Here is a 230686-nt window from a genome sequence, read left to right as displayed (position 1 = left end):
GTTACAATCGATTTTTCCCTATCGATTCAGGATTAATAGTGATTTAGGCGTTTTGCTGCGTTTGGGTGTTGAGTTGTTCGAGTGCGGTGGCATCCTCAATTTTTGTTACCCTAGTTTGGTGTTCAGTTGTTTTAGCTGAGCTATCGTTTTCGAACTCGCTGGTTTCATCAATATCACTGTCGTCTAAGGCTTCATTGAGCGCCTTCTCAAGTAACATCTTATCGAGTTGTTTGCTGGTATCAACACCCAGTTGCTGCATTAAATGCGCTTGACGCACCAAATTGCCTTTGCCAGAGGATAATTTATTCATAGCACTGTGATAGGTTTTCTCGGCGTTATCTAAAGCGCGGCCAAGTTTTTCCATATCGTCGAGGTAGCCGCAGAGTTTGTCGTAGATCCGGCCTGCTTGTTTGGCAATGGTTTGGGCGTGTTGGTTTTGATACTCGTAACGCCAGATATTATTGATGGTACGCAGGGCAACCAAGAGGTTGGTTGGGCTGACCAGCATAATATTTTGCTCAAGGGCAAAGTTAACAAGGCTTGGGTCATGCTCTAAAGCCAGCAAAAATGCGGGCTCGATGGGGATAAACATCAGCACATAATCTAAGCTTTTAAGCCCGTGTAAACGCTGATAATCTTTTTGGCTCAAGCCTTTAATGTGGTTGCGTATGGATAGCACATGCTCATTGATGGCCTGTTCGCGCACCAGCGGATCTTCACTGTTAAAATAGCGCTCGTAGCTGACAAGCGACATTTTAGCATCGATCACCACGTCTTTATTTTCAGGCAAATGCACGATGACATCGGGCTTAAAGCGTTTGCCGCTGTCATCTTTGAGATCCTGCTGGGTGTGGTACTCGTGGCCTTCGCGCAGGCCACTTTCTTGCAGCACGCGGTCTAAAATCACTTCGCCCCAGTTGCCTTGCTGCTTATTATCGCCTTTTAGGGCTTTTGTCAGGTTAATGGCATCTTGGCTCATTTTTAAGTTGAGCTCACGCAAGTGCTCTAATTGATGTTTGAGTGCACTACGCTCGGATTGCTCATGGTTATAGGATTCGCGGATTTGCTGCCTAAAACCTTCTAACTGTTGCTTTAACGGCCCAAGTACGCCTTCTAATTGATTGGCGTTTTGGTGTTTAAAGTTTTCGCTGCGCTCTTCGAAAATACGGTTGGCAAGATTTTCAAATTGGGTTTGCAGACGTACTTCGGCACTTTCTAGGGTGGCGATCTTTTCCCGCAGTGATTCTTGCTGGGCATCCGCTTTGGCCTGAATAGTTTGTTGTAGGGCATTGGATTTAGACAACGCCAGTTGTAATTCGAGTTGACGGCGATGACTATCGTTTAATTGTTGCTCTAAACTCGGCACGCGCTCGGCTAAGGCCTCGGCTTTGCCCAGATGTTCGATTTTTTGCTCTAGGCGCAGCTGGCATTGACGGAGTTGGCTATCTTTATCGTCCACTAAGATTTGCTGCTGCGCGAGGGAAAGCTCTGCATCTTCGTTTACTTGGCGCATTTCTTGTTCTAACTCATCCTTAAACTGTTGCCAGCGAGAACGGGTGAGACGTTGATTGAGTAGGGCACCGATTAACAGTCCTAAAAAGGCCACGGCGATTAGGCCGATGATCTGGGCGAGGGAAAAAGATTGAGAAAATGGCATCTTACTAGCACTCCTTTTGCGATGGCGCCTAGGGTCGCATGCCCCTAGAAAGGCTTCAAGTGCTTTAATAAACAATCTGTTTAGCTGATGACTCAAATGAGCAAGACTTAGTCGCTTAGGTTGATATAGTGTGAGGGATGAAATTTTTTTGCGGTTTTCTGTGTCTATATCCCTACAGCTTATCAACACAGGTTAATTTACCTGAGCTTTATGGGTGAGCGCTTAGCGTTAGCAAAAGCCGGTACATAACATTTTATTTCTGCAGAGGTGTCAATTGGCTAATCAATCACGTTTTACACCGGGTATTTTGAAAAAAGCACGCTGGCATATACAAGACAATCAAGTTACTCCTGAGTCGGTCTTTAAGGCACGCCGCCACATAGTGAAAGCCATGGGGTTAGGTGCGATTGGTGCCAGTATCCCAGGTTATGTGCAGGCTGGATTATTCGATCTGTTTGGTGATCAGCCCAAAACCAGCTTTATCACCACGCCACTGACTTTTGAGGCCAATGCGCGCTTTGGTCAGGGTGAGGTGCTTACACCATTTGATAAGGTCACAACCCATAATAACTTTTATGAGTTTGGTACCAGCAAACAAGACCCGTCTGATAATGCGCAGCAGTATAAAGTCGACCCTTGGCAATTGCGTATTGAAGGCGAAGTTGAGCGCCCCATGACGCTTGATTATCAGGATCTGACTAAGCTGTTTCCGCTTGAAGAGCGTACTTATCGACTGCGCTGTGTTGAAGCTTGGTCGATGGTGATCCCTTGGGTTGGGTTTCCTCTTGCGGCGTTATTGAAAAAAGTGGGCGTAACCAGCAAGGGAAAATATGTCGCTTTTGAGACCGCCTTCGATCCCGAGCAAATGCCAGGACAAAAAAGCCGTTTAATGGGCGGTGGTATTCATTATCCTTATGTGGAAGGCTTAACCATTGCCGAGGCGATGAATGAACTGACGCTGATGTCCGTCGGACTGTATGGTAAAACCCTGCCGCCGCAAAATGGCGCGCCAATTCGGTTAGTGGTGCCGTGGAAATATGGTTTTAAGAGCATTAAATCCATTGTGCGTATTCGGGTGATGGACAAGCAGCCACCCACCAGCTGGAATCAACTCGCACCCCATGAGTACGGGTTTTATGCCAATGTGAACCCAGCTGTCGATCATCCCCGCTGGTCACAGGCGAGTGAGCGGCGCATCGGTGAAGGTGGGTTATTCTCGGCGCAGCGCATTGATACATTGCCTTTTAATGGCTATGGCGAGTTTGTCGCCTCTTTATATGACGGCATGGATTTGAGGCAGTTTTATTAACCCATTCGGCGACTGTATTCTAGGCGCAATCGATTGCGCCTAGCGAACAAGTTGCAATATCTGTCTAGCGAGATAGTGGTTAGCGCCATTAAAGGGGAAAAGAGTAGGAGTCTTATGTTCAACATCACGGCGTTAAGAGTCACGCCAAAACAGCTGCTCTGGGTAAAGTTAGTTTTTCATTTGATTGGGCTTATCCCGATTACTTGGTTGGTTTTTACTGTGTTGTCTGGTCGTGCGGGCGGCGACCCTGTGCAGCATATTATCCACTTTACTGGAATTGGCGCACTCAATGCGCTACTGGCAACACTACTGATTTCACCTATTGCCAAGAGATTTAAGTTAGGTTGGTTAATGCAGACTCGCAGGCTTGTCGGCCTGTATGTGTTTGCCTATGCCACACTGCATATTGTAGCGTTTTTCAGTTTAGATCTGCTGTTTGCCTGGGAGTTATTCTTCAGCGAGGTGGCGAAACGGCCTTATATTTTAGTTGGTGCTGTGGCTTATGTGATTGTGAGCGCCTTAGCGATTACCTCATTTAAGGTCTTAATGCGAAAAATGGGCCGACGTTGGCAAACGCTGCACAATGGAGTGTATGTCGTGGCGATACTAGCACCGATCCATTTTTATTGGTCGGTCAAATCTGAAATCATCGAACCGAGTCTGTATATTCTCGGTTTTGGTTTGTTGCTCGCATGGCGTTTACCCGTTTGGCAGAAGAAGCGCAGCAGCCGTATCGCGATGGCCGCCGAGGGCAAGCGATAATCTGTAGTGTTGGCATTTATCAACGAGCAAAGAAAACGGCGTTTGCATACACTGCAAGCGCCGTTTTTATATCAGACGTTGGAAGAGAATAGGTTTAACCTAAACCCTGTGTCGCTGACTTCATTTGAATAAATTCAATCTTATAGCCGTCAGGATCTTCAACAAAGGCGATTTCTGTGGTGCCACCCGCGACAGGGCCAGGCGCGCGTGTCACTTTACCGCCTGCGGCGGCAATGGCTTCACAACGAGCATAAATGTCTTCATCACCAATTGCGATATGGCCAAAGCCTGTACCGAGATCGTATTTTTCAGTGCCCCAGTTATAGGTCAATTCAATCACCGCTTGGCCTGTTGACTCTTCACCGTAGCCAACGAAGGCTAAAGAATATTTGTATTCTGGGTTTTCTGAGGTGCGTAGCAGCTTCATACCAAGTATTTGAGTGTAAAAATTAATACTGCGCTCTAAGTTACCAACGCGGATCATTGTGTGTAACAATTGTGACATAGGATTATCTCGGTCAATGAATTATGCCGGCATTATAACAAAAATCATTGTTAATCGAGTCTTAATGTTAATCGAATAAGCGAATTGCCATGCCTTGATTTTTGAGTTGATGTGCGCTAGGCGAGGTTGCGTGGTGTGAGCTGTATCACGTCACCATTAAAGGCGATGTGAAAAGTACAGGATAATTTAGGTCTTGCTCACAAAATAACTATCTCAATATAGGCATTTATCTCAGGCTTGATAATAATGGGTTCATACCCACTAGGAGAGTGAATATGAACACCGAACTTAAAATGGCGCTAGGTACTACAGTTGTAATTGCTTTATTTTTCAGTGCATTCTTCGTATCTATGTTCTGATACCGCATTCTAATCAAATCCTGTGTTAAGGCGCTTAAATCGGTTGATTTAAGCGCCTTTGTGTTTCTAGACTCCGCCATTTTTCGTATCTGTCCGTTTTAACATATCGTGATTGTCGGCAATATTTCTGCAAATAGTTTGAAAAATGATTATTTTGATATTTATATATTTTGATTTTCAAACTAAAATGTTGGCAGACATCATCAAACACCACAGGTACTTTTGTCCAAATCGGTCAGATAAGGGCAGGGAACGTAGGAAAGAATAATGAAAATAACCCCTTCAACAACAATGTCGCAGCCAAGTCATGGCGTTGGACACTCCATCGCCCAATGGCAACATCCCCATGGATTCTCTACACAAAATACTGATGGCGAAAAAAATACCCGTTATGTGCTGTATTTAACGGTTATCACTATGGTGGCCGAGATTGTGGCGGGCACGATATACGGCTCTATGGCATTGCTGGCCGATGGTTGGCATATGGGCACCCATGCCGCCGCCTTTATGATCACGCTGTTTGCCTATTCCTATGCCCGTAAGCATGCCAATGATCCAACCTTTGCCTTTGGTACCGGTAAAGTGAGTGTCCTTGGCGGTTATACCAGCGCCATCGCCTTAGGACTGGTTGCACTTATCATGCTTATCGAATCAGGGATGCGTTTGATAAACCCTGAGAATATTCACTTTAATGAGGCTATTTTCGTGGCCTTGATTGGATTAAGTGTGAACGTATTAAGCGTGTTCCTGTTGAAAGACCATCATTCCCACGACCATGGACATTCACATGGGCATTCACACGGTCACTCTCATGGTCACACTCACGCACATGATCATGATGATGAGAACGATGACCATAAGGCTCATCAAGATAATCATTGCTGCCATGGGCACGATCATCATGCTGCTGACCATGACCATGACCATGACCATGACCATGACCATGATAACCATTCACACAACCACGCACATGGACATTCCCATGGGCATTCGGGGCATGATCACAACCTGAGAGCGGCTTATTTTCACGTATTAGCTGATGCATTAACCTCAGTGCTGGCGATTGCCGCACTCTTATTCGGTAAATATATGGGCTTAACCTGGCTCGACCCGATTATGGGGATTGTAGGGGCAATTATTATCAGTCGCTGGTCATGGGGATTGATTCAGCAAACGAGTCCAATTTTGCTCGACGGCGGGGTAAATGCAGCGTTACAGCGTAAAGTGCGCGAAACCATTGAAGCGGTGCCTGATCACCAAGTCGCCGATTTACATATTTGGCGCGTGAGTGCCGATCACCATGCTATTATGTTATCCATAGTGTCCCACTCACCGAAAGAAGCCAGTTATTTTAATCAGTTACTGACTAAGTTCCCTGAGTTATCCCATATTACTATTGAGCTGCATACTTGTCGTCAACGTGAGTGTGTCGCTAAGGAAGCCTAATGACAGTTGCACCGCAGCATGATGCTCTATCAGCCTCGGCCGTCCATTCCACGGATCAGGCGTTAAACCATGTGATTATTGAGTTTTATGAAAAATTATCATCTTGGGAGCATGCTATCGTGCGTGATAAGGGTTTTAGCCTATCACAGGTTCACACCATTGAATTATTGGGAGTGCACGGCGCGATGCGGATGAAGGAACTTGCTGATAAAATTGGGGTAACGACTGGCACGCTTACGGTGCAAATCGATAAGATGGTCGAATCCCAATGGGTTGTGCGCCGCCCGCACGAAACCGATAGGCGCTCGATTCTGGTCGAGTTAACCGAAAAGGGCCAAGCACTATTTCTTGAGCATGATGCGCTGCATTTGCAATTAACGACCGATCTCACTGCTAAAATGAGCGCGGAGGAGCGCAGCGTGCTGCTGAACCTGCTGACGCGGATGAACCAAGAGTTTTAATTGCACATTTATGTAGCTCATTAAGTCACGATTAAAGCGCCCCGATGGGCGCTTTTTTTATGACACAACATCTTGAATATTTTCGATTCATTCTCGATTAATCATCCGTGATTACAATATCTTATCTTTTGTTATATTCTTGTTGGATTAAAAGTTGAACTGAAAATCAATTAAGGTAATGTAGAGCAGAAATTAAGATGGAATCAATTTAAGGGCTCTGTTTAAGGACTATGTTTAAGGGCTCTGTTTAAGGACTATGTTTAAGGGCTCTGTTTAAAAAGGAATAACATGAATCGTAAATTACTGCCTTGGTGCATCGCAGGTGTGCTCACTATGACTGCTCAAGTTCACGCGCAAGAAGACAAGTATATTTGGCTTGAAGAGGTTGAAGGTGCAAAGCCTATGGAATGGGTTAAAGCCCAAAATGCCGCCTCAGCCGCCGAAATTAAAGCCTTCAAAGGGTTTGATACCTTAGTCGCAAATAGCCTCGCTATCCTCAATGACAAAGAGCGTATTCCTTACGCCACCCACATCGGCGACAAGCTGTATAACTTTTGGAAGGACGATACCCATGTCCGGGGGATTTATCGCCGCACGACCATGGAAGAATACACAAAGGCGCAACCCAAGTGGGAAACCGTGCTTGATGTCGATGCTTTAGGTAAGTTGGAATCGGTTAACTGGGTATTTAAGAGCATTGATTGCCAATATCCCGATAATCAACGTTGTTTTGTGTCTTTATCCCGTGGCGGCGCCGATGCGGTCGAAGTGCGTGAATTTGATTTAACCACCAAAGATTTTGTGCCAGCAAAAGATAAGCCATTCTTTTTAAAAGAAGCGAAATCTAGCCTAAGTTGGATAGATAAAAACCAAGCATTTGTCGGCACCGACTTTGGTGATGGCCAAAGCATGACGGACTCAGGTTACCCCCGTGTCGTTAAGTTATGGCAACGTGGTATGCCACTTGAGCAAGCGAAAACGATTTTTAGTGGTGATAAAACCTCGGTGGCAGTATCGGGTTGGGTGATGTTCGACGATAAAACCCCGCTGAGCCTAGTCACAGAAGCACATACCTTTTACACCGCCACCCAATATGTTTATCAAGACGGAAAACTGACTAAGCTGCCAATCCCACAAGATGCCGAGATTAAAGGCTATTTCCAAGGCAAATTGTTTATTGAGCTCAAGAGTGACTTAGCAACGCCTGCGGCGACATTCAGCCAAGGCGCTGTGGTGTACGCCAATGTGGCGGATTTAATTGCCCAAAAAGCGGCGTTTACTGAATTTGTGAGCCCTACACCGACAGCATCGATTGCGCAGCTGAGTTTCAGTAAGAGTGCGATTTTTGTTAATTGGCTCGATAACGTGAAGAGCAAGCTGGTTCGATACGAGCAAGATGAAAAAGGCGCATGGCAAAGCACGCCAGTGCCCTTTGAGGCCAACGGCGCGCTAACTGTGATGGATATGGAGCGCGACAGTGACGATTTCTTTGTTAACTACACTAGCTTCCTTGAGCCATCGAGCCTGTATACCGTCAATGCTAAGGCGCTTAAACCTCAAAAAATCAAAGGTATGCCTCAGCAGTTTGCGGCGGATAAATTTAAAACTGAGCAATATTTTGCCACCTCAAAGGATGGTACCAAAGTGCCTTATTTTGTGGTGATGGCAAAAAATCTTAAGCTCGATGGCAGCAATCCAACACTGCTTTATGGTTATGGCGGATTTGAAGTGTCTCTTCGCCCAGCGTATTCAGCCACTATTGGTAAAAACTGGTTAGAACAGGGCGGAGTCTATGTGCTGGCCAATATCCGTGGCGGTGGAGAATATGGCCCAGCATGGCATCAAGCGGCGCTTAAGCAGAATCGTCATAAGGCCTACGAGGACTTTGAGGCCATCGCTGAGGATTTGATCGCCCGTAAGATCACCTCGAGCAAGCATCTAGGCATTCAAGGCGGCAGTAACGGTGGTTTGCTTATGGGTGCCGCCTTTACCCGTCGTCCCGATCTCTATAATGCCGTGGTATGCCAAGTGCCTTTACTCGATATGTACCGTTTCAATAAGTTACTCGCTGGCGCAAGTTGGATGGGGGAGTACGGTAATCCCGATGTGCCAGAGGAATGGGCCTACATAAAAACTTACTCGCCATACCATAACCTGCATAAAGACGTGCATTATCCTAAGGTGTTTTTTACCACCTCAACCCGTGACGACAGGGTACATCCAGGGCACGCCCGCAAGATGGTGGCTAAGATGAAGGATATGGGTATTGATGTGCTTTACTATGAAAATATCGAAGGTGGGCATGCTGGGGCTGCAGATAATAATCAAGCTGCGGAACTAAATTCAATGGCGTTTGCCTACTTATTACAGCAGTTAAAATAATCGCACTTGTTACCGCAGTAAATTAACAAGCTGGGGTTAGTTCCGAGCAAGTCCCTATAGGTTGGGGAGTCAAAAACGGTCGAATGCCTTCAGATTCGGCCGTTTTTTTAATCCGCATTATAACTTGTTAATTATAAAGATTATTTAATTGAGGAGAATCTGACGACTTGCTAAGATGGCGCAAATTGTAGGGCATAAGATTGCCTTAAGAAAACTAAGTTAGCTTCGGCCCACTATTGATTTGAGAGACCATAACCAGTGCTGACGAGATTTAAAACCCTAACCGTGAATCGTTTCACTTTTATCACCGCAGTATTTTACGTTTGCGTTTTTAATATCCCACTGTTTGAAATCATCAAAAAAGGCATTGAAAAACAACCTGATGTCGATCCGGTTTTTATCGCCAGTATGCCGTTATTTTTGATCTTTGCGCTGAGTTTTGTGTTTTCGCTGTTTACAGTGAAGTATCTGCTAAAGCCCTTTTTTATCATCCTCACTTTATTATCATCTAGCGTGTTTTTTGCGGCCTTAAAATACAATATCGTGTTTGATTACGGCATGATTGAAAACACCTTTCAAACCAACAGCGCTGAAGCGCTGATGTATGTCAATTTTGCTTCCATACTCAATATGCTGCTTACGGGGATTTTGCCAGCCTATTTGATTTACAAAGCTGATATCCAATACAAGCCATTTTTCAAAGAGTTGCTACATAAAGTTTTGTTTATGCTGGCGATGTTAGCAGGGCTTGGGATTATCGCCTTCTTCTATTTCCAAGACTACGCTTCCTTTGGCCGCAATAATGATGAGATTAAGCGTTATATCGTGCCGACCTATTTTATTGGTGCGGCGGCTAAGTACATCAATGTGCATTACCTACAAACACCAATCAAATATGAACAGCTTGGCTTGGATGCAAAAAATGTCAGTCCCAATACCAACGGTAAGCCCAATTTATTAGTGCTGGTGGTTGGGGAAACGGCTCGTTCGATGAACTATCAATACTATGGTTATGAAAAACCGACCAACGCCCATACTCAGGGGCAAGGATTACTGGTCTTTAAGGATAGCCATTCTTGTGGTACGGCAACCGCAGTATCGCTGCCTTGCATGTTCTCCCGCATGGGACGCGATGACTATGATTCCCGCCGTGCCTATGCCCAAGACACGGCCGTTGATGTACTGAATCATGGCGGGATTAAGGTGCAATGGTTTGATAATGACTCGGGTTGTAAAGGCGTGTGCGATCAGGTTGAGAACATCACTATCGATTTAAAGAGCGATCCTGAGTTGTGCTCCGGTCAATATTGCTTTGATCAAGTTTTGTTGAACAAACTTGATGAAGCATTAGCTAACGCCGAGCAAAAAGATACCGTGATTGCGTTACATATTATTGGCAGTCACGGGCCGACCTATTATCTACGTTATCCGCCAGAGCACCGTAAATTTACGCCAGATTGCCCACGTAGTGATATTCAAAATTGCAGTGCTGAAGCGTTAATGAATACCTACGACAACACTATCTTATATACCGATTACATTCTTAGTCAGGTGGTCAATAAGCTTAAACAACACCAAGAAAAATTTGATACCGCCATGTTTTATCTCTCCGATCATGGCGAGTCTTTGGGTGAGAAAGGCATGTACTTGCATGGCGCCCCTTACAGCATCGCGCCTATTGAGCAAACGAGTATTCCTATGCTGGCTTGGTTTTCTGAGGACTTTAGTCAAGATAATCACTTGAATATGGCTTGTCTTGCTAAAGAAGCTGAAAAGGGGGGATTTTCCCATGACAATTTGTTCGATAGCCTATTGGGATTAATGAATGTTCAAACTCAGGTTTATCAGCCTGAATTGGATATTTTTGCCCGCTGCCGAGGTTGAGCCGCTTTTGGCATAACATAAAAAATTAAAGGAGGATGGCAACATCCTCTTTTTGTTTTTGCGCGCCATCATAATAATCATTTTACCCAGTATCCAAAACGAAGCAGTTGAGTTAACTTAAGTTATACAAAATTATAACAACTCATGGATACATGATTCATGTCTTTTCCTGCAGCAAATAAAGAGCTCGATTCAGCGGCTCAAATTTTACGTTTAGCTGTACCGCAAATGTCTGCGCTTGATATACCGGTTACGCCAGAAAACTACACCGTTTGGTATGAGTATTTTGCTCAATCAAACTTAGATCTAAATCGTGCTATTGATGGTTTTCTTGCTAACAATGTCGTATTCACCAAAGAAGTGAATACCAGTCTGTACAAGAATTTTATTCAAGAGAAGTCCCCTGAAGTCATTGAGAATGTCCAGATAGAAACTCAGATACTGATTAACTCTCTCATCAGTAAAATTACTCAGTTAACCCAAGGGACGGAAGCATTTACAAGCACCTTGGCGGATTTTGGATTGCAACTACAATCAACGCCCGATGTGAATACGTTAAATCAATTAGTCGATGGGGTGCTTGATGAAATGCAGAGCCTATTGGTTAATAACCAAGCCATGGAGCAGAGCCTCAATGCCATGGGACAAGAAGTACAAAACTTAAAAGCTGAAATGGAAAATTTAAGTCTGGCAGCAATGACAGATCAATTGACTTCGTTACATAACCGCCGAGCTTACGAAATTGCTATTCAAGACCATATCCATCGTGCGGAGGAACAACAAACCCGTTGTAGTTTATTACTTGTGGATATTGACAGATTTAAGATATTTAACGACACCTATGGGCATCAAATTGGCGACAAAGTCTTGGCTTATGTTGCGCTGGCTTTAAAACAATGTGTGCGTGGTGATGACTTTGTCGCCCGTTACGGCGGTGAGGAATTTGTGGTGTTACTGCCTAATACCCATTTTCATGATGCGCTGCAAGTGGCCGAGACTTTGAGGGAGCGGATCTCCGAGCGGCGCCTAGCCATAGGCAAAGATAAAAAACTCTCATTGGGCGCCATTACGGTGTCGATTGGCTTAGCCTCTTTGCAAAAGGGCGATGATGCAGAAACCTTGTTTAGCAGAGCGGATAAAGCCCTGTATGAAGCTAAATCCGATGGCCGTAATTGCGTGCGTGGCTGAGTTGTTGCTTATTATCAGTATAGTTTGAGGGCGTATGTATAATGGTTTAAGTGTAAGTAGTCACAGCATCCTTATGCTTCACTGATGCGAATCTTGGGTTCAGGATTGAGCGCCTTACGCCAATAAATGCTTAAAATGCAGTAAGCGATTGTTGGCGGGCATGGCGATATCTTCAACTAAGGTTAAGTTTTGGGCTTGGGCAAGGGTGACAATCCATTCAACATCTCGAATGCCGCTTTCACTATCTCTTTGTTTTAATAAGTCATCAAATCGCCGATTGCTGTCGCTGGTATAGTGACCTTGATAGTTAAAAGGCCCGTACAGGCATAGGGTGTTGAGCCGCGGTAAATACTCACCTAAGCCATTAAAAAATGCTTCCACCTTGGGTTTACTCATAATATGTAAGGTATTGGCGCTGAATACTGCATCGATATGGGGGCTGTTGATAGGCCAAGGTAGTGACACATCAAGTGTAATAGGTAAGCCAAGATTATGAACGCCAAGTTGATGACCTTGTTGTAAACATCTTGCACTAATGCCCTCAAGATATTGCGCTTGATCGCTCGTTTGCCAAAAAAGTTGAGGGAGATTCGCCGCAAAATAAACGGCGTGTTGTCCCGTGCCGCTGCCGATTTCAAGTACTTGTTTGGTATTGGCAAAAGCGGTTTTTAATACCGCAAGAATAGGCGCTTTATTATTTTCACAGGCTTGAGAAAAGGGCAGAACATCAGTTGTTTGAGGTTGTATATCCTGCGGCATAGTTTCTCCTGATAGGTCATTGTTAAACAAGTTATTGTTAAATAAATCTTTGTGAAATGCGTCTTTCTGATGGCGATTACCCTTGAGACAATAACGCAGGGTCAATTCTATTACCATCCTAGCGGGTGGTGCCTAGCTTAAGTCACTAACCTCGTTAATCCAATGGCTTAAGTTGTTTTGCCAAACTCGCTTATTTCCCTGTCAGGGGGCATTCTTCTGTTGACCATGATAATAGCTTCGTTATACTCAAAAATTCTGAACGTTTGTAAAAAATATTAAACGAAAAATCATAATAACATCGTGTAAGGAAACCCTATGTCAGCCAAACGCTGCGCCTCTTATTACAATGCCACTATTAAGCAAGAGTCTGATTATCCAGAACTTGAAGGTGATCTTCGTGTAGATGTTGCCATTATCGGCGGCGGGTTTACTGGGGTTGCAACAGCGGTTGAGTTGTCTGAAAAAGGCTACAAGGTCGCATTATTAGAGGCAAATAAAATTGCTTGGGGCGCGACTGGCCGTAATGGTGGTCAAGTGACCGGAAGCCTATCTGGCGATGCAGCGATGACCAAGCAATTACGGCGTCATCTTGGTCAGGATGCCGAGGATTATGTGTGGGATCTTCGCTGGCGTGGGCACGATATCATCAAAAGTAGAGTGGCGAAGTACAACATTGATTGTGATTTAAAATTTGGTCATATCCAGACGGCCTATCGCCCCGCACATATGGCAGAGTTACAGCAAATGTTCGACGAGGCTAATCGCCGTGGCATGGGGGAGTTTATGACCTTAGTGCCTGAGCAGGAGATGCCCACCTATTTAGCCTCGCCCTTGTACCACGGCGGTTTAGTCAATCGGCGCAATATGCATCTGCATTCGGTAAATCTATGCCTTGGTGAGGCTCGAGCCGCGGCTTCATTGGGCGCTAAGATTTTTGAACATTCACAGGTGCTGGATATTCAGCAAGGAGAGCTTGCAACCGTGCTCACGCCAAAGGGAAGGGTAAAGGCAAACAGCGTGCTCATCGCGGGCAATGCCTACCACAAATTGGGCCGTCCCAAGCTACGGGGCATGTTATTTCCTGCCTCCCTTGGCAATTGTGCGACAGCCCAATTGCCGGCTGAGTTAGCTAAGCAACTTAATCCGCAGGATTTGGCCGTGTATGATTGCCGCTTCGTGCTGGATTATTACCGCTTAACCGCCGACAACCGTTTGATGTTTGGCGGTGGCACCAATTACAGCGGCCGCGATCCTAAAAACGTTGCCGCCGAGCTGCGCCCGGCGATTGAACGTACTTTCCCCCAGTTAAAGGGCGTCGACATTGAATTTGCTTGGGCTGGTATGGCGGGGATAGTGATTAACCGTATTCCCCAGTTGGGCAAAATTACTCCAAATATCTTCTATTGTCAGGGATATTCGGGCCATGGCGTGGCAACTTCCCATATCATGGCCGAGATCATGGGGCTGGCGATCGATGGTCAAATGCGAGAGTTCAATCTCTTCGCCGCGATGCGTCATATCCGGATCCCGCTGAATGAATGGTTTGGTAATCAGGCACTGGCCCTAGGGATGTTGTATTACACCCTCAGGGAAAACTGGCGCTAAACAGGTGGGGAGTCTGGCGAAAGCGAGATGATTGTCACTCATATTGGATTAATTGTTGTGAGTTAACTGCTCGCCAGTTTTTCAGCTAAATAATCCACTAAAACCCGCACTTTGGCGCTCAGATGACGATTTTGGGGGTAGAGCGCCCAAATGCCTTCTTTGGTTTCGCGGTGTGCGTCGAGGAAGGAGATAAGTTTGCCTGCATGAATATCTTCTTCAATATAATAATCAGGGAGTTGTACTATCCCTATGCCCTTTAACGCTGCATCCCGCAGGGCATAGCCGCTGTTGCAGATAAGGTTGCCGCGTACCTTAATATTGCGCTCGCGGCCATGTTCAATAAAGCGCCAGTAATTGTGATTCCCGATCAGACAATTATGTTGATTTAACTCCGAAAGCGTATGGGGCTCACCGTATTTTTCAACATAACTGGGCGAGGCGGCCACATAATGGGTGCGGCTACTCAAGGGTTTGGCCATTAGGCTGGAGTCGGCGAGTTTGCCAAGGCGAATAGCCAAATCGTAACCGCCCTCAATCAAATCCAAGGTTCTGTTAGTCAAGTCAACATTACATTCCACGCTCGGGTACTGCACCATAAAGTCATTGAGTAACGGCATGATAAATTTTTCACCGTAGGCTACGGGCGCGGTGAGTTTTATCAGCCCTTGAGGCGAGTCTTTAAGATCGGTAATCGCTCGCTCAGCTTCCTCGAGGCCTGTCTGCAATTGGCGGCAATGGCGATAATAAATCGTGCCTTCTTCGGTGAGCGATACCTTGCGCGTCGTACGGTAAAACAGCTTAGTGCCGAGGCGATTTTCCAGCGCGCCGACTTGCCGACTCACGTGGGCGGTGGACACATTGAGGCGCTGTGCGGCTAAGGTAAAGTTCTCGGCTTCGGCTACTGCTACAAATTCTGATATGCCATCCCAAAGGTACATTATTGCTTCTCAGTAAAAATGAATTGCCAAAATGCTAGATTATCAATCCTCAGGAAATAAATACAATCTAGTGACTGCATTACCGCACACTATTTTTAAGCTTATCCGTCCGCCTCAATCTATGCTTACAAGCGAGTAGGGCATGAGGTAAGCCGTAAATTGATAGGCCCATTGATTAAAAGAAGGAAAGACAAGCATGTCGAACGAAAAACCACAGTTTATCAAGTCAAAGGCCGCCGTGGCCTGGGGGCCGGGACAGCCGCTCAAGATTGAAGAAGTCGATGTGATGTTACCTAAAGCTGGCGAAGTGTTAGTTCGCATCGTGGCGACTGGGGTGTGCCATACCGATGCGTTTACCTTAAGTGGTGACGATCCCGAAGGCGTATTCCCAGCGATCCTCGGCCATGAAGGCGGTGGTATTGTTGAGCAAGTGGGCGAAGGCGTGACCAGCGTGCAGGTTGGCGACCATGTGATCCCTCTTTACACGCCTGAGTGTGGCGAATGTAAATTCTGTTTATCGGGTAAAACAAACCTGTGCCAGAAAATCCGTGCGACCCAAGGCAAAGGTTTGATGCCAGATGGCACCACGCGTTTCTATAAAGATGGCCAGCCCATTTTCCATTACATGGGCTGTTCTACCTTCTCTGAATACACGGTATTACCTGAAATTTCATTGGCTAAGGTTAATAAAACTGCGCCATTAGAAGAGATTTGTCTGCTCGGCTGTGGTGTGACGACAGGTATGGGCGCCGTAATGAACACCGCTAAGGTGGAAGAAGGCGCGACCGTAGCGATTTTCGGCCTAGGTGGTATCGGTCTTTCGGCCATTATTGGGGCGACCATGGCTAAAGCCAGCCGGATTATTGCCATCGATATTAACGAATCTAAATTCGAACTTGCCCGTAAATTAGGGGCAACCGATTGTATTAATCCGAAACATTTCGACAAACCCATTCAAGAGGTGATTGTCGAGATGACCGATGGCGGCGTGGATTACTCCTTCGAATGTATCGGTAATGTCAATGTGATGCGCAGCGCGCTTGAGTGTTGCCACAAGGGCTGGGGCGAATCAGTGATCATTGGTGTTGCGGGTGCAGGGCAGGAGATCTCCACCCGTCCGTTCCAACTAGTGACAGGTCGCGTATGGCGAGGTTCTGCCTTCGGTGGCGTGAAAGGACGTTCGCAATTACCTAAAATCGTTGAACAATACCTTGCAGGTGAGTTTAAGCTCGATGACTTTATCACCCACACTATGGGACTTGAACAAGTCAACGAAGCCTTCGACTTGATGCATGAAGGCAAGAGCATTCGCAGCGTGATCCATTTCGATAAATAATTGCGCTCTTTGTCATCACAGCAGCAGATAACCGCTAACGGCTTATCTGCTGCTTATGTGTTTTAAGCTTGTGATAGGGTCTTGAACGGCAAGCTAACCGCTGAAAGTGAACAGGAAAGGGATTGAAATGACCATAGAAAATATCAGCTGTAACAAGAGCTTTGGTGGTTGGCACAAACAGTATCGCCATCAATCTCAGGCGCTGAACTGCGAGATGCGCTTTGCGATTTACCTGCCACCCGAGGCGGCCAACAAACCTGTGCCTGTGTTGTATTGGCTATCGGGACTCACCTGTACCGACGAAAACTTTATGCAGAAGGCTGGCGCGCAGCGTATTGCGGCGCAGTTGGGAATGGCTATCGTCGCTCCCGATACCAGTCCTCGTGGTGATGATGTTGCCGATGCACCGGATAAAGCCTATGACTTGGGCCTCGGCGCAGGGTTTTATGTGAATGCGACCAGAGCACCTTGGAATCGCCACTATAAAATGTACGACTATATCGTGCATGAGCTGCCAGCGCTGATTGAAGCGAATTTCCCCGTAACCGGACAGCGCGCCATCTCTGGCCACTCCATGGGCGGGCATGGCGCGTTAGTCATTGGATTAACCCATCCCCACAGATATAGCTCCATTTCGGCCTTTAGTCCTATCAGCAATCCAAGCAATGCGCCTTGGGGGATTAAAGCCTTTACCGAGTATTTAGGGGAAAATCGTGAGCACTGGCGCCAATATGATGCCTGTGAGTTACTCAAATTGGCGATCAGCGAAGTGCCTATTTTAGTCGACCAAGGCGATGCCGACAGCTTTTTAGAAACACAATTAATGCCACACACGCTCAGTGATATCGCCAAAACGAAAGGCTATCCCTTAGATTTGCGTATGCAGGCGGGCTACGACCATAGCTATTACTTTATTGCGAGCTTTATTGAAGAACACCTTAAATTCCATAGCTTGTATTTTAAATAAGGTTGCCAATCGTTAACCCCTTTCAGGATTAAACCTCAGAGTTAAAGCCTAGGGTTAAATATTAAAAAGCGCGGTGAACATCAAGTTCGCTGCGCTTTTGTTTTCTACGGATAAATCGTGATGTCATTCAGCATGTCATGTTGACCCATTGCGCCTGAATGATTTGAATGCAGCGGCTATATCTCAAATGAGAAAAAGCTGTTAAGTTCTAGAAATTAAAGATGATTCATTCTCTATATTCTCAATACAACATTGACGAATAAATATACATAAGGATAGGAGTTCAATATGAAATGGATGTTCGTGCTGTTACTGGCGATTGCGAGTCCCGCCAATGCCATGATTATTAGGCATGATGTGGAAGACGCGAAATATCAAGCGGCGGCGCAAAGCGATAATTCAACAGTCACCTTTTTAGGACTTTATAAAGGTGATGAAATCGTGCTTGGCACTGGCAGCCTTATCGATAAGCAATGGATTGTGACGGCCGCGCACGTGGCCAATGAGCTAACGGTCGGTAATAAAGTGCAATTTAAAACGGATTTTTACTCGATTAAAGACGTGATAAAACATCCACTTTGGAAAGAAAGGCACTTTCTCAATGACATTGCATTGGTTCAATTGGCTTCACCAATTGAAGACGCCACAGTCGCTAAATTGAATCATGCCTCAACCGAAACGGGTAAAATCGCTACCTTCGTCGGACGAGGCGATTTTGGTAATGGGCTAGTGGGCGTTGCGGGGGCCGATAAACAATTGCGTGCGGCACACAATGCCGTGGTCGGAGTGCAGGAGCAATGGCTGCAATTTATCTTTGACCGCGACGCGAATGCCTTACCATTGGAGGGGATCAGTGGCCCTGGAGATTCGGGTGGCCCAGCATATCTCGTCTCAACCGATTCAGCCTGCCTTATCGGTGTCAGCTCATGGCAAAATGCCGAGTCAACCAATTGGGAAGAAGGTAAGTATGGCGTGATTGAGCATTACTCACGCATTTCCTATTTCAGAGATTGGATCGAGAAAACACTTTGGCAGATATCAGGTATATCGCCAGAAATCTGTCCTGCTAGTTAAGGCATTAGATTGCACTTTTTCGATAAATTGCCGCTATTTCACTATTCTCTATTGTTTGCTCTCATAAAAACGGATGTGTACATCGGTGAGTTTGGCCTAATTTAACCTGAGCTCGAGATCCGCTGAATAGACATCTTTTCGGGCCTCTCTGCGTTGCTCTGTCTCACCATAGCTCGCTATGGCATACGACAGAGCGCCTTGATATGCGCAAAAATCTGCGCATTCAGTCAGAAAAAAGATTTTTCTTTCCAAAAGAATCATTTATGGCATTGATTTAGTTAGGGCGTGTTGACGTTTCGAGATTAGATTTTGTTCGTTCTGGCAAGCACGTGCTCGCGAAACGAGGAATGATGTGTAGTTTACTCAAATGACGAGCGGCTCTTATGACTGAAAGTAAGAGCAAGGGCTTGCCAGACGAACCCTTCGGGCAGCATTTGGTTGGCTTTTCTGCCGCGTTATCGTCCGTTTATGTAGAATAACTACACAGCACGGACTTTGCCTTGCATAAAAGCCAGCCACATTGCTGAAAAAATAACCCTGAAACGTCAACACGCCCTAGTTAAATTTAGATTTTTTCGACACTCGTTACCCCGAGTTCAGGTTAATTTACTTTTTGAAGAGCATCATATTTCGTTTATTTAATTGTTTGGATAGGTAAGCCTGTCGTGTTTTGAGGAATAATTTGAAACAATGTATTTTAGTGATTAGATAGAAAAAATTTATTTTAAACAGTAAGTTACTTTTCTATTCATGGAAATGAAGTGTGTTTAATGGAGGGATAATGAAAAAGATAAAGCTTGTGGCGTTTTTGAGTTTAATGTTGTTGGGCGGTTGTGCTTCTTACACTACGCCTGGTGGCAGTGTGGCTATCGGCAGCTTAGCAGATTCGGATATTAATGCGCTGATGTCGGTGCAAGCGGCTGCAACATTCCCTGCACATTTTGCCGTGGCACGTATTCAGGCGCCGGGTTATGCATCCTACCGTTTAAGCAGTTTTGGCACAGGCCGTTACAGTGTGGTCACTACCCGTGAAGTCGAAACCGAAGCCGATTTTGCTCAATTAGGTAAAATGTCGCAGGTTGCAGGGATTGCACCGTTAAATCGTATTTTGTTGCCGGAGCAGTTAGATTCCATCAAATCATTGCGGGAAGCTGCGGCAAGACTCAAAGCGGATATCTTACTGATTTATACCTTTGATACCTCTTTCCATGTGGGGGAGCAGCAATTTGCGCCACTGAATGTCATTTCCCTTGGGTTGTTAAAAAATAAAGAAGTGAGCGTGACGACAACCGTCTCGGCGGCTCTGTTTGATGTGCGCACTGAATACTTGTTCGGCTTAGCGGAGTCGACGGCAAAGGAAAGTCGAAACGCATCGGTATGGAGCACCTCTGATGCAGTCGATGATTTGCGCCGAGAGACTGAAAAACAAGCGTTTTCGCAGCTGATTCCTGAAATTGAAAAAACATGGTCGGGAGTGATTTCCCAATATGTGAATTCATCAATGAAGGCGACGAACTAAACGTTGTACTCGTTTTAAGATAAACAAATGCCGCGCTTAACCGTTTAGGTTTGAACGGTTAAGCGCGGCATGACAGTGTTAAAGTCTTAATTAACAGTTTGAGTGGATTAACACTCAACAATGTTCACTGCGAGGCCGCCTTTGGCGGTTTCTTTGTATTTACTGCGCATATCTTTACCTGTATCCATCATGGTTTTAATCACTTTATCGAGTGATACCTTGTGGTTACCGTCGCCGCGTAGCGCCATACGTGAGGCGTTAATGGCCTTGATTGCGCCCATTGCATTACGTTCAATACAAGGGACTTGTACTAGGCCGCCAACGGGATCGCAGGTCAAACCTAGGTTGTGTTCCATACCGATTTCGGCCGCGTTTTCAACATGTTCGACTGTGCCGCCCATAATCTCGGTTAAGGCGCCTGCCGCCATTGAGCAGGCTACGCCGACTTCACCTTGACAGCCAACTTCTGCGCCCGAAATCGAGGCATTTTTCTTGTACAGAATACCAATCGCAGCAGCGGTTAACAGGTAACGGGCACAAACGTCGATATCGACTTCTTGCACGAAGGTATCGTAGTAACAAAGCACAGCAGGAATGATGCCTGCGGCGCCGTTTGTTGGTGCAGTCACAACGCGATCGCCTGCTGCGTTTTGCTCGTTTACCGAGAGGGCGAATAAATCGACCCAATCCATTGCGGTTAATGGATCGACGTTGTTACGGCCTTCGGCTTTGAGGCGACGATAGAGTGCTGGCGCGCGGCGACGCAGCTTTAAGCCGCCTGGCAAAATGCCTTCTTTTTGGTAACCACGTTCAATACAGGTTTTCATGGTTTGCCAGATATTCCACAGCTTGGCTTTGACTTCTTCTTCACTGGCAAGGCTAAGCTCGTTGGCCATCATTAAGGATGAAATGCTTAAGCCATGTTCAGTACAAAGTTCGAGTAATTGGGCGCTGCTGTTAAAATCATAAGGTGCTGATTCAATTTGCGATGCTGGTGAGGCATTACGTTGGTTGATTTCATCTTCATCTAAGATAAATCCGCCACCGACAGAGTAGTAAGTGCGCTCAAAAATACATTCGCCTTTGCTGTAGGCATACAGTGTCATGGCGTTCGCATGGGCGGGAAGGGTTTTTCGTCTGTGGTAGGTAATGCCGTCTTCACGGGTAAACTTGACTACTTTGCCGCAGCTGAGGGTAAGGGTCTCATTTTTAGACACTTGCTCAAGAATGCCATCGATGCTGTCGGTATCGACGGTTTCAGGATCTTCACCCATCAAGCCTAAGATGACCGCCTTACCTGTGCCGTGGCCCTTGCCTGTTTGGCCGAGGGAACCAAAGAGTTCGGCTCTTAATTCATCCACTTGGGCAATCTGGCCCGAATCAGCAAGGTGCTGCATAAAAATTTTGCCCGCTTTCATGGGGCCAACAGTGTGTGAACTCGAAGGGCCAATGCCGATCTTGAACATATCGAATACGCTAATCATGATTGAAGTCCTGTTGTGTCTCGATTTTTATTTTAGTGTGTGCGGATGAACTTTGCAGTTATCGTGTTAATACGCTGGTTTTTAGGGCATCAACTCTGGCAAACTGCAGGCATTATCCACGTAAAAATAGGCTTGTGTGATACGCTTATGTTCAGTATCCCATAAATCAGTATCAAGATTCACATTAGTTTTTTTTATTAGAAAGTCTTCGGATAAGCTGAGCTTAATTAGCGGATCATTAATGTCGATTTAATGGTCTACATTATCGGTTTTGGGCAAAATTTGACGGTAAATGGCTCGCTTTTTGGGGATTTTTGTGAACCCCGTAGCCAGTATCGCTATGGTTATTTTTTGAGTATGAATAAGAAATTTTAGGGAGAATTATGAGTTATCTAATGCTGGATCTGCTGTCTTTAGAGGTCAGTGAGGCTGAAGCTGAGATGCTGCGCCATCCGCAAGTGGGCGGTTTGATCCTGTTTTCCCGCAACTTTACTAGCCGTGAGCAATTAATTGCCTTGGTGCAGCAGATCCGCCAAATTCGTCCCGAGATTTTGATTGCCGTCGACCATGAGGGCGGACGAGTACAACGTTTTCGCGAAGGTTTTACGCTTATTCCGGCCATGGGGGATATTTTGCCAGCGGCTAAGGGCGAGATGGCATTGGCGAAACGTTGGGCCTGTGAGCTGGGTTTTTTAATGGCCATCGAGTTACTCGCCTGTGACATCGACTTAAGCTTTGCGCCTGTGCTCGATCTTAACGGCATTAGCCAAGTCATTGGCAAACGTAGTTTTAGTGCAAAGCCCGATGAAGTGATTGCGTTAGCGCAGAGTTTTATTGAGGGTATGGCCGAGGCGGGCATGGGCGCCGTGGGTAAACATTTCCCCGGTCATGGCAGCGTGGCGGCAGATTCCCATATCGCGCAACCTATCGATGAACGTGAAGCTGAGGCGATTTTTAATCAAGATATTCTGCCGTTTAAGGAGTTGATCGCTCAAGGTAAATTATCAGGCATTATGCCTGCCCATGTGATCTACCCTAAAGTTGATCCCAATCCTGCGGGCTTTTCAACCTATTGGTTAAAGCAGATCCTTCGCCAAGATCTGGGTTTTAACGGGGTGATTTTCTCCGACGATCTGGGGATGAAGGGCGCATCTTTTGCGGGAGATTATATAGGCCGCGCTCAAGCTGCGTTGGATGCGGGTTGCGATATGATTTTGGTTTGTAATGATAATCCAGGTGTTATGTCACTCTTAAACGGTTTTGTATGGCCTTCTGCTGCACCGAAACATCCGGCGAGTTTACTTAAACCTAATGCGGCGCAGACTGCTATCGCATTAGAAAATAGCGCTCGTTGGGAAAATGCTAAGCAGCTGGCCGAGCAAATACAGCTCGCACAACAGGCAAAAGTTTGATGTAGCGCAAGGTTCTGCAATGAATATTTGCTAGGGTTAGTGGCATACGCCTTGTTTGGCAGATTGTTAAAAGGTCTCAATATGATTTTTTATCTTCATGGATTCGATGCGACTAGCCCTGGTAATCACGAAAAAATGCGTCAGTTGCAGTTTATTGACCCAGATGTAAGGCTTATCAGCTATAGCACTTTGCATCCCAAGCATGATATGCAGCATTTATTGAAAGAGGTCGCCAAGCAAATGCAGTATAGCGACGATCCCACGCCGTTAATGGTGGGCGTCGGTTTGGGGGCGTATTGGGCTGAGCGAATTGGCTTTTTAAATGGGTTAAAGTCGGTGTTGATCAATCCCAATCTTCATCCAGAAGAGACAATGCAAGGGAAAATTGATCGCCCAGAAGAGTATGCCGACATCGCCAATAAGTGTGTTTCAGAGTTTAGGTTGAAGAATACCCACAAAGCGATGTGCATTCTGTCTCGTCTTGATGAAGTGCTCGACAGTCAAGCAACGTCCAGTGAACTCAGTTGTTTTTACCCTATCGAATGGGATGAAACTCAACCCCATAAATTCCCCCAATTAGCGGCCCATTTGCCTAAAATCAAAGCTTTTAAGCTAAGTTAACGGTTAATACTCGTTTGCAGACTCATCATTAGACCGCGCATCGCGACTCATTTGTAGGGGAATAGGTTTGGTTTTCGTGTGATTGCCAGCCTTAGCCTTCGCTCATTTCCATATTTCAGTTCGTTATATGTACGGGGTTGCTGCTTATACTACCGAGCGTCATGTATTGGTATATCGATATATTTCATATTTGGAATGGTTGACGGTATATATTATTGGTTTGGTCGGCTATTTCAGTAAAAAGCATTAAATAAGTACTGTAAGAGTGGATTTATCTATCATTTTGTTGAAATTTGTAATTAATTGTGTAAAGTAGCGCGTCTTAATAGTTTGTTACAAAATGCTACAAACTTTTATGCCATTAGTCCATTTATGGACAACCTTTTGCGTATGTCGCCCGACACAGCTAACAGCGGTCTTGTTAGCTGTTTTTTTATGCTTTTCATTTCATTTGTTTCACTCCGTAAATCCATCACTTAACACATTTATAACGTAACTAAGCTCAAATCTCGGCTATGCTTAAACTCGCATGAAAATAACAAGCTAACCTTGTTCAGGAGTCTTAAATGAAACGGGTGCTAATCAAATTAACGGGAACCGTACAGGGTGTGGGCTGTCGGCATGCGACACTGACAAAGGCTCGAGCCTTGGGCGTGACAGGTTATGTGACTAATTGCGTCGATGGAAGTGTCGAAGTGCTCGCACAGGGCTGTAATCCTGCTGTAGATAATCTTATTGCCTGGTGTGAGTTAGGCGTACCTTGCACCGATGGATTAATGGTGCAGGTGGAAGAAGACCAAGGCGATGATATTTATCTGGATTTTTCAATAGTGCGCTGATTTGCTGCTAAATTCAGTCTCGATGAGTCTTGAATGGTCATGGGGCTATTGATGATAAAAAAAGCGGTAATTACACTCGTATTACCGCTTTTTATTTAGCATTGATCGGCTGGCGTTTTATGCGCTAGGTTGCGCCATCTTACGGATCTGGATCACCATGCCCATTTCGGGATGATCGAGATAATGAATTTCATCACTTTTCACCCGGCGATTCTGTTCCAGCGGAATAGACATCAGGTAAGGCGTCATCACTTTAACAGGCGTCGCATTAGTATTTGTGCTGGTTTCATCGGTCGGCACAGGCATTAACTTACGTCCTTCTTTGCGAAGATTTAAGGCCGTTTCGATATAGAGGTAGTGGCTGAGGTAAATATTCAGCGTGCCATCAAGTTGCCAAACAGGAGAGGGCAGTAATGGTGCCGCACTTTCTAAAGCCATTCCTTGGGAGCCTTGAGTATTTTGCATCGAACTGTTTAACGCTTGTTGCACAATTTGGCGGCCATCGAAGTGGTAGTTGGCGGAGAAATCCTTACCAGCAAATAGGCGAACAGGCACTGAGCCGCTTTTGCCCGTCATAGGTTGCTGCCATGTCATATGCAGTAGACTGCGATTACCACGTTCTCTGGATAAGCTATTAACGATACTTGCAAACTGACCTTGGTTGCTTGCGAGTAATACCGGGCCACTGCCAAGTTTGGCGTAGGTTTGGCTGCTACTGCCGATTTCCGATGGGATCATGCTTGGGTAACGGTACTGGGTGGTCGTTGTGCTTGGGCCTGTGATCCTTAAGCCGCTTGTAGTGCTATTATCGGTGTTACTAGTGGCATTTGTATTTGTGTTTTCTGCGCAATGGCTATTGGCATCGGCATCATAAACAAGTGTGCAAGGCGCAGACTCATTACTCATGGAGACCACAGCCTGACCGACAACTGGTGAGATCAGGTCGATTGCACTATTGGTTTTCGTCTCAATTGGGGCCATAGGCCATTGTTCAGTTGACTGGCTTTGGCGTTCGAAAATATAGACTTCAACCTCGAACCACGCCTCAGCACGGGCAAGTGAACTGTGTGAAAGTGCAATAAGTGTAGCGATAGAGACCGCGAGTTGACGTAACACTATTTATCTCCAAGACGATGTTGCGATTGATGTTGAGATAGTTGTTCGAGCAAGAGCTTGACTAACGCGAGCCTCTCTTTTGCCGTTTCGGCGCTGAGCATGAACTTTAACTTATTCGGCCCGTCCATTCGATAGATTTGTGGCTGACTTTGCAGTAATCCAATGATAAAGCCTGGGTCGATATTATGATCTTGGCTAAATTCGATACTGCCACCCTTGGCGTGTACCTCAATTTTAGTCGCCCCTAGCCGAGTTGCCTGATGTTTATACAGAGTCATTTCCATCAAGTTTTTAGTGGCCTCGGGCAGCAAACCAAAGCGGTCGATAAGCTCAACTTTAAGTTCGTCTAAGGCTTCTTCGCTGTCACAACTGGCGATACGCTTGTAGAGCGACAGACGAATATTCACATCACCGACATAGTCTTCAGGTAATAGGGCCGGAATTCTGAGCTCCATTTCACATTGCTGAGTGAGCATTTGCGCCAGCGATGGCTCTTTACCCTGTTTGAGCGCCTTGACCGCCGATTCAAGCATTTCCATATAGAGGCTAAAGCCAATTTTTGAGATATGGCCGCTTTGCTCATCACCTAAGAGTTCGCCTGCGCCGCGGATCTCTAAATCTTGGGTGGCGAGCATAAAACCGGCGCCTAAATCCTCAAGGGCATCGATGGCTTCGAGACGTTTGCGAGCATCGCTAGTCATACGTTTAGGATGTGGCGTCATCAAGTACGCATAGGCTTGATGGTGAGAGCGACCCACGCGGCCACGTAGCTGATGCAACTGGGCTAAACCAAAGGTGTCGGCGCGTTCGATAATAATGGTGTTTGCACTAGGGACGTCGATACCGGTTTCGATAATAGTGGTACAGACTAACACGTTGAATCTTTGGTGATAAAAGTCCGACATCACCCGCTCAAGATCCCGCTCACGCATTTGGCCATGGGCGACCACAACCCGCGCTTCGGGTAACAAGGTACTAATGTCTTGGGCACATTTTTCAATGGTTTCGACATTATTGTGCAGGTAATAGACTTGGCCACCACGGAGGATTTCACGCAATATAGCCTCGCGCACCGTCGCGGGATCGGATTCGCGTACAAAGGTTTTCACCGCCAAACGCTTAGCGGGAGGTGTGGCAATAATCGATAAGTCGCGCATTCCCGACATCGCCATATTTAAGGTGCGGGGGATCGGTGTGGCGGTGAGGGTCAAAATATCCACATTGGCCCGCAGTGCTTTAATTTTCTCTTTTTGTCTGACACCGAATCGGTGTTCTTCGTCGATGATAAGTAGGCCTAAATTCTCAAATTTAGCCTCGGATTGCAGCAGCTTATGGGTGCCAATCACGATATCGACTTTGCCTTCTTCGAGCTGTTTTAGCACTTGGGTCTGCTCTTTGGCGGTTCTAAAGCGTGACATCACTTCAATCACCACCGGCCAGTCGGCAAATCTGTCCTTAAAGTTTTCGTAGTGCTGCTGGGCGAGTAACGTGGTGGGTACCAGCACAACCACTTGTTTACCCGCATTCACCGCCACAAAGGCGGCGCGCATCGCGACTTCGGTTTTCCCAAAGCCCACATCACCACAAACTAATCTGTCCATTGCGGTTGGCGATTGCATATCGGCGAGCACGGCATGTATTGCACTTTCTTGATCGACGGTTTCTTCAAAGGGGAAACCTTGAGCGAATTGGGCGTATTCTTCGTCATTGATTTCGCAGCTCTCACCCGGACGAGCTTGGCGACGTGCATAGACATCGAGAAGTTCTGCGGCCACATCGCGGATTTTTTCAATGGCTTTATTTTTTGCCTTAGCCCAAGTGTCGTTACCGAGTTTATTAAGATGCGTTTCCCCATCGGCGCCAACACTATAACGGCTAATTAAATGTAAATTGGAAACGGGGACATAGAGCTTATCGCCACCTGAGTACTCAAGTTGCAAATATTCAGCAACAATGCCGCCAGTATCGAGGGTGACTAAACCTTGGTAAAGGGCAACACCGTGCTCTAAGTGTACGATCGGCTGGCCAACTTTCAGCTCGGCTAAGTTTTTGATTAGGGTATCGTTACTGATCTGACGCTGTTTTTCGCGGCGACGCTGCTGTGAAATCCGCTGGCCGAAGAGCTCAGTTTCGCAGATGATGCTGACGGCAGTTTGTGCGCCGAGTCCCAGTACACAACCACGGGATAAGGGCGAAACGATCAAGCCAAGTTTGGTATCAGTTTTAATAAACTCATCAAAATGACTAAATACCGTAGGCTTTAACTGGATTTTACCTAAGAGTTCGAGCAGCGCTTCACGGCGGCCTTCAGATTCTGCGCTAAATAAGATGCGCGGCGCCTGCTCAGCATAATCCTGCAGTGCGATTAACGGCTGCTTTAATTTGTGATTGGCGCTTACCTCAGGCAAGGCTCTGGCATCAATTTGCGCCGCAGCACCATTGGTGTCAGGATTTGGGGCCACAAATTGATAGCGAGGTAGCGGCTTAAAGGCGGCAAATAATTCTTCTATCAGTAAATACAGTTCTTTAGGGGCAAGCAGTGGTCGTAGCGGATCGACCCGTCGGTCTTCATATCGTGTTTCCACTTCATGCAAATGGGCGCGAGCGGATTTTTCGATATCGCCCAAGGTGACTAACTGAGTGTCCTTCGGCAGGTAATCAAATAGCGTCGCGACCTCATCGAAAAACAGTGGCAGATAGTTTTCAATCCCAGCGGGCATCAAATTTCGGCTTACCAATTGATAAACCGACTCTGGCTCTTTAACGATCACCTCAAAACGGCGGCGATAGCGTTGCCTAAAACCTTCGATGGCGCTGCTATCGGTAGGGAATTCCTTAGCAGGTAACAGGCGCACCGCATCCACTGGAGTGGATGAGCGCTGGGTTTCAGGATCGAAATGACGAATGGTCTCGACTTCATCATCGAACAGTTCGATACGCAGCGGCATATTCACGCCAGTGGGGAAGATATCGAGAATTGAGCCCCGAATGGCAAACTCGCCATGTTCGTAAACTTGCTCAACTAAGTGATAACCCGTGTCGGTTAATTGCTGGCGCACATCATGGAGCTGATATTTATCGCCCTTTTTAAGCACAAATACATTGGAGCTTAAATAGGATTTCGGCGGCAAGCGCATCATCAGTGTTGTCACCGGCACGATAACCACGCTGTGCTCGGCATGGCTGATTTGTGACAGGGTTTCTAAACGCTGGGAGATCAAATCCTGATGGGGCGAAAAACTGTCGTAGGGCAGGGTTTCACGGTCAGGAAACAGCCGCACCTTAATGGTGGTGTTCGCTAATAAATAATTAAGCTCTAACTCGAGACTCAATGCCGTTGGTGTGTCACTGGTGACAATGAGCGTGGTGCCTGGGTGTTGGCGTATCAAGCTGGCGAGGGTGACCGCTTGACCCACTCCGGCGATACACGACAGAGTTTGCATTTGAGTGCCATTTTTTACAACGGGCGGTGTTAGGGCTGAAATATATGTCATTGGCGTGGGATAAACGGATTCATTCACAAAAAGTTGCATTTATTGTAGTGACTTGGGCGCGAGGGTGCTAGTGAAAACTCTCGTCTTTATTGGCGTTCGTCCCTAGCTTGTTTACGCAGTTTAAGTTGTTTTTGTTGAACATTGAGGCTCGCTTTGACCAGTTGCTCCACATCCGAATCCAGTATTTGGCTAAATTCGAGGTCGATTAGATAGGGGGACGAGGCGTTGTGCTGTTGTGCTTGCTGCGCAGTTGATTGGGCTTCCTGTGAGAGCATACAAGCGGTGACCTTGGCAAAACATAAAATAGCGACCAGTTCGTCATGGATAAATAAGGTAACTTTAAAATGGCGCCCTAGAGGTAATTCGGTCGTGCTGATTATGCGAATACCGCTACCACCAAACTGACAACCATCATATTTATCACCCTCTTGGACTTCTTTTTCGAGCACGTGTTGCAGGACTAAATCCACCTTGCGTGATTGTAGCTTGAGAAAATCCACCACCACCTTGGCTTCATTATCTAAATGCCGCAATTGTAACAAACAGCTCGCTTCGAGGGCTTTTACTTCACTCAATAGCTGGATCCCTAAGGATTGCATTGATCTTAAAGCCATTTCATTGGGTAGAGGTCGATTTTCGTCCCAGAGGCTTAAGTAAGCGGTAAAGGGATGAGGCACACTAAAATACGGATTGGTGTCAGTGAACAAGGCTTGCCTCTTTATTTATAGAACCTAAACCCCTATTATCGTGCCCATCTTTATGATTTAGCAAGTTCAGCACACAGGACGCAGCCCTCTTTCAATGGATCTTCGATTCCCTCTCTACGTTGGTTACCGTTATTGGCGGGCCAGAAAAGCAAACGCATTTGCTTCTTTTATTACCTTATTTGCCGTTTCGGGCATTTTTTTAGGGGTTGCCGCCTTGATCGTGGTCAGTTCGGTGATGAATGGCCTCGAAGGGCAATTAAAGCAGCGCATCCTCGGCGCTGTACCGCAATTGACTGTTTATACTAAAGCTCCATTAAGCGATTGGACTATTGCGGCAGAAAAGCTAACTAAGTTGCCCGGCGTGCAAGGGGTGACGCCCAGTGTGTCGACGCAAGCCATGGTGCAGTCGGCGGCGAATATCCGCGCCGTGCAAGTGTTTGGGGTGTTTCCAGAGCTTGCCGAAAAACTGTCTATGGTGGCGCAACATACCTATTCAGGCGCGTTTAACGAGTTAACCAGTGGCCAGTATAAGGTCATTTTGGGCAGCGAGCTTGCCCGTCAATTAAAAGTCAGCCCTGGGGATACGGTACGCTTGTTAAGTGGTGATGGCATTGTGTACTCGCCGCTAGGCCCAGTGCCCAGCCAACGTAAGTTTTTAGTGTCTGCGGTGTTCGAAATGGGGTCACAAGTGGATGCGGGCGTTGCATATATCCATTACCAAGATGCAAAGCGGTTAATGCGTCAGCCGAGTGATGAAATCAACCAGCTAAGGCTGTATTTAAACGATCCTTTTAACGCGCCTGCGCTTGCCAAGGATGTGCAGCAAATCTTAACAGAGCAGGGCATCGAGGTGACAACGAGCGATTGGCGTGACACCTATGGGCATCTATTTAGCGCAGTGAAGATGGAAAAAAACATGATGTCGCTGATGCTCAGCCTGATTGTGGCGGTGGCGGCATTCAATATTGTCTCGGCGCTGGTAATGATGGTTGTCGATAAAACCACCGATGTCGCAGTGCTTAAAACCCAAGGTTTAAGAACCTCAGCTGTGATGGGCATTTTTGTGGTGCAAGGTTTATTGAATGCGGTGTTAGGTTTAGCGCTGGGCTTAGTGGTGGGTATTCTAATTACCCTTAATTTGAATGGCATTATGGCAACCCTGGGTATTTCGATTTTAGGGACTGGACAAATGTTGCCGGTAAAACTGGCGCTTGGGCAATTGTCGCTGATTATTGTCGGTACCTTAGTGGTGACCCTAGTGGCAACTCTTTACCCTGCGCTACGGGCTGCAAGGGTGCAACCAGCTACAGCGCTGCGTTATGAATAACGGTGTTTTCAACGACTAAAATAATTGCTCCATCGTAAAAGTGGAGTGTAGACGTGGCACTTTGCCATGTCATATAGAATCAATAGCGAGAATCTCAATGCAAGATGTGTTACTGCAAGTGCAGGCGGTGAGTAAGAGTTATCACGACGGCGATGTAACCACGCAGGTGTTGTCTGATGTGGATTTACAGGTATTTAAGGGTGAACAGCTGGCGATTGTGGGCACTTCAGGCTCGGGCAAGAGTACGTTACTGCATATTATGGGGACGCTTGATAAACCGTCATCGGGAAAAGTATTGTTGGCAGGTGAGGATTTATATCAAGTGAGCAGTGCCCGACAGGCGCAGATCCGTAATCAGGATTTAGGCTTTATTTATCAATTTCATCATTTGTTGCCTGAATTTACCGCCCTTGAAAATGTGGCAATGCCGGCATTTATCCAAGGTCGTGATCGCAGCCAAGCGCAAGCCGATGCCAAGGTTTTGCTCGAGAGAGTGGGTCTTGGGCACAGAATGAGCCATATTCCAGCTGAGCTTTCGGGCGGTGAACGGCAACGGGTGGCAATCGCCCGTGCGCTTATCAACAAACCCAAACTCGTACTGGCCGATGAACCTACGGGAAATCTCGATGCGAAGAGCGGCGAGGCTGTGTATGAACTCATTCGCGAATTGGCCAATCAACTCGGTACCGCGTTTGTGGTGGTCACCCACGATCCTAAATTGGCTGCGCGGATGGACAGACAACTGACCATGAAAAATGGTTATCTGCAAGTACCGGAAAGCACCCAATGAAAGGACCATTAGCCCTCTCAATTGGCTGGCGTTTTTACCGTGCGCGCCAATCCAATAGTTTTATTAGCTTTATTTCCTTTGCATCGACAGCGGGTATCGCCTTAGGCGTCGCCGTATTGATTATCGTGCTCTCGGCGATGAATGGATTTGAGCGCGAGCTGGAGCAACGTTTACTCGGGGTGATCTCCCAAGCCGATGTGGTAGGCGTGAATGAGCCGATTGCTGACTGGCGCGCTGTTGAGCAAACCGCGTTGCAGATTGAAGGCGTTACGGCGGCGGCACCTTTTATCCGTATGCAGGGTTTAGTGCAAAAGCCCGGTGGTTTTCAGGGGCTTGCTGTCGTTGGCATTGATCCTGAACAAGAGGCAAAAGTCTCTACATTGTCGCAATTTATGACTCCCGAGACTTGGCAGAGTTTGAGTGAAGATGATAATCACATCGTCCTTGGTGAAAGTTTGCTGAAAAAATTAGGCCTCGAAGTCGGCGATACCCTCGCTTTGTATGTACAAGATCTTGACCCTGAACATGCGGGAAGTTTACGTGCTGCAAAAAGCCATCGCTTTGTGGTGTCAGGTGTGTATCGCTTAGGTGGAGAGCTTGAATTAACCACCGCGTATATTCCCATGCGTTATGCGGCAAATATCCTGAATTTACATCAAGGCGTGACGGGGGTTCGCATTAGTGTGGCACAGGTATTCGATGCGCCAGCGAAAATTCGCGAGTTAGGTTATGCGTTGAATCAGTCAGTGTATATTAGTGATTGGACTCGAACACAAGGTCATTTATATCAAGATATTCAATTGGTTCGCACCATAATGTACCTCGTATTAGTACTGGTGATTGGTGTGGCCTGTTTCAATATTGTCTCGACCTTGGTGATGGCGGTGCGCGATAAGGCCAGTGAAATTGCGATCCTGATGACCATGGGACTGAGCCGTTTATCGGTAATGGGCATTTTTATGGTGCAGGGGGCATTAAACGGTTTAGTGGGGTGTGCGCTCGGTGGGGTGATTGGTATTGCGACAGCCATTAATCTCAGTGCTATTGCTCGTGGCATTGAGCAATTACTTGGGATCCAATTGTTATCTGCGGATGTGTATTTTGTGGATTTTCTTCCCTCCGAACTGCATATGGCGGATGCCGGTTTAGTGATTGCCACCGCGTTTATAATGAGCCTGATTGCAACCCTGTATCCTGCATGGAAAGCAAGTCAAATTGGCCCTGCGCAGGCATTGGCGGGCAGATAACTGGCGCTACCGTTCTGCACTTAAAAGCTCAAAAACAAAAGGCCAGTGATAATATCACTGGCCTTTTTGGTCTTGTTTTGCGCTAAACGTGATTAACGCTTTAAGCCTTCGTTTAGTAAAGGACGCATGGTTTTTACTAATTCGGTCGTCACTTTCGGAGAACCCGCAACGATATTGCCAGAGATCAGATAGTTATGACCGCCAGTAAAGTCAGTGACTGTGCCACCCGCTTCACGACATAACAGATCGCCAGCAGCGATATCCCATGGCTTTAAGCCAATTTCAAAGAAACCGTCTAAACGGCCTGCGGCCACATAGGCTAAATCTAATGCTGCAGAACCTGTGCGACGTAAGTCTGAACAATGACCAAACACTTCGCCGAAAATGGCCATATAGGTTTCGGTATGTTGACGGGCTTTAAATGGAAAACCTGTACCGATAATGGTTGGTGCTAGTTCGTTAACATTGGTCACGCGAATACGGAAATCGTTTAATTTGGCGCCTTTACCACGGATAGCGGTAAATAATTCTTCACGAACTGGATCATAAACAACGGCAACTTCAGTTTTGCCTTTGTATTGGAGTGCGATAGAAACCGCAAAATGGGGAATGCCTCTAACGAAGTTGTTAGTGCCATCCAGAGGATCGACTATCCAAATATAGTCTTTGTTTTCACCGCGGTTTTCGCCTTTTTCTTCACCCACGATAGTGTGATCTGGGTAAGATTTACGAATTTGATAGGTAATAGCGGCTTCTGCTTCCTTGTCTACACTGGTAACAAAATCGTTGATACCTTTAGCACTGACTTCAACTCGGTCAAGTTCAGTGTAGGCACGCATAATAGTTTGGCCGGCCGCGCGAGCAGCGCGAACAGCAATCGTCAGCATCGGATGCATTGCAATCCCCTGGATGTTAAAGAACGTTAAAAATAGCGGGCGGCATTATACTCGATTTGATTGTTATATCAAATACCGATTTTCATATAAGCATTCGCGCACGCCTGTGATAGTATTCGCTCCCTGTGTTTTGTGAATTAAATTAAGTCGTTTCATGCTAAGTAATATTCGGGTGATTTTAGTGGGGACATCGCACCCCGGCAATATTGGCTCAACCGCCAGAGCGATGAAGACGATGGGGTTATCAACCCTGTATCTTGCCGAACCAAGATGTGAAGTGGACGGTCAATCCATTGCCTTGGCCGCAGGCGCTTCGGACATTTTAAAACATCTGGTTAAAGTGGATTCCTTAGAAGAAGCCATCGCCGATTGCAGTTTGGTGATTGCCACCAGTGCCCGTAGCCGTACCTTAGATTGGCCTATGCTCGATCCGCGAGAAGCGGGACAAAAGCTGGTGACAGAAGGTTTAGCAGGGCCTGTCGCCATCGTCTTTGGTCGTGAAAATCATGGGTTAACTAATGAAGAATTACAGCAATGTACTTACCATGTGGCGATTCCTGCTAACCCTGAATACAGCTCATTGAACCTCGCGCAGGCTGTGCAGATCATTTGTTATGAGACGCGTGTGGCACATTTAGCCCAAACGGCGGTGTCACAAGAAGTTGAAGAATATCCACTCTCTGCCGATCTTGAGCGTTTCTTTGTACATCTTGAAAGTACCTTATCATCGACAGGCTTTATTATTAAAAACCATCCCGGCCAAGTGATGACAAAGTTACGCCGTCTATTCAGCCGTGCACGTATCGAAAGTCAAGAAATGAATATTCTTCGGGGAATTTTGACTTCGATTGATAAAGTGGTGGGTAATAAACAAAAATAGCCAAAGCAAATTTGGTACATAACGGTAATCGCGAAGGATTGAGTAATGGGTGTGATAGCTAGGCTAAAAGAAGACATTGAATCTATATATCACCGTGATCCCGCGGCGCGTAGCGCCTTTGAGATCTTGGTTAATTATCCTGGCATGCACGCCATTTGGCTGCACCGGATAAGCCATAAGTTATGGAAGCGTGATTGGCGCTTAATGGCTCGTTGTTTATCGACTTTTTCGCGCTGGTTGACGGGAGTGGAGATCCATCCTGGTGCTACTATTGGCGATCGTTTCTTTATCGACCATGGTATGGGCGTGGTGATCGGTGAAACCGCTGAAATTGGCGATGATTGCACCTTGTATCACGGCGTGACATTGGGCGGCACCACTTGGCAAGCAGGTAAGCGTCACCCAACACTGGGTAATAACGTCGTTGTCGGTGCTGGCGCCAAAATCTTAGGTCCTATCACTATGCATGATGGGGCGCGTGTCGGCTCAAATTCTGTTGTAGTAAAAGATGTGCCTAAGGATACGACAGTGGTTGGTATTCCTGGGCGTGTGGTAGCAACGCCCTCACCACAATCAAAAGAAAAATCCGAACGCCGTAGTGCTATGGCTAAGAAGTATGGTTTCGATGCTTACGCGGTCTCACCTGATAATCCCGATCCCGTTGCTAACGCGATTGGTCAAATGCTGGACCATATGCATTTAATGGACTCAAAGGTGCAGGAATTGTGTCAAGCTATCCAGCGTTTAGGTGGCGATGTGTGCACCGAAAGATTGCCAGAGCTGAATGTTGGCGATTTTAACGATGTCGAAAAGGCGGCTGCTGATAAGCGCCAAAGTGCGCTTGATGAGTTTGATCCAAGTATATAGTCCTGAAAATAGCAGAGTAGATGCAATTTCTTTTAGAGTGTCACCACTCTGCTAACGCTTTTATTTCGATAGTGCAAATCCCATTGTATAGCTTTTGAACACTTTGGGCATGTGTGCTCTGCTTTCATTTGAAGATAGTGCGTTAGATCCCGATATCAGGCCAATTTGGGTGATTAATTGCCCCTTTGGCATTGAATCTTAGGGCAGAAAAAGGTTAAATACCCCACCAAGATGAAAGGGTATTGGTTAACGGCACGCTTAAATACCTGAGTGTTTTACTCGGTTTTATACTTGACTGATTTACTCGGGTATGTTGAAATAGCTCCATACCTGTTCGGGAGCTATGGTAGTTATGAAACTTACATCTAAAGGTCGTTATGCAGTAACCGCAATGCTTGATGTGGCTATCCACTCAGCTTCAGGACCAGTTCCCTTGGCGGATATCTCTGAAAGACAAGGGATTTCGCTTTCCTATCTGGAACAACTCTTCGCAAAGTTACGCAAACATGGCCTAGTGGCAAGTGTCCGAGGTCCTGGTGGTGGTTACCGTTTAGGCCTAGAGGCAAATGATATTTCTGTTGGCATGGTGGTTCATGCCGTTGACGAGTCTGTCGATGCGACTCGTTGTCAAGGATTGGGCAATTGCCAGAGTGGAACTCGCTGCTTAACGCATTCGCTTTGGGGCGATTTAAGCAAACAAATTTCAGATTTTTTAGATGGTATCAGTCTTGCGGGCTTAATGCAGAAACGAGATGTGCAATTTATTTCGCTTAAGCAAGACACTATGCAAAAGGAGCAAAGAGTCAGCTTATAGGCTTTTTGTTATACGATAAAAATTATTTTTGTACGTTGTATGTAGCCTCGGCAGAGACTGCTAAGTACGGAGTGTGTTATGAAGCTTCCTATCTATTTAGATTATGCCGCCACCACGCCTGTTGATCCGCGAGTTGCGGAAAAAATGTTCCAATACATGACAATGGATGGCATCTTCGGTAACCCAGCATCACGTTCTCACCGTTATGGTTGGCAAGCTGAAGAAGCGGTAGATGTCGCTCGCAACCAAGTGGCTGATCTTATCAATGCAGATCACCGTGAAATCGTGTTTACCTCTGGTGCAACTGAGTCGAATAACCTCGCCATTAAAGGCGTTGCGCATTTCTACAATAAGAAAGGCAAGCACATTATCACCAGTAAGACTGAACACAAAGCTGTGTTAGATACTTGCCGTCAACTTGAACGTGAAGGTTTTGAAGTCACCTATTTAGAACCAGAATCTAACGGCATTATTCCGATGGCGCGCTTAGAAGCTGCTATGCGTGACGATACTATTCTCGTCAGTATTATGCACGTCAACAACGAAATCGGTGTGATCCACGATATCGATGCAATCGGTGAGTTATGCCGTTCAAAAGGCATTATTTTCCATATGGATGCGGCGCAAAGTGCTGGTAAAGTACCGATTGATGTGCAACGCACTAAAGTAGATCTGATCTCCATTTCTGGCCACAAAATGTATGGTCCTAAAGGGATTGGTGCCTTGTATGTTCGTCGTAAACCCCGTATCCGCTTAGAAGCGCAAATGCACGGTGGTGGTCATGAGCGGGGTATGCGTAGTGGTACTCTGCCAACTCACCAAATTGTCGGTTTAGGTGAAGCTGCGGCGATTGCAAAAGCTGAAATGGCAACAGATGACGCGCGTATTGCTAAGCTGCGTGACAAATTATGGAATGGCATCAAACACATTGAAGAAACCTATATCAACGGTGATATGACTCAGCGTGTGAGTGGCAGTCTCAACGTTAGTTTCAACTATGTTGAAGGTGAGTCACTGATGATGGCATTAAAAGATTTAGCGGTTTCATCGGGTTCGGCTTGTACCTCAGCCAGTTTAGAACCGAGCTACGTGTTACGTGCACTGGGCTTAAATGATGAAATGGCGCATAGCTCGATTCGTTTCTCTATCGGCCGTTTTACCACCGAAGAAGAAATCGACCACGCTATTGAAGTTATTACTCAATCTATTGATAAATTAAGAGAAATGTCTCCATTGTGGGAAATGTTTAAAGATGGCATCGACCTGAATCAGGTGCAGTGGGCCCATCATTAATTCGACTAATGACAATAGATAATTTTGGAGCAGTATCATGGCTTACAGTGAAAAAGTGATAGATCATTACGAGAACCCACGTAACGTTGGTTCTTTCGATAAAAACGATCCTTCAGTCGTAACCGGTATGGTGGGTGCACCAGCTTGCGGTGACGTGATGAAGTTACAACTGAAAATCGGTGCTGACGGCATTATCGAAGATGCTAAGTTCAAAACCTATGGTTGTGGTAGTGCGATTGCATCAAGCTCACTGGTCACTGAGTGGGTTAAAGGCAAGACAATTGAGCAAGCTGCGGCGATCAAAAACACTGATATAGCTGAAGAGTTAGCTCTGCCACCCGTAAAAATCCACTGTTCTATTTTGGCTGAAGACGCCATTAAAGCGGCGATTGACGAGTACAAATCTAAACAAGCTAAGTAACATCTGGAGTTAAGATGGCAATTACAATGACCCCAGCGGCAACTGAACGCGTCAGGTCTTTCTTAGCAAATCGAGGCAAGGGCATTGGTCTGCGTCTTGGCTTAAAGACGTCGGGCTGTTCAGGTATGGCTTATGTGCTTGAGTTTGTTGATGCACTGAACGATGACGATGAAGTATATGATATTGATGGTGTAAAAATCATTATTGATGCGAAAAGCTTTATCTATCTTCAGGGCATTGAATTGGATTTTGTTAAAGAAGGACTGAACGAAGGTTTCCAATTTAACAACCCGAACGCAAAAGGTGAGTGCGGTTGCGGTGAGAGTTTCACTGTTTAATTGCCGAATTGACGCATGAATTATTTCGAGCTGTTTAAGTTTTCTCCTACCTTCGATATTGACACCGCATTGCTTGCAGAACGCTACCGCGACCTGCAACGTGCGGTTCATCCCGATAAGTTTGCCAATGATACCGAGCAACAACGGCTGTTGTCGGTGCAACGCACCGCACAAGTAAATGACGGTTATCAAACCCTAAAAGATCCCATCCGCCGTGCTGAGCATATGCTCTCCCTGCGTGGTATTGATTTAAGTCATGAGACCACGACAGTGAAAGATACTGCATTTTTAATGCAGCAGATGGAATGGCGTGAAGCACTTGAAGATATTCGTGATAGCGCCGATCCTCAAGCCAGCATTGATGAACTGTACGATTCTTTTGCGACTTACCGCGCTCAGCTGAATAAAGTATTGGCTTCACAGCTGAGCAGTGGCCGTGACGAAGACGCCTTGCTAGCGGCAGATCAAGTTCGCAAACTTAAATTTATGACAAAATTACACGATGAACTGACGCGTATCGAAGACGCGTTGCTCGATTAATTTTCCTTATTGCAGTTATTTTGCCGATTCCGATTGATTTGAGTCGGCGTTACTAAGTTGGATACATATGGCCCTTTTGCAGATTGCTGAGCCCGGACAAAGTGCCGCGCCGCACCAACATAGACTTGCCGTTGGCATCGATTTAGGTACAACCAATTCACTTGTGGCTGCTGTACGCAGTGGCGTAACGGCAACCTTGCCTGATGAAAACGGACAGCATTCTTTACCTTCGATAGTTCGTTACACTCATGATGGAATTGAAGTGGGTTATGTGGCGGCGTTAAGTTCAGCGCAGGATCCTAAAAACACTATCGTTTCCGTTAAACGTTTCATGGGGCGTAGTCTTGCGGACATCCAAGCAGGTGAGCAATCTTTCCCATATCAATTCGAAGCCAGTGAAAATGGTTTACCGCTGTTTGTGACGCCCCAAGGTCGAGTGAATCCGGTGCAAGTTTCTGCCGAAATTTTACGTCCCCTAATTGAGCGCGCCGAAAAAACCCTTGGCGGTGAGCTGCAAGGCGCAGTGATCACTGTGCCTGCGTATTTCGATGATGCCCAGCGTCAGGGAACTAAGGATGCAGCATCGTTATTGGGTATTACTGTTTTACGCCTATTAAATGAACCCACAGCGGCTGCGATTGCTTATGGCTTAGACTCTAAGCAAGAAGGTGTTATTGCCATTTACGATCTCGGTGGTGGCACCTTTGATATTTCTATTTTGCGTTTAAACCGTGGCGTATTTGAAGTACTGGCTACGGGCGGCGATTCTGCGCTCGGTGGTGATGATTTTGATCATCTTTTACAAGCACATATGCAGCAAGTGTGGCAACTGACTGATATCGACTCTCAGTTAAGTCGACAGCTATTGATTGAAGCGCGCCGGGTGAAAGAAGCCTTAACCGATTCGAGTGATACTGAGGCTAGTCTTACCCTTGCCGATGGTTCGGTGCTCAAACAAGTGGTTACTAAGGCGCAATTTGAGAGCCTCATCGCTGCGCTTGTGAAGAAAACCATCGCAAGTTGTCGCCGCACCCTACGTGATGCGGGCGTAACGGCTGATGAAGTGCTTGAAACCGTCATGGTTGGCGGCTCTACCCGCGTGCCATTAGTACGTGAGCAAGTTGAAGCCTTTTTTGGTAAAGCGCCATTAACCTCAATCGATCCTGATCGTGTTGTCGCCATTGGCGCGGCGATTCAGGCTGATATTTTGGTCGGTAACAAACCCGAATCTGAATTATTACTGCTCGATGTGATCCCCTTGTCGTTAGGGATTGAAACCATGGGCGGTTTAGTGGAGAAAGTGGTGTCTCGTAACACGACTATCCCCGTGGCACGCGCCCAAGAGTTTACCACCTTTAAGGATGGGCAAACGGCGATGGCGTTCCATGTCGTGCAGGGTGAGCGCGAGTTAGTTGACGATTGCCGCTCTCTAGCACGCTTTACCCTAAAAGGTATTCCACCGTTAGCGGCAGGTGCAGCCCATATTCGGGTGACCTTCCAAGTGGATGCCGATGGATTGTTAAGTGTGACGGCCATGGAGAAATCCACTGGCGTGCAATCGAGCATTCAGGTCAAGCCTTCGTTTGGTTTATCGGATACTGAGATCGCGACTATGCTCAAAGACTCGATGAAGCATGCTAAAGAAGATATCAGCCGCCGTATGCTGGCTGAGCAGCAAGTTGAGGCGGCGAGGGTGCTTGAGTCCTTGAATGCGGCGCTCTCTAAAGATGGTGACTTACTCACAAGCGATGAGCGTCAGCAGATTGATACTGTGATGGCAGAGCTGGTTCACGTCGCTGGCGGTGATGATGCTGATGCAATTAAAAATGCGATCGAAACTCTTGATGAACATACTCAAGATTTTGCCGCAAAACGTATGGATAATTCTATTCGAGTGGCCTTTAAAGGCCAGTCAATTGACAAGATATAGGTGATGTGATGCCCCAGTTAGTCTTTCTTCCCCATGCTGAGTTATGTCCCGATGGCGCAGTATTGGAAGCTGAAGTAGGTGAAACGATTCTCGATGTGGCGCTGCGCAATGGCATCAATATCGAACATGCCTGTGAAAAATCCTGTGCTTGCACTACGTGCCATTGCATTGTGCGTGAAGGATTTGATGAGCTAGAGCCAAGTGATGAACTTGAAGACGATATGCTTGATAAAGCTTGGGGACTCGAGCCTGAGAGCCGCTTATCCTGTCAGGCTAAAGTGGTTGATTGCGATCTGGTGATTGAAATGCCTAAATACACTGTCAATATGGTGAGCGAAGGCTAAGTCACTTTTGTGCTGAAATCGCCAAAAACCAGTCCTAGTGACTGGTTTTTGGCTTTTGTAGACTAGCATTTGCGCAAGCAATAATAGCCATGATTGATTTATCCTTAAGCAAGCGTATTATGCGCTCAAAATGAAATGGTTGTCGGAGACCAGAATGAGAATCGCGATCCTATCGCAAGGGCCTGAGCTATATTCCACAAAGCGACTCGTTGAGGCTGCGACATTACGTGGTCACGAAGTCAAAGTGATCAATCCGCTCGAATGCTATATGAACATCAATATGCGCCAATCGAGCATTCATATTGGTGGTGAAGAATTACCGCCCTTTGATGCGGTGATCCCACGTATCGGCGCGTCAATTACCTTTTATGGCTCTGCGGTATTGCGCCAGTTTGAGATGATGGGCGTCTATGCGCTCAATGATTCTGTCGGCATTTCGCGCTCCCGCGATAAGCTGCGTTCAATGCAGTTGATGTCACGTCGTGGTATTGGTTTGCCGATCACCGGCTTTGCCAATAAGCCAAGCGATATTCCTGATTTAATCGATATGGTTGGTGGTGCGCCGCTAGTGATTAAATTGCTTGAGGGCACTCAAGGTATTGGCGTTGTTTTGGCTGAAACCCGTAAAGCGGCCGAAAGCGTGATTGAAGCTTTTATGGGATTAAAGGCTAATATCATGGTACAAGAATATATCAAAGAAGCTAACGGTGCGGATATTCGTTGTTTTGTCCTTGGTGATAAAGTAGTCGCCGCGATGAAGCGCCAAGCCATGCCAGGGGAGTTTCGCTCAAACCTCCACCGTGGCGGTACGGCGAGTTTAGTTAAACTCACGCCAGAAGAACGCTCAGTGGCTATTCGTGCCGCTAAGACCATGGGCCTGAACGTTGCGGGTGTGGATTTATTGCGTTCCAACCATGGCCCATTAGTGATGGAAGTGAATTCTTCACCAGGCCTTGAAGGGATCGAAGGTGCTACAGCTAAGGATGTCGCTGGGGCGATAATCGAGTTTGTTGAGAAAAACGCAATTAAGACAAAAAAAACAACTCAAGCGTAAAGTGAGTGGTGATTAAGCTAAACTCAGGTGAAATGCGTTGAAATGTCCGTTTGCATAGGGGAAAGAGGATGTCATTAAAGTGGATTGATTCATTAGATATCGCCTTGGAATTACTGGAAAAACATTCAGATGTTGATCCCCGCAAACTGCATTTTACCGAGTTGTATGAGTGGGTGTTAGCGCTAGAGGATTTTGATGACGATCCTAAACATTGCAATGAAAAGGTATTAGAAGCTATTCAACAATGCTGGATCGAGGAAAAATAACATCACTTACTCACCTTGTTGTTGCGGCAACTTGTCCACGAAATAATTAATTTGCGTGACATCAATCACGCTTATTTGGCTGTGAAATGGGATTTTAGTCGGAGTTTGATCAGTATCAAATTCCTTTTTATTGAATAACGTACCTTGTTACTTATCGGTTAAGCAGTTAACCGCTTAATATTATTCTCGCAACGCAAGGATGTTCACATGAAACTTTTGTTTGCTATGTTATTCACACTGTTACCCGCGTTGGCATGGGCTCATCCTGGTCATGGCGGTGTCGGTTTATTCCATCATTTGCTCGATTTAGCGCCAGCGGTTATTTTGGTTGCTTTGATTGCTTGGGCAGGAATTTGGGCAAAAAATAGAAAGTAAGCTAATTTGATAATGCTTACTCCTGTATTCATCTCCTTAGAGATATCTCGATAATAAATTGCCAGTTGCCCTTAAATGACAACTGGCGTTTTTTTGTGTGATCAATCTGGTTACAAATCCAGCCAATGTGCGCAATATCTCAGACTTATGTGCTTTAAAGATAGGATTTACTTTTTAAATTTCGTATAATCCGCGCGAATTTTTTCAAACTTGCTGACAAAGGAAGCTTGTTATGGCGATCGAACGCACATTTTCTATCATTAAGCCTGATGCTGTTGCTAAAAACCACATCGGTGCAATCTACAACCGTTTTGAAACTGCTGGTCTGAAGATCGTTGCAGCTAAAATGTTACACCTGACTAAAGAACAAGCTGAAGGTTTCTATGCCGAGCATAGCGAGCGTGGCTTCTTCGGTGCTCTGGTTGCTTTCATGACTTCTGGCCCAATCATGGTTCAAGTATTAGAAGGCGAAAACGCTGTTTTAGCTCACCGCGAAATTTTAGGTGCAACTAACCCAGCTCAAGCAGCTCCTGGTACTATCCGTGCTGATTTCGCTCAAAGCATCGACGAAAACGCAGCTCATGGTTCTGATTCTTTAGCATCTGCAGAACGTGAAATTGCATACTTCTTCAGTGCTGAAGAACTGTGTCCACGTACTCGTTAATCTGAGTGCGAGACCGAAAAAGGGAGCCTTAGGGCTCCTTTTTTATTGGCAGGAATTGGCTAACGGAATCGCGTTAGCGTGTTTGTAATGCACTATTTTTATTTGGTTTTTAAAATTTTTTAAATTTCTTCCTTGAAATATGATTTCCCATCCTTATATCTATTGCAGGATCGCTCGATGAGGATCCCAATCGATTCTGTGCCGTTAGGACAGAAGTTAATTTAGGCGAAACAAATGTGTGTTTTCAACCTGAAAACCGTTCGCCAATTTCCCATATTGCTTAAGATAAGGATATGAATATGCGTACTTATGATTTAACTCCTCTTTACCGTAGTGCTATTGGTTTTGATCGTTTAGCCCAGATGGCAGAACATGCTGCCGCCAATAATGGCAACTCAGGTTATCCTCCATATAACATTGAACTCCTCGGCGAAAATCGTTATCGCATTACGATGGCCGTGGCAGGATTCTCGATGGAAGAGCTTGAGATCAGTAGCGAAGGTGAGAAATTACTGGTTAAAGGCAATAAGGCCGAAAGCCAAACTGAGCGTAAATACCTATACCAAGGTATTGCCGAGCGCGGTTTTGAGCGCACCTTCCAACTGGCTGATTATGTGACCGTATTGGGTGCCAGCTTAGAGAATGGTTTATTGAACATTGATTTAGTGCGTGAAATCCCAGAAGCGTTAAAACCACGCAAGATTGAAATCACCACTTCACGCCTATTAGATGGTCAATCCTAATCCTGAATCGCACGGGTAAAGAAGGGGAGCTAAATGCTCCCCTTCTTGTTATCTCTTGTCTGGCTCGAATTGGAGATGTTTTCTAAGCCTTATCTTTATATAAGCTCTTTAGGCTTTCATCGCTTTTTCGCCGCGAGCTAAGCCGACAACGCCCGAGCGCGATACTTCAACGACTTTGGTCACTTCACCCATGGAATGAATAAAGGCATCGAGTTTTTCGGTCGTGCCCACTAATTGGATGGTGTAAAGATTGGCGGTGACATCGACAATCTGCCCACGGAAGATATCGGCGGTGCGCTTAATTTCTTCCCTAAGCTCCCCTTGGGCACGGACTTTAACCAGTGCCAGTTCCCGCTCGATATAAGCTGACTCGGTGACATTCGACACCTTGAGCACATCGACTAACTTGTGCAGTTGTTTCTCGATTTGCTCAAGCACTTTCTCATCGGCGACAAGTGAGATATTAAGACGTGACAAGGTATTATCATCGGTCGGTGCCACGGTTAAACTTTCAATGTTGTAACCGCGCTGGGAAAATAGGCCGACAACACGGGATAGGGCGCCGGATTGGTTTTCGAGTAATACAGATATAATTCGACGCATTAGCATTTCTCCGTTTTGCTTAACCACATTTCATTCATCGCGCCGCCGCGGATAAGCATCGGATACACGTGCTCAGTCTCATCCACCATAATGTCGATAAATACCAGTCTGTCTTTCATGGCAAGGGCTTCGGCCATCTTAGACTCAAGCTCAGCAGGATCGCTAATCGTCATGCCAACATGGCCATAGGCTTCGGCAATTTTGGCGAAGTTGGGTACCGAATCCATATAGGAATGGGAATGGCGACCCGAGTAGATCATATCCTGCCACTGCTTAACCATGCCGAGGAACCGGTTGTTTAAGTTGATAATTTTAACCGGCGTATCGTATTGCAGAGCGGTTGAAAGCTCTTGAATATTCATCTGAATCGAACCATCGCCCGTTACGCACACGACGGTTTCGTCCGGCATCGCCATTTTGACCCCCATGGCTGCGGGTAAACCAAAGCCCATGGTGCCAAGGCCACCGGAGTTAATCCAATGGCGGGGTTTATCAAAGGGATAATAGAGTGCGGCAAACATTTGATGCTGGCCCACATCCGAGGCGACATAGGCCTCACCATTAGTGAGTTTGTAGAGAGTTTCAATCACTTGCTGTGGTTTGATCCGATGACTTTCCTTATCGTATGCTAAGCAGTTACGCTCGCGCCACACAGTGATTTCTTGCCACCATTGATTGAGCGCCTCGCTATCGTTGCTCTCCTTCGATTCTTCAAGCAGGGCTAACATGCTGTCTAATACAATATCGGCCGAGCCAACGATCGGGATATCCACTCGTACGGTTTTTGAAATCGATGAGGGGTCGATATCAATATGTAAGATGGTGGCGTTAGGGCAGTATTTTTCGATGTTGTTGGTGGTTCTGTCATCGAAACGCACGCCAATCCCGAAGATAAGATCGCAGTTATGCATGGTCATGTTAGCTTCATAGCGACCGTGCATCCCCAACATACCTAAGCTGTTTTTATGGGTGCCAGGGAAGGCGCCAAGGCCCATTAAGGTGCTGACAACGGGGATATTTAACTTTTCTGCTAGGGTTAAGATCTGCTTTTCACTGCTAGAAATAATCGCACCGCCACCTACATAGAGCACGGGTTTTTTCGCTGCTAATAATGCCTGTAATCCTCGACGAATTTGACCTTTATGGCCCGATGTCGTTGGATTATAGGAGCGCATTTTTATGCTCTCGGGGTAAATATAGTCATGCAGTAATGCCGGATTGAGGCAATCCTTGGGCAAGTCTACCACGACGGGGCCAGGACGACCCGTGGAGGCAATATAAAAGGCTTTTTTAATGATCTCAGGAATTTGAGTGGGATCTTGGACTAAAAAGCTGTGTTTGACGACTGGGCGTGAAATCCCAATCATGTCGCATTCTTGGAACGCATCGTTACCGATTAGATTGCTCGGCACTTGGCCAGATAACACCACTAATGGAATCGAATCCATATAGGCGGTGGCGATGCCAGTAATGGCATTGGTGGCGCCTGGGCCTGAGGTCACGAGTACTACGCCTACTTTTCCCGTAGCTCGGGCATAACCATCGGCCATATGCACGGCGGCCTGTTCGTGGCGAACCAGAATGTGTTCAATACCGGGGATAAGGTGCAGGGCGTCGTAGATATCTAACACTGAGCCGCCAGGATAACCAAATATGTGCTTTACCCCTTCATCAATAAGGGAACGCACAATCATGCTGGCGCCGGATAACTTCTCCATGTGAAACTCCTATTGCATAGTACCGTTACGGTAAACAGTATCTTGTTACAGCGACGGTAATCGCTCTAAAAATAAGCCTGAAGGGTAATTCAGACTCCGTTTGCTGAACTTGAAATCATCGATTTCAAGCGCTCATCCCTTTGGATGCAGCAGCTGTTGCAATGAACAGAATTTCATCATATTCAAAAAAGAACACATTTCAAGGGTTTTCTGTAAAAAATAACCAACTTGAGACAATTTCATGTTTAGGCGCGATAAATGCTCATTAAACGGGAGTTTCGTGTGTGAAAATTTTATTTAATCACTTTAATTAGAATGGGTTAGGTAATTTACAATGAAAAACGGCACCAAGGTACTATATAACCTAAGTGCCGTTTGTTTAGGGAACGCTTAATTTGTTACAAATCAACCACAAAAGCGATGAAAACTTTGATTGCTTCGCTTACGCGGCATAAAGGCGCAGATTATTGCTTTGGTTTGGCTTGATGAGTCTGTCGGTTAAATTGACAGAATCCCACCAATAATACCGCCGTCAACATTAATGCCGAGAAGGGCACTGCGGTGCCATTGTAAAACAGCGCGAGTAATGGTCCTGCAAGGGCACCAAAGCCAAATCTTAAGGTGCCAATCACCGCCGTTGCCGTGCCGGTTTCCTGCTTAAATTTCATTAACACAATGGCATCAGCATTAACTGACATAATGCCAAGAGAACCCATCAGTGGAATAAGCATTAATACCGTAAAGTGGTAACTGAGACCCAATAAATTCACTCCCAGTAAACCTGCAGCTGCGAGCGCTCCTAAGAAAGTCGACACGTGCAACATCCTTAACGAGCCATAACGGCCCACAATTCGGGTATTGATGATATTTGCCAGCATCAGAGCGCCCACATTGGTACTAAAGAGTAGGGCAAATAAGGATTTATCTAATGAAAAAACCTCCATATAGACAAAGGGCGATGCCGTTAAATAACAGAAAAAGGCAAAAGAGGTGAGCACACCGCTGGCAATATTCATTTTGACGCCTGGGCGTGAAAACACAGTGGCATAGGCGCCCAAAAAAGATTTTTGGCTGCGGCTACTTTGATCTTTATCGCTGGGCATTCTCAGCAGCGTAATGACCAACATCAGTAATAACAGGGCATAGGCTGATTGGATAAAGAAGATCAAATGCCATTCGCCAAGTTCGAGGATAAGACTACCAATACTGGGGGCTAATAATGGCGCTAACATCATGATTAAACTGACATAAGACATACCCTTAGCCGTGTTTTCACCATAGACTTCTTTGATATAGCCAGGGACAACCACAGTGGCCGCTGCGCCGATAAAAGCTTGTAAAAAGCGCAGGCCCAAAAACACTTCAATCTGCTCGGCTAAGCCTAACAACAGGCTAGCTAACATAAAACCTGATAGCCCCATAATCACCATGGGACGACGGCCAATACGGTCAGCAAGCGGCCCAAAGGACAGCATGCCGAGGGCATAGCCGCCTAAATAAACACTTAAGGATTGTTGCACTAAGGTGATATCGGTATGAAAGCTATGGGCGAGTGTTGCCATAGCGGGCAAATACATGTCAATCGCGAGCGGCGTGATCGCGACAATGGCGGCAAGCATTGGGATAAGCAAGGCCAAATGGGGAATATTACGCTGTGTGGTTGAATTAGTTGACGATTGTAGGTCCACAGTTACCTCGAGTGGCGAAAGAAGGCGATATAAAGTGTTATGTCACTCGAAAATCAAAATTGTAGGGTAACAATTTTGCCTATTGGCGACTCATTTCGCCTCGATTGACATAGCATATCGTGCCATGAGCATTGGAGGAATATAGGGGAGAAATGAGTGACCAGCGTAGACTCAAACAACAGTTGAACTGAGTGATTGGTCTTGTCATCGAGTATAAGGATATTAAGCCATAACATAGTAAAACGCTCAGGCGAATAAGCCAATCTCGATGACGATATCTTTACACTTAAATTGTAACCAAAATCGATTTACTGCCTTTTTATTGCATTGATGCACCAATGTACGCCTGAGCGTCATTCATTCGACTGGGATTGTCACGTCACTGTCATCTATATGTCATCTAACCGTCTTGAATGCGAATTAGTTTATTGGGCTTTAGCTTAACCCTACGACTAATAACAACACATTCAGGAATGAAGCAATGAACACAAAACGACTGCCGCTGGCTGGTGCGATACTGGCAAGTTTACTCCTTAGTGCCTGTAATGGTGATGACGGTACCAATGGTGAGCAGGGGGATAACGGCTTAAATTCATTAGTTAAAGTAACCCCACTCTCTATTGGTGATGCAAACTGTCCCGCCGGTGGTCAACGTATCGATACCGGTCTTGATGCGAATCGTAATGGTAAGTTGGAAGAGACTGAAATCGATGCGGCGCAAACGCAATTTATTTGCCAACCCCAAGCAGTTGGAGTCAAGGCGGAGCTTATTGGTCGTCATCAAACGGGCGTTTATGGCCTGAGCGCTGCTGAGATTGTTGAATATCACAGTGCATCTCAGCGTATTTTTGTGGTCAATGCGAGAAGCGGTAAAGTCGACATTATCGATGCCAACTTACTTGACAATGCTGCTGAGGCAACTGCGCCATTAGCCTTGAATAATCTTGATAAGCTCGGCGAGCTGGATGTCGCTAAAGATGTGGGCTTGAGTTTTATGGGCAGCGTTAACAGTGTCAGTATTTATGGTAACTTGTTAGCGGCGGCCATTGAGCGCGGCGATGCGGCGGGTAATAAGACCCAAGCCAATGGCTATGTGGCTTTCTACCAACTCAATGACAATGAGACACCGCAGTATCTCAGCGCGGTTGAAGTCGGTGCATTACCAGATAACGTAGTCTTTAGTCATGATGGCAAAACGGTACTCGTTGCGAATGAAGGAGAACCAAATCAAGATTATAGTATCGATCCTGAGGGTAGTGTAGCCATTATCGCCATTGCGGATGGTAAACCCGCAGCAACGGCGACGCTAGTGACATTCACCGAGTTTAATCAGGGCAATGCTCGCTATAATGAAATCACCAAGGACATTAAAATCAATGGCCCTATGGCCACTGTCGCGCAAGATTTGGAGCCTGAGTATATCAGTGTCAGCCCCGATAACAGCCGAGCCTTTGTGAGTCTGCAGGAGAACAATGCCATCGCGGTGATTGATATCGCCAATGCCAAAGTAGCGAAGATTTTACCCTTAGGACTGAAGGATTATGGTTTTGATGTGAATAAAATTGATGCTAGCGACAAGGACGATATGGTCAACCTTCAGGCCTATGCGGGCGTGTATGGCATGTATCAACCCGATACCGTTGCGAGTTACCGTTGGAATAATGCTGATTTTATTGTTACCGCAAACGAAGGGGATTCCCGTGATTATGCTGGGTTTTCGGAGGAAGCCCGTGCCGGTGACTTAACCTTAGATCCTAATCATCCACAATTTGCTGCCGCAAAAGATAAGACCCAATTAGCCCGTTTGAAAGTGACTAAGAGTATGGGTAATGACGATAACGACGGCGATTATGACAAAATTGTGAGCTTCGGCGCGCGTTCTTTCTCAATCTGGACCGCCGATGGTCAACAGGTGTTTGACAGTGGCAGCGATTTTGAGCGGATCACCGCAGCCTTGTTAGGCAATAACTTCAACAATAACAATGAAGAAAACAAAGGCGATAGCCGCAGTGATGATAAAGGACCCGAGCCAGAAGCCTTAGTTCTAGGCAAAATTGGCCAAAAACTCTATGCCTTTATCGGGCTTGAACGTACCTCTGGTTTTATGATGTACGACGTGACAAATCCTTTTGATGTGCATTTTGTGGATTATGTAGTAAACCGTGATTTTGACTCGAGTTTCAGCATTAATACAGATACGGGTGAAGTGAAAGGTGATGCCAGTTTAGCGGGAGATTTAGGGCCAGAAGGCATGAAGTTTGTGAGTGCCGAGAAGAGTCCTAATGGTCAGCCTCTGTTGATCATTGGTAATGAAGTCAGTGGCACAACCAGCGTGTACCAAATCAAGGTGCAATAGCCATAGCTTGTGTTTAAGGTGCGATAACTTTAGATCTCAACATCTTAAATGCTTGTAAGTAAGCTTAAAACGCCAGAGCATCACTCTGGCGTTTCTTTTTGCTTCTTTCTCGCGATAAAAATGCAAGGTTAAACGACTGAATAGGCGTTTTGCTTGAGTGCGTTAAAGGTGGATTCGATGCAGTCGAGCGCAAGCTGGAATTGGGTATCGTTTTCGGCGCCACCTAAACTTAATCGGATAAAGTTGTCATGGCAGTTAAAGTCATCCCCATTACGGATCAGCACGCCTTTTGCCGCTAAGGCGGTCACCAGATGATGGGCTTTAATGTCTTCGGGTAACTGGATCCAGCCATTTAAACCCCGCCAGCGTTGGGTTAACCCCAGCTTGTCACCTAACGCTATGCATTGCTGCTGACGCGCGCGAATAATCGCATCGCGATTGGCCGTGATGTGCCCACGCTTGATTAGCTGACAGGCGAGCTCCACATTGAGCGGCGAAACCATCCAACATTGGCTATGAATGGCGAGGCGCAATGGCGCGATGAGCGGCTCGGGCACTAGGATAAAACCTTGCCTTAAGCCCCCTGAAAACAGCTTAGACAGGCTTGAAATGTAAATGACCCTCGGCACATTCAGCGTCTGAGCTAACTGCCAAAGCGGAGGGTGCCACTCTTCAGGGAGACAATAATTCACATCATCTTCAACGATATAAAACTGGTACTGCTTCGCGAGTGCTAGCAGTTTTTCTCTCTGTTGCTCACTGTATTGAATGCAGGTGGGGTTTTGATTGTTGAGGGTTAAGTACACCAATTTAGGTTGATGGATTTGTACTAAAGCCTCGAATCTTGCCAGATCGACCCCGTCAGCGGTTAATGGCACGCCAATGCTATTGATACCCAATTGTTTCGCGCAAATACGCACACCGGGATAGCTGTACTGCTCGTGCAGGAGTACCTCGCCCTTGGTGAGGAAGGCATTAAGGCAGGCAAAAATGGCCTGTTGCCCACCATGGGTAAAGATCAGTTGCTCGGGTTGCTGTTCAATACCGCGTTGTAAAAGCCAGTGGTGAAATATCTGTTGATGTTGATCTAAGGGGCTGGCGCGATAGCCAAGGAGTTGACTCAGTTTCGCTGGATCCTTAGCCAGTTGGCTTAGGCAATCACTCAGCGTACTTATTTGATCCGTCAGCGGTTGCTGACAAGTCGCCATATTGAGCTGCAAATGACTGAGCTCTGGCACGGGAGAGGCGTTGACATAGGTACCATCACCGATACGCGCTTCCACATAACCGCGTTGCTCCGCTAGAGCATAGGCCCGAGTGACAGTGCCTATGGTTACTCCAAGTGCATCGGCTAAACGCCGCTGTGGTGGGAGTTTTGTGCCATGGGGAAGGGCTTTTAGCAAAATGCCTTGCTCAATGGCACTGACGAGACGTTGATATTTAGGACCTGTAAATGCCTCTAGATCTGGCGTCCAAATTGTACCCATAACAATAAATCCATTGATCTCCGCTAATCTCCCTATATTATTTATTGTATCTTTTATTGTCAAGTATTGTATGCATACAATTTAGGTGTTTATGGATATTCAACTTTTAAATGATCCACAAATCTGGACATTAATGGCCTCTGCTGCACTCTTTTGTGCAACCATGACCATGACTCCGGGGCCAAATAATATTCTACTCGCCAGTTCAGGTGCCCATTTTGGGGTGATGCGCACCATTCCACATATTGCAGGGATCCGCTTAGGTTCGACCTCTTTGCATCTGTCGGTGTTACTGGGTCTTGGCGCTTTATTCGAGGTGTTTCCCGTGTTGCATCAAGTGCTAAAGTACGTAGCGTTACTGTATTTGTTGCACCTTGCCTATCGATTAGTCACCTCTCCTGTTAAGGCGGCAGATTTGGATGACGGGCGTCAGCCGATGAGTGTGATGGAGGCGGCGCTGTTTCAGTGGATTAATCCTAAATCTTGGATGTCGACCATTACCCTTTGTAGTGCGTTTACCTTAGGGGGCGATGGTTTTTGGCTCAGTGCATTACTAGGCGTGTTAGTGTTTAATCTGGTGGGATTTCCCGCGTCCTTCACTTGGGTGTTTGTTGGTGCAGCAATCAGTAAAAAGCTGAATACGGATAAACGTCGACGTCATTTTAACTGGTTTATGGGCAGTTTATTGTTAGTTTCATTGCCGATGATCCTACGGTAAGCAGAGCTAATAAGGCTAAAAGCTTAAATATTCTGGGATACTGACTCGCTTAATGATTGGCTTTATGCCATAACCAACATAGTATTGATGACTTTTTTAGATAACGGTTTTATATACCTAAACAAACTGAAGAAGTTGGTTCCATGGGTATTGCACCGATATAAGGTGAGTTATCTAACCATAACAAGTTGCAATTGACTTGGGAGTATATGGAGGTTAGCGCGTGAAGTTTCCCAGTTTAGTATCATTTATGCCTGGTTTGGCGCAGATGCTGCAGTACGAGAAGCAATGGCTCAGGGATGATGTTCGAGCCGGATTATCCGTGGCGGCGGTCGCTTTACCTGTAGCCATTGCCTATGCACAACTTACAGGGGTCAATGCTGCTGTCGGTTTATACTCCTGTGTGCTGCCAATGTTAGTGTATGCATTGTTTGGTACTTCCAGACAATTAATCGTTGGTCCCGATGCCGCGACTTGTGCCGTGATTGCCGCAGTTGTGACGCCACTTGCTGCTGGCGACAGCATGAAGCACTGGCAACTCGTGATGACCATGACGGCCATGACCGGTTTTTGGTGTTTAATCGCCAGCCGTTTTCGCCTTGGCGTCTTGGCGGACTTTCTCTCAAAACCGATTTTAATGGGGTTACTTAATGGTGTGGCGATCACTATTATCGTCGGTCAATTCTCAAAGATTTTTGGTTTCACCTTCGATGAGCGTTATTTGATTGAGCGCTTATCCGGTGCGCCTTCCTATCTCACCAAAACACACTGGCCCACCTTATTGATGGGACTGGTGACCTTAGCCACCTATGCCTTAATAAAACGTTATCGCCCACAATGGCCAGCTTCAATGTGTGCAATGGCAATGGCTGCATTTTTGGTGTGGGCCTTTAACTTAACCAGCTTCGATATCAATGTGGTGGGCGAGGTGAGTGCAGGCTTGCCTTCGTTTCAAGCGCCGGTTTTTAATATTGGTATTGCCCGTGAACTAGTTGTGCCTGCGCTTAACTTAGCCATGGTGAGCTTTGTGAGTATGATGCTTACTGCACGCAGTTTTGCGGCTAAAAATGGTTATGATATCGATGCGGACAAGGAGTTTCGCGCCCTCGGTATTGCCAATATTGCTTCAGCTTTATCACAAGGTTTTGCGGTCAGCGGTGCTGATTCGCGTACAGCTGTCAATGATGCTAACGGCGGTAAAAGTCAGCTTGTTTCAATCATCGCGGCGTTATTGATTGCGATCGTCGCGTTGTTTTTTACTGCACCATTGAAATATATCCCCAGTTCAGCTCTTGGTGTGGTCTTAGTGATTGCCTCAATTTCGTTGATTGATTTAAAGGCGCTATGGAATCTGCGCGTCAGAGACCGCTCAGCCTTCTTGCTTGCTTGTACCACATTGTTTTCAGTACTGTTTATTGGCGTTATCCCTGGGATTACCTTGGCGGTGTTACTCGGTTTATTCCAGTTTTTAGCGACTGTGATGCGGCCAACGGATCAAGTGTTAGGGCTTGATCATAAAGGGGTTATCCGCAGTGTAGATGATTCGGGCAAGGCTAAGTCTGTGCCTGGGGTGTTTATCTACCGCTTTAATTCACCCTTAACCTACTTCAATGCCACTTACTTTAAACGTCGGTTACTGGAGAAGTTTATCCGTGAGCCTGAACCCGTCGATTGCATCATTATTGATGCCGTGCCGTGTTTTACCCACTTGGATTTAAGTGTGATGGCCATGCTTGCAGATCTCCATCAATTATTGAAGAAGCGTGGTATACGTTTAGTCTTGGCGGGGCGTAAAAGGCAGATGCTTGGCTGGTTTGAACAGGCGGGGATCCCGTCAGGCGAAGGCGGCATTTTAATTCGGCCAGATTTATATCTTGCGCTGAAAATGAACCAAAGTTACAAGCAAGCACTAGCTGAAGGCCAAGCACCTGTTATCAAAAAAGCGCCTGAGGATGATGTGCTACTTCATAGTCATTTATAGGATACTATTTTAACGAAAAGCGCGGTAATGTCCGCGCTTTTTGGTTTATTGTTCAAGTGCATAGAGTTATGTACTTTATATTTGATGCCTCAAAAGTATGATGGTTGTGGCGTAAAGAGCCGCTCGTCATTTGAGTATCATAACTACGCGTCATTCCTCGTTTCGCGAGCTTGCGCAACATCTAACGCTTAAACATCAACTCGTTCTAGTCATTTTGCAGTTTATCTAAAGGGATTAAACCATGATAGGCATAGTAGCCTATGGGGCCTAAAAATAAGCTTAGCAGGCACCATAAACATTTTTTGTTAGTGCTGAGGTTAACTTGGCTCTTAAATACTCGAGCTGCGAATAAGCAATGCAGTAGGGCTAAACCGATGAGCATCGCTATGATTATAATATCCGTATTATCCAAGTACTTTATCCCTGTAATTCATCGTGATGATTTAGCATAAAATGTTAAAAAGGATTTACTCACTTTACCTAAGTGAGAGCTACTTTACGTGAACATTTTACCGATTGCTATGGGGTATATAAAAATAAACGTTAATTCTTATTTACTTATAGACGTTCCTAACAAGTAATTTGGGGTATTACCAGTCTGCCAGATCACATATTTAGTCATGGCATGTTGAAATATGTCAGTGCTTGTTAGCTCAGTTAACCATGCCATAAGCCGTGGGAAATCACCGTTCAAATCCCGTTTGGCATCCACCGCAGTAAATTGGCGGATAAAAGGCACAATGGCAAAATCAGCAACGCTTAACGCAGGGCTGATAAGATAAGGATGTTGCTGAAGCTGTGCTTCGAGCCGTACCAGAAAAGTGCTGGCCTTGGCGAAATAATCCGCCTGCGAGTATTCAGGATACCGATCTGCATATTTGTACTTATCCAGCCAAGGTTTAAATTCAACATCATTCTGCACAATAAGCTCATTAATCAGGCTTTGCGCTGAGGTGGTTTGTCCGAGTAACTGCTGTGCGGCTGGCGAGTCAGCCTTATGCAGTCCCCAGAGCATAATATCCAAGCTCTCAGCAATCACTTCTCCAGTAGGGAGCTGCAATACGGGCACTGTGCCCTTGGGGGAGATGGCTAACATCTCTGCGGGTTTCGCTTTAAGGGTGATTTCTCTCACTTCCACTTGGCATTGGCCGAGCAATAGCCCAAGTCTAGCGCGCATAGCATAAGGACAGCGGCGAAAACTGTAGAGTATGGGTAAGGGCATAGTCTTATTCCTTAATGCAATGATAAAAACGATTTAGTCACGACTGTGGGTTAAAAGTTGGCAATAGTAGTGACTTTAAAACAGAAATACTGCGTTTATTACTGATTTTTCCACCGTTTGCCTGTAAATAAGCAATGACCTTGGTTTTTGTCTGTGTTTATCCGACTGTGACTCAGGTAGAATTTCGCCCTATTTTTGCGACCTAGCTTAGGCTTGGTGATTATTGGTTAATGCACTGGAAATTAAGTTCCAGCCAGCAGTTGAGGGTGTTATGTCTAACGTTGTTGTTTGTGCTTTATATAAGTTTGTTTCATTACCGCATTTTGAGTCGCTGCGTGAGCCACTCCTGTCCATGATGGAACAGGCTGAGATTAAAGGCACATTGTTGCTGGCAAGTGAGGGGATTAACGGCACTGTGGCCGGCACTCAAGCGGCTATCGACGCACTGCTGGCTTGGCTGAATAACCAAAATGGCCTTGAAAACATCGTTTACAAGTTATCCTTTGACGACGAAATGCCTTTCTACCGCACTAAGGTGAAGCTCAAAAAAGAAATCGTCACCATGGGCGTCGAGGGTATCGATCCGCTTAAAGTGGTGGGCACTTACGTTAAGCCACAGGACTGGAACGCGCTGATTTCCGATCCTGAAGTCATCCTAGTGGATACCCGCAACGACTATGAAGTGCAAATCGGCACCTTTAAAAATGCCATTAACCCCGTGACCGAAACCTTCAGAGAATTCCCTGAGTATGTTAAGCAGAATCTCGATCCTGCCAAGCATAAAAAAGTAGCGATGTTCTGCACTGGTGGTATTCGCTGTGAAAAATCAACCGCTTATTTAAAAGAGCAAGGCTTTGAAGAAGTGTATCACCTCGAAGGTGGCATCCTTAAATACCTTGAAGAAGTCAAACAGGAAGAAAGCCTGTGGGAAGGCGAATGTTTTGTCTTCGATAATCGTGTGGCGGTCGACCATGATTTAAAGAAAGGGCAATACGATCAATGCAATGCTTGTCGTATGCCAATCACTGAAGCGGAAAAATTATCCCCAGCTTATGTGCAAGGCGTGAGTTGCCCACATTGTATTGATAAGATTTCTGAGGAGCAGCGAAAGCGTTTTGTTGAACGTGAACGCCAAGTGAATTTAGCTAAATCCCGTAACGAGGCTCATATCGGTAGTGATGTGAATTATGTGATTGAAGCCCGTCGACAAAAGAAAGAAGCACAGCGCAAACAAGCTGCAGAGAAAAATAAAACCAAGCAAGCTAACACTTAACGCATGCTCAGCTAAGGTGATGCTGTTCAATTATGGACAGCCTCACTTTTTTTACCGGACGATTATGCAGCAGAAATGGCAAACTAAAGGCTGTCAAAAGGAAGGGCAGGCAAGCTCTGGCCCTTACTTTCTGTCATGATAGCCGCTTGTCAACTGAGTCAAATGGCGACATGTCACTCCTCGTTTCGTAAGCACGAGCTTGCTAGAACGATCAAAATTTAATTCTGAATGTCTTAAAGAATGTCCTATATGGCAAAATCGATTGGTCGCGCTAATGATAAAAATGACCACTGGTTATCTTTAATGAACATCCGCCCCATTAACGGGGCGGTAAAGCATTTACCAATGGACTTTGCCAATATTTAAGAGTGTTCAACGTAATATTAAACGTTATGACGTTTGCCTGAGCGTTTCAGTTTTTCTGCTTCTAGCTTAGCGGCTTTCTCGGCGGCTTTTTCAGCCAGAATGCGTTCCACTTCGGCTTTTTCGATTTCAGCCATCGCAGGCGTTTCAAGGGATAACAGGCCAATTCGACCTGAGCGGTAATCGTGTAATACGACTTCCGAGGCTTTATGCAAATCGATGCGACCACCGGGACGGAGGGCGCCACGTTTACGGCCGATTTCTTCGAGTAACGCCATATCATCCTTAGGTAACTCGCTGATGTTATAACGCTCGCAAATTTCCTTCGGGTAGGCCTTTAAGAAATAACCTGCGGCAAACAGCGCCACATCTTCGTATTCCATGGCGGTATCTTTAATGGCACCCGTGACGGCAAGGCGATAGCTACTAGCTTCGTTATCAACCTTAGGCCATAAAATCCCTGGCGTGTCCGAGAGCACAATACCGTTGCGCAGGTTAATGCGCTGCTGGGTTTTGGTGACGGCGGGTTCGTTACCGGTTTTGGCGATAACGCGACCGGCTAAGGTGTTGATAATGGTGGACTTACCCACGTTTGGGATCCCCATGATCATAGTGCGAATATCTTTTTCAGTTTTATCGCGACTCGGTACTAACTTACGACAAAGATCCGGCAGCATTTTCAACATACCCGGTTGCAATGTGGTAATCGCTGTGGCTTTTACCCCTTGTTCACGCTCAAGATATTCAATCCACTGGGCGGTAATGTCGGGATCGGCTAAGTCGGATTTATTCAGTAGCTTAATACAAGGTTTGTCGCCGCGAAGCTTTGACACCATGGGGTTTTCACTACTGTAGGGAATACGGGCGTCCAGCACCTCAATTACTAGATCGACCTGAGGCATAGCCTCTTCGATCTCTTTGCGTGCCTTGTGCATGTGCCCAGGATACCATTGAATTGCCATGATAGCGCCTTGTTCTAAATGACCTAAAGACGGCTATTCTACCTTGAAGGCGACGAATGTCATAAAAAAAGCGCCCGAAGGCGCTTAATTGCTTAATCTTGATGCGAATTTGGGCATATATTGCTTAAAGTACGCCTAGCTCGCGTAATCTTTCCATTAGGTAGCTGTCGGCGGTATAACGCTCAGACAGCACGACCGAAGGTTTAGGGTGTAAGAATAAGGGCAGTGAAATACGCGACTTAGTCTTATCCGTGCCTTCTGGGTTAATTACGCGGTGTGAGGTTGATGGGAAGTAACCACCCGAGGCTTCCTGCAACATATCACCAATGTTGATGATAATATTGCCAAAATCACTTGGCACATCTAACCAAGAGCCGTCTTTGGCTTTGACTTGCAACCCTGGCTCGTTGGCCGCGGGCAGCACAGTGATAAGGTTAATATCTTCGTGGGCCGCTGCGCGAATAGCGCCCATTTCTTCATCGCCTTTCATCGGTGGGTAATGCAGAATGCGCAGCAGGGTTTTGTGGCTGTCGGCAATCATTTCTGGCAGCGGAATCGAGAACTTAGCTTTAACCTCGTCTGGCGAGTAGGTTTCAATCCACTCTAACAGTTCAGCGGCCAGCGCATTGGCTTTTTCATAGTAAGCTAGAATATTGGCACGCAGTGAATCAGGAATACGACCCCAAGGGTACACGTGGTAATACTCTTTGATGTCTTTAACCGTGTGGCCTTTTGCGGTTTCTGAAATCGACGCGGGGAAGAAGCCATCGTGGGTTTCACGATTGAACATAAACTCGTTCTTAGCGTCAGAATTGAAAAAGGCTTGCCACTCAGTGTAAATGTTTTCGACCAGTTCCTTATCGATAGGGTGGTTAGAGAGTACGCCAAAGCCCGTTTCACGTAGGGATTCCACAAAGTGTTTGGCGCTATCGGCTGCGCGATAATCAATGGTTTCTAATTTCATATGGTTTCTACTTGTTATATATGGTTGTTAACCAAACACTTTCTAAGGATAAAGGTAAGGAGTCGTTGCTACTTATCTCATTATCAGTATGGTGCGCTCAGCCTAGTGCAAAAGCGGTCCAAATAGAAAGGATTTGGGTAGAGAATTGACCCGCAGCAAGTGTAGCTTTGCACTGTGCGCGGTGCAAACACTCAAGACAATGGACTGAGATTACTGCTGAATTTTCCTCCAGTTATTTAAGCATTGACTCAATCAACAGGATTTTATCGACTAAAGCGGCTACTATGCCAAAAAGCCAATTCAGGCCGAGGCGCAATAAACCTGAGGAACAAACGGTCTTATGCAGGCGAATACCTTAAGAGCTAAAGGAGACTTTTATGAACAAACTGACTGATTTTGAACGCTATGTCATAGAAGAAAAGGGCACAGAACGTCCCTTTAGCGGGGAGTATTATCAGCATGACGCTAAAGGCGTGTATTTGTGCAAAAAATGCCATGCGCCTTTGTATCGCTCAGAAGATAAGTTTAATGCCCACTGTGGGTGGCCAGCCTTCGATGATGAAATTCCAGGCGCAGTGAGTCGCCATGTCGACGCCGATGGTCGCCGTACCGAAATTGTCTGTAGTCAGTGTGGCGGTCATTTAGGCCATGTGTTTGAAGGGGAATATTTAACGCCGAAGAATATTCGTCATTGCGTTAATTCTGTCTCCATGGTGTTTCAAGCGGCCGATGAGGTGACAACATCGACTCATAAAACGGCCTTTGCCACCTTTGGTGCGGGCTGTTTTTGGTGTGTTGAAGCGATTTTTAAGAGCCTGAAGGGCGTGCTGAATGTCAGCTCTGGTTACTCAGGTGGGGATGCTAGCGATGCCGATTATAAGTCGGTGTGTTCGGGATTAACTGGGCATGCCGAAGTGGTGCACATCGAGTTTGACCCCGCACAAATCAGCTTTACAACGCTGCTACAGGTGTTATTTGAGAGTCACGATCCTACCACGCTCAACCGCCAAGGTAATGATAAAGGGCCGCAGTATCGCTCCGTCGTCTTTGCCCATGATGCAGCGCAGATTGAAGAGACCAATGCCATGATTGCAAAATTAACCGAGGCAAAGGTATTTGATGCGCCAATCGTCACTCAAGTGGTGGCTTTTGAGTCTTTTTATCCCGCAGAGGATTATCACAATGATTACTTCGCCCTGCATGGCGAGCAGCCCTATTGCCAGATTGTGGTGCGACCAAAGGTTGAAAAGATCAGAGCTCTCTTTGCCGAGCTACAAGCATAGGCTTAATGTGCGAGCAAATTGACGGATAAAAAACGCCACCGATAGGGTGGCGTTTTCGTTGATGGCTTGGCTGATAGACTGAAGACTCAGCGCATTAGCGGGATTGCGCTAACCACTCGGCATATTGTTTCGCGTAATAGCTGACGATTAAATCGGCGCCAGCCCGCTTTAACCCGATAAAGGTTTCGGTGACGACGGCGCGCTCATCGAGGGCGCCCGCCAGTGCAGCAAATTTAATACCGGCATATTCGCCACCAACCTGATAAGCCGCTAAGGAAAGGTGGGTTTGCTGCCTTAGGCGACTTAACACATCCAAATACGGTGTGCCGGGCTTTACCATCAAAATATCCGCGCCTTCCTCTTCATCGAGCAACGCTTCGAGCAAGGCTTGGCGACCATTGGCGTAATCGAGCTGGTAGCCTTTACGGTTTCCGCTAAGTTCACAATCCACCGCGGCCCTAAAAGGCCCATAGAAGGAAGAGGCGAACTTGGCAGCATGGGCCAAAATGGCAATGTGCTCAAAGCCTGCCTCATCTAGTCCTTGGCGGATAGCTTTAATTTGGCCGTCCATCATGGCCGATGGCGCCAGCATATCGGCTCCCGCTTTGGCGGCGGTAATGGATTGTTTGACTAAGTTAGCCACGGTTTGATCGTTACAGACTTCACCATGGTGCAATACGCCGCAGTGTCCATGGTCGGTATATTCACAAAAACAAATATCGGGGATCACCATCATCTCTGGCTTAGCGGTTTTGATGGTGCGGATCATCCGTGCGAGCAAGCCATTGTCATCCCAAGTGTCGCTGCCCTGTGCATCTTTGGTGTGGGAAATACCAAAGGGCATCACATAACGGATCCCTAGGGCGTAAAGCCTTTGAATTTCATCGGCAAGCGCACTCTAGGTCACGCATGGCTTCAGTGCGGCGTAGGCGTCTTAAACGGCGAAGAGGTTTAAGGGGATTTTCTCTGGTACTGCTCATTGAATTTCCTTATTAACAGTGTAAAAGCATCACGCGAAGTTTCGCGTCAAAGGGAGAGGGGTTAAAACGATGCTCAGGACGCGCTTGTTGCTTTGGTGAACTTGATTTAGTGAGACAAAAGCTTCAGCACTGTTTGCTCAGACCTAAAATAGGGCAAAAGTTTCCCTGTATTTGGACCAAGGCCGAAGAGGTTGTTGAGTTAGTGATGGCGATCACAAACCCAGCGCTAAGCCAATCGATCCATTAGCCGCCTTTTTAAAGCCTTTGCTTTCGATTATTTGATGTTATCATTTGCGCCAATTTACACTTGGTATAGTGCAGGGCTTTAATAAGTCGCTATTCTTCTGCCCAACTATACCCACAGCGCGGTTTTTATATGACAACACCCCAAGACTCTGTTTGTATTCTCGCCCTCGACACTTGTACCGAAGCTTGTTCGGCTGCCCTATGTTATCAAGGACAGGTTTTTGCTGAGTTAGCCGATGCGCCTCGGGAGCATAGTCAGCGTTTATTGCCTATGGTGGAAGCAGTATTAAAACAAGCCAATGTCGGCTTAGATAAACTGGATGCGATTGCCTACGGCCGTGGGCCAGGCAGTTTTACGGGGATCCGTATTTGTACCAGCATGACCCAAGGTTTAGCCCTAGGGTTAGACTTACCCGTTATCGGCATTTCCACCTTAGCGGCCATGGCACAAATGGCGATTGCTGAGCACGCTGCCGAGCAAGTGCTCTGTTGTATCGATGCGCGCATGGGAGAAGTGTACTGGGGTCAATTTGTTGCCGTCGATGGCATTGCTACATTAGTCGGTAAAGAGGTGGTGAGCGCGCCTGAACAGGTTGAGCTGGCATTCGATCTTAATAAAGCCATTGTCGGCTGTGGCACTGGATTTGATGCCTATCCCGAGTTATTAGCTCTAGGCAGCGGCATTACCTCCTTAGCGGCGGTGAAGTATCCCGATGCCCGAGCCATGTTAGCGCTGGCTGAAGTGGGTATCAAAGCGGGATTAACCACCAGTGTCGATGAACTCGAACCTGTATATCTTCGTGATACTGTGACATGGAAAAAGTTACCGGGACGTGAATAAACTGTTCATTATTCCCCGTGATACGTTAGAATCTAAAGTGTCTGCATTGGCTAACGATGTAGACATCAAATCTTAGTTAGGCGTTTGTCACAACAGCCTAACAATACTAACTAGGGCAAATAGGATATAAACTGGGCATTTCGATGCAGGTAAATTCGCTTCAAACGAGTTTGACACAAGCGGTTGCGAGTAATCGCCCCGCGATCATACAGGGAATGTCGCCCACGGAAGCGCCGCGCCCTGTGATTGAGCTCGATGCGGTTTCTGCTTTAGCCCTTGATGATACCGATGAAGGATCATCACAAAACCTACAATCCAGACTCGGTGCCCAACTCGAATACGAGCAAAGTACCCGAGGACATCAAGGGGCTATCGCCCAATACCTACAAACGCAACATGCCGCCAAACGTGAAGAGATTCAGCAGATGGTGGGTGTGGATATTTATGCCTGATAGTGCGTCCGTGTCTTCTCAATCTCGTTTTACACCTCGTTTAACTGGCGGCCTTCCGAGCCGTGGTTTGTTTATCATCGAGCTGATGCTGGCCCTCATTTTGACGCGCATTCCTTACCTGAGTGTGCCTTTTAAGTGGTTAGAGAGCTATTTCCACGAGTTGTCCCATGGGATAGCGACAGTGCTCAGTGGCGGCATAGTGAGTCATATTCAACTCTTTCCCAATGGTGCGGGTTTTTGCTTTAGCCAAGGTGGCTCGCCACTGGTGATTGGATTTGCGGGCTACTTTGGCGCAGCCTGTTGGGGATACCTTATTTATCTGTTGGCGACTTGGCCTAAGGGTATTCGCCTAAGCTTTGCGTTTTTAGGCGGTTTAGTGGTGCTAAGTGGCCTGCTGTGGGGGCGAGATTTGCTCACCTTAGCCATTTTAGCGGTACTGACGATAGTGTTGTTACTGCCGTTAAAACTCAGCAAAAATAAAATCCTCACGCAATTTTTACGCATTATTGGTTTGATGATCATGCTCAATGCGCTGGCAAGCCCAACGGTATTGCTCGGACTTGAAGGGCAGGGCGATGCGGTGCTGCTGGCTGATCGTTCATGGATACCAGCGTGGATTTGGGTCGCCATTTGGCTGTTTTGCAGTATCTGCGCCTTGTATATGGCTTGGCGGCGGGTGGATTCCGCCATCTCTCGTTAATACATCGCACATTAACGCTCCTATGGCATCACAAATATTTACAGCCTAAATGGTCAACTTATGCGGCTAATTCTTGGATTTTTTTATATAGACTGCTAGCTTAAGTCTTCGGTATCCAAGGAGAATTATTATGAAAAAAGTCACACTCATCGCCAGTATGCTGATTGCTGGTCTCTGTTCAGGTATGGCCAATGCAGATGAAGCATTAAATAAAGCCATTAAAAGTGATTTTCGCCAAGCCAAAAACGCTAGCCGCGATATTTATCGTCACCCCGCAGAAACCCTTACATTTTTTGGTATAACCCCAACACAAACCGTGATTGAACTTTGGCCAGGTAATGGCTGGTACACTGAAATCCTTGCCCCTTATCTTGCGCCTAAGGGACAATATATTGCCGCCAGTTTCGAAACTACCCCTAGCACGGACACCCCTGGTAATCGCTATCGCGCCAATGCGGGCGTGAAATTCGATACTTGGATGACGGCCAATAAAGCCTTATTTGGTAATGCGAAAATGGTGGTTCTTGACCCTCCAGCCAAAATGAATTTAGGTGCCGATGGCAGTGCTGACTTGGTATTAACTTTCCGTAACTTACATAATTGGGCTTCAAGCGACCAGCTCGAAAACGTGTTTGCCGCTTCTTACAAAGTGCTTAAAGATGGCGGTGTATTTGGCGTCGTCGAACATAGAGCCAATAAAGGCATGAATATGAGCACGGGCTATATGGATCAAGACGAGATGATCGCGCTGGCCAAAAAGGTCGGTTTTACCTTAGCCGAAAGCTCCGAAATCAACGCCAATCCAAAAGACACTAAGGACTATGCCAAGGGAGTATGGACGTTGCCACCTTCGTTTGCATTAGGTGATACAGATAAAGAAAAATACCAAGCAATTGGTGAGAGTGATCGCATGACGCTCAAATTTGTCAAAAAATCCCGCTAATCACCTGACATTAGAGGCAATATGTGGCAATCTTTCGCCCCCAAAAATCAAGTCGAGTTTGTGTTACCCCATATCAAGCTGAGTGGTCGATTATGGGGAGCGAAAGATAAGCCATTATTGCTCGCGTTGCATGGCTGGTTAGACAATGCCAACAGTTTTGAGCCTCTCGCTGAGTATTTGTCAGATTACCAAATTCTTGCCATAGATTGGCCCGGTCATGGTTTTTCGGCGCATCGGCCGGGACATTACCCATTACACTGGATTGACTATTTATACGATCTCGATGCGTTACTGGCGATTTTGCCACAAAAGCCACTGGCTGTTATTGGGCATTCATTAGGGGGGATTATCGCCTCTGCGTATACGGCAGCATTTCCAGAAAAGGTTAATAAGCTGATTTTAATTGAGGCCTTAAGTCCCTTATATGAGTCAGCAACCCAAGCCAAATCGCGGCTGAGGAAAAGCTTTTACCAACATGAGAAATTTTTAGCGCAAAAACATAAAAGGATGAGAGTCTACGATAGTCTGGAAACGGCAGTTAAGGCTAGAGTGCATTTAACCGGATTGGCCGAACCGTGGTGTCGACTATTACTTGACCGCAATATGCAAGCCACTTCTGATGGAGTTGTTTGGCGAAGTGATCCAAGACTAAGGCTCGACTCGCCAATGCGACTGACCTTTGAGCAGGTTGATGCTTTAATGCAAAATATTTCGGTGGTTACCTTACTCATCTGCGGCAAACAAGGTTTTAGCCAATTACATACGGCGCTACCTAAAGCAAGGAAATGGTTCAGCAATTTGTCTGAACATATGCTTGAGGGGGACCATCATGTGCATATGGATAATGCGCAAGCGGTTAGTCAGTTAATCCAACGTTTTGTCGAATAATGGCTTTTACTAACATAAAAAAGACACTAGGTTTTTTGTTTCTTTTATGTGATGATGATCAAAATTAAAACGCCCGTATGATTTATCCGGGTAAATCAATAACAATAAAATGTAAGTCGGTATTTTAACTCGGTATTTTAACTCGGTATTTGTCGAGTATTGGCGGTAGTAAGGGTACCGTATCCGCAGTTGTGGGGATTTAGGAGAAAGTAGTGGATCAGCCTTGGATTAAACATTTACCAAAAGATGTGCCTGCTGAGATTAATGTGGATCAGTATTCATCGCTTATCGATATGTTCGAGACCGCGGTGGCTAAGTATGCGGATCAACCTGCATTTATCAACATGGGGGCCACGCTAACTTACCGTAAACTTGAAGAAAGTAGCCGTGCTTTTGCTGCTTATTTACAAAATGAATTGAAGCTACAAAAGGGCGATCGTGTCGCACTGATGATGCCCAATCTGTTGCAATATCCTATTGCGTTATTTGGGGTATTACGTGCTGGTATGGTGGTGGTTAACGTTAACCCACTTTATACCCCGCGAGAGCTCAAACATCAGTTGATTGACTCGGGCGCCAAAGCCATTGTTGTGGTGTCTAACTTCGCCCGCACCTTAGAAGAAGTGGTCGATCAAACGCCCGTGAAAAGTGTCATTATCACTAGTTTAGGTGATCAACTAAGTGCGCCAAAACGCACCTTAGTTAACTTTGTTGTTAAATATATTAAAAAACTGGTGCCGAAATACGATCTACCCCATGCCCTTTCGATGCGCGAAACCTTGTCAAGAGGTCGTAGAATGCAGTATGTCAAACCCGTAATCACTGGGGGTGACCTTGCCTTTTTGCAATATACTGGTGGTACGACTGGGGTTTCAAAGGGCGCCATGTTAACCCACAGTAATGTGGTGGCAAACGTGTTGCAGGCTAACGGTGCTTATTCTCCGGCACTGCGGGATGGTACTGAATTTGTTGTAACTGCATTACCGCTTTACCATATTTTTGCATTAACAGTGAATTGCTTACTGTTTTTACATAAGGGCAGTCAGAATCTGTTAATCACTAACCCTCGGGATATTCCAGGGTTTGTGGCGGAACTCAAGAAATATCCTTTTACCGCCCTGACAGGTGTTAACACCCTGTTTAATGCCTTAGTGAATAGTAGTGATTTTGCTGAGCTGGATTTTTCTCGCCTCAAATTATCCATTGGTGGCGGTATGGCCGTGCAAAAAGCCGTAGCCGATAAATGGCAGAGCATCACTAAAACCCGTTTACTTGAAGGTTATGGGTTAACTGAAGCCTCGCCCCTGTTAACGTGCTGTCCCTATAACTTAGACGGTTATAACGGTTCTATCGGTTTCCCTGCGCCATCTACACTCATTCAAGTGCGTGATGATGCGGGTAATGTGTTGCCTCAAGGCGAGACAGGTGAGCTATTTGGCAAAGGCCCACAGATCATGAAAGGCTATTGGCAGCGTCCAGAAGAGACGGCCAAAGTGATTGATAAAGACGGCTGGCTCGCCACGGGCGATATCGGTTATATGGATGAACAGGGTTTCTTCTATATTGTTGATCGTAAGAAAGACATGATTTTAGTTTCTGGCTTTAACGTCTTCCCCAATGAAGTGGAAGAGGTTGTTGCTTTACATCCTAAGGTGATAGAAGTCGCGGCAGTAGGGGTTCCTAATGATGCGAGTGGCGAGTTAGTGAAGGTGTTTGTGGTGGCGAAAGATAAATCTTTAACCGCTGAAGACATCATTAAGCATTGCCGAGTGCATTTAACGGGATATAAAGTGCCGAAGCTGGTAGAATTTAGGGACGAGTTACCTAAAACCAATGTGGGTAAGATCTTGCGACGAGAACTGAGAGACGAAGTCAAGCGCGCGTAAGATTGAAGCCGGCAATAAGCCGGCTTTTGTTTTTATGGATGTGATTATCCCACAGGAACTGGAGAAGAATTTGTCAGTGTTTCACTATGTGAGCGACGAAGCGAGCCTCAATGCCCTCGTCGCTCAATATCAACAGAGCGCAGTACTGGTATTAGATACCGAGTTTGTGCGCACACGTACGTATTACGCTAAGCTTGGCCTGATCCAGGCCTATGATGGTAACACCTTAGCTTTGATTGACCCTGTGGCTTTGCCCAATCTCGGTGCATTTTGGGCTTTGTTAGATAATCCAAACATTATCAAGCTAGTACATTCCTGCAGTGAGGATTTAGAAGTCTTCGCCCATTATGGCCAGCGCCAACCTACGCCCTTATTTGATAGCCAAATTGCGGCTTCACTATGCGGTATGGGCCATGGCTTAGGTTATGCCAAGTTAGTCGAAACCTGCTTAGGTGAAGTGATTGATAAGGGCGAGTCACGCACCGACTGGATACGTCGTCCCTTAACCGAGGCGCAACTTAGCTACGCCGCCAATGATGTGTTGTATCTTTATCAACTTTATCCGCAACTCGCCGACAAGCTTAAAGCGCAAGGCCGTTTAGATTGGCTTTATGAAGAAGGTGAGCGGATGACTGAAGGGCGTTTAGCTCCTCCCGATGTCGAGACTGCATACCTTAAAGTAAAAAACGCATTTCAATTAACAGAGCCTCAATTGGCTTACCTTAAAGTGCTGGCTAAATGGCGTTTAGAAAAAGCTTTGGCACGGGATTTAGCCTTAGGCTTTGTGATTAAAGATCATGGCTTGATTGCGCTAGCGAAAAAACAGCCTAAAAGCATAAGTGATTTGTTTAAATTGAACGATTTAACTGAGCAGGAAAAACGCATCCACGGTAAAGATATTTTACGGGTAATGCAGACTGCTGACTTAAACAATCCGCCGGAGCTAGTTGATGTTTTAGCGCTTAAACCGGGTTATAAGTCCGCCTTTAAGACCATTAAAACCTGTTTAACCGAACTCTGTGAACAACATGCCATTCCGGTGGAAATGCTAGGCTCTAAACGTCATATTCATGAGTATTTACAATGGCGTTGGGATAAACAGCAGGGCGAATTGCCGACGGTGTTAAATGGCTGGCGCGCAGACATTGCGGCCGAATCGTTGGCAAAGCTTGAAGTTTAAGTTTTACTGATTAGGCGCCAATATTTTGCTTTTAACATTTCGGTTTTGACCTAAGATTTGATGCCTAAATTCGCATTTAAGGTGTTAGGCCTTGATTTTACCCCAGTTAAAGGATGGGAGTAGGAGAAAGGCGCAGCAGAACGCGTCATCCCCATTTGAGGATGACGCCAACGCTCGACTTATCTGTCTGGCAACGTCACGTTAAGTTCGAGTACCGACAAGTTATCGTCATTCTGATCTAATTGCACTGAAACTTGATCATCCGAAATCTGCACATACTTGCGGATCACGGCGATGATTTCTTGCTTCATCTGCGGGAAATAGTCAGGTGTATCGCGTTGTCCACGCTGATGGGCCACAATAATTTGTAGTCGCTCTTTTGCCATTACCGCGGTGCTAGGCTTTTTCTTGCTTTTGAAATAGTCGAGTAAAGACATAATTAGCTACCAAATATCCGTTGTAAGAAACCTTTTTTCTCTTCCGTAATAAAGCGTACTGGGACATCTTCACCCAATAAACGCGCGACAGTGTCACTATAAGCGGCGCCTGCATCACTTTCTTGATCGATAATCACAGGTACTCCGGAGTTTGATGCCTTGAGTACGGATTGTGATTCAGGGATAACGCCAAGCAAATCAATGGCAAGGATTTCTTTTACATCGTCAACACTTAACATTTCGCCCGATTTTACCCGACTTGGAGAATAACGAGTCAACAGTAAGTACTCTTTTATCGGCTCTAAACTGAGTTCTGCGCGGCGTGACTTGCTTTGCAGCATTCCTAGAATACGGTCAGAGTCGCGAACCGAGCTTACTTCAGGGTTGGTCGTCACAATGGCGATATCGGCAAAATACAATGCCATCATCGCGCCTTGCTCAATACCTGCAGGGGAATCACAGATAATAAATTCAAATTCTTTGGCTAAATCGTCAAGCACACGGCCTACGCCTTCTTTTGTTAGGGCGTCTTTATCACGAGTTTGCGAGGCTGGCAGTACAAACAGTTTTTCACAGCGTTTATCTTTGATAAGTGCCTGATTTAAATTCGCTTCACCGTTGATAACATTGACAAAGTCATAGACGACGCGGCGCTCGCAGCCCATGATTAGATCCAAGTTACGCAAGCCTATATCGAAATCGATAACAACAGTTTTATGCCCTTGTAGTGCAAGTCCAGTTGCAATCGCCGCACTGGATGTGGTTTTACCAACACCACCTTTACCTGAAGTGACAACAATAATTTGTGCCATGTTTCTCTCTATCCTTTTTTGTGCCATTTAGAGGGGCAATGATTCAACGATAAGCGACTCGCCATTTAAGCGAATGCAGCCGCCTTTATCTGAGCTATGTTGTTGTAGATTTTCAGCGAGCCAATATTGCCCTGCTATTGAAACTAATTCTGCCTCGAGGGAATGAGCAATGATTACCGCGCTGCTGTCGCCAGCTGCGCCCGCCATGGCCTTTCCTCGTAACGCACCATAAATATGAATGCTACCATCGGCGATGACTTCAGCGCCATTACCTACCGCACCAAATATGATTAAATCGCCATTTTTTGCATAGACCTGCTGACCTGAGCGGATATTTTGCTTCAAAATCTTAGTTTGACGCGGTGCTGGTGGGGGGGCGACGCTTTGTTTACCCGCTTTGACTATGGCAAGTCCGAGTGTTTTAGCTTGGTTGCTCAGGACGTTAGTTGCACCAGTAATTCCTACAATAACTAACTGGCGGGAAAGTAATAACTCTTTTAAGCCCTGTAAATTAAAATCGTTATCTTGAATGGCGCTGAGATTGACGACTAAAGGGGCACCCAGAAAAAATTGGGGAGCTTGTGCCAATTTGCTATCTAATTCAGCCATGACAGCATTTAAATCGCTGTTATTAATATGAAGCACTGAAAGAGTAAAAGAAGCGCCTTTTAACTCTAAGCTAGGTTTTGACATCCCGGCACTATTCTCCAGAAATCATCAGTCGGTTCGCTGATTTGCAATTAAATTACTAGGCGACCATGTTATAGTGTGCCCCATTGACTGGCAAGTTTGAACTATTGGATATTTATACTCTTATGCTATGTGCGGTTTATAAAAGTAGTCGAAAGGCTGACACTTACTTATTTGTAAACAAAAGGGACTGTTTCGACGACGTCCCTCAGGCGTTGTTAGATATGTTTGGTGTGCCTCAGTTAGTGATGGTATTCCCGATTGCTAAGCGTGAATCACTCGGTATCGCCGATATTCATAAGGTCAGAGCAGCACTCAAGGAAAAGGGGTTTTATTTACAAATTCCGCCACCGCAGGTTAATTTATTAGCCGAGTACAGAGAAAGCCTTGGGATTCAAGACTAGTCTGTAACTGTGCACAGGGTAAATGCCAAAGACAGTCTTTAAATCTGTTGCAGCATATACAAAGCTCTTCTTGCCCTTAATTCGTAAGGGCAAATCTCCTTCTTTAATGCTCGCCTCTTAAATTTAAGCAACCGCAGACATTAGGACGTGTTGACGTTTCGAGATTAGATTTTGTTTGTTCTGGCAAGCTCGTGCTCGCGAAACGAAGAATGATGTGTAGTTATTCTACTCAAATGACGAGCGGCTCTTATGACAGAAAGTAAGAGCAAGGGCTTGCCAGACGAACCCTTCGGGCAGCATTTGGCTGACGTTTCTGCTGCGTTATCGTCCGTTTATGTAGAACAACTACACTGCACGGACGTTGCCTTGCATAAACGCCAGCCAAATTGCTGCAAAAATAACCCTTAAACGTCAACACGCCCTAGTAAGTGGCAACCATTGGGGTAAGGCATCTCGATAATAGTGATTTGCCCAATCACAAAAATATTCATGCCTTCGTCTCACATGCCTTATGGCACTGTGCCATCAAGGTCACTCGTCTATAACAATTACCGTGTCTTAATGCGCTGGCAAGCGGTGAATTATTTAGGTGAGTGCGATTATTTAGGCATCTTTGTGGTGCATGTATCGGAGAGAATTAAGCATCCCCACTAAATTGGTGTAAAATGGCCCGCATTGAGCGGATTTTTTATATGAAGATAAGCGTAAACATGGCATTTTGGCAGAATAAAGCGTTAACCGAGCTGACGTCGCAGGAGTGGGAGTCCCTCTGCGATGGTTGTGGTAAGTGTTGTTTAAACAAATTGATTGATGATGAAACTGAAGAGCTGTATTACACCAATGCGGCTTGTCTATTACTCGATCACCAAAGTGCCAGCTGCAAACATTACAGTGACCGTTTTAGCCATGTTCCCCAATGTACTGTGATTACTGCGCAAAATGTCCATGAACTCACCTGGCTACCCGATAGCTGCGCCTATCGCCGTTTGGCATCTGGCAGAGACTTACCAAGCTGGCATCCATTACTTATTGGGTCGAAGGAAGCCATGCACCTTGCGGGCATGTCGATTCAAGGCAAAGTGGTAGATGAGCGCAGGATTAAGGATATTGAAGATCATATCGTGCTGTGGCCGCTTAAAGATCTGGATTAATACCATTCAAGCAGTTTTTGTCTGTAATGTCAGATAGTAATGAACAAAAAGGAGCAACTAACCATTTCGGTTGATTGCTCCTTTTTTCTATCTCGAGTTTAAAACCAAAGCGTTATTTATCAAGGATATGGTGGCGTTATTGCTGGACCATTGCTCAGTCACGCAAAACAATTTTATCGATCAGATAAAGTCATTCAATAATCGTCACTTTTTCGATAATGATGGGTTCACGGGGCACGTCTTCATGGCCCGCTACTCGTGTGGTTTTAACGCCTTCAATTTGCAGTACAACCTCGAGTCCCGCTGTGACTTTACCAAATACCGCATAACCCCAGCCATTATTGGTGGGTGCCGTATGGTCTAGAAACTCATTATTGGCAGTATTGATAAAAAACTGCGCGGTTGCCGAGTGTGGCGCATCGGTACGGGCCATGGCGATAGTACCAAATACATTCGATAGGCCTTTATTGGCTTCGTTGACAATTGGTTCGTGGGTGGGCTTTTCTTTCATTTTGGCGGTAAAGCCACCGCCTTGGATCATAAAGCCTTTGATCACACGATGGAAAATCGTGTGATCATAAAAACCTTCTTTACAGTAACGAATAAAGTTTTTGGCGGTAACGGGGGCGCGCTCTACATCAAGTTCGAGGGTTATATCGCCAAAATTTGTCGTGAAAATAATCATATGCTGCGCTTCTGTTAGTGAGTTATTTGGTGTGAGATCCACTAAGCCAAGGATTAAATGATGGAGATGTTTCACCTTGTGTTTGTTGTTTCTCGGTGCTTTCGCTCACATCGGGTTGTGTTAACCTTGTCGCTTGCTTAGGTTGCGGCTTGGATTTAGCACTACGGTGCTTTTTCGCCTGAGTCGCCTCAAAGGTGCCGGGTTTTCCACTGGAATAGGGCAAGGCTTGAGCTTTTTTATTGGGTTTATGCGCTGATGTAGAAGCCGATTTAGGCACAAAATCGAGAATTGAAATAGGCACCGCTTTTTTAGGCTCAAACCCCTCGATGTGTTTGCGCTCGATAATATGGCCTAAGCGACGCTCTATAGCGCACAGGTTTCTAAAATCATCCATAGAGACAAAGGAAATCGCTTCACCTTGATTACCCGCGCGGCCGGTGCGGCCAATGCGATGGATATAATCATCGGCTTCATCGGGTAAATCGTAGTTAATCACTCGCTCGAGCGCATCGATATCGATACCGCGTGACGCAACACCGGTCGCGACTAAAAAGGAGACTTTACCCGCTTTAAAATCGATAAGCAGTTGCTCGCGCACCGCTTGGCTGCGACCACTGTGAAAAGCCTCCGCGGTAATGCCACGCTTTTCTAACTGGCTAACCAATTTGGCGGCGCCGTGTTTGGTTTGGATAAAAATTAATGCCTGTGCCCAGTTATTCTCTTTAATTAAATGGCTCAATAGTGCGGATTTTCGATCTTTATCAACGGTCGTTAACCACTGCTCAATTTGCGTTGAAGCGGCATTTTTACGACTGATTTCAATCTCAATGGCATCCGGAATAGCAGTTTTAGCCAGTGCTTTGACCTGTTTTGATAAGGTTGCCGAAAATAGCAGGTTTTGCCGCTGCTCAGGCAGCTTTTCAATAATGCTATTAATATCTTCGATAAAGCCCATATCGAGCATACGATCGGCTTCATCCAGCACTAATACTGAGACTTCATCAAAGCGAATGGCTCTTTGAGTATACATATCCAGCAAACGCCCAGGCGTTGCAACGAGCAGATCAACCCCTTCAATCAGACGTTTTTTTTGCGGCGCAGCATCAACACCGCCGTACATGGCCATGGCCGTTAATGGCAGGTATTTGGCATATTGATTGATGTTTTGTTCAACCTGCAGTGCCAGTTCCCGTGTGGGGGTAAGAATGATGGTACGTACCCGTTTAGGCCGAATTTTGGGAGCGTCAGCAAATCGATGCAGCAACGGTAATACAAAACTAGCCGTTTTACCTGTACCGGTTTGGGCTGCGGCTAGCACATTTTTCCCCGCAAGAATGCTGGGAATGGCCTGAGCTTGTATTGGCGTTGGGCTTTGGTAACCCAGTTCAGTCACGGCTTTGATAAGCGCACTGTGTAATCCAAGTTGGGTGAATGGCATTGAGGATCTCAACTAAATGATTTATTGGCAAACTGTTAGCGTGGCGCAAACAGCGAAGCAGGTCGCTATTATAGCAGTAGCATTATTGAAATAGGGGATTATCTCAACTTTGCGGTTAGTTCGAGGGGTTAATAAATGGGCTTACAAATTTGTAACTGGGCATGTATTAGATATTAACATTGCTGCAATTAGGCGGCTGATATGATTAACTAAAGTAATGTTAAATACGCCTGACGAGCGCGCTTTCAGGCGTTTATCGCCAAATTCAATACGCCTAGCATTCGTTTTACCAGCTTGCTTAGGGTAAGCATTACAACAACGCGTTGGTATAAATATAAAAAGGACAATAAAGAATGAGAAAAACCACCCTATCCCTTGCGATATTGTTATCGTTCACCGGCCTTGTAGGCTGCCAATCCCAATCAGACCAAACCTCGCCAAGTAAAGTGGTTAGTGGTGAAGTTAGCACGGTTTCTTTTGCGCAGTTTAGTAATGCTTTTATCGATGATTTGTGGCAATTATCACCAACATGGGCGCTATATAGCGGCAAGCATGTTAATGATGGCTATTTAGAAATCCCCAATGAAGCTAGCCGTGTTAAGACACTTGCCTTTGTAAAAAACCAGCAGGCAAAGCTGAAACAGTTTGAACTTAAGTCTCTGAGCTCTAACGAAACCATCGATTATCATTTGATTGATAACCTGTTAAATAGCATGGCGTGGGATATCACTGACTTTAAATCTTGGCAATGGGATCCCTCTAGCTATAACGTGGCGGGCGGTTTTGCACAAATCATCAATGAAAACTTTGCGCCGCTGGATGACAGATTACGCTCGGTATTGGCCAGGATGGAAAATATCCCAGCTTATTACGCCGCAGCAAGAAGTAATATATCGAAACCAACCCTAGAGCATACGGAACTTGCTGTAATGCAAAACCAAGGTGCGTTTTCGGTATTCTCCGATGATTTATTAAAACAAGTGGCGGATTCCGGTCTGTCGGATGCGGAAAAATCGCTGTTTAAATCCCGCTTCGATACGGCAACGAAAGCAATTAATGAACATATTCGTTGGTTAAATGCACAGGTTGACCTGCTGAAAAAAGAAGGCGCCCGTAGCTTTAGGATCGGTGAAGAATTATACGAGCAAAAATTTGCCTTTGATATCCAAGCGGGCATGACGGCTAAACAGCTCTATCAAAAAGCCATGGCAGATAAAGATAGGGTCCAAGGTGAAATGGCCAAGATCACCGATAAACTTTGGCCTAAATATTTTACAACGCCAAAACCAAGTGATAATAAAATCGCCATCCGCCAATTAATTGATAAATTGTCGACTGAGCACGTCACACGTGACGACTTTGTTAGCGAAGTCCGTAAACAAATTCCTGAGTTGATTGAGTTTGTAAATCAAAAAAAATTAGTGACTTTAGACCCTAAAAAACCATTAGTGGTTCGTGAAACTCCGGAGTATATGCGTGGTTATGCTGGAGCGTCGATTAGTGCCCCTGGCCCCTATGATAAATTAGGTAATACCTATTATAACGTCACGCCACTCGATGGTATGAATGATGAATCCGCTGAAAGCTATTTACGCGAATATAACCATTGGATATTACAGATTTTAAATATCCATGAGGCGATTCCAGGGCATTACACTCAATTAGTGTATTCCAATGAGTCACCAAGCTTAGTGAAAAGCTTATTTGGTAATGGCGCAATGGTCGAAGGTTGGGCCGTTTATACCGAACGCATGATGCTTGAAGAAGGTTATGGCAATTTCGAGCCTGAAATGTGGTTGATGTATTACAAGTGGAATCTACGTGTTATCTGTAACACTATCTTGGATTACAGCATTCATGTTAAAGGCATGACTGAAGATCAAGCCATCAGCCTGATGATGGATGAAGCCTTCCAGCAGCGAGCTGAGGCGGAAGGCAAGTGGCGTCGTGCCACCCTAAGCCAAGTACAGTTGACCAGTTACTACTCGGGTTACCGTGAAATTTACGATTTCCGCGAAGAATATAAGCAGCTCAAAGGTAAGGATTTTGATCTCAAAGCATTCCATGAGAAGTTTTTAAGCTATGGCAGTGCGCCAGTGAAATATATTCGTCAGTTAATGCTAGAAAAATAAGCCAATAATTGAAAGGGTGCCATCAATGGCGCCTTTTCACTGGCTGTTTTGATATAAATTGCGTGGATGAATACGTCTGAATTGATATAATGATTAATTTAGGCCATACAGCAGATTCTGTATGGCCTTGTTATAATTGTTTCTTTCTGGAAGGCTGTTTTCGGTATTATTTTTTGTTGGGTAACTCAGCCATAATAGCTAATACATCTTCGTATGAAATGTTAAACTCTCGAGAAAGGTTAATAATTTTAGTCTTATAGGTTTGAATATTTTCTTGCTGTGCAAGTTGGTGTTTCTTTTCTTCAACTAGTTCGTTAACAGTTTCTTGCAATATTAATAAGCGACGCAAACTGTAATCAAGGGATTTGATGTATTTCCCCATTTGTTGTTTATTACGGGCTTGCTCAAGATCCGTTGAGACTTTTTTCTCATATCCATATTCATCGAGTGCAGCGATAGCGCTTTGCAAATCTAGATCAGTTGTCATTTGGTGTTCACTTTATTACGAGACGTTGAGAAGCGAAAGAATGAATGCCTTAACCCTAGAGGGTATCACAAGCGTTTTACTATCGCAGATTATAATGTTTATGCCAATGCTGACCAAGTATTAAAGTGCTAAAACCAATAAAAAGCTGGTTTTCTCATACTACTTGTCGGCGTCTACAATAATGAGTAGTCTAAACTTTTCGCCAAGTGGAGATTGAAATGCTTGATCTATTACCCGATTTGTTTGATCACTATCCATCCAAACTCACTTTGTTGCCGCTAGCGTTTCGTGCTTATGGTGGTAAGAAGTTGTTTTGGGGTGAAGTTGTGACGGTCAAATGTTTTGAAGATAACTCCAAAGTGAAAGAAGTTTTAGCACAGCCAGGTCAAGGGAAAGTGCTTGTTGTTGATGGTGGAGGCTCATCCCGTCGTGCACTACTGGGGGATTTAATCGCCCAAAGCGCCATAGATAATGGTTGGCAAGGTGTGATTATCAATGGTTATGTTCGGGATGTTGCTAGACTGAATACTTTTAATTTAGGGGTTTATGCCTTAGGCGCGATGCCCATCAAGACTGATAAGAAAGATCAAGGACAAGTCAATGTGCCTATCGAGTTTGGCAGTGTTACAGTCAAACCCGGTATGATGGTTTATGTTGATGAGAATGGCATTGCCATCAGTGAGGAGTGTTTAAATTTCGCATTTTTAAGTTAAGTTTTTAAATTCAAGATGTTATTGATAAGGATGTTTTCATGAAATTCATTAAGTGGTTTTTAGCACTGCTGCTAACCTTAGTCGTTACTGTCACCTTATATCTCACCGTTTTTTTTGACCCTAATGATTTTAAGCCAGAAGTTGTCAACGCTGTTAAAAAACAAACTGGGCGCGAGTTAGTGATAACCGATGACTTGTCATGGACATTTTTTCCAACCATAGGGATTAATTTAGGCGGTGTTTCCCTATCTAACCCTGAGGGATTTACCCCAAAATCGATGCTTGAAGTTAATAAAGCCGTAGCTGAGGTTGAGCTTATACCGCTGTTTAGCAAGCAAATTGAAATCGCTCAGCTCACTCTTGATGGCGCAAAAATCAATTTGGTCACCCGTAAAAATGGTGGCTCAAGCCTAGATGGCTTAACGGGCAAGAGCACTGAGCTATCTGCTACCCCATCGGAATCAAGTGCTAAAGCACAATTAGCCAGTATCGATGTAGGTGGCATTTCTATTACGAATACGCAAATCAATTTAATTGATGAAGCTAAAGGGCAAACCCAAACTTTAACCTTAAAACAGTTCACTTTGGGGGCATTTTCACTCGATAAATTTGCGCCGATGGCCTACGAGTTTGCCGCGACCTTGCCGGATATGACAGTGAGCAGCAAAGGCGAAGGGCAAATCAAGTTAAGTCATGATTTTAATCAGCTGGTGATTGAGAAGCTGGATATTGAGACTCAAGTTGAAGGCGAGGGGATCCCTAATAAAAAATTGACCGCTGAGGTTAGTCTAAACAGCCAAATTGCATTAGATAAAAAGCAGTTATCGGCGGACATCAGTAAATTAACGGCAATGGATATCAATGCAGTGGGTAAGTTGACCGTCAATTACGGGAGCAAAGTGCCGAAAATTAGTGCGGATTTCCAACTTGGGGATATTGACCTCGATGCTTTACTACCAAAATCTGACACTTCAGAAAAACAAACCGCAGCTGCGTCTTCACAGACTCAGGCCGTTGAACCCGATTTAACGGCGCTTAATGGTTTGGATGCGAAGCTAATATTGGCGGTTAAATCGATCAAAGTCGCGAATTTGTCTACGCAAAATTGGTTAATGGATTTAGGCATTAAAAATGGTGAGGTTGATCTTAAGCAGCTAAGTGCAGATCTCTACCAAGGTAAGTTAATGCTCAATGCCCAGGTTGATGCGCGATCAAAAGTGGCAAGTTACCAATTTGATAAGCAAATCTCGGGTGTACAAATTCAACCATTACTTAAGGATGCGGCCAAGCTTGATATTCTGGCGGGAACGGCAAATTTTAATGTAAAAGGCAAAGGTAAGAGTTTGATTCCTGAACAATTAAAGAAAAACCTCCTCGCGAATGGTCGTTTTGATATCACCGATGGTGCCCTTTACGGTGTCAATATCCCGCAGATGATCCGTAGTGCTCAGGCTAAATTAAAGGGGGATTTGTCTGCGGACACGAAAGAGGAGCGTAAAACCGACTTCTCGAGCCTAACCGGTAACTTCTCCCTTGAACATGGTGTAGCGACAAACCCTGACCTCGCTATGTCTTCACCTTTGCTTAGGCTTGCGGGTAAGGGCAGCGCGGATCTCTTGACGCAAACTCTGGATTATCGGTTAACGACCAGTTTAGTCAATTCCCTTAAAGGTCAAGGTGGCAGTGAGAAAGATGCGCTGGCAGGAATTGATATCCCTCTCGCTATTACCGGTACTTTCCAAAAACCGGAATATGCCTTAGATACTCAAGCGTTATTAAATAATCAGTTGAAGGAAGAGACTGATAAAGCGAAAGAAAAATTAAAGAATTCGCTACTTAAAAAGTTGGGCGGTTTGTAGGTATGCAGGATTTGCGTGCTCTGTCATCTCCTACGTCAACAGTCGATGTGTGAGCGTAACTGGCAACGTTCTGCTCGAAAGATAACGGCGTATTGAGCCAATAAAAAAGCAGTAACCCAGAGGTTACTGCTTTTTTTATGTTGATCTTTATTTTAGATGCAAGACGATTTTATTAACAAATTAAACATAAGGTATTTAGAGTGATTCAGACTTAAATGCTTTATGTATTTAAATTGCTTTCATCTACAACCAGTTTCAATACTTGACCGGGTTGAATATATTGTGAGGCGGTTAAGCCGTTCCATTCACGAAGTTCAGGAACAGTCACTTTAAACTTGTTTGCAATTCGCGCGAGTGAATCACCAGCCTTAACTTTGTAGCTGACGGTTCGGATCTGCTCGTTATCGTGTTTTTCTTGTGGTGCAACAATCGTCAATTGCTGACCACTTTGTAATTTGCTGTCTTTGCTTAAATGGTTCCAAGTCATTAACTGTTTGACGCTAACATTATGTGCTTGGGCAATTTGCCACAAACTATCACCGGATTTTACTTTATAGGTCAACTTGTTACCCGAGGCGGCAACAGCGGCTTTTTTAGGTAATTTCTGACTGGTTGATAGGGCATACAGTTGTTTGTCATCAGCAGAGACAGGGATAATTAGCGGTCTTCCAGCAATGATATTGTTGTTTTTCATACCATTAGCAGCACGGATCGCATTGATGCTTGTATGATGTTTTTCTGCAATAGATCCTAAACTATCTCCAGGCTTAATCGTATATCTAAGCCAACTTACACGGGCCTCACTTTCTGTTTCTGCAAGTGCTTTTTTGAACTCTTCAGATTTATCAATGGGTAATACTAAAGTGTGTGGGCCCATTGGTGAGGTTGCCCAGCGATTGTAACCTGGATTGAGCTTTAACAGCTCATTGGTGGTCATATTGGCGAGACCTGCTGCCATGGCTAAGTCAATTTGACTGTCTATATCAACCACTTCGATTGAGGGGCTGTTATCAATGGGTGCCAGAGTAATGCCATATTCATCGGCATGTTTAATCACTTCGGCGAGCGCCAATAACTGTGGCACATAACGTTTGGTTTCTTTTGGGAGATCGAGCGACCAAAAATCGGTTTTAAGACCTTTATCTTCGTTGCGTTTAATCGCATTGAGTACGCGTGACTCTCCTGAGTTGTAGGCCGCAATTGCATAAAGCCAATTATTATTGGTTTTATCGTACAAATATTCGAGCATATCTAGGGCTGCTGTCGTGGATGCAGGCACATCGCGACGGCCGTCATACCACCAGTTCATCTCTAACCCAAAGTGGCTCGCCATCGGGGTGGTAAATTGCCAAAGCCCTGAGGCAGCACTGGCCGAAGAAGCACTAGGATCGAAAGCGCTTTCAATAATCGGAAGCAGGGCTATCTCGATTGGTAGATGGCGTTTTTCAAGCTCTTCGACGATCAAATACATGTAAGGCGCTGCACGCTCAGAAATCAATTCAAGGTGTTTAGGGTTGTTAATGTACCAATCGCGATAATAGTTAACGAGTTTCTTGTCTGGAATGGGTAACTGCATTCCTTGACGAATTCGTTCCCATACATCAGTAATTTGCGCCGATTCAGGTTCGGTTGCGAGATAATACTGTGGGACGGTATTTTCGGTCGTGACGGTTTCAGCTTCAGGTTTGGGCACCTGAGGGTTGTCTAACGTCTGACAACCTGTGAGTAGGGCAAATCCCCCTACTACAACATAAAGTGATACTCTCATGGAAAACGATAGTCCTCTGTTAGTGCATTGCCACTGCACTCTTCGTACAACGTAAATTATCTAACGAATTGATTATGTGAAAAAAAGTGGCAACACAGAGCGCAAAGTATTCACGCAAAAACGAGCCATTCTATGGGATCTTTTCGAGCTTGTCCCTAAATTATCGTACATCTTGTAGGGTCACTTTTGATTTACGTCATCAAAAGTGGAAAAATCTGTATAAATTTCAGCCATAAATGGATCGTTTTTTACTAAAAAATATCTTTCCACTGCCGAAGTAGGGCAAAACAGCTTAGTTCATCAGCTTTAGTCAGATCTTGGTCACAAAACTTACTTTTTATGCTGTTGACTATGGTAGGCGCTAACGGACGAAGGAAGGGATTGATTGCCCGCTCTAACCCTATGGTGGAGGGGATAGTGGCTTTGTTTTGGGCACGCATTGTGGTGGCTTGCTCTACATACTTGTTGAGTGCAGCGTTATCTGCATCTACCTCTTGGGCGAATTTAAGATTCGCAAGAGTATATTCATGGGCGCAGTACACTCGAGTCTCATCTGGTAACGCCGCGAGCAAACTTAAAGATTGCCACATTTGTGCAGGGGTGCCCTCAAATAAACGACCGCAGCCTGCACTAAAGAGTGTATCACCACAAAATAGTGCACCATCAAGTAGATACGCTATATGACCAGCAGTATGCCCAGGTACAGACAAGATGTGTATGGGCGCATCGATAAAGGGCAAAGTAAGTGTATTGATCTGTGTAGGGTCGATTGGCTGATTGATGCCTTGAATAGCTTCACGTTGCGGACCGTAGACAGCCAGGATCTGGTCTGTTGTCTGCTTAACATGGGCGGCGAGGGCGGTTATTCCACCTGTATGATCATGATGATGATGAGTGATCAAAATACCCGCTAACGTAAGTTGATGTTTACGTAAGTAGTCGAGCACAACATGTGGATCGCCAGGATCAACCACATACACCGTTTGCTGGGAGTCTTGTCGCAACACCCAGATATAATTGTCATTAAAGGAATTAATCGCTGTTATAGTGAGCATAGCACCGCCGATAGCTGTATTTTGATTTCAAGATGAGGTTATTATCCACAGGTGGCTATCAGTTGGCGACTATTGTGATTTTTAAATCACCTAATGATGGATGTTCAATGAAGATTTTAACTCGGTAAAAGTAATAAGATAACGGAAAGGGAGGTGAGTTGTGTCGTATAACAGTTCTGTGCGTAAACCTGAGCAATGGGAAGATTTACCCAATGGCGACGCACTCCAGCAAGCTGTTACCGATAAACTCACTGATTGGTGGCCAAGGGTGTTTGGTTATCATTTGTTGAAGTTGGGCCCCTTAAGTGCACAGCTCTCCAGTATGGCATCCCCTGTTGCTCATCATTTTTCACTATGCTCAGCACCAACAGCCTCGTTAATGGGGGATTTTTGTCATTTACCGATACAAAATGGGGTGATTGATGCTGTGGTGATGAGCCTGCTACTAGAGTTTGAGGCTGATCCTTACCGTATTTTACGGGAAACCGACAGAGTGCTGATCGCCGGTGGTTATTTATTTATTGTGGGCTTTAACCCCTTAAGCTCAGTGTTTCTTGGCAAGCTGTGGCCGAAATATCAAGATGATCTACCTTGGTGCGGACGCTTTTTTATGCCATCTAGGGTGCGAGATTGGTTAGGGCTACTTGGTTATCAAGTGGTGAGTGATGAGCGTTTGGTTTACCATCCCCTGATCGGCGAATTGAATCGTGGCCGTTTTTTACAGCAAACCTTAGCTTCATGGCTTCCCAGTGCGGGGAGTTTGTATTTGATTGTGGCTCGAAAATTAGAATCACCATTAACCCCAATCCGTGACAAACGTAAAGTTCGACAACCCAATTGGGCCACTGCGCCAAGTGCCGGACGCACAGGGCATTTATCCGAACATATAAAATAACATCATCGATTAATGAGTCCGATATGCGAATTACCCTAAGGCAACTTGCAGTTTTTGAAGCCGTCGCACGCAGTGGTCAGGTGGCAAAAGCGGCTGAACAAGTTAATCTATCGCCGCCTGCGACCTCTATGGCCTTAGCCGAATTGGAAAAACAGCTCAATGCCCGGTTATTTGAAAGAATTGGCAATCGTCTGCAACTGAATTCGCAGGGTAACCTCTTGTTGCCGTTGGCCACCGATCTTTTACATCGTGTTGAACAAATTGAGCAGGCATTTACTCGTCAAGATGGTGATTTGGTTGGACACTTAAGTGTGAGTGCAAGCTCAACGATTGGTAATTATTTACTGGCGAAAGCGGCAGTCGCATTTTGCCAGCAACATATCCAAACCCATGTAGACGTGGCGATCACCAATACCCAAGAAGTGATTCAATCCGTTGCACAATTTCGTGCCGAAATGGGGTTTATTGAAGGGCATTGTACTGATAACCGTCTTCATATCGAGCCGTGGCACAAGGATCGATTATTGGTGTTTTGCCATCCCGCTCATCCATTAGCAGGGCAAACGGTTAAGCCTATGGCCGTAAAAGGCCAATCTTGGGTGCTGCGTGAAGAAGGATCGGGAACTCGGGAATATTTTGTTAATGCGGCCAATGAACTGGGTATGCAACCGGAGGCTAAGTTCTGCTTTACCACGCCAGATGCCATCAAGTTGGCGGTAAAACAAGGTGCTGGTTTGGGGGTTTTGTCAGAACTTGCGTTGGATAAAGACATTAGTCGAAAAGAATTGGCTCTAGTCACCATTGAAGGATTAGTGCTAGAGCGGCAGTTTTACCGCATCACTCATAAGAGTCGCCAAGCAACGTCGTTAGGGCTGGCCTTTGTGCAGTTTTGCAGTAATTTTTTCCATTTATCACGAGAATAATGGTGTTCTAGCAGAGATAAGTGTTAGGACTCCGCCTGATAACCTGCATCAATTTGCGTAGGATTTGCCTCTGCGGCGGCGCGAGCAAGTTGATCACAGCGTTCATTTTCCGCGTGTCCGGCATGGCCTTTTACCCAGCGCCAATCAATTTGGTGGAGTTGAGCGGCGTTATCTAAACGTTTCCAAAGATCGACATTTTTCACCGGCGTTCGATTAGATGTCATCCAGCCTTTTTTCTTCCAACCGTGGATCCAAGTGGTGATCCCTTGGCGCATATATTGGCTATCGCTGGTGAGAATGATTTTACAGGGTTCTTTTAGGGCCTCAAGCGCAACGATTGGGGCTAATAATTCCATGCGATTATTGGTTGTCAGGGCAAAACCATCGGATATCTCCTTTGTATGGCCCTTATAATTCATTACAATGCCATAGCCACCGGGGCCCGGATTGCCTAAGCAAGAACCATCGGTGAAGATGTGGATTAGTTTTAGTTCAGTCATCAAGTGGTTACCAGCGGCGTAAATATCGGCCGAGTATAACCAAAAAAAGTCATAAGAAGCGCATAAAAGTATGAATATTATCTCAAACGCAAGCCGTCAGGTTATTTTGGATACTGAAACCACTGGTATGAACCAGGGGAGTGGTGCGGTGTATATAGGTCACCGAATTATTGAGATAGGGTGTGTTGAGGTCATCAACCGCCGTTTAACGGGGCGTTATTACCATCAATATATCAATCCTGGCCAAGCGATTGATCCAGAAGCGATTGCTGTTCACGGGATCACCGATGAGCGTGTTGCAAATGAGCCAAGATTTCATCAAATAGCGCAAGAGTTTATCGATTTTATCAGTGGCGCAGAAATTGTAGCCCATAACGCAAACTTCGACGTGAGCTTTATGGACCATGAGTTTTCCTTACTACAACCGTTAGGACCAAAGACTCGCGACATTTGTGATATTTTAGACTCCCTCGATATCGCTAAGTTTTTGCATCCTGGGCAAAAAAACAACTTAGACGCTCTCTGCAAACGTTATGGCATCGACAATTCCCGCCGCCATTACCATGGCGCATTACTCGACGCCGAAATTCTTGCCGATGTGTATTTGTCGATGACGGGAGGTCAGACTAAGTTTAATCTCTCTAACGAAGAAGTTGGTCAAGAGGCGGGAGGCATTCAACGCTTTGATCCCGCATCACTTAATCTTAAAGTGATCAGCGCATCGGCCGATGAACTCGTTATACATGAACAACGCCTTGATTTAGTCGCAAAATCAGGAAAGTGCCTCTGGAGAGGATAATTTTTAGCCTATGACGATGTCGCTGCGAAAATCTCTAGTCAATACCACGTTAATACTCGGCTACCTTAGCTTGAGCACGTCATTGTTTGCGGCTGATACGGAACCAGTGACCGCTAAGCCGACAAAGCCGACTACCGATATGGCAGCTAAGGTTCAAAATACTGCTGAGCCAAGTGCTGAGGTTAAGGTAAACAGTGCTGAGAGTAAGGTAAACACGTCGTCCAAGCCCTCGAATATGAAAGTCGTGCCCGTAGATACGGCATCTGAACTTAAAAATCGTTTTCGGGTGGATCATATGGTCAGCAGTATGACACTCATGATCCAGCGAGAATATGGTTCGGCCCCCGTGGTGATTGTCTTGCCCGATGGCAGTAAGTGGTACGCCAATCGTCATCCAGAAACCGTTAAATGGGTTGATGGTATGACCGGAGATATTATTTATATTGAATCACCCCAGCCTGGTCCTTGGCAATTAGTGGGTAAGGTGGTGCCGGGCTCGAAAATTAAACGGGTTTCAAAGCTTGAGATTGAAGTTCAACGATTGCCTCAGCCATTATTCCAAGGCGAACAAACCAAAGTGATTGCCCAATTAATGGGAGATGCAGAGCGCGTTCGCATGCCTGGGATGGACTATTTAGTCGAGTGGACCGCGCACTTTGTCAGTAAGCATCGTACGGGCGATGAAAACTTTGCCGCAGGTGACATTATCGTTGGTTCCTACAAAGATAATGGTGAAAAGTTCGATGAAAGACCTGATGACGGCATATTTACAGGCGATATCAATCTTAAGCAGCCATGGGGTGAGTACGACTTTGTCGTTCAAGCGCGTAACAACGTATTTGAAAGGCAAATCTCATTTCCTTTTAGCTTATCTCCACGACCCGTAAATGCAGAGGTGATAACTCCTGAAGATCCTTTAACGGGTCAATGGAAAATCATGCTACATGCCGATAGTAGCGTATTACAGCTAGCTGAGACCCATTTTTCATTTGAGCTTGTTGGACCTGCTGGTTTGCAACTTCCCCTCGTAGTTCATGGGCTTAAGGAGAGCGACACTGAATTGCCGATACCGCCTGTGACCGAGTTTGGCAGTTACCGAATAAAAGGCTCTGCTGCGACAACGACAGTCACTGGCCGTGAAATAGTACTCGATTTACCTGAACTGTTCTTCAACCTAGTGCAACCGCCCGAGCCACCACCTAGCGAAGAAGAGCTCGCAGCTGTGGCCGCGCAAAAGGCTGCAGAGGAAGAGGCTCTCGCTAAGCAGGAAGCGATCTTCTGGATTATCACCGTCAATGTGGTGTTAGTGCTACTGGGTGTGGTTGGGCTGATTATTTGGCGTAAGCGTCAAAGTTTGGCACAAGCATTAGCCGCGGCCGAACAGCGGATTTTAGATGAAGCGGAACAAAATAAAGCTGATGTCCCATCTCTTGATGAAATAGATTTAACTATGCCAGATGAACCTGATAATCGTAGATAAAAGTGAAGGAAAGGGTGAGATTTACATCGGGATTTGCAGATATTTTGTTCACTTATCATGGGGTTTTGTTAAGTTTGGCGAAATTTTAACTAATCGATGCAATTGAGTGAAAAAAACGGTTGACGCTTCGAACGCTCAACCGTATTATTCACCGCAACTTGAGTGGAGCGGTAGTTCAGTTGGTTAGAATACCGGCCTGTCACGCCGGGGGTCGCGGGTTCGAGTCCCGTCCGCTCCGCCAGTCAAGTTATGCAAGTTAAAATTATATTGCTGTTACAGCGGTATAATAAAAAGTTTGGAGCGGTAGTTCAGTTGGTTAGAATACCGGCCTGTCACGCCGGGGGTCGCGGGTTCGAGTCCCGTCCGCTCCGCCAAATATGAAAAAGCCTCATCATTTGATGAGGCTTTTTCATTTGCGATATCAGTAAACCACTAATGCCTACCGTCTAAAGAATGTTGATATTTTAAGATTCAATTTTGTTCGTTTGAGTAAGTGCTGCTCGCGAAGCGAGTAAATATGGGCCGTTATTTTACTCAAATTACCAGCGTCTCTAATCACTGAAAGTAAAGAGAAAAGTCTTGCCAGAATGAACTCTTCTGGCAGTATTTGGCTGATATTTCTGCGGAGTTATCTTAGTTTTATGTAGCTTAACTATGCAGTATGGACTTTGCCTCGCACAACCAGCCAAACTGCTGCAACAAACCACTCTGAAACGTTGCCAACACGCCCTAATATCTCAAATAAACTGGTCATATTGGCTATGTGGTTTTATCCCAATATTGCTACTCGCATTCATTTAAAACCAGCTGTTTATCTATTTCTTTTAGCCTGGCCAAAGCTTCAATTTAGTGTTTAGCTAAATTTTCATCCTGAAAGCAACTGGAATGCAATCAAGACGGTGGAATAGTTTTACTAGTTTGTTGTTTTGGCATGAGTTATTTTTTAAGTTGAACTTTATCGAGAAAATCATTGTGCTGAAGGTTCTACTAAGATTCTTATTATTAGCGCTTAACATTGACGCATAGTGAATAACGACTAATATAAGACAGATGAGACACTCATGAGGTGATGCTATGCCAATACCTGTCACAATTGCTGATGATTCTTTAATGTCCAGAAAAGCGGTAAGACGAGCTTTACCGGAGGACTGGGATGTTGAGATCACTGAAGCGTGCAATGGAAAAGAGGCTCTAGAAGCAGCTAATTCAGGTAAGGCTGAGGTACTTTTTCTTGACCTGACCATGCCTGAACTTGATGGATTTGGAGTACTTAAATGTCTGCATGAACAACAATCAAAGACGGTTGTGATTGTGATAAGTGCAGATATACAGCCAGAAGCTAAATTGTTAGTTGATTCCCTAGGTGCTTTTCGTTTCTTACAAAAACCGTTACAACCCGCACAGTTAAGAGAAGCACTTTTCGATGTGGGGCTAATATGAACATGTTGCTATCTGAAGAACAGCGAGACGCGCTCCAGGAATTGATGAATATTTCTATGGGGCAAGCAGCTAATTCACTTGCTCGTTTAATCGAAGCTAAAATTACACTATCAATTCCTAAAATCAGTGATGTTACTCCTGAACAATTTGTCTCTATGCTATCGGACGAGGCAATGTGGTACACACGCCAATCATTTTTAGGCAGTATTAAAGGTGAAGTTATTTCAACGCTATCTAAGCAAGGCTGCGATGCGATTGGTACATTAATGGAGTATGAACTGCCACTTACTCAAGACCGGTTAAATGAATTGTTGTTAGAACTTGCCAATATTTTAGCTGGTGCATGTTTAACCGGATTTGCTGAGCAACTTTCATTAAACGCAAAGTTAAGTATGCCGACAATGTACAATGCGGCTAGTCAGCATTACCACTATAGATGGGCAAGTACTTTAATGATGGAGGTTGAGTTTAAAGTGGAAGTGAGTCAGTTTGACTCAAAAGTTGTGATCTGTTTGGAAGAGGCATCAGTTCAAACTTTATTAGCGAAACTACAGCAGCTGCTGGAGTAATTATGAGTCAGTCACAGCTATTGCAGAAGCTTACTTCACGCTTACCACTTGGAATTTGTGTGGTTGATGAGTTTTATCAAATTATTTACTGGAATGAATTTTTTACCGATAGATTGTCAACCGATAATAAGTCAGTTACACACGAAAATAACTTACTCGTGTTATTCCCTGATGCCGCAAAATTTCTTCAAAAAAAAATTAATAGCGTTTTTGTGCTTAATAATGCCAGTTTCTCATATTGGGAACATCGTCCACATGTATTTGACTTTAGTAGCAGTCGGCCTATTACAGGTGAAGAGACTGCTATGTACCAAAATATTGAGTTTTTCCCGCTCGATATAGAAAATAATCAAGTGAAAACAGTTTGTTTAATTGTGCAAGATGTAACTGAGCTTGCAAGTTATTACCAAGCACAAAAATGCCTTTCTGAACAATTGGAACAAGAGCATACAGCACTTAGTCTTCTCAATAAAAAACTAGAGGCTGCTCAGAATCAATTATTACAATCTGAAAAAATGGCCGCAATTGGGCAGTTAGCAGCAGGTGTTGCTCATGAAATTAATAATCCAATTGGTTTTGTGAATTCAAACTTACAAAGCTTACAAGATTATAATGATAAGTTATTAAAATTACTTAGCTTTTATCAAAAACTAGTACATAAGATTGGGTCTCCTCCTTATTTTGCACTTGAACAAGATATGTTGAAGCGACATCAGTTTGAATTTATATGCTCAGATTTACCTGATTTAATCAATGAATCGATTGAGGGATTAGATCGCGTTGCCGTAATAGTGAAAAGCCTCAAGTCTTTTTCTCATGTAGATAGTAGTGAATGGCAATATGCTAATGTAATAGAGGGTATTGAAAATACATTAAAAATTGCTGCTAACCAAATTAAATATAAAGCTGTTGTTCTTCGTAATTTCCAGGATAATTTGCCAGAGCTATATTGTCAGCCAATGCAGCTTAATCAAGTATTCCTTAATTTGTTAGTTAATGCTGCGCAAGCTATAGAGGAAAGAGGTGAAATATCTATCGATGTAAGTGCGACAGAATCAGAATTTATGATTGTTATTCGTGATACTGGTTCTGGTATTGCAGCACAAGATATACGTAAAATATTTGAACCTTTTTACACCACCAAACCTGTCGGAACAGGCACAGGGCTTGGTTTATCATTATCCTACAGTATAGTTCAAAAGCATAAAGGTGAGATTAAAGTCACTTCTACTTTAGGTGTGGGCACTTCTTTCACTGTGATATTACCAATCTTAACTCCTGCTGATGTTTTTGAGTGTTAGCTCTGACTCATGTGTTACCATTGATATTATATCCTATTATTTTTCATTTTCAGCTAAAAGTGCATCCGTTATAGCGGTTGACAATTCGTTGATTTCTTCTAGGGTTATCATTCGATTTTTTAGTTGCACATTGAGATGTGCCGCACATGACGATATATTGCTAAGCCCTAAACACGCACTTGTTCCTTTTAGCTTATGTAATTCATGTCCTAACTTTGTTACTTCTCCATCATTGATAAGTTGCTTTAATAAATACAATGCATTAGGTAAGGTTTTTAGATATTCAATTGTTAAATCATTATCTAATATGTCATCTTCTTTTTTTTGCTTATTATATGTTGATTGGTTTTCTCTCATAAAATATTGCAAGATATCAATGATCTGTTGTTTGCTAAAAGGTTTTGTGATTTTTTTGTTGAAAGGGCTATTTTTTTCACTGTCATCATAAAAAATATCAGCACTTAATAATAATAAAGGAATATTTTTATTCATCGCACTTATTGTATTTGCAGCGGTAAGTCCATCGATAACTGGCATTTGTTGGTCTAATATGATCAGATCGTAATGTTTTAGAGATGCTAATTGTATTGCTTCTTCACCATTGACACCAAAATCTATACTTATTCCTGTATCTTTTAGGTAAATAGCTACTAAGTCTCTAATATCCTCTACATCATCAACAAATAAGATGCTTTTATTTTTCCAGTCTATGATTTCATTTTGAATAATATTGATTTCATCATGCGTTATGGCAACATTATTAATTAATTTTTCTGCGGGTAATGTGATAGAGAAACAAGACCCAATCCCAACTGTACTATGCATATTAAGTTGTAAAGACATAGCATCAGCTAATTGTTTGCTGATAAATAATCCTAGACCTGTACCGCCATAATCTCTACTGGTACTGGAGTCTGCTTGAGTAAATGCATGAAATAAACTCGATGCTTGTTCAGATGAAATACCAATGCCGTTGTCGATAATTGCAATATATAACTCATTTTTATTTGTTATGTTCGCAACTAATTTTACAGTACCTTTTTGCGTGAACTTTACTGCGTTACTAATAAAATTTAGTAATATCTGCTTAAGTCTATAAGGGTCTGTTTTTATATATTTAATATTTGATAGATTAATGTCTAACTGAGTGGTTAAATTTTTCGAATGTGCTAAAACAGTTAATGCATCACTTAAGCTGTTTAAAAGCGGTTCAATAGCAACCGATTGCTCAGCTATAGTCATTTTTCCTTCATCAATTTTTGCCGCGTCTAAAATGTCATTAATGATACTTTGAAGGTGAGATGTATTTTGTTCAATTTTGCAAAGAGCAGTATGTACTTCACCATGGGTAATAGGTAAAATTTGTTCAGTGAAACCTTTAATTATCGTTATTGGAGTACGAATTTCATGGCTCATATTAGCAAGGAATCTAGTTTTAATTGCCGCTAGATGATTTGCTTTATCACGCTCTTCTTCTAATTCTCTTGTTCGTTTTTCAACTCTTTCTTCTAACTCTTCATTAAGAAGTCTTACCTCATTCATTGATGATATTGTTGCGTTGTGAGCACCAGTTACTCGTCGTTGCATATTTATAAAGCTATGCGCTAAAGTGTCAATTTCAAGCGCCGATTGAGTAAGATTCAATGCTTTGCTATTTAAGGTTTTGCCATCCCATTGTTGAGTGTAATCTACCAATTGCTCCAATGCCTGTGTGTAGTTTTTTACAAATCTTTTTGATAGTCTAACAGATGTTTCTAATATTATAGTGATTAAGGCTAGAGCAAGAAAAAAATAAATTGAAAGTTTTATGAAGAGATCGTTCGTGTCAATGAAAAAATATAACTCCCAACCAGTTAAACCTATTTTTTCATTGATGATAAAGTGATGCGCATCTTTGCTAAATGTAATAGGATTAAGTGGGTTGAATATACTTTTTCTTAAAAATGTATCTTTCATCGGCTCGCTATCTTTAGGTCGAGTCCAGACACTGCCGATATCACCACTTACATTGTTTCCCCATACTTTTCTTCCTGATTTATCTATGAGTATACGATGTGAAATACTATCATTATGTTTATCAAATAATGTCAGTAATGAATTAAGTTTTATTGCTAATTGTAGTACACCATCAAATTTATTTTCTCTTATTATAGGTGTGCTTACAGCAAATAATTGATCATCTCCGAGTGATCTTCCTTTGAAGGTATCACTTATAAAAGACGTTTTTGTTTGTTTTACCAAATAAAAATAGGGACGGTCTGCAACGCTCAAGTTGCCGATGTTGTTTGTGTTTGCATCAACTTTGTAGAAATCTCTAACAATACCATTATTATCTGTTACAAGTGAAGATATAAATTCTGAAGATTGTTCCACAAGAAGTTTTAAAGTGTTTTTGGTAACTTGTTTTTCTGTTGTATTAACAATAGTTTCAATTTTTACGATGTAATCTTTTAGTTTTAACTCAATATTGTCCTTAAGAGAGTTAACTTCATTTTGATAATGAACCATTTGTTTCACAAGTTCTAAACTCGTTAGTCCATTGAGACCAAGTGTAATCAGTAATGTTGCAGGGATTGCTGTGTATAATCCGACTCTAAAAGATAGTTGATGTTGCAATGACTGTTTTCTTAATTGCTCATTATTAACATATAATGCAAGGAGTAAACGTGCAGCTTTTATACTCCAAATAAATAATGCCGTTGATAAAGAGCAATATATAATCAAGAAGGATAAATTATCCTTTATAGCTTCCAGTGAAAACATTTTTATAACGAGAATAGCTGCTAAAAAATAAATCACAGAAATTTGCGTTGTGTTTGAGCTATTTTTTTTAATATAAATATTAAATAATACCACTTGTATAAGGCTTAGTATTATAGCAATAAAAGAGGGGAGTGGAGATGCAACAAAAACAAAACATACTAACGCCCACAAGGGACCTAAACGTGCTAGAATCAATAATGCTGCAACATTGCCTATATTGAGAGGTACTGCAATTGGAACGGTTACAACTGATAAATTGGCAACCAAACCAATGATAATACAATATAATAAGAATAATATTCGATGTTTCTTAATGGATTTATTATGTCTTCTAATTATTGCTAGCATGGCTAGACTCCGGTAGACCTATAACAAATTTTGTACCCGAAGGCCCTGTGTAGTCAAGAGTAATAAATCCATTGTGTTGCTCTACTATAGCTCTTGATATTGATAGCCCTAACCCAGTACCTTCACCAATTTCTTTTGTTGTAAAAAAAGGTTCAAAGATATGTGGTATATCAGTCTCATGTATACCGTTCCCATTATCCTTTATTTCAATGTTTATCCAATGATTTATCTTCGTGATATCTATTTCAATTAATCCTTTTTGATGTTTTATTGAATAATAGGAGTTGTTTATAATATTTAATATTACTTGACTTAGTTGTGTTGTGTTTCCTTTGACTAATGCACTTTCTAAATGATGAGTTAAATTTATTTTTATGTGTTTTTTTAGATTGACTTTAGCTATCTTTACCGTATCTTCAACAAGCTTTACTATGTTTATTGTTGATATGGTTTGTTCATCTGGATGTGAGAAGTTACGTAGGTTTTTAATAATATCTCTAGCACGTCTAGCACCTTCTTGACTTTCATTAATTAATTCAATGCTGTCTTTTAATATAAAGTCAAGCTTATATTTTTTTACGGACTTATTAATTTCTGGATATGTATTGTTTACTTCGTTTATGAATGAGTTGATATCTTTTAAGTACACGTCAAGCGTGTTCAAGTTACTATAAATAAATCCTAGTGGGTTATTTAATTCGTGGGCAACACCGGCTGCAAGTTGACCAATTGCCGCCAATTTTCCTTCTTTCGCTAAACTGTTTTCAATTCTTTTTTGTTGTGCAAATAAACTGTCGCGTTCAGCTGCAATATGGCGATAGTCTCTCAATGTAAGTGTGTTTGCGATAAAACTACAGTAGTTTGATATGATAGATTGCGCTCCAGAGTTAAAGCTATAGGGCTCTTTTTTTAGTAAGATGTTTGCATAATCACTGTTGTTAAATTTTACAGGCTGAATTAATGCTGATGTCGCTTGGTGCAATAGGCGTTTTAGTGTGCTTGACCAATTAGAGGTAGAGTCTAAATTGATCACTGTTGTTTCTCTAAATTCAAATTTTACAGTTTTAGTATTTTCGAATGTAATGTGTTTTCCAATTGGTTCCTCATGTGTGCATGCTAAAATACTCAGCTCAGTACTTTCTGGGTTGCAAGTTACGATTAATTGAAGATCAGGTTTTAGCTCCTGTTTGACTAGTGAAAATAAGACGCTAAAGGGCATAGCTTGGTCTATGTTTTCCGTCAAAGCTTGCATCGATTTTGAAATTAAATTATTGAGTATTTTAAACTCTAATAATTCCTGATTTTCTGCTCTTAATTGTATCAGCAATTGCTGTTGGTCATTTTTATTCATTCAATAGTCCAAATTGCACAGCTAACTTTATAAGAGTATTAGTCGTTTTGACACAGTTGATATGGAGCACGTATGTCAACGTTACAAATGCTAATGGAAGGGATGAAAGTTAGCTTTGTATCAACACTGAGTATAGCTTCGTTTAGCTTGCCAATAATCACCGCAATGGTCATAGGGATGATAACTGCTGAATATTTGTCGGACTTTTAACATCACAGCGTGGGCATTTTACATGTATTCAGGGAGTCATATATTTAAGTCATCCCATTGATTTATAATGTTTTAAGCTTTAGTTTGTTTCTATTTCAACTAACAATTGCTCCTTATGTTTTAGCTGATACTTTGATAATTTATCAAGTGAAGCAGAGGTTAGTATATGTCCTTCAGGCAACAGCAGTATGTGCTTAAGATTGTATAAGTTTTGCTTTAATTTCATACCGGCTTTGAGTGCACTCACTTGTAGTCCTCTTCTAGCTTTGTTTGCTATGTCTACTTCTTCGGAAGTGACTAAAATTGACAAAGCGTTGACTATCACTGGGTCATAATAACTGCCCTGGCGTAGTTTTATTGCGTCAAAGCCGTCAGCCATGTTTTTTTTATTACCATCGTATCGGCCTTCAACATGCAGCCAAAAATCTCTCGCTACAGCCAATATTCGTGACCCAAGAGGGATGTCTACGCCTGCTTTTTGAGCGGGTTCACCTCCGCCATTAAAGCGCTCTAATTGATTGACGATGATGAGTGACATTTCGCTTAAATGTATCGCGGGCAGTAAGATCTCTTCAGCATGTAATGGATGTTCATTAAATAAACGACGTTCACGATCATAGAGGTCGGTATATGCCGTTTCAGCTATTTTGGTGGGGAGCGCGATTTTACCGATTTCTGAAAATAAGCCCGCTTTTGTTATCGTAACTACCTGTTCTGCGGGCAATTGCAATGCATTTGCAAGATATTCGCAGGTGGCGCTGATTTTACGGGCCAGTTCGCCACTGAGTGGTGGATAACTCACGATGATATTGTAGAGTACCTCTAAGGTAGCAGCTTCATCTTTTTGTCGTTCACTTGCTAAGTTTTTGAATTTTAATAATGTTTGCTTAAGTTGTTCTGTACGTTTTTGAACGGTTTCCTCAAGGGAGTTATTGAGTTCTTTTAACTGTTTGTTTTGTGCGGCTACCTTGGCAGTAAGTTGTTTGTTTTGACGAATTAAGTGGTACATTGCTAATCCTTCGTCAACCACAGTTAATAGTTCTTGATTATCCCAAGGTTTTTGAACATATCTGTGGATTTTTCCAAGATTGATTGCAGAGACCGTCGAGGCAAGATCAGCATAACCGGTCATTAAAATGCGGTAAGCGTCTGGTTGTAATACCGCCGCTTTAGCTAAAAATTCTGCCCCCGTCATATGCGGCATGCGCATATCGGTGATAATGACATTGATTCTATGCTGCTTCATTAACTCTAAAGCTTGGCTCCCGCTATCAGCCAATAAAAGCTGCAGCTCCTTACCGATGAAAAGCCGCTGTAGCGATTTTAGAATACTGGCTTCATCGTCTACACACAAAATCAATGGCAGAGTGCTTTCAGATGGGGTTGGCATTAAGTCACCTATCGCATTTGTCCTATTTGTCTTATAGATTAAAATTATGCTATAAGTGTTAACTAAGCAAGAATAATCATGGGTACGAGAGCATGAAAACGCTCAAGCCAAGCGATATTGCTCAATATTGCGATGTTCATCAACGCACAGTGAGTCGCTGGATCGCTAAAGGTCAATTAAAAGGTCACAAATTACCTGGACGGGGTAATTATCGAGTCTTGGTTGATGACTTCATTAGTTTTCTACATCAACAAAACATGCCAATGCCAGAAGCCTTTTTAGCCTCAAATAATAATGAGTTAATGGCTGATAAAAAGTCTATTCTTATCATTGATGATGAATTATCGATGCGAAATGCACTCAGGCGGGCACTCCATTCAACACCCTTTGCAATTTTATCGGCACAGGATGGTTTTCAGGCTGGGGTGAAAATTATTGCTGAAAAGCCAGATTTAATTCTTCTTGACCTGTCCTTACCTGGGTTGAATGGTTTTGAAGTTATCCAATTTATTCGAGAGCGACCGGAGTTAGCAAATATTAAAATTTTAGTATTATCAGGGCTTTCACCTAAAGAGTTAGCAGAGTCGATTAGATTAGGTGCGGATGATGCGATAGCAAAACCTTTTGATAATCATGATCTATTGGACAGAGTAAATATGCTCTTAAGCTAGAGGCCACAATGGATAACTCTTTACTACTAGTCGATGACGATGTTGGCATTTTAAAGGCCCTAAAACGCTTATTAACTCGTTCTGGCTATTCGGTAAAGACAGCTCAAAGTGGAGAAGAAGCGTTAAACCTATTACTCACTTATGATTGTAAAGTTGTTTTGACCGATTTTAGAATGCCCTATATGGATGGAGGGCTGTTACTTTCTAAAATCAAACGCTTATATCCTGAAGTCGTCGGGCTTGTCATTAGTGGTTATTCAGATTTTGAGTCGGTGAAATCATTACTTAATGCGGGTAGTGCGTATCGTTTTCTGCAAAAACCTTGGGAAGATAACGAGTTACTTGATGAAATAGCGAATGCATTTACGCATCACAACAAACAGATATTTCAACACCAATCCCAAAAAATGTTGTTGGCTAGTTCCGATGCCTTACTCGAGATATCCCCATCTAATCAAATTGTGCATGCTAATATTGCGGCGACAAAGCTCTTGGGTTCAACCTTGGTCGAGGGACGTTTGCTTGATGAGTTTTTGGTTGAAACAGATAGGTTAACCTTGCAGGAACAGGCATTAGCAATCGGTCAGAGTGTATCTATTAGGTTATTGAATCACACTGAATTAGAAGTGAGTTGTCGTTTAGCTGGTCCTTCTGGGGTCGTTTTGTGTTTAAATCCCGTGACTGATGGAGAGTTGCTAAACACGGCATTTGAACTTCCTTCGCTGCTTAATTATCAGCAGCTTATCTCGGTGATAACACAATATCTCAATTCTCGCAGAGCTATGGTTCTCGTTGTTATCAAGATCAAAAGTTTTGAACTCTGGAGCCGCATGATTGGTTATTCAGAAGCGCAGCGGACTATCGAGCATATTGCATTACAGCTACTTAATTCCACTGGTACGGCAGGGGAGCTTGCACTACTAGCGAATGAACAATTTGTGCTTTGTTTACCTGATATTACCTCCGAGATGGACGCTTTACAGAAGGCCGCTTTAATTATTGACCCCGTGACTGGTAAAGCTAATTTGACCTCATCTAAGTTGGATTATGCTGTTAGTTACTGTCTTATACCCGACGATGGTGATGAGCCTCGAGCCGTTCTGAATAATTTATTACTGGGTAATCTGATGATGGCAGAAGACTCCGTCCGGATGTTCATGCGTTATGATCAGCAAGCTATTGAACGAAAAAAACACCAGATCTCATTAAATCAGGCGTTATTTCATGCGGTGCAACAGCGTCAACTTTTTCTGCATTTTCAGCCAAAATTTGATTTTGCCAAATATAATTTGTCCGGCTGTGAAGCCCTAATTCGTTGGCAGCACCCCGAATTTGGGATGGTTTCACCTGCGTTATTTATTCCTTTAGCAGAGCAACATGGCCAAATGGTGGATATTGGCTATTGGGTGCTCAAAACGGCCTTTATTACTGCGGCTAGATGGCAGAGTGAAGGCATTCAATTTGGAAAAATGGCAATTAATATATCTGGTCGACAGTTAACTGAGCCTGATTTTATTCACTGGATAAAGCATCATATTCAGCTGACAGGCGTTTCACCGACAGATTTAGAATTTGAATTAACCGAAACTTTTTTGCTTAATAACCTTGAAGATTGTGCGATCACCCTTAAGGCGATTGCTGAACTCGGTATCAGTATTGCGATAGATGATTTTGGTACCGGTTATTCATCTTTGAGTTACTTGAGTAAACTGCCTATTAATGTACTAAAAATTGACCGTTCACTTGTGCTCGATATTGAAAGTAATTTGAATACTGAAAGTTTAGTGGCTAATGTGGTCAGGTTAGCACATGATCTGAACATGAAAGTGGTTGTCGAGGGTATTGAAACATTGGACCAACTCAATATTGTCAAATCCTTAGGTTGTGATGTAGTGCAAGGATACTGCATTTCTAAACCGCAATCTGAAGAGGAGTATTTAGCGCTATTGGCTTCTTTTGAAAGTCTTTCAGCTACAATGGCTTAGGAGAGAGTTATGTTTAATGTACTCTTTGTTGATGATGACAGTTTTATGCTTAGAGCTCTCTTGCGGCTAGCGAAAAGACTGAGACCTGACTGGCAGTTTTGGACTGAGGAGGATGGCCTAAACTGGGCAAAATCTATAGCTAATGATGTTAATGTCGATCTTATAATCTGCGATTATTTAATGCCTGATGTTAATGGTGATAGGGTACTCGTTGAGGTTTCAAAACATTATCCCCAGGCAATTAGAGCGTTACTTACAGGTGACACGACAGAGGAAGTAGTATGCAAAGCGGGCAAAACGGCTCATTTTGTATTGAGTAAACCCTTCAATGAACAGGATATTGTACAACTTCTGACCTCAGTGGAACGGGTTCATAAATTGCCATTCTCCCAAGACGTTAGAGCAATGTTGGGCGCAAGTGCTTTATTACTACCTCTGCCAGACATAGTGCAACAGGTCCGCAAAGTGCTTCTAAATCAGCAATCCGAAGCCGCCGATATTGTTGATCTTATTGCCCACGAACCAATTATTACCGCCAAATTATTACAACTCGCAAACTCCGCGTTTTTGGGTTTTAGCCGCACAACACTGTCAATTGAAGAGGCTATCAAACGCTTAGGGGTGGATTTAACTAGCGCGATTATTAGTTCTATCGCCATTGAGCAATCGGCGACGTCGATTATTGATAAGTCTGCACAGAGTAGAATTAACGAGCATGCGTATCAGTTAGCGCTTAACGCTCAAAAAATCGCTAAAGCACTTAATTTACAAAAGAGTTTACAAGAAGAGCTATTTATTGCGGCTTTGATGTCGTCAATAGGTGAGTTGATTTTGGCATCTCGTATTTGGCAAGATTCGTTTGCGACTCAGTTTACGGAGTGGCCAGTGAGAAAACTCATCGTCTCTATATCAGCCTATCTTTTAACGCTTTGGGGGTATAGCGAATCCTTATGTGACAACATTTTGTCCAGCGCAGAGCCTGAGGTGAGTAATGTTGAACATAATCTAGCCTTATTATTATGCTTGGCACACTATGCCACTAAATATCACGGCAGAATCCCCGATGAAATATTGAATAAGCTACCCGATGAGCAAATAAAACTAAAATTAGCTAATCTCTAACTCAAGATACATTTGTGGGCATTTAGATCTTACATATTTATTCGATCACTAACTTATCCCAACTTGCTGAATAGACTGCAACTTTATTCTCTGTCGCTTTCATGTTTCCCATATAGCAATGTAACCCTTCGAACTCCCTTGGTATGCGAATAAAGTTGAATATCATCTCACTTATTTGTATCACTAGAGCGTACTTTTTAGTGCTATTGTTATCATTAACCGTTTATTTTCCTGAATGAAAAAGCGTGTTAGGTTAAATCCACAATCGCATGCCTCACCTAACGAAAGGATGTTTTATGGTTGAAAAAATCACTGGGATGCTAGCACTCATCGGCGTGCTTTCCCTTTTTTGTCAATGGCTTGGTTGGAAGTTGAGATTACCAGCAATTTTACCGCTACTACTCTGTGGTTTACTACTAGGTCCAGCATTTGGAGTGTTAAATCCCGATGCAATATTTGGGGATTTACTGTTTCCGATTATTTCCCTAGGCGTTGCCGTTATCCTGTTTGAGGGCGCATTAACCCTCAATTTTAAAGAGATTAAAGATCATGGCCGCATGGTGACTCACTTAGTGAGTATCGGCATGGTGATCACCTGGGGCTGTATCAGTACCGCCACTTTTTATCTGCTGGATTTTAGCTGGGAAGTTGCACTGCTATTTGGTGCGTTGGTGGTGGTCACGGGGCCAACTGTGATAGTACCAATGCTGCGCAGCGTTAGGCCAAAGTCGCAGCTCGCGAGTATTTTACGCTGGGAAGGGATTGTGATTGACCCAATTGGCGCGCTGCTAGCGGTATTAGTGTTTGAATATATTACGGTATCTGGGAATCAAACTAGCCATGTACTCTATGCACTAGGTTCTATGCTCACACTTGGCTTAGGCTTAGGCGCTGCATCGGGTTACTTAATTGGCCAAGTGATCCGCCACAATTTATTGCCACACTATTTACGTAATACCGCAGTATTAACCCTAATGCTGGGGATTTTCGTCGGCTCAAATTTGTTGCAGGAAGAATCGGGATTGCTCACCGTGACTGTGATGGGCATTTGGCTGGCGAATATGCGCGGCGTGGATATTGCTGAAATCCTTGAATTTAAAGAAACACTGACAGTTCTGCTGATCTCCGCATTATTTATTCTGTTAGCCGCCAGACTAGACTCGAATGCCATGATGGATTTAGGCTGGGGCGGCATTGGTGTACTCGCTGTGACCATGCTGATCGCACGGCCAGTTAGTATTTGGGTATCTGGCATAGGCACGTCATTATCAAAGGCCGATAAGTGGTTCTTATGCTGGATTGCTCCGCGGGGGATTGTGGCGGCGGCTGTGTCTTCATTATTCGCCATTAAGTTAGAGGCAAACAATGTGCAGGGCGCCGAAGCCATTGTACCTTTAGTGTTTTTAATCATTATCGGCACAGTGGTGATCCAAAGCCTAACCGCGGGCCGCTGGGCGAAATACCTTGGGGTTACGTCGGGTTCGGCGCAAGGATTATTAATTTTCGGAGCCTCTAAATTTTCTCGCGAACTGGCAAAAATCTTAAAAAGCAAAGATGTCAAAGTGCTGCTGGCCGACAGCAACTGGGATAACATTCGCCTTGCACGGATGGACAATATTCCGGTCTATTTTGGTAACCCTGCCTCGGAACATGCTGAAACCTATATGGATCTAACAGGAATTGGTCGCGTGCTGATCATGTCGCCCTACAAGCAGTTAAACCCGCTAGTGACGTTCTATTTTCAAGATGTATTAGGCGCTAAAAAGGTTTTTGGCCTTAATAATGCCGAGCAGGGCAGCGCGCGCCATCAATTATCTGAGACTTACAAACAGCGGCTATGTTTGTTTGGTGATACGGTTTCCTATGCCAAAATCGCTAGTCAAATGGCGAAAGGGGCGCAACTTAAAGTCACTAACTTAACTGAAAACTTCACCTTCGATCATTTCCGCAAGCGTTATGGCGAAACGGCATTGCCGTTAGTGTATCTGACCAAAGAAGGTAAAGTTGTGATTGTGTCAGGCAATAACAACCAATTCCCCAACGGCATTGAGTTGATTAGTTTATTGCCCGTTGAAGCCCTTGAAGAAGCGAAAATCCAACAGGCGATTGCAGAGCAAGAGGCGATAGCTGCACAGGCCAAAGCGGCGGAAGAAGCTGCCCTTGCGAAAGCCAAGGCCGAGGAGAAAGCAGAAGCTGAACGTCAACGACTTGAGCTGCAAGCGCAAATCAAGGCTGCGGAACAAACGCAACCTGAGGTTGAAGTTCAAGAAAACATTAATACATCTGATGAAACTCTAGCTAAGGGATAAGCCCGTTAAGTGAGACGAAAATAAAAAAGGCACTAGATTGTAGTGCCTTTTGTTTATTTTGATGGGCTTAGCTGGTACCGCTTAGCTACTAAGCGGCGCGTTCCTGTGAAGTGGTAGAAATCACTTCAGGGCGCAGTTCTGCTGGGTCGAAGTCATCCACATTGATAGACTTCATTCGGCCGATTTCGGCACGTTCCAACAGTTGTACTTCGCTGTCGCTTAGTACGCCTAAGGCTTTACCTTCAGCAGCGACTTTATCTAACCACATGAAAGGTAAACGTTTGCCACTGGCCTTACAGACTTTGTCGAATAAAGGTTCGGCGGCCAGAATATCCTTCAGCGTTTGCTCTTGGATACCCACAGCATTGTGCTCAGAGTTAGTCCAGAATTGGCCTTTACCTAAACGATCACGGCTTTCACAAGGGGTTTGCATGATCTTAGCCACTTTATGGTCTAACACATCGCTTGGACGTTTCAGTGGACGACCAAATGGGAACATGATGGCGCGTAATACGCCGCCCAGACCCATAGGGAAGTTATCCAGTAAATCGTCTAATGAAGCCTGTAACTTGTACAGAGCATCTTCAACCGCCCATTGTACCAGTGGTAGATCGTCTGTTTGACGGCCTTCATCTTGGTAACGTTTTAAGGTTGCAGAGGCGAGATATAACTGGCTTAACAGATCGCCTAAGCGGGCAGAAATACGCTCTTTACGTTTTAAGTTACCGCCTAAGGTTGCCATGGCCAAGTCTGATAGCAGGGCAAGGTTAGCACTGAAACGGTTCATATGTTGATAATAACGTTTGGTTTTATCTGAGTATGGCGCGTTAGAGAAACGGCTTGATGTCAGACCTAACCAGAAGCTACGCACAAAGTTACTGGTCGCAAAACCAATGTGACCGAAGATGGCCGCATCGAAGTTGGCTAAGCCTTGGCCAGACTCAGTATCAAACGCTGACTCCATTTCGGCCAATACATAAGGATGACAACGAATAGCGCCTTGACCGTAGATGATCATCGAACGTGTCAGGATGTTTGCGCCTTCAACGGTAATCGCAATCGGAGCCGCTTGATAGCCACGGCCTAAGTAGTTGTTAGGGCCTAAGCACACACCTTTACCACCGTGGATGTCCATGGCGTCGATAACGCATTTCTGCATCCGATCAGTCAGGTGATATTTCACTATAGCCGAGATAACTGAAGGTTTTTCACCTAAGTCGATACCTGTGGTGGTTAATGAGGTCACGGCATCCATCAGGTAGGCGTTACCACCGATGCGTGCCATTGGCTCTTCAATCCCTTCCAACTTACCAATAGGCAGTTTGAATTGACGACGAATACGCGCATAGGCACCTGTGGCTAAAGCCGCGGTTTTCACGCCGCCAGCTGAGTTTGATGGCAGCGTAATACCACGGCCAACAGATAAACACTCAACCAGCATACGCCAGCCTTGGCCAGCCATTTTCGGGCCACCGATGATAAAGCTTAATGGTACGAATACGTCTTTACCGCGAGTAGGACCGTTTTGGAACATACAGTTTAGTGGGAAGTGGCGACGACCCGTTTCAACGCCTTCAACGTCTGTTGGGATCAGCGCGCAGGTAATGCCCAGCTCTTCTTTATCGCCTAACAGGTGATCAGGGTCATGCAGTTTAAAGGCTAAGCCTAATACAGTCGCAACAGGGGCGAGGGTTATATAACGCTTGTTCCAGGTTAAGCGCATACCTAAGACTTCTTCGCCTTCCCATTGGCCTTTACACACGATACCAAAGTCAGGGATAGAGCCTGCATCGCTACCAGCCTCTGGGCTAGTTAATGCGAAACAAGGGACTTCTAAACCTTTGGCCAAACGTGGCAAGTAATAGTTTTGCTGCTCAGGCGTACCATAGTGTTGCAGCAGTTCGCCAGGGCCTAAGGAGTTAGGTACGCCTACAGTGGATGCTAATTCGCTGCTCAAACCTGCCAGCTTTTGTAACACACGGGATTGGGCGTAGGCTGAGTACTCTAAACCGCCGTACTTTTTCTTAATGATCATGGCGAAGAACCCGTGATCTTTCAGGTATTGCCATACTTCAGCAGGCAAATCAGCCAGTTGGTGCGATACTTGGTGTTGATTCACCATGCGGCACACTTCTTCAACTGGGCCGTCTAAGAAGGCTTGCTCATCGGCACTTAAACGAGCGACTGGGTAGTTGTGGAGTTTTTTCCAGTTTGGGTTACCCGCAAACAGATCGGCTTCCCACCAAGTGGTACCAGCTTCAATCGCTTCTTTTTCGGTTGAAGACATTTCGGGCATGATGCCACGGTACATCTTCATCAGTGGGCGACTGATAACATTTTGTCTAAATGCACTGATATTGAGGGGCAGCGCGATCACCAGGAAGATAATCCAAGAGATAGGGCCGACAACATCGAGTGTCCATCCGGCTGTCATCACAACAGCGGCTGCAATAGTGGCAGTGAGCAAAGATACCCGAAGGTAAGCTAGGGCTCCTAGCACTAAGATCATGGCGATGATCCAAAGTAGGGTAGTCACTGTAATTTCTCCTTAAGTATGACCGAGTGCCAATCACAGGTCATAACGAGTTTTGTTGATTGCGATCACAATTATAGTTTGTGGTCTGACCTGTGTCGCATAAAAGTTAAACCTAAGGCTGTTTTAATACAAGTATTTTTCAAACAATTGTTTAAATTTTTTGTCACCTTTGATCATTCCACAAATGTCATCAACTAGTTACAATGCAAAACCGTGGAGATTTGGATTAAGAAAGGCGAGAAATATGTGTGAGTTACTGGCGATGAGCGCCAATGTGCCGACCGATATTGTTTTTAGTTTTACGGGTTTAGCACAGCGTGGTGGCGTCACTGGGCCCCATGTTGACGGTTGGGGGATCACTTTCTATGAGGGCCGTGGCAGCAGAACTTTTAAAGATGCTTGCCCGAGTAGTGAGTCGCACATTGCAAAATTGATCAAATCCTATCCGATTAAAAGCGAGGTGGTGATAAGCCATATTCGTCAGGCCAATCGCGGCTGTGTTTCCCTTGAAAATACTCACCCATTCACCCGTGAGTTGTGGGGCCGTTATTGGACCTATGCTCATAATGGTCAGTTAAGCAATTATCAGGCGAAGTTTCAGGTGTCTCGTTATCAGAGTGTTGGTGATACCGACAGTGAGCTGGCTTTTTGCTGGATATTGGAGCAAATCGCGGCCAAGTTTGGTGATCGTCGGCCTGAAGATATGCAAGCGGTGTTTCGATTTGTGGCAACGCTGGCCGAACAAATCCGTGCGCTTGGGGTGTTTAATATGATCCTCAGCGATGGCGAATACTTGATGAGTTATTGCAGTAATAATCTGTGTTACATCACCCGCCGGGCGCCGTTTGGCAAGGCAAAATTAATTGATACCGATGTAGTGATTGATTTTGATAAAGAAACTACGCCACACGATGTCGTGACTGTAATTGCTACTCGGCCGCTAACCGAAAACGAAGACTGGCAGGTGATGCAACCCGGTAATTGGAAGTTGTTCCGCTTAGGTGAGCTGCTTATCGATTTGTAATTGGGGCGCTGTCACAGTCAGTCATTGCACTTTGACGGAATTAAATAAGACACAAAAGGCCAAACGGAGTCACTCACGTTTGGCCTTTTGTGCTGTTACGGCATCTTAGAAACAGCACTAAATCCATCTTAAATTGCGATAAATGTGTAACTGGCTTAATTCGCGCCTGTGCCGAGGAGTTTAGGTACTTTCTGCTCCGTCGGAACTTCAGTATCAACGGCAGCGGGCGCGGCTTCAACTGGCACATCGTCAAAATGATACTTAAGCAGTTTGATATCTAGCTGTTTGCTGCCTTTTTCAAAGTGCGTCAGACGAACGGGGAGGTAGGCTAAATCCGGTGCCATCCAAAAGAAGGTTTGGCGTTTATGATTGTCACGCACTACCTCAATTTTGACTGTATCATAACTGCCGCTTTCAATTGTCATCCGTTCCTTACCAATCACATGGAACTTATACTCATCGAGCTCGTTAGATTTAATCATTTTATAATCAAGCACTTCTTTGCCAGCGCTGATATCGAGTCGAAACTGCAGCTGCACCATTAACGGATCGAAAATATCGCCTTCGAAGGGGAATTTACCTTTTTCATCCTTATAACGGGTATGGATCATCCCTTGCCCCTTGGCAAAGGCGGTTTGCTCGATAAAATTCGGACCGACACCTTGGCGCTCATGCAAATAGCGCAGGGGTAATAATTGATTGCCCTCTTGGGCAAACTCACTCAGTACATGGCGCACATCGGTCAGTAATAACAGGCTAAGATCGCTGTCGAAGCGATATTTATAGACGCCATCCTCTATGGCTGGCAGTTGATACTTGGCCTTACCCAGTTCAACATCACCATAATTAACTTGATATTCAGCAGTTTGAGGCGTTAAAGGCGTTGGCGCCGCCATCGCAAATACGCTGTGGGTGAGTGCGAGACTCACGAATAACGTTGGAATTGTGCGCAATTAATGCTCCTTTATATCGCAAACAGAAAGCGTCTAGCACTGCTTATCCTATGGCTCAGCTATCAAATTTAAGTGTTTATAACCGAGTTTATATTGGAATAAATAGTTTTTAGATCAATATATTAAATTAGAACGGGATTGACATCACTAAGGTTGCCATATCCGGTTGCCACTCACATTCAGACAAGTTCACTTTGCCACAGTTCACCATTACACCTTCAAGGCGCAATAATTCCATCTGTTCCTGAAAGGAGGCTGAATGTTTTTCGAAGGAAATTTTTCCTTGGCTATTGAGTACTCTATGCCAAGGAAGTGACAAATGTTCGGGGGCCAATTTGAGAGCCCTGGATACATAGCGAGCGCGTCCTGGTAACCCTGCGAAATCGGCGATCTTACCATAACTGCTTACTTTGCTGGGCGGGATCATCGCTACAATCTGCCAAATCTTCGCCATGGGTGATAGGGCATGACTTCGTATCTCTTGTGTATTGTCTAACTCGTCTGGCGTATTAGCCTTATCTTGCTCTAAGTAGCGATAAAGTGGAGATTTATCTTTTGCAAACCGCATGATGATGCCAAATAAAACCATGAAAGAGGTGAGCCAGTGTAGCGTTAAACGAAGGCCAAGTGAAATAGAGGCTAGTTTGAAAAGCCGTAATGTAAATCTAAAAAATCGATTGTAATGATTTTTATTAAACTATTTAGTTTTGAATATTGAGAAAACACAGGAATAGTTCATAATGTCGCCAATTTTTTTGACTCCATAAGAGATGAAACAGGCATGGCTGTACTCGATATTCTGACAATTCCCGATGAACGTCTAAAACGCAAAGCGCAACCCGTAAAAGATATAGAAGCGATTCAGGGATTTATTGATGACTTAATCGAAACCATGTACCACACTGACGATGGTATCGGTCTGGCCTCGACCCAAGTGGGCAGTACAGATGCGGTGGTTGTGATCGATTTATCCGAAACCCGTGACCAACCCTTGGTGCTGATTAATCCAGAGATTGTTGAAAAGTCTGGCGAATATGTGAGTGAAGAAGGCTGTCTTTCTATCCCAGGTTACCGCGCGAAAGTGAGCCGTTTCGAAAAGGTCAAAGTCACCGCCTTAGACAGACAAGGCAAAGCGGTTGAAATCGAAACCGACGACTTTTTAGCCATTGTTTTGCAACACGAAATTGATCATTTACACGGTAAAGTGTTTATTGAGCATTTATCGGCATTGAAGCAACAAATCGCCTTAAAAAAGGTACGTAAATACGCCTAATTTCCCCAATGTCTTGCTCTGCAAAGCCGCACATTAGATTGCGGCTTTGCTGTTTCTAGGCGGCATAACCCGTCGTACTCATGGTGATAAAATTGTTACATTGTTGAATGTTTATCTAGATACACGCAGAACGAGTCTGTTATCAGCATCTATGGGCTAACTACGATGGTAATAACAAAAAATCATCAAATGCATGTTGTGCCAACAGGTTTGGCACGAAATGGGCACAAACTTAGAAAAACGGCGAATTTGGGGGGGGAACAACGGTAAATGTGGATCAAGCAATAGAGGCAAAATCAGGCAGAGCCGAAGGGTGGGGTATGTTTGAATATTTTTGGAAAAACCAAGAACAGACACGAAGATTTTATCTTAGGCACAAGTAAAAATTAAGCATCTTGATGGATGGACAGGTTAAATTGAGATTTTACAGGGAGTTAAAGCAAGAAATGGTACACCCGAGTGGACTCGAACCACCGACCCCTACCATGTCAAGGTAGTGCTCTAACCAACTGAGCTACGGGTGCACTGTTTGAATTTCACTTTTTAGACTCTGTGAAAAGAGTGGTACACCCGAGTGGACTCGAACCACCGACCCCTACCATGTCAAGGTAGTGCTCTAACCAACTGAGCTACGGGTGCATCGTATTAGTTATATCGAAATCGCTACCATCTCGCTTTCGAACGAGCGCTATATTAGGGGGATAGCGAAAGGCTGGCAAGCAAAAAAACGAATTTTATTGTCAAATGGTGAATTGCTGTGCAACTTGCCCAGTGTTTCAGCAAAGTTACTGATAAAACGACAAGTTAGGCTTCAACGATTGCAAAATTAAAAGAAATTAAACAAAACGGCGAGCTAATGCTCGCCGTTGATTCAGTGAATTATGTCCTGTGTCAATGGTGCACGCTGTCGCCTTCAATCAGACTTAAATGTACGCCATGCTTTTGAATATAACGTAGACGGATGAAAAACAGCAGCGCCGCCGAGGTGAGACCTGCAATCAATCCTGCCCAAAAGCCATGGGCGCCCATGGCGGGTACGATAAAGTCGGTATACGCCAAGGTATAACCTAAGGTCATGCCGATTCCCCAATAGGAAAACAGCGTAATATAAAATGCACTGCGGGTATCCTTATATCCACGTAGTGCACCAGCGGCAACCACTTGGACTGAGTCAGATAGTTGATATAGCGCGGCCATCAGCATCAAACTGCCCGCAAGTACCACCACTTCAGGATCGCTGTTATATAACTCGGCGATTTGAAAGCGGAATATCACCGTTAAGATTGCCGTCGATAAGGCCAACGATAGTGCCAACCACAATCCGACTTTAGCCACCACGGCAGAAATATCTGCACGATCGCGGCCAAGGTAGTAGCCAATACGAATCGAGACGGCAATACCAATCGACAGTGGCAACATAAATACAATAGCGGAGAAGTTCAACGCTATCTGATGACTTGCCACCACAGTTGCGCCTAATGGCGCTAGCAGCAGGGCGATAATCGCAAACAGACTTACTTCAAAAAATAACGCCATCGCGATTGGCATGCCGAGCTTGGTCATCTTCTTCATGGTGGTAAAATCGGGGCGATGGAATTGGCTAAAGGGTGCCAATGCGGCAAATTTCTTATGAAACTGCATATAAATCGTCATGGCGATCAACATGGCCCAAAATACCAATGCAGTTGCGACACCGCAGCCAGCGCCGCCCATGGCAGGCACGCCGAAGTGACCATAAATAAAGATATAGTTTGCTGGAATATTCACTGCGAGTCCCACAAAACCGATGATCATAGTAGGTAAGGTATATGAAATCCCCTCACTGCAACCGCGCAATACTTGATAGAGCACAAATGCGGGGGCACCCCATAAAATACCGTCGATATATCCTATGGTTAAGTTGTACAATTGGGGTTCTAAATTCATATGGCTGAGTACGAGTGGCGCGGATGCGAGAAACGCCATTACGCCAAGGCCACCAATTAAGGCTAAGTAGGCGCCTTGAAACGCCAACGGTTGAATGGCTTTCTGATTATTTGCGCCATTATGATGGGCAAATAATGGCGTAAACGCCATCAGTAGCCCCTGTACAAATAGAATTGCGGGCAACCAAAGACTGGTTCCCACGGCAACTGCGGCCATATCGACCGCACTGACGCGACCCGCCATTACAGTGTCGATAAACCCCATCATGGTTTGTGTCACTTGGGCGATCAACACTGGAAGTGCGAGTTGAATTAAGCGTTTGGCCTGAAAGCCTGAATGATTCATAAATACAGCCTTTAACGAATAAGCGAGCAAAAAATGTTTACTGGTATAGTTCAAGCCACCTGTGAGGTGGTTGCAATACATAAGAAAGATGGCCTCAATACCCTTGAGGTAGCGTTTAAACCTGATTTGCATGAGGGACTTGCAATTGGCGCAAGTGTGGCAAATAACGGGGTATGTCTGACGGTGACTCAGGTCGTTGATGATAGGGTATTTTTCGATGTAGTGGAAGAGACCTTAAGATTGACTAACTTGGCAAATTTATCCGTTGGGCAGCGCGTTAATATTGAACGCTCTCTGACTTTTGGTAGCGAAATTGGCGGCCATATCCTATCTGGACACATTCATACAAAGGCAAAAGTCAGTCACATTAGTCACACCGAGCAACATTATGATCTGACCTTAAGCGTCGAGCCTAAATGGATGAATTATATTCTCTATAAAGGCTTTGTTGGGGTCAATGGTTGCAGCCTTACCGTTGGCGAGGTGACCGAGAGTACTTTTATGCTGCACTTGATCCCAGAAACTCTTAAGTTGACTAATTTAGGCCAATGTCAGGTTGGTGATGAGTTAAATATCGAAATTGACAGCCAAACCCAAGCCATCGTCGACACAGTCGAGCGTGTGCTGGCTAAACGTTTTAGCAACCAATCTTAATCAACATGCCTAATAAATTTGCTCGTCGTCCGAGTCAATATATAACTCTATGGTTCGGCGGGCATCATCCACATGTAAACGCAGGTGGATGGGGTTACAACAAATTCGGCAGTCATCGTAATAATCCTGGTCGCCGCTGCTGGCATCAATACTAATATGTTGATGGTGTCCGCAGTGGGGGCAGGCAATGACTTTATTCATGATCCTCATGGCGCAACTCCTCGCTAATGAAGGGATGACACTTGTCGCTAAGCCGTCATACTGGCTTTAGTTGAGTATACAAGAATGTGCCGTGGCAACTTAGATAAAGTCGGTATCAAAATCTCAGCAACTAGATTTTTCCGTTCCGCTCAGCGCTTGGTACGTTTTGCACGGATATTTATCTAGCGTAAGAACTATCAAGCATGCGCACCAGTTAAGTTAACTCAATCCTTTACAGTCATCAGTTCGACAGGCGCCGTCGGTAATATGCCTTCCTCTATATTGTCACTAATGGCCTGCGATAGTCGTTCTATCTGTAGCAAAAGCTCGGCATGGATATCGGCCTGTAAGCCAATGGTGTCGAATTGTACATGTACTACAGTTTGGCTTTGAACCACTATCGGCTCAGATTGTATTTTTGGTATGGGGTTAACAGAGATTGGGTTCTGGGCGACTTGGTTAAGTGCAACCGTTAATAGGATACTCGTGAACATACCAACTCCTTTTGCTTCATTATTTACAGCGATGTGACGGCAACGGCATTTATTATGGCAAATAACAAAGAATCCCGCGGTCATTTAACGCGCATAGCGTAGGGGCGTTAGATGACTGCCACATGAACGATTGACTGCAATATGATGAATTAACGGCAAACTTCGCGGATTGGTTTTAATAAATGCATCGATTTGGGCGCTAAGCCCCGCAATCGGGCCATTTAACTTGCGTGTATTAAAGACTATCCCGTAGAATAACTGCCTGCTACGCAAGGCGGCTAAGACTCCTGTACTGTCTTAACCTCGCGAGCATTACTCTTTTTACTTAATCACCATGTGGCCCTACGTGTGGGTCACCACTGGACAAGGATATTTCATGCCTGTAATTACACTTCCTGATGGTAGCAAACGCGAGTTTGCACATCCCGTATCGACTCTCGATGTTGCCGCTGATATTGGCCCTGGTCTTGCAAAAGCCTGTATCGCTGGTCGCGTGAATGGCGAACTCAAAGACGCTTGCGATCTTATCGAAACCGATGCCGAACTTTCTATTATTACCGCTAAAGACGAAGAAGGTATTGAAATCCTTCGCCATTCTTGCGCGCATTTATTAGGCCATGCAATCAAGCAATTATGGCCACAAACCAAGATGGCGATCGGTCCTGTGATCGATAACGGCTTCTACTACGACATCGATCTTGAGCATAAGCTGACTCAAGAAGATATCGAAGCCCTCGAAAAACGTATGCTTGAACTGGCTAAAACCAACTATGACGTGGTGAAACGCGTTGTAAGCTGGCAAGAAGCCCGTGATACCTTCGCCGCCCGCGGTGAAGAATATAAGATTGCGATTCTGGATGAAAACATCAGCAAAGATGCGACACCTGCTCTGTATCATCACGAAGAATACACCGACATGTGCCGTGGTCCTCACGTGCCAAACATGCGTTTTTGCCAGCATTTTAAATTGATGAGCATTGCCGGCGCCTACTGGCGCGGTAACTCTGAAAACAAGATGCTGCAACGTATTTATGGTACTGCTTGGGCTGACAAAAAAGCCCTGAGCACCTATTTAACTCGCCTCGAAGAAGCGGCTAAGCGTGACCACCGTAAAATTGGTAAGCAGCTCGATCTATACCATATGCAAGAAGAAGCACCCGGCATGGTGTTCTGGCATAACGACGGTTGGAGCATCTTCCTCGAATTAGAAAGATTCATTCGCCGTAAATTAAACCAATACACTTACCAAGAAGTGAAAGGTCCACTCATGATGGACCGCGTGTTGTGGGAGCGTTCTGGTCATTGGGATAAGTACTCAGAAGCCATGTTCACCACCAGCAGTGAAAACCGTGAATATGCGGTTAAGCCAATGAACTGCCCTGGCCACGTACAGATCTTCAACCAAGGTTTGAAATCTTACCGTGACTTGCCATTGCGTATGGCAGAATTTGGTTGCTGTCACCGTAATGAGCCTTCTGGTTCACTGCACGGCCTGATGCGTGTACGTGGTTTTACTCAAGACGATGCCCATATTTTCTGTACTGAAGAGCAAGTTCAAGCGGAAGTCAGCTCTTGTATCCAAATGGTATACGATACTTACTCTACCTTCGGTTTTGAAAACATCGTGGTAAAACTATCAACTCGCCCAGAAAAACGTATCGGTGACGATGCGATGTGGGATAGAGCTGAAGAAGCGTTGAAACAAGCCTTACGTGCTAATAATATTGAATTCACTATTTTACCGGGTGAAGGTGCCTTCTACGGTCCTAAGATTGAGTTTACACTGCACGACTGTTTAGACCGTGCATGGCAGTGCGGAACAGTGCAACTTGACTACGCATTACCAAGCCGTTTAGGTGCAACTTATGTGGCGGAAGATAATAGCCGTCAAACGCCTGTGATGATCCATCGTGCAATTTTAGGTTCGTTGGAGCGTTTCTTAGGTATTCTAATTGAAGAATATGCTGGTCGGTTCCCAACATGGTTAGCGCCAATGCAAGTTGTCGTGATGAATATCACCGACAAACAGGCTGATTATGTTGAAGAAGTGGTCAAATTCTTCAAAGAACAAGGTATTCGTGCCTCATTTGACTTGAGGAATGAGAAAATAGGCTTTAAAATACGCGAACACACCTTAAGGCGTGTCCCTTATTTATTGGTCGTTGGCGATCAAGAGATGGAAAATAAGGAAGTCGCGGTGCGTACTCGTGATGGCGTTGATTTAGGTAAGATGCGAATTGAAGATTTCGCCGCTAAAATCCATCAACAGATTTCGCTCCGTAGTCTCAAATTGTTGGAGGAATAGGTCATAAAGATCAAGAAAACAGCAGGGCGTCAGCTGGCCCCTAATAGAATCAATGAAGAAATCACAGGTGTACCAGAAGTACGCTTAACCGGCATTGATGGTGAAGCTATTGGTGTGGTGAGCATCAGAGATGCTCAGAATTTGGCAGATGAAGCAGGTGTAGACCTAGTTGAAATTAGTCCAAATGCTGAACCTCCAGTATGTCGCATTATGGACTACGGTAAGTTCCTGTTTGATAAGGCTAAGTCAGCCAAGGAACAAAAGAAGAAGCAAAAGCAGGTTCAGGTTAAGGAAATTAAATTCCGTCCTGGAACTGACGAAAACGACTATCAGGTAAAACTACGCAACCTGATACGTTTTCTGGAAGACGGGGACAAAGCGAAAATTACGCTGCGTTTCCGAGGTCGCGAAATGGCCCACCAAAATCTTGGTATGGATCTTTTGAACCGTATTAAGACTGATTTGGATGAGTATGCGGTTGTTGAATCTTTCCCGAAAATGGAAGGCCGACAAGCCATCATGGTGCTAGCGCCTAAAAAGAAATAAGTAGGGCAACCTATAAAAGTAGCGAAGGCTATATGCCTTCGCTCGCCTTGCTTTTTATTTAACATCCCAATGCGGAGTTTTAGTAATGCCTAAAATGAAAACCGACAGAGGTGTAGCGAAGCGTTTTAAGAAAACCGCTAATGGTTTCAAGCGCAAGCAAGCCCATTTACGTCATATTCTGACCAAAAAGAGCACTAAGCGTAAGCGTCACTTACGTAACAAGTGTTTAGTTGCCAAAGTTGACGTTCCAGCAATCGCGCGTCAATTACCATACGCTTAATTTAGGAGATTAGAAAATGCCAAGAGTTAAGCGTGGTGTAACCGCACGTGCTCGTCACAAGAAAGTTTTAAAATTAGCTAAAGGTTATTATGGCGCTCGTAGCCGTACTTACCGCGTTGCTGTTCAAGCAGTAACTAAAGCTGGTCAATATGCTTACCGTGACCGTCGTCAGAAAAAACGTCAATTCCGCCAACTGTGGATTGCACGTATTAATGCTGCAGCTCGTCAAAATGGTCTGTCTTACAGCCGTTTCATCAACGGTCTGAAAAAGGCGTCTATCGAAATCGATCGTAAGATTTTGGCTGACATCGCTGTATTTGACAAAGTTGTATTCGCAACTTTAGTTGAAAAAGCAAAAGAAGCGTTAAACTAAGCAATTAGTTTGTCGCACTTAAGAGGGGACCATTTGGTCCCTTTTTTTGTTGCTGTTTTTTAGCCACAACATGCAGATAAAAAAGCAGGCTAAGGTAGTTAACCTATGCCTGCTATTATTTGAGTCTAGATAAGACTTACAGTAGATTATTTCTTCGCGTCTAAGTAACGCTCTGCATCTAATGCTGCCATACAACCTGTACCCGCAGAGGTAATCGCTTGACGGTAATGTTGGTCCATCACATCACCTGCGGCAAACACGCCTTCTATACTGGTTTGCGTGGCGTTACCTTGGAGACCACTCTGCACCTTCAAATAGCCGTTGTTCATCTCTAATTGGCCTTCAAAAATCCCTGTGTTTGGGCTGTGACCAATGGCCACGAACACACCGGCAACGGCTAGATCAGTGATAGAACCGTCTTTGGTGCTCTTCATTTTTAGACCTGTTACACCCATTGTATCACCAACCACTTCTTCCATGGTTTGGTCGAGATGCAGGATAATGTTGCCGTTGGCGACTTTATCCATTAAACGGTCGATAAGAATTTTTTCAGAGCGGAAGGTGTCGCGACGGTGAATTAAGTGCACTTCGGCGGCGATATTGCTTAGGTATAGTGCTTCTTCAACGGCTGTGTTACCTCCACCGATCACTGCAACTTTTTGATTACGATAGAAGAAACCATCACAGGTTGCACAGGCCGATACGCCGCGTCCTTTGAACGCTTCTTCAGACTCAAGTCCTAGGTAACGGGCAGAGGCGCCAGTGGCGATGATTAGCGCATCACAGGTATATTCGCCGTTATCGCCTTTTAAACGGAAAGGACGCTCAGTTAGCGTCACTTCATTAATATGATCGAACAGAATTTCAGTATCAAATTTTTCCGCATGCTTTTGCATACGTTCCATTAATGCTGGACCCGTTAAGTCTTCTGCATCACCTGGCCAGTTTTCAACTTCAGTCGTGGTCGTTAACTGACCACCTTGCTGCATACCTGTGATCATCACAGGCTTTAAGTTTGCGCGCGCAGCATAAACTGCAGCGGTGTATCCTGCGGGACCTGAACCTAAAATCAATAGGTTACTATGTCTGACTTGGCTCATTTTTCTCTCCGTGCTTTTAGCAAATTGCATGGATTGTAGGGAATTTACCTGTAGGGGTAAAGCGATGTTTGGTGATTCTTTTAGATTATGCTAATCGAATCCTAAGGCAAATTGTCAGCCCGAGTTTACTAAGGCTCTGGCTTAAAACCCGCGTGAGTGAAGATATTTGTGATCTGCATAAAAAATCGGCCTCAACAGAGTGAGGCCGAACAAAGCAGAGTAGGTCCGTGTGAACCTAGGCTCTCATATGATTAGGCTAATAAACTTGCAGGCGCTGTGTACTCAAGATTTAATGCTTGAGCCACTTCTTTACAAACCAGTTTGCCGTGCATTACGTTCAAACCGTTCAGTAAGTGCTTGTCTTGTAACAGTGCGGCTTTATAACCTAAGTTAGCTAACTTAAGGATATAAGGCAGAGTTGCGTTATTGAGAGCGAAGGTTGATGTACGGGCTACAGCGCCTGGCATGTTCGCTACACAGTAGTGCACAACATCATCAACGATATAAGTTGGATCTTGGTGAGTCGTTGCATGGGAGGTTTCCACGCAACCGCCTTGGTCGATAGCAACGTCTACGATAGCACTGCCTGGTTTCATACGAGAAATCATGCTACGTGTCACCAGTTTAGGTGCCGCAGCACCAGGAATTAATACGCCACCAATGACTAAGTCAGCTTCTAATACATGGCGCTCAATCGCATCGGCAGTCGAGTAAACCGCTTTAACAGCAGAACCAAATTGCATGTTTAAGCGACGTAGTGCATCGATGCTACGATCAAGCACAACTACATCAGCGCCCATACCAACAGCCATTTGCGCTGCATTAGTACCGACCATGCCACCGCCAATGATCACAACTTTAGCTGGCTCAACACCGGGTACACCACCTAATAACATACCACGACCACCAGAAGATTTTTCCAGCGCCATCGCACCCGCTTGGATAGACATGCGGCCAGCCACTTCTGACATCGGGGCTAACAGCGGTAAGCCACCACGGTCATCGGTCACAGTTTCGTAAGCGATGCATACGGCACCACTTTTAATTAAATCTTCAGTTTGTGGTAAATCCGGTGCTAAATGCAGATAAGTGAATAAAATCTGGTCATGACGCAGCATGGCGCGTTCAACTGCCTGAGGCTCTTTTACCTTTACAATCATCTCTGCTTTAGCAAAAACTTCAGCAGCAGTTGCTAATATTTTTGCGCCTGCATCAATATAATCCTGATCAGTAAAACCAATTCCCGTGCCGGCATTCGTTTCTACAAACACTTCATGACCTTTGATTGTCAATTCGCGAACGCTTGAAGGAACCATACCGACACGATACTCGTGGTTTTTAATTTCCTTTGGTACACCAATAATCATTTTTGAGCCTCAATTGCCTGAAAAACCCACTTTTAATGGGCATAATTGTTATTTTATCGTGACCTGAACGTGATTAATTCAGGGATATCTAGTATAGTATCGGCGACGCAGTTTATGCTGCTGAACTTTAGACATACGTAGAATAAAATGTTGTTTTAGTGATAAAGCAAGGTTAAATAAATGGCATATAATAAAAAGAGTCCTGTAAAAGACTTGGATCGCATCGATCGCAACATTCTTAATGAATTACAAATTGATGGACGCATTTCAAATGTGGAACTATCTAAAAGAGTGGGCTTAAGTCCTACTCCGTGTTTAGAAAGAGTGAAACGACTCGAAAAGCAAGGATATATCAATGGCTATACCGCTTTGGTGAATCCTCATTTCTTGGGTGCATCCCTACTGGTATTCGTGGAAATCACATTAAGTCGTGATACTCCCGAAGTATTTGATAAGTTTAATCGCGCTGTGCAACTGTTGGATGATATTCAAGAATGTCATCTCGTTTCTGGTGACTTTGACTACTTATTAAAAACACGTGTTTCTGATATGTCGGCTTACCGCCGCCTATTGGGCGAAACTTTACTGAAATTACCTTCTGTTTCTGATACCCGTACCTACGTGGTGATGGAAGAAGTTAAACATACTAGTCGTGTTGCGATAAACCAGCTGCTCTGCGATATTTAATACCCTGAAACGGTTACAATAAGGGGCCTAGGCCCCTTATTTATTCCAGTGTAAGCCTTTTAAAACCACACTTATAATCTTGCTTTTGCCCTTAAGTTAGCCAGCTTAGGGGCATATTTTTATCTGGCATTTATCTTCAACAATGTAGCCTAAATTGATTGCGGAATAATCAGTTAATGGTCAAAGTCCTAGCTTTTATGAGCCAAGAGCGTTTTTTTATCTTATAGCAGTAATTCTTAGGAGAAAAACCGCCTAAGATGCTCCACATTTAATGGGATTCTGGTATCGTTAGCCCACCTGTTTCAATTTTATGGATTAAGTCGTTTGTCTCAAGGAAATAGTGTACGCACGCTCTCAGGCTTGCAGCGTCTGCTCGAAGGCGGACTCATCATTTGCTGTGTTGTAGCCACTTATATTTTGCTCGCTTTAGCCAGTTTCAGTCCCTCAGATCCGGGTTGGAGTCAGTCTCATTTTCAAGGTGATATCAATAACTGGACAGGGGCTGTTGGTGCTTGGATCGCCGATATCCTGCTGTATTTTTTTGGCGTGACTGCCTATATCATGCCAATTATTGTCGCCTCTACTGGTTGGCTGCTTTTTAAGCGCGCCCATGATTTGTTGGAAATCGACTACTTTTCGGTCGCATTGCGGATCATTGGTTTTCTGCTACTTATTCTTGGTTTTTCGGCATTAGCCAGCATGAACGCCAATAATATCTATGAGTTTTCCGCAGGCGGTGTAGCTGGTGATGTCATTGGCCAAGCGATGCTGCCATATTTTAATAAGTTAGGCACAACCTTATTGCTATTGTGCTGTTTAGGCTCGGGTTTTACGCTATTAACAGGGATCAGTTGGCTGACTGTGGTTGAAAAGGTCGGCTTTGTCTCAATCTGGTGCTACAAACAACTCAAACGTTTACCTCAGTCGTTAAAGCGTGAGCGAGAAACGGAAGATACTCGCGGTTTTATGTCTGTTGTGGATAAATTCCGTGAGCGTCGTGATTCGCAACATGTGCTTGATAAAGCAAAAATACGTCAACCAGATATAACACAAAGCCGCGTGATCCATACACGGGCGTTACCAGAAGAGCCCCGTGAAGAATTCATCACTGAAGCCAGCAGTGGTAAAGGTAAGTTATCTTCTTTGGTTAAAATTTTAAGTTTAAACAACAATAAAGCAAAAGCTGAACCTAAAGGCCAGCAACGCGTTGAGCCGCAACTTGATCCTGTCAGCGCGGTCGCTGAATACGGTCATTTTGAAGCACCACCTTGGGTAGCTAAAGCGCAAGATGCTGATTTGGACGAAGATGAAACCGATAACGGTTTCAATGCTCAGGTTTTCGACGACGATGAGGATGAACCAGTATTGCATCGCGAAGCTATCATTGATGAAGATGATGACATCTTAACGTTCAATGATGACGATGTGATCGATTTTGATACCAAAGCATCTACGGGTGCAGTAACTCAAGCGCAGCGTCAAAAGCAGGCTCCTAAGGCTAAGATTGTCGATGGCATTGTCGTTTTACCTGGTCATGAAAATAAACCTGTGCCGACTAAGCCAATGGATCCGCTGCCGAGCATCAGTTTGCTCGATGTGCCTGATCGCAAGAAGAACCCGATTAGTCCCGAAGAGTTAGAACATGTGGCACGTTTGGTTGAAGCTAAGCTTGCCGACTTTAATATTGTTGCCACTGTTGTGGGGGTCTATCCAGGTCCGGTGATCACTCGTTTTGAGCTTGAACTTGCGCCAGGTATTAAAGCCTCTAAGATTTCAAACCTTGCAAATGACTTAGCCCGTTCACTGCTGGCAGAGCGTGTCCGAGTCGTTGAAGTGATCCCAGGGAAATCTTACGTTGGCCTCGAACTGCCAAACAAGTTTCGCGAAACAGTGTATATGCGTGATGTACTCGACTGTGAAGCCTTTACTCAGAGCAAATCGAATTTAACTATGGTGCTTGGCCAAGATATCTCCGGTGAGCCTGTGGTGGTTGACTTAGGTAAAATGCCGCACTTATTGGTTGCTGGTACGACAGGCTCGGGTAAATCAGTCGGGGTGAACGTGATGATCACCAGCTTGCTGTATAAGTCTGGTCCTGAAGATGTTCGCTTTATCATGATTGACCCGAAAATGCTTGAGCTCTCGGTTTATGAGGGGATCCCGCATTTACTCTGTGAAGTCGTTACCGACATGAAAGAAGCGGCCAATGCGCTGCGTTGGTGTGTGGGTGAGATGGAGCGCCGCTACAAGCTAATGTCTATGATGGGCGTTCGTAACATCAAGGGATATAACGCGAAAATCGCTGAAGCTAAAGCCAATGGTGAAGTGATTTATGATCCTATGTGGAAATCGTCTGACAGCATGGAGCCAGAGGCACCAGCCTTAGATAAACTGCCTTCGATTGTGGTGGTTGTCGATGAATTTGCCGACATGATGATGATTGTCGGTAAGAAAGTGGAAGAACTGATCGCCCGTATCGCCCAAAAAGCCCGTGCTGCGGGTATCCATTTAATCCTCGCGACCCAGCGTCCGTCGGTGGATGTGATCACCGGCTTAATCAAGGCTAACATTCCGACGCGGATGGCGTTCCAAGTGTCTTCCCGTATCGACTCCCGTACCATTTTAGATCAGCAAGGTGCCGAAACCTTACTCGGTATGGGTGACATGTTGTACTTACCGCCCGGAACCGCAGTGCCAAATCGTGTCCATGGTGCCTTTATCGATGACCATGAAGTTCACCGTGTGGTAGCCGATTGGTGCGCCCGTGGTAAGCCACAATACATTGATGAGATCCTCAATGGCGTCAGTGAGGGTGAACAAGTGCTATTGCCGGGTGAAACCGCCGAATCCGATGAAGAATACGATCCGCTTTATGATGAAGCCGTTGCCTTCGTGACCGAAACTCGCCGAGGTTCGATTTCGAGCGTGCAGCGTAAATTTAAGATTGGTTATAACCGTGCAGCACGTATTATCGAACAAATGGAAATGCAGGGTGTGGTTTCGGCGCAGGGCCATAACGGTAACCGCGAAGTGTTAGCACCTCCGGCCCCAAAACACTATTAATGTTAAGCTAGATATCAGTTTGAACTTGCCATAATGCGGCGAGTTGAACTTTTAGTCCAAAGGATACCTATGAAAAAACTGTTGTGTGCTGTGTTGTTATCACCATTGTTATACAGCAATGCAGTGTTGGCCGATGATGCTAAGCAATTACGCGAAACCTTAAACGGCACGGAGTCCCTTAAGGCGGATTTTAAGCAAACCGTTACTGATGTGAATAAAAAAGTTATCCAAAGCGGTGCTGGCGTATTTGCACTTGCTCACCCTAATCAGTTTTATTGGCATTTAACGGCGCCCGATGAGTCTAAAATTGTCGCCGACGGTAAAGACTTATGGATCTACAACCCCTTTGCCGAGGAAGTTGTGATTATGGATTTTGCTGAAGCTATTAATGCATCGCCTATCGCTTTATTAGTTCACCGCGATGATGCTACTTGGTCACAGTATGCGGTGACGAAAAAACAAGATTGTTATGAGATCAAACCTAAGTCGATGGACGCTGGTATTTCTGCGGTTAATGTGTGTTTTAACAAAGGCACACTGAATAAATTTAATGTACTCGATGATAAAGGCAATCTGAGCCAGTTTGACTTAAGCAACCAACACACTATTAGTTCTGCTGATAAAGCGCTGTTTAAGTTTGTGTTGCCAGATAACGTTGATGTTGATGACCAACGTGTTAAATCCCAATAGGTTAGCGAGTGAGTAGTTTATCGTTTAATTTTGCGCCCGATTTTCGTCCTTTGGCCGCGCGTATGCGCCCAAGGACGATAGCTGAGTACATAGGTCAAGCCCATCTGTTGGGGGAAGGCCAACCACTACGCCAAGCATTAGAAGCGGGCCGTGCCCATTCGATGATGTTATGGGGACCGCCGGGCACAGGTAAAACGACCCTTGCTGAACTTATCGCCCATTATTCTAATGCCCATGTCGAACGTATTTCGGCGGTCACGTCGGGTGTAAAAGATATTCGCGCCGCCATTGAGCAAGCGCAAGCGATTGCTCAATCCCGTGGCCAACGTACCTTGTTATTTGTTGATGAAGTGCATCGCTTTAATAAGAGTCAACAGGACGCCTTTTTGCCCTTTATTGAAGATGGCACTGTGATTTTTATTGGGGCGACCACGGAAAATCCTTCATTTGAAATCAATAATGCCTTACTGTCGCGGGCACGCGTCTATCTTATCAAGCGCTTAAGCCAAGACGAGTTAGTGCATATCATCACCCAAGCCTTAACGGATGCCGAGCGTGGTTTAGGGCAGCGTCAGTTAATTATGCCAACGGATGTGCTCAATAAGCTGGCACAGTTATGTGATGGCGATGCGCGTAAGGCGCTGAACCTGCTTGAGTTGATGAGCGATATGGTGGCCGATGGTGGCAGTTTTACCACTGAAATGCTGGTTCAAGTCGCAGGCCATCAAGTGGCGGGGTTCGATAAAAATGGCGATCAGTTTTACGATTTGATTTCGGCTGTACACAAATCGATTCGCGGCTCGGCACCGGATGCCGCGCTCTATTGGTTTTGCCGCATTTTAGAAGGCGGCGGCGATCCGCTATATGTCGCCAGACGCTTATTAGCTATAGCCTCAGAAGATGTGGGCAACGCAGATCCTGCTGCCATGACCATTGCGCTCAATGCCTGGGATTGTTTTCACCGCGTAGGTCCTGCCGAAGGTGAGCGGGCGATTGCCCAAGCGATTGTGTATTTAGCCAGTGCGCCTAAAAGTAATGCCGTGTATACAGCCTTTAAAGCGGCGAGGGCGCTGGCGCGCGAAACGGGCCAAGAGGCCGTGCCTTATCATTTACGTAATGCACCCACAAAACTCATGGCGGAAATGGGTTTTGGCGCCGAGTATCGTTATGCCCACGATGAACCCAATGCCTATGCCAGCGGTGAGAATTATTTCCCCGAATCCTTACAAGCATCGCAATTTTATTTCCCGACTGAACGGGGATTTGAGAAGCGGATTAAGGACAAATTGGCGCAATTAGCGCAATTAGATCAAGCCAGTGGGAGAAAAAGGTATGAATAATCTCATACTTGTGGCCTTAGGTGGTTCCATTGGTGCGGTTTTTCGCTATCTTATTTCAATATTCATGATCCAAGTATTTGGCAGCAGTTTTCCTTTTGGTACACTGTTGGTCAATGTCCTTGGTTCATTTTTAATGGGCGTCATTTACGCACTGGGACAATTGAGTCATATCAGCCCAGAACTCAAAGCACTCATTGGTGTTGGCCTGTTAGGTGCTTTGACAACGTTTTCAACCTTCTCAAACGAAACTTTATTGCTGATGCAAGAAGGAGATTGGTTGAAGGCGGCTTTGAATGTGGTGTTGAACCTAAGTCTATGTTTGTTTATGGTTTACTTAGGTCAACAACTGGTTTTTTCTCGCATTTAACTATTAAGAATATATCACATGTTAGATCCTAAATTTTTGCGCAACGAATTAGCTGTGACCGCTGAGCGATTAGCTACCCGTGGTTTTATTTTAGATGTCGCTCATCTCACCCAATTAGAAGAAAAACGTAAGTCACTGCAAGTGGCAACGGAAGAGCTGCAAGCCTCGCGTAATGCTATTTCCAAGTCCATCGGACAAGCTAAATCCCGCGGCGAAGATGTGGATGCCATCATGGCGCAGGTAGGCGATTTAGGTGCGCAATTAGATGCGAAGAAAGTCGAGCTGGCCGCGGTACTTGAAGAAGTGAACGCGATTGCTATGTCGATGCCAAACCTGCCAGATGAGTCTGCGCCTATCGGTGCTGACGAGACTGAAAACGTCGAAATCCGTCGTTGGGGCACGCCACGCAGCTTCGATTTCCCTGTTAAAGATCATATCGATTTAGGTGAAGGCCTAAACGGTTTAGATTTTAAGAGCGCAGTGAAAATCACTGGCTCACGCTTTATCGTGATGAAAGGCCAAATTGCCCGTTTAAATCGTGCATTAGGGCAGTTCATGCTAGATCTACACACCACTGAGCATGGTTATACCGAAGCCTACGTGCCATTACTGGTTAACGAAGCAAGCTTATTGGGTACAGGCCAATTACCTAAGTTTGGTGAGGATTTATTCCACACAAAACCTGCGACCGAAGAAGGCCAAGGCTTAAGCCTTATTCCAACCGCAGAAGTGCCATTAACCAACTTAGTGCGTGATACCATCGTTGATGAAGATGAGTTACCCATTAAATTAACCGCACATACCGCGTGTTTCCGTAGTGAAGCAGGGTCTTACGGTAAAGATACCCGTGGCTTAATTCGTCAACATCAGTTTGATAAAGTGGAATTAGTACAGCTAGTTAAGCCAGAAGATTCAATGGCTGCACTCGAAGTGTTGACTGGCCATGCGGAAACGGTTTTACAACGCTTAGGCTTACCATATCGTACAGTGGTGCTTTGTACCGGTGATATGGGCTTTGGCTCAAGCAAGACCTACGATATTGAAGTGTGGTTACCTGGGCAAAACACTTACCGTGAGATCTCTTCATGCTCAAATATGAAGGATTTCCAAGCGCGCCGTATGCAAGCGCGTTACCGTGTTAAGGCTGATAACAAACCCGCATTATTACATACCTTAAATGGCTCTGGTCTTGCGGTAGGTCGTACCTTAGTTGCGATTTTGGAAAACTATCAAAATGCTGATGGTAGCGTGACAATCCCTGAGGCGCTGCGTCCATACATGGGCGGACTCACACAGATCGGTTAATTGACATAACACAATACCATGAATAAAGGTCAACGCTATCTTCGTTGGCTTTCCTATACTGCGGTCATCGCCATATTTTGCGCTGTGATGCTCGCAACCTTAGGTAAAGCTGTCTGGGTTGTGTTAGAAAACGTCAATTAGCACGACTCAATGTTAAGACTCAAAATGAAAAGGGATATCTGCAATAGATATCCCTTCTTTTTGATTTTATTACATGATTACTTTGAATATTGATACGCTGAATCAGCCTTCCACGTTCTAAAGCGCAGTTCTGCACCCTCGGGTAGATAAAACACCTTTGGTAAACGACTGTCATAACGCAGTGTTAATTCACTTGGGATCCTCAGAAATGCTTCTTTTTTGGCTAATTCAAAACAGGCCATCATAGTGCTTGGGCCTTCTGATATTTCATCGACCTGATAGTAGTTATAACCCCAACCTTCAACGGTGAGCTCTTTAAGCTGACCATTGAGTCCATGTTTATTGCAATCAACAAGTTGAGTTTGGCCTATTTGGATCTCGACCATGTAGTCTGCTTCATTCTCAAGCTTAGGTAATGTCAAAATATGTTGAACCATGCCTTTGTTGGGGGCAGGGAACATTTTAACGGCTTCCCCTGGAGCATAATTATTGGTGTTCATACGAGAAACATTAATCATTGGGGCATTAAGTCCTGTTGGATGAGGCGGACTGACAGCACTGGCATTAAAAGAAAGCAACGTAAAGGCCAGTGGTACTACCGCAAGATAACGCAATTGAGTTAATTTCATACATTTCTCCTTAAGACTTAAAAAGAGGTTGCTAGGATAATGGAACAACCATTCTACGGTACCTATAAACGGCTTACTTGCAAGAAAGGGTTATTTATGCAGGAAAATTTAAGCCCATGACTCATTTTCCTTAAGATCTTTATCTAGCATTCGGCTATAAAATCAATGAATTTTAGAGAGTTGAACTGTGTTTTTGAAAAATGGCGCATTCATAGAAAATTTTATAGTCTCGATGCTGTGGTTTGTTTGAGCTTAAAAACTGTTTAAAAAATAATACAACTTAGCAGACCGATAGCCATCAACTACTTACGATGTTCTTAATCCGAACGTCATTTCATCCCCAATGTTAAATTTATTGAGATAATTAGAGGCTTATTTAATTAAATCAGCCTTTTGTGTGATCTTGTTCAAGAAGTACTCAGAGTTTTGGCGTAATACGAAAAAAGCGACTACGTTTATTTGTAGGGAAAAGTTTCTTCCGTAACAACATAATAGAAATAAAAGAGACAGTAAAAATGACAAGCATGGAGCGCAATCTTTTTTCTACCACCACCTTGACCTTTATTGTTGGATCTATAGTCTTCTGCGGGCTCGTTTGGCTCTCCCATTGGTGGCTTGCAGGCTTATGTTTACTCTCATACTTGGGATTTGCTTGGGTGCTTCGGGCACAAATTCACAAATCGACTCATCTTTATCAATCTCGCCAACTCGCCTATGAAAAAGAGAAACGACATCATGTTGACCAACAAGTCGCCAAACTTGAGGCGATTATTTCCCGCTTAGTACCCGTTTGGCAGGGACATATCGTCTCTGTCGACCAACAAATGAACCAAAGCGTAGCCAATATGACGGAGCGATTTAGTTCAATTATCAGCGAAATCGAAAAAGTCACTAGTAATTCAACTGGGATCGCAGATCAACTCCACTCCCCAGCTATAGAAGACGACAAAGCTCTGCTAAAAGCATTATTTAATGACTTAAACCAGATGAATAGTGCCAAACTGCACCATTTAGAACAGTTAACCGCATTAGTTAACGATACCAAAGCACTTGATGGACTCGCAGCTGAAGTTAGAAAAATTGCCCAACAAACCAATTTATTAGCCTTAAATGCGGCAATTGAAGCCGCTAGAGCCGGAGAATCGGGGCGCGGCTTTGCTGTAGTGGCTGATGAAGTCAGAACCTTGTCAGCTCAATCAGGGCAGACAGGTGAACGGATTACTCAGCAAATAACTGAATTAAATCAACGTATGGCGGAGCTATACCAGCTGACCGATGCAGCTACTTTACAGGAAAGCCAAGCGCTAGAAGGTGGCGAGTCCATTCTCATCCGTGTAATTGACCACCTCGAAAATCGTACTTTGCAAATGAAAGATGAGGGTATTCAAGCATTAGAGCTTGGTCGGCAAGTTAAAAGAGAAATTGAGCAAATATTAGTGGATTTTCAATTTCAAGATCGCTGCGACCAAATGTTAAGACAGCTTGTCGCCAGTATTGATGAACTTACAGAGCTAATTCGTGTTCAACAGCAAGCGAGGGAAGCTGGTTTACCTATTCCTGAAGGTGATGTGGATTCCTTGCTTGCCATGATGAAGCAAAGGTATGTGGCGACCGAACAGCATATTCACCATAGTTCAAGAAAAGATAGCCATTATCAACATGCAGAGAAAAGTTCTATTAACTTCTTTTAGTTCACGTTTATAAAACAAGGATGGCCACTGAGATGAAAAGAATACTCGTAGTTGATGACTCTGCCTCTATCCGACATGTCGTCAGTATTGCGCTTAGGGGCGCAGGTTATGAGGTCATTGATGCCTGTGATGGTAAAGATGCACTGAGTAAACTCAATGGCGATAAAATTAATCTTATTATCAGTGACGTTAATATGCCAAATATGGATGGCATTAGTTTTTTAAAAGAAGTTAAAAAACATCCGCGTTATAAATTCACTCCAGTCATTATGCTCACCACCGAGGCGGGTCGGGATAAAATGGAAGAAGGGCGCATGGCGGGAGCTAAGGCATGGGTAGTCAAGCCTTTTCAACCACCCCAAATGCTTGATGCGGTAGCTAAACTTTGTTTACCGTAAAAGGGTTTGTGTATGCCAATCAATATCGCGCTAAAAGATCAATCTATTAAGGTTAACTTAACCGAAGAGTTAACTATCTATAGTGTTATGGAATTTCGTGATGCACTAGTCGGTCATTTGCAACCGGGTGTAGACATCAGTGTTGATCTTTCTCAAGTGACGGAGATCGATACCGCAGGGCTTCAGTGGCTTCTGGCGCTTAAAGTATTGAATGAGGCACATCGAGTAGAATTTTGTCACCACAGCAAAGCGGTAATAGATGCCCTCGCACTTTCGGGTTTGTCTGGCACATTTGACGATACCATAGTGATATCCTCGGAGACTCGCCTATGACCGCCAATGACGTACAAAAGTTATTTATGACCGAAGCGGAAGAACTACTGACAGAAATGGAAGATGCATTATTGTCATTAGAGGTCGACGCAGAAAGTACAGAATTAATAAATCAACTTTTTAGAGCAATGCACACGATAAAAGGTGCAGCGGGTATTTTTAATTATCGTGCCATCGTTGATTTTACTCATCCCATTGAAACGTCAATTGATAGGCTGCGCAAAAATGAATTGAAAATAGATAGTGCGCTTATAGCACTACTCCTTAAGTGTAAAGATCATACATGGGCGTTGGTCAATGCTGCGGTAGAGGAGGATGAGGCAGAGTTGAATACACTCTGCATTCAAAGTCAGTCAATTTTGGCCGAATTAGCGCAACATGAAAACCTTGAACCTTGTTACCCTCAGACTCTCGCCGCAGAGGCGATTACCCCAGAACGGATAGAAGGACATTATCTTGATACGGGCCATTGGCTTATATCACTGGATTTTAAAGCCGATGCACTACGTAATGGATTAGATCCATTAAGCTTTATTCGTTATTTGCATCAATTAGGTCAAGTGCTTGAAGTTATATGTTTAAGCCACAAGTTGCCGCCATTCGAAGAATGTGACTTCGAAAGTTGCTTTTTACACTATCGTATTATTTTTGCTGGAGATTGTACAAAAGAACAAATTGAGTCGGTATTTGAATTTGCCCAAGATGATTGCGATATACAGATTCTACCTTCACAAAAAATCTCCGAATCATTTCAAGCTCTGATTGAACAGCTGAATCCGTCTGAAAATCAGCGACTAGGTGAAATTCTGCTATCGATAGGCGCCATCACTGAAAGAGAACTCTCTAAATCACTCGATTTACAGTCTGGTAAGAGTGAAGACTGCACGACTAAAAAACTGGGCGAAGTGCTAATTGCAAACTTACTTGTCGATAAACCTGTGGTTGAGCAAGCCCTTAAAAAACAAATTCAAGCTCGAGAGCAGGCGCAAACTATTCGCGTTGATTCTAATCGTCTTGGCCAGTTAATTAATTTGGTTGGTGAGCTGGTGACGGCAAGTGCCGCGATGAAGGTGATGGTCGACCGTTACCAATTTCTCGATGCTAATGACCTAGTAGGATCGGTAGAACATCTGGTCCAAGAAATTAGAGAAAATGCCTTACAACTGCGTATGGTGCAGATAGGCGAAACCTTTTCACGTTTCCGGCGAGTAGTACGCGATGTCAGCAATGAACTAGGTAAACAAATTGAGTTAACCATTCAAGGGGGAGAGTCTGAACTCGATAAAATCGTTGTTGAAAAGATTAATGACCCTTTAACCCACCTCGTTCGCAATGCCCTAGATCACGGTATTGAACTTCCAGAGGCTCGTCTCAAGGCAGGTAAATCCGCTGAGGGACATCTGATGTTAAATGCCTACCATGATTCTGGACATATCGTTATTGAAGTCACTGACGATGGTGCTGGACTTGACCCTGAACGCATTAGAAGAAAGGCTGAAGCATTGGGGTTAATTGATGTAAACCAGATGCTTAGCCATTCTGAAATTTTGAAATTAGCCTTTGAACCAGGCCTCAGTACTAAAGATAAAGCAAGTAATCTGTCAGGAAGAGGTGTTGGTATGGACGTTGTTAAACGCAATATTGAAGCGTTACGCGGCTCAGTTGAACTCGATAGCGAGCTGGATAAAGGTACAAAAGTGACGATCACATTACCATTAACTCTTGCCATTATTGATGGTTTTATGGTTGGTGCTGCCAACGAAAACTATGTGATACCGCTGAATATGGTAGAAGAATGTGTCGAGCTCAATCGGGGCGAATGGCATGAGCAACAGAAGAATTACATCAGTTTGCGTGGGGAACTGATGCCTTTTATACGACTTAAAAGTTTTTTTAATATACCGAATTTAAATCAAAACCATACCCGTGAAAGCCTTGTTGTTGTTCGTTTTGGTCGAACTAAAGCAGGGATAGTTGTCGATAAATTATTTGGTGAACAGCAAACAGTGATTAAGCCCTTAGGGAAAATGTTTCAACATCTCAAGGGATTAAGCGGTGCCACTATTTTAGGAACGGGAGATATTGCCTTGATCCTTGACGTACAGGGTTTAATTACTGAAGCAAGTATTAGCGCCAAAAAATATCATCATGTAGCACTGATTGATGAATAGCCTATGTTGAAAAGGAATATTGACTATGTTTAAAAAACTGACGCTCAGCATGCAGATTTCTGGTGGTTATGCATTGGTGTTATTACTATTGATCGTGATTTCATTAGCCGCCTATTTTGGACTAACGAAAGCCATTAACGGTTTTAATGATTACCGCTCGTTGGCGCGCGACTCTAATATGGCTGGTCGCATCCAAGCTAATATGCTTACAATTCAAATACAGGCCTATGATTATATCTTTCAGAAGAATGAATCGGCTTATAAAGTATTCAATGAACGTAATGTTATTCTTAATGACATCATTCAAAAAGCGATGACGGAGATTAACGAGCCTGAATTGAGTCAACAACTTTCAGATATTCGCAAAGATATTGTTGATTACAATAGTTACTTTGAATCTGTAGTCAAATTGATTAAATCTCGCAATGATGAAGTTACCAACATGTTGGTTCCAAAAGGAACTGAAGTTGTAAAACTGATTTCTGACACTATGCATCAATCCTATAATAAAGGTCAGATTGATGTTGCTTATCGAGCAGGTTCTGTGCTCGAATCGATATTGACTGCTCGTTTAGCAGCATCTAAATTCCTTGAAACAAATTTAGATGCCGATTTACAGCAGGCGCTGATGGCTATTGATTTAGCTAAGGGAGAGCGTCTTTCTGCCTTAAAAACTGTGGCAATAGATCTAGATGCACAATCAAAATTATTACAATTTACCAGCAGCATTGACAATTATGCGTCTTCGTTAAAGTCAGTTTATAGCACTATTAGCGAAAGAAACGATATTGTGCAAAATCAACTCGACCGTATCGGTGCTGATGTTGCGCGCCAAACTGAAGATATCAAATTAACCATCCAAAAAAGGCAAGATGCCCTTGGTCCTATTGTTAAAGCACAGAATGAGCAGACCCTTACCACTGTTATTAGTGTATCTATCGCCGCTATTTTGATCGGCATTTTCTTGGCATGGTTTTTAGTGAAGTTAATTAAAAAACCGTTGGGCGGAGAACCTCGTGATATGGAAACGATTGCGCGCGCAATCGCTAACGGAGACTTAACGGTAGAGCTAAAACAGCGTGAAAATGCGACGGGGGTTTATAAGGCGATGATTGATATGATTGATAGCCTTACTTCTGTGATTGCTCAGGTTCGAAGTGGTGCAGATAATTTGTCTAGTGCTTCTTCACAGGTCAGTAGTACCGCACAAAGTCTAAGCCAAGGAGCAACAGAGCAGGCTGCTAGTGTCGAAGAGACGACCAGTGCCGTTGAAGAGTTAAATGCATCTGTCCAGCAGAACTCCGAAAATGCTAGGGTTACCAATAATATGGCAACGGTAGCCGCTGAAGAAGCACGACAAGGTGGAATAGCGGTAGAACAAACCGTTGCCGCAATGAAACAGATTGCGGCGAAAATTAGCCTAATAGAAGACATTGCATATAAAACTAATCTATTAAGTCTCAATGCGGCCATTGAGGCGGCCCGTGCTGGTGAACATGGTAAAGGCTTTACCGTTGTCGCCTCCGAGGTTAGAAAATTAGCTGAAAACAGCAGCTTAACTGCACAAGAAATTAATAAACTAGCCAGTGAAAGTGTTGGTATTGCTGAAAATGCTGGCCGCTTGATCGCTAATATTGTGCCTAATATTCAAAAAACATCTGATTTGGTTCAGGAAATTAGTTCCTCCTCTGAGGAACAAGCCATTGGGATCAGCCAGATTAATGACTCTATGTTACAGCTTGATAAAGCCACACAGCAGAATGCATCTGCGTCAGAAGAGTTAGCCGCGACATCAGAGGAGTTAAACGGTCAGGCTAATCAACTACTTGACGCAGTAGAGTTTTTTAAACTTGCCATCAGTAGTGAAAGATCTCATCAAGGTAAATCAACAGTAATGGCGGCTTCTGGGCGTAAGACAGCCAAAGCTAAGCAACATGTTGAACGTACCGATTTCGAACGATTCTGATAGGGGCCTATCATGAATCAATTAGTGAATGAGATGAAGGCCAATTCAGTGGGAGATATTACCCAATATCTTACCTTTCAGTCAGGGAATGATACCTTTGCAATTGGTATTTTAGATGTAAAAGAGATCATTGAAATTGAAGGCATTACGCGGGTGCCTATGATGCCAGAATTTTTGTGCGGTATTATTAATTTACGAGGTAAGGTCGTTCCTGTTATTGATTTGTCAAAAAGGCTAGGGCGTCTGACAACGGTCATCTCAAAAAAAAGTTGTATTGTATTGGTAGAAGTCAGTCACGAAGATGAGCAGCAAACCATTGGGATGTTAGTGGATGAAGTGAATGAAATCCTTGAAATTGATGATGAACATACACAGCCGCCACCGGATTTTGGTGCCGATCTCAGAGTTGACTTCATTCGCGCAATGGGGCGAGTTGGCGAACATTTTATGATATTACTTGATATCAATTATGTGCTGTCGGTGGCCGACATTAGTGCAATTAGCCAACTCAATTTTCATGCAGCTGATGCCACTGATGAAGCACTATGAAGTCCTCACCGTTGCCGCTTGAACATACCGCCTTAACGCAAAGGGAATTTGAACATATCCGGCAATTTTTGTATGAGGAGGCCGGTATATTCTTGAGCGACATTAAAAAATCATTGGTGGCTAGTCGATTATGTCGACGCCTAAAAGAAACTGGTTATGAAAACTATGGAGATTACTTTGAGTTCGTCAAAAAACACTCTGAACATATTGAATATCATCATTTTATAGATGCTTTGACGACCAATGAAACATTCTTTTTTCGTGAAATAGAGCATTTTGAATTTGTTAAACACCTAATAAAAACACATCCACAAAAAAAAAGCTGGCAGGTATGGTCAGCAGCGTGTTCATCTGGAGAGGAGGCTTACAGCTTGGCCATGCTGTTGGCGGATCATTTAGGGATTGATGGTCACTGGCAAGTGCAGGGGTCTGATATTAGCCAGCGGGTGCTAGCGAAGGCTGAAATGGCACATTATCCCCTTGAACGTAATGACGCCATCGGCTTTGAGAGATTACAGAAGTATTGCTTAAAGGGGGTGGGTAAGCAAAACGGTACATTTTTAATTGACCAAAGCTTAAAGAGTAAAGTTAGCTTTTTTGCGATGAATCTGACTCAATCCTGTGAAAGTGTCGGAATGTGCGACTTAATCTTTATTCGTAATGTAATGATTTATTTTGATGCTGAGTCTAAGCAAAGGGTCATAAACCATGTAATAAAGCAGTTGAAAGTCGGTGGTTATTTGTTTATTTCACATACCGAATCCTTAATGCACGTAAAACATGGGTTAAAGCAGATTAAACCTTCTATATATCAAAGGATTTGATGTGGAAAAGACAGCCTTAAATCAAAGAACAGTAATCATGATTGGCCCTGGTGAGCATTATGTGACGGCGAAAAACGAAGTCATAAAGACATTATTGGGCTCATGTGTGGCAGTATGTTTATTTGATCCCAAGGCCCAGATCATTGGAATGAATCACTTTTTATTGGCTGCTGATCGGCGCAAGCTTACACATTTTCTTGATTCTCGCGCAGGTTACTATGGTGTTCATGCCATGGAGATCTTAATTAATGCCATGCTAAAGTTAGGAGCACAGCGGCAATATTTGCAGAGCAAAATATTTGGAGGCGCGAATGTTTTATCTTTGTGTGCTGACAATATCCTTAATCACTATGATATTGGCGGGATGAATATTGATTTTGTTAGACAGTTTCTACAACGTGAACGAATCCCTGTTATTAGTGAAGATCTTGGAGGCCATTCTGGTCGAATAATTTATTTCGATCCGTCGGATTATTCGGTCTATCGCAGTTTAATCGAGAATAAATATGAAGAAATTGCGTCACTTCAGGATGAAGAATACCGATATTTTAATCAAGCGAGTGAAGATATGCGTACCTCTAATAACTCGGTGGTGATTTGGTCGGATTAACAAGACTTAAGGGGGCTTTGTGATTAATGTCGCCATAGTCGATGACTCAGCAGTTGTCAGACAAGTGCTCAGCAGCATGTTATCTAACCAGCCTGATATTACCTTATTAGGCTGTGCTCGGGATCCGTTGTTTGCGCTTAAATTATTTGAACAGCAATGGCCCGATGTCATTATTCTTGATATTGAAATGCCAAGAATGGATGGCATTACTTTCTTAAAAAAAGTGATGGCTGAAAGGCCAACCCCTGTTGTGATTTGCTCAACACTCACTGAGCAAGGTGCTTCAGTGACTATTGCTGCACTTGCCGCGGGAGCGGTTGATATCATTACTAAACCTAAATTAGGATTGAAGGGATTTTTGGAGGAATCACAAGCCCGTTTACTCCAGTCCGTGCGTGCTGCAGCTAAAGCCTCAGTATCAAAATTGCGTGTTAATACCCCTACAAAAATGCCTGTCGCCGCGAAACATAACGCCGATGTAGTGTTAACATCAACAAACCATGCGCTACATCAAACGACGGATCGGGTTGTTGCACTCGGAACTTCAACGGGTGGAACCCATGCACTTGAGTGCGTGTTAACGGCATTGCCACGCACAAGTGCCGGTATTGTTGTTGTCCAACATATGCCAGAGCATTTTACGGCGGCCTTTGCTAGTAGGTTAAATAGTTTATGTGAAATGGAAGTAAAAGAAGCCGAAGATAACGATAGAGTGATGCCGGGTCTTGTGCTCATTGCTAACGGCGGCAAGCACATGCTGCTACAACGTAGTGGTGCTCAATATCGTGTTCAGCTTAAGGACGGACCGTTGGTCAGTCGGCATCGCCCCTCGGTTGATGTGTTGTTTCGTTCAGTCGCTAATGCTGCGGGTAAAAATGCCCTAGGCATAATTATGACTGGTATGGGGGACGATGGTGCTCGGGGTTTGCTAGATATGCATCATGCTGGAGCCACAACATTAGCACAGGATGAAGCCAGTTGTGTGGTTTATGGTATGCCAAAAGAGGCTGTTAAGCTCGGCGCAGTCAGTCGGCAGGTTGCTTTAAGCAATATTGCTGAGGAAATTATTGCGTTTACCAAAGAATAAAAAAGCCAGTGCGGACACTGGCTTTCTCTGGCGAAAAAAGGCGGTTATACGCGCTTTTTAAATTCGCCAGTACGGGTATCGATTTCAATCTTGTCGCCAACTTTCACAAAGTCAGCCACGCTGATAGTGCCGCCACCAGTGATAGTGGCTGGCTTCATTACTTTACCTGAAGTATCACCACGAGCTGATGGCTCAGTGTAGATCACTTCACGTACGATAGTGGTTGGCATTTCAACAGAAATTGCTTTGCCTTCGTAGAAAGTCACTTGGCAAGTTTCTTCCATACCGTCAACGATGTAAGCTGCTGCATCACCTAAGTTTTCAGCTTCTACGTCGTATTGGTTGTATTCTGCATCCATGAATACATACATAGGATCAGCAAAGTAAGAATAAGTACAATCCAGACGATCTAGGATAATATCGTCTAACTTATCTTCACCTTTAAAAGTGGTTTCAGTACCAGAGTTAAGCAGTAAGTTTTTCAGCTTTAACTTAACGATGGCAGCGTTACGGCCAGAACGAGTTGTTTCTGTTTTCTGTACAACCCATGGGCTGCCTTCAAACATGATCACGTTACCAGGACGGATTTCATGAGCAGTTTTCATTACACAATTTCCTATATGTCGATTTTCTATATCAGCGCAGCATCTTAGCTTTTTTTCACAAATTGGACTAGCCGAGTTGCAAGATCTGCAGCATTTATTGCGTCAATTGGCCATTCTTTAGCATGTTGTAAGAGTGGCAAACAGACTGGATTTAGGTTTTGCCAGTGAGTTTTCACGGCGGATTGCTCTCCTTGGTTAAATGCAACGTTCAATTTAGACCAAGTGTCAGCAATATCAGGGGGCAGATTATCGCAGTAAAGTCGAATAAAAGCTTCTAATTTTATTAGATGATAATCATCTTCTTGCGGATAAATATGCCAAATAAAAGGTTTTGCCGCCCATTGGGCCCGTAAGAAGCTATCTTCACCGCGGACAATATTAACGTCGCAGCTCCATAGTAGGCGGTCAAATCCCTGTTGATCGGTCATCGGCAAGATATGCAGGGTTAAATCCCCCAGTTTAATTTGCTGCCCAGGTATTAATTCCTCTATAGGGCAGGGCAATATGTGCTGCAAACTGTTTAAGCTGCGGCCTTTGGGGATAAGGGCGTGAATTTTTGCATCGCGTTTGGCCGTGGCTTGCCAGAGTTCACATAAGGCTGGGAGCGACTCGGTTTCATAACTAAAGACGCTATAGACAGTATCTTGCGCTTTAATATCCTTAAGACCAAGACGGTCAAATAATTGCAGCTTATTGGCACTATCCTGTTGCCATGCATCGCGCTCGGCAAATAGCTCTCGCTCACAAATCAGTCCACCCGTCTTAGGTGTAAAGCCCGGGAAAAAGAAATACTTTCTAATGCCGCTTGCCTGCATCGAGGGTAAACCATGGCAGCCATCGACCCAATCTTCTGCGCTTAAATACTCTAAATTAAGCCATAAAGGCACAGATTTTGGTGTTTTAATGTGCAGTTCAGCAAGTTGTTGCTTCACTACATCGGGTAGTTCGCAGGCGAAGGCTTCAATTAACACTTCGCCTGGCTCATATACCAAAGGTAAGGGCGTAGTCCAATGAAGGATAGTCACGCCATGAAAAATCTGGCAAGTGAGGTTAGGGTCAAGGGTCGGTAAAATATGCGAAAAACTGTTTAAGTCATCGACCCAAAGCTTAATTGGGATCTGATATTCATTGACTAACTGTTTGGCTAAACGCCAAGTAACGCCAATATCACCGTAGTTATCGACGACAGTGCAGAAGATATCCCAGTGGGGATGTTGGGGAGCTACCATTGGAAATATCGCTTTCATTTACGTGGATAACAAATGTAAAAAAAGCGGCATTGGGCCACTTTTTTTACAGAGCTCACTCGATGAAACTAGGCTTAGTCTTCGAGTTCTGCTAAACACATTTCTTCGTAGATTTGCTTAACCCAAGCGTCAACACGCTCTTCGGTCAGCTCTGGTTGACGGTCTTCGTCAATCCCTAAACCGATGAAGTGATCGTCATCCACTAAGCCTTTAGAAGCTTCGAAGTTGTAACCTGCAGTAGGCCAATGTCCAATGATAATACCACCACGGGCTTGAACAATATCGCCAATCATGCCCATGGCATCGAGGAAATATTCCGCGTAGTCTTCTTGATCACCACAACCGAAAATAGCAACCAGTTTGTCTGTAAAATCAATCTGTTCTAACTCAGGAAAAAAGTCATCCCAGTCACACTGTGCTTCACCATAATACCAGGTTGGGATACCGAACAGCAGCAGGTCGTATTCTGCGATCTGTTCTTTGGTACTTTTGGCGATATCTTTCACCTCAACCATTTTCTTACCCAATTTCTTCTGGATCATCTTGGCGACAGCTTCGGTGTTGCCTGTGTCGCTACCGAAAAAAAGACCTACAGTTGCCATTGTCTATCCTTTATGTCTAGTTCACTTATACGTTAATCTTGCTGCTATCGATTGCTCAGCATTCTATTTTTTGCTGAAGAATTAATTCGATTAACTGGCTTCGGCTGATGTTACTGGCCAATGCCCGCTCATTCAAGGCGTCATATAAATCTTGTGACACCTTTAACTCTATTCGCTTTAATCCTTTGGCTTTATCCCGCTGGATCTGGTTGCGCTTATTGACCTTAAGTTGCTGGCTACGGGACAAAGGATTGCTACGTGGGCGTCCCCGTCGCTTTTCATTGGCAAAAAGGTCAATGGTCGTTCTATCTGTTGCTTCTTTTGCCATGTTCTTATTGTTTAACCGATGCCTGAACCTTCCCAAGACATCTGGATAATACCTTTTGCAATAAACCCGGCGCAGCCGAGAAATAACACTAACCAAACAATAAATCGACCGAATTTCGGTACGTTACCTTGTTTTAGCACATCGTGGATGGCCATGCCGATAAAGAAAAATATCGCGGCAAAAAACAGGTTCAAGCCGATGGTCTCAATTTGTTCCATGTACTGAGATAACATACTTTCTTAGTCCTCTAGAGTGTTCTAAGGCTAAAAGAGGCGCGAATATATCACATCAACAAGGTGTCGGCTATATGATTTAGGTCGAGAATCGTTGTCATTTACACCGTGTGTTTGTCAATAAATTCAGACACAATCCGGTTAAAAATGGTAGGTTTTTGCGCATGTAACCAATGGCCACACCCTTCAAGGGTTTTTGCTTGTGCCAATGGGAATTGTGTCATGATGGCATTTCTATGTTCACCAGTGACATAGTTTGAGTCTCCTCCGCGGATAAAGAGGCTGGGGCCGTGGTAAGTTTGGCGCTTTTCTTCTACAAGATTATGCCAACCAATAATATTGGGATAACACGCTTTTAAGCCGCTTAAATTCATTTTCCAACGAAAGCCTGTCTCAGTCCGTTGCAAATTTTTGAGAAGAAATTGGGCTGTCGCTTCATCAATGCCGCTATGGGTTAAATGGGCCAAGGCAAAACGGCGATCGGTGTGGCCTTCAAGTGGCAAACTTTCGAGTGCGGCAAATACCACATCATGGCGTGGCTGATAAGCAACTGGTGCAATATCAGCGGCAACCATGCTGATGATGCGTTCTGGATAGGCTAGGGCCGTTGCCATGGCAATTTTCCCACCCATGGAATGCCCCACAATATGCACGCGCTCAAGCTTGAGATCATCGAGTAAATCCACCATCGCTTTCGCTAAGCTTGGGTAATCCATCTGTTGCCAATGTTCACTTAAGCCGTGATTAGGTACATCAACGCGGATGACTTGATGATGGGGTTCGATAACTTGACCTAAGCCTTTAAGATTATCTAAATTGCCAAAGAGACCATGGATAAGGAGGACCGCTTCTCCTTGACCAGAAGATACAAAATTCATGGAATAGCCTGTGCTATGGTACTTAACGTTGCGCGAATTGTGCCTTCAATGCGTTAAGTTTGACAAGTTTTGTGGCGGTTTTGAAATTAAGAACCTTCAACTTGCTGGCTTTTTCAGCGATTAACATCGTTGTGCCAATTTGATGTGCGATTTCACGCATTTTTAGATTAATGATGCTTTATCAGATTGATAGAGATAGATACACTGAGGCAACGATCGCACAGATCCTTTGCTAGGATCGCCTGTGGTGCACTTTTTCGGTAAGCCTATCGAATAACAAAGGATAATAAGGTTATGAAATACATCGAAGTGGATGAAGAGCTCTATCGTCATATTGCCAGCAAAACGGAACGTATTGGTGAGAGTGCCTCTGATATTCTCCGTCGATTACTCGGCCTGTCCGTCGATGCGGTTGAACAGTCACAGCCACAGTCTATCAGCCAACCGAGTTTAGAGGTGGTAACGCCTGAGCCACAGAGCGTTCCGCAAGTAGAAAGCTTCGAGTCTGTCACCGATTTTAATCAATTGGTTGATGAACATAAGTTAGAACAACAAAAAGGCGCGGTGGGCCGCTTCTTATTTTTGCTCGAGAGCTTGTATCAACTTAACAAAGCTCAGTTTTCGCAAATTTTACAGATCCAAGGGCGCGATCGTCTCTACTTTGCGCGCTCTCGTGAGGAGTTACTCAAGGCTAGCGCCACCGCAAATCCGAAGGAAATCGGTAATACCGGATTTTGGGTAACAACCAACAACAATACTGCAAAAAAACGGACAATTTTAGCCGAGGCCTTGGTGCAATTTGGCTGTGATGCCCAAATCGCCAACGGCATTGCCGAACGCGTATAACGACTTATCGACGCCGCAATGATGCGGCGTTTCCATTTAATAACCGATTTTCCAGTAGGAGAGGATCAGGTGGCAATACATCAACGGGCAGGACAAACCGCGAGTCAGACGGATCTGGTGAATATTCCAAAGCTGATGAGCCATTATTACAGCATCAAACCCAATGTGGATGCTGCCGAGCAGCGTGTGACATTCGGGACCTCAGGCCATCGCGGAACAGCATTTCTGGGGAGCTTTAACCAAGACCATATTTGGGCGATTACCCAAGCCGTTGTCGATTATCGCCAATCGGTGAATATCGAAGGCCCGCTGTTTTTAGGTATCGATACCCACGCTTTATCTTATGCGGCTTACGTGTCGGCGATTGAAGTGTTAGCGGCCAATAAGGTGACTGTGCATATCCAGCAACATGATGGTTTTACGCCAACGCCAGTGGTATCGCATGCGATTATTTGTGCAAATCGCGAGGCGGCACTAAGTGGTGCCGCGTTAAGCGATGGTTTGATTATTACGCCATCCCACAATCCACCGCAGGATGGTGGGATTAAATACAATCCACCCCATGGTGGCCCTGCTGAAGGTAATATCACTGCGTGGATTGAGTCCCGCGCTAATGATTACCTGCGCGCAGCGCTCAAGGGCGTTAATAAGCTCGCTTATGCAGATGCATTAGCTTCGGGTTATGTGCATGCCATTGATTTAATCACGCCCTATGTGACGGATTTAGACAATGTCGTCGATATGCATGCTATCGCTAAGGCTAAACTTAAGCTGGGTGTCGATCCATTAGGCGGCTCGGGGATTCATTATTGGGCACCGATTGCCAAGCACTATGGCATTGATATCACTTTAGTTAACGATAAGGTCGATCCAAGCTTCAGCTTTATGTCATTGGATAAGGACGGCAAGATCCGCATGGATTGCTCTTCTCCCTATGCGATGGCAGGTTTACTGGCCCATAAAGAATCCTTCGATTTATGTGTGGGTAACGATCCTGACTACGATAGACACGGCATCGTGTGTCCGGGCACCGGGCTGATGGACCCCAACCACTATTTAGCAGTAGCGATTGATTATCTGCTGACCCACAGACCAGAGTGGAGCGATAGCTTCGCCATTGGTAAGACATTGGTATCGAGCGCGCTTATCGATAAAATCTGTGCCTTCCATGGCAAAAAATTGCTTGAAGTCCCCGTTGGCTTTAAGTGGTTTGTCGATGGATTAGCCGAGGCAACCATTGCGTTTGGCGGTGAGGAGAGTGCGGGCGCCGCGTTCCTGCGCCGTGATGGCACGACTTGGTGTACTGACAAGGACGGTTTTATTTTAGTGCTGCTCGCAGCCGAAATGCTTGCGGTCACAGGTAAAACGCCGGGGCAACGCCATCAAGAATTAGTGGCGCAATTTGGTCAAAGCTTCTACAAGCGTATCGACAGCCCAATTAGCCTTGAGAACAAAGCCAAATTTGCCAAGCTTAATGCCGAGACCTTAAACGCCACTACGCTGGCGGGTGAGAACATTGAGGCTGTATTGACCCATGCACCTGGCAATAATGCTTCAATTGGTGGCATTAAAGTGACCACGGCCAATGGTTGGTTTGCTGCGCGGCCATCGGGCACTGAGGCGTTATTCAAGATTTACGGTGAGAGCTTTATCAGTGAGCAACATCTTGCCGATATTATTAAGGACGCACAAGCCCTGATCGATAAGGCCCTCAGCGCCTGATTTAGCGTTTACGCATTCTTTTTACCGATAAAAAAACGCACTCATCGAAATCCTATGAGTGCGTTTTTATTTGCAGCGATTGTAAGGTCAAATTATTCAGGTTTGAGCTGAATCGCTAAGCTTAGTACTCGATATGGCAACTTGGTAAGTTATTCTTATCGATATAGTTTTGGTGATATTCCTCAGCCACATGGAATTGCTGTAACGGCACAATCTCAGTGACGATATGACGCAATCCCCAACGACCTGAACGGGCAAAGGCCAGTTTTGAGGCTTCTGCCGCCGCTTTTTGCTCACGATCATGGAAGAAAATGGTACTGCGGTATTGAGTACCAATATCGCCGCCCTGCATATTGAGCGTGGTCGGGTTGTGGTTTTTCCAAAACACATCCAGTAGCTCGTCGTAGCTGACAATCGCAGGGTCAAATTCTACTTGCACGACTTCAGCATGGCCTGTCTTACCTTTTTTGACTTCCTCATAGGTGGTCGCTTCGTTATTGCCACCCATATAGCCGCAGGTCGCGTTGGTCACGCCGTTGACTTGTCTAAAGAAATACTCCACGCCCCAAAAACAGCCGGCACCGAAAGTTGCTAACGCCATGATAAATCCTGATAGAAGTCTAGATGGCTAAGGATTGTGATAAAACTCATGCCTAAAAGCAAGTGTGTCGACAAAATTAATCCTATGTCGACCAAATGCGGCTAAGATGCTGTTGTTTTGCCGCGAAATGCGCTTGTTTGACCAGAATGACAGAGTAACGGCCCAAAAACTTGTGTTAGTATGGATGCGCTTTTTAAGGCGGGTAGCGATAAGTGCCATGAAACAGGCAGTTATTGCCATCACTCCCGTCTTTAACACGCTATTATAAGGAGAATTCTGTGTTACAAGCTCTGTTAGATTCGAAGGATTTTCTCGCGCTGACCCTCGCTAATCCTGAAACCCTCGGAGATGAGTTTAGTTTCGCCTTAGGGGAACATACTCGAGTCGAGGTGTGGGACACGGGCGTCATCGTTTTTGAGCCTGCACAAGCCCAAGGTAAGGATGTCATTCTCTCCTGCGGTGTCCACGGCAATGAAACCGCCCCCATCGAACTCTGCAATACCTTAATCAAACAGCTTCTCCAACAAAAAATCATCGCCAAACAACGCACGCTCTTTCTTATTGGTAACCCTTTAGCGATTAATAACGGCACTCGCATTATCGACGAGAACATGAATCGTCTGTTTAGTGGCGAGCATTCAAATCCACCGGGATTAGTGAATCCTGAGCGGGTGCGGGCGAAAAAATTAGAAGCCTATGTTGACCGCTTCTTTAAGGGCGCAGCCTCAGGGCGCCAGCGAATTCACTACGATTTACACACGGCGATGCGGGCGTCAAAACACGAAAAGTTTGCGATTTATCCCTATCGTCCCGGCCGTGCTTACAGCGCCGAGCAAATCATGTTTTTAGCGGCCAGTGGCGTCGATACTGTGTTATTTCACCATGAGCCGACAACCACCTTTAGCTATTTTTCCTCCGAGCAGTATGGCGCCGATGCCTTTACCATTGAATTAGGTAAGGTGTATCCCATGGGCCAAAACGATATGACGCGTTTTATTGCCGCCCAAGAGATGTTTATGCGCCTTATCACAGACAAACCCTTAGCGCTTGAGCCATTCTCAGCAGATAAGGTGAATCTGTATCAAGTGTGTCGGGTGATTAACAAACATTTTGATGATTTTGAATTTACCTTCGCGACCGATGTCGAAAACTTCCGAGCGTTCCCTAAAGGCTTTGTATTGGCCCGAGAGGGTGGGCAGGAAATTAAAGTCGAACAGGAATTTGAAGCGATTGTCTTCCCCAATGCCAAGGTGCCCATCGGCAATCGCACTGTGATTTGCCTGATCCCTTCAGTCGCGCCAGATGTTCGCTAGTTTTGTAAAGCATTATATACATGCCCACAGGGGATTAGTTGTCGTTTGAACTGTGCCAACGGTTGATAGGTAGTTTACGTTAACGTAATGTTCATCCGGCATATTCGTATAAATTAGGCGCAGTGGTTCTTCTGCTGCGTAACGAGATAACAAGAGCACAATATGAGCAAAGCAACACTCAACACTGATACAGTGCACCGTGTCGGCTTCTTGGATAAGGCATCGCTTCACATTCCTATCCTTCGAATTCTACAAGCAGACGGCACTACCTATGAAACCGCGGTTTTGCCTGTAATAGATGAAGCCTTAGCCACCAAAATTTATGATACTTGCGTGTTCACGCGGGTACTCGATGAACGTATGCTTGGCGCACAGCGTCAGGGACGGATCAGCTTCTATATGACCTGCACCGGTGAAGAAGCAGCGATCGTCGGTAGCGTGGCCGCACTTGATCAAGAAGATGTGATCCTCGCGCAATACCGTGAACATGCAGCGCTACGTTATCGCGGCTTTACCACTGAACAGTTTATGAACCAAATGTTCAGCAATGAGAAGGACTTAGGTAAAGGTCGCCAAATGCCAATTCACTATGGCTGCGCGGCGTTAAACTACCAAACCATTTCATCGCCCTTGGCCACTCAAATTCCGCAAGCGACAGGTGTCGGTTATAGCCTGAAAATGCAGGGCAAACGTAATGTTGCTGTCTGTTATTTCGGTGAAGGCGCTGCATCTGAAGGCGATTTCCATGCCGGATTGAATATGGCGGCGGTGTTAAAATGCCCCGTGATTTTTTTCTGCCGTAACAATGGTTATGCGATTTCCACCCCAACTGAAGAGCAGTTTGCCGGTAACGGTATCGCTAGCCGTGGTGTGGGTTACGGTATGCACACCATTCGTGTCGACGGGAACGATATGCTGGCGGTGTTAGCGGCGACACAACAGGCGCGTGCCTATGCGATTGAGCACAATGCCCCCGTGTTGATTGAAGCCATGACTTATCGTCTGGGCGCCCACTCATCTTCTGACGATCCTTCGGGTTATCGCTCAAAAGAAGAAGAGGCGAAATGGCAACAACACGATCCGGTCAAACGCTTTAAGTTGTGGCTGATTAATAAAGGCTGGTTGGCCGAGGCCGATGATGCCCAGCGTTATGAAAAGTACCGTGAAGAAGTGTTAGCCGCCGTTAAAGTCGCGGAAAAATTACCTATCCCTATGCTGGATGAGATTATTGAAGACGTGTACGACAAGCCAACGCCAGCGCTTAAAAAGCAACTGAGCGATCTTAAAGAACACATCAAAAAATATCCGCAATCCTATCCCAAAAGTGCAGGGAGGCTATAAGCCGTGGCAGAAATGAATATGTTACAGGCCGTCAATGAGGCCTTGTCAATCGCCATGCAAGCTGATGAGTGCATGGTGGTATTTGGTGAAGACGTTGGCCACTTTGGCGGCGTGTTTCGCGCAACCTCAGGTTTACAGGAAAAGTTTGGTCGCGGCCGCTGCTTTAACACGCCACTGACTGAGCAAGGTATTGCGGGTTTTGCCAACGGGTTAGCCTCTAATGGTATGACTGCCGTAGCGGAAATCCAGTTTGCTGATTACATCTTTCCGGCGTTTGACCAGATCGTAAACGAGTCGGCTAAATTCCGTTACCGCAGCGGTAATGAATTCAATGTGGGAAGCCTAGTGTTCCGCACACCCTATGGTGGCGGTATTGCGGGCGGCCATTATCATTCACAATCGCCAGAAGCCTATTTTACCCAAACCCCAGGCTTAAAAGTGGTTGTGCCGCGTAATCCTGCGCAGGCCAAAGGGTTATTGCTTGCCTCGATTCGTGATAAAAACCCGGTGATATTCTTCGAGCCCAAACGTTTATACCGTGCTTCTGTGGGAGAAGTCCCTGTGGGCGATTATGAAATTGAGCTCGGTAAAGCCGAAGTGGTGCGTGAAGGGAAAGACATCACGTTAGTGGCCTGGGGCGCACAGATGGAAATCATTGAAAAGGCTGCCGACATGGCTGCCAAAGAAGGGATTTCCTGTGAAATTATTGACCTACGTACACTTGCGCCTTGGGATGTGGATACCGTTGCTGATTCTGTGAAGAAGACTGGCCGCTTACTGATCAACCACGAAGCGCCATTGACGGGTGGTTTTGCCGGTGAAATCGCCGCGACGATTCAACAGGAATGTTTCCTGTATTTAGAATCCCCCATCAGCCGTGTATGTGGTCTAGATACCCCATATCCACTGGTCCACGAAAAAGAATATATGCCCGATGCGCTCAAGACCTTTGAAGCCATTAAGGCATCGGTGAACTTCTAGGAGTCCGGTATGATTAAAGATTTTATTTTGCCGGACATTGGTGAAGGCGTTGTCGAGTGCGAACTCGTCGAGTGGTTGGTGCAAGAGGGCGATACCATTGCTGAAGATCAGCCCATCGCTGATGTGATGACAGACAAAGCTTTAGTGCAAATTCCGGCGCCTTTTGCAGGAGTTGTGACCAAGCTATATTACGCCAAAGGCGATATCGCTAAGGTGCATGCACCGCTTTATGCCGTGCAGATTGAGTCTGACGAAGCCGCGCCTGTTGCTGCGTCTCAACCTGAAGCACACGCAGCGATACAAACACCCGCAAGCCAAGCCAGTGTGGCTGGTACTAGCGTCGAAGAGTTCCTCCTGCCCGATATTGGCGAAGGCATTGTTGAGTGCGAACTGGTCGAATGGTTAGTCCAAGAAGGCGATACTGTGGTTGAAGACCAACCCATCGCCGATGTGATGACAGATAAAGCTCTAGTGCAAATTCCCGCCATCAAAGCGGGTAAGATTGTCAAATTGCACTACCGTAAGGGCCAGTTAGCGAAAGTACATGCGCCACTATTTGCAATTGAGGTCGAAGGTGGCGTTAGTGCACCAGTCAGTCATGCACAAGAGACGACTAGCGCTAATACGAATGTTGCCGCTCCAACAGCTTGTGCGAGCGTAAGTGCGACGCAAGAGCCTGCTCGCCAAGGTAAAGCCTTAGCAAGCCCTGCCGTTCGCCGTATGGCGCGAGCCTTAGATATCGATTTAAGTCGCGTACCTGGGAGTGGCAAACATGGCCGTGTGTATAAGGAAGACATTACTCGCTTCCAAGCGCAAGGCGGCGCAGTGCCTGCCATTGCGCCAGTGGCGGTAGCGCCAACTGTTGCTCAATCAACTGTTTCTACTGCAGTAGCAAGCGCTGCACGGGGTGACATTGTTGAGCCTATCCGTGGCGTGAAAGCCGTGATGGCGAAAATGATGGTGGAATCGGTATCAACCATTCCACACTTCACCTATTGCGAAGAGTTTGATTTGACAGACTTAGTCGCACTGCGTGAAAGCATGAAGGCCAAATATTCTTCCGACGAAGTTAAGCTGACCATGATGCCATTCTTTATGAAAGCCATGTCGTTAGCCTTAACGCAGTTCCCAGTGCTTAACAGCCAAGTGAATGCGGATTGTACGGAAATCACCTACAAGGCGCGTCATAACATAGGTATGGCGGTTGACTCTAAGGTGGGATTACTGGTACCAAACGTCAAGGATGTGCAAGATAAGAGCATCCTTGAGGTCGCTGCCGAGATCACCCGCTTAACCAATGCTGCGCGTAGCGGCCGTGTGGCGCCGGCGGATCTTAAAGAAGGCACAATTTCGATTTCAAATATTGGCGCCTTAGGTGGCACAGTCGCAACGCCGATTATCAATAAACCGGAAGTCGCGATTGTCGCATTAGGTAAGTTACAAACTTTGCCTCGCTTTAATGCGAAAGGTGAAGTGGAAGCGCGTCAGATCATGCAAGTGAGTTGGTCTGGCGATCATCGCGTTATTGATGGTGGCACCATTGCCCGTTTCTGTAACCTGTGGAAACAATACCTTGAGCAGCCGCAGGATATGCTGTTAGCCATGCGCTAATCGGCTGTCAGCCAATACTTACAGCCAATCCAGCAAAAAAGGACGCAATTTAGCGTCCTTTTTTATTCGCAGGCCATAAATGGGTTAATCTTTTGAGCCCAATTACGTATAATTCGCGAACGTTGTTATCCTGATGGATTTGTTATGAGCCCCAGCGCATTTGCCCCAACAATCGAAACTATTGATTATCCGTTTCCGCCTAAGCCAATTCCTCTGTCCGATACCGAAAAGGCGGACTACAAGGCACGTATCAAGCAGCTGCTGATTGAAAAGGATGCGGTATTGGTTGCCCATTATTATACCGACCCTGAAATTCAAGCTCTGGCTGAAGAAACTGGTGGGTGTGTTTCAGACTCACTTGAAATGGCGCGCTTTGGCCGCGATCATCCCGCAAAGACGTTAATCGTCGCTGGGGTGAAGTTTATGGGTGAAACTGCCAAAATCTTAAGCCCAGAAAAAACCATTCTGATGCCGACTATTGAAGCGACCTGTTCATTGGACTTAGGTTGCCCCATCGATAAATTCAGCGCCTTCTGTGATGCGCACCCAGACCATACCGTGGTGGTTTACGCCAACACGTCTGCGGCGGTAAAAGCCCGTGCCGATTGGGTGGTGACCTCGAGTATTGCCCTTGAAATTGTTGAGCATTTAGACAGCGAAGGCAAAAAAATTATTTGGGGCCCAGACCGTCACTTAGGCAGCTATATTGCCAAACAAACGGGCGCCGAGATGCTGATGTGGCAGGGCGACTGTATCGTTCACGATGAGTTTAAAGCGAATGCCCTGCGTGATCTGAAAAGCGTTTATCCCGACGCAGCAATTTTGGTACACCCAGAATCACCCGCGAGTGTGGTGGCGATGGCGGATGCTGTCGGCTCCACCAGTCAGTTGATCAAAGCTGCGCAAACCATGCCTAACGAGCGTTTTATTGTCGCGACCGATCGCGGTATTTTTTACAAAATGCAACAAGCAGCGCCGGGTAAAACCTTAATCGAAGCGCCGACTGGCGGTAATGGTGCGACCTGTAAGAGCTGTGCCCACTGTCCTTGGATGGCAATGAATGGCTTAAAAGCCATTGAAGCGTCATTAAGTGATAGCGACAAAACCACCCATGAGATCTTTGTTGATGAAGACTTGCGAGTGAAAGCGTTAATCCCGCTGACCCGTATGCTCGATTTCGCTAAAACGCTCAATATGAAAGTGAAGGGTAATGCCTAAGCGCTTTTAGTCGCACATCGAGTTTCAACATTAATATCCCCGCATTGTGGGGATATTTTTTTAATTGCAGTTGCCATACGGGAAATAACAAAAAGCCCTGCATTTGCAGGGCTTTAGCTAAATCGCTAATCGAGATTATTTAGCGTTCATTAACGCAACCGCGTTGTCTAACATACGGTTACTGAAGCCCCATTCGTTATCGTACCAAGCCATTACTTTGACTAAACGGCCGTTAACACGGGTTTGCGTCGCATCGAAGTTAGATGAAAACGCATTGTGGTTAAAGTCGATAGATACCAACGGCTCTTTGTTGACGGCCAACACTTCGCTCAGTGGTGCTACGCTTGCTGCACGCTCGATGATGGCGTTAACTTCTTCAACGGTTGTGTCACGTGATGCAATGAAAGATAAATCCACTAAAGACACGTTAACAGTCGGTACACGTACCGCTAAACCATCGAATTTACCTTGTAATTCAGGCACAACTAAACCTACAGCAGCCGCAGCGCCAGTTTTAGTTGGGATCATCGACAGTGCCGCAGCGCGGGCACGGCGTAAATCTGTGTGGTATACGTCAGATAAACGTTGATCGTTGGTATACGCGTGGATGGTAGTCATCAGACCTGATTCGATACCAATTTCGTCATTTAACGGCTTAGCGAAAGGCGCTAAGCAGTTAGTGGTACATGACGCGTTAGAGATAACGGTCATATCCGCGGTCAACACATTGTTGTTTACACCGTAAACGACGGTTGCATCAACGTTTTTGCCTGGTGCAGAGATAATCACTTTCTTTGCGCCAGCGGCTAAATGCGGTTGAACAGAATCTTTAGAAGTGAAGATACCGGTACATTCAAATACCACGTCTACTTGTAGGTCGCCCCAAGGTAATTTGCCTGGATCGCGCTCTTGGAAAGTGAGGATCTTGTCACCGTTAACATAAATTGCTTCAGCATCATGCTCAACTTTGGCATTGAAACGACCATGTACAGAATCGTATTTTGTCAGGTGAGCGTTGATTGAAGCGTCGCCTAAATCGTTGATGGCAACAATTTTGATTGGGTAAGCTTTTTCGCTTTCGTACAGGGCGCGTAATACGTTTCTACCGATACGGCCGTAACCATTTATTGCAACACGGATAGTCATCTCATATCCCTCTGGTGATTATAAAATTCAACTGGTAGTAAAATTACCAAACTGACAGCTATCGTCAAGTTAATTCGGCTATTTTGCCGGGATTCGGTTAACAAATTAGGTGTTTTTTTTACATTGCTCGCGAAAACACCTTTTTTAGCACTGCATTTTGATAAAAAATTACAAGATGGCAAACATTTTGCCGACGTTACTCAAGGCCCAAGCCTTAAGGCGAGTTTGGCTTCTCTGGTTCGACGGGAGTTGCCGCTGGCGGTGTTACCTCTGTCTGAGGTGGAGCAAGCCAGAGCGCAACCGGACTAGTCGAATAGAGGCCATCTTCTAACGCATTGATCAAATTCTGGGCGTATTCATCTAATCTTGTCGCCAGCGTTTTGTTGCCACCGATTAAGGCTAGCATCTTATCTTCAGAATACTTCTGCTGCGTAAGTAGTAAATTGGCTTTTGTCAGCATGTAAGTTTTTTCTAGCGCTTGGGTTTGGCGATAGGCTGCAGCGAGCCCAAGCAACCAATTTGGATCAAAGTCAGCGTATTGGATCTCTGCAAACACAGTAAGGTAGAGTTGTTGCGCTTTGATGGCATTACGGTTGCTGTAGTAGGTGGCTATTTGCGCTAAAAGAAATGGCTCAGTGACTTCGCCAGCATTTTCTTGTGCCAAGAGTCGGTTTAATGCATCCGTGTCACCAAAACGTGTCCATTGATAATAAGACATAAACGGGTCTTGGCGCTCGCGGGTTTCATCCTGCAACCGACTCAAATTTTGTGTACTTAGTCGAAAGGCTCTGGCTCTATCAGCTGTGCGGCTTGTGTGGATAATGTGCTGAACGCCCGAGGCCAATTCAATACATCGACTATAGTCCTCGAGGTAAGTTAACTGTTGATAGAGTTGCTTGCCTGTAGGATTTTTATTGTCCATTAGGTCGTATCGACTTTGGATCAACTTTGTTTTCTCGGCTAAACACCAGCCATCCTTATGCAAATCGGCACAAATTTCAGGATTATTTTTACAAATCGTTTCGATATTTCGGCCATTATCACAACCGAAAAGGCTTATCGCGAGGGTAAATGATGTAATTATTACTAGATTTTGTCTCAAAATACGCTCCAAAATGCAATTTTCTCTAATAAAATTACAGATTTACAGAAAATATCTTACTAGCAAGCTGGGTCAGTTTTCATTACAATGGCGCCGACCAAAACAGAGGGTTTTCCCTAAAACCTACATAAGATTATTGGTCTTTTCGTCATGTTACTCAAACCTTTCAATATATTTTATTGAAAAGTGAGATAAAGGATCTGTAAATGAGCGCTGATAAACACCTACAAAGTTGGCAAGAACGTTTTGAAATGGCAGAGGCAATGCAACCTTTGCTGGGCAAGTTATACCGTAACCAAGGCGTCGAAGTTGTGGTTTATGGTAAGCCATTACTCAATGCTTCTACTATTGAGATTATTAAAGCGCACCGTTTAGTTCGTCGTCATGTCGGCGAGAAATTACGTTTACGCGAGAGTTTCCCGTTTGTTCAAGCCTTAAGCAGACTCGCTGTTAAACAATGTAAAGTGGATATTGGTAAGCTTGCTGTCAAATACTGGGCTGAACATACCGATACCAACGAAATTGAAAGCTATATGGCACGCGAATTAGCGGCTGCGATTGATCATGCTGATGATATCGCTCCGCGTGATGTGGTGTTGTATGGTTTTGGTCGTATTGGTCGCTTATTAGCGCGCTTACTGATCGAACGTACTGGCCGCAGCAACAAGTTAAGACTGCGTGCTATCGTATTACGTGGTGGTAAGAAGGGCGATTTAGAAAAACGCGCAAGCTTACTGCGTCGTGACTCTGTTCATGGTCCATTTAACGGTTCTGTTGAAGTGGATGAAGAGAACAACGCCATCATCGCTAACGGTACTTATATCCAAGTGATTTACGCAAACTCACCAGATGAAGTGGATTACACTAAATACGGTATTACAGATGCCTTAGTGGTAGACAACACGGGTATTTGGAAAGACGAAGCAGGCCTAGGCTTACACTTGAAGAGCCCTGGTGCAAGCAAAGTGTTACTGACAGCGCCTGCTAAAGGCGCCATCAAGAACATCGTTTACGGTGTGAACGAAGGCGATATTACGCCAGAAGACATCATTGTGTCTGCAGCGAGCTGCACCACTAACGCCATTACACCAGTACTGAAAGCGGTAAATGATAAGTACGGTATCGAGAATGGTCACGTTGAGACGATTCACTCATATACAAACGATCAAAACCTGATCGACAACTACCACAGTGCTGACCGTCGCGGTCGCAGTGCACCATTAAACATGGTGATCACTGAAACGGGCGCAGCGAAAGCCGTCGCTAAAGCTCTGCCAGTATTAGCGGGCAAACTGACAGGCAACGCGATTCGCGTGCCAACACCAAACGTATCTATGGCGATCATCAGCATGAACTTAAATGCTGAGACCAACAAAGACGAATTGAACGAATACCTAAAAGACACGGCGCTGCAATCACCCTTGCAGAACCAAATTGACTACACAGACTCAACTGAAATCGTATCAAGCGACTTAGTGGGGTCTCGCTATGCGGGCGTGGTTGATTCTCAAGCGACCATCGCCGAAGGTAAACGCGCCATTCTGTACGTATGGTATGACAACGAATTTGGTTACAGCTGCCAAGTAGTCGGTGTTATGCAAACGATGTTAGGCTTAACAACGCTGTCTCTGCCTGCTTAATTGCGACAGACAGAAGTACAACAGAGAAAGCGCCTGAGAGGGCGCTTTTTTTATACTTCAATTATGTTGAATAACAATTTATCTGAACATTGTTATTGAGCAAATCCGTGAATTGTTGATTCTATCGGCAAGTTTATATCGCTATGGCTGAATATTGGGCAAACAGTGTGGTTAAGCGCAATATTTCAAATTTGTTGATTGACTCTGAAGGTTAAATCGGTAGAATGCCAATCCGCAGTCAGGGGAAAGCGTAGTAACGTTACTCTATGACATCGATGCGACATTAGCTCAGTTGGTAGAGCGATACCTTGCCAAGGTATAGGTCATCGGTTCGAACCCGATATGTCGCTCCAACTCTCTACGAGTTTGGAAATTTGGCGCGATGGCAGAATGGCTATGCTGCGGATTGCAAATCCGTCGATCTCGGTTCGACTCCGGGTCGCGCCTCCATAGATTAAAGTATTAATGATACGATTACTGTCGTTAATATAAAGAGTTTGCCCGAGTGGTGGAATCGGTAGACACAAGGGATTTAAAATCCCTCGCTGGTAACAGCGTGCCAGTTCAAGTCTGGCCTCGGGTACCATAACATAAAAAAGGCCTAACATTTGTTAGGCCTTTTTTATTGGCAATAATTTCAAGTTTATAACTTTAAAGCCACTCTTGAAGCGATAGTGATCTGCCTCTAAAAAATCATATTTTTCAAAAAATTCAGCTTTCACATAAATGATCTCTCATTTAGTTGTTATTTATTTTAATCAATCCATAATAGCCAAACTATTTCCTTAAGAAGCGGTAATAGGCGCTATTCCCTCTCTTAAGACAGTGGTATAAATAAGCCGAATTTTCCCCCTACACGTGAACATTTAGGATAAGTAGTCATGATTTTCTCTCAGGTAGTACTCGCACCCGCCGATCCCATCCTTGGTTTAACCGATACATTTAAGGCCGATCCGCGCCAAGATAAAGTCAACCTTGGTGTTGGCATTTATAAGGATGAAGCAGGGCAGACTCCAGTATTACAATCAGTGAAGAAAGCTGAAGCCCTATTGCTTGAGCAAGAGAAAACTAAAAACTATTTAGGGATAGAAGGGGTTCAAACCTATAATCGCGTAGTACAAGAGCTGCTATTTGGTGAAGGTAGTGATCTCGTGACTTCTGGCCGAGCAGCAACGGCTCAAGCGCCTGGTGGTACAGGTGCACTGCGTATTGCTGCCGAGTTCTTATTGCGTAATACCCCATCGCGCACTGTGTGGGTAAGTAATCCAACTTGGGCAAACCATCAAAATATTTTTGAAACTGCGGGTTTGACGGTTAAAGAATACGGTTACTACAACGCCAGTGCCCAAGATATTGATTTTGATGGCATGATGACAGATCTCGCCAATGCACAGGCGGGCGACATTATTCTACTGCACGGTTGCTGTCATAACCCAACGGGTATCGATTTAACGTTAACCCAATGGGAATTAGTCGCTAATCTTTGTGCGGACAAGCAATTAGTTCCATTATTCGACTTTGCATACCAAGGTTTTGGTGCTGGTATTGAAGAAGATGCTGCTGGTTTACGCTTAGTTGCGTCAAAAGTACCAGAACTATTGGTCGCAAATTCATTCTCTAAAAACTTTGGTTTATACAACGAGCGTATCGGCGCCGTGACTGTGGTTGCACAAAATGCCGATGAAGCGGTGCGTGCATTTAGCCAAGTGAAACGTACTATTCGTGCAAATTACTCAAATCCACCAGCCCATGGCGCGTTAATTGTGAGTACGATTCTGAGTGATGCATCATTGAAAGCCCTTTGGGTACAAGAGCTGACCGAAATGCGTGAACGTATTGCCGAGATGCGTACGCTATTTGTACAAAGCTTAAAAGATGAAGGTGTGACCCAGGACTTTAGCTTTATTTCTCGTCAAAACGGTATGTTTAGCTTCTCCGGCTTAAATAAAGCACAGGTTGCCCGTTTGAAAGACGAGTTCGGCATTTATATCGTCGGCTCGGGTCGCATTAGTGTGGCGGGTATGACCAAAACTAATATGCCTGTGATCTGTAAGGCGATTGCTCAAATCCTCTAACTTAAAAGAGGCTCACGAAAAAGGACAGCTTAGGCTGTCCTTTTACTTTTATGCGGTCGATAAACTTAAGTATTATGGTTTATCAGTATAGAGAACAATTACGAAGCTAATGTTTCTAAAGGTAATTCTGACTTTATCCGCAGTATGGCGTTAAGCGCATCACGCAGACTAGCCTGATCATGCAATTGCGGATTATGACGATTTTTTAAGGGAAAATAATTAACTAAGGTGCCTAAACGCACTTGTTCCGAATGTCGCAGCACTTTAGTGATCACGGGTTTACCAATTACTTGATGGCACCAGGCTATGCGCTGCTCAATACTAAACTGGCCTGCTGGCGAAGTTTCTTCATTCAGATTATCGATAAAGACTACGGGCGCGGTTGTCATTGCTAATGCTTTAGCAAAGCAGGGTAATAAGAGAGGTGGCATCACACTCGTAAGAAAACTGCCAGGTCCCAAGATAATCAGATCCGCGCGGCAAATGGCTTCACAGGCTTCGGCTGTCGCATCAACTTGTGGCTCAAGGCATAGTGCAATGGGAGCTTCATTCATCTTGTCGACATTCACTTCACCAAACACTTTTGAGCCGGACGCTCGTAATGCCACCAAATGGGTTGGTTGCTCCGACATCGGAATGATATTGGTCTCAATTTTAAGCATATGCCGAATAAGATTGACAGCTTCGAGGGGCCTAACGCACAACTTATCTAAGGCGAGCAACATCAAATTACCTAGATTGTGACCACTGAGTTCAGTTTCGCCTTGAAAGCGATACTCAAATAATTGTGAGCCGACAGAAGGACGATGAGCAAGTTGGGACAAACAATTACGCAAATCACCCCAAGCAATGCAGTCCTGCTCGGCTCTTAATCGACCTGTAGAACCACCATTATCCGTCGTAGCAACAATACCTGTGAGACGATTGCCTAGAAAATCGAGTGATGAAAGTACACGTCCAAGACCGTGGCCGCCACCGATTGCCACTACATGATTGAATTGGTTTAAGATTTGCTGCATGAGGCTTCCTTCCTGAATACCCGTAAAATCCTATCCTGTTATCAACTCGGATAAACTCAGTTTGTTACTGCCGAAGCTAACGGAACCTTAGTATAAAAGCTCAGTCAAAAGCATGCACTAAAAATTCTCACGCATTCTAATACTTAAGCGCCGGCTCGCATTTTAAATATGTGTGAATGCAGTATTGGGAAGAATTGTTGTTTTTGCATCCAAATTTCGTGAATTTCAAGATATGACATATAATCTGGCGCTTATTTTGCCACTAGTAACTCAACATCGAAGGTGACTTATTGAAAACTGGTAGAATTGGTTCGTTTACACTCGCGTTAGCCCTAGTGATCTCGGCGATTTTTTCGTTGAGATTGTGGCTCATTCCTACAACGAATGAGCCTGAATCTATTGTTAACCAATTGGAAAACGCCGTTGAGCCTGTTACGCAAGTTCCTGACTTTTCTGCTATCAGTGATGTAGCAGAAAAAAAACGTGCCTTTTTTAACTTTTTGAGGCCGATTGTTCAACAACAAAACGCCATTATTGCCACTGAACGTGAATTTATCATTGATATGTTGGCAGTAATAGATAATGGCAATACGTTGTCCGAATCACAGTTAGCGCAGCTCAATCAATTATTTGATAAATATCAATATGCTGCCCGCAGTGTCGATACTAAATCCCTTAACAGCCTACTCAAACGGGTTGATATTATTCCTGAATCGATGGTGCTGATCCAAGCGGCTAATGAATCTGGGTGGGGCAGTTCTCGTTTTGCTCGTGAAGGTTTTAATTTCTTTGGTGAATGGTGTTTTAGTCATGGCTGCGGCATTGTGCCTTCTTCGCGAGGCTCAGGTAAAATACACGAAGTAGAAATATTTCCATCGGTAGACGCTTCAGTTTCCTCCTATATGCGTAATTTAAACTCGAACACAGCATATGCCTTGTTTCGCTCAATTCGAGCCGATTTACGTGCTCAGGAGGCTGAATTGAGTGCCGACCAACTTATCTATGGATTAGTGAATTATTCTGAAAGGCAAGAAGCTTATATCGATGAATTACTCGATATGTTACGTCATAATGAAAAATATTTGGTGAAGGCGGATGTATAAAAAATGGTTGTTAGTGGGAGTTTGCTTGTGTGCATCAAATGTGCAGGCAGAAACAATTTCCCTTGAATATAAAGGGTTTTATGACAGATTAAAGCAAGTCAATAAGGGTAGTTATCAGTTAGTTGAAGTGGCCTTTAGTGTCCCAATGCTGCCTAACTGCCATATTCAGAGTGGTACCATTTCGAGTGAATTAAATTCAACGCCACTCACTTATACATCTGCGCAACGTTTGTTTATTCCCTTTGATGATGCACTGAAAGACCAGCGGGCATTAGTAAATCTAGAGTTTGAGGGTAAGGCTGAAGGCTGTGGAATTGCGATGCAAGTGCGATCGAAGCAAACACAAGTTCAATATGATCAACAACGCTTACAGCAAATTGCTAATGAAATGGATGACTTACTAGGGGCTATGCAGGGCTTCCCGATGCGTTACTTTAAGGATCCTATTGCAGGATTAAATTTTGAATTTGCTCAAGATCAAACTGTTACTGTGACGCTTGATGGGCGTGAACAACAGGTGAATACCAGCTTTAAGCTGAGCGTTGAGCAGATCAATAGTTTGACAACATTGCAATTTAGCCATGTGCCGACCGTATTAAGTCCTTGGGTTAAGTAACAATAGATTAGCTATAAAAAAGCCCACGTCAGTGGGCTTTTTTATGCTTGTCGCATTTACGCTTCGTACACGTTGACGATATTGATGCGTTTTGCCGCATCTAAATCGATATGGCCGTTGTTAGCAATATCGAGAAAATCAAATGCGGGCAGATCGGCTTCGGCCACATCACCCTTCATTGGTGCATTGGGATCGCGTTTCAACGATACAAAGTCAAATTGGTCACGGTCAACACCCTGTGAAGGAGCTGTATTTTGCATAGCAGTGAAAATGGTTTCAATACGGCCAGGATATAGTCTATCCCACTGATTGAGCATGTCTTTAACCGCTTGACGCTTGAGGTTTTCCTGAGAGCCACAGAGATTACAAGGAATAATGGGGAATTTTTTAAGCTGTGCGTATTCTTCCAAATCCTTTTCACGACAGTACGCAAGTGGGCGAATAACCACGTTTGCGCCATCGTCCGAGAGCAACTTAGGTGGCATGGCTTTCATCTTGCCGCCATAAAACATATTGAGGAATAGCGTTTCAATAATATCGTCTCTGTGATGACCTAGAGCGATCTTGGTTGCGCCAATTCGTTGCGCAAAACCATAGAGAGTGCCACGACGCAGGCGAGAGCACAGTGAGCAAGTGGTTTTGCCTTCAGGAATTTTCTCCTTCACAATCGAGTAAGTGTCTTTTTCAAGAATGTGATAGGGAATATTAAGGCTATCTAGATAGGCAGGCAGTATATCTTCAGGGAAACCTGGCTGCTTTTGATCTAAATTAACGGCAATAATTTCGAACTGTACAGGCGCGCGCTGTTGTAGATTGAGCAGAATATCCAGCATAGCATAGCTGTCTTTACCGCCACTTAGGCAGCACATGACTCGGTCACCATCTTCAATCATGTTGTAGTCGGCGATAGCACTACCCACTTCACGACGCAGACGCTTCTGTAATTTATTCAGACGGGTAATTTGTTTTTTTGATAATTCTTCAGGCATTTGACTCGCCGTAACTTCAGACATAGCTTCCAACATAAAAAAAGCGCCCAGTAACTCAGTTTCAGGGCGCGTATTATTCCAGCTATCGACGGCGGGGTAAAGAGCGGCGTGCGTTACGCCTCTTCAAGCGGTGATTTATAACCATCAGGTTTGATAGCTAATAAATCACAATTGATACTATCGATAACATGTTCAGCTGTGTTGCCAATGAGTGCTGCTGAAAAGCCTGTACGACCGACTGTACCTAAAATAACTAATTCAGCATCGAGCTGCTCAGCAAGCTCAGGGATCACATCCTCTGGCAATCCTTCCCTCACATGGCAATGGAGTGTATCGATACCATAGGCATTAGCCAGGTATTGCACTCTTTGTTCGTGTTGTAGGCGAATGGTGTCGTTGTAGGTTTGTGCATCAAAATCGGGGAGTTCAATGGCAAGATTTACCGGTGTACCAGGATAGCCATTGACTAAGTGAACTTCGGCGGCAAATTTTGCGGCTAAATCCTTCGCATGTTCAATAATTTTGCCATTAAGCATTTGATGATCGGTATCCTCAGTTGCCACATTTACCGCACAGAGAATTTTACCGGTTTCAGGCCAATCATGATCTTTGACCATTAATACAGGAACAGGGGCTTTACGCATTAAATGCCAATCCGTCGGAGTAAAGATCACCGCTTTTAATTTATCATGAGCATGGGTGCCTTTAACAATCAGATCATATTGCCCTGAAATGGCATGGTTAATAATGCTTTCAAAGGGGCGGTTGTGCCAAATAACTTGCGTATCAATATTAAGTTGTAGGTGGTTATAGGCTGACAGCAGATCTTGTATCCAAGCTAAACGTTGATCAATCACGCCTTGGCGCATGGCTTCGCGCTCTTGGCTCGATAGAATCGATGTCATTTCATAGGAGAAGTCAAAAATCGAAAGAAACACAGTCACATGGGCGTTACTTTTACTGGCTAAGGTAACCGCTCGAGCGAGTGCCACTTGATGTTCTGTCGTAGGATCGACAACGACCAGTATTTTTTGATAATCCTTCATAACTTGTTCCTTTAGTCATAGGCTCATATTCATCATGAGCCTTTGGCAATTATCTGTATTGTTCTAGATCAAAACTCTTTTCAAAACCAGTGCCTAGCGCCAAAAACGTATGATTAATGATGAAGCTTATCTGGCAATTCTGGCATTACCCGCTAGAAGATTAAGTTCATTATAATCAACGATAATGATGTACTTACCTTTTACTTCGATTAACCCAGATTTTTGGAAGCGGCCTAACAAACGACTGATGGTTTCAACGGTAAGGCCTAAGTAATTACCAATATCCCCACGTGTCATGGTTAAGCGAAATTCTTTGGCAGAAAAACCTCGATTACCAAAGCGGTTTGCGAGATTACTGACAAATGCAGCGAGGCGTTCTTCAGCATTTTTCTTACTGAGCAGCAAAATCATTTCTTGATCGCTCATGATTTCATTACTCATTAAGCGCATGATTTGTTGGCGTAATTTAGGCATTGTGCCTGAAAGTTCGTCGAGAATGTTGAAGGGTATTTCACACACCATGGAGGTTTCTAAGGCTTGTGCAAAACTTTGATGAGATTGTGCATGAATACCATCAAAACCAATGACATCTCCCGCTAAATGAAAGCCAGTGATCTGTTCATCGCCTTGTTCGGTGATAGTGTAACTTTTTATGGTGCCTGAGCGGATCGCAAAGAGTGATTTTAAAGGATCACCCGATTTAAAAATCTGTTCGCCTTTTTGAATAGGTTTCTTACGCTCAATAATGTCATCGAGTTGATCGAGTTCATTTGCATTGAGGGTGAATGGGATACAAAGGGTTCCCATACTGCAATCGTGACAATGAATTGCGCACCCACTGGCGGCGGGACGACGGTTTTTATTCTGCTCTATTGTCATGTCGGTTCTCAAGTTAATCCACTGCAGCCATGTTAAACCAATTCATTCGCTTGGGCTAGTTTAGCTGCGACAGGGCGATATATAAAGTTTGTGCACCAAAGACAATTAAAAGTAAGCCACTCAATAATCTAACGGTTTTTTGCTGCACCCAATTGGCTAAGCGTTTGGCCGCCAATCCTGCACTGAGTAGTGCAGGGAGTGTACCCAAACCAAATGCCAGCATAATCAAGGCGCCTTGACTGGCAGAACCTGCCGCTACAGACCAAGTTAAGGTGCTATATACCAGTCCGCAGGGCAGCCATCCCCATATCAATCCCGCGGTGATGGCTTGCATTGGCGTAGTGATTGGCACCAGACGTTGTGCTATGGGTTTCAAATAACGCCACAATACCTGACCAAGGCGTTCAATTTGTACTATTCCGATCCAAATTTTTGCAATGTAAAGCCCGGTTGCAATCATCATGACGCCGGCGATGATCCGGAGAATTAATAGGTAGCTATCTAGCTCAAATAAGTGCCCAAGCATGGCAGATGAACCGCCGACTAAAGCGCCCGCGAGGGTATAACTGACAATCCGGCCAAGGTTATAACTTAATAAGTAAGTGAGTTGATGGGCTAAGTGGTTTCCTTGCTTAGAATTAGCAAGCTGAGAGGAAAAGGCGCCAACAAGGCCACCACACATGCCAAAGCAGTGAGCGGCTCCCATTAGACCAACGAGAAACGCACCCATTACATTGTATTCAATCACAGTGCCAGTCACTGAGGCATGCCTTTGTCTTGAGATTCCTGTTGCTTGATGCTCGCAGGATTAGGTTTGTCGGCATCTTCATCGAATAGAATTGAGACACTTTGGCGGTCTAAATCATCGAATTGTTCGGATTTTACCGCCCAAAAGAACACGGCTACAGCGATCAACACAAAGATCATCGCAATAGGGATAAGTACATAAATGATGCTCATTAGCTAAGCCTATTTTATTGTTATATTTTAATTCGTAATAATCTCAAACTGTTACCCACAACAATCAGTGAGCTTGTCGACATGCCGATAGCGGCAATATAAGGTGCAACATGGCCGGTTACCGCTAAAGGTAAAATGAGCGCGTTGTAACCTAATGCCCAAGCGAGATTTTGGCGAATAATGTGTGTGGTCAGTTTAGCAACCCTCACCGCTTGGGTGAAGCGGGAGAGGTGATCGCCAAGCAAAATAAGATCGGCACTGTTTTTGGCAATTGCACTACCGCTGCCCATGGCCACGGATAAATCGGCGCCAGCGAGTACAGGAGCGTCATTTATGCCATCACCGAACATCACCACAGGATTGGATTGCTGTAACTTATTCACTAGCGAGAGTTTATCGGCCGGTGTGAGTCCACTGTGTACATCCGTAATGCCGAGCTCTTTTGCCAATTGATGCACATGCCCAGAACTATCCCCGCTGGCGATACTGACCTTGCAACCTTGTTGTTTCAGTATGTCGACAGTTTCTTTGCTATCGATACGAATATTGTCTTTGATCTCAATAGTGGCGATAACCTTTAGTTGGTTATCACTGGCACGAGCAAGCCAAATCTGTTGATTGATAAACTCAGGATTGACTATTGCGCCAGTAAAGTGAGCATTCCCAATGCGATATTCTATGCCATTTATGAGACCTTTCACCCCAAAGCCCACTTCATGGTGAACTTGCTCGGCAACAACATCGACTTGGGCAAAGCTGGCAAAGGCCGCGGCGATGGGGTGGCGAGAACCTGACTCTAGCGCAGCAGCAATTGCCAACACTTGTTCTTTAGCCACATCACCATGACATTGCACCTTGGCTATCGATAGCGTGCCGCAGGTGAGGGTGCCGGTTTTATCAAATACTACATGCTTGATTTGAGGCAGTTTCTCAAATACACCCGCCTTACGGGTAATGATCCCAAGACGGGTAAAAATCGCGGTCGCGCAGGTCACTGCGGTAGGCGTCGCAAGCGCAAGGGCGCAAGGACAGGTGGCCACTAATACTGACAAGGTCACCCAAAAGGCGTCTTCGGGGGAGATTTGTAGCCACACCAGATAGGTGATTGTAGCAATTGATAAGATAGTGCCTGAGAAATAACGCGACAGTTTATCGGCCAGCATAGCGACGGCAGGTTTAGTGTTTGAGGCTAATTCCTGCAAGCGGATAATTTCAGCAACCAATTGGTCTTGCCCAAGAGCGGTGACTTTTACCTTAATGGGTTGGTCTAGGTTAATGGTGCCTGCAAATACTTGGCTATCGACGGGCTTTTCAATCGGCATTTGCTCGCCGGTGAGCATGGCTTCATTGATGCTAGTGTGGCCGTCAACCACGATTCCATCGGCGGCGACCATTTCACCGGGTTTAATGAGGATAATATCCCCAAGACATAATTTTTTAGCGGGGATTTCTTCTTGCCCCTGCGCCGTGACCAGATGTGCCGTTAACGGCACTAACTTGTGGAGATTACTGGAGCTAACGGAAGCTTTTTGTCTTGCCTTCTGCTCGAAATAACGTCCCAGCAGCAGGAAGAAGGTAAACATGGAAACGGATTCAAAATAGACTTCGCCCGTGCCGTTGACGGTCGCAAAGCAACTGGCGATATAGGCACCGCCAATGGCGATAGAGACCGATACGTCCATATTGAGTTTGCCACTGAGTAGGGTGCGAATCGCGCTAAAATAGAAGGGCTGCGCCGAATAGAGTACCACGGGCGTGGCGAAAATCATGCTCACCCAGCGGAAATAATCCCGATATTGCACATCCAAATCGGTAAAGTAACCGGTATAGAGGGCGAGGGCGAACATCATCACTTGCATGGTGGCAAAGCCCGCCAAACCTAAACGCAGTAAGAATTTACGGCTATTTTGCTTGGCGGTCAGTTCTTGCTCATCCACTTGATAGGGCGCAGCTTGATAACCGATACGGCTAATTTGCCCCAAAATATCACTGAGTTTAACTTGTTGTTTATCCCAGCTGATCAGCGCCCTTTGGGTGGTGGAGTTGACCATCACTTGGCTTACGCCAGGCAGTTGCTTCACTTTATGTTCAATTAACCAAGCGCAGGCCGCGCAGGTAATGCCATCAATGGACAGCGACACTGAGTCGCTATTCTCCACTGAGTGGACAAAGTCCTGCTGTACCTCTGGCAAGTCATAGGCACTAAACTGATTTAATTCATCAGGCACAAGGGCAGTCTGTTTATTACCTGGCTCAGTTCTAAACTTGTAATAGCTTAATAAGCCTGCATCAACAATGGCTTGGGATACCGCTTGGCAGCCTGGGCAACACATGAGTTCATCGCGATCATTAATGCGAGTGACAAACTGCGTGCCGGTGAGTACAGGTTCATTACAGTGAAAACAACTTGGATGTGTCATAGCAATATTCATTCAACCACAATTAGTTCAACCACAATTGGACGTTGTCTTTTAATTCGACACGTTGATGAATACGCCATTTACCGTCAAAACCTTCGAGGCGGACTTCCCAAGCGCCCGTTAATACATCGGGCAGAGTAATGCGATACACATGATTGGCATCGGCGGTGACAGTGGTCTTAATATCTCTTTCGGCAATTGTTGGGTGATAAAATTCGACTTTCAACGCAGCTTGATAGGCTGGGCCGCCGTGCTGAGTGAATAGGAGTTCATGGTTATTCTGTTCAAGTTGCCATTGCATGCCAAGCTGCTTGGCATATTTGACTTTACTCAAGTCCATGTTTATGGCTTTGCCTTCTTTGTAATAATCCTCGGCAACCAGAGAGTCAGAGTTTGAGAGGGCAATTTTTAGCGTGGTAAAACTTGCGACGACGGCACATAAAGGAAGAATAATTAAAAACCAAGGCCAAAACTGCTTATACCAGGGTTGTTGTTCGCTCATGTTAAATACCCATTATAAAAATTTGCGCCATTTTACCGTTAAAAGGTGGCTTTAGCACTTTAAAAAAAAGGCCTCGACGTTATCGAGGCCTTAGTGTTACTCATATCTAATTACTTGTTTGACAAGCTATAAACATAAGCTGCGATCACGTGGACTTTCTCTTCACCGAGAACGTCTTTCCATGCTGGCATCACGCCTGCACGGCCGTGTTTGATCGTTTCTTCGATCACACCACGGCTACCGCCATATAACCAAACATCGTCAGTTAAGTTAGGTGCGCCCATGAGCTTGTTGCCTTTTGCGTCCATACCGTGACACGCAAAACAACCTTTCATGAATGAACCTTGACCAAGAGCTGCGAGTTTCTCGTCGTGTTCACGACCAGATAACTTAACCACATACTCGGCTAGACCTGCAATTTCGCTATCGTCGATTGGCAAACCACCTTTTGGTGGCATCATGCCATGACGACCGCTCATGATGGTGGTTTTAATCGTGGCTAAATCGCCACCGTATAACCAATCACTGTCGGTCAGGTTAGGGAAGCCTTTGCTACCACGTGCGTCAGAGCCGTGGCACTGCGCGCAGTTTTGTAGGAACAAACGGCCGCCCACTTTCAACGCTTCTTGGTTTTTCACTAACTCTTCGAGTGGTGTTGCCAAGTAAGCCGCGAAGATTGGGCCATATTTTTCGTTAGCGTGTTTAACTTCTTGGTCGTACTGAACGTACATGCCTTCTTTTGCCGCCAGCTCAATCGCGGCTACAGAATCGGCTTTAATACCTTTCTCTGTACCAATGCTTTGGTTAGAGCTGGTCCAGTTCAGTAGACCTTTGTAGTTACCTAAACCTGGGAACAGGGCTAAGTACACTAGGCCAAACACGATAGTGATATAGAACATATAACTCCACCATTTTGGCAGTGGGTTATTGAGTTCTTCGATACCATCGAAACTGTGACCCATGGATTCGCCTTCTTTGACATCGGTGGTGTTCTTTGAACACACACGTAGCAACAGAAAACATCCTGCGATCACAATTAACGAGAGTACGCTAATCCAAATACTCCAGAAGCTACTCATCACTTATTCTCTCCTGAGTCCTTCGATTCCTTGCTGATTTCCTCATCGGAAAACACAAGATTCGCTGCTTCATCAAAGGATTTTTGACGACGCGAGCTATATGCCCAAGCAAATATACCGACGAAGGTCAGCATCACAATGATGGTTAAAATACCTTGTAATGTGCCGTAATCCATATACTGCCTCCTTATTTGAGTGCGTGACCCAAAGACTGAAGATATGCAATCAAGGCTTCCAGCTCTGTCTTACCTTCAACAGCTTTCTGCGCGCCTGCGATTTCTTCATCGGTGTAAAGATCCTTACCTTTGTAACCGCCTTTGTGCATGTTACGCAGAATAGTCATCTTGTCGCCGGTTAACTTGCCGTCTAACTTGTTTTCGGCAAGCCATGGAAAGGCTGGCATATTCGATTGAGGGACCACAGCACGAGGATCGATTAAGTGAACTTCATGCCATTTATCGCTGTAGCGACCGCCAACACGGGCCAAGTCTGGACCAGTACGCTTAGAACCCCATTGGAATGGGTGATCCCAAACAGACTCACCGGCAACAGAGTAGTGACCGTAACGTTCAGTCTCTGCACGTAAAGGACGGATCATCTGGCTGTGACAGTTGTAGCAACCTTCACGCACATAAATGTCACGGCCTTCAAGTTGCAGGGCAGTGTAGGGTTTCAAACCTTCAACAGGCTCAGTGGTATCTTTTTGGAAAATCAGCGGCGTGATTTCAACCAAGCTACCGAAGCTGATAGCGATAACAGTGAATATCGCTAACAAACCGATGTTTTTTTCAACTATCTCATGATTAAATTTCATCGAGTTTGCTCCTTAAGCCGCTTTTGCTTCAGCCAGTGCTGGCAATGAATCTTTAGAGGCTTTCACAGTACGGATCACGTTGTATGCCATGATCAGCATACCGGTTAAGAAGAAACAACCGCCGAGGAAACGTACGAAGTAGAAAGGATAAGAAGCTTCCAGACTTTCAACAAAGCTATAAGTCAAAGTACCGTCAGCGTTAACTGCACGCCACATCAGACCCTGCATTACACCTGAAATCCACATAGACACGATGTAAAGAACAGTACCGATTGTCGCTAACCAGAAATGCACGTTAACTAACTTGATGCTGTACATACGGCCATGGCCGAACAGTACTGGGATCAAGTGATACAGAGAACCGATAGATACCATTGCAACCCAGCCTAGCGCGCCGGAGTGAACGTGACCTACTGTCCAATCTGTGTAATGAGATAAAGCGTTAACTGTCTTGATGGCCATCATCGGACCTTCGAAGGTCGACATACCATAGAAAGACAGAGAAACCACTAAGAAACGCAATACTGGGTCAGTACGCAGTTTGTGCCATGCGCCAGATAAGGTCATGATACCGTTGATCATACCGCCCCAAGATGGTGCGAACAGGATCAGAGACATCACCATACCTAAAGACTGAGTCCAGTCAGGCAGGGCAGTATAGTGTAAGTGGTGAGGACCTGCCCAAATGTACAGTGCGATCAGTGCCCAAAAGTGCACAATCGACAGACGATATGAGTAAACAGGACGACCCGCTTGCTTAGGAACGAAGTAGTACATCATACCTAAGAAGCCTGCGGTTAACAGGAAGCCTACCGCGTTGTGACCATACCACCATTGCACCATGGCATCGACCGCGCCACTGTACATAGAGTATGACTTAAACAAGCTAACAGGAACGGCCATTGAGTTCACGATGTGAAGCACGGCAACCGTAATGATAAATGCACCAAAGAACCAGTTCGCTACGTAAATATGCGATGTTGTTCGTTTGATAATAGTGCCGAAGAACACTATTGCATAGGATACCCAAACGATCGTAATAGCGATATCGATTGGCCATTCTAATTCAGCATATTCTTTACCGCTGGTATAACCCATTGGCAGAGTGATGGCTGCTGACAGAATGATGGCTTGCCATCCCCAAAACGTAAATGCAGCTAATTTAGGTGCAAATAGTCGGGTTTGACAGGTGCGTTGTACGACATAATAGGATGTTGCAAAGAGGGCTGATGTTCCGAACGCGAAAATTACCGCATTGGTGTGTAATGGTCGCAAGCGACTATACGTAAACCAAGGCGTATCGAAGTTCAGATGTGGCCAGATTAACTGAGCCGCAATTAAAACACCGACTGACATACCAACAATACCCCACAAAACTGTGGTTAAGGCGAATTGGCGGACAATGGTGTAATTGTAATCAGCGCCTGTTGGCTGGGAATGGTTCATCATAATGCTTCCACTGCTTATTACTTTTACTTTTAGTAAAGACTAGCTTTACCTGTTATATATGACACAAAGCTCATGTCCCTATAAGGGTTATGAAGCCATGTCAATGCGTTACCCTACACATTTGTGCTCAAATATGAGGTTTCGCAATGATACTTGAGCCATGTCAAAAAAGATACCAAAGAAGGGGGACGGAAAGTTGATCTAGATCAACCTACGCCATAGAATGTTAACATCTTGCATCACAAGGTTAATTTTTGTGCTTAATCGCAAACGTCTCCCGCTTTACATCATGTTAATTGCGTTGAATCTTAGCGCTTGTGATAAAAAAGCCGAGCAACAGGTAAAAATACCGCCTACAGATCCCACTCTTTGTGTGTTTACTCAGGGGGATTGCATTAAAAAGGTCGGGGATATAGTGCTGAGCATCAGCCTTTCGCCAGATCGTGCGCCAAGTGAAAAACCATTAACATTGAAGCTATTATCTTCTGATGTACTTGATAATTTACAGGTCCGTTTAGAAGGTAGAGATATGTTTATGGGCATTATCCCTGTCAATATTCGTCAACTCGATAAAACAACCTATGAGGGGCAGTTGATTTACGGTTCCTGTAGCAGTGGGTATATGGTGTGGCGTGGTTTTATCAGTTTTAGTCGAAATGGTATCGAGCAAGCCGTTATTTTTGACTTTCTTGCCGATAATCCATATTAAGTTTATGGCGTTCGCCGGATAAAGAGCTTGGTAACAATATTAACTCCCACTCCTTATTCATAATGACCGATTATCATAGGCGGATGATTGATTATGAATGCTATTTTGGCTATTCATCATGATCCTTCCAGTTTTCTTTAACCTGTACAAAAATATCGATGTTATTGATAAACAGTTCGAGTAAATCAGGATCAAAATGTTTACCTGCACCTTTACGCATTTCATCGATAACCTCTTCGAGTGGCCAAGCTGCTTTATAGCAACGTGCATGGGAAAGAGCATCGAACACATCTGCAATTGCAACAATACGGGCAAAAATGTGAATTTGTTCTTGTCTTAAATTGGCTGGATAGCCTGAACCATCATACTTTTCATGATGTTGCAAGGCTATAATCGCAGCGGCTTTTAGGATAGGCCGCTCGGAATTAGCGAGGATCTGGTAGCCAATAGTAGGGTGCTGACGCATAACCGACCATTCTTTATCGTCTAACTTGCCTGGCTTAAGCAACACCGCATCGGGGATCGCTATCTTACCAATATCATGCATAGGCGATGCTCTGCGTAAAAGTTCAGCTTCGGTCTCAGATAATCCTGCAAGTAGTGCCAGTTTGGCACAATATTCGGCCATACGTTTTACGTGATTAGCAGCCTCTTTTGAGCGGCTTTCAACGACATCTCCTAAACGTAGAATAAGTTCAGACTGGGTATCTTCGACCTCTTGATTTAGAAGTAGGTTCTCAAAGGCGATACCCACATTTATTGCAAAAATATCAATAAGTTTTTTATCTAAATCGTCGATTTTATCAATCCCATCCATATAAAGCAGGTTGATAAGCCCACTCTTTGTTGGGAAATAGCCAACGAAACAGTTATCTTCATATAAACAACGGTTTTGTGCGAGAGCTGTGCGTAATAACTTATCAATATGCATTGGTAACACTTTGTTCGCAGGACTCTCGGCAAATTGTCCCGTCCCCGCCAAAATCTTAATCTCAGCAGATTCCATATGGCCGCTTATCGCATCCATGGCATTACAGGTTAGCAGCAGTGTTTCGGAATCGAGATTCAATAGGGTTGCAACTTGGGTCAGCAAGCCATCAGCGAATCGATAGAGCGTTCTGAGTTCAAATAATCCTGAGGTTGCCTCGAGCACTCGCTCTAATCCTTTTCGATGATTCAGCTGCGCACGCCTTGCTTGTTCGATTTCCATAATGTCGCGGTAAGAACGCAGTGCCGAGTAGACACTTGTCATTAACTTGCGTGAATCGAGTTCAGATTTTGCCTTATAGTCATTGATATCGTAGTTGACGATAACATCTTCTTCAGGAGCTTGGCCTGGTTGTCCTGTGCGCAAAATTAGGCGGATTGTTTTGTTTTTATGTTCCTCACGGATCCACTTTACTAACTCCAAGCCAGCATGATCGGTTTCCATAACAACATCAATAAAGGCAATTGCCAGATCTTGTTCATTTAAAAGAAATTCTTTAGCTTGCTCAGCACTATAAGCGTTAATAAAGGAGAGGGCACGACCATCGAGTTTAAAACGAGAAAGTGCAAGTTTAGTGACCGTGTGTACATCAGGCTCATCATCAACAACAAGAATTTTCCAGGGCGCAGAAAATGCAGAAGTTTCTATGGTTTTTTTCCCTGAAAAGAGCGGCTTTTTCTTTGTAAGATCAATCACCATCCGAGACCTCATCACTTAATTTATGTCGCACAGTTAGAGTGTAGTAGAAGCTTGTCAAATCAGTAAAAATAATTCTGCAGCGGGGAAGGTCGCAAATTTAACAGCTCGTTATTGATAACTATTATCATTTGTGTATTATCAAAATAGATAACTCAGCAGGGAGGCATATATGGCAGAAAGGATCAATTTATCAATATCAGAGGAGAAACTTGCGCAACTCATTCGTGAAGGAAGTCTATGTGCAGCGGATTTTTCATGTCTAGATAATCAATCAAAACGGAAAGTCTGGCAACTTTGCCTTATCTGTTGCCAAAAACGCATAGGCTGCCAGCAATGTTCACAAACAAGTTGTCCGCAAATTGAAAGACTCATTAATGCCGATAAATAACGTTATCGGCATTTGCATTTAAGTATTATCATGCATTAAACACTTAAATTTAAAAGTTATTATGCAACTTCCTCCAGTATTGCCTTTATTTGATTCAATTGAATTCATACAAGATGGGAACTGTGTGGTGAATCAATACATTACCCAAGTCAGTCTAACGGATGTGCCTGATGCAGGTTTAGTAATGGAACATGCAACAGATTGGTTATTTGAACAAAAACACAGTGAAAACAACTATAAAGCCTATCGGAGTGAACTCACTACATTCCTGCATTGGTGCTTTGATGTCGCCAAAATGTCACCCACACAGGTGCTACGTAAGGATATGAGTCGGTATGTGGATTATTGTTTGGCGCCACCCTTAGCGCTGATTGGTTACTTTAACGTGCCACAGTTTAAACTCGATAAACTGCGTGATGAGCGGGTTCCTAATAGTCTTTGGCGGCCATTTGTCGGCAAGAAACTGTTAGGGCAAGTTCAACCTTATGTGCTTAGCGACAATGCATTAAAAACCAAGATTGCTATTTTATCCTCGTTTTATAGCTACTTAATGAGTGAGGAGTTTTGTGAGCGCAACCCCGCGCAAATTTGGTTGAATCACAGCCGCTTTGGCCAAAACAAGCAGTATCAAAGACAAAGCGAGGAAGATGAAAACAACTTGGCTTTCACAGAACTACAGTGGTCCTATGTGATGAGCACAGTTACTCGATTGGCTGAAACGTCCCCCGAATTGCATCAACGTAGTTTATTCTTGATTTCATTGATTTATTCCTGCTATTTACGCATCTCTGATGTATCTGCACGGGTTGGCTATTCACCGGTAATGGGCCAATTTAGACAAAATTCACAGACAGGCATTTGGAGTTTTCATATTCCACTGAGTAAAGGTGGTAAAAAGCGTAGCGTGGCGATGTCAAAGGCGTTACTGGACAGCTTAGTTAAATATCGACAGTTTTTAGGTCTTACTGACTATCCAAATCAAAGTGAACCACATCCGTTATTTGTTCGACATAGAGCAGCTGGTCGCGGCCGAGATGCGGGTTTAGTGAATGCCAATCTTGGGATCCGTCAAATCCGTGAAGAAATTCAGACCATCATCAATCTCGCGGCTGATAATGCGCAAACAGATGGTTTTAATCACGATGCCGAGCAAATGCGAAAACTCACTGCGCATAATATTCGACACACAGGGATCACCCATGATATCAACATCAATCGTCGGCCGTTGTCACATGTCCAAGCCGATGCAGGCCACGAGAGTATCGACACCACATCGAAGTATTTACACACCACACAAATAGAAAGACATGAAAGCGCCTTTAATAAGCCGTTAGACCATTTGCAAGGTATTAACTAGGATGTTATCGGCACCCTAAATCCCTCTCACACAAAACTGCGTACAATGTATATTATGTTAAATTGTGTTTTGGGGAAAGAAACAGTTCTCTATGGATTTACGTTAAAGTACTTTCACTTCTGCTGGTTCTGCTGGTTCTGCTGGTTCTGCTTGATTGAGGATTTATTGGTTTAAGGAAGAAATGCTATTGCTTATATCGCGTTGCTACGTGAATGTTTGCAGAGATTACTCCACATAGTGCTAAAGAATTCACATAGCATCGCGTTTTATATCATGATGTTGGTGTCTATTATTACTTGGATCGACTTTTTATTTTGCCAATCAATCTCTTCATTTGCCTACGGTCAAATCTTAAAGCCCGACCACGGCTGGTTGTGACAGTTGGCTTCCTTGAAGTCGATAGCCATGATTATAAATATTTGCTCGACCATCACGGCAGAAACCGACTAAAGTCACATTGCTTTGCTCCGCAATCTCAGTAGCCAACGCCGTCACGGCTGACATAGCAAACAGAATTTGAATACCGACACTTGCCGCCTTTTGTACCATTTCAAAACTGGCGCGGCTGGTTAACAATACCGCAGCGGGTTTTGCTGCATACCGAACAGACATCGCCCCGATCAATTTATCTAAAGCGATATGTCGGCCAATATCTTCAAATAGATAAATCACCTCCCCGTTTTCATTTACACCAATTGCAGCATGGGTTGCACCAGTTAAAGCAAAAGTCTGTTGTAGTTGTTTGACTCGGACTAAAATCGGGTCGAGATGGGCAATGTTAAATCGGATATCTGATCCGACGACTCGAACTGGTTTTACAGCATCTTTAAGCTGTGCAACACCACAGAGACCACAGCCAGTGCGTCCTGCCATGCTACGGCGATGCTCCTTTAACTCATTGAAACAGCGTTGATTAATCTCTATCTTAATGATCACGCCATTAGAAACATATTCAAGTTCAATATCTTTTATATCATTAATGGTTGAGACAATTCTTTCCGAAAGCGTAAAACCTATCGCAAACACTTCCAAGTCCTGTGGGCTTGCCATCATGACTGTGTGCGCCAATCCGTTATACACCAACGCCACTCTTACCTCATTGGCGAGTAATTCAGTTTGTTCAACATTCCCTGCCGTGCTAAATCGAGTCACATCGGCTGTAACAACTGAATTAGGGAAAGAATTATCAGCAACCATCAACGCATCTCCTGTTAACTACGTTTTCTAAGCTTCATGGGCCAGCAATAGCGGATTGACAGTTGTCGCACCATAGCCCTTTGTATTGAGCTCGGCATCCAATCCCATCGATGCGATATCATCCGCTGCCGCATCTAACAATGGCAAACGATTGATAAACAACATCTTAGTATATCCTTTACACGCCTCGCAGCTCTCAATCCGTACGGCAGCCTTATGATCGTCAAACGACCAAATAGACATCTCACGGGATTGTTCGCAGCAGGTACAATGGGCGCGCACATAATGCCACTCGCTTTCACACAGACTGCAATGTAGATAACGCAGCCCTTCGCGGGGTTTATCGACAATCATGCTGGCGACAGGATGACTGCCGCATACAGGGCATAAACTGGACTGCTTAACCCTATTGGTATCCATACGCGCAATCACCATGGGCGCCCAATGGGACCAATAGAGTGACAAACCCGCCCAAATAAATAAGCTAAACTGTGCGGGTACGGCACTAAACTGCCCTTGCCTCAGTTGATTGCCCCACTGGAGCAATTGGACTGGCGATTGCTCCAGTAGCTCCTGGAGAATAGGCACTAAATGCGCGGGCACTTGGGATAACAATTCTGTCAGCAATGCTTGCAATGGTTGTAACCAATCCTGAGCCGTTTGAGTTTGGCTTAGGGACAACGGATATGGCGCCTCAACGTCAATCATTGGTGCTGGGCCCATATCCGTTGCCGCCAGTTTTTGCTGCACAGACACTAGGATTTGGCAGAGCTTAAGATAATCCGCCAGCGGAGAATCCTGCGCTAATTGGGCTAAACGACGTGCTCTATGTTGATAAATTTTCTCAGGATCTGCCGCTTTTAGCGGTTTCAAAGCTAAGGGAGATTTATCAACAAAACTTAACGGGATATCGCTGGCCATCTTCATCGCTATTATTCCTCGTGTTCTTCTAACATGGCTGGGTGGTGCTTACGAGCCCAAGCCTTAGAGACTTTGCCGTAGAGCATCCCAGTGATAGAGCCTTCAATCCAGCAGGCCATCCATACGTGTACCACTAGGGATAACAGCATTAATATGCCGCAGGCCGAGTGGACTAAGGTGGCCCAATTGACGGCTTCTGCCGAGAACATGGGGGCAAAATAAGGTTGCCACATCATGATGCCGCTGATCAGAAACGCCAGTACAAAAACCACAAAGGCGCGGAATAACATTTTCTGACCTGGGTTGTAGTGGCCCACGGGCGGAATGTTCTCTTCTTTTTGCAGTAACACCCACACCACGGCTTTCATCCAGGGCAAATCGTATTTATTCCACTTATTGTGCTGGTAGTAGCGGATTAACATCACCGCCAGCAGCAGACACATGGCAATTCCAAAGAATGGATGCATCACTTTTGCCAGTTGTGGTGTGCCAACAATGCCACTGAGCCACTGGAACGAGGGATAAAAAAACGAGAACCCCGTTAGAAAGGTCACTAGGCCAACAAAGACTATGGTCCAGTGACACAGACGATCAACGAGCTTATGGCGCACGATCATTTCTTTATGACTCATAGTTTTTCCTCCTCTTTGACGCCGGCATCAATATAACCAGGCTGATCTTCCTCGACGATGTTGCGCCCTACCGCAATGCGGTGCATCAGGGCGAACGCCGCCGTTGCGAGCAAGCCTGCGGTGCCCAACGGTTTGAGCCAATCTTGACGCCATTCGGTTGCCGCAGGGATTTGCGGATCCTTGGGCATGCCATAGCTTTCGGGTTGCGTGATGTCGTGGAGGATCATCATCATATGCGTACCGCCAACGCCCTCTGGGTTATAAAGTCCCGCCTTGCTGAAGCCACGTTCCTTTAACTGCTCGACGCGTTTTTCGGCATAGAACAACATGTCTTCGCGGGTACCAAAGCGCAGTGCTCCCACGGTGCAGGTTTTAACGCAGGAAGGCTCGAGGCCAACGGCGAGCCTATCGGAGCACAGGGTGCACTTATAGGCTTTGTTATCTTTGGCGCTGATCTTAGGCACATTGAAAGGACAGGCACTAGCGCAATAGCCGCAGCCAATACACTTATTCGAGTCAAAATCCACTGTGCCATTGGCATGTTGCACAATCGCTCCGCTGGTTGAACAGGCTTTTAAACAGGCTGGATCGGCGCAGTGCATACAGGCAGTGTGGGTAAATTGCCAACGCAACTTATTGTTATCCATCACTTCGTGATACTGCATTATGTTCCAGCTTTCCGGTGACAGTGTCATCGGGTTCTGATAACTGCCTTGGAAAGTACCGACATCTTCACGAAGGTCATTCCATTCGGAGCAGGCAACCTGACAGGCCTTACAGCCGGTACATTTCGTCGCATCAAACAGCTTAGTCACCTGCTGGACCGCTCCAATGCGTGCTTGAGACGCTGGGGTGATGTCCGTGGTGCCTGAGATGCGGATAATATCTTGAGAAGCCATAATTAGAAGCCCTCCGATTTGGCAATATTCACAAGGAATGCTTTGTATTCAGGGGTTTGGGTATTGGCATCGCCCACAGATGAAGTCAGTTCGTTAACGATATAACTCTTCTGCGTCAAGGCCTCGTAGCTGCCATGGCGTGGAATACCAATGGTATGGACTTTTTTGCCCTGAACCATCATGGGTTGGAGCCGTTTAGTGACATAGGCCTTAGTCACAATATGCGAGCGCTTAGAGCTCACCTTGACCCAATCACCGTTATTGATGCCCTTTTCCGCCGCCAAGGTTTCATCGATTTCGATAAAGTGCTGTGGCTGGGTAATCGCAGCAAGGTGACAATGTGTGGTCCAGTTGTTGAAGTGCTCCGTCATTGAGTAAGTAGTGCCAACATAGGGGAATTCTTCATTGGTACCAAAGCTTTCACGTAAGCCTTTGAACATCCGCGCCACTGGGTTATTGGTGACCTTAGGGTGCAGCGGATTACTCGCCAGTGGTGATTCGAACGGCTCGTAATGCTCTGGGAATGGGCCATCTTTTAAGTCACGCAGCGCAAATAAGTGGCCAACGCCATCGGCTTGCATGATGAAAGGATGGGCCGATTCTTCGGCATTCAATTTGGCATTAAAGTCTGGCACATCAATGCCCTGCCACTTGTTGTCTTTATACTCGAGCAGTACACGGCTTGGATCGCGCGGCTTACCTTGTACGTCGCAGGAGGCGCGGTTGTACAAGATGCGCCGGTTTGCTGGCCAAGCGAATGACCAATTTGGGGTAATGCCTTTGCCTGATGGATCGCTATTATCGCGACGCGCCATCAAGTTGCCCGCTTCGGTCCACATGCCTGAGTAAACCCAAACACCACATGAGGTTGATCCATCGGCTTTTAACTCGGAGAAACCATTGAGTAATTTACCGGTAGTGAGATCATAACCATTCATCTCCCGCGCGATTTCCTCTGAACTAGGTTCATGTTCGACCGCATAGTCCCATTTAATGGCTTCAATTGGCGCAGGTAAACGACCACCCTCTTCACGGTATAAACGTTTTAATTCCAGCATGATGCCAGAAAGAATTTCAGGATCAGACAAGGCTTCGCCGGGTGGATTTGCGCCCTTAAAGTGCCATTGTAACCAGCGGCTTGAGTTGGCAATTGAACCACTTTCCTCAGCAAAACAGGTCGTGGGTAAGCGGAAGACTTCAGTTTGAATACTGGCGGTATCCACATCGTTAAACTGACCTGCATTGCGCCAGAAAGTGGAGGTTTCGTTTGCAAGTGCATCCAGCACAACTAAGAACTTCAGATTCGATAAGCCCTTAGACACTTTTTGTTTATCGGGCTGAGAGTTAAGCGCGTTGATGCCTTGGATAAAGTAGCCATTGACCTCACCGTGAACCATCATGTCGATTTGCTTGTTGATATCGTACTGTTGGTCCCACTTTGGCAGCCAGTCATAGCCATAATCATTCTCTGCCGTCGCATGTTCACCGAAGAATGCTTTTAACAACGACACGGTAAAGGCTGGGTAATTGTGCCAATAGTTGGTTTGGTTTGGTCTTAAGGCTTTTGGAGTGTAATGGGCTAAATAGTTTTGTAAATCAACATCTTTATCTTGAGGTAATTTAAGGTAACCCGGTAAGGCTTGGCACAATAACCCTAAGTCCGTTGCGCCTTGAACGTTTGAGTGACCACGCAGCGCATTCACGCCGCCGCCCATGATCCCCATATTGCCAAGCAGCAATTGGATCATCGCCATGGTGCGGATGTTTTGCGCGCCGACGCTGTGCTGTGTCCAACCTAGTGCATACAGGAAGGTTGCGGCTTTATGGTCAACATGGGTTGCCCCAATTTGCTGACACACTTCAAGATAGGTTTCTTTAGGCGTCCCAGTGATACTGGAAACTGTGTCGGGATCGTAGCGATCAACGTGTTTTTTCAGCAGGTTAATCACGCAACGAGGATGACTTAAGCTAGGGTCGACCTTAGCGTAGCCCTCTTCATCTAACTCATAGAACCAAGTAGATTGGTCGTATTTATGGTTAGCTTCATCGTAGCCACTGAATAAACCTTCATTAAATTCAAAGTCTTCCCGCACGATAAACGAGGCATTGGTATAGGCTTTGACATAGTTAAGGTTGATTTGCTGGGTTTCGAGTAGGTAGCGGATCATGCCGAGTAGGAAGGCAATATCGGTGCCCGAACGAATAGGCGCATATAAATCGGCGACGGCAGCACTGCGGTTAAAGCGCGGATCGACCACAATCAACTTGGCATTGTTGTGCTCCATCGCTTCTGTCACCCAACCAAAACCGACGGGATGCGCTTCGGCAGCGTTACCGCCCATCACAATGGCCAGATCGGTATTTTTCATATCTGCCCAGTGGTTAGTCATAGCGCCGCGGCCAAAGGTGGGCGCCATCGCAGCAGGTGTCGGAGCGTGACAAACGCGAGCGATGTTATCTATGCCTAACATGCCAATGGCACGGCCAAATTTATGGGTAATGTAGCAGCCTTCGTTTGCTTGGGCCGATGAGGTCATCATGCCTAGACTGACTAAGCGGTTAACGGTTTGACCCTGGGCATTTTTTTCAACCAGATTGGCATCACGCTCGTCTTTGATAAGTCTTGCGATACGCTTAAAGGCCTCATCCCAGCTAATGCGCTGCCATTTATCCGAACCAGGTAAACGCACTTCAGGATATTTTAAACGGTGCGGGCTATTCACATAGTCAACCAAGCCAGCGCCCTTAGGACACAGAGCTCCACGGTTAATTGGATTATCGGCATCGCCCTCGATATGAAAAATGCTCTGCTCCGCATTTTTCCCATTACTGCTCTGGCTGTACATCAACAAACCACAACCCACAGAGCAGTAGCAACAATTGTTACGCGTCTCTTTTGCGCGTAGCAATTTAAAACCTCTGACGGATGCAAATGCCTTTTCGGACATCAACCCCAGTGCAGAAATAGCAGAAGTCGCGGCTCCCACAGCACAGAGTTTAAAAAACTGTCGTCTATTCATTGTCATTTCACACACTCTCTTTTATGTGCTCACAATTTGCAGCGAATACGCTGCATGCTTGAGTAGAGAACTTAACCCTACTCAAAGTGCGAGTATAAAAAAGTAACTAATAATGACAATTTCCGACAGGTGATCAAAATCACATTAAGCTTTCAATGGAATAATATCCTGATGTATGTAAGTTTTATTATTATTTTTGAATTAATACTTTTAAATAATGTTATTTCTCAGGATTTAACGCTTTTATTGATATGGACATTTTGAGTAGTCATTTTGTCCACTTTGTACCAATTTCTGATAGCTGTAAATCTTATTGTTGATGCGCGTCACAAAAATGGCGTTAGTTGCTCAAATTATGAGTGAAAATACCGATTAGCCGCTTTTTGAGCAAGATCACAATTTAAGGTAAATGATTGGGGCGATAAGCGGCGATTTTGCCTGAAAGCGCGGTAAATCGTTTTTGTCTAAGGGATTGGTGAGTAGATTTGATAACAAAATTTGCGCTAAAAACGCTGATGTTTACTTAGATCTAACCGCAAAAACGTGGAGAGGTTACGCCATAAATACCCTGTAATTGATAGATAAATACATCCCCCGCTTGCGGCTCTTGAGCTAATTGCGATGTGTCAAGTGAGTGTTTAGCACTGGTCACGATAAGTAAATCTAATTTTGCGCCGCCAAAGGCGATGCTGGTTGGGTTTGTAACGGGCAATTTGAGGATAAGATCGACTTCACCGTCTGGACGATAGCGTACCACTTGGCCACCGCCCCACTGGGCATTCCAAAGATAACCCGCCGCATCGACATCGGAACCATCAGGGAAAATGTGATGGATCGTGCTCGCAAAGAGGCGCTTACGACTCAATAGCCCCTTCTCAATATCAAAATCATATTGATAGATTTGGTGTTTTGGCGAATCAGCATGGTAGAGCGTTCGCCCATCCACGCTCCAGCATAGGCCGTTGGAGATTTCGAGATTTGAGAGGCGCTGGTGGCAATGCCCATTCTCATCCAGACAATACAGGGCTGCCGTTTGTTGCAAAGTATCGCGTCGCTCAACCATAGTGCCGGCCCAAAAACGCCCTTGCCTATCGATGCGACCATCATTAAAGCGATTGCCGGCAAAATGAGATTCTGGCTGCGCCAACCATGTCAGGCTTTGATCTTCAATATTATAAGTCGCAATACCGATATCGAATGCGACGATCAGTGTTGTAGGCTTTGCAGTGAGGCCAAAGGAGCCGACGCGGTGCGGCATGGAGAAAGTATCTAGTGTGCAGGTGGCGAGAGTAAAACGATAAATCACAGAGGAGAGAATGTCGGTCCACCAAATGGATTGGTGTAATTCATCCCATAATACGCCTTCTCCAAGGAGGTTTCCTACTGGGATCGTCATCAACAGCTCGCCAACCGTGACCGTTTGCATTGCGTTACTCAGAAATAAACTCTGTAATCAAGAAAGGCTTAATCTTAAACAACTTATGGGATGAAGCAAGGGTAAAAAGTGAATATAGCTTGTGGTTCTTTTAGCTACCGGCTTATCGCGATAATAGTCGATAAATGACCTTCATAATGGCCAAGGTTTAAATATCTTAAGACATTGATTTAAAGCACCATTGAGAGTAATGCCAATCAGTTAAGAGCTGACAGGCCTTTTCTTTTGACTGGGTATTTCCTTGGTTTCGCTATGACATATCGAGGATAAACCCTTAATTCTCGTTGTATCGGTAGTATATGCTGCTCTGTTTCTGCGATTAAACTATCAATCCTTTTCGGAATGGTTCCGGCCAGTGCAAACGCGGTAGTGAGTTGCATAAAAAAATCCGATGACGAATGGTCATCGGATTTTGAGCTTTTGAATGGGATCGTCAAGCGATCTGGCTTAACTGATCAGTTATTGATTAGATTCGCTAAATAAATCAGCCACATCTTGTTCAGTAATCGCTTCGTCGTAGAACTTGATTTCATCGATTGCCCCTTTGAAAGGCGTATCCCAGAAGTTGACCCCGACCGCAAACTTAGTGGTCGGTACTGAGAAGACGTCCGGGAAGTTAGCGCCGGTAAACTTCAATTCACCATTGATATAAACCTTCACATCGCCGCCATTCACTGTGTACGCCAGGTGCGTCCATTGGGATTTTGGCATCACAAAACCGGTTCGACCGTCGTACCACGCTGTGCCTGACCATAATACCATGCGCTCATAATCATTTTGACCGCCAGGTAAGACGCTGGTCCAGCTAGAATCGGTCGCATAACCAAACAAGGCTGTAGTGTACTTATTCAGCTGCTCAGGATTGAGCCACATCGACACTGAGTAGGTGTAGTCTTTGATAAGGTTATTCGGCAATACAATACCAGAGGCACCATCAAAGACCGCCGCCTTGCCTACCGCGCCGTCCATATAGCTGATTTTACCGCCTTCGACACCAATCAGGTTACCCACTAAAGTGCCCGCACCGAAGTTAGCGGTACTGTCGTTAAGATTATCTTCGAAACTGTAAACCGCTACAGGTGTTGGTGGATTCTTAGCTTTTACGGTTGCGGTGAAGACTTTGGTTTGAGTCGCATTACCCAGTTTTAAGGTGGCCGTTAAGGTGACCACCTTGTCTTCTTCACCACGTGCAGGTTGCGTTACGCTACCATGGGTATCAATAGTCGTTGGATCCGAAGATACCCAAGAAATCGCCGCAGCATAAGGACCCGTTACTGGCAGTTCGATATTTTTACGCACCGCCGATAAGTCGCCTAGCTCCAGAATGGCCGTTGCTGAGGACAAGAGTTCACTGTCGGCTAACTTGTCGATATCGAGGGCTTTGACTTCTTCAGCCGTTAATGCCGCTTCATAGACTTTGAGTTCATCAATGAGGCCGTTGTATGGCAGATCCCAGTAGTTAACGCCAAGACCGAAAACGCCCTGTGCGCCCGTAAAGTAGTTCGCAAGGTTACCGCGGCTAAAGCGCTCAACCCCGTTGATAAAGACTTTAACTAGCCCTTTATTGACGGAGAACGCCAGATGCGACCACGTGTTTTCAGCGATGCGCTCGCCGGTTACACCATCAAACCAACTTTCAACCGCGGCACTGCCGCTGGTATCAATATTGTGACTCCAGAACATGGTATTACCGTCCCAACCCTGTGGCAGCATGCTGACCCAAGTATTGGAGAACTTGCTACCATCTTCAGCGGTTTGCTCGTTAACTGCGCCGAAGAATGCCGTGGTAAACCCTGTAATAACCGCAGGACTTGCCCAAAAAGACACTGTGTACTCGTAGCTGGAGATAATGCCCGATGGTAGTAACACCCCATGGGTACCATCGAGTGACAGGGCTTGTCCTTCAAAGCCTGTGGCGTAGCCAATGGCATCGCCCGCTTTGAAGATCCTATCGCCAGTGGGTTGGCCATCACTAAATAAGCCCAAGGAGTCCTTGAGGTTATTCTCAAAGCTATACTGGGCAATACGGTTATAGGTTTTATGGGCAAATACGGTGATTTTGAAGGTTTTAGTCACCTTCTTACCATTGACCATAATTGTCGCGGTTAAGGTCACGACCTTATCGCCCTCGCCCACGTTGGGTCTGATAATGGTGCCATCGGCACGGATCACTGACTCGTCGCTCGATTGCCACTCGATAGTTGCCCCACGGGTACCTTGTGTCGGTAAGGCGAGCGTGCCTTCGGTGACTTCGGTCGGCAGGCTAATGCCGTTTGCCGATGCCGATAAAATTTCCTCAGTGGTTTTATTGGTGAGCTTCACGCCCCAAATACTCGCCCCATCATTAGAAATGGCGCTAAAGGTAGGCATGAGTTTGTTTTGTTCAGGATCCCATTGCCAGGCGAGTACGCCTTCAAATGTGCCTAAATTGTCTAGCGTTAAGCTGATTTTATTGTCATCACCCTGTTGGTAAGTACCAGTCACATCGCCAGATACAGTGCCTTTATTGGTCCAAGTACGGGATAACTTCACATGGACTGATTTATGTGCCGCAGTATTAATATTTTTTGCGTGATTAATGAATTGATAATCACCAGTGACATCGATTTCATCGACAATGTTATCGCCGTTGATCGGTGCATAACGCTGTGGTGAGGCAACTAACCAACCATCGCTGTTGAGAAATAGCTCATGCACGCGCACGCTGTGACCTTCGTCGGTATCGGGGAAGCGCGTATGGAATACTAAGAAGTATTTGCCCGTTTGTGCATCATAAAAAGCTGAGTTGTGGCCGGGTGACAGATAACCGTGATCATGACCCACATCGCCTGGGTGGGCCACAAATTGGAAACCGCCCATCAGTTTGACGCCATAGTCGGCGATATTGCCTGCGGCCGTTGCGCCAATCATGTCGAGCCCAGCTGCATCTACATAGGGACCGTTAGGATTTTTAGATCGAGAAATACGAATGTTGTAACCGTCTTTTTGGGCAAAACCACCAAAGGAGGTAAACATATAATAGTATTCGGATTCAGGGCTATAGATAACATAAGACCCTTCAATCGCACTGTAATTGCCCCCCATGATCTTAGTGCCATAGCCCTGATCCGCTAACGGTTTACCCGTTGCTGGATCTAACTGCATCACCCAGATCCCGCCGGAATAGGAACCATAGGTCATCCACAGACCGCCATCTTTATCGTAAAACACGGCTGGATCGATAGCATTAGGGTCGACATTGCCATCGTAAATTTGACCGTTTGCGCCTGGGTTTTCAGCACCCTCATGACCTGATTTCAGTAGTAAACCTTTGTTTACATAAGGACCTAAAATATTGTCCGAGGTGGCCATCCCCAAATAGGAGCGCGATACGCAATCAATCTTATCGGGGCCGCCACAGAAGTCGTAATAGAAATGGTACTTACCGTCGGCAAGCTTTATCACATCCGGCGCCCACGAACCGACAAAGCCGCCCGTCCATGCCGTGCCTTCAGCGATTTCTGACGCATAGGTATTAAACAAGCTGCTCGTGGCGGCACCATCCGAGGCAATTTGTGTCCAGTTCATTAAATCAGTAGAGCTGGCCACCGCTAGGTGGGAGCCAAAAACATAGTAAGTACCATCAGTATCTTTAATGATCGATGGATCATGGACCACTGCATTTTTATAGCTCACCTCACCTGCTATTGTCGGATCCGCCGAAGTCACTGGAGCGGGAGGTGTAAAGGTATTTGTGTCGTTAGCACTATAGCTGCTGTCGTCCCCACCACAGGCGGCAAGTGCCATGATCAAGCTTGCTGACACGAATGAGCGTTTAAGCACCATGAGCGTCGTTCCTTTTATTGTTGTGTTGGATAGTTAGAGGTTAATCGTGTATCAATGCATCACATATTGGTAATACAATACTACTGTAACACTAAAATTACATTAGCACTCTGACGAAAGAAGTAAATATCTTGTGAAAGAGATTTATGATTTTTTGCAAAAAATGAGGCATTAAAGCTAAATATACAATGCGATTTATATTGATTTTGCCGCATACTCACCAATTTACCTACCGTCAAACTGTAAACTATCTCTCTGTTTTGTTTTAAAAATTCAATTTTTTCCTTGTCCATAATTCATTCTAAGAAATGCACTCTCTCTTTATTATCAAAATGAAATAGCAATGTTGACAGGTTAATAGTCATACAATATTATTTTAACACTTTGATAAGATCTTAATTGAGCACTTGAAGCATCATCAGATGCCATGGTGCAAAGTACGCTACAAAATTCTAAATTTTCAGGGACACTGTGGGGATGTCCGTGACTCTGAAGTGGAATAAAAAAGACCGGGACGTCAGATGGTGTCTTAGGCTACCGGGTCAAATAATAAACTACCGGAGATTAACTAGATGTTTAAACAGACTTATTTGGCAAGTGCGATTCTGCTTGCTCTTGCTAGTCAAGCGACGTATGCAGCAGAAGTTGAAGCGACTCAATCGCCTCAGGCGGAAGAAACGGCACAGCCCTCTTCTAGCGGTAAAGCGCAAAATAACGAAGAGATGGAGATCATTCAGGTTCAGGGGATCCGCGGTAGTTTAAATAAGGCGGTAGAACTCAAACGTCAAAATATTCAAGTTGTTGATGCCATCATTGCCGAAGATATTGGCAAATTCCCAGATAATAACGTCGTTGAAGCCTTACAACGGGTAACGGGTGTTCAAGTCACCGACCGCGCCTCTGGTGAAGCCAATACTGTAAGCATTCGGGGTTTAACGGATGTGACAACCACAGTGAATGGCCGCCAAATCTTCACCGCCGCAGGCCGTGAAGTGGCAATTGCAGACGTACCAGCGGCATTACTCGGCAGTGTTGAAGTCTTTAAAACACGCTCCTCTTCTCAAGTCGCCAGTGGTATCGCAGGCCAAATTGACATTCGTACCCATAGACCTTTTGATTTTCAAGAAGAAAAAATTTCGGTAGCAGCCAAAGGGATTTACTCTGATCAGCCTGACACTATCGATCCCAATTTCAGTGCTTTAATTAGCGACCGCTGGGATACCAGCATCGGTGAAGTCGGTGCATTAGTTAACGTTTCTTATATTCGTACCAATTACAACGATCAAGTTGTCGCTCCTGGTGCGTCCTTGCCCTATTACGCAGAAACGGGTACACAAATCCCTGATATTTATTGGACCCGCGGTTTAGCTCATGGTCTTGATACATCTGAAGGAGCCTTGATCAACGGTCAAGAATATCTGCTCATGCGTGATGCTGTGTTTCAAAATATGAATAACGGTGAACGTGAGCGTCCAGCACTAAATTTCTCATTGCAATGGGCACCAACTGACACTTCCGAGTACCTTTTTGAAGCATTCTATAACGGTTATCGCAATGATAACTTCAACTCTATGCTCTTTAGCAATGTTGATTCCTCGGCTAATTGGCAGCAAGTGATCAAAGATGGTATCGAAGTTTATGATGGTACCAACGTGGTAAAATCGCGAACTGCATATAACGTTGGCGGCTTTAGCAGTTCAGATCATAGCCACAACGAAACAGATAGTTACGTATTTGCCTTAGGAGGTAAGTGGGACTTTGACAATTTGATCTTAAAGTCTGAAGTTGTCTATCAAACCAGTACCTATGAATCACAATTTCTGGCGATGCGTGGTGTAAGCGCGAATAGCACTCAAACTTTCTACGGCGTTGATGTTGACTATAACGACAAAAGTGGTGGTGTCCCTAGCTGGGTTTATTTAGATAACCCTGACACTGCTATTAATGAATCTGATTTAACGCAATTATCCTTGTGGCAAACTGCAAACGTATACGATAGCGGTGCCAAAGACGAGGGGGATTCAGTTACTTGGACACTCGATGGTGACTATTACCTCGACTACGGTATCTTCACTAAGATGAAGTTTGGTGTACGCGCTGAGCAACGTGGTGCAAAACACGGATTGTACGATGCAGGCTCACTAAACACTAATGTTCTATTTAGTGATCTTGACCCGAACATGTTTACCGTAACTACTGACTTCTTTGATGGCCGTGGAAATGTACCAACTAGCTGGGCTATCGCTAACGGTAACTATCTGTATGCTAATCGTTCTGCTATTGAAACGATGTACGGTGCAGATGAACAAGCTCTTGCTATGTATACTAACTATGACATCACTGAAAAATCATACGCTGCGTATATCCAAAGTGATTTTGAAACTGAGTTATGGGGTAAGCAAGTCGATGGTCAAATCGGCCTACGTTACGAGAAAGCCGATGCGGATATGGATTTTTGGGAACGCAAAAAATATGCTACTGAGGATGTCGTTGATGACATTCGATATTATCTCGTGCATGACACCGATACCAATGGAAGTGCGGAGTTATTACCAAGCTTAATGGTACGCTTCTGGTTAACGGATGAACTGGTTGCACGTTTTGCCTACACTGAAACGATTCGTCGCCCCGCCTTTGGTGATTTAACCACTGCGATTTCCTATACAGAAGACTTAACAAAGCTTGGATTCGGTCAAGCTTCAAGTGGTAACTCTAAGTTAGAACCAACTACTTCACAAAACTATGATTTCTCATTGGAATATTACTTTGGTGAGGGATCTTCTATTTTCGGTACTTATTTCCGTCGTGATATTGAAGGTTTTGTATTTAACTCAGTATCGACTATCACTCGTGAAGTTGATGGTGAAACAAAAAAATATCTTTTAAGCCGACCAGAAAACTCTTCGAATGGAAAACTAAGTGGTTATGAACTTGGTGCGGTGTATTTCCCTGAAAATATGCCTAGTTACCTAGATGGTTTAGGTACTCAAGTGAGTGCAACCTTCTTAGATTCTAGCCAAGACATCCCAGAGTTTGATAGTGAAAGTGGTGAGCAAATTGCAACTACAACACGAGATTTATTTGGTGTATCAGATACCTCAATGAGTGCTGTATTGATTTATGATAAAGACGTTTATAGTGCTCGCCTCTCTTACACCTGGCGTGACAAATTCTTATCTGCTTATGACGCAGGTAGCTTCGCAATGCCTCGTGGCATTTATCGTAAGCCGGAGCAATCGCTTGACTTCCAATTTAGCTATAACGTAACAGATGAATTTGTACTAACCTTCGATGCGACAAATATTCTTGATGATATCTATCAAGAATACTATGAAGACTCAGTACTCTATAACCGCACGAATAGTATCTACACCCGAACGTTTGCCCTCGGTGCGCGTTACTCCTTCTAATTGACCACTGTTGTTTAAACCGAAAAAGCTAATCCTGTGATTAGCTTTTTCTTTTTATATCAGATAAATGGCAAGATTTTTACTCGATCTTTCTAATGCTTATCCATCAAATTGCTTTTGTCTGAGCCCAAGCTTTGCTAGTTTATATTTCTTTTCTTCCTTGAATATTGGCTATGCACACCGCTTGGTTCGATTTTAATCTGATCCCTATCGATATATTCACGCTGTTAACCTTAGCCTCGGCATTTACTGCATTTTTTACCGCCTGTTTTGGTATTGGCGGAGGTGTGATGTTATTGGGCGTGATGGCGCAAGTGCTTCCGCCTCAAGTGATTATTCCCCTCCACGGCGTAGTGCAATTGGGCTCTAACTTAGGACGAGCCCTATTGGGATGGCAACATATTCAATGGCGAATTATCAGGGTATTCTTACCGGGGGCGCTCGTTGGTGCCACGCTGGGCAGCTTAGTGTTAGTGGCGATCCCCCCTACGGTGATGTATCTCACCATTGCCCTATTTATTTTGTACTCCTGTTGGGGCCCCAAAATACCTCGTGTAGTACTGGGTACTATGGGCATGTTAATTGCGAGTGGGATAACAACCTTTATCTCATTATTCGTTGGGGCAACTGGCCCTTTGGTTGCGGCGTTTATCAAGCAGTTAGAGATTGATCGATTTCGTACCGTAGCCACCTTTGCAATGATTATGTCCTTACAACATGGGGTGAAAATTATCGTTTTTGAGGGTGTTGATATCCCCATACTCCCATGGTGGCCACTGTTCGTTTGTATGATTATCAGTGGCGGTATTGGAACATGGCTAGGCTTTAAGATGCTTACTCGAGTAACGGACAAACATTTCAATTTAGCTTTTGATTTGATTCTCACGCTACTGGCAATACGACTGTTATGGCAGGCCATGACTGGATAAAAAGAGCCGGGATAAAAAAGAGCAGTAATTGCATACACAACTACTGCTCTGGTGCCGAGCAAACAAGGCTCAACCAAGATGCCGTTAAGCGACCTCAACTTAAACGACATTACAAGCACGCGTTTAGCCACCGCCGTGGTGATGCTCAGTTATTTAGAGGGATGAATTATTTCACCTCTCTAAAATAGAACTGTTGTGAAATGGTGTTTTTCCACACGTCTTCCACTATGTTATCGCCATTGGCATAGGATCCATTGGCCACTTTCATGGACGAACCGCCCTTGCGAGACACTAGCCTTAATGAGCCATTTGGCATCAACTCGCTGCGGAACTCGCTGTCGATTGCATTACACGCCCCTAGCTCCAGATTACCTTCGTTGGTCACAAGGCATTGTTGCGCCTTGTTGTTTGAACGTTGGATGGATTGCAGACGGTAAAATCCATCCGTTGTCGGCATTGCTTGCCACTGCTGACAGGCATCGCCGGTGTATTCAAACTGAGCTACATTGGCATTAGGTTTAAGCTGACATTGTTCGGCACTGACCACTCGGCCGCTATGGGCGTTGACTATGGCAAATGTTGAGACAGGTTCAATCCGCCAATCGGTGCATTCACTGACACGGTTTTCGCCCGCAATCACGTCGGCACCGGCCTTTTTACTGCAATTTTTCGCCTGTAAATTACCGATGGAGTGATCGTTTGCAAAGCGGAACCAGCCTTCACGAGTGGAATCCACCGACCAACGCTGACAACGGGAGGCGACCCAAGGCGCCGTATTCAGTGCCGTTGAAGACTCATCTTGGCACTGAGCCTGAGTTAAAAAGGTTCCCTGCCCCACATTGGCAAAGCGATATAGGCCATCGTTACTCGGATCAATTACCCATTGACTGTTGTCATCGTCGCACTTGCCGACACTGACCTGGCCTTTGGCATTGGTCACTAGGCATTGACCGACCTCACGGCTTACGATGCGGTATTTCACGCCTTCCACTTGAGTGGTTATCGGGCCAAACTCGCCACTTGGGACAGGCAATTGCTTTTTATCCGCCATCGGTTCGCCAAATTTAGGCAAGCCTTTGTTATCCCATGTAAAGGGGTGAGCACGTGCCGCACGGGTGCCACTACAGCCGTCGGAGGCCGAGGAGTTGCCATGGTATATAAGCCAATCTTCTTTCCCATCGGGTGACTTGAAGAAACCATGATGCCCGGGGCCATAGACGCCATTGGCTTTGCTAAAGAAAGGTTTGTCGTACTTGGTCCATGCGGCGGGATCCATGGGGTCGTCACCGGTGAGTTCGACCACGGCTAAGGAATAATCCTCAGTATTACAAAAGCTTGCCGAGTGAACTAAAAAGGTTCTGCCCTCATGCTGAATGATCTCTGGGCCTTCATTGACGTTTAAGCCTGATTTTTCCCAGTCGTGAATAGGTGCGGTAATCACCTTATGTTCGCCCTCGACGGTCCAAGGGTTGCTCATCTTGGCAATCAAGTTCACTTGATCTTGGCCGTGCCATTCGGACCAGAGAAAATATAACTGGCCTTTATACTCCAAATAGCTGCCGTCGATATTCCAGTGATCGGGCATTGGCGTGCCCTTAAACTTGTATGGCCCCATGGGGTCACTGCCTTCACTCTCGAGGATATGGTTACGCTGGCCATCGAAGTTTTCTGCCACGCCCGAGGTGTAAATCACATACCAACGTAGTCCCTGCTCAGTTTGCAGAGGGTGGAATTCGAATGCCCAAAAGTTACAGCAGTTCGACTTATCGGTGCCGCTCCAAATATTATGGGCCGGCGCATCGGCAAGCCCAGCTATGGTGGGCGATTTACGCATCACCAGCTCAGAGGTCCACGTGGTGGTGGTGAGATAATAGTTACCATTGTGGTATTCGAGCCAAGGATCGGCACCGTTACGAAATAACGGATTGGCGAAAGTGGCTGCGGTAATGCGGTTTTCATCCGCGCCCTTCGCACTCTCTGCTGCATGTTGGTCAACCGCTCCCAAGCTGGTGAAGCCAAGTCCCATCGCAAGGGAGATGGCGACCATTACTTTATTGATAGAATGAGTCATTATTATTTTCCTTCGGGTGCAACTAATACGCTCTGGTATTGATTGAGCACCTTAGGATCGACCACGGGCCAACCTTGGCGCCAGCTCAGTTCCGCCATCTTGAGTTTTTGTAAGCCATTATCGGCGGATTCATAGGCATGAAAGACTAAGTAATCTTTACCATCGAAGTTATAAACACTGTTATGGCCCAATCCAGGCCAGTCCTTAGTGCCATGCAGTAATACTGAGCCACCGCCCTGTGCCATGTCTTTGCCCTCTTTATCGAGGTAAGGCCCAGTCACCGTTTTGGCTCGGCCCACGGCTAAGTGATAGGTGCTGTCATCCCCACGGCAGCAAAGGCCATAGGAGACAAAAAGGTAGTAATAGTCATCTTTTTTATAGATAAAAGGCGCTTCGATTTGTGCAGGACCCGGTTCGGTTTCACCAAGCAATGCCGGGCGTTCTAACTTGGCTAGCGTGTGCCACTCCTCTGGTTTGGCAATGGAAATAAAGTCTGGGTTGAGTTTGACCAGTTTTAACCCTTGCCAGAAGGAGCCAAAGCTCATCCAAGGCGTGCCCTTTTCATCGACAATAATATTGGGATCAATCGCGTTCCATGCATCACGATTTGGCACAGATTGAATAACGATCCCCTTATCTGCCCACTGATAGTCCTTTGAGTTTTTGTCGAGGGTTTTATTGACTGTCACACCAATGGCCGAGGTGTTTTTACCAAAGGCTGATACTGAGTAATACAGATAGAACAAGCCGTTATGCTCGATAATATCCGGCGCCCATAAATGGCCGTTAAACCCAGATGCCACCTTACTCGCCCAGCTAGGTTCGGTCTCAAATACTCGACCCGCCAGCGTCCAATGGATTTTATCTTTTGAGGAATAATAGGTAATGCCAGGGCCAGTGCTAAAGAGATAATACTGTCCGGCCTCTTTCGCCATCACAGGATCATGAATACTCACCTGCTTGGCACTTACTTGGCCTAGAGTTGCCAATATGCCCAGCAGCGCACAATTGAGCATCTTAAGGTGACTTTTTAGGGCTGTTTTCGGTGTGATTCTTATGGCTGGCATTAATTCTCCTTATTACCTCATCCTATTTAATAAAATAGCTATTATGCTATTGTATGATGAATTAAGTTATCATACTATCGGACAAGGAAGTAACAATCAAATGCAAAAAAATTAACAGGAGAAAATGTGTTAACATTGCGGATGCGGTAAATCGCAAAATAACACAATAACTCACTGTTTATAATAAATATAATAAGGATTTCTGATGAGTTCTCATAAATTGTCAGTCATTGAAAAGATCGGTTACGGCTCCGGGGACATGGCCGTTAACGTGGTGATTTCGTCAATGATGTTAATTATTACCTTCTTTTATACCGATATTTTTGGGTTAAAGCCCGCCGATGTCGGGATTTTGTTCCTGCTGGTCCGTCTTATAGATGCCATTACCGATCCTTTAATGGGCATTATTAACGATAAAGTGACGACCCGCTGGGGAAGATATCGCCCCTACTTCCTGTTTATGGCGATTCCCTTTGGTATTTCGGTCTTCTTAACCTTCTCAACCCCGGATTGGGATTACAATGCCAAACTTATCTGGGCCTACTCGACCTATATTCTGGTCACTATCATCTTTACCACAGTGACTATTCCATATATTTCGATTATCAGTGTGATCACCGACGATCCGAAAGAGCGTTTATCCGCCAACGGTTATCGTTTGTTCTTCGCCAAAATTGCCGCCTTTTTAGTGACCATTATCGTGCCTATGTTAGCGTCGTCTTGGGGCGGTGAGAACATTGCTGCGGGTTATCAAAAAGCCATGGGCGTGATGGCATTAATGGCAACACTGTTGTTTTTATTTTGCTTTTTCACGACCACAGAACGCGTGGCTTATAAGGTTGAAACTAAGCCTGTCGCCATGCAACTGCGATTATTGTTTAAAAACGATCAATGGCTAGTGTTAACCGCGATTTGTGTGATTGGCACCATTGGCTATGTGATCCGCGGTTCGGTAGCTGCCTACTACGCCACCTACTACTTGGGCGGCGATGCCAAAATGCTCTCAGCATTTCTATCGACCGGTGTGGGCGCAGCGATTCTGGCCATGGTGGCTTCGACTTGGATCACTAAGCGTTACTGCAAACTTAAACTCTTCCGTTACAGCCAAATCGCGGTTGGGATCTTAAGCGTCATTATGTTCTTTGCCGTGCAACCGGGGGACATAGTGCTGGCCTTCGTACTTTACTTTGCGATTTCATTTGTGGTGGATTTACATGCGCCTGTCTTCTGGTCGGTGATTTCCGAGTCGGTGGATTATGGCACAGTCAAAACGGGCCACAGGGTCTCTGGCCTTGCTTTTGGCGGGATCTCATTCGCCCAAAAAGCGGGTATGGGCGCAGCGGGCTTTGTGGTGGGTATGTTGTTGACCTATTTCAACTATCAACCCGGTGCAACCCAAAGCGAATTTGCGCTGACCGGCATTTCGTTAATGCTGACGGTGATCCCTGGCGCATTCCACGCGCTGATGGGCTTACTGATGTTCAAATACAAGATTTCTGACCGCGTTTATGAAGAAATCAAACAGGCTTTACCCGAGCAGGCAAATTTTAACCAAACGGATGCCAACCTGACGTCTAAGGCTCTAGCCTCTAGCACAGAAGCCTCTGAAACCGTAACGCCTAAGACTGCTGCGCCCCAAGTATCGGCGTAATCTATCTGCGATAACACCATAAGCCCCTATCCAGGGGCTTTTTTATCACACCGTATGACATTTGCGTTATATCGATTACTGCGAACGTGCACTCTACAACCATATCCTCTCGTCCTAGCATCCGCAAACTGGCGGCCTAGTGTATTTTACGCCGATGCGCCCCGACCATTACCACGTCTATTCATCGGCGCAGGAAAGTATGTGATGTTGTGTCGGTTCTGGCATCGAAAATCATGCTAAATCCGCCGTGAGTCCATAAGTCAGCTGCAATTTACCACTGGGAAAGCCCGCACAAATCAAGCGAGCCCAATCCACGCTAATCCCCTTCTTTCGCCTGCATGACAGCCGCTATACCTTGTATTTTAGCCAGAGCGCCCCCGATGAATGGCAGCAGAAACAGCAAGCGTTAGCTCAAAAAGCCCAGATGGAAGCCAAGCTGATGGCGCAAACCTTAGATAGTGTGCAGCCCGGTGAGCTGCAACCTGAGTCGGATCATTTCTTTAAGGCATCTAAGAGTGAAGCGGGCCTTAACGGTAATCGCCATTGGCGCCATGCCCAGGATTGGTTTAGCTATCAACTCGATGCCAAAGGTGAACCGCAACCCGTATTGCGCTTAACTTACTTTGGTTTGGATGCAGGGCGACGTTTCGACATTTTGATCAACGATAAACGCCTTGCCGAAGTCACTCTGCCTGCCGATAAGGGGCCAACATTTTATAACGTCGACTACCCTATTCCCGCCGATATGCTTTTGGATAGCACTGTGCTCTTCAGGGTGAAGTTTGTGGCAAAACCGGGCTCGATTGCCGGCGGTTTATATGAGGTGCGCCTACTAAAAAGTGAGCCAAGCTCGACTCAGTAAGCGAGTATCCCGAGCGCATATAGGTACTTGGGCTTAAAACATTGATTCAGATAAGGGAAAGTGAAACGCTTTCCCTTGTTTTTATCCCCTTACCCAGAGTTTCTACGCTTGGCACTATCTAATGTTTGCTGGTGGCCCTATGCGACTCGCCGTAAATAACAGCCACTATCCTTCAATATTTCAGTCAATATTGAGTGGAATATCGTCGGTTATAGACGAAATAAGCAAGTTGTGTTGAAAATTTTTGCAGGTAAAATTCAACGCCATTGCTGATAAAAATCAGTAATCATCTCTTTATCGTTGCAACTTTGAACAAAATAATCGATATCAGCATCGCTTTGATCGCCAAACCAGACGGAGAACAATATTGCCTGCGGGTTTAGCGGGCGCATGGCTTTAACCTCATTGAGCGCCCTGACTAATATGGCGTACAAGGCTTTGAGGTAAGCATCGTATGCCTCTTCGGACTCGAGTGCCTCAGCGTCCTCTTGCAGCAATTGCAGTTTGTCGTTAATCGCCTCAAAAATATCTTCATTTTCATTGTGATGTGGAGAGTCGCAGGCCGACCAGCGCTGTGTTTGCTTAAGCTGTGCGAGGGATTTATGCCGAAAACGATGATCGTTTTGATATTGCTCTGCGACGGCCGTCAGGCCTTCCTCGGTGAAAAGGGTGACGCCTAAATATTCCACTAAGGGCGTGCTATACAAGCAAAAACCATAGAGGGTCTGCGCCGGATATTCTGACAGCCACCAATCGTAATATTTCGCAAGTGCCTGGGTGAGTTCTTGAGCAAACTCATCCATTCTTGCTTCAATATTTGCACTAAGTTTGTCCTTGTTTATCGCCATTTCCCTACTCCTCGAACTTGGCAAAATCATCATCACTGATATTCACTTCCACACGCAGGCAGTACTTCTGCTCACCATCTGAATGCTCGGGCGGCAATATAACATCAATAGGTTCAAAGGTTGAATCGGTTAAGTGATTGAAATAGCGAGCGGAATAGCTTGTTGTGCGTGCGAGCCTAAAAATCGCGTTTTACCTAAGCAATAGCGCTTAAGTCAGGCATAAAAAAGCGGGGCTGCTGTAGCATGCCCCGCGGTCATCACATCATTTGTGGTGGCAAATCAATTAGTAGAGATTGAACAAGGGGCGTCCGCTCTCATCAAATGACACCGCTAACGTCCGCGCATGGCGATTGGGATCATAGAGTGGATCTTTAATGATTTGCGCTAAAGGACGGGTATCTGTCTTTGGCACCACGCTAGGATCGCCCACCGCATGTTCATAATCACGGGCATGGTAAATACAGATGGGCGTCACGCCATCTTCTGCCACGGTGAAACTGTTATGACCAGGGCCGAAGATTTGCTTGTCGACATCAGTGCACAGCACTGGCTGGCGGGTTTTCTTCCAGGAGTTACGATCGAGCAGATCAGCATGCTCATCGGCTTCCATATAACCCATGCAATAACAAGCACCTGTCGCGCTGGCTGAGAAAGTAATAAAGATTTTTCCCTGGTGTTTAAGCACTGCAGGCCCTTCGTTAACCCAAAAATCGACGCGTTCCCAATCGTAATCTGGAGTGGTGAGCATAAATTGCGCCGTCTTTAACTTGATGGGCGATGCCATTTCCGCAAGATACAGGTTGGATGCCGCAAATTGTCCACCGGTTTTCTCCGCCCAGCAGAAGTAGCGCTTACCATTGTTTTCGAAAATGGTCGCATCTAAGGAAAAGTCGATAAAGGACTTATTATCACCCTCGGCCGCCTGCATCATGCCAAGTTCAATCCATTCATCATTTAATGGATCTTGTCCTAGACACTCAAGCACGTAGGGGCGTAATGCCCAAATATTTTCCTCTTCGCTGGCCGCAAAGTAGATGTACCATTTGCCGTCGAGATAATGGATCTCGGGCGCCCATACGTGGCGGCTCATTGGGCCGCTTTGGTGTTTAAACCAGATATCGAAGGTTTGGGCGTCTTTCAAGCCGTCTAAGGTCTTGGATTTACGCAGTTCAATCCGATCGTAGGTCGGAACAGAACCTGTAAAGTAGTAATAACCGTCGCTATGTAGGTACACAAAGGGATCGGCGCGCTGCTCGACTAGGGGGTTGTTTGTTGCTCTTATCATGGAAAACCTGTCTATTTCGATTACTTAAGTGTGCTATTCGTGTCTGTTAAATGCATTCCGCTTATTCGCGGGATTGCGTGTCTTGCTGATTAAAGGTTTGGCTATCGCTGTGCTGATTATCAAATACTGGGAAACCGTCCGCCGACCAGCGAATGGCACGGTAGTAAGTGTGCCGATTGCCGTCGGTCAATGGTGTCCCCTGCAGCTCAAGGTAATTACGAGCATGGTAAAACATCAGCTCGGTTTTACCATCCTCTGCCAGCACAAAACTATTATGGCCAGGACCAAAACGATTCAAGCTAGGCTCAGTGGTAAAGATTGGACTTGGCGATTTATGCCAACTCTTGGGATCGAGTAAATCGGCATTTTCATCGGCCCATAACAGCCCCATGGCATAACGGTCATCCGTAGCACTGGCGGAATAGGTCACGAAGACTTTACCGTTTTTAACCAACACAGCAGCGCCCTCGTTGACTTTAAAGCCTAAACGTTCCCAATCCAATAAGGGCTCGCTGATAATGGTTTCGTTATCAGAGAGTTGAGTCGGTGATAGCATTTTGGCAATCACTAAACCAGTGTTGTAACGCTTGGCCTTATCCTGCTGCGCCCAAATAAAATAACGCTCGCCCTTCAGGCTAAAGCTGGTCGCATCGAGGGAAAAGGCATCCTGCGCCGACTGTAATTTACCTAGCTCTTGCCATTGGCCCGTCATCGGCGAGTCACCCTCAAGGCCTAAGACAAACATGCGGTTATGAAAACGCACATCCTTATTGCTGGCCGCAAAATAGATATACCAGCGACCATCGATTTTGTGCAGCTCTGGCGCCCAAATATCGATACTCATGGGGCCAGTTTCATGCTTGCGCCACAGGGTTTTAGGCGTTGCTTGGCGTAAACCATCTATGGTTTTGGCGTGGCGAAGTTCGATGCGGTCAAACTCAGGCACAGAGGCAATAAAGTAGTAACTGCCGTCATCATCGCGGATCACCCAAGGATCCGCCCTTCTCTCGATAAAGGGCGCCTTCGCATCGAGGGCTTGCGCCGTGGCGCTGTGGGATTGTGCGCGGCTAATCTCAAGCACAGGCACGGCTTGCGCTAATGGCAGTGCCAATGCGGCGAGTAAGCCACAGGTCAAAGGCAAGCGCCGAAAGACCGACAGGTTAGGTTGACGATTATCCATGTTGTTTTTTGCGTCCATTCAAGAGTTTCTGTAATAGGATGAAAAAGAACAATAAGAGTCCGATAACAATCTTGGTCCACCAACTGCTTAAGCTGCCATCGAAGGTGATATAAGTTTGGATCACCCCCATCAAAATCACTCCAAGTACAGTGCCGAGCACAAATCCACTGCCGCCCGTCAGTAACGTGCCGCCAATGACCACGGCCGCAATGGCATCCAGTTCGACGCCAATGGCGCCAAGCGCATAGCCAGAGAAGGTGTAAAAGGTAAAGACAATGCCCGCCAGCGTTGCCAGAAAGCTACTGATGGCGTAAATACTGATAGTGGTTTTAGCGATGGAAATCCCCATTAGTTCAGCAGAATGTTGATTGCCACCAATGGCATACACATTGGTGCCGAAACGGCTGTAATGCATCACAATGGCGATAATCACAAAAAACAGAATAAAGATCAGTGAGCTTAAATCGAGCGCAGCATTGCCTGGTAGTGCAATGCTTATCTCGGCCACCGCATCGTAAAATGGATGGTCAATGGCAATCGACTCTTCACTGAGCGTCGTCGCTAAGCCCCGCGCAAGGAACATGCCCGCAAGCGTCACGATAAAAGGCTGCAACTTATACACATGGATAATGCTGCCCATGAGTGCGCCAAACAGCGTGCCAAGGGGCAAGATAACCGTAAAGGCCAACAATGGATGCCACTGGTACTCAGTGATCAATAAACTGCTGACAACCCCACTTAAGGCGATGACGGCGCCAACTGAAAGATCAATGCCCCCGGAGATAATCACTAAGGTCATGCCTAATGCGGTGATAAGTAAAAAAGCATTATCACGCAACAGGTTGGTGACTACTCGGCCGCTGGCAAAACCGTCAAACTGAAAGGTGCCGACCAGAAACATCGTCAGCAGCAATGAGGCGGTGATCCACAGCGGGATAAAACGTCTTGCTATCATGGTTTTTCTCCTGTCGCTGTGCTGACTTTTGCACTTGTGCCCTTTTCTGCTGGTTTTGCATCCGCTTGGCGCTTGGATTTGAATAGCGCCGACAATTGGCGCCTAAATTTAGCCGATTGCAACAGCAGCACGGTCAGGATAACGATGGCCTTGATCAGCAAGTTAAATTTAGCGGGTAAACCGCTGACGATAATCGTGGTTGCTAAGGTTTGGATGATCAGCGCGCCGACGACCGACAGAATCAAGGAGAAACGCCCGCCCGTGAGTGCAGCGCCGCCAATAACCACTGCTAATATGGCATCGAGCTCAAGCCACAGTCCGGCATTATTCGCATCTGAACCTTGGATATCGGCGGTGCTGATCATGCCGGCCAATGCCGCGCACAGACCCGCAATGGCATAGGCAAACAGTTTGATGGATTTATCGTTGATCCCAAGGTAACGACTCGCCTTGGCATTACAGCCCACCGCTTCGATAAACAGCCCTAAGGCGGTTTTACGTAGCAGTAATTGGCTAAAGATCAGCATCCCAATCACAATCCACACTGGCATCGGCAGGCCTAAAAACTGGCCTACGCCAATAGCGGCAAAGCCTGGGTGCTGGAAGGTGATAATTTGCCCTTGGTTGATAAGCTGAGCAACACCGCGCCCTGCCACCATAAGCAACAAGGTTGCGACAATCGGTTGAATGCCTAAGAAACTCACCAGACCACCATTAATACAACCGGCTAAGAGCCCAACGCTTAAGCCCGCAGCAATGACGATGACTAAGCTTAAATCCGGCACTAACAGTAGATTCGCGCAAACGGCGCCCGCAATCGCCATCACGGCACCAACCGACAGGTCAATACCGCCAGTGGCAATCACGAGACTCATACCAATCGAGAGCAGCGCTACGGGTGCACTGCGATTTAAGATATCAATCAAAGAGCCATAAAGCCTGTCGTCTTGATAGCTGATATTAAAGAAACTGCTATCAATAAACAGATTGGAAAGTAACAGAATACCTAAAGCCAAGACTGGCCAGAGGTATCGACCAATGGAGGTCGACTTGCCCGCTTGGTAACGGGTGTTTTTTTCTTGAACCATGGGTTTGTGGCTTTCCTGCATCCGTGGTTGTCGCTCAGATGAGTTCGACTCAGACGAAAATGATTCGGTCGATAGGGTTTGGACAGAGCTTTTCATTTATCCCTCCGCAATCGCTTGCATTACGTGTTGCGAGGTTAATTCCGCTCCTGAAAGTTCACGTACTGCATATCTGTCGCGTAATACCACGACTTTATTTGAAAAGGCCACGAGCTCATCAAGCTCAGACGATGCAACCAGCAGCGACATGCCTTCATCACACAAGGTTCTGATAAGCTTGACGATTTCGGCGTGGGCGCCAATATCGATGCCGCGGGTCGGCTCATCTAGCACAAGCAAAATGGGCTCGATGGCTAACCAACGCGCGAGGATCACCTTCTGTTGATTACCACCACTCAACTGTTCTATGGGTTTATCTGCGTCCGGTGTTGCAATCTGTAATTTATCGATAAAGAACTGGGCAATTTCCTGCTGCCGAGTATTGGATAGATACCTCCACCACCCGATACGCGCCTGCAGCGCGAGTATGATGTTTTCACGAATCGATAAAGGGCCGATAATGCCGTCAATCTTGCGATCTTCCGGGCACAGGGCGATCCCGGCGCTGATCGCATCCACGGGTTGTGACAGATTAAGTTTCTGCCCAGCTAAATGGATACTGCCGCTATCGACCAAGTCCAGCCCAAATACGGCGTTGCACACTTCGCTGCGCCCAGAGCCTAGCAGCCCCGCAAGTCCAACTGCCTGCCCCTTCGGCACGGTGAGATTCATCGATTGGATTGAACCTTTCACCGACACATCTTTGAGGGACAAGAGTACGGCCTCTGCGCGGGTGACGGTGCGCTCCTTTTCCTGTTTATCAACCAATTGCTCCTGCAGAGAACGCCCGAGCATGGCTTCAATCAACTTAGGTTGTGGCAGTTCTGCCGTCAGATATTCGCCGATAAACTGCCCGTTACGTAACACGGTAATGCGATCGCTTATCTGATAAACCTGATCGAGGAAGTGAGTGATAAAGACAATAGCCACGCCCTTGGCTTTGAGCTGGTTTAAGATCCCAAACAGCACTTGCACTTCTTTGGCATCTAAGCTCGCGGTAGGCTCATCGAGCACTAATACCTTGGCCGACATGGCTACGCCACGGGCGATGGCGATCAGTTGCTGCACCGCGATGGAATAATCTGACAGCGGCGCGCTAACATCGATATCCAGTTTGAACTGGGTTAACACGGCCCGCGCGTCGGCATACATTTTTTTAAAATGGATCAGCCCAAGGCGGCGCGGTTCGTAACCGAGGAACAGGTTTTGTGCCACGGTCAGGTTAGGCACTAAGTTCACCTCTTGATAAACCGTGCTGATCCCCGCCTTTTGCGCGTCCATTGGTGTGTTGAAGTGTTGCGGCTCACCGAGGAAAAGGATGTCGCCCATGTCTTTCGACTGGGCGCCTGTCATCACTTTCACTAGGGTTGATTTACCCGCACCGTTTTCGCCCAATAGGGCGTGAACTTCCCCTGCAAATAACCGTAAGCTCACATCCTCAAGGGCTTTAACGCCCGGATAATGCTTACTGATCTGCTTGAGTTCTAAAATAAGGCTCATAGCGCTATTCCCCAAGAAAGCGTCAATGGGATTATTGCTGGCGGCGCTTTTCGTACTCTGCGGCAGCGGTTTCTTGGGTAAATACATCACCCGTGGTGCTAATAAGCTTGGCTTGATCCTTATTGCCCTTCAGGTACGCATCGATAGCATCAAATGCTGGGCCGCCTAAGTATGGGCTAAGCTCAACCGTGGCATTAACATCGCCATCGGCCATGGCCTTAAAGTAATCGGGAACACCGTCCACGGAGACAATCAGAATATCTTTGCCCGGTTTTAAACCCGCTTCTTTAATGGCTTGCACCGCGCCAAGGGCCATTTCATCGTTATGCGACCACACAGCGCACAGTGGCTGACCGTTTTGCGCCTTGAGGAAACCTTCCATCACTTCTTTACCCTTAGCACGGGTAAATTCGCCGGTTTGGCTACGAACAATCTTGGCATTGGGATAATTGGCAATCACTTGGTTAAAACCGGCGGCGCGATCAATCGCTGCGGTTGCACCTACCGTGCCCTGCAATTCGGCGATATCGCAGTTGCCTTGGGTTTTATCCATTAGCCATTGGCCAATCTTGCGGCCTTCTTCGGTAAAGTCGGAGGCGATACGGGTAAGGAATAAGGAGTCATCATCGACCTTGATATTACGGTCAACAATCACCACAGGAATGTGGGCACGTTTGGCTTCTTTGAGTACGGGTTTCCAGCCCGTTTCTACCACGGGAGCGATAATAATGGCATCCACGCCTTGGGCGATAAAGCTACGCACGGCTTTGATTTGGTTCTCTTGTTTTTGCTGAGCGTCGGCAAATTTTAAATCGATGCCACGCTGTTTGGCTTCGGCCTTGACCGCTTCACTAAAGCTGGTGCGCCAACCACTCTCGGAGCCAACCTGTGAAAAGCCCACCGTGGTGGCGTAGGCACAAGTTGCACTGACAGCCCATAATCCCAATGCAGTAATGATTTTATTATGTTTCATTATTATTCCCTTTATAATTTTAGGTAACAGAGATCCCCTAGCCTGCTGTTAACAGCAGGCTAACTCGTACAAATAAATTTTATTTCGCCTTGATTGAATTAAATATTCTTAAACTTATGTACCGTAATTTGTTGATATTGAGTATTTGCCTCAAGCATGACACTCGGGAAATGGTCAATGTTTACCGCATTCGGATAACCGTGGGTTTCTAAACACAGGCCATGGAATTGATTAATGCTATAACCTTCATCATCAATATGGCTGCCATCGAGAAAGTTACCGCTGTAAAATTGCACGCCGACTTCTGTGGTACTAATTTCGAGTTCTCGGCCAGAAAGCGGATCTTTTAACACCGCAATAGTCTGCAAACTGTTTTTATTGTCTGGATTTCTATCCATAACAAAATAATGATCATAACCATTAGTTAATTGCTTAATATCCGTGGCAATTAGCTTCGGTTGTTTGAAATCGTAAGCGCCATCGTCGACTAAGATTAATTCGCCAGTAGGGATCTGTTCATTATCGAGTGCCAGGAAATGACTGGCTTGAATGGAGAGTTCGTGCCCTAAAATGCCTTGCTGTTTGTTAGAGGCAAGATTCCAGTAAGCATGATTGGTTAAACAGACGGGGGTGGTTTGATCGCAAACGGCTTGATAGTTCAGGGTTAATTCATTGTTTTCATTGAGGCGATACTCGAGCTTAATCGCAAGATTACCCGGAAATCCTTGATCGCCATCGGGGCTGATAATGCTGAAAACCGCCGCCACACTGTCATTGTCCTGCAGCGTCTCAACCTGCCAAGTGCAATGGCTTAATCCTTTAGGTCCGCCGTGAAGTTGATTGTTGCCTTCATTGGCGACTAATTGAATTGTTTTACCTGCTAAGGGGAATTGTGCTTTACCAATGCGATTTGCGACACGGCCGGCGGTAATACCAAAATAATACGGATTAGTCGCCCAATCTTTAATATCTTGATAGCCAAGACTTAATGAAATAGGTTCTTGCGCTTGACCATAAAGTTTGACCGACCAAATACTGGCGCCGTAATTTGACAGAACCACTTCAAGCCCGTGGCTATTGGTGAGCGTGACTAATTGTAATTCATCCGCAAATGCGGCGTGTTGTAGGCTTTTTTTAGTAACAGAGAGTTGCATGGTGAGTGCTTTACCTTTTATTTAAAATAAACTCAGCACTCACCTCATTATTTAATGAACTGAAATTTTATTGTGATATTTAAATCCAACCACCATCGACAATAAAATTCTGTGCGGTGCAGAGTTTGCTATCATCTGCTGCTAAAAATAACGCCATAGCAGCAATATCTTCGGGCATTACATATTCTTTAATACATTGGTTATTTTCGATATGTTTTGCCGTATCTTTATCTACCCAGTGTGTGAGTTGACGTTTTGTCATCACCCAACCCGGCGTTAAGGTATTAATCCGGATTTTATCTTTACCTAAATCGGCTGCTAACCCTCGGGTTAAGCCCATGGCGCCGGCCTTAGATGCGGTGTAACCCGCCATGCCCGCCTGCCGGTTGTGCCAACTCATTGAACCTAAGTTGATCACTGAGCCTCCGCCGAGGCGCTGCATTTGCGGCCTGACCGCTTGTACGGCGAAAAAGTAATGCCGCAAATTGGTGTTTAGGCATTGGTCCCAATATTCTGGGGTCACTTCGTCGATGCTATGGCGTTGATCGCACGCGGCATTGTTAATCAATACTGATATTGGACCTAAATCGTCCTCGACCTGAGTAATCACACGCTTGAGGGCGGCGATATCGACAAGATCGCAGTGATAAAATTTTACGCTGGCCTCTGGTTGAGTCTGCTTAAGGTCTGCGACGAGTTGAGTCGACTCCTCAACTAAAATATCGACAAATGCCACCTTAGCGCCCTGCTCTAAAAAAGCATTAACCAAGCAAGCTCCAATACCCGTTGCGCCACCACTGATAAAAATGGTTTTCCCTTGTAAACTCGGGTATTGATTAGTCAACTTCATAACTCAACCTTTTATTAAAATAATTATCTGGTTTTATTATAAAAGAAAACGAGTTCATATTTAATGGGAATGTGCTGGTATCTCTGCACCTCGACATCCCACGAGAAAATCAAAATCACATCCCTCATCCGCCTGGAGAACATGCTCCTTAAAAAGCGAGAGATAGCCACCATTTACAGGAATGGATTTCACCGTCGCCAGTTTGGCAAGACGAGCCTGTAACTCTTGGTCACTGATCTCCAGCTGTAACGTTCCGGCATAGGTGTCTAGCGCTATTATGTCACCATTTTGAACGGCGGCCAGTGGCCCAAGGGCTTGAGCTTCTGGGGCAACATGCAGCACAACTGTGCCAAAGGCGGTGCCACTCATGCGTGCATCAGAAATCCTAACCATGTCCTTAATTCCTTTTTTCAACAACTTAGGTGGCAGTCCCATGTTGCCGACCTCAGCCATGCCCGGATATCCCTTCGGGCCACAGTTTTTAAGCACCATAATGCTGTTTTCATCGATATCCAATTCAGGATCGCCGATGCGGGCGTTGTAATCGTCGAAGCTTTCAAACACCACGGCTTTACCGCGGTGTTGCATCAGGTGTGCGCTGGCGGCTGAAGTTTTGATCACAGCGCCTCGGGGCGCGAGATTGCCGCGCAGTACTCGAATGCCACCATTTTCAACCAAGGGATTTTCAAGTGACATGATCACCTCTTGGTTATAACAAGGCGCCTCTTTGACATTGTCCCAGAGGCTAGCTGCATTGACTGTAAGCGTGTTTTTGCTCAGTAAATCATGTTCAAACAGCTGCCTTAATACTGCTGGCAGGCCACCTGCGTAGTAAAAGTCTTCCATTAAGTACTGACCCGAAGGCTTAAGATTCACTATGGTCGGTACTGTGTAACCATGGCGCCAGTCATCGAGTGACAGCTCAACCCCTATCCTGCTGGCAATCGCCTTTAAATGGATAACTGCGTTGGTTGAACCACCAATGGCGGCATTGACTTTGATGGCATTGATAAAAGCATCACGGCTTAAAATTTTACTTAAGGTCAAATCCTCTTTGACCATCTCCACAATTCGCATTCCCGACATATGCGCCAATACTTGGCGGCGAGAATCCACCGCAGGAATGGCTGCATTGTGTGGCAAACTCACCCCAAGGGTTTCAACCATACAGGCCATGGTCGATGCCGTGCCCATAGTGTTACAGGTGCCCGTTGAGCGTGACATATCCGCTTCGGCATTCATAAATGCGGAGAGACTGATGTTGCCCGCTTTATATTCTTGATGCAGTTCCCACACGAGTGTGCCCGAACCGACATCCTTGCCCTTATGCTTACCATTGAGCATGGGACCACCGGTAACAACAATTGTCGGTAAATCACAACTGGCCGCACCCATTAATAAAGCCGGGGTCGTTTTATCGCAGCCCACTAACAGCACAACACCGTCGATGGGGTTGCCACGAATGGCTTCTTCCGTGTCCATGGCAGCAAGATTACGGGTAAGCATGGCGCTTGGACGCAAGTTAGACTCGCCATTCGAAAACACGGGGAACTCCACTGGAATGCCACCCGCTTCCCGAATGCCATTCTTTACTCTTTGCGCCAATTCCCGTAGATGACCATTACAGGGCGTCAATTCTGACCAGGTATTGCAAATACCAATCACAGGCTTATTTTGAAAGTGATGCTCGGGTATGCCTTGGTTTTTCATCCAACTGCGATACATAAAGCCATTTTTGTCATCACTACCAAACCAACTAGCCGAACGAAGTGTTTTCGGTTTTTTATTATTCATATGACACCTTCGTCTTCCAAGGCACATGTCCTGCCCGACATATTCAATTAGCCGCGTTACAGTCGACTATCAGAGAGTTGGTGCACCTTTATGCCCTGAGTTAACAATTTGTACTTTAATATTGCTAGCACGTAAAAGTATTGGTATTACTATAATACTAAAATATCAAAAAACAATAGAGGAAGTATGAAAAAGGCATTTTCTAGTATTTGTGTGAGTGCTTGTTTGGCATTGATCACCACGGCCAGTACAGCGGCAATTGCTGCTAACCCTTTGTTTACGGATGTATTTACCGCCGATCCTGCCGCTATAGTGCACCAAGATACTGTCTATCTTTATACTGGCCATGATGTTGCAAAGGACAATCGTACCTTCTTTGAAATGCATGACTGGCTGGTTTTTAGCTCTAAGGATATGCACAACTGGACGGCCCACGGTAGCAAGTTATCGGTGAAGGATTTCAGCTGGGCAAAAGGAGATGCATGGGCCAGCCATGTGATCGAAAAAGAAGGTAAGTTTTACTGGTATGTCACGGCAAGACACAACAAAATCAATGGTTTTGCTATTGGTGTCGCGGTTGCCGATAGTCCACTCGGCCCCTTCAAGGATGCCCGCGGCAACGCCCTTATCACTAATGATATGACCACAGATACCGAGATTGATTGGGATGATATCGATCCTGCTGTCTTTATCGATGATGACAAGCAAGCCTATCTGTTTTGGGGCAACACTAAGCCAAGATTTGCCAAGTTAAAAGCCAACATGATTGAACTCGATGGCCCAATTCACTCGATTGATATTCCAAACTTTACCGAAGCACTCTGGGTACATAAAAAAGATAAAACCTATTATCTTTCATACGCTTCAGGCTTCCCTGAAAAAATTGCCTATGCGACCAGTGATAGCATTCAGGGGCCGTGGAAGTACCAAGGTATCTTAAATGAAGTGGCGGGTAACTCGCCGACAAACCATCAAGCAATCATTGAATTTAAAGGTAAATCCTACTTTATCTACCATACGGGCGCATCTCAGGATGGCGGCGGCGAATTTAGACGTTCAGTCGCGATTGACCCGCTATATTACAATGCCGATGGCACCATAAAGCGCATTCATATGACAAGCGAAGGCATCAACGAGCCGCAGTAATCCTATTTTTTACTCGCTCTAAAGTAAAAAAGGTGAACCTAAGTTCACCTTTTTTTATTGATAATCATGGCTAAAAAATCAGCAGCCTTGAAAATCAGTAAGCAGTTATTTACGCACGATATTTTTATGCACTGTATCTTGAGACGTCGAGAGTAATTTATTCATCTCGGCTTTCGCGCCTTTACTGTCCCCTGCGGCAATCGCAGTGTAAATGGCTTTGTGGCCAGGGAGGGATTGGATAAAGTCATCCTGAATTGTGCTACTGAGTCTAAAGATTTCGAGCAACGCAGATTGAATCGACACGCCGAGGGATACCATAAACTCGTTATTGGTCGCATCTAAAATCGCCATGTGGAAATCGATATCCGAGGTATACACTTCATCCGTACCTAATTCGGCCGCTTCCATCTTGGTATAAGCAGCCGCAATCACCTCAAGCTGCTCTGGGGTGCGTTTCTTGGCAGCCAGTTCCGCCGCAGCGGGTTCAAATACGGCACGAATTTCATAGAGCGAAGTATAAAACTCAGGGGAAGGTTTCGATTGGGAAAACCAGTTTAAGATCACCGGATCAAACATATTCCAGTGGCGACGCTCACGAATTCGAGTGCCAAGCTTAGGGCGAGACTCGATAAGCCCTTTTGCTGTGAGCACCTTAAAGGCTTCCCTTAAAGAGGTGCGTGATACTTCCAGCTCTTCACAGATAGCATTTTCGTTAGGGATATATTCACCTGGCACATAAAAGCCGCCCACAATGCGGGAACCTAATTCGCTTGCCACCCAGTTATGGATATTCTGCGGACGGTTATTTGCCTGATTTGCCATAGTGCCCTCTTTAACTCTCTATCTCTGTGCTCAATCCAATCAGCTGGATAAGGTACTTAACGCTGATAAACAAATGTTATGATACTACCTTTCATGCTAAAGGTAATAAAAATTTTGTTAACGCTAAGAATTTATGGGAATTTCCTTAAACTCATTGTCCCTACCTTACCCCAAACTTTTACATTGTAAAGCCTAATTTTGCGTTTTAGCCAGTGATTGGACAAGCTCGCAACGGCTATTGAGCGCTTAGAAAATAGTCATTTTCAATCTGTAATTCAGCATGCACATCGACCACAAACATCCCCGCCGCTTCGGCGGCTTGGATGCCCGCCTTCGCATCTTCAAATACGATGCAGCGCTCTGGCGCTATGCCCATCAGCTCGGCGCAGCGTAAAAAAGTATCAGGCGCAGGTTTGGGTGACGCGACTTGGTCAGCCCCCACCACATAATCGACTAATTCCAGTAACCCACACAGGGTTAAGATTTGAATGGCTTCCTCTGTGTAGGCGCCTGTGCCGACCGCCATTGGGCGTTTGCCCTGATTCTGCTTGGCAAATTCGGCTAATGCCGTCGGTTTTACATATAAATGCATTGTGTCGCGCACTAGGGCTTCTTTATACTCGTTCATGGCTTCGCAACTGGCCGTTGGTGTGACGCCAAAATGGGCGAGCAGAATCTCTAAGGTGCCAATGGTGGGCACGCCCGCTAACGAGCGCATCAGTGCAGGCTCTACCGGGATCCCAAAGTGATTCAAGGTTTGTCGCCATGCCTGTTCATGCAACTGACCGCTGTCGACTAAGGTGCCATCCATATCGAAGATAATGCCGTCAAATTCTGTATACATCTGTGTTAACCCTATGAAATGAATGGTTCCAGAAAAATGAAAGCCGCCCGAGGGCGGCTTTGTTCCTGCGTGAGAATTATAACCCTCTTGCTAAACCGTAATAAACGGAATTTTGGCGAAGTTCATTCTTAAACTCGCGGATCTTAGTGTCGGCATCAATGATAACCAGTTCAGCACCGGCCATTTCAGCAAAGTCGACAATCTGATCCGTCGTGATCGCTTGGCTATAAGCTGAGTGGTGAGCACCACCGGCGTGGATCCAAGCTGCGGCGGCAACGGCTAAATTCGGACGAGGCTCCCACAGCGCAGACGCGACAGGCAGATTTGGCAGATCCTGTGGTGGCGTCACTGTATCTAATTCATTGAGAATGATACGGAAACGGTTGCCTAAATCGATAGTCGATACGTTAATTGCTGGGCCTGCTTTGCCAGTGAATAACAGACGTGGCACGTCACAACGCACACCAATGGTATGGCGGTGAACTTCTAAACGCGGTTTTGCCGCGGCAATGGATGGGCACACTTCTAACATGTGGGCGCCAAGAACTTGGTCAGTCGCCCCAAAGTTATAGGTGTAGTCTTCCATAAAGGAAGTACCACCGGCACGGCCTTGGCCCATGACCTTCATAATGCGCACCATGGCAGCCGTTTTCCAGTCACCTTCGCCGCCGTAACCGAAACCGTTCGCCATCAGACGTTGGGTAGCCAGTCCCGGTAAGCCTGTCATGCCGGTGAGGTTTTCGAAGCAGTTGGTAAAGGCACCAAATCCACCTTGGGTTAAGAATTGGGTTAAGCCGAGTTCAATCTTGGCTTCTTTTCTTAAACGGTCTAATTGGTATTCATCACCAAAAAGTTCGTTACCCACTTGGTATTCGCTGGCGTAACGATCGAGCTGTGCAGTCACATCGCCTTCGGCAATGGCTGCAATCGCTTCATTAAGTTCACCTAAGCTATAGGCGTGCACTTCGTAACCGAATTGAATTTGTGCGGCAACTTTGTCGCCTTCGGTCACGGCCACTTGACGCATGTTATCGCCAAAGCGGGCGATACGCAGGTTTTGGCTCTCGTGCCAACCCGCCGCCGCGCGGCACCAATCATCGATTTGTGCCTGTACATCGCTCGATTGCCAGTGACCCACAACCACTTTGCGCTCTTTACGCATACGAGTGCCTATAAAACCAAATTCGCGGCAACCGTGAGCACTTTGATGGGTGTTCATGTAGTTCATGTTGATTTCGCTCCAAGGGAGCTCGGCATTGAACTGAGTGTGTAAGTGCATGAATGGCTTGCTTAATTCATTAAGGCCAGCAATCCACATCTTGGCAGGAGAGAAAGTGTGCATCCACAGAATAACGCCAACACAGTTTTCATCGCTGTTGGCCGCTTGGCATACGGCGTGAATTTCCCGTGGGGATTTTACGGTTGGCTTATACACCACTTCCAGCGAAATGGCGGAAGATTCATTAAAGCCATGAACAATTTGCTCACTGTTTTTAGCGACTTGCTCTAATACTTTCGGGCCGTATAAATCCTGCGAACCCGTGATAAACCACACTTGTTTTTGTTTGAAGGCTTTCATATTACTCTCTCTAGTTTGAAATGAGACCCGACTGGCAATTACTTGCTTTGGCCGTAATAAGCGTCTTTTCCATGCTTACGCAAATAATGCTTATCAATAAGCTCTTGTTTTAACTGACTGATACCTGGTGATAATGTCTTGGTGAGATACGCCATCCGGGCGATTTCTTCGAGCAACACAGCGTGGTACACAGATTTAGCCGCATTCGCGCCCCAAGTGAACGGCGCGTGGCCTGCCACTATCACCATGGGCGACTCGTTGGGATCTCGGTCGGCAAAACAATCGAGGATCTGCACGCCGGTTTCTTCTTCGTAGTCGCGGCTTATCTGATCATTGCGCATCACTGCTGTGCATGGAATTTCACCGTACACATAATCGGCCTGTGTCGTCCCTAAGCAGGGAATCGCGATCTGCGCCTGCGCCCACGCGGTGGCATAGGTCGAATGGGTATGGGTAATGCCACCAATACTCTGCCACTGACGATACAAATAGGTGTGTGTCTTGGTATCGGATGACGGACGCATGCGCCCTTCGACGATTTGATTCTCAAGGTCGACAATCACAATGTCTTCAACCTTCAAATCTTCATAGGGCACGCCGCTGGGCTTGATACCAATCACGCCGAGTTGGCGATCAATTTGTGAAACGTTGCCAAAGGTGTAAGTCACCAGTTTGCGTTTCTCAAGCTCCATGTTGGCTTCGTAGACTTCGCGTTTTAGCTCTAAAAAAGACATCTTATTTTGCTCCATCAACATAGTGGCCAAGGGCTAAGTACGCTTGATAAAGCGCTTGATATTTCTGTGCGTTTTCAGGATTTGGTTGATAGGTTTTCGCAACGTTTGAGGCCATCGCGGCTTGGGCACTCAACACATCGGGATAAACCCCGGCTGCGGTTGCGGCATAAATTGCGGCGCCTAGGGCACAGCTTTGCTCACTCTCGAGTACGTCGATGTTGCAATTCCACACATCGGCGCAGGTTTGCATAATGAAGTCGGATTTTTTCGAGATCCCACCAATGGTGACCACATGGTCAATGCAAACGCCTTCTTGTTTGAAGCGCTCGATAATGGCCCGTGCGCCATAGGCGCTGGCTTCCACTAAGGCTTTGAAGACTTGCGGAGCCTGACTGCCCATGGTTAAGCCTGTGATAGCCATAGCAACGGATTGGTCTGCATCGGGGGTGCGACGTCCATTAATCCAATCCAGCGCGACAATACCTGTCTCGCCAACGGGGATTTTCGCGGCCGCATTGCCCAGCACGGTTAAGGTTTCGGCCTCGAGTTGCTGAATAAGTTTGGCTCTGGTGTCGTCATCAAACAGCGCTGAAGTGTCGAGCTGTTGCATCGGCCATGCGGTGAGATCCCTAAACCAAGCGTAGAGATCGCCAAAGGCTGACTGACCCGCTTCAAGACCAATCATGCCGGGCAATACGGAACCATCGACCTGACCGCAAATCCCTTTGATACAACGCTCTCCAATATCTTCATAACTGGCGACGGTAATGTCGCAGGTAGAGGTCCCCATCACCTTAGTTAAGACGCTAGGTTTAACATTGGCTCCAACGGCGCCTGCGTGGCAGTCGAATGAGCCAAAAGACACGATAACCTCGGTCGATAGCCCTAAATGCTGTGCCCACTCAGGGGTTAACTGACCACAAACCTTGTCGGATGTGCAGGTTTCAAAGGGTAATTTGTCTCTTAAACCATCGAGTAAAGGGTCGATGCCAACGAAAAAGTCATTCGGTGGATAGCCATTCCATGACTCGTGCCACATCACTTTATGACCGGCGGCGCAGCGCCCAGCCTTAAAGACTTTTGGATGTGTGGTGCCCGTCATTAATGCGGTGATCCAATCACAGTGCTCGACCCAGCTATAGGCGGCTTGTCTTACCGCGCTGTCATGGCGCAGTACGAATAGTGCTTTGGCCCAAAACCATTCAGAGGAATAAATCCCTCCTTCATATTTCAAGTAATTTTCGCTTGCATTGTTTGCTGCGGCGGTAATTTGCTGAGCTTCGATAATCGCGCTGTGATCTTTCCAAAGCAAAAACATGGCATTGGGGTTATTCACAAACTCTGGTTTTAAGGCTAAGGCAACGCCAGCTTCGTCGATGGCAATGGGAGTTGAACCTGTGGTATCAACACTCAACCCGCAGACTCTTTGCGCGGCGCCACTGGGGGCTTTTGCCCATAATCCTTGCACTACCTCGATAAGGCTTTCGATGTAATCGAGGGGATGTTGTCTAAATTGATTCTTCGCGGGCTCGCAAAACAGCCCCTTCTTCCAACGTGGGTAGTACACCACATTGGTTGCTACTTCTGCGCCCGTTTGGGTATCCACCAATAACGCGCGTACTGAATCAGAGCCGTAATCAAGCCCTAACGCGTAAGCCCCTAAAACATTCGACATTTGCATCCCCATTCATTTTGTCTGCGTCCTATTCGGTTTACGCAGGTAGAGTGAATATCATTTCATACTACAATATTACTACGAGTTAATGGTAATACAATATGATTTTAGTTGTTGAGTGATAAAATTTTTAACATTAAGGCTGAGCATGTAACGATTAGGTGAGTAAGAGTGTGGAAAACTAAGCTGCGCTTAGCTTGACTCAAACGGTAAGAAGTCGAATAATGGCGCCAGGTTGCAGAGACACCTATCCGCAGAAGATGACATCACTCTGACTCATATCTCGATGTACGCATCACATGTATGACACAACAATTGATTAGGTTTGGCTTAGTGGAGATGCCAATAAAACTTAGGAGAATTGTTTGTGATACAACAAATTACCCCAGCACCACGCGCCTTAACCGAAGTCAAAATCCACGCTAAAAAGCGCCTTAAAGCCTGCCACGCTGGTGATGCAATGGCGCTAGATAGATTCGCCCCCTTGATGAATAAGCAAGGTTTTACGCAACAGGATATTCAGCTTAAGCATTGCCAAAGCCTATTGGCTCGTGAGCTCGGTTTTACTGATTTTAATCACTGTCAAAGAGTGTTATCGGGTCAAGCACACATCGGTGAAGACTTAGGTACCCTCTTCCATAGCAGGCGCTGCGATACCTTGCTCAATCACTGGTTCAGCGGTTTTGATGAGGCGCAGGCTTTTTTACAGCAATCACCACAGATGGTGTTGTTGCCCTACAAAAAGCAGTTCTTTGTGGTCAACGGCCCTGACTATCTTGATGCTCTGGGGCTTAAATTGAGTGACCCCGCCTGCATCTACAGTACATGGGTGGGGAATGAAACGGTTCCTGCCTATGAAGCTTTTGCGCTAAGTCTTATCAGGCATAAGCTCACTTAGCCTAGCCTTACTTAACCTAAGCTGCTTTGCTATTTGAAAATCCTAGCTAATGGGAAATTAAATCTATTGCGAAAGAAAAAGGCCGCTAAGTCATCAGCGGCCTTTTTGACTGAATTTGGTGGTGGAACTGCGGTTAGCGTTAGGAACCCTCGGGTTCAACTCCCGAAATTCCAAAAACAGAAAAGCTATCATTACTAATGGTTTATCTGTGGAATATTGCCAAGGAGCTGCGCTTAGAATTAGGAACCCTAGGGTTCAACTTTCGAAATTCCAAAAACAAAAAAGCCATCATTGCTGATGGCTTTTCCGTAGAATATGGCGGAGGAGCAGGGATTTGAACCCTGGGTGGGCTATAAACCCACGCCGGTTTTCAAGACCGGTGCATTAAACCACTCTGCCACCCCTCCGAACGATGCGCATGATATAAGTTAGTTTACTGACTGTAAAGCACTAACTGATAATTTTGCGCTAACTGCTCGTATTACATTCAATCTGCTTGATTTTGCTTCTTATCCACATTGATCCCAAGGCGAGCAGGATCCGGCGCAGTAAAGTGTTTGGCAAAATCGGCCCATGTTTGTTCGGTTTTTAACAGGTAACCCAAGATCACCACTAATGAACAGCTCAAAATGGCCCAACCTATGGCAACTTCTCCTGAGCTTGCCCAGAGTGCGACTAAGCTTGAGGCGCCAAAGGCGATAGTGATTTGCAAAAAGTTCTGTAATCCTGCCGCTTTAGCCGCATTTTGGGTAAATTGTTGCAAGGCGCTGTTCACGACGATGGGATAAATCGCCCCGTTCGCCGCTGCAAGTATCGAGAACGAAATCAGCAGTGGGAAAATAGTTTCCATCTTCATTAATAAGGTGAAAAATACAATTGAGATAACACAGAGTGCAAACATTGCCAGTAATACGTTGAGTGTACGGTCGGCACCAATACGTTTTATCAATAACTTACTCGCGTATCCGCCCACAATAAACATGATGGTTTGCGGAATAAAGCTAAGGCCAATCTCGGTTGCTTGATAGCCATGCTGCTCCATTACAATCGGCCATACCGTCAAGTAGGCAAAGAACGCACCTGAACACGCACCAAAAATCACTACGTTACCTAAATAACGAGTATTTTTCAAAATCTGCCCGTAGGAAACTGCGCTTGGCTTAGCATCCTGATGCGCTGCGTGGCTCGGCACGAAGTATAAGGTCATCAGCACCAATAAAAAGGCAATCACACACAATGAGATAAAGATTGCACGCCATCCAAAATCGTTCAGAATATAAGCGCCAAGGATTGGGGCTAATGCAGGTGACAATGCCACTAACGGCATAATATTGCTGAAGATCCCCTGAGCTTTTTCGGCATCATACTGTTCGACCACAATCGCTTGCCAAATAACGCCAGCACTACAGGCGCCAATGGCTTGGAAGAATCGAGCGATGTTCAACATCAGTATCGAGTCGCTATTGGCAATTGCAACACTGGACGCGGCAAAAATGCCAAGGCCGAGGATCAGGGCATAACGTTTGCCGAGTTTACTGACCAAAGGGCCATAAATCAGCTGCCCTAAGGCTAAACCAGCCAAGAAACAGGTGAGCGACATCGCCACTTGTGAAGGTGAAGAATTGAACGAACTTTCAATTGCTTTGAAAGCAGGTAAATACATGTCTGTGGCAATAAAGCCTAACATGCTTAACAAGGCCAAATAGAATAAGAATATAAAAAACTTCATATTTACAAAGATATTACTAGATGTTTTCATAAAATAATCATGTCAAAAGACTTAAGGCGTGCAGTCTAAATACTTGTTAATTTGATTGGAAACGTTTATTTTTGACAGATGCTATCAATTATTTTCATCACAATGGATGTCAGCTATGCTCTCGGAACAAGCGTTAGAACTCATTGATATCGTGGCCCGGGTGGGGAGTTTTACGGCGGCAGCCAATCGACTGCACAAGGTCCCTTCAGCGGTCAGTTATGCCGTTAAGCAAATCGAAGAAGAACTCGGTGTTGTGTTATTTGAGCGCCACCACCGCAGCGTGACCTTAACCCCTGCGGGAGAGCATTTTGTTAAGCAAGCCAGAAACTTGCTGACTCAAATGGATGAGATGAAACGTGGCACTCAACGTGTGGCAAATGGTTGGCAACCCACACTGTCTATCGCCTTAGATAACATAGTCCGCGCCGACAGAATTAGCGTATTAATCGCCGACTTTTACCGTCATTTCCATGATATTGAGCTTATCATCCGCATAGAGGTCTTTAACGGGGTGTGGGAGGCGCTTGCGACCGGTCGAAGTGATATCGCCATTGGTGCAACCACCGCCATTCCCGTAGGTGGCGTATACCAATATAAAGACATGGGCGATATTCAATGGGCGTTTTTGGTGAGTAAAAACCATCCCTTAGCCAATATTGTTCGACCTTTAACCGACGATGAATTGCGCCCCTTTCCCTCCATCTGTTTGGAAGATACTTCGCGGGAAATTCCGAAACGCATGACCTGGTTATTGGAGAATCAGCGCAGACTCGTGGTGCCAGATTGGATCCGCGCGATTAACTGTTTTAGAGAGGGCCTCGGCATTGGCTATATGCCAGTTCATTTGGCCAGCGTCTTTATCAAAGCTGGCGCCTTGGTCGAAAAACAGCTTGAGAATCCTAAGCTGACCAGCCCCTGCTGTCTGGCTTGGAATGCCGACAAAATGTCGCCCGCCCTGGCCTGGGTGCTGGATTATTTAGGCGATACCGATAAATTACACCGTGAATGGCTGGCGTAATATTGCCGTATGATCACAGGATTAAGCTTGTTTTAAAGTCTTTGTGTTGCACTGTTGTAACGAAATACGACTGAATCATCAGACAACACAGAAAAATCAGCCTTTACAACTTGTTATTTGTGGCGTGAATCCTTTAAGCCAAGCGCTGTTTTAGTTACTATGCAAACAGGATTACTGGATTTGCGAGATTAATGGGAACTCTCGTCCCCGTTAAAAATCAAAATGATCAGTTTGGATTTAAAAGCTAATGGAGAAAGATATGACTCAGCAAACCTTGTACTCAGCGAGTGCATCCACCTTAGAAGTGAATAAACTTCTTAAAAATACCTATTTATTGTTAGCCATGACCCTCGCCTTCTCGGCAGTGTGTGCAGGCTTAGCGATGGCGCTTAACATCAGCCCACTGATGTCACTCGGTTTATCTATCGGTGGTTTGGTGCTGCTGTTTGTTACCCTACGCAAAGCCGATTCGGCTGCGGGGATCTTCTGGGTATTTGCCTTTACTGGTATGGAAGGCGCCTCATTAGGTTACATGCTTAACCACTATGCTGGTATGACGAATGGCTCTGAGCTTATAATGCAAGCTCTTGGTTTAACGTCAGTTATCTTTATTGCGCTCTCTGCCTATGCGGTAACGACTAAGAAAGATTTCTCTTTCCTACGTGGGTTCTTGTTCGCAGGATTGATTGTGGTGATCGCCGCTGCGCTGATTAACATTTTCGTGGGTAACAGTGTGGCCTTTATGGCAATTAACGCGGGTCTTGCGCTGTTAATGACCGGCTTTATCCTGTTCGATACTAGCCGTATCGTGAATGGTGGCGAGACTAACTATATCCGCGCCACTATCTCCTTGTATCTGGACTTTTTAAACCTGTTTATTGCCATTTTGCATTTGCTTGGCATTGGTAACGATGATTAATCCCCTTTTCGGGAAACTTACGCTAAAATGGCCCTACTTTTAGGGCCATTTTTTTTATGATGAGCAAATTTATTATCCAAGTAAACGGGCCAGCCTATGGCACGTCGGCAAGTGTGAATGCCCTACGTTTCACCCAAGCCTCCCTGCAAAGCGGACATGAGATCACCTGCGTGTTTTTCTATCAGGATGGCGTGTATAACTCGACGGACTTTAACTTACCCGCATCCGATGAATATGATGTGGTTAAAGGCTGGAAACAACTTGCTGCCGAGCATCAAGTCTCGTTAGTGAACTGTGTCTCAGCGGCATTACGGCGCGGCATCGTCTCGCAGCAAGAGGCGCAGGAAAACGGGCTAAGCCACTGGAATGTTGAACGTTCTTTTATTATGGGTGGACTGGGTGAACTGGTCACGGGAATTGAATCAGCCGATCGTTTGATCTGCTTTTAAGCTTCGGAAATGTTATGAAAAAAATCTGTATATTGTTCCGAAGCGCGCCCCATGGCACCACTAAGGGCCGCGAAGCCTTAGACTTTGCCCTGTTAAGCGCCAGCTTTGAGCAAGAAGTGAGTTTAGTGTTTGTCGATGAAGGCGTGTTGCATCTGCTAAAAGACCAACAACCCGAGCTTATCGGCGGTAAAGATTACCTTGCGGCGCTAAAAGCGCTCCCGTTGTACGACATCGAATCAGTATTTGCCTGCAAACAGTCTTTAGGGGACTACGGCTTAAGCCATGGCTTGCTGTCGATTCCGGTGACTATCTTAAACGATGAAGCGATTTCAGCTCACTTAAAAGCTGTCGATGAGGTCTTAGTATTCTAATGATTTTACATCATATCCAAACCTCGCCCAGCCGAGACAATGCCCTTAAACTTTGCCTGCGTTATGCTTGCAAAGAGGATGCGATTTTACTCTCGAGCGATGGCGTTAACGCATTATTACTGCGCCAATGGGCTATGGCGCTATCGCCCTTTAAGGTGATGGTGCTGAAAGATGATGTCATCGCCCGCGGCTTAACGGAACGTCTTAAAAACATTAGTCAGATTGATTACAACGAGTTTGTCGCTCAATCTTTGCAGCACGATAAGGTGATCACGTGGTAAATCCGCTTATATTCAATGGCGTCGAAATTGAACGCGACCATCAAGGCTATTTAAAGAATATCGCCGACTGGCAGCCCGATATGGCGCCGCTGCTCGCTCATGAAGAACAAATTGAACTGACCAGTGCTCACTGGGAAGTGGTCAATTTTGTTCGGGATTTTTATCTGGAATATAAAACCAGCCCTGCGATTAGAGTGTTAGTTAAAGCCATTGGCCAAACCTTAGGCCCAGATAAAGGCAATTCCAAATACCTCTATACGCTGTTTCCCGTTGGCCCGGCTAAACAGGCGACAAAAATAGCAGGATTGCCTAAACCCGCTAAATGCATCTGATGACGAAAGGCATATAGCATATATGCCTTCAATCATTACCCCTTAAGTACCCGCTTTTTCAAGCTTTTGCTTGATATCGGCGTATCTACATTTTTCCAAACGTCCGAAGCCTTGGAGTTTGCGAGCTTGCAAACGAGTCAAGATAGGTTGAGTCAGGCCTGCTAAAAACTGGCATTGGGTATCTAATGACAAAGGTGATAAGCCTTTGGCTTCTGCTGCGAGTTTTAACTCGTTTAAATCGGCACAAATTTGCGTATCATCAGGCCATATTGGCTCTTCAGAATAGGTCAATTTAGCCACATGGCCACGACAAACACTGCAATGACCACAGGATTTGGGTGCTGCATTATCGTCAAAATAGCGAGCTAAATTGTAATTTAAGCAAGTCGTTAGCTCAAAAAATCGTACTAACTGTGCAATGCGAGCAATTTCTTTTACTTCTTTATCAGCAAAGTATTGATAGAGCTGCTCTGCTCGGTTTTCCTGTACTAAGCCTTGTTCATCGACTTGATAGACATCGGTGACTTGCTTTGCTTCTAATTCAATGAGTTGCTGACTCGCAAGATATTCTAACGCAGCCATTACTCGAGTCCGTTCAGCCCCCGTAGCCTGATACAGTGAAGAAAAATCCAAACTGCCCCAAATGCGCTTCATTTGAGTGTGGGCGAAAATATCGGTTAAAAATGCCTGCCGTTCGGGTGAAAACTGATGCAAAAATTGCTCTTGCGGCACAATAAAACGGTAACGAATATCGGCGTAATAGGCATAAAGTGGTTTGATGATGCCTTGCATTTCAAGCTGCACGAGTAACGTTTTCAGAGGGAGTTGTCTAATATTACTCACAGTTGACAGTTGATGAAGTTGCAGTTCCCAACGTCCATTGTGGGTTTCTTCGCGAATGTTATTAATTACAGCCTTAATACTTGCCAGTTCAGGCGTATCGCCATAAACAAAGTTTTCGACAGTGTTGATCCCATCCAAATTGGCTAAAGTGACGCAATGGGAAAGTTGTCCATCACGCCCTGCGCGGCCAATTTCTTGGCAGTAATTTTCAATAGATTTTGGTAAGTCATAGTGGATCACAAAACGAATATTGCTTTTATCAATCCCCATTCCAAAGGCGATGGTCGCAACAACGATGTTGATATGGCCCTGCATAAAGTCCTGCTGAATTTGCTGGCGTTTCTCATCCTCAAACCCAGCATGATAGGCGCTTGCTTCAAATCCCATACGGCAAAGTTCAGCGGCCACCTCCTCTGCTGTATGCTGCAAAGTCACATAGACAATTCCTGCACCGATAACATGTTGTAACTGCTGTTGTAGTGCGGCCAACTTGTGTTGACTTGCTACAGGTAGTACTGTCAAGTCGAGGTTAGCACGATAAAAGCCTGTTTGAACAATGTGTTGTGGCTTAATATCAAAACGCGCCGCCATATCTAGCTTTACTTTACGTGTTGCAGTGGCCGTGAGTAACAGCACCAATGGAATCGCTAATTCGCGGCGATAATCGGGGAGTTTTAAATAATCGGGGCGAAAATTATGTCCCCATTCTGAGATACAGTGCGCTTCATCAACAACTAGCATAGAGATCGGAATTGATTGAATAAATTGCCTAAATCGCTCATTTTTAAATCGCTCCACCGAAACCATTAGCAATTTTAACTCGCCTGAGCGAGCCTCACGCATCACCTGTTGAGTCATTTCTGGTGTTAAGGTCGAATCAATACTCGCCGCTTTAATGCCCTTCTGTTGTAAAAAACTTAATTGATCTTTAATCAAAGCCAACAATGGCGAAACCACTAAGGTTAAATGTGGAAGTTGTAGCGCGGTAAATTGATAGCAGAGCGATTTTCCTGAGCCAGTAGGAAAAATCGCCAGGCTCGACTGGCCAGCTAATAGCTGAGAGATAACCTCACCTTGACCCTGTCTAAATCCTGCAAAGCCAAATTGTTGCTGTAATAGTGGTATCAAAGTTGGTATATCATCTGGCTGAGGTGCTGAATAAGACATTGAAAAATCCTTGTACCCTATCATATAGACAGGGTCTGCGACTGAAGAAATGCTGAGAACGATTAGACCTTGTCGCTATGACTTTCTGGCTAAATATAAATTGATAAATGCGGTGAGCTTATCGTTAAAGACCTCTTCAAATGTATCGAGATCTTGACCTAATGTATTGAAGTATAGGGAAACTTGAGAACGTGACAAATTTTTATGATCAACCGTGTATTCCATTTCTGGCATGGTTTTATCGTAACGAGGCACTAAGGTCCACGTCACTAAATCAACAGCAAAATGCTGCATGGCCTGCTGTGCTAAGGTACAAAAAGCTTCAATATGTTCGCGGCCATCTGGCCCGAGACAACCAGGTTCAACTCGGCAAAGTACTGATAGCTTTTTTGGCATATTATTTCCTTATGTCACACACTTCTGCTAGAAGCATTGTCCAACGTTGTGCGATTAACGCCAGCGTCATCGCTAACTTCAGTTTAGTTTACGTCACTAAACCAAAAAGTCACGTATTGAAGATGGTAAACATAGCCGTTGGTTGATATGAACATTATTTAAAAGGTTTCTTCTTCATTTGCGGCAGAAACAGTAGCGGCATGTTCTGATAATAACGTATCAAGTGCTTGATCAAAACTATCTAAACGCTCAAGTTCCATATAACGCTTTAAGCGTAGAATAATATCCTTGCTAACTTCGATGTGAGACTTTTTCTGACGCTTTTTTATCTGGGAAAGTTCTTTGCGAACCATGCGCCATCCTAAATCACTAAAATATTGATTCAGCATTCGATTCACTTGCTGTAATTGAACATCTACAGTTTGATTTTTCTTACGTAATTGAACCAGTATATTTATATTAGCGATTAACTCAGTATAACTTGCAGGTGAATGCATCAATAAGTTAAACCATCCAGCCTTTTCCCCTACCACATCTGGATGAACCATACGATAAATTAACGGTAAGGCAAATACTAATTCTGCTTTATCCAATAACCGTAATTTTCGCCCCGAGGTTGGTGCTTCTTGATGATATTCCCAAAAATAGGCTGTCGTCATTTATGCAAAACGTGTTGTTAACGGATAAGCCCATGATAACGATAAACACCATAAAATAAAAGAATGGTTACACCATTTTATCGATAGTTTTTGCTATAACCTTCTTCTCGCTTAAAAGCTGTACGGTTAAGGCGGAGGTTCATCTTGGTAATCATGGCTAATATTATGTTTTTACAAGACTAAATTTTAACCAGCTCAGCACCAATAATCATTCTGTCTTAAATTTAGTCAACATTAATCATCAATAAAATGGTGTAACCATATTTAAATATTTTAATTAATCCTTACTACTTTATGGCAAGCATTAAATATCAAATAGAGTGTTTTATCGCCAACACTAAGTTCAACACCATTTATGGAATAATATTTAAGCAATAATGTGAATCACAGTAAATGATGGTTGAATTTTCATATAAAAATAAATTCCACTCTATTTTGCCCTAGCCCTCTCTAAACTGTTTTATTTATAACCTATTTGTGCATTTTAACCTCATATAACTCGACTACCAGTGATAATGACGATTATCACTGGTAGTAATAGCAAAGATTTACGTATAATTGCGCCAGTTTTATCGGCAGTGAAAATCGCTCTAATGTCAAAAACGAATCGATTTTATCCAATAGATGTTAATCAGCAACCCGTAGGGGTAAACACTCATTTAACAAAAAATCTTACACAAGCTGGTAATGCATTTTTTGAAGAAAGTGCACTTCCCCAATCTGTGCATAATGACTTTTATAATGCAGCAGCCGAAACAGAATTTGAAATATCCAGCAATACTCGCCGTGTATACCAAACGAGCTTCAGTCTATTTGCACAATATTGCTTAGAACACAGATTACAATCATTACCGACTGATCCAAGAAGCGTTATTTCTTTTATTGGTCATCAAAAAGAATTGCTAATGGCCGACACTGGGATGCAGCTTTCTAAGCAAACCTTAACCACTCGGTTAGCCGCGATTCGTTACTATCACATACAAGCGGGTTTTCCGTCACCCACTGAGCACCCGCTGGTGCTCCGAGTCATGCGCGGTTTGAGTCGTAATCACAATCGCCGAGTTCAAGATTATGATCAACAACCGATAATGTACGATGAAGTAGAGTTACTGCTCCAAGCGGTTGAGCAACAACCTCATCCTCTGCTGCGTTCAAGGGATAAGGCTATTATTCAACTCGGTTTACAAGGGGGATTTCGCCGTTCTGAGTTGGCGAATTTGAAGGTGCAATATTTAAGTTTTATGCGGGATAAATTAAAAGTACGCCTACCATTTTCTAAAAGTAATCAGCAAGGATTAAGAGAATGGAAAAATTTACCTGATTCTGAACCTTTCGCCGCTTATCATGCAGTAAAAGCATGGTTACATGAAAGTCAGATTAGTGATGGGCATTTATTTCGCTCTATCTCTCGTGATGGAAAAACCTTAAGACCTTATCAAGTGAAAGATAATAACAAGTCCAATACCACATTTAACCGAAATAGTGGATTCTTAAATGGAGACGATATTTATCGAATTATCAAACAATATTGCGTAAAAGCAGGATTACCCGCTCAATACTACGGCGCACATAGTTTACGCAGCGGATGCGTAACACAACTACATGAAAACAATAAGGATACACTATATATCATGGCAAGAACTGGTCATACGGATCCGCGTTCATTGCGCCATTATCTAAAACCGAAAGAAGATTAACCATTTTATTAGTCCATAATTCACAATACTGTATTTGAAATATTTTTAAGTTAAGTCTTACAAATGTTTATGGTTAGTCATTGCAGTATTCCTGTAATATAAATGCCGTTTTGGTGTCATATAAGTACTTTAGGCTAAGTCACGAAATTAATTATCCGTACTAGCTGGAGTAAAATATGAGCAAGGCTACCTTTGATCCTACACGCTATAATAAAAGTAATAACGAACCTTTTAACCAAGTGTTGGATAAACATTTATCTCGTCGTAATTTTGTCAAAAGTGGATTAGGTCTAGGGGCCATGACCGCTTTTACTGGCATGGGTTTAGTGGGATGTGGTTCTGACAATTCCTCCTCCCCCACCCCAGTAGATCCCGTGCCACCATTACCACCTAGCAAAAGTAGCGCTAAGCTTAACTTTACCTCAGTCAAAGGCGCACGTTTAGATGCTGTAGTCGTACCTGAGGGGTATACCGCCCAAGTCCTTGCACCTTGGGGGACACCATTAAATTCTAAAGCTGCACCTTGGAAAGCGGATGGCAGTAATACCGCAGATGACCAAGCCAACGCTGTCGGTATGCACCATGACGGAATGCATTTTTTCCCATTGAATGACGCTGGTGATGATGGTTTATTGTGTATTAACCATGAATATATTGATGAAATAGCCCTACATCCCAATGGTCCAACGGTCGATGCAACAACGGGATTACGAACCATTGTCGATGAAGTTCGCAAGGAAATTAATGCCCATGGAGTGTCAGTGGTTAGAATCAAATTGACGAATAATCAATGGGAAGTAATTTATAACGATCGTCATAATCGCCGTTTTACCGGCGCGACAGTGATGGATATCGCCGGCCCTCTAGCTTATTCTTCACTGCTTGAAACCCGATACTCCCCCGATGGTAGCCAAGCTCGTGGTACTTTAAATAACTGTGGTAATGGTTATACCCCTTGGGGCACTTACCTCACATGTGAGGAAAATTGGCCTGAATATTTTGTTAACCGAGGCTCCCTCACTCCAGATCAAATTCGCATTGGGATCAGTAAAACCTCCAGTCGTTATGGCTGGGATGATCTTGCCGGCCAAGATGAAGAACGCCTTGATGAATTTAGCCGCTTTGATGTGACCCAAAAGGGAACGAGCGCGCAGGACGATTATCGCAATGAAGCCAATGGCCATGGCTATATCGTCGAAATAGATCCATACAATCCCACATCCCGCGCAATTAAGCGCACTGCCTTAGGGCGTTTTCGTCACGAAGGTTGTACTTTTGGTAAGTTGAGCGAAGGTAAACCCGTGGTATTTTATTCTGGTCATGATGCGCGTTTTGAGTACCTCTATAAATTCGTGTCGGCAGCACCTTGGGACCCACAAGATGCCAACAGCAGCAATCGCCTTGAAGTTGGCGATAAATATATGAACGAAGGCACATTATATGCGGCTAAGTTTAATGAAAATGGCGTTGGTGCTTGGCTACCGTTGACCTTAGCTAGCCAAACGACTGATGGCAAAACCTTAGGTGACACCTTTGCAAGTCTGGCTGAGATTATTCTCAATACCGCTGGAGCAGCAGACTTACTGGGCGCGACACCGATGGATCGTCCAGAGTGGTGCGCAGTCGATCCTTTCACAGGTTCAGCCTATTTAACACTGACAAATAACTCGAAACGTACCGAAGCCAACCCCGCAAATCCAAGATTGAAAAATAACTTTGGACATATTATTCGTTGGGATGAAGCTGAGAAAGAGACTGAATTTACCTGGGATATTTTTGTATTTGGCTCACCAAGTGATGGTAATGCCGAGACTAATTTATCTGGCTTAACAGATCTAAACCAGTTTGCCAGCCCAGATGGTCTTGCCTTTGATAAACGCGGGATCTTATGGGTACAAACCGATAATGGTGCTGAAGAAGTCGCCGAAGAAACGAACGATCAAATGCTGGCGATTGTCCCTTCGACGCTGCTTGATAGTGCCAATAAGCAAGCGAGTTTAACGAGCAATAACCAAATGGAGTTAAAACGCTTTTTTGTAGGTCCCAACGATTGTGAAGTCACAGGTTTTGCTATAAGCCCTGATTATACCTCGGTATTTGCCAACATCCAGCATCCGGGAAACTGGCCTTATTCAAACAACGCTGCTGAAGTCACGCCTACAGGTGTCGTGCTTCGCCCTCGCGCGGCCACTGTGGTGATCCGTAAACTCGATGGCAAAGAAGTCGCCGTTTAATTTATCGACTAAAGCATCAGATAAAGCACATCAATCCCCTCACTCGAGGGGATTTTCTATAAATCACAACTCCAACGTCGCAGCGCGATACGCCACTTCAAAGGCATCGGTAAACTCGCTGATCGGTAGAATATCTTCACGGCAGCGACGATTGCGCCCAAGTAATGATGACTCGACAAAAAGGTCGAACCAAGCGGTTAATGCTTTACCATTTGCTTCTTCACCCATCGCAGCCAATGCCAGTGAAGCGACTTCTGCCGTCCCCAATTGAAAATCGTGACTGCCCTTACGTAGTGCGTAAGTCGCTAACGTATTAGGATCAAAAGACAAGATAGGTAAATCTTGCAGATAAGCGCTTTTACGAAACATTTTAATGGCTTCTCGCCAACTGCCATCAAGCATAATCAGTAAAGGGCGTTTGCCGTTCGCCAGCGTAGCCATGGGTACTTGGCTTAATACGGTTTGGCCTGGGTTAGCATATTGGGCGGGAAACACTAAAAACGGCTGATAATGCTCATTGCTTAACAGTGCTAGCATCTCAGCTGCTGGCTCGGTGCGCGACCACAGAAACGCATAGGTATCAGGGATCAGATCCGCAATTAAGCGGCCACTATTGGTTGGCTTGATGACCTCGTCGTTATACATGATCAGCAGAAAGCTAGCCTGAGTGGTTAACTGCCTGCGCAGCGAACAAGTACAAAATTGCGCACCTAATAAACACAAAGGACAACGGATGAGTTTTTTGCCGCGAGCGCCAAAAGGCTTAGTTGAAATGGATTTGCGATATTCATATAAGCGATGTACAGCGTGTGGGGCAAGAGCCATAGCAACCAATTCTCAATCAAACTCGTTTTAAAAGGCAGTACACAAGGTGTGCCATTATTTCGCGGAGGCGCAGTGTATCCTTTGGCCGATAAAGGTGCAATTGTGGAAGAGTAATAAAGTCTAATACTCAGGCAACTCGTTTTTGGACAAAAGCGTGTTAGATCCCCAACTCTAATTTTTGAGTTTCGGATTAAAAATTCTATGGGTTTAACGCCGTTGTAACCGGCAAAAAATTGTTGGCTAAAATTTTGTGAGGCACGAACAAAGCTAACTGTTTTTTGTTCGCGTTTACAACTTTGTTAGCTGTGCGCTGCGCGGTCATTGTAAATGTTATCGGCTCGTTCAAAAACAGCTCTGTGTTCATTTGAACATACCGCTACTTCAGCCCAAGTAATAACGGCGTCGAAATTCCTAACAGTAGTTGCTTTAGGCCTGTATTTCGATGAGCACAACCCTACAAGATAAACTTGATTCCAAGGTAGCTCACTACTCTGTATCATTTCTTTAGCAAGAACCATCTTTTCGATTTGATTAGGGCTAAATTTTTGGTTTGCTTTGGCCTCAACCAATACGATTGATTCATCAGAAAGAACAAACACATTATCGAATGTCTGTTTCTCAAACGACTTATCTTCACGACCAATATATCCCTCTTTCGCTAAATCTCTGAATAAACATATTTCATAGCCACTATCTATTATTTCAACACCACTATCCAAACCTAGCTTATTGATTAACAACGTTTGAAGCGGTTTACGATCGCTGACATACGCATGATGCAGAGATGAAGTAAAAAAAACTTCCGTTCTTGTTATTTCACTTAATTTTTTCATATACATTTGAGAAGCCATGAGATTAATTGCTATTGACACCTAACGCCCGCCTAAGGGGCTGGCAACGCATTACCCACCAAACTCAAGCACAACAACTGCAACCGCCGCGGCTCATTGGGACTGGAAACGCCGCGCGTTGACAGTCCCTCTTGAGGCGTTTGTTATGTGAATTCTCAAACCTTGTGGAAATTGTGCCCCCAAGAGTACAAATAAACATCATCGAAAATTGTATTTTCGGCGAGAACCTGTCTAGCGACATTGGCTAGATGCTGCATATCCGACTCATCGTGAAAAACTGAATATACCCCAACAAGAAGGATACCTTTGCCATATTCAGAACTAACAATTTGAATTTGTTTATTATTTATTTTTTTAGCTATTACGTTACGAAAAATGCATTCAAATGATTCATCAGGATTTAGAACCACTGTTTTATCACATGCCCAGTGTGGCACATCTTCTGCCGCTGCTGAAGTAACGCTTCGAGCAACCTCATCACTTGTAAATGCATCCGTAATCTCAACCCATGATCTAACACCATTTATTTCTACAATAGCATCTGGTGGATCAGGACGATTGATTACCTGTAAGGTGACTCCATTCTGAGCCAAATAAGACTCAAAGCTAGCTAAAACACTTTCTTCGTGTTTATCTTTAACATCTCTACGTTTCATTTTATCTCTATTCACATAACGCCGCAATGTGCGGATTTTAAAAGTGGAGGCGAAGCCGGAGCTTTTAAAATTCCGAACCATTGCCTTGTTATACGTTTTCAGCTTGACACATCTTCCTCTGATTTGAAGTACTCTTTCATATCTACAGGAACAAACTGCTGAAGAGAATTTTCAATCAAGGAATATTTCTCTCTTTTGTTTGAAACGTCCCCGAGAGCCCTATTTAAATAGCCTTGAAACCTGACTTTGTCTTCTGATTCTAAAGCTATATTAGCGGCAGCAGATAATAGTCCTGCTTCTGTGTAACCTGACAGAGATAATCCGGATTTATGGAAACGCTCTTTTAAATATTTTTCGTATAATCGATCGAATTCGTCTAGATCAATATTTTTCGGTGAATCTGGATTATCAGTCGTTCTGAATGACAGTTCGTTATATAAGTAGAGAATAACAACATAAAAGTTAAAGCAATCACCAAAATGATCTGCTCTTTTATCAATGAAGGACTTCCACTTGTCGCAATCTCTAGTATGAATTGCATTATATAACCAGTAGTAGTGAATGAGATGTTTTTTGTATTTCTTCTTTTCACAATCAAAAATACTTTCTATTTTGTCCATTATCTTCGATTGATCTATGACTTTACCGGAATTGAGCATTTCAATGTATTCTTGAAACCATTTATTAGCCTTATCCCCACTAAACCCATTCGGGTTGTGAATCCAGTACTGAGCTGCAATTTCGGCAACCATTGTACTGCTCGTTTCACTTGTCCACTCTATTACTTCATGATCACTACTGACATTATTTTTTGTAAAGCTGATTATAATTTCTCTGATCATTCGATTGAGGCCAGAATATGTAAAATATGGCTGGCTGAATCTCATGATGTAATCACTTGCAGGAGAGTGTGGGGAGCTTAGCATCACGTCCAGCGGCTTTAATTCGTGTACAAATGAAGACCTAAGTTGATATAGGTTATCTAGTGACTTCTGCAGAAACGATGCCCTCATCGTATTTGTGTCTTTCCCAAGAAACTCTCTAAAATAAGTATCCGAAAGGTGATCAAAAACAAATTTCTCTAATCTTTTTCTCAATTTGAACTGTTTGCCTTCTATCAGAGAATTTTTTATTGCATCTGATTTATCCCCATCTATTTGATCTAATACTACTTCAAGTTTCTTTTTGACATCCTCATGGTAGTCATTCCAAGAAGGTGTGTAGTTGTCGTGCTTTTGTGATAGCGATTCAATTGCATAGACCATCGTCGAGTATGCAAGATCGAAATTCGTAGATATTGTTTCTTTAGCATCATCAATAATTTTTAATGCTGCCACTATAGAACGAAATGTACTTCTATTGGTTGTCATTAGTGTATCGAAGAAGCTTATGAATTCTATTGATTCATTAGATGTAAGTCTTCTACCAAGACTAACGGTTCTAGGAGATATCTCTGAGGTAGTTTGCTTGTCGCTTGATGAGCTCTTCTTTTCCCTGCATATTTTCTGAACTACTTCTTTTTGCACCTTTGCAATACAGTCAAAGTAGAATGACCAAACCAATAGGAATTGCTGTATAAAATCCTGTTCACCGCATTTAACGATAATAGGGTGCTCTTCTGTAATAAGCGTATAGCTAACAACAAAACAACTTACATCTCCTGATTCAACTTGTTCGACTTTAATTTCAGGTGACGATATAGAGATCTCTTTCAATAACTGGATATTCGAATAGAAAACAAATTTCTCCTTATGTTTTCTTTGTTTTTCTTCTTCGAAAAATTTACCTGTCGATATCTGAAGCATGACTCTCCCTAGACCGTATAAAGCCTCAAACACCGGTGGCAAGACCAGAGCGAAGCGGCGGTTTTGACATCCGCGTGATTTGCCTTGTTAGGCGAGATGCGGGTTATATTTGTCATTAACTTCATTTGCACCCTCATCATGAAATGGATCTGTTGTGTTTATTATTGAATATGGATCAAAATTATTGATGAACTTCTGTGCGTTCATGGCGATTGGGGAGTTTGGCGAAAAACATAAATCTTCTTCTCCTTCACTATCGGTGATGAACCCCAAATCTGTACGCGAAACGATTTGATCAACTAGATAGCCTGCAATC

Annotated in this window: 202 protein-coding genes, 8 tRNA genes and 1 pseudogene (1 of these 211 only partly in view); 115 read left to right on the top strand and 96 right to left on the bottom strand. The window is 45.0% G+C overall.

The window, feature by feature from the left end; genetic code table 11:
• Positions 1–43: 43 nt before the first annotated feature.
• Positions 44–1657, bottom strand: coding sequence for a DNA recombination protein RmuC (gene rmuC, locus KXJ80_RS14185; RefSeq protein WP_144375033.1), 1614 nt, complete (start codon positions 1655–1657; stop codon positions 44–46).
• A 274-nt stretch (positions 1658–1931) separates the two neighbouring features.
• Between rmuC and msrP the strand changes: the two genes are divergently transcribed.
• On the top strand, positions 1932–2966 hold the full coding sequence (gene msrP, locus KXJ80_RS14180; protein WP_069454838.1) for a protein-methionine-sulfoxide reductase catalytic subunit MsrP: 1035 nt from the start codon (positions 1932–1934) through the stop codon (positions 2964–2966).
• Positions 2967–3080: 114 nt separating this feature from the next.
• Positions 3081–3728, top strand: a complete 648-nt coding sequence (gene msrQ, locus KXJ80_RS14175) for a protein-methionine-sulfoxide reductase heme-binding subunit MsrQ (RefSeq protein ID WP_218738690.1) — start codon at positions 3081–3083, stop codon at positions 3726–3728.
• A 94-nt stretch (positions 3729–3822) separates the two neighbouring features.
• Here the strand turns inward: msrQ and gloA are convergent, their stop codons facing one another.
• Positions 3823–4233, bottom strand: a complete 411-nt coding sequence (gloA, locus tag KXJ80_RS14170) for a lactoylglutathione lyase (protein ID WP_037417829.1) — start codon at positions 4231–4233, stop codon at positions 3823–3825.
• A gap of 626 nt (positions 4234–4859) precedes the next feature.
• Between gloA and KXJ80_RS14165 the strand changes: the two genes are divergently transcribed.
• The 5 genes from KXJ80_RS14165 (at position 4860) to KXJ80_RS14145 (ending at position 11953) form a co-directional block, all read left to right on the top strand.
• On the top strand, positions 4860–6038 hold the full coding sequence (locus tag KXJ80_RS14165) for a cation diffusion facilitator family transporter (RefSeq protein ID WP_259474454.1): 1179 nt from the start codon (positions 4860–4862) through the stop codon (positions 6036–6038).
• Complete coding sequence (locus tag KXJ80_RS14160) at positions 6038–6499, top strand: MarR family winged helix-turn-helix transcriptional regulator (protein ID WP_037417825.1); 462 nt, start codon at positions 6038–6040, stop codon at positions 6497–6499. Before KXJ80_RS14165 ends, KXJ80_RS14160 begins: the two co-directional genes overlap by 1 nt.
• Before the next feature lie 288 nt (positions 6500–6787).
• Positions 6788–8881 carry a prolyl oligopeptidase family serine peptidase gene (locus KXJ80_RS14155; protein ID WP_144375029.1) on the top strand — a complete coding sequence of 698 codons (2094 nt, stop codon included), beginning with the start codon at positions 6788–6790 and terminating at the stop codon, positions 8879–8881.
• A 258-nt stretch (positions 8882–9139) separates the two neighbouring features.
• Positions 9140–10765 carry a phosphoethanolamine transferase gene (locus tag KXJ80_RS14150; protein WP_037417879.1) on the top strand — a complete coding sequence of 542 codons (1626 nt, stop codon included), beginning with the start codon at positions 9140–9142 and terminating at the stop codon, positions 10763–10765.
• A 159-nt stretch (positions 10766–10924) separates the two neighbouring features.
• Positions 10925–11953, top strand: coding sequence for a GGDEF domain-containing protein (locus KXJ80_RS14145; protein ID WP_047539657.1), 1029 nt, complete (start codon positions 10925–10927; stop codon positions 11951–11953).
• Positions 11954–12067: 114 nt separating this feature from the next.
• On the opposite strand, the gene KXJ80_RS14140 is transcribed toward KXJ80_RS14145, so the two are convergent.
• Positions 12068–12712 carry a DUF938 domain-containing protein gene (locus KXJ80_RS14140; protein ID WP_218678596.1) on the bottom strand — a complete coding sequence of 215 codons (645 nt, stop codon included), beginning with the start codon at positions 12710–12712 and terminating at the stop codon, positions 12068–12070.
• A gap of 315 nt (positions 12713–13027) precedes the next feature.
• Between KXJ80_RS14140 and KXJ80_RS14135 the strand changes: the two genes are divergently transcribed.
• Positions 13028–14317, top strand: a complete 1290-nt coding sequence (locus tag KXJ80_RS14135; protein WP_218738688.1) for an NAD(P)/FAD-dependent oxidoreductase — start codon at positions 13028–13030, stop codon at positions 14315–14317.
• A 62-nt stretch (positions 14318–14379) separates the two neighbouring features.
• On the opposite strand, the gene KXJ80_RS14130 is transcribed toward KXJ80_RS14135, so the two are convergent.
• A complete protein-coding gene (locus KXJ80_RS14130) occupies positions 14380–15255 on the bottom strand; it encodes a LysR substrate-binding domain-containing protein (RefSeq protein ID WP_218738687.1) in 876 nt (291 codons plus the stop codon).
• A gap of 196 nt (positions 15256–15451) precedes the next feature.
• Here KXJ80_RS14130 and KXJ80_RS14125 point away from each other — a divergent pair, with 196 nt between their 5' ends.
• From KXJ80_RS14125 to KXJ80_RS14110, 4 genes are all read left to right on the top strand, one after another.
• A complete protein-coding gene (locus KXJ80_RS14125; RefSeq protein ID WP_011622557.1) occupies positions 15452–16591 on the top strand; it encodes an S-(hydroxymethyl)glutathione dehydrogenase/class III alcohol dehydrogenase in 1140 nt (379 codons plus the stop codon).
• Between the two features lie 127 nt (positions 16592–16718).
• The gene (gene fghA / locus KXJ80_RS14120) at positions 16719–17558 is read left to right on the top strand and encodes an S-formylglutathione hydrolase (RefSeq protein ID WP_037429803.1); all 840 of its coding nucleotides are present in this window, start codon (positions 16719–16721) and stop codon (positions 17556–17558) included.
• Between the two features lie 288 nt (positions 17559–17846).
• Positions 17847–18632: a S1 family peptidase gene (locus KXJ80_RS14115; protein WP_218738686.1), complete on the top strand. Its 786-nt coding sequence runs from the start codon at positions 17847–17849 to the stop codon at positions 18630–18632.
• Between the two features lie 781 nt (positions 18633–19413).
• Positions 19414–20151, top strand: a complete 738-nt coding sequence (locus tag KXJ80_RS14110; RefSeq protein WP_218738685.1) for a hypothetical protein — start codon at positions 19414–19416, stop codon at positions 20149–20151.
• Between the two features lie 107 nt (positions 20152–20258).
• Here KXJ80_RS14110 and KXJ80_RS14105 read toward each other — a convergent pair whose 3' ends face one another.
• Positions 20259–21635, bottom strand: a complete 1377-nt coding sequence (locus KXJ80_RS14105; RefSeq protein WP_037429797.1) for an L-serine ammonia-lyase — start codon at positions 21633–21635, stop codon at positions 20259–20261.
• Positions 21636–22018: 383 nt separating this feature from the next.
• On the opposite strand from KXJ80_RS14105, the gene nagZ reads away from it, so the two are divergent.
• From nagZ to KXJ80_RS14090, 3 genes are all read left to right on the top strand, one after another.
• Complete coding sequence (gene nagZ / locus KXJ80_RS14100; RefSeq protein WP_086903263.1) at positions 22019–23047, top strand: beta-N-acetylhexosaminidase; 1029 nt, start codon at positions 22019–22021, stop codon at positions 23045–23047.
• Positions 23048–23128: 81 nt separating this feature from the next.
• Entirely contained in the window at positions 23129–23668 is a 540-nt protein-coding gene (ycfP, locus tag KXJ80_RS14095; protein ID WP_037418311.1) for an alpha/beta hydrolase YcfP, read from the top strand.
• A gap of 566 nt (positions 23669–24234) precedes the next feature.
• Complete coding sequence (locus KXJ80_RS14090; RefSeq protein ID WP_218738684.1) at positions 24235–24507, top strand: acylphosphatase; 273 nt, start codon at positions 24235–24237, stop codon at positions 24505–24507.
• A gap of 117 nt (positions 24508–24624) precedes the next feature.
• Here KXJ80_RS14090 and KXJ80_RS14085 read toward each other — a convergent pair whose 3' ends face one another.
• The 3 genes from KXJ80_RS14085 to KXJ80_RS14075 all read right to left on the bottom strand — a co-directional run bounded on the left by KXJ80_RS14085 (position 24625) and on the right by KXJ80_RS14075 (position 29824).
• Positions 24625–25623 (bottom strand): peptidoglycan binding protein CsiV, encoded by a 999-nt coding sequence (locus KXJ80_RS14085; RefSeq protein WP_218678601.1) that lies wholly within the window; start codon positions 25621–25623, stop codon positions 24625–24627.
• Entirely contained in the window at positions 25623–29117 is a 3495-nt protein-coding gene (mfd, locus tag KXJ80_RS14080; RefSeq protein ID WP_218738897.1) for a transcription-repair coupling factor, read from the bottom strand. The genes KXJ80_RS14085 and mfd overlap by 1 nt, the downstream gene beginning before the upstream one ends.
• A gap of 86 nt (positions 29118–29203) precedes the next feature.
• A complete protein-coding gene (locus KXJ80_RS14075; protein WP_037429792.1) occupies positions 29204–29824 on the bottom strand; it encodes a hypothetical protein in 621 nt (206 codons plus the stop codon).
• A gap of 94 nt (positions 29825–29918) precedes the next feature.
• Between KXJ80_RS14075 and KXJ80_RS14070 the strand changes: the two genes are divergently transcribed.
• The 3 genes from KXJ80_RS14070 (at position 29919) to lolE (ending at position 33188) form a co-directional block, all read left to right on the top strand.
• Positions 29919–31151, top strand: a complete 1233-nt coding sequence (locus tag KXJ80_RS14070; RefSeq protein WP_218738683.1) for a lipoprotein-releasing ABC transporter permease subunit — start codon at positions 29919–29921, stop codon at positions 31149–31151.
• 97 nt (positions 31152–31248) lie between these two features.
• A complete protein-coding gene (gene lolD / locus KXJ80_RS14065) occupies positions 31249–31941 on the top strand; it encodes a lipoprotein-releasing ABC transporter ATP-binding protein LolD (RefSeq protein ID WP_218738682.1) in 693 nt (230 codons plus the stop codon).
• Positions 31938–33188 (top strand): lipoprotein-releasing ABC transporter permease subunit LolE, encoded by a 1251-nt coding sequence (gene lolE / locus KXJ80_RS14060; RefSeq protein WP_047535977.1) that lies wholly within the window; start codon positions 31938–31940, stop codon positions 33186–33188. Before lolD ends, lolE begins: the two co-directional genes overlap by 4 nt.
• A gap of 92 nt (positions 33189–33280) precedes the next feature.
• Here lolE and suhB read toward each other — a convergent pair whose 3' ends face one another.
• The gene (gene suhB, locus KXJ80_RS14055; protein ID WP_011072272.1) at positions 33281–34084 is read right to left on the bottom strand and encodes an inositol-1-monophosphatase; all 804 of its coding nucleotides are present in this window, start codon (positions 34082–34084) and stop codon (positions 33281–33283) included.
• 154 nt (positions 34085–34238) lie between these two features.
• On the opposite strand from suhB, the gene trmJ reads away from it, so the two are divergent.
• The 14 genes from trmJ (at position 34239) to KXJ80_RS13985 (ending at position 44613) form a co-directional block, all read left to right on the top strand.
• Complete coding sequence (gene trmJ / locus KXJ80_RS14050; protein WP_055646619.1) at positions 34239–34964, top strand: tRNA (cytosine(32)/uridine(32)-2'-O)-methyltransferase TrmJ; 726 nt, start codon at positions 34239–34241, stop codon at positions 34962–34964.
• 45 nt (positions 34965–35009) lie between these two features.
• Entirely contained in the window at positions 35010–35831 is an 822-nt protein-coding gene (gene cysE, locus KXJ80_RS14045) for a serine O-acetyltransferase (RefSeq protein WP_037418369.1), read from the top strand.
• Between the two features lie 352 nt (positions 35832–36183).
• Positions 36184–36645, top strand: a complete 462-nt coding sequence (iscR, locus tag KXJ80_RS14040) for a Fe-S cluster assembly transcriptional regulator IscR (RefSeq protein ID WP_006081858.1) — start codon at positions 36184–36186, stop codon at positions 36643–36645.
• A 78-nt stretch (positions 36646–36723) separates the two neighbouring features.
• Positions 36724–37938, top strand: coding sequence for an IscS subfamily cysteine desulfurase (locus KXJ80_RS14035; RefSeq protein ID WP_037418361.1), 1215 nt, complete (start codon positions 36724–36726; stop codon positions 37936–37938).
• Positions 37939–37975: 37 nt separating this feature from the next.
• A complete protein-coding gene (gene iscU, locus KXJ80_RS14030; protein ID WP_011072277.1) occupies positions 37976–38359 on the top strand; it encodes a Fe-S cluster assembly scaffold IscU in 384 nt (127 codons plus the stop codon).
• Between the two features lie 14 nt (positions 38360–38373).
• The gene (gene iscA, locus KXJ80_RS14025) at positions 38374–38697 is read left to right on the top strand and encodes an iron-sulfur cluster assembly protein IscA (protein WP_011072278.1); all 324 of its coding nucleotides are present in this window, start codon (positions 38374–38376) and stop codon (positions 38695–38697) included.
• Between the two features lie 15 nt (positions 38698–38712).
• Positions 38713–39237: a co-chaperone HscB gene (gene hscB, locus KXJ80_RS14020; protein ID WP_099457994.1), complete on the top strand. Its 525-nt coding sequence runs from the start codon at positions 38713–38715 to the stop codon at positions 39235–39237.
• A gap of 67 nt (positions 39238–39304) precedes the next feature.
• A complete protein-coding gene (gene hscA / locus KXJ80_RS14015) occupies positions 39305–41167 on the top strand; it encodes a Fe-S protein assembly chaperone HscA (RefSeq protein ID WP_218738681.1) in 1863 nt (620 codons plus the stop codon).
• An 8-nt stretch (positions 41168–41175) separates the two neighbouring features.
• Positions 41176–41511, top strand: coding sequence for an ISC system 2Fe-2S type ferredoxin (gene fdx, locus KXJ80_RS14010; protein ID WP_037418353.1), 336 nt, complete (start codon positions 41176–41178; stop codon positions 41509–41511).
• A 154-nt stretch (positions 41512–41665) separates the two neighbouring features.
• Positions 41666–42565 carry a 30S ribosomal protein S6--L-glutamate ligase gene (rimK, locus tag KXJ80_RS14005; protein ID WP_037418350.1) on the top strand — a complete coding sequence of 300 codons (900 nt, stop codon included), beginning with the start codon at positions 41666–41668 and terminating at the stop codon, positions 42563–42565.
• A 68-nt stretch (positions 42566–42633) separates the two neighbouring features.
• Complete coding sequence (iscX, locus tag KXJ80_RS14000; protein WP_037418347.1) at positions 42634–42831, top strand: Fe-S cluster assembly protein IscX; 198 nt, start codon at positions 42634–42636, stop codon at positions 42829–42831.
• Between the two features lie 207 nt (positions 42832–43038).
• Positions 43039–43206, top strand: coding sequence for a hypothetical protein (locus tag KXJ80_RS13995; RefSeq protein WP_037418345.1), 168 nt, complete (start codon positions 43039–43041; stop codon positions 43204–43206).
• A gap of 232 nt (positions 43207–43438) precedes the next feature.
• The gene (gene ndk, locus KXJ80_RS13990; RefSeq protein WP_011072285.1) at positions 43439–43870 is read left to right on the top strand and encodes a nucleoside-diphosphate kinase; all 432 of its coding nucleotides are present in this window, start codon (positions 43439–43441) and stop codon (positions 43868–43870) included.
• Between the two features lie 299 nt (positions 43871–44169).
• Positions 44170–44613 (top strand): Hsp20 family protein, encoded by a 444-nt coding sequence (locus tag KXJ80_RS13985; RefSeq protein ID WP_011622519.1) that lies wholly within the window; start codon positions 44170–44172, stop codon positions 44611–44613.
• A gap of 108 nt (positions 44614–44721) precedes the next feature.
• Here the strand turns inward: KXJ80_RS13985 and ilvN are convergent, their stop codons facing one another.
• From ilvN to KXJ80_RS13970, 3 genes are all read right to left on the bottom strand, one after another.
• Positions 44722–45216: an acetolactate synthase small subunit gene (gene ilvN / locus KXJ80_RS13980; protein ID WP_011072288.1), complete on the bottom strand. Its 495-nt coding sequence runs from the start codon at positions 45214–45216 to the stop codon at positions 44722–44724.
• Entirely contained in the window at positions 45216–46934 is a 1719-nt protein-coding gene (locus tag KXJ80_RS13975; protein ID WP_109277758.1) for an acetolactate synthase 3 large subunit, read from the bottom strand. Before KXJ80_RS13975 ends, ilvN begins: the two co-directional genes overlap by 1 nt.
• A gap of 464 nt (positions 46935–47398) precedes the next feature.
• Positions 47399–48622: a multidrug effflux MFS transporter gene (locus KXJ80_RS13970; protein WP_144346198.1), complete on the bottom strand. Its 1224-nt coding sequence runs from the start codon at positions 48620–48622 to the stop codon at positions 47399–47401.
• A gap of 481 nt (positions 48623–49103) precedes the next feature.
• Here KXJ80_RS13970 and KXJ80_RS13965 point away from each other — a divergent pair, with 481 nt between their 5' ends.
• The gene (locus tag KXJ80_RS13965; RefSeq protein WP_218738679.1) at positions 49104–50978 is read left to right on the top strand and encodes a choice-of-anchor I family protein; all 1875 of its coding nucleotides are present in this window, start codon (positions 49104–49106) and stop codon (positions 50976–50978) included.
• A 128-nt stretch (positions 50979–51106) separates the two neighbouring features.
• Here the strand turns inward: KXJ80_RS13965 and KXJ80_RS13960 are convergent, their stop codons facing one another.
• The gene (locus KXJ80_RS13960; RefSeq protein ID WP_259474453.1) at positions 51107–52465 is read right to left on the bottom strand and encodes an aminotransferase-like domain-containing protein; all 1359 of its coding nucleotides are present in this window, start codon (positions 52463–52465) and stop codon (positions 51107–51109) included.
• Positions 52466–52556: 91 nt separating this feature from the next.
• Here KXJ80_RS13960 and KXJ80_RS13955 point away from each other — a divergent pair, with 91 nt between their 5' ends.
• Both KXJ80_RS13955 and KXJ80_RS13950 read left to right on the top strand, forming a co-directional pair.
• Entirely contained in the window at positions 52557–53183 is a 627-nt protein-coding gene (locus KXJ80_RS13955) for a LysE family translocator (RefSeq protein ID WP_259474452.1), read from the top strand.
• A 223-nt stretch (positions 53184–53406) separates the two neighbouring features.
• Positions 53407–55164, top strand: a complete 1758-nt coding sequence (locus tag KXJ80_RS13950) for a SulP family inorganic anion transporter (protein ID WP_037418330.1) — start codon at positions 53407–53409, stop codon at positions 55162–55164.
• A 550-nt stretch (positions 55165–55714) separates the two neighbouring features.
• On the opposite strand, the gene KXJ80_RS13945 is transcribed toward KXJ80_RS13950, so the two are convergent.
• On the bottom strand, positions 55715–56386 hold the full coding sequence (locus KXJ80_RS13945) for a glutathione S-transferase (RefSeq protein WP_259474451.1): 672 nt from the start codon (positions 56384–56386) through the stop codon (positions 55715–55717).
• 271 nt (positions 56387–56657) lie between these two features.
• Between KXJ80_RS13945 and trhO the strand changes: the two genes are divergently transcribed.
• Positions 56658–57659, top strand: coding sequence for an oxygen-dependent tRNA uridine(34) hydroxylase TrhO (gene trhO, locus KXJ80_RS13940; protein ID WP_055647914.1), 1002 nt, complete (start codon positions 56658–56660; stop codon positions 57657–57659).
• A gap of 383 nt (positions 57660–58042) precedes the next feature.
• Here the strand turns inward: trhO and ylqF are convergent, their stop codons facing one another.
• Together ylqF and KXJ80_RS13930 are read right to left on the bottom strand one after the other, a co-directional pair.
• A complete protein-coding gene (ylqF, locus tag KXJ80_RS13935; protein ID WP_037419203.1) occupies positions 58043–58984 on the bottom strand; it encodes a ribosome biogenesis GTPase YlqF in 942 nt (313 codons plus the stop codon).
• A 124-nt stretch (positions 58985–59108) separates the two neighbouring features.
• Entirely contained in the window at positions 59109–59948 is an 840-nt protein-coding gene (locus KXJ80_RS13930; protein ID WP_218738674.1) for an isopenicillin N synthase family dioxygenase, read from the bottom strand.
• Between the two features lie 377 nt (positions 59949–60325).
• On the opposite strand from KXJ80_RS13930, the gene KXJ80_RS13925 reads away from it, so the two are divergent.
• Positions 60326–61231, top strand: a complete 906-nt coding sequence (locus tag KXJ80_RS13925) for a bifunctional methionine sulfoxide reductase B/A protein (protein ID WP_218738673.1) — start codon at positions 60326–60328, stop codon at positions 61229–61231.
• Positions 61232–61325: 94 nt separating this feature from the next.
• Here KXJ80_RS13925 and hemB read toward each other — a convergent pair.
• A pseudogene (hemB, locus tag KXJ80_RS13920) lies at positions 61326–62211 on the bottom strand (porphobilinogen synthase).
• A gap of 376 nt (positions 62212–62587) precedes the next feature.
• On the opposite strand from hemB, the gene tsaB reads away from it, so the two are divergent.
• The 7 genes from tsaB (at position 62588) to rnd (ending at position 69347) form a co-directional block, all read left to right on the top strand.
• Positions 62588–63298 (top strand): tRNA (adenosine(37)-N6)-threonylcarbamoyltransferase complex dimerization subunit type 1 TsaB, encoded by a 711-nt coding sequence (tsaB, locus tag KXJ80_RS13915; RefSeq protein WP_218738672.1) that lies wholly within the window; start codon positions 62588–62590, stop codon positions 63296–63298.
• Positions 63299–63441: 143 nt separating this feature from the next.
• Positions 63442–63750 (top strand): hypothetical protein, encoded by a 309-nt coding sequence (locus KXJ80_RS13910; protein ID WP_037419187.1) that lies wholly within the window; start codon positions 63442–63444, stop codon positions 63748–63750.
• On the top strand, positions 63743–64450 hold the full coding sequence (locus KXJ80_RS13905; RefSeq protein ID WP_037419184.1) for a M50 family metallopeptidase: 708 nt from the start codon (positions 63743–63745) through the stop codon (positions 64448–64450). The genes KXJ80_RS13910 and KXJ80_RS13905 overlap by 8 nt, the downstream gene beginning before the upstream one ends.
• A 130-nt stretch (positions 64451–64580) precedes the next feature.
• Positions 64581–65393, top strand: a complete 813-nt coding sequence (locus KXJ80_RS13900) for a class I SAM-dependent methyltransferase (RefSeq protein WP_037419181.1) — start codon at positions 64581–64583, stop codon at positions 65391–65393.
• Positions 65394–65414: 21 nt separating this feature from the next.
• Positions 65415–66281, top strand: a complete 867-nt coding sequence (locus KXJ80_RS13895; protein ID WP_047533688.1) for an alpha/beta hydrolase — start codon at positions 65415–65417, stop codon at positions 66279–66281.
• Between the two features lie 212 nt (positions 66282–66493).
• Positions 66494–68167 (top strand): long-chain-fatty-acid--CoA ligase FadD, encoded by a 1674-nt coding sequence (gene fadD, locus KXJ80_RS13890; RefSeq protein WP_037430423.1) that lies wholly within the window; start codon positions 66494–66496, stop codon positions 68165–68167.
• Positions 68168–68237: 70 nt separating this feature from the next.
• Complete coding sequence (gene rnd / locus KXJ80_RS13885; RefSeq protein ID WP_203433772.1) at positions 68238–69347, top strand: ribonuclease D; 1110 nt, start codon at positions 68238–68240, stop codon at positions 69345–69347.
• 179 nt (positions 69348–69526) lie between these two features.
• Here rnd and minE read toward each other — a convergent pair whose 3' ends face one another.
• Genes minE through minC form a run of 3 tightly spaced genes read right to left on the bottom strand, consistent with a single transcriptional unit; the run spans position 69527 to position 71289 of the window.
• Positions 69527–69784, bottom strand: a complete 258-nt coding sequence (gene minE, locus KXJ80_RS13880) for a cell division topological specificity factor MinE (RefSeq protein ID WP_007648439.1) — start codon at positions 69782–69784, stop codon at positions 69527–69529.
• 2 nt (positions 69785–69786) lie between these two features.
• Entirely contained in the window at positions 69787–70596 is an 810-nt protein-coding gene (gene minD, locus KXJ80_RS13875; protein ID WP_037419172.1) for a septum site-determining protein MinD, read from the bottom strand.
• Positions 70597–70623: 27 nt separating this feature from the next.
• The gene (gene minC / locus KXJ80_RS13870) at positions 70624–71289 is read right to left on the bottom strand and encodes a septum site-determining protein MinC (RefSeq protein WP_037419169.1); all 666 of its coding nucleotides are present in this window, start codon (positions 71287–71289) and stop codon (positions 70624–70626) included.
• A 122-nt stretch (positions 71290–71411) separates the two neighbouring features.
• On the opposite strand from minC, the gene KXJ80_RS13865 reads away from it, so the two are divergent.
• Together KXJ80_RS13865 and KXJ80_RS13860 are read left to right on the top strand one after the other, a co-directional pair.
• Positions 71412–71690 (top strand): YcgL domain-containing protein, encoded by a 279-nt coding sequence (locus KXJ80_RS13865; protein ID WP_218738896.1) that lies wholly within the window; start codon positions 71412–71414, stop codon positions 71688–71690.
• Between the two features lie 710 nt (positions 71691–72400).
• Positions 72401–72841 carry a YcgN family cysteine cluster protein gene (locus KXJ80_RS13860; protein ID WP_218738895.1) on the top strand — a complete coding sequence of 147 codons (441 nt, stop codon included), beginning with the start codon at positions 72401–72403 and terminating at the stop codon, positions 72839–72841.
• A 190-nt stretch (positions 72842–73031) separates the two neighbouring features.
• Here KXJ80_RS13860 and KXJ80_RS13855 read toward each other — a convergent pair whose 3' ends face one another.
• Both KXJ80_RS13855 and KXJ80_RS13850 read right to left on the bottom strand, forming a co-directional pair.
• A complete protein-coding gene (locus KXJ80_RS13855) occupies positions 73032–73526 on the bottom strand; it encodes a peptidylprolyl isomerase (protein WP_037419214.1) in 495 nt (164 codons plus the stop codon).
• Positions 73527–73548: 22 nt separating this feature from the next.
• The gene (locus tag KXJ80_RS13850; protein WP_069454866.1) at positions 73549–74964 is read right to left on the bottom strand and encodes a DEAD/DEAH box helicase; all 1416 of its coding nucleotides are present in this window, start codon (positions 74962–74964) and stop codon (positions 73549–73551) included.
• 353 nt (positions 74965–75317) lie between these two features.
• On the opposite strand from KXJ80_RS13850, the gene KXJ80_RS13845 reads away from it, so the two are divergent.
• Complete coding sequence (locus tag KXJ80_RS13845; protein WP_218738671.1) at positions 75318–77096, top strand: DUF885 domain-containing protein; 1779 nt, start codon at positions 75318–75320, stop codon at positions 77094–77096.
• Positions 77097–77262: 166 nt separating this feature from the next.
• On the opposite strand, the gene KXJ80_RS13840 is transcribed toward KXJ80_RS13845, so the two are convergent.
• Positions 77263–77583, bottom strand: coding sequence for a hypothetical protein (locus tag KXJ80_RS13840; protein ID WP_037419155.1), 321 nt, complete (start codon positions 77581–77583; stop codon positions 77263–77265).
• Positions 77584–77801: 218 nt separating this feature from the next.
• Between KXJ80_RS13840 and KXJ80_RS13835 the strand changes: the two genes are divergently transcribed.
• Together KXJ80_RS13835 and KXJ80_RS13830 are read left to right on the top strand one after the other, a co-directional pair.
• Positions 77802–78296 (top strand): putative 4-hydroxy-4-methyl-2-oxoglutarate aldolase, encoded by a 495-nt coding sequence (locus tag KXJ80_RS13835; protein WP_218738670.1) that lies wholly within the window; start codon positions 77802–77804, stop codon positions 78294–78296.
• Positions 78297–78334: 38 nt separating this feature from the next.
• Positions 78335–80155 carry an AsmA family protein gene (locus KXJ80_RS13830; protein ID WP_218738669.1) on the top strand — a complete coding sequence of 607 codons (1821 nt, stop codon included), beginning with the start codon at positions 78335–78337 and terminating at the stop codon, positions 80153–80155.
• A 220-nt stretch (positions 80156–80375) separates the two neighbouring features.
• Here the strand turns inward: KXJ80_RS13830 and KXJ80_RS13825 are convergent, their stop codons facing one another.
• Positions 80376–81923 carry a LysM peptidoglycan-binding domain-containing protein gene (locus KXJ80_RS13825; protein ID WP_037419149.1) on the bottom strand — a complete coding sequence of 516 codons (1548 nt, stop codon included), beginning with the start codon at positions 81921–81923 and terminating at the stop codon, positions 80376–80378.
• A gap of 251 nt (positions 81924–82174) precedes the next feature.
• A complete protein-coding gene (gene gloB, locus KXJ80_RS13820) occupies positions 82175–82978 on the bottom strand; it encodes a hydroxyacylglutathione hydrolase (RefSeq protein WP_218738668.1) in 804 nt (267 codons plus the stop codon).
• 160 nt (positions 82979–83138) lie between these two features.
• Here gloB and KXJ80_RS13815 point away from each other — a divergent pair, with 160 nt between their 5' ends.
• Positions 83139–83873 (top strand): methyltransferase domain-containing protein, encoded by a 735-nt coding sequence (locus KXJ80_RS13815; RefSeq protein WP_037419144.1) that lies wholly within the window; start codon positions 83139–83141, stop codon positions 83871–83873.
• Between the two features lie 23 nt (positions 83874–83896).
• Positions 83897–84796, top strand: coding sequence for a LysR substrate-binding domain-containing protein (locus KXJ80_RS13810; RefSeq protein ID WP_055647910.1), 900 nt, complete (start codon positions 83897–83899; stop codon positions 84794–84796).
• A 23-nt stretch (positions 84797–84819) separates the two neighbouring features.
• Here KXJ80_RS13810 and rnhA read toward each other — a convergent pair whose 3' ends face one another.
• On the bottom strand, positions 84820–85296 hold the full coding sequence (gene rnhA, locus KXJ80_RS13805; protein ID WP_037419137.1) for a ribonuclease HI: 477 nt from the start codon (positions 85294–85296) through the stop codon (positions 84820–84822).
• A 70-nt stretch (positions 85297–85366) separates the two neighbouring features.
• Between rnhA and dnaQ the strand changes: the two genes are divergently transcribed.
• From dnaQ to KXJ80_RS13770, 7 genes are all read left to right on the top strand, one after another.
• Positions 85367–86095 carry a DNA polymerase III subunit epsilon gene (gene dnaQ, locus KXJ80_RS13800; protein WP_218738667.1) on the top strand — a complete coding sequence of 243 codons (729 nt, stop codon included), beginning with the start codon at positions 85367–85369 and terminating at the stop codon, positions 86093–86095.
• Positions 86096–86105: 10 nt separating this feature from the next.
• On the top strand, positions 86106–87575 hold the full coding sequence (locus KXJ80_RS13795) for a TIGR03503 family protein (RefSeq protein ID WP_256931144.1): 1470 nt from the start codon (positions 86106–86108) through the stop codon (positions 87573–87575).
• Positions 87576–87739: 164 nt separating this feature from the next.
• A tRNA-Asp gene (locus KXJ80_RS13790) sits at positions 87740–87816 on the top strand.
• A 56-nt stretch (positions 87817–87872) separates the two neighbouring features.
• A tRNA-Asp gene (locus KXJ80_RS13785) sits at positions 87873–87949 on the top strand.
• 700 nt (positions 87950–88649) lie between these two features.
• Positions 88650–89015: a response regulator gene (locus KXJ80_RS13780; protein WP_037419128.1), complete on the top strand. Its 366-nt coding sequence runs from the start codon at positions 88650–88652 to the stop codon at positions 89013–89015.
• Complete coding sequence (locus KXJ80_RS13775) at positions 89012–89584, top strand: chemotaxis protein CheC (RefSeq protein WP_037419126.1); 573 nt, start codon at positions 89012–89014, stop codon at positions 89582–89584. Before KXJ80_RS13780 ends, KXJ80_RS13775 begins: the two co-directional genes overlap by 4 nt.
• Before the next feature lie 2 nt (positions 89585–89586).
• Entirely contained in the window at positions 89587–90885 is a 1299-nt protein-coding gene (locus KXJ80_RS13770; RefSeq protein WP_169547997.1) for a sensor histidine kinase, read from the top strand.
• A gap of 36 nt (positions 90886–90921) precedes the next feature.
• On the opposite strand, the gene KXJ80_RS13765 is transcribed toward KXJ80_RS13770, so the two are convergent.
• The 3 genes from KXJ80_RS13765 to nosR all read right to left on the bottom strand — a co-directional run bounded on the left by KXJ80_RS13765 (position 90922) and on the right by nosR (position 96947).
• Complete coding sequence (locus tag KXJ80_RS13765; RefSeq protein ID WP_218738666.1) at positions 90922–93996, bottom strand: hybrid sensor histidine kinase/response regulator; 3075 nt, start codon at positions 93994–93996, stop codon at positions 90922–90924.
• A complete protein-coding gene (locus KXJ80_RS13760; RefSeq protein ID WP_218738665.1) occupies positions 93980–95347 on the bottom strand; it encodes a sensor histidine kinase in 1368 nt (455 codons plus the stop codon). Before KXJ80_RS13760 ends, KXJ80_RS13765 begins: the two co-directional genes overlap by 17 nt.
• Positions 95348–95636: 289 nt before the next feature.
• Entirely contained in the window at positions 95637–96947 is a 1311-nt protein-coding gene (nosR, locus tag KXJ80_RS13755; protein WP_218738664.1) for a response regulator c-di-GMP phosphodiesterase, NosR family, read from the bottom strand.
• Between the two features lie 92 nt (positions 96948–97039).
• Here nosR and KXJ80_RS13750 point away from each other — a divergent pair, with 92 nt between their 5' ends.
• The 4 genes from KXJ80_RS13750 (at position 97040) to KXJ80_RS13735 (ending at position 103034) form a co-directional block, all read left to right on the top strand.
• Positions 97040–97618: a response regulator gene (locus KXJ80_RS13750; protein WP_037419118.1), complete on the top strand. Its 579-nt coding sequence runs from the start codon at positions 97040–97042 to the stop codon at positions 97616–97618.
• 8 nt (positions 97619–97626) lie between these two features.
• Entirely contained in the window at positions 97627–99603 is a 1977-nt protein-coding gene (locus KXJ80_RS13745; RefSeq protein ID WP_218738663.1) for an EAL domain-containing protein, read from the top strand.
• 9 nt (positions 99604–99612) lie between these two features.
• Positions 99613–100725 carry an HDOD domain-containing protein gene (locus KXJ80_RS13740; protein ID WP_037419113.1) on the top strand — a complete coding sequence of 371 codons (1113 nt, stop codon included), beginning with the start codon at positions 99613–99615 and terminating at the stop codon, positions 100723–100725.
• A gap of 296 nt (positions 100726–101021) precedes the next feature.
• Complete coding sequence (locus KXJ80_RS13735; protein ID WP_218738662.1) at positions 101022–103034, top strand: cation:proton antiporter; 2013 nt, start codon at positions 101022–101024, stop codon at positions 103032–103034.
• Between the two features lie 88 nt (positions 103035–103122).
• On the opposite strand, the gene fadE is transcribed toward KXJ80_RS13735, so the two are convergent.
• Positions 103123–105570 (bottom strand): acyl-CoA dehydrogenase FadE, encoded by a 2448-nt coding sequence (gene fadE, locus KXJ80_RS13730; protein ID WP_218738661.1) that lies wholly within the window; start codon positions 105568–105570, stop codon positions 103123–103125.
• A 244-nt stretch (positions 105571–105814) separates the two neighbouring features.
• On the opposite strand from fadE, the gene KXJ80_RS13725 reads away from it, so the two are divergent.
• Positions 105815–106594: a class II glutamine amidotransferase gene (locus tag KXJ80_RS13725; RefSeq protein WP_218738660.1), complete on the top strand. Its 780-nt coding sequence runs from the start codon at positions 105815–105817 to the stop codon at positions 106592–106594.
• 155 nt (positions 106595–106749) lie between these two features.
• On the opposite strand, the gene KXJ80_RS13720 is transcribed toward KXJ80_RS13725, so the two are convergent.
• Together KXJ80_RS13720 and KXJ80_RS13715 are read right to left on the bottom strand one after the other, a co-directional pair.
• A complete protein-coding gene (locus KXJ80_RS13720) occupies positions 106750–107547 on the bottom strand; it encodes a DUF3108 domain-containing protein (RefSeq protein WP_037419101.1) in 798 nt (265 codons plus the stop codon).
• A 127-nt stretch (positions 107548–107674) separates the two neighbouring features.
• Entirely contained in the window at positions 107675–108118 is a 444-nt protein-coding gene (locus tag KXJ80_RS13715; RefSeq protein WP_218738893.1) for an MGMT family protein, read from the bottom strand.
• 210 nt (positions 108119–108328) lie between these two features.
• Between KXJ80_RS13715 and def the strand changes: the two genes are divergently transcribed.
• The gene (gene def, locus KXJ80_RS13710; protein ID WP_218738659.1) at positions 108329–108820 is read left to right on the top strand and encodes a peptide deformylase; all 492 of its coding nucleotides are present in this window, start codon (positions 108329–108331) and stop codon (positions 108818–108820) included.
• 447 nt (positions 108821–109267) lie between these two features.
• On the opposite strand, the gene KXJ80_RS13705 is transcribed toward def, so the two are convergent.
• From KXJ80_RS13705 to KXJ80_RS13695, 3 genes are all read right to left on the bottom strand, one after another.
• A tRNA-Val gene (locus tag KXJ80_RS13705) sits at positions 109268–109344 on the bottom strand.
• Between the two features lie 38 nt (positions 109345–109382).
• Positions 109383–109459: transfer RNA gene (locus tag KXJ80_RS13700), tRNA-Val, on the bottom strand.
• A 252-nt stretch (positions 109460–109711) separates the two neighbouring features.
• Entirely contained in the window at positions 109712–111091 is a 1380-nt protein-coding gene (locus tag KXJ80_RS13695; protein WP_037427637.1) for an MATE family efflux transporter, read from the bottom strand.
• Between the two features lie 33 nt (positions 111092–111124).
• On the opposite strand from KXJ80_RS13695, the gene KXJ80_RS13690 reads away from it, so the two are divergent.
• Positions 111125–111745 carry a riboflavin synthase gene (locus KXJ80_RS13690; RefSeq protein ID WP_037418419.1) on the top strand — a complete coding sequence of 207 codons (621 nt, stop codon included), beginning with the start codon at positions 111125–111127 and terminating at the stop codon, positions 111743–111745.
• Between the two features lie 9 nt (positions 111746–111754).
• Here the strand turns inward: KXJ80_RS13690 and KXJ80_RS13685 are convergent, their stop codons facing one another.
• Both KXJ80_RS13685 and KXJ80_RS13680 read right to left on the bottom strand, forming a co-directional pair.
• Positions 111755–111955: a CPXCG motif-containing cysteine-rich protein gene (locus tag KXJ80_RS13685; RefSeq protein WP_011622722.1), complete on the bottom strand. Its 201-nt coding sequence runs from the start codon at positions 111953–111955 to the stop codon at positions 111755–111757.
• 215 nt (positions 111956–112170) lie between these two features.
• Positions 112171–112440 carry a hypothetical protein gene (locus KXJ80_RS13680; protein ID WP_231570499.1) on the bottom strand — a complete coding sequence of 90 codons (270 nt, stop codon included), beginning with the start codon at positions 112438–112440 and terminating at the stop codon, positions 112171–112173.
• Between the two features lie 376 nt (positions 112441–112816).
• Between KXJ80_RS13680 and thrS the strand changes: the two genes are divergently transcribed.
• From thrS to rplT, 4 genes are all read left to right on the top strand, one after another.
• Positions 112817–114745 carry a threonine--tRNA ligase gene (gene thrS / locus KXJ80_RS13675; RefSeq protein WP_069454916.1) on the top strand — a complete coding sequence of 643 codons (1929 nt, stop codon included), beginning with the start codon at positions 112817–112819 and terminating at the stop codon, positions 114743–114745.
• Positions 114746–114748: 3 nt separating this feature from the next.
• The gene (gene infC, locus KXJ80_RS13670; protein ID WP_011072302.1) at positions 114749–115291 is read left to right on the top strand and encodes a translation initiation factor IF-3; all 543 of its coding nucleotides are present in this window, start codon (positions 114749–114751) and stop codon (positions 115289–115291) included.
• A gap of 85 nt (positions 115292–115376) precedes the next feature.
• Positions 115377–115571 carry a 50S ribosomal protein L35 gene (gene rpmI / locus KXJ80_RS13665; protein ID WP_011072303.1) on the top strand — a complete coding sequence of 65 codons (195 nt, stop codon included), beginning with the start codon at positions 115377–115379 and terminating at the stop codon, positions 115569–115571.
• A gap of 16 nt (positions 115572–115587) precedes the next feature.
• Positions 115588–115944 carry a 50S ribosomal protein L20 gene (gene rplT / locus KXJ80_RS13660; RefSeq protein ID WP_006081652.1) on the top strand — a complete coding sequence of 119 codons (357 nt, stop codon included), beginning with the start codon at positions 115588–115590 and terminating at the stop codon, positions 115942–115944.
• Positions 115945–116090: 146 nt separating this feature from the next.
• Here the strand turns inward: rplT and trxB are convergent, their stop codons facing one another.
• Together trxB and ald are read right to left on the bottom strand one after the other, a co-directional pair.
• Positions 116091–117044 carry a thioredoxin-disulfide reductase gene (gene trxB / locus KXJ80_RS13655; RefSeq protein ID WP_218738658.1) on the bottom strand — a complete coding sequence of 318 codons (954 nt, stop codon included), beginning with the start codon at positions 117042–117044 and terminating at the stop codon, positions 116091–116093.
• Between the two features lie 251 nt (positions 117045–117295).
• A complete protein-coding gene (gene ald / locus KXJ80_RS13650) occupies positions 117296–118411 on the bottom strand; it encodes an alanine dehydrogenase (RefSeq protein WP_037418428.1) in 1116 nt (371 codons plus the stop codon).
• A gap of 180 nt (positions 118412–118591) precedes the next feature.
• Between ald and lrp the strand changes: the two genes are divergently transcribed.
• The 6 genes from lrp to serS all read left to right on the top strand — a co-directional run bounded on the left by lrp (position 118592) and on the right by serS (position 125863).
• Positions 118592–119098 (top strand): leucine-responsive transcriptional regulator Lrp, encoded by a 507-nt coding sequence (gene lrp / locus KXJ80_RS13645; RefSeq protein ID WP_037418431.1) that lies wholly within the window; start codon positions 118592–118594, stop codon positions 119096–119098.
• A gap of 324 nt (positions 119099–119422) precedes the next feature.
• Positions 119423–122161 carry a DNA translocase FtsK gene (locus KXJ80_RS13640; RefSeq protein WP_218738657.1) on the top strand — a complete coding sequence of 913 codons (2739 nt, stop codon included), beginning with the start codon at positions 119423–119425 and terminating at the stop codon, positions 122159–122161.
• 69 nt (positions 122162–122230) lie between these two features.
• The gene (gene lolA / locus KXJ80_RS13635; RefSeq protein WP_218738656.1) at positions 122231–122851 is read left to right on the top strand and encodes an outer membrane lipoprotein periplasmic chaperone LolA; all 621 of its coding nucleotides are present in this window, start codon (positions 122231–122233) and stop codon (positions 122849–122851) included.
• A gap of 8 nt (positions 122852–122859) precedes the next feature.
• On the top strand, positions 122860–124191 hold the full coding sequence (locus KXJ80_RS13630) for a replication-associated recombination protein A (protein ID WP_218738655.1): 1332 nt from the start codon (positions 122860–122862) through the stop codon (positions 124189–124191).
• The gene (gene crcB / locus KXJ80_RS13625; RefSeq protein ID WP_037418443.1) at positions 124184–124558 is read left to right on the top strand and encodes a fluoride efflux transporter CrcB; all 375 of its coding nucleotides are present in this window, start codon (positions 124184–124186) and stop codon (positions 124556–124558) included. The genes KXJ80_RS13630 and crcB overlap by 8 nt, the downstream gene beginning before the upstream one ends.
• 18 nt (positions 124559–124576) lie before the next feature.
• Entirely contained in the window at positions 124577–125863 is a 1287-nt protein-coding gene (gene serS / locus KXJ80_RS13620) for a serine--tRNA ligase (protein ID WP_037418445.1), read from the top strand.
• Between the two features lie 218 nt (positions 125864–126081).
• On the opposite strand, the gene eco is transcribed toward serS, so the two are convergent.
• The gene (eco, locus tag KXJ80_RS13615; protein WP_055647641.1) at positions 126082–126633 is read right to left on the bottom strand and encodes a serine protease inhibitor ecotin; all 552 of its coding nucleotides are present in this window, start codon (positions 126631–126633) and stop codon (positions 126082–126084) included.
• Between the two features lie 515 nt (positions 126634–127148).
• Here eco and KXJ80_RS22425 point away from each other — a divergent pair.
• From KXJ80_RS22425 to KXJ80_RS13570, 9 genes are read left to right on the top strand one after another with little or no spacing between them, the layout of a single operon-like run.
• A complete protein-coding gene (locus tag KXJ80_RS22425; RefSeq protein WP_218738654.1) occupies positions 127149–128324 on the top strand; it encodes a methyl-accepting chemotaxis protein in 1176 nt (391 codons plus the stop codon).
• Between the two features lie 32 nt (positions 128325–128356).
• Positions 128357–128722 (top strand): response regulator, encoded by a 366-nt coding sequence (locus tag KXJ80_RS13605; RefSeq protein WP_037429781.1) that lies wholly within the window; start codon positions 128357–128359, stop codon positions 128720–128722.
• A 12-nt stretch (positions 128723–128734) separates the two neighbouring features.
• Positions 128735–129055, top strand: a complete 321-nt coding sequence (locus KXJ80_RS13600) for an STAS domain-containing protein (RefSeq protein ID WP_052183980.1) — start codon at positions 128735–128737, stop codon at positions 129053–129055.
• A gap of 26 nt (positions 129056–129081) precedes the next feature.
• Positions 129082–131226, top strand: coding sequence for a chemotaxis protein CheA (locus tag KXJ80_RS13595; RefSeq protein ID WP_256931142.1), 2145 nt, complete (start codon positions 129082–129084; stop codon positions 131224–131226).
• A 25-nt stretch (positions 131227–131251) separates the two neighbouring features.
• Positions 131252–133192: a methyl-accepting chemotaxis protein gene (locus KXJ80_RS13590; RefSeq protein WP_218738652.1), complete on the top strand. Its 1941-nt coding sequence runs from the start codon at positions 131252–131254 to the stop codon at positions 133190–133192.
• 12 nt (positions 133193–133204) lie between these two features.
• Positions 133205–133741, top strand: a complete 537-nt coding sequence (locus KXJ80_RS13585; protein ID WP_037429777.1) for a chemotaxis protein CheW — start codon at positions 133205–133207, stop codon at positions 133739–133741.
• Positions 133738–134565, top strand: a complete 828-nt coding sequence (locus tag KXJ80_RS13580; protein ID WP_080612388.1) for a CheR family methyltransferase — start codon at positions 133738–133740, stop codon at positions 134563–134565. Before KXJ80_RS13585 ends, KXJ80_RS13580 begins: the two co-directional genes overlap by 4 nt.
• A gap of 1 nt (position 134566) precedes the next feature.
• Positions 134567–135175 carry a chemotaxis protein CheD gene (locus KXJ80_RS13575; RefSeq protein ID WP_203433615.1) on the top strand — a complete coding sequence of 203 codons (609 nt, stop codon included), beginning with the start codon at positions 134567–134569 and terminating at the stop codon, positions 135173–135175.
• Positions 135176–135194: 19 nt separating this feature from the next.
• Positions 135195–136262 carry a protein-glutamate methylesterase/protein-glutamine glutaminase gene (locus KXJ80_RS13570; protein WP_037418477.1) on the top strand — a complete coding sequence of 356 codons (1068 nt, stop codon included), beginning with the start codon at positions 135195–135197 and terminating at the stop codon, positions 136260–136262.
• A 44-nt stretch (positions 136263–136306) separates the two neighbouring features.
• Here KXJ80_RS13570 and efp read toward each other — a convergent pair whose 3' ends face one another.
• The 6 genes from efp to KXJ80_RS13540 form a co-directional block, all read right to left on the bottom strand.
• Positions 136307–136867: an elongation factor P gene (gene efp, locus KXJ80_RS13565; protein ID WP_037418480.1), complete on the bottom strand. Its 561-nt coding sequence runs from the start codon at positions 136865–136867 to the stop codon at positions 136307–136309.
• A 44-nt stretch (positions 136868–136911) separates the two neighbouring features.
• Positions 136912–138096, bottom strand: a complete 1185-nt coding sequence (gene earP, locus KXJ80_RS13560) for an elongation factor P maturation arginine rhamnosyltransferase EarP (protein WP_099458024.1) — start codon at positions 138094–138096, stop codon at positions 136912–136914.
• Between the two features lie 92 nt (positions 138097–138188).
• The gene (gene fldA, locus KXJ80_RS13555; RefSeq protein WP_023265275.1) at positions 138189–138716 is read right to left on the bottom strand and encodes a flavodoxin FldA; all 528 of its coding nucleotides are present in this window, start codon (positions 138714–138716) and stop codon (positions 138189–138191) included.
• A 55-nt stretch (positions 138717–138771) separates the two neighbouring features.
• Positions 138772–139044, bottom strand: a complete 273-nt coding sequence (ybfE, locus tag KXJ80_RS13550; RefSeq protein WP_011072323.1) for a LexA regulated protein — start codon at positions 139042–139044, stop codon at positions 138772–138774.
• An 11-nt stretch (positions 139045–139055) separates the two neighbouring features.
• A complete protein-coding gene (locus KXJ80_RS13545; protein ID WP_007648263.1) occupies positions 139056–139277 on the bottom strand; it encodes a DUF2788 domain-containing protein in 222 nt (73 codons plus the stop codon).
• Between the two features lie 101 nt (positions 139278–139378).
• Positions 139379–140155 carry an alpha/beta fold hydrolase gene (locus KXJ80_RS13540; protein WP_218738651.1) on the bottom strand — a complete coding sequence of 259 codons (777 nt, stop codon included), beginning with the start codon at positions 140153–140155 and terminating at the stop codon, positions 139379–139381.
• A 294-nt stretch (positions 140156–140449) separates the two neighbouring features.
• Between KXJ80_RS13540 and seqA the strand changes: the two genes are divergently transcribed.
• Positions 140450–141001 (top strand): replication initiation negative regulator SeqA, encoded by a 552-nt coding sequence (gene seqA, locus KXJ80_RS13535; protein ID WP_218738650.1) that lies wholly within the window; start codon positions 140450–140452, stop codon positions 140999–141001.
• Between the two features lie 69 nt (positions 141002–141070).
• Entirely contained in the window at positions 141071–142723 is a 1653-nt protein-coding gene (pgm, locus tag KXJ80_RS13530; protein WP_218738649.1) for a phosphoglucomutase (alpha-D-glucose-1,6-bisphosphate-dependent), read from the top strand.
• Between the two features lie 121 nt (positions 142724–142844).
• On the opposite strand, the gene msrA is transcribed toward pgm, so the two are convergent.
• Entirely contained in the window at positions 142845–143324 is a 480-nt protein-coding gene (gene msrA, locus KXJ80_RS13525) for a peptide-methionine (S)-S-oxide reductase MsrA (protein WP_037418505.1), read from the bottom strand.
• A 278-nt stretch (positions 143325–143602) separates the two neighbouring features.
• Here msrA and astE point away from each other — a divergent pair, with 278 nt between their 5' ends.
• From astE to nadA, 5 genes are all read left to right on the top strand, one after another.
• Complete coding sequence (gene astE, locus KXJ80_RS13520; RefSeq protein WP_172587893.1) at positions 143603–144637, top strand: succinylglutamate desuccinylase; 1035 nt, start codon at positions 143603–143605, stop codon at positions 144635–144637.
• Positions 144638–144799: 162 nt separating this feature from the next.
• Complete coding sequence (locus KXJ80_RS13515) at positions 144800–145978, top strand: thiamine pyrophosphate-dependent dehydrogenase E1 component subunit alpha (protein ID WP_037418510.1); 1179 nt, start codon at positions 144800–144802, stop codon at positions 145976–145978.
• Between the two features lie 3 nt (positions 145979–145981).
• Positions 145982–146959 carry an alpha-ketoacid dehydrogenase subunit beta gene (locus KXJ80_RS13510; protein ID WP_224022057.1) on the top strand — a complete coding sequence of 326 codons (978 nt, stop codon included), beginning with the start codon at positions 145982–145984 and terminating at the stop codon, positions 146957–146959.
• Between the two features lie 9 nt (positions 146960–146968).
• Positions 146969–148570 (top strand): dihydrolipoyllysine-residue acetyltransferase, encoded by a 1602-nt coding sequence (locus tag KXJ80_RS13505; RefSeq protein WP_224022058.1) that lies wholly within the window; start codon positions 146969–146971, stop codon positions 148568–148570.
• 144 nt (positions 148571–148714) lie between these two features.
• On the top strand, positions 148715–149788 hold the full coding sequence (nadA, locus tag KXJ80_RS13500) for a quinolinate synthase NadA (RefSeq protein WP_169548028.1): 1074 nt from the start codon (positions 148715–148717) through the stop codon (positions 149786–149788).
• 135 nt (positions 149789–149923) lie between these two features.
• On the opposite strand, the gene gap is transcribed toward nadA, so the two are convergent.
• Positions 149924–150934 (bottom strand): type I glyceraldehyde-3-phosphate dehydrogenase, encoded by a 1011-nt coding sequence (gene gap / locus KXJ80_RS13495; protein ID WP_037418518.1) that lies wholly within the window; start codon positions 150932–150934, stop codon positions 149924–149926.
• Between the two features lie 214 nt (positions 150935–151148).
• The gene (locus KXJ80_RS13490) at positions 151149–152036 is read right to left on the bottom strand and encodes a DUF2989 domain-containing protein (protein ID WP_144374982.1); all 888 of its coding nucleotides are present in this window, start codon (positions 152034–152036) and stop codon (positions 151149–151151) included.
• A 206-nt stretch (positions 152037–152242) separates the two neighbouring features.
• On the opposite strand from KXJ80_RS13490, the gene KXJ80_RS13485 reads away from it, so the two are divergent.
• The 5 genes from KXJ80_RS13485 to KXJ80_RS13465 all read left to right on the top strand — a co-directional run bounded on the left by KXJ80_RS13485 (position 152243) and on the right by KXJ80_RS13465 (position 155751).
• Positions 152243–153676, top strand: coding sequence for a glyceraldehyde-3-phosphate dehydrogenase (locus KXJ80_RS13485; RefSeq protein ID WP_023267065.1), 1434 nt, complete (start codon positions 152243–152245; stop codon positions 153674–153676).
• Between the two features lie 277 nt (positions 153677–153953).
• A tRNA-Gly gene (locus KXJ80_RS13480) sits at positions 153954–154029 on the top strand.
• 23 nt (positions 154030–154052) lie between these two features.
• Positions 154053–154126 (top strand) — tRNA-Cys (locus tag KXJ80_RS13475).
• 49 nt (positions 154127–154175) lie between these two features.
• A tRNA-Leu gene (locus KXJ80_RS13470) sits at positions 154176–154262 on the top strand.
• Positions 154263–154557: 295 nt separating this feature from the next.
• Positions 154558–155751: an amino acid aminotransferase gene (locus KXJ80_RS13465; protein ID WP_169548029.1), complete on the top strand. Its 1194-nt coding sequence runs from the start codon at positions 154558–154560 to the stop codon at positions 155749–155751.
• A gap of 98 nt (positions 155752–155849) precedes the next feature.
• On the opposite strand, the gene KXJ80_RS13460 is transcribed toward KXJ80_RS13465, so the two are convergent.
• On the bottom strand, positions 155850–156770 hold the full coding sequence (locus tag KXJ80_RS13460; RefSeq protein ID WP_037418527.1) for a YvcK family protein: 921 nt from the start codon (positions 156768–156770) through the stop codon (positions 155850–155852).
• Between the two features lie 290 nt (positions 156771–157060).
• On the opposite strand from KXJ80_RS13460, the gene KXJ80_RS13455 reads away from it, so the two are divergent.
• Both KXJ80_RS13455 and KXJ80_RS13450 read left to right on the top strand, forming a co-directional pair.
• Positions 157061–157873, top strand: coding sequence for a glucosaminidase domain-containing protein (locus KXJ80_RS13455; protein ID WP_047533356.1), 813 nt, complete (start codon positions 157061–157063; stop codon positions 157871–157873).
• Positions 157866–158489, top strand: a complete 624-nt coding sequence (locus tag KXJ80_RS13450; protein ID WP_224022059.1) for a DUF2987 domain-containing protein — start codon at positions 157866–157868, stop codon at positions 158487–158489. The genes KXJ80_RS13455 and KXJ80_RS13450 overlap by 8 nt, the downstream gene beginning before the upstream one ends.
• 56 nt (positions 158490–158545) lie before the next feature.
• Here KXJ80_RS13450 and ttcA read toward each other — a convergent pair whose 3' ends face one another.
• The 11 genes from ttcA to ccoN form a co-directional block, all read right to left on the bottom strand.
• A complete protein-coding gene (gene ttcA, locus KXJ80_RS13445) occupies positions 158546–159514 on the bottom strand; it encodes a tRNA 2-thiocytidine(32) synthetase TtcA (protein WP_169548031.1) in 969 nt (322 codons plus the stop codon).
• A gap of 77 nt (positions 159515–159591) precedes the next feature.
• On the bottom strand, positions 159592–160524 hold the full coding sequence (uspE, locus tag KXJ80_RS13440; RefSeq protein WP_047536990.1) for a universal stress protein UspE: 933 nt from the start codon (positions 160522–160524) through the stop codon (positions 159592–159594).
• A gap of 126 nt (positions 160525–160650) precedes the next feature.
• Complete coding sequence (etrA, locus tag KXJ80_RS13435) at positions 160651–161403, bottom strand: electron transport transcriptional regulator EtrA (protein ID WP_259474450.1); 753 nt, start codon at positions 161401–161403, stop codon at positions 160651–160653.
• A gap of 55 nt (positions 161404–161458) precedes the next feature.
• The gene (locus KXJ80_RS13430; protein ID WP_224022152.1) at positions 161459–162151 is read right to left on the bottom strand and encodes a sulfite exporter TauE/SafE family protein; all 693 of its coding nucleotides are present in this window, start codon (positions 162149–162151) and stop codon (positions 161459–161461) included.
• An 8-nt stretch (positions 162152–162159) separates the two neighbouring features.
• Entirely contained in the window at positions 162160–162363 is a 204-nt protein-coding gene (ccoS, locus tag KXJ80_RS13425) for a cbb3-type cytochrome oxidase assembly protein CcoS (RefSeq protein ID WP_037418545.1), read from the bottom strand.
• A gap of 20 nt (positions 162364–162383) precedes the next feature.
• A complete protein-coding gene (locus KXJ80_RS13420) occupies positions 162384–164783 on the bottom strand; it encodes a heavy metal translocating P-type ATPase (RefSeq protein ID WP_169548032.1) in 2400 nt (799 codons plus the stop codon).
• A 22-nt stretch (positions 164784–164805) separates the two neighbouring features.
• Complete coding sequence (locus KXJ80_RS13415; RefSeq protein WP_037430483.1) at positions 164806–165285, bottom strand: FixH family protein; 480 nt, start codon at positions 165283–165285, stop codon at positions 164806–164808.
• 110 nt (positions 165286–165395) lie between these two features.
• Positions 165396–166364, bottom strand: coding sequence for a cytochrome-c oxidase, cbb3-type subunit III (gene ccoP, locus KXJ80_RS13410; RefSeq protein ID WP_037430481.1), 969 nt, complete (start codon positions 166362–166364; stop codon positions 165396–165398).
• The gene (locus KXJ80_RS13405) at positions 166364–166540 is read right to left on the bottom strand and encodes a CcoQ/FixQ family Cbb3-type cytochrome c oxidase assembly chaperone (protein WP_011072349.1); all 177 of its coding nucleotides are present in this window, start codon (positions 166538–166540) and stop codon (positions 166364–166366) included. The genes ccoP and KXJ80_RS13405 overlap by 1 nt, the downstream gene beginning before the upstream one ends.
• An 11-nt stretch (positions 166541–166551) precedes the next feature.
• The gene (gene ccoO, locus KXJ80_RS13400; RefSeq protein WP_023265294.1) at positions 166552–167178 is read right to left on the bottom strand and encodes a cytochrome-c oxidase, cbb3-type subunit II; all 627 of its coding nucleotides are present in this window, start codon (positions 167176–167178) and stop codon (positions 166552–166554) included.
• 12 nt (positions 167179–167190) lie between these two features.
• Positions 167191–168627, bottom strand: coding sequence for a cytochrome-c oxidase, cbb3-type subunit I (gene ccoN, locus KXJ80_RS13395; RefSeq protein ID WP_011072351.1), 1437 nt, complete (start codon positions 168625–168627; stop codon positions 167191–167193).
• Between the two features lie 223 nt (positions 168628–168850).
• Between ccoN and KXJ80_RS13390 the strand changes: the two genes are divergently transcribed.
• On the top strand, positions 168851–169336 hold the full coding sequence (locus tag KXJ80_RS13390; RefSeq protein WP_037418559.1) for a hypothetical protein: 486 nt from the start codon (positions 168851–168853) through the stop codon (positions 169334–169336).
• A gap of 109 nt (positions 169337–169445) precedes the next feature.
• Here KXJ80_RS13390 and KXJ80_RS13385 read toward each other — a convergent pair whose 3' ends face one another.
• A complete protein-coding gene (locus KXJ80_RS13385; protein ID WP_259474449.1) occupies positions 169446–171023 on the bottom strand; it encodes a DUF3369 domain-containing protein in 1578 nt (525 codons plus the stop codon).
• A 169-nt stretch (positions 171024–171192) separates the two neighbouring features.
• Here KXJ80_RS13385 and KXJ80_RS13380 point away from each other — a divergent pair, with 169 nt between their 5' ends.
• On the top strand, positions 171193–171411 hold the full coding sequence (locus KXJ80_RS13380) for a hypothetical protein (protein WP_037430492.1): 219 nt from the start codon (positions 171193–171195) through the stop codon (positions 171409–171411).
• A 61-nt stretch (positions 171412–171472) separates the two neighbouring features.
• The gene (locus KXJ80_RS13375; RefSeq protein WP_169548033.1) at positions 171473–172768 is read left to right on the top strand and encodes a tyrosine-type recombinase/integrase; all 1296 of its coding nucleotides are present in this window, start codon (positions 171473–171475) and stop codon (positions 172766–172768) included.
• Between the two features lie 351 nt (positions 172769–173119).
• Here KXJ80_RS13375 and fdhD read toward each other — a convergent pair whose 3' ends face one another.
• From fdhD to KXJ80_RS13340, 7 genes are all read right to left on the bottom strand, one after another.
• On the bottom strand, positions 173120–173965 hold the full coding sequence (fdhD, locus tag KXJ80_RS13370; RefSeq protein WP_081990940.1) for a formate dehydrogenase accessory sulfurtransferase FdhD: 846 nt from the start codon (positions 173963–173965) through the stop codon (positions 173120–173122).
• Between the two features lie 27 nt (positions 173966–173992).
• Positions 173993–174892: a formate dehydrogenase accessory protein FdhE gene (gene fdhE, locus KXJ80_RS13365; RefSeq protein WP_047539943.1), complete on the bottom strand. Its 900-nt coding sequence runs from the start codon at positions 174890–174892 to the stop codon at positions 173993–173995.
• Positions 174893–174897: 5 nt separating this feature from the next.
• The gene (locus KXJ80_RS13360) at positions 174898–175518 is read right to left on the bottom strand and encodes a formate dehydrogenase subunit gamma (RefSeq protein WP_037430467.1); all 621 of its coding nucleotides are present in this window, start codon (positions 175516–175518) and stop codon (positions 174898–174900) included.
• Positions 175515–176417, bottom strand: a complete 903-nt coding sequence (gene fdxH / locus KXJ80_RS13355; protein ID WP_047539941.1) for a formate dehydrogenase subunit beta — start codon at positions 176415–176417, stop codon at positions 175515–175517. Before fdxH ends, KXJ80_RS13360 begins: the two co-directional genes overlap by 4 nt.
• A 2-nt stretch (positions 176418–176419) precedes the next feature.
• A complete protein-coding gene (gene fdnG / locus KXJ80_RS13350) occupies positions 176420–179437 on the bottom strand; it encodes a formate dehydrogenase-N subunit alpha (RefSeq protein WP_259474822.1) in 3018 nt (1005 codons plus the stop codon).
• 529 nt (positions 179438–179966) lie between these two features.
• The gene (locus KXJ80_RS13345) at positions 179967–180863 is read right to left on the bottom strand and encodes an SMP-30/gluconolactonase/LRE family protein (RefSeq protein WP_218738460.1); all 897 of its coding nucleotides are present in this window, start codon (positions 180861–180863) and stop codon (positions 179967–179969) included.
• 468 nt (positions 180864–181331) lie between these two features.
• Entirely contained in the window at positions 181332–184697 is a 3366-nt protein-coding gene (locus KXJ80_RS13340) for a LamG-like jellyroll fold domain-containing protein (RefSeq protein ID WP_259474448.1), read from the bottom strand.
• Positions 184698–185269: 572 nt separating this feature from the next.
• On the opposite strand from KXJ80_RS13340, the gene KXJ80_RS13335 reads away from it, so the two are divergent.
• The gene (locus tag KXJ80_RS13335) at positions 185270–188107 is read left to right on the top strand and encodes a TonB-dependent receptor (protein ID WP_144374652.1); all 2838 of its coding nucleotides are present in this window, start codon (positions 185270–185272) and stop codon (positions 188105–188107) included.
• 173 nt (positions 188108–188280) lie between these two features.
• Entirely contained in the window at positions 188281–189036 is a 756-nt protein-coding gene (locus KXJ80_RS13330; protein WP_203433643.1) for a sulfite exporter TauE/SafE family protein, read from the top strand.
• 166 nt (positions 189037–189202) lie between these two features.
• Here KXJ80_RS13330 and KXJ80_RS13325 read toward each other — a convergent pair whose 3' ends face one another.
• Both KXJ80_RS13325 and KXJ80_RS13320 read right to left on the bottom strand, forming a co-directional pair.
• Positions 189203–191107: a family 43 glycosylhydrolase gene (locus KXJ80_RS13325; protein WP_218738462.1), complete on the bottom strand. Its 1905-nt coding sequence runs from the start codon at positions 191105–191107 to the stop codon at positions 189203–189205.
• A 2-nt stretch (positions 191108–191109) separates the two neighbouring features.
• Complete coding sequence (locus KXJ80_RS13320; protein ID WP_218738463.1) at positions 191110–192174, bottom strand: arabinan endo-1,5-alpha-L-arabinosidase; 1065 nt, start codon at positions 192172–192174, stop codon at positions 191110–191112.
• Positions 192175–192379: 205 nt separating this feature from the next.
• Here KXJ80_RS13320 and KXJ80_RS13315 point away from each other — a divergent pair, with 205 nt between their 5' ends.
• A complete protein-coding gene (locus KXJ80_RS13315) occupies positions 192380–193825 on the top strand; it encodes an MFS transporter (RefSeq protein WP_218738464.1) in 1446 nt (481 codons plus the stop codon).
• A gap of 355 nt (positions 193826–194180) precedes the next feature.
• Positions 194181–194687 carry a DUF6805 domain-containing protein gene (locus KXJ80_RS13310; RefSeq protein WP_256931099.1) on the top strand — a complete coding sequence of 169 codons (507 nt, stop codon included), beginning with the start codon at positions 194181–194183 and terminating at the stop codon, positions 194685–194687.
• Between the two features lie 257 nt (positions 194688–194944).
• Here KXJ80_RS13310 and KXJ80_RS13305 read toward each other — a convergent pair whose 3' ends face one another.
• From KXJ80_RS13305 to KXJ80_RS13260, 10 genes are all read right to left on the bottom strand, one after another.
• Complete coding sequence (locus KXJ80_RS13305) at positions 194945–195535, bottom strand: DUF4303 domain-containing protein (protein WP_259474447.1); 591 nt, start codon at positions 195533–195535, stop codon at positions 194945–194947.
• Positions 195536–195818: 283 nt separating this feature from the next.
• Positions 195819–196820 carry a family 43 glycosylhydrolase gene (locus tag KXJ80_RS13300; RefSeq protein ID WP_218738466.1) on the bottom strand — a complete coding sequence of 334 codons (1002 nt, stop codon included), beginning with the start codon at positions 196818–196820 and terminating at the stop codon, positions 195819–195821.
• Positions 196821–196881: 61 nt separating this feature from the next.
• Entirely contained in the window at positions 196882–198018 is a 1137-nt protein-coding gene (locus tag KXJ80_RS13295; RefSeq protein WP_218738467.1) for a glycoside hydrolase family 43 protein, read from the bottom strand.
• A complete protein-coding gene (gene yjfF / locus KXJ80_RS13290; RefSeq protein WP_140907327.1) occupies positions 197993–198955 on the bottom strand; it encodes a galactofuranose ABC transporter, permease protein YjfF in 963 nt (320 codons plus the stop codon). The genes KXJ80_RS13295 and yjfF overlap by 26 nt, the downstream gene beginning before the upstream one ends.
• Complete coding sequence (locus KXJ80_RS13285) at positions 198952–200139, bottom strand: ABC transporter permease (RefSeq protein ID WP_259474446.1); 1188 nt, start codon at positions 200137–200139, stop codon at positions 198952–198954. The genes yjfF and KXJ80_RS13285 overlap by 4 nt, the downstream gene beginning before the upstream one ends.
• Positions 200140–201639 carry a sugar ABC transporter ATP-binding protein gene (locus KXJ80_RS13280; protein WP_218738469.1) on the bottom strand — a complete coding sequence of 500 codons (1500 nt, stop codon included), beginning with the start codon at positions 201637–201639 and terminating at the stop codon, positions 200140–200142.
• A gap of 31 nt (positions 201640–201670) precedes the next feature.
• The gene (locus KXJ80_RS13275) at positions 201671–202612 is read right to left on the bottom strand and encodes an ABC transporter substrate-binding protein (RefSeq protein ID WP_011622752.1); all 942 of its coding nucleotides are present in this window, start codon (positions 202610–202612) and stop codon (positions 201671–201673) included.
• 98 nt (positions 202613–202710) lie between these two features.
• The gene (locus KXJ80_RS13270) at positions 202711–203766 is read right to left on the bottom strand and encodes an aldose epimerase family protein (protein WP_218738470.1); all 1056 of its coding nucleotides are present in this window, start codon (positions 203764–203766) and stop codon (positions 202711–202713) included.
• Between the two features lie 79 nt (positions 203767–203845).
• Positions 203846–204616, bottom strand: coding sequence for an SDR family NAD(P)-dependent oxidoreductase (locus KXJ80_RS13265; protein WP_086904278.1), 771 nt, complete (start codon positions 204614–204616; stop codon positions 203846–203848).
• Between the two features lie 60 nt (positions 204617–204676).
• Positions 204677–206410, bottom strand: coding sequence for an IlvD/Edd family dehydratase (locus KXJ80_RS13260; protein WP_218738471.1), 1734 nt, complete (start codon positions 206408–206410; stop codon positions 204677–204679).
• Positions 206411–206596: 186 nt separating this feature from the next.
• Here KXJ80_RS13260 and KXJ80_RS13255 point away from each other — a divergent pair, with 186 nt between their 5' ends.
• Positions 206597–207556, top strand: a complete 960-nt coding sequence (locus tag KXJ80_RS13255; protein ID WP_218738472.1) for a glycoside hydrolase family 43 protein — start codon at positions 206597–206599, stop codon at positions 207554–207556.
• Positions 207557–207661: 105 nt separating this feature from the next.
• Here KXJ80_RS13255 and KXJ80_RS13250 read toward each other — a convergent pair whose 3' ends face one another.
• The 5 genes from KXJ80_RS13250 to KXJ80_RS13230 form a co-directional block, all read right to left on the bottom strand.
• The gene (locus KXJ80_RS13250; protein WP_218738473.1) at positions 207662–208378 is read right to left on the bottom strand and encodes a FadR/GntR family transcriptional regulator; all 717 of its coding nucleotides are present in this window, start codon (positions 208376–208378) and stop codon (positions 207662–207664) included.
• A gap of 235 nt (positions 208379–208613) precedes the next feature.
• Positions 208614–209222, bottom strand: coding sequence for an HAD family hydrolase (locus KXJ80_RS13245; RefSeq protein WP_218738474.1), 609 nt, complete (start codon positions 209220–209222; stop codon positions 208614–208616).
• Positions 209223–209298: 76 nt separating this feature from the next.
• Positions 209299–210801, bottom strand: a complete 1503-nt coding sequence (gene araA / locus KXJ80_RS13240) for an L-arabinose isomerase (RefSeq protein ID WP_203433667.1) — start codon at positions 210799–210801, stop codon at positions 209299–209301.
• A gap of 38 nt (positions 210802–210839) precedes the next feature.
• Positions 210840–211535, bottom strand: a complete 696-nt coding sequence (locus KXJ80_RS13235) for an L-ribulose-5-phosphate 4-epimerase (RefSeq protein ID WP_011626173.1) — start codon at positions 211533–211535, stop codon at positions 210840–210842.
• A 1-nt stretch (position 211536) separates the two neighbouring features.
• Positions 211537–213210: a ribulokinase gene (locus tag KXJ80_RS13230; RefSeq protein WP_259474445.1), complete on the bottom strand. Its 1674-nt coding sequence runs from the start codon at positions 213208–213210 to the stop codon at positions 211537–211539.
• Between the two features lie 367 nt (positions 213211–213577).
• Here KXJ80_RS13230 and KXJ80_RS13225 point away from each other — a divergent pair, with 367 nt between their 5' ends.
• Positions 213578–214108 (top strand): hypothetical protein, encoded by a 531-nt coding sequence (locus KXJ80_RS13225; protein WP_218738476.1) that lies wholly within the window; start codon positions 213578–213580, stop codon positions 214106–214108.
• A gap of 316 nt (positions 214109–214424) precedes the next feature.
• On the opposite strand, the gene KXJ80_RS13220 is transcribed toward KXJ80_RS13225, so the two are convergent.
• Both KXJ80_RS13220 and punC read right to left on the bottom strand, forming a co-directional pair.
• Positions 214425–214515, bottom strand: a tRNA-Ser gene (locus KXJ80_RS13220).
• Between the two features lie 80 nt (positions 214516–214595).
• Positions 214596–215867: a purine nucleoside transporter PunC gene (gene punC / locus KXJ80_RS13215; protein ID WP_218738477.1), complete on the bottom strand. Its 1272-nt coding sequence runs from the start codon at positions 215865–215867 to the stop codon at positions 214596–214598.
• 115 nt (positions 215868–215982) lie between these two features.
• Here punC and punR point away from each other — a divergent pair, with 115 nt between their 5' ends.
• The 6 genes from punR to KXJ80_RS13185 all read left to right on the top strand — a co-directional run bounded on the left by punR (position 215983) and on the right by KXJ80_RS13185 (position 219237).
• Positions 215983–216885, top strand: a complete 903-nt coding sequence (gene punR / locus KXJ80_RS13210) for a DNA-binding transcriptional activator PunR (RefSeq protein WP_218738478.1) — start codon at positions 215983–215985, stop codon at positions 216883–216885.
• A 259-nt stretch (positions 216886–217144) separates the two neighbouring features.
• Positions 217145–217804: a Bax inhibitor-1/YccA family protein gene (locus tag KXJ80_RS13205; RefSeq protein WP_039977077.1), complete on the top strand. Its 660-nt coding sequence runs from the start codon at positions 217145–217147 to the stop codon at positions 217802–217804.
• Positions 217805–217863: 59 nt separating this feature from the next.
• Positions 217864–218253: a sulfurtransferase complex subunit TusD gene (tusD, locus tag KXJ80_RS13200; protein ID WP_192937972.1), complete on the top strand. Its 390-nt coding sequence runs from the start codon at positions 217864–217866 to the stop codon at positions 218251–218253.
• A gap of 14 nt (positions 218254–218267) precedes the next feature.
• Positions 218268–218624 (top strand): sulfurtransferase complex subunit TusC, encoded by a 357-nt coding sequence (gene tusC, locus KXJ80_RS13195; protein ID WP_011622737.1) that lies wholly within the window; start codon positions 218268–218270, stop codon positions 218622–218624.
• Positions 218624–218905, top strand: coding sequence for a sulfurtransferase complex subunit TusB (tusB, locus tag KXJ80_RS13190; protein WP_011622736.1), 282 nt, complete (start codon positions 218624–218626; stop codon positions 218903–218905). Before tusC ends, tusB begins: the two co-directional genes overlap by 1 nt.
• Positions 218899–219237 carry a TusE/DsrC/DsvC family sulfur relay protein gene (locus KXJ80_RS13185; protein ID WP_069454968.1) on the top strand — a complete coding sequence of 113 codons (339 nt, stop codon included), beginning with the start codon at positions 218899–218901 and terminating at the stop codon, positions 219235–219237. The genes tusB and KXJ80_RS13185 overlap by 7 nt, the downstream gene beginning before the upstream one ends.
• 42 nt (positions 219238–219279) lie before the next feature.
• Here KXJ80_RS13185 and KXJ80_RS13180 read toward each other — a convergent pair whose 3' ends face one another.
• The 3 genes from KXJ80_RS13180 to KXJ80_RS13170 form a co-directional block, all read right to left on the bottom strand.
• Entirely contained in the window at positions 219280–221247 is a 1968-nt protein-coding gene (locus KXJ80_RS13180; RefSeq protein ID WP_218738479.1) for a RecQ family ATP-dependent DNA helicase, read from the bottom strand.
• A gap of 75 nt (positions 221248–221322) precedes the next feature.
• Entirely contained in the window at positions 221323–221643 is a 321-nt protein-coding gene (locus tag KXJ80_RS13175; RefSeq protein WP_218738480.1) for a hypothetical protein, read from the bottom strand.
• A 158-nt stretch (positions 221644–221801) separates the two neighbouring features.
• Positions 221802–222302: a hypothetical protein gene (locus tag KXJ80_RS13170; protein ID WP_037418942.1), complete on the bottom strand. Its 501-nt coding sequence runs from the start codon at positions 222300–222302 to the stop codon at positions 221802–221804.
• Between the two features lie 515 nt (positions 222303–222817).
• Here KXJ80_RS13170 and KXJ80_RS13165 point away from each other — a divergent pair.
• Both KXJ80_RS13165 and KXJ80_RS13160 read left to right on the top strand, forming a co-directional pair.
• The gene (locus KXJ80_RS13165) at positions 222818–223999 is read left to right on the top strand and encodes a tyrosine-type recombinase/integrase (RefSeq protein WP_370686210.1); all 1182 of its coding nucleotides are present in this window, start codon (positions 222818–222820) and stop codon (positions 223997–223999) included.
• 176 nt (positions 224000–224175) lie between these two features.
• On the top strand, positions 224176–226233 hold the full coding sequence (locus tag KXJ80_RS13160) for a PhoX family protein (protein WP_218738481.1): 2058 nt from the start codon (positions 224176–224178) through the stop codon (positions 226231–226233).
• Between the two features lie 63 nt (positions 226234–226296).
• Here the strand turns inward: KXJ80_RS13160 and KXJ80_RS13155 are convergent, their stop codons facing one another.
• The 5 genes from KXJ80_RS13155 to KXJ80_RS13135 all read right to left on the bottom strand — a co-directional run.
• Entirely contained in the window at positions 226297–227058 is a 762-nt protein-coding gene (locus tag KXJ80_RS13155; protein ID WP_188870328.1) for a tRNA-uridine aminocarboxypropyltransferase, read from the bottom strand.
• Between the two features lie 299 nt (positions 227059–227357).
• The gene (locus KXJ80_RS13150; RefSeq protein WP_218738482.1) at positions 227358–227930 is read right to left on the bottom strand and encodes a hypothetical protein; all 573 of its coding nucleotides are present in this window, start codon (positions 227928–227930) and stop codon (positions 227358–227360) included.
• 134 nt (positions 227931–228064) lie between these two features.
• Positions 228065–228565: a hypothetical protein gene (locus KXJ80_RS13145; RefSeq protein WP_218738483.1), complete on the bottom strand. Its 501-nt coding sequence runs from the start codon at positions 228563–228565 to the stop codon at positions 228065–228067.
• Between the two features lie 98 nt (positions 228566–228663).
• Positions 228664–230370 (bottom strand): hypothetical protein, encoded by a 1707-nt coding sequence (locus KXJ80_RS13140; RefSeq protein ID WP_218738484.1) that lies wholly within the window; start codon positions 230368–230370, stop codon positions 228664–228666.
• Positions 230371–230457: 87 nt separating this feature from the next.
• Positions 230458–230686 carry the 3' end of a GIY-YIG nuclease family protein gene (locus KXJ80_RS13135; protein ID WP_259474444.1) on the bottom strand. The gene runs 428 nt beyond the window's last position, so only the last 229 of its 657 coding nucleotides appear in the window; its start codon lies beyond the right edge, outside the window; the stop codon is at positions 230458–230460.

The sequence above is a fragment of the Shewanella xiamenensis genome (assembly GCF_024971755.1).
GTDB lineage: Bacteria > Pseudomonadota > Gammaproteobacteria > Enterobacterales > Shewanellaceae > Shewanella > Shewanella xiamenensis.
Note: the sequence above shows the minus strand (reverse complement) of the source record. Positions and strands in the feature narration are given on the sequence as shown.

Bases quoted from the DNA above. Each gene is read 5' to 3' on its own strand.
- KXJ80_RS13595 (WP_256931142.1), top strand. From the start codon at position 129,082: ATGACCGAAGCGGAAGAACTACTGACAGAAATGGAAGATGCATTATTG.
- minE (WP_007648439.1), bottom strand. From the start codon at position 69,784: ATGTCTTTACTCGACTATTTCAAAAGCAAGAAAAAGCCTAGCACCGCG.
- KXJ80_RS13865 (WP_218738896.1), top strand. From the start codon at position 71,412: ATGCTATGTGCGGTTTATAAAAGTAGTCGAAAGGCTGACACTTACTTA.
- hscA (WP_218738681.1), top strand. From the start codon at position 39,305: ATGGCCCTTTTGCAGATTGCTGAGCCCGGACAAAGTGCCGCGCCGCAC.
- rpmI (WP_011072303.1), top strand. From the start codon at position 115,377: ATGCCTAAAATGAAAACCGACAGAGGTGTAGCGAAGCGTTTTAAGAAA.
- KXJ80_RS13850 (WP_069454866.1), bottom strand. From the start codon at position 74,964: ATGCCATTCACCCAACTTGGATTACACAGTGCGCTTATCAAAGCCGTG.
- fdx (WP_037418353.1), top strand. From the start codon at position 41,176: ATGCCCCAGTTAGTCTTTCTTCCCCATGCTGAGTTATGTCCCGATGGC.
- mfd (WP_218738897.1), bottom strand. From the start codon at position 29,117: ATGACATATATTTCAGCCCTAACACCGCCCGTTGTAAAAAATGGCACT.
- KXJ80_RS13415 (WP_037430483.1), bottom strand. From the start codon at position 165,285: ATGAGCGAACAACAACCCTGGTATAAGCAGTTTTGGCCTTGGTTTTTA.
- KXJ80_RS14130 (WP_218738687.1), bottom strand. From the start codon at position 15,255: ATGTACCTTTGGGATGGCATATCAGAATTTGTAGCAGTAGCCGAAGCC.
- ybfE (WP_011072323.1), bottom strand. From the start codon at position 139,044: ATGGCAAAAGAAGCAACAGATAGAACGACCATTGACCTTTTTGCCAAT.
- thrS (WP_069454916.1), top strand. From the start codon at position 112,817: ATGCCTGTAATTACACTTCCTGATGGTAGCAAACGCGAGTTTGCACAT.
- KXJ80_RS13960 (WP_259474453.1), bottom strand. From the start codon at position 52,465: ATGGGTACAATTTGGACGCCAGATCTAGAGGCATTTACAGGTCCTAAA.
- KXJ80_RS13300 (WP_218738466.1), bottom strand. From the start codon at position 196,820: ATGATAAGAGCAACAAACAACCCCCTAGTCGAGCAGCGCGCCGATCCC.
- KXJ80_RS13270 (WP_218738470.1), bottom strand. From the start codon at position 203,766: ATGCAACTCTCTGTTACTAAAAAAAGCCTACAACACGCCGCATTTGCG.
- KXJ80_RS13280 (WP_218738469.1), bottom strand. From the start codon at position 201,639: ATGAGCCTTATTTTAGAACTCAAGCAGATCAGTAAGCATTATCCGGGC.
- KXJ80_RS13145 (WP_218738483.1), bottom strand. From the start codon at position 228,565: ATGAAACGTAGAGATGTTAAAGATAAACACGAAGAAAGTGTTTTAGCT.
- KXJ80_RS14070 (WP_218738683.1), top strand. From the start codon at position 29,919: ATGGATCTTCGATTCCCTCTCTACGTTGGTTACCGTTATTGGCGGGCC.
- etrA (WP_259474450.1), bottom strand. From the start codon at position 161,403: ATGACAATAGAGCAGAATAAAAACCGTCGTCCCGCCGCCAGTGGGTGC.
- KXJ80_RS13985 (WP_011622519.1), top strand. From the start codon at position 44,170: ATGCGTACTTATGATTTAACTCCTCTTTACCGTAGTGCTATTGGTTTT.
- KXJ80_RS13580 (WP_080612388.1), top strand. From the start codon at position 133,738: ATGAAGTCCTCACCGTTGCCGCTTGAACATACCGCCTTAACGCAAAGG.
- KXJ80_RS13320 (WP_218738463.1), bottom strand. From the start codon at position 192,174: ATGCCAGCCATAAGAATCACACCGAAAACAGCCCTAAAAAGTCACCTT.
- punC (WP_218738477.1), bottom strand. From the start codon at position 215,867: ATGAAAACATCTAGTAATATCTTTGTAAATATGAAGTTTTTTATATTC.
- KXJ80_RS14090 (WP_218738684.1), top strand. From the start codon at position 24,235: ATGAAACGGGTGCTAATCAAATTAACGGGAACCGTACAGGGTGTGGGC.
- KXJ80_RS13330 (WP_203433643.1), top strand. From the start codon at position 188,281: ATGCACACCGCTTGGTTCGATTTTAATCTGATCCCTATCGATATATTC.
- KXJ80_RS13795 (WP_256931144.1), top strand. From the start codon at position 86,106: ATGACGATGTCGCTGCGAAAATCTCTAGTCAATACCACGTTAATACTC.
- ylqF (WP_037419203.1), bottom strand. From the start codon at position 58,984: ATGGCAATTCAATGGTATCCTGGGCACATGCACAAGGCACGCAAAGAG.
- KXJ80_RS13460 (WP_037418527.1), bottom strand. From the start codon at position 156,770: ATGCAGCAAATCTTAAACCAATTCAATCATGTAGTGGCAATCGGTGGC.
- KXJ80_RS13845 (WP_218738671.1), top strand. From the start codon at position 75,318: ATGAGAAAAACCACCCTATCCCTTGCGATATTGTTATCGTTCACCGGC.
- KXJ80_RS13360 (WP_037430467.1), bottom strand. From the start codon at position 175,518: ATGAGTCATAAAGAAATGATCGTGCGCCATAAGCTCGTTGATCGTCTG.
- dnaQ (WP_218738667.1), top strand. From the start codon at position 85,367: ATGAATATTATCTCAAACGCAAGCCGTCAGGTTATTTTGGATACTGAA.
- KXJ80_RS13760 (WP_218738665.1), bottom strand. From the start codon at position 95,347: ATGAATAAAAATGACCAACAGCAATTGCTGATACAATTAAGAGCAGAA.
- iscR (WP_006081858.1), top strand. From the start codon at position 36,184: ATGAAACTTACATCTAAAGGTCGTTATGCAGTAACCGCAATGCTTGAT.
- minD (WP_037419172.1), bottom strand. From the start codon at position 70,596: ATGGCACAAATTATTGTTGTCACTTCAGGTAAAGGTGGTGTTGGTAAA.
- KXJ80_RS13900 (WP_037419181.1), top strand. From the start codon at position 64,581: ATGAAAAAAGTCACACTCATCGCCAGTATGCTGATTGCTGGTCTCTGT.
- fdxH (WP_047539941.1), bottom strand. From the start codon at position 176,417: ATGGCTTCTCAAGATATTATCCGCATCTCAGGCACCACGGACATCACC.
- msrQ (WP_218738690.1), top strand. From the start codon at position 3,081: ATGTTCAACATCACGGCGTTAAGAGTCACGCCAAAACAGCTGCTCTGG.
- ccoO (WP_023265294.1), bottom strand. From the start codon at position 167,178: ATGAAATTTAATCATGAGATAGTTGAAAAAAACATCGGTTTGTTAGCG.
- KXJ80_RS13740 (WP_037419113.1), top strand. From the start codon at position 99,613: ATGTTTAATGTACTCTTTGTTGATGATGACAGTTTTATGCTTAGAGCT.
- KXJ80_RS13680 (WP_231570499.1), bottom strand. From the start codon at position 112,440: ATGTTCACGAGTATCCTATTAACGGTTGCACTTAACCAAGTCGCCCAG.
- KXJ80_RS13155 (WP_188870328.1), bottom strand. From the start codon at position 227,058: ATGGCTCTTGCCCCACACGCTGTACATCGCTTATATGAATATCGCAAA.
- fdhD (WP_081990940.1), bottom strand. From the start codon at position 173,965: ATGGTTGCTGATAATTCTTTCCCTAATTCAGTTGTTACAGCCGATGTG.
- KXJ80_RS22425 (WP_218738654.1), top strand. From the start codon at position 127,149: ATGACAAGCATGGAGCGCAATCTTTTTTCTACCACCACCTTGACCTTT.
- KXJ80_RS13745 (WP_218738663.1), top strand. From the start codon at position 97,627: ATGGATAACTCTTTACTACTAGTCGATGACGATGTTGGCATTTTAAAG.
- tsaB (WP_218738672.1), top strand. From the start codon at position 62,588: ATGACAACACCCCAAGACTCTGTTTGTATTCTCGCCCTCGACACTTGT.
- KXJ80_RS13895 (WP_047533688.1), top strand. From the start codon at position 65,415: ATGTGGCAATCTTTCGCCCCCAAAAATCAAGTCGAGTTTGTGTTACCC.
- fldA (WP_023265275.1), bottom strand. From the start codon at position 138,716: ATGGCAACTGTAGGTCTTTTTTTCGGTAGCGACACAGGCAACACCGAA.
- KXJ80_RS13930 (WP_218738674.1), bottom strand. From the start codon at position 59,948: ATGAAATTAGAAACCATTGATTATCGCGCAGCCGATAGCGCCAAACAC.
- KXJ80_RS13175 (WP_218738480.1), bottom strand. From the start codon at position 221,643: ATGCCAAAAAAGCTATCAGTACTTTGCCGAGTTGAACCTGGTTGTCTC.
- KXJ80_RS13750 (WP_037419118.1), top strand. From the start codon at position 97,040: ATGAAAACGCTCAAGCCAAGCGATATTGCTCAATATTGCGATGTTCAT.
- KXJ80_RS13685 (WP_011622722.1), bottom strand. From the start codon at position 111,955: ATGAGGATCATGAATAAAGTCATTGCCTGCCCCCACTGCGGACACCAT.
- KXJ80_RS13515 (WP_037418510.1), top strand. From the start codon at position 144,800: ATGAGCAAAGCAACACTCAACACTGATACAGTGCACCGTGTCGGCTTC.
- KXJ80_RS13285 (WP_259474446.1), bottom strand. From the start codon at position 200,139: ATGAAAAGCTCTGTCCAAACCCTATCGACCGAATCATTTTCGTCTGAG.
- gap (WP_037418518.1), bottom strand. From the start codon at position 150,934: ATGACTATCCGTGTTGCAATAAATGGTTACGGCCGTATCGGTAGAAAC.
- lolD (WP_218738682.1), top strand. From the start codon at position 31,249: ATGCAAGATGTGTTACTGCAAGTGCAGGCGGTGAGTAAGAGTTATCAC.
- cysE (WP_037418369.1), top strand. From the start codon at position 35,010: ATGGGTGTGATAGCTAGGCTAAAAGAAGACATTGAATCTATATATCAC.
- KXJ80_RS13140 (WP_218738484.1), bottom strand. From the start codon at position 230,370: ATGCTTCAGATATCGACAGGTAAATTTTTCGAAGAAGAAAAACAAAGA.
- msrA (WP_037418505.1), bottom strand. From the start codon at position 143,324: ATGGCGTTAGCAACTTTCGGTGCCGGCTGTTTTTGGGGCGTGGAGTAT.
- KXJ80_RS13695 (WP_037427637.1), bottom strand. From the start codon at position 111,091: ATGAATCATTCAGGCTTTCAGGCCAAACGCTTAATTCAACTCGCACTT.
- KXJ80_RS13485 (WP_023267065.1), top strand. From the start codon at position 152,243: ATGAGCGCTGATAAACACCTACAAAGTTGGCAAGAACGTTTTGAAATG.
- tusC (WP_011622737.1), top strand. From the start codon at position 218,268: ATGAAAAAAATCTGTATATTGTTCCGAAGCGCGCCCCATGGCACCACT.
- KXJ80_RS14145 (WP_047539657.1), top strand. From the start codon at position 10,925: ATGTCTTTTCCTGCAGCAAATAAAGAGCTCGATTCAGCGGCTCAAATT.
- ttcA (WP_169548031.1), bottom strand. From the start codon at position 159,514: ATGTTGGAAGCTATGTCTGAAGTTACGGCGAGTCAAATGCCTGAAGAA.
- KXJ80_RS13205 (WP_039977077.1), top strand. From the start codon at position 217,145: ATGACTCAGCAAACCTTGTACTCAGCGAGTGCATCCACCTTAGAAGTG.
- KXJ80_RS13770 (WP_169547997.1), top strand. From the start codon at position 89,587: ATGAGTCAGTCACAGCTATTGCAGAAGCTTACTTCACGCTTACCACTT.
- KXJ80_RS13585 (WP_037429777.1), top strand. From the start codon at position 133,205: ATGAATCAATTAGTGAATGAGATGAAGGCCAATTCAGTGGGAGATATT.
- KXJ80_RS13375 (WP_169548033.1), top strand. From the start codon at position 171,473: ATGCAACTTCCTCCAGTATTGCCTTTATTTGATTCAATTGAATTCATA.
- suhB (WP_011072272.1), bottom strand. From the start codon at position 34,084: ATGCATCCGATGCTGACGATTGCTGTTCGCGCTGCTCGCGCGGCCGGC.
- hscB (WP_099457994.1), top strand. From the start codon at position 38,713: ATGAATTATTTCGAGCTGTTTAAGTTTTCTCCTACCTTCGATATTGAC.
- minC (WP_037419169.1), bottom strand. From the start codon at position 71,289: ATGTCAAAACCTAGCTTAGAGTTAAAAGGCGCTTCTTTTACTCTTTCA.
- def (WP_218738659.1), top strand. From the start codon at position 108,329: ATGGCTGTACTCGATATTCTGACAATTCCCGATGAACGTCTAAAACGC.
- ilvN (WP_011072288.1), bottom strand. From the start codon at position 45,216: ATGCGTCGAATTATATCTGTATTACTCGAAAACCAATCCGGCGCCCTA.
- ycfP (WP_037418311.1), top strand. From the start codon at position 23,129: ATGATTTTTTATCTTCATGGATTCGATGCGACTAGCCCTGGTAATCAC.
- KXJ80_RS13540 (WP_218738651.1), bottom strand. From the start codon at position 140,155: ATGAATTTTGTATCTTCTGGTCAAGGAGAAGCGGTCCTCCTTATCCAT.
- KXJ80_RS13390 (WP_037418559.1), top strand. From the start codon at position 168,851: ATGTTAACATCTTGCATCACAAGGTTAATTTTTGTGCTTAATCGCAAA.
- fdnG (WP_259474822.1), bottom strand. From the start codon at position 179,437: ATGAATAGACGACAGTTTTTTAAACTCTGTGCTGTGGGAGCCGCGACT.
- KXJ80_RS13955 (WP_259474452.1), top strand. From the start codon at position 52,557: ATGGATATTCAACTTTTAAATGATCCACAAATCTGGACATTAATGGCC.
- trmJ (WP_055646619.1), top strand. From the start codon at position 34,239: ATGCTAAGTAATATTCGGGTGATTTTAGTGGGGACATCGCACCCCGGC.
- KXJ80_RS13905 (WP_037419184.1), top strand. From the start codon at position 63,743: ATGCCTGATAGTGCGTCCGTGTCTTCTCAATCTCGTTTTACACCTCGT.
- uspE (WP_047536990.1), bottom strand. From the start codon at position 160,524: ATGAAGGATTATCAAAAAATACTGGTCGTTGTCGATCCTACGACAGAA.
- KXJ80_RS14155 (WP_144375029.1), top strand. From the start codon at position 6,788: ATGAATCGTAAATTACTGCCTTGGTGCATCGCAGGTGTGCTCACTATG.
- ccoS (WP_037418545.1), bottom strand. From the start codon at position 162,363: ATGAGCATCATTTATGTACTTATCCCTATTGCGATGATCTTTGTGTTG.
- KXJ80_RS13245 (WP_218738474.1), bottom strand. From the start codon at position 209,222: ATGTATACAGAATTTGACGGCATTATCTTCGATATGGATGGCACCTTA.
- KXJ80_RS13255 (WP_218738472.1), top strand. From the start codon at position 206,597: ATGAAAAAGGCATTTTCTAGTATTTGTGTGAGTGCTTGTTTGGCATTG.
- KXJ80_RS13260 (WP_218738471.1), bottom strand. From the start codon at position 206,410: ATGAATAATAAAAAACCGAAAACACTTCGTTCGGCTAGTTGGTTTGGT.
- KXJ80_RS13810 (WP_055647910.1), top strand. From the start codon at position 83,897: ATGCGAATTACCCTAAGGCAACTTGCAGTTTTTGAAGCCGTCGCACGC.
- ald (WP_037418428.1), bottom strand. From the start codon at position 118,411: ATGATTATTGGTGTACCAAAGGAAATTAAAAACCACGAGTATCGTGTC.
- KXJ80_RS13600 (WP_052183980.1), top strand. From the start codon at position 128,735: ATGCCAATCAATATCGCGCTAAAAGATCAATCTATTAAGGTTAACTTA.
- nosR (WP_218738664.1), bottom strand. From the start codon at position 96,947: ATGCCAACCCCATCTGAAAGCACTCTGCCATTGATTTTGTGTGTAGAC.
- KXJ80_RS13690 (WP_037418419.1), top strand. From the start codon at position 111,125: ATGTTTACTGGTATAGTTCAAGCCACCTGTGAGGTGGTTGCAATACAT.
- yjfF (WP_140907327.1), bottom strand. From the start codon at position 198,955: ATGATAGCAAGACGTTTTATCCCGCTGTGGATCACCGCCTCATTGCTG.
- KXJ80_RS13405 (WP_011072349.1), bottom strand. From the start codon at position 166,540: ATGGATTACGGCACATTACAAGGTATTTTAACCATCATTGTGATGCTG.
- KXJ80_RS13775 (WP_037419126.1), top strand. From the start codon at position 89,012: ATGAACATGTTGCTATCTGAAGAACAGCGAGACGCGCTCCAGGAATTG.
- rmuC (WP_144375033.1), bottom strand. From the start codon at position 1,657: ATGCCATTTTCTCAATCTTTTTCCCTCGCCCAGATCATCGGCCTAATC.
- KXJ80_RS13305 (WP_259474447.1), bottom strand. From the start codon at position 195,535: ATGGCGATAAACAAGGACAAACTTAGTGCAAATATTGAAGCAAGAATG.
- KXJ80_RS13505 (WP_224022058.1), top strand. From the start codon at position 146,969: ATGATTAAAGATTTTATTTTGCCGGACATTGGTGAAGGCGTTGTCGAG.
- serS (WP_037418445.1), top strand. From the start codon at position 124,577: ATGTTAGATCCTAAATTTTTGCGCAACGAATTAGCTGTGACCGCTGAG.
- KXJ80_RS13910 (WP_037419187.1), top strand. From the start codon at position 63,442: ATGCAGGTAAATTCGCTTCAAACGAGTTTGACACAAGCGGTTGCGAGT.
- ccoN (WP_011072351.1), bottom strand. From the start codon at position 168,627: ATGATGAACCATTCCCAGCCAACAGGCGCTGATTACAATTACACCATT.
- KXJ80_RS13860 (WP_218738895.1), top strand. From the start codon at position 72,401: ATGGCATTTTGGCAGAATAAAGCGTTAACCGAGCTGACGTCGCAGGAG.
- iscU (WP_011072277.1), top strand. From the start codon at position 37,976: ATGGCTTACAGTGAAAAAGTGATAGATCATTACGAGAACCCACGTAAC.
- KXJ80_RS13230 (WP_259474445.1), bottom strand. From the start codon at position 213,210: ATGTCGAATGTTTTAGGGGCTTACGCGTTAGGGCTTGATTACGGCTCT.
- lolA (WP_218738656.1), top strand. From the start codon at position 122,231: ATGAAAAAACTGTTGTGTGCTGTGTTGTTATCACCATTGTTATACAGC.
- punR (WP_218738478.1), top strand. From the start codon at position 215,983: ATGCTCTCGGAACAAGCGTTAGAACTCATTGATATCGTGGCCCGGGTG.
- KXJ80_RS13250 (WP_218738473.1), bottom strand. From the start codon at position 208,378: ATGGCAAATCAGGCAAATAACCGTCCGCAGAATATCCATAACTGGGTG.
- KXJ80_RS13345 (WP_218738460.1), bottom strand. From the start codon at position 180,863: ATGCAAACGGTCACGGTTGGCGAGCTGTTGATGACGATCCCAGTAGGA.
- efp (WP_037418480.1), bottom strand. From the start codon at position 136,867: ATGAAAACTGCTCATGAAATCCGTCCTGGTAACGTGATCATGTTTGAA.
- KXJ80_RS13855 (WP_037419214.1), bottom strand. From the start codon at position 73,526: ATGATTATTTTCACGACAAATTTTGGCGATATAACCCTCGAACTTGAT.
- ndk (WP_011072285.1), top strand. From the start codon at position 43,439: ATGGCGATCGAACGCACATTTTCTATCATTAAGCCTGATGCTGTTGCT.
- KXJ80_RS13780 (WP_037419128.1), top strand. From the start codon at position 88,650: ATGCCAATACCTGTCACAATTGCTGATGATTCTTTAATGTCCAGAAAA.
- KXJ80_RS13465 (WP_169548029.1), top strand. From the start codon at position 154,558: ATGATTTTCTCTCAGGTAGTACTCGCACCCGCCGATCCCATCCTTGGT.
- KXJ80_RS14140 (WP_218678596.1), bottom strand. From the start codon at position 12,712: ATGCCGCAGGATATACAACCTCAAACAACTGATGTTCTGCCCTTTTCT.
- gloB (WP_218738668.1), bottom strand. From the start codon at position 82,978: ATGCTCACTATAACAGCGATTAATTCCTTTAATGACAATTATATCTGG.
- KXJ80_RS14135 (WP_218738688.1), top strand. From the start codon at position 13,028: ATGTCAGCCAAACGCTGCGCCTCTTATTACAATGCCACTATTAAGCAA.
- earP (WP_099458024.1), bottom strand. From the start codon at position 138,096: ATGGTAGCTCCCCAACATCCCCACTGGGATATCTTCTGCACTGTCGTC.
- KXJ80_RS13965 (WP_218738679.1), top strand. From the start codon at position 49,104: ATGAACACAAAACGACTGCCGCTGGCTGGTGCGATACTGGCAAGTTTA.
- araA (WP_203433667.1), bottom strand. From the start codon at position 210,801: ATGAAAGCCTTCAAACAAAAACAAGTGTGGTTTATCACGGGTTCGCAG.
- KXJ80_RS13830 (WP_218738669.1), top strand. From the start codon at position 78,335: ATGAAATTCATTAAGTGGTTTTTAGCACTGCTGCTAACCTTAGTCGTT.
- KXJ80_RS13160 (WP_218738481.1), top strand. From the start codon at position 224,176: ATGAGCAAGGCTACCTTTGATCCTACACGCTATAATAAAAGTAATAAC.
- KXJ80_RS13590 (WP_218738652.1), top strand. From the start codon at position 131,252: ATGTTTAAAAAACTGACGCTCAGCATGCAGATTTCTGGTGGTTATGCA.
- ccoP (WP_037430481.1), bottom strand. From the start codon at position 166,364: ATGAGTAGCTTCTGGAGTATTTGGATTAGCGTACTCTCGTTAATTGTG.
- KXJ80_RS13380 (WP_037430492.1), top strand. From the start codon at position 171,193: ATGGCAGAAAGGATCAATTTATCAATATCAGAGGAGAAACTTGCGCAA.
- KXJ80_RS13945 (WP_259474451.1), bottom strand. From the start codon at position 56,386: ATGCCCTTACCCATACTCTACAGTTTTCGCCGCTGTCCTTATGCTATG.
- gloA (WP_037417829.1), bottom strand. From the start codon at position 4,233: ATGTCACAATTGTTACACACAATGATCCGCGTTGGTAACTTAGAGCGC.
- KXJ80_RS13825 (WP_037419149.1), bottom strand. From the start codon at position 81,923: ATGAGAGTATCACTTTATGTTGTAGTAGGGGGATTTGCCCTACTCACA.
- KXJ80_RS13835 (WP_218738670.1), top strand. From the start codon at position 77,802: ATGCTTGATCTATTACCCGATTTGTTTGATCACTATCCATCCAAACTC.
- KXJ80_RS13545 (WP_007648263.1), bottom strand. From the start codon at position 139,277: ATGTTATCTCAGTACATGGAACAAATTGAGACCATCGGCTTGAACCTG.
- KXJ80_RS13335 (WP_144374652.1), top strand. From the start codon at position 185,270: ATGTTTAAACAGACTTATTTGGCAAGTGCGATTCTGCTTGCTCTTGCT.
- KXJ80_RS13170 (WP_037418942.1), bottom strand. From the start codon at position 222,302: ATGACGACAGCCTATTTTTGGGAATATCATCAAGAAGCACCAACCTCG.
- rplT (WP_006081652.1), top strand. From the start codon at position 115,588: ATGCCAAGAGTTAAGCGTGGTGTAACCGCACGTGCTCGTCACAAGAAA.
- lolE (WP_047535977.1), top strand. From the start codon at position 31,938: ATGAAAGGACCATTAGCCCTCTCAATTGGCTGGCGTTTTTACCGTGCG.
- KXJ80_RS13275 (WP_011622752.1), bottom strand. From the start codon at position 202,612: ATGAAACATAATAAAATCATTACTGCATTGGGATTATGGGCTGTCAGT.
- fdhE (WP_047539943.1), bottom strand. From the start codon at position 174,892: ATGAAGATGGCCAGCGATATCCCGTTAAGTTTTGTTGATAAATCTCCC.
- KXJ80_RS13325 (WP_218738462.1), bottom strand. From the start codon at position 191,107: ATGACTCATTCTATCAATAAAGTAATGGTCGCCATCTCCCTTGCGATG.
- KXJ80_RS14165 (WP_259474454.1), top strand. From the start codon at position 4,860: ATGAAAATAACCCCTTCAACAACAATGTCGCAGCCAAGTCATGGCGTT.
- trhO (WP_055647914.1), top strand. From the start codon at position 56,658: ATGTCTAACGTTGTTGTTTGTGCTTTATATAAGTTTGTTTCATTACCG.
- tusB (WP_011622736.1), top strand. From the start codon at position 218,624: ATGATTTTACATCATATCCAAACCTCGCCCAGCCGAGACAATGCCCTT.
- KXJ80_RS14125 (WP_011622557.1), top strand. From the start codon at position 15,452: ATGTCGAACGAAAAACCACAGTTTATCAAGTCAAAGGCCGCCGTGGCC.
- KXJ80_RS13450 (WP_224022059.1), top strand. From the start codon at position 157,866: ATGTATAAAAAATGGTTGTTAGTGGGAGTTTGCTTGTGTGCATCAAAT.
- fghA (WP_037429803.1), top strand. From the start codon at position 16,719: ATGACCATAGAAAATATCAGCTGTAACAAGAGCTTTGGTGGTTGGCAC.
- KXJ80_RS13735 (WP_218738662.1), top strand. From the start codon at position 101,022: ATGGTTGAAAAAATCACTGGGATGCTAGCACTCATCGGCGTGCTTTCC.
- KXJ80_RS13725 (WP_218738660.1), top strand. From the start codon at position 105,815: ATGTGTGAGTTACTGGCGATGAGCGCCAATGTGCCGACCGATATTGTT.
- KXJ80_RS14105 (WP_037429797.1), bottom strand. From the start codon at position 21,635: ATGATTAGCGTATTCGATATGTTCAAGATCGGCATTGGCCCTTCGAGT.
- KXJ80_RS13265 (WP_086904278.1), bottom strand. From the start codon at position 204,616: ATGAAGTTGACTAATCAATACCCGAGTTTACAAGGGAAAACCATTTTT.
- rnhA (WP_037419137.1), bottom strand. From the start codon at position 85,296: ATGACTGAACTAAAACTAATCCACATCTTCACCGATGGTTCTTGCTTA.
- KXJ80_RS13765 (WP_218738666.1), bottom strand. From the start codon at position 93,996: ATGCTAGCAATAATTAGAAGACATAATAAATCCATTAAGAAACATCGA.
- KXJ80_RS14160 (WP_037417825.1), top strand. From the start codon at position 6,038: ATGACAGTTGCACCGCAGCATGATGCTCTATCAGCCTCGGCCGTCCAT.
- trxB (WP_218738658.1), bottom strand. From the start codon at position 117,044: ATGAGCCAAGTCAGACATAGTAACCTATTGATTTTAGGTTCAGGTCCC.
- KXJ80_RS13925 (WP_218738673.1), top strand. From the start codon at position 60,326: ATGAACAAACTGACTGATTTTGAACGCTATGTCATAGAAGAAAAGGGC.
- KXJ80_RS13340 (WP_259474448.1), bottom strand. From the start codon at position 184,697: ATGGTGCTTAAACGCTCATTCGTGTCAGCAAGCTTGATCATGGCACTT.
- eco (WP_055647641.1), bottom strand. From the start codon at position 126,633: ATGAAATTAACTCAATTGCGTTATCTTGCGGTAGTACCACTGGCCTTT.
- KXJ80_RS13385 (WP_259474449.1), bottom strand. From the start codon at position 171,023: ATGGTGATTGATCTTACAAAGAAAAAGCCGCTCTTTTCAGGGAAAAAA.
- nadA (WP_169548028.1), top strand. From the start codon at position 148,715: ATGAGCCCCAGCGCATTTGCCCCAACAATCGAAACTATTGATTATCCG.
- KXJ80_RS13295 (WP_218738467.1), bottom strand. From the start codon at position 198,018: ATGGACGCAAAAAACAACATGGATAATCGTCAACCTAACCTGTCGGTC.
- KXJ80_RS13235 (WP_011626173.1), bottom strand. From the start codon at position 211,535: ATGTCTTTTTTAGAGCTAAAACGCGAAGTCTACGAAGCCAACATGGAG.
- KXJ80_RS14110 (WP_218738685.1), top strand. From the start codon at position 19,414: ATGAAAAAGATAAAGCTTGTGGCGTTTTTGAGTTTAATGTTGTTGGGC.
- KXJ80_RS13180 (WP_218738479.1), bottom strand. From the start codon at position 221,247: ATGTCTTATTCAGCACCTCAGCCAGATGATATACCAACTTTGATACCA.
- KXJ80_RS14115 (WP_218738686.1), top strand. From the start codon at position 17,847: ATGAAATGGATGTTCGTGCTGTTACTGGCGATTGCGAGTCCCGCCAAT.
- iscX (WP_037418347.1), top strand. From the start codon at position 42,634: ATGTCATTAAAGTGGATTGATTCATTAGATATCGCCTTGGAATTACTG.
- lrp (WP_037418431.1), top strand. From the start codon at position 118,592: ATGGCATATAATAAAAAGAGTCCTGTAAAAGACTTGGATCGCATCGAT.
- KXJ80_RS14035 (WP_037418361.1), top strand. From the start codon at position 36,724: ATGAAGCTTCCTATCTATTTAGATTATGCCGCCACCACGCCTGTTGAT.
- KXJ80_RS13975 (WP_109277758.1), bottom strand. From the start codon at position 46,934: ATGGAGAAGTTATCCGGCGCCAGCATGATTGTGCGTTCCCTTATTGAT.
- iscA (WP_011072278.1), top strand. From the start codon at position 38,374: ATGGCAATTACAATGACCCCAGCGGCAACTGAACGCGTCAGGTCTTTC.
- KXJ80_RS13840 (WP_037419155.1), bottom strand. From the start codon at position 77,583: ATGACAACTGATCTAGATTTGCAAAGCGCTATCGCTGCACTCGATGAA.
- KXJ80_RS13605 (WP_037429781.1), top strand. From the start codon at position 128,357: ATGAAAAGAATACTCGTAGTTGATGACTCTGCCTCTATCCGACATGTC.
- seqA (WP_218738650.1), top strand. From the start codon at position 140,450: ATGAAATACATCGAAGTGGATGAAGAGCTCTATCGTCATATTGCCAGC.
- nagZ (WP_086903263.1), top strand. From the start codon at position 22,019: ATGAGTTATCTAATGCTGGATCTGCTGTCTTTAGAGGTCAGTGAGGCT.
- tusD (WP_192937972.1), top strand. From the start codon at position 217,864: ATGAGCAAATTTATTATCCAAGTAAACGGGCCAGCCTATGGCACGTCG.
- KXJ80_RS13420 (WP_169548032.1), bottom strand. From the start codon at position 164,783: ATGACACATCCAAGTTGTTTTCACTGTAATGAACCTGTACTCACCGGC.
- KXJ80_RS13995 (WP_037418345.1), top strand. From the start codon at position 43,039: ATGAAACTTTTGTTTGCTATGTTATTCACACTGTTACCCGCGTTGGCA.
- crcB (WP_037418443.1), top strand. From the start codon at position 124,184: ATGAATAATCTCATACTTGTGGCCTTAGGTGGTTCCATTGGTGCGGTT.
- rimK (WP_037418350.1), top strand. From the start codon at position 41,666: ATGAGAATCGCGATCCTATCGCAAGGGCCTGAGCTATATTCCACAAAG.
- KXJ80_RS13165 (WP_370686210.1), top strand. From the start codon at position 222,818: ATGACGATTATCACTGGTAGTAATAGCAAAGATTTACGTATAATTGCG.
- KXJ80_RS13315 (WP_218738464.1), top strand. From the start codon at position 192,380: ATGAGTTCTCATAAATTGTCAGTCATTGAAAAGATCGGTTACGGCTCC.